Origin of the sequence: Clavibacter sp. B3I6, from assembly GCF_030816895.1 — a bacterium.
Classification (GTDB): Bacteria; Actinomycetota; Actinomycetes; order Actinomycetales; family Microbacteriaceae; genus Clavibacter.
Window position 1 is genome coordinate 2140081 of record NZ_JAUSYL010000001.1, and the last position, 218312, is coordinate 2358392.

Annotated in this window: 226 protein-coding genes, 4 tRNA genes and 6 pseudogenes (2 of these 236 only partly in view); 113 read left to right on the top strand and 123 right to left on the bottom strand. The window is 73.4% G+C overall.

Translation table 11 applies throughout. The features are described 5' to 3' along the window. The 6 genes from QFZ62_RS10230 to QFZ62_RS10255 form a co-directional block, all read right to left on the bottom strand. Positions 1-219 carry the 5' end (the start) of an iron ABC transporter permease gene (locus QFZ62_RS10230; protein ID WP_307505149.1) on the bottom strand. The gene continues 1935 nt to the left of window position 1, outside the view, so 219 of the gene's 2154 nt are visible here — the first part of the coding sequence; its start codon is at positions 217-219; its stop codon lies off the left edge, out of view. A 13-nt stretch (positions 220-232) separates the two neighbouring features. After that, the gene (locus QFZ62_RS10235; protein WP_307505150.1) at positions 233-1198 is read right to left on the bottom strand and encodes an iron-siderophore ABC transporter substrate-binding protein; all 966 of its coding nucleotides are present in this window, start codon (positions 1196-1198) and stop codon (positions 233-235) included. A 23-nt stretch (positions 1199-1221) separates the two neighbouring features. Then, entirely contained in the window at positions 1222-2175 is a 954-nt protein-coding gene (locus QFZ62_RS10240) for an ABC transporter ATP-binding protein (RefSeq protein WP_307505152.1), read from the bottom strand. Positions 2176-2257: 82 nt separating this feature from the next. Continuing rightward, positions 2258-2998, bottom strand: a complete 741-nt coding sequence (locus tag QFZ62_RS10245; RefSeq protein WP_307505155.1) for a hypothetical protein — start codon at positions 2996-2998, stop codon at positions 2258-2260. 148 nt (positions 2999-3146) lie between these two features. Continuing rightward, a complete protein-coding gene (locus QFZ62_RS10250; protein ID WP_307505158.1) occupies positions 3147-4160 on the bottom strand; it encodes a hydrolase in 1014 nt (337 codons plus the stop codon). Next, positions 4157-5164: a glycosyl hydrolase family 18 protein gene (locus QFZ62_RS10255; RefSeq protein WP_307507768.1), complete on the bottom strand. Its 1008-nt coding sequence runs from the start codon at positions 5162-5164 to the stop codon at positions 4157-4159. The genes QFZ62_RS10250 and QFZ62_RS10255 overlap by 4 nt, the downstream gene beginning before the upstream one ends. A gap of 321 nt (positions 5165-5485) precedes the next feature. Between QFZ62_RS10255 and QFZ62_RS10260 the strand changes: the two genes are divergently transcribed. The 4 genes from QFZ62_RS10260 to QFZ62_RS10275 all read left to right on the top strand — a co-directional run bounded on the left by QFZ62_RS10260 (position 5486) and on the right by QFZ62_RS10275 (position 7621). Further along, the gene (locus QFZ62_RS10260; protein ID WP_307505160.1) at positions 5486-5902 is read left to right on the top strand and encodes a hypothetical protein; all 417 of its coding nucleotides are present in this window, start codon (positions 5486-5488) and stop codon (positions 5900-5902) included. Between the two features lie 337 nt (positions 5903-6239). Next, positions 6240-6659, top strand: coding sequence for a BLUF domain-containing protein (locus tag QFZ62_RS10265; RefSeq protein ID WP_307505164.1), 420 nt, complete (start codon positions 6240-6242; stop codon positions 6657-6659). Between the two features lie 87 nt (positions 6660-6746). Then, on the top strand, positions 6747-7385 hold the full coding sequence (locus QFZ62_RS10270; protein ID WP_307505167.1) for a hypothetical protein: 639 nt from the start codon (positions 6747-6749) through the stop codon (positions 7383-7385). Next, positions 7385-7621 (top strand): helix-turn-helix transcriptional regulator, encoded by a 237-nt coding sequence (locus QFZ62_RS10275; RefSeq protein ID WP_307505169.1) that lies wholly within the window; start codon positions 7385-7387, stop codon positions 7619-7621. The genes QFZ62_RS10270 and QFZ62_RS10275 overlap by 1 nt, the downstream gene beginning before the upstream one ends. Before the next feature lie 33 nt (positions 7622-7654). Here QFZ62_RS10275 and QFZ62_RS10280 read toward each other — a convergent pair whose 3' ends face one another. From QFZ62_RS10280 to dnaK, 6 genes are all read right to left on the bottom strand, one after another. Then, positions 7655-8101: a YdeI/OmpD-associated family protein gene (locus QFZ62_RS10280; protein ID WP_307505172.1), complete on the bottom strand. Its 447-nt coding sequence runs from the start codon at positions 8099-8101 to the stop codon at positions 7655-7657. 54 nt (positions 8102-8155) lie between these two features. Then, positions 8156-9379, bottom strand: coding sequence for a class I SAM-dependent methyltransferase (locus QFZ62_RS10285; protein WP_307505175.1), 1224 nt, complete (start codon positions 9377-9379; stop codon positions 8156-8158). Beyond that, entirely contained in the window at positions 9376-9867 is a 492-nt protein-coding gene (locus QFZ62_RS10290; RefSeq protein ID WP_307507771.1) for a heat shock protein transcriptional repressor HspR, read from the bottom strand. The genes QFZ62_RS10285 and QFZ62_RS10290 overlap by 4 nt, the downstream gene beginning before the upstream one ends. Before the next feature lie 19 nt (positions 9868-9886). Beyond that, entirely contained in the window at positions 9887-10900 is a 1014-nt protein-coding gene (locus tag QFZ62_RS10295; protein WP_307505178.1) for a DnaJ C-terminal domain-containing protein, read from the bottom strand. Positions 10901-11017: 117 nt separating this feature from the next. Next, the gene (locus QFZ62_RS10300; RefSeq protein WP_307505181.1) at positions 11018-11671 is read right to left on the bottom strand and encodes a nucleotide exchange factor GrpE; all 654 of its coding nucleotides are present in this window, start codon (positions 11669-11671) and stop codon (positions 11018-11020) included. Then, positions 11668-13539, bottom strand: coding sequence for a molecular chaperone DnaK (dnaK, locus tag QFZ62_RS10305; protein ID WP_307505184.1), 1872 nt, complete (start codon positions 13537-13539; stop codon positions 11668-11670). The genes QFZ62_RS10300 and dnaK overlap by 4 nt, the downstream gene beginning before the upstream one ends. Positions 13540-14049: 510 nt before the next feature. Between dnaK and QFZ62_RS10310 the strand changes: the two genes are divergently transcribed. From QFZ62_RS10310 to QFZ62_RS10340, 7 genes are all read left to right on the top strand, one after another. Next, positions 14050-17394 (top strand): Ig-like domain-containing protein, encoded by a 3345-nt coding sequence (locus QFZ62_RS10310; protein WP_307505187.1) that lies wholly within the window; start codon positions 14050-14052, stop codon positions 17392-17394. Positions 17395-17518: 124 nt separating this feature from the next. Continuing rightward, positions 17519-18220, top strand: coding sequence for a TasA family protein (locus QFZ62_RS10315; RefSeq protein ID WP_307505189.1), 702 nt, complete (start codon positions 17519-17521; stop codon positions 18218-18220). A 94-nt stretch (positions 18221-18314) separates the two neighbouring features. Next, a complete protein-coding gene (locus QFZ62_RS10320; RefSeq protein WP_307505192.1) occupies positions 18315-19118 on the top strand; it encodes a sortase in 804 nt (267 codons plus the stop codon). Then, complete coding sequence (locus tag QFZ62_RS10325) at positions 19115-19768, top strand: signal peptidase I (RefSeq protein WP_307505195.1); 654 nt, start codon at positions 19115-19117, stop codon at positions 19766-19768. The genes QFZ62_RS10320 and QFZ62_RS10325 overlap by 4 nt, the downstream gene beginning before the upstream one ends. Continuing rightward, entirely contained in the window at positions 19765-20418 is a 654-nt protein-coding gene (locus QFZ62_RS10330) for a TasA family protein (protein ID WP_307505198.1), read from the top strand. The genes QFZ62_RS10325 and QFZ62_RS10330 overlap by 4 nt, the downstream gene beginning before the upstream one ends. A 193-nt stretch (positions 20419-20611) precedes the next feature. Further along, the gene (locus tag QFZ62_RS10335) at positions 20612-21304 is read left to right on the top strand and encodes a hypothetical protein (RefSeq protein ID WP_307505201.1); all 693 of its coding nucleotides are present in this window, start codon (positions 20612-20614) and stop codon (positions 21302-21304) included. Positions 21305-21640: 336 nt separating this feature from the next. After that, positions 21641-22624: a nuclear transport factor 2 family protein gene (locus QFZ62_RS10340; RefSeq protein ID WP_307505203.1), complete on the top strand. Its 984-nt coding sequence runs from the start codon at positions 21641-21643 to the stop codon at positions 22622-22624. 18 nt (positions 22625-22642) lie between these two features. Here the strand turns inward: QFZ62_RS10340 and QFZ62_RS10345 are convergent, their stop codons facing one another. From QFZ62_RS10345 to QFZ62_RS10355, 3 genes are all read right to left on the bottom strand, one after another. Then, entirely contained in the window at positions 22643-23557 is a 915-nt protein-coding gene (locus QFZ62_RS10345) for a LamG domain-containing protein (RefSeq protein ID WP_307505205.1), read from the bottom strand. After that, on the bottom strand, positions 23554-24528 hold the full coding sequence (locus QFZ62_RS10350; protein WP_307505208.1) for a S26 family signal peptidase: 975 nt from the start codon (positions 24526-24528) through the stop codon (positions 23554-23556). Before QFZ62_RS10350 ends, QFZ62_RS10345 begins: the two co-directional genes overlap by 4 nt. Before the next feature lie 85 nt (positions 24529-24613). After that, entirely contained in the window at positions 24614-25276 is a 663-nt protein-coding gene (locus tag QFZ62_RS10355; protein ID WP_307505210.1) for a hypothetical protein, read from the bottom strand. A 229-nt stretch (positions 25277-25505) separates the two neighbouring features. On the opposite strand from QFZ62_RS10355, the gene QFZ62_RS10360 reads away from it, so the two are divergent. Further along, entirely contained in the window at positions 25506-26018 is a 513-nt protein-coding gene (locus QFZ62_RS10360; protein ID WP_307505213.1) for a MarR family winged helix-turn-helix transcriptional regulator, read from the top strand. Next, positions 26015-26434, top strand: coding sequence for an NUDIX domain-containing protein (locus QFZ62_RS10365; protein WP_307505216.1), 420 nt, complete (start codon positions 26015-26017; stop codon positions 26432-26434). The genes QFZ62_RS10360 and QFZ62_RS10365 overlap by 4 nt, the downstream gene beginning before the upstream one ends. A gap of 4 nt (positions 26435-26438) precedes the next feature. On the opposite strand, the gene QFZ62_RS10370 is transcribed toward QFZ62_RS10365, so the two are convergent. Further along, on the bottom strand, positions 26439-27191 hold the full coding sequence (locus QFZ62_RS10370; RefSeq protein WP_307505219.1) for a phosphotransferase: 753 nt from the start codon (positions 27189-27191) through the stop codon (positions 26439-26441). A 71-nt stretch (positions 27192-27262) separates the two neighbouring features. Here QFZ62_RS10370 and QFZ62_RS10375 point away from each other — a divergent pair, with 71 nt between their 5' ends. Further along, positions 27263-28648, top strand: a complete 1386-nt coding sequence (locus QFZ62_RS10375; RefSeq protein ID WP_307505223.1) for an MFS transporter — start codon at positions 27263-27265, stop codon at positions 28646-28648. 46 nt (positions 28649-28694) lie between these two features. On the opposite strand, the gene pcp is transcribed toward QFZ62_RS10375, so the two are convergent. After that, positions 28695-29336: a pyroglutamyl-peptidase I gene (gene pcp, locus QFZ62_RS10380; protein WP_307505226.1), complete on the bottom strand. Its 642-nt coding sequence runs from the start codon at positions 29334-29336 to the stop codon at positions 28695-28697. Positions 29337-29600: 264 nt separating this feature from the next. Between pcp and QFZ62_RS10385 the strand changes: the two genes are divergently transcribed. The 3 genes from QFZ62_RS10385 (at position 29601) to QFZ62_RS10395 (ending at position 31393) form a co-directional block, all read left to right on the top strand. Then, the gene (locus QFZ62_RS10385) at positions 29601-29888 is read left to right on the top strand and encodes a hypothetical protein (protein WP_307505229.1); all 288 of its coding nucleotides are present in this window, start codon (positions 29601-29603) and stop codon (positions 29886-29888) included. A gap of 8 nt (positions 29889-29896) precedes the next feature. Then, positions 29897-30175: a hypothetical protein gene (locus QFZ62_RS10390; RefSeq protein ID WP_307505232.1), complete on the top strand. Its 279-nt coding sequence runs from the start codon at positions 29897-29899 to the stop codon at positions 30173-30175. 273 nt (positions 30176-30448) lie between these two features. Next, positions 30449-31393 (top strand): cation-transporting ATPase, encoded by a 945-nt coding sequence (locus QFZ62_RS10395; RefSeq protein ID WP_307505235.1) that lies wholly within the window; start codon positions 30449-30451, stop codon positions 31391-31393. A 4-nt stretch (positions 31394-31397) separates the two neighbouring features. Here the strand turns inward: QFZ62_RS10395 and QFZ62_RS10400 are convergent, their stop codons facing one another. After that, positions 31398-32330, bottom strand: a complete 933-nt coding sequence (locus tag QFZ62_RS10400; protein ID WP_307505240.1) for an AraC family transcriptional regulator — start codon at positions 32328-32330, stop codon at positions 31398-31400. A gap of 169 nt (positions 32331-32499) precedes the next feature. Here QFZ62_RS10400 and QFZ62_RS10405 point away from each other — a divergent pair, with 169 nt between their 5' ends. Further along, positions 32500-32856, top strand: coding sequence for a putative quinol monooxygenase (locus QFZ62_RS10405; protein ID WP_307505243.1), 357 nt, complete (start codon positions 32500-32502; stop codon positions 32854-32856). Between the two features lie 120 nt (positions 32857-32976). Here the strand turns inward: QFZ62_RS10405 and QFZ62_RS10410 are convergent, their stop codons facing one another. From QFZ62_RS10410 to QFZ62_RS10445, 8 genes are all read right to left on the bottom strand, one after another. Continuing rightward, a complete protein-coding gene (locus QFZ62_RS10410; RefSeq protein ID WP_307505246.1) occupies positions 32977-33546 on the bottom strand; it encodes a GNAT family N-acetyltransferase in 570 nt (189 codons plus the stop codon). A gap of 77 nt (positions 33547-33623) precedes the next feature. After that, complete coding sequence (locus tag QFZ62_RS10415) at positions 33624-34364, bottom strand: alpha/beta fold hydrolase (protein WP_307505249.1); 741 nt, start codon at positions 34362-34364, stop codon at positions 33624-33626. Positions 34365-34461: 97 nt separating this feature from the next. Further along, complete coding sequence (locus QFZ62_RS10420) at positions 34462-34950, bottom strand: GNAT family N-acetyltransferase (RefSeq protein WP_307505252.1); 489 nt, start codon at positions 34948-34950, stop codon at positions 34462-34464. Positions 34951-35028: 78 nt separating this feature from the next. After that, positions 35029-36216, bottom strand: a complete 1188-nt coding sequence (locus QFZ62_RS10425) for a hypothetical protein (protein WP_307505255.1) — start codon at positions 36214-36216, stop codon at positions 35029-35031. A gap of 88 nt (positions 36217-36304) precedes the next feature. After that, complete coding sequence (locus QFZ62_RS10430) at positions 36305-36694, bottom strand: tautomerase family protein (RefSeq protein ID WP_307505257.1); 390 nt, start codon at positions 36692-36694, stop codon at positions 36305-36307. 135 nt (positions 36695-36829) lie between these two features. Continuing rightward, positions 36830-37579 carry a cyclopropane-fatty-acyl-phospholipid synthase family protein gene (locus QFZ62_RS10435; protein WP_307505260.1) on the bottom strand — a complete coding sequence of 250 codons (750 nt, stop codon included), beginning with the start codon at positions 37577-37579 and terminating at the stop codon, positions 36830-36832. Positions 37580-37695: 116 nt separating this feature from the next. Continuing rightward, complete coding sequence (locus tag QFZ62_RS10440; RefSeq protein WP_307505262.1) at positions 37696-38358, bottom strand: class F sortase; 663 nt, start codon at positions 38356-38358, stop codon at positions 37696-37698. A gap of 5 nt (positions 38359-38363) precedes the next feature. Then, on the bottom strand, positions 38364-39077 hold the full coding sequence (locus QFZ62_RS10445) for a CHRD domain-containing protein (RefSeq protein WP_307505265.1): 714 nt from the start codon (positions 39075-39077) through the stop codon (positions 38364-38366). Between the two features lie 301 nt (positions 39078-39378). Here QFZ62_RS10445 and QFZ62_RS10450 point away from each other — a divergent pair, with 301 nt between their 5' ends. Both QFZ62_RS10450 and QFZ62_RS10455 read left to right on the top strand, forming a co-directional pair. After that, positions 39379-39882: a sigma-70 family RNA polymerase sigma factor gene (locus QFZ62_RS10450; protein WP_307505267.1), complete on the top strand. Its 504-nt coding sequence runs from the start codon at positions 39379-39381 to the stop codon at positions 39880-39882. Further along, positions 39879-40709, top strand: coding sequence for a hypothetical protein (locus tag QFZ62_RS10455; RefSeq protein ID WP_307505270.1), 831 nt, complete (start codon positions 39879-39881; stop codon positions 40707-40709). The genes QFZ62_RS10450 and QFZ62_RS10455 overlap by 4 nt, the downstream gene beginning before the upstream one ends. A 27-nt stretch (positions 40710-40736) precedes the next feature. Here QFZ62_RS10455 and QFZ62_RS10460 read toward each other — a convergent pair whose 3' ends face one another. Together QFZ62_RS10460 and QFZ62_RS10465 are read right to left on the bottom strand one after the other, a co-directional pair. Beyond that, complete coding sequence (locus tag QFZ62_RS10460; protein ID WP_307505272.1) at positions 40737-41504, bottom strand: SDR family NAD(P)-dependent oxidoreductase; 768 nt, start codon at positions 41502-41504, stop codon at positions 40737-40739. Between the two features lie 119 nt (positions 41505-41623). Next, the gene (locus tag QFZ62_RS10465) at positions 41624-42820 is read right to left on the bottom strand and encodes a glycosyltransferase (protein WP_307505275.1); all 1197 of its coding nucleotides are present in this window, start codon (positions 42818-42820) and stop codon (positions 41624-41626) included. Between the two features lie 63 nt (positions 42821-42883). On the opposite strand from QFZ62_RS10465, the gene QFZ62_RS10470 reads away from it, so the two are divergent. Both QFZ62_RS10470 and QFZ62_RS10475 read left to right on the top strand, forming a co-directional pair. Continuing rightward, positions 42884-43780, top strand: coding sequence for a UbiA family prenyltransferase (locus tag QFZ62_RS10470; protein WP_307505278.1), 897 nt, complete (start codon positions 42884-42886; stop codon positions 43778-43780). Next, the gene (locus QFZ62_RS10475; protein ID WP_307505281.1) at positions 43777-45210 is read left to right on the top strand and encodes an NAD(P)/FAD-dependent oxidoreductase; all 1434 of its coding nucleotides are present in this window, start codon (positions 43777-43779) and stop codon (positions 45208-45210) included. Before QFZ62_RS10470 ends, QFZ62_RS10475 begins: the two co-directional genes overlap by 4 nt. Before the next feature lie 57 nt (positions 45211-45267). Here the strand turns inward: QFZ62_RS10475 and cls are convergent, their stop codons facing one another. From cls to QFZ62_RS10505, 6 genes are all read right to left on the bottom strand, one after another. Then, positions 45268-46734: a cardiolipin synthase gene (gene cls, locus QFZ62_RS10480; RefSeq protein ID WP_307505284.1), complete on the bottom strand. Its 1467-nt coding sequence runs from the start codon at positions 46732-46734 to the stop codon at positions 45268-45270. A gap of 259 nt (positions 46735-46993) precedes the next feature. After that, complete coding sequence (locus QFZ62_RS10485; protein ID WP_307505287.1) at positions 46994-47266, bottom strand: hypothetical protein; 273 nt, start codon at positions 47264-47266, stop codon at positions 46994-46996. A 402-nt stretch (positions 47267-47668) separates the two neighbouring features. Then, a complete protein-coding gene (locus QFZ62_RS10490) occupies positions 47669-48424 on the bottom strand; it encodes a HEAT repeat domain-containing protein (protein ID WP_307505289.1) in 756 nt (251 codons plus the stop codon). Next, positions 48421-49152 (bottom strand): alpha/beta fold hydrolase, encoded by a 732-nt coding sequence (locus QFZ62_RS10495; RefSeq protein ID WP_307505294.1) that lies wholly within the window; start codon positions 49150-49152, stop codon positions 48421-48423. Before QFZ62_RS10495 ends, QFZ62_RS10490 begins: the two co-directional genes overlap by 4 nt. A gap of 87 nt (positions 49153-49239) precedes the next feature. Then, positions 49240-50349 (bottom strand): Gfo/Idh/MocA family protein, encoded by a 1110-nt coding sequence (locus QFZ62_RS10500; protein ID WP_307505298.1) that lies wholly within the window; start codon positions 50347-50349, stop codon positions 49240-49242. Then, the gene (locus tag QFZ62_RS10505; RefSeq protein WP_307505300.1) at positions 50346-51152 is read right to left on the bottom strand and encodes a sugar phosphate isomerase/epimerase; all 807 of its coding nucleotides are present in this window, start codon (positions 51150-51152) and stop codon (positions 50346-50348) included. The genes QFZ62_RS10500 and QFZ62_RS10505 overlap by 4 nt, the downstream gene beginning before the upstream one ends. A gap of 240 nt (positions 51153-51392) precedes the next feature. On the opposite strand from QFZ62_RS10505, the gene QFZ62_RS10510 reads away from it, so the two are divergent. Then, a complete protein-coding gene (locus QFZ62_RS10510) occupies positions 51393-51785 on the top strand; it encodes a VOC family protein (protein WP_307505303.1) in 393 nt (130 codons plus the stop codon). Positions 51786-51822: 37 nt separating this feature from the next. Here QFZ62_RS10510 and glsA read toward each other — a convergent pair whose 3' ends face one another. From glsA to QFZ62_RS10530, 4 genes are all read right to left on the bottom strand, one after another. Continuing rightward, positions 51823-52794, bottom strand: coding sequence for a glutaminase A (glsA, locus tag QFZ62_RS10515; protein WP_307505305.1), 972 nt, complete (start codon positions 52792-52794; stop codon positions 51823-51825). 226 nt (positions 52795-53020) lie between these two features. After that, complete coding sequence (locus QFZ62_RS10520; RefSeq protein ID WP_307505308.1) at positions 53021-53236, bottom strand: hypothetical protein; 216 nt, start codon at positions 53234-53236, stop codon at positions 53021-53023. Positions 53237-53381: 145 nt separating this feature from the next. Next, positions 53382-55184, bottom strand: a complete 1803-nt coding sequence (locus QFZ62_RS10525) for an ATP-dependent DNA helicase RecQ (protein WP_307505311.1) — start codon at positions 55182-55184, stop codon at positions 53382-53384. 118 nt (positions 55185-55302) lie between these two features. After that, positions 55303-56382, bottom strand: coding sequence for a GTP-binding protein (locus QFZ62_RS10530; protein ID WP_307505314.1), 1080 nt, complete (start codon positions 56380-56382; stop codon positions 55303-55305). A gap of 41 nt (positions 56383-56423) precedes the next feature. Here QFZ62_RS10530 and ykgO point away from each other — a divergent pair, with 41 nt between their 5' ends. Further along, positions 56424-56546, top strand: coding sequence for a type B 50S ribosomal protein L36 (gene ykgO / locus QFZ62_RS10535; protein WP_043667673.1), 123 nt, complete (start codon positions 56424-56426; stop codon positions 56544-56546). 31 nt (positions 56547-56577) lie between these two features. On the opposite strand, the gene QFZ62_RS10540 is transcribed toward ykgO, so the two are convergent. From QFZ62_RS10540 to QFZ62_RS10565, 6 genes are all read right to left on the bottom strand, one after another. After that, positions 56578-57780, bottom strand: a complete 1203-nt coding sequence (locus QFZ62_RS10540; RefSeq protein ID WP_307505321.1) for a sensor histidine kinase — start codon at positions 57778-57780, stop codon at positions 56578-56580. Positions 57781-57787: 7 nt separating this feature from the next. Further along, a complete protein-coding gene (locus QFZ62_RS10545) occupies positions 57788-58486 on the bottom strand; it encodes a response regulator transcription factor (protein ID WP_307505324.1) in 699 nt (232 codons plus the stop codon). Next, complete coding sequence (locus tag QFZ62_RS10550; RefSeq protein ID WP_307505327.1) at positions 58483-60771, bottom strand: bifunctional lysylphosphatidylglycerol flippase/synthetase MprF; 2289 nt, start codon at positions 60769-60771, stop codon at positions 58483-58485. Before QFZ62_RS10550 ends, QFZ62_RS10545 begins: the two co-directional genes overlap by 4 nt. A gap of 167 nt (positions 60772-60938) precedes the next feature. Continuing rightward, positions 60939-61697 carry a hemerythrin domain-containing protein gene (locus tag QFZ62_RS10555; protein ID WP_307505330.1) on the bottom strand — a complete coding sequence of 253 codons (759 nt, stop codon included), beginning with the start codon at positions 61695-61697 and terminating at the stop codon, positions 60939-60941. Between the two features lie 2 nt (positions 61698-61699). Further along, positions 61700-62419, bottom strand: a complete 720-nt coding sequence (locus tag QFZ62_RS10560; RefSeq protein WP_307505332.1) for an SDR family NAD(P)-dependent oxidoreductase — start codon at positions 62417-62419, stop codon at positions 61700-61702. Further along, positions 62416-62862: an SDR family NAD(P)-dependent oxidoreductase gene (locus QFZ62_RS10565; protein WP_307505334.1), complete on the bottom strand. Its 447-nt coding sequence runs from the start codon at positions 62860-62862 to the stop codon at positions 62416-62418. Before QFZ62_RS10565 ends, QFZ62_RS10560 begins: the two co-directional genes overlap by 4 nt. 159 nt (positions 62863-63021) lie before the next feature. Between QFZ62_RS10565 and QFZ62_RS10570 the strand changes: the two genes are divergently transcribed. After that, on the top strand, positions 63022-63867 hold the full coding sequence (locus tag QFZ62_RS10570) for an SDR family oxidoreductase (RefSeq protein ID WP_307505337.1): 846 nt from the start codon (positions 63022-63024) through the stop codon (positions 63865-63867). Positions 63868-63936: 69 nt separating this feature from the next. Here the strand turns inward: QFZ62_RS10570 and QFZ62_RS10575 are convergent. Next, positions 63937-64023: transfer RNA gene (locus QFZ62_RS10575), tRNA-Leu, on the bottom strand. Positions 64024-64245: 222 nt separating this feature from the next. On the opposite strand from QFZ62_RS10575, the gene QFZ62_RS10580 reads away from it, so the two are divergent. The 7 genes from QFZ62_RS10580 (at position 64246) to pknB (ending at position 73435) form a co-directional block, all read left to right on the top strand. Next, positions 64246-64968 (top strand): DUF3662 and FHA domain-containing protein, encoded by a 723-nt coding sequence (locus QFZ62_RS10580; RefSeq protein WP_307505339.1) that lies wholly within the window; start codon positions 64246-64248, stop codon positions 64966-64968. Beyond that, complete coding sequence (locus tag QFZ62_RS10585; protein ID WP_307505342.1) at positions 64965-65549, top strand: FHA domain-containing protein; 585 nt, start codon at positions 64965-64967, stop codon at positions 65547-65549. The genes QFZ62_RS10580 and QFZ62_RS10585 overlap by 4 nt, the downstream gene beginning before the upstream one ends. Positions 65550-65553: 4 nt before the next feature. Beyond that, on the top strand, positions 65554-66816 hold the full coding sequence (locus tag QFZ62_RS10590) for a PP2C family serine/threonine-protein phosphatase (protein WP_307505344.1): 1263 nt from the start codon (positions 65554-65556) through the stop codon (positions 66814-66816). Beyond that, a complete protein-coding gene (locus QFZ62_RS10595) occupies positions 66809-68206 on the top strand; it encodes an FtsW/RodA/SpoVE family cell cycle protein (protein WP_307505347.1) in 1398 nt (465 codons plus the stop codon). The genes QFZ62_RS10590 and QFZ62_RS10595 overlap by 8 nt, the downstream gene beginning before the upstream one ends. After that, complete coding sequence (locus QFZ62_RS10600; protein ID WP_307505349.1) at positions 68203-69654, top strand: penicillin-binding protein 2; 1452 nt, start codon at positions 68203-68205, stop codon at positions 69652-69654. Before QFZ62_RS10595 ends, QFZ62_RS10600 begins: the two co-directional genes overlap by 4 nt. Continuing rightward, the gene (locus QFZ62_RS10605) at positions 69651-71558 is read left to right on the top strand and encodes a protein kinase (protein WP_307505352.1); all 1908 of its coding nucleotides are present in this window, start codon (positions 69651-69653) and stop codon (positions 71556-71558) included. The genes QFZ62_RS10600 and QFZ62_RS10605 overlap by 4 nt, the downstream gene beginning before the upstream one ends. Before the next feature lie 134 nt (positions 71559-71692). After that, entirely contained in the window at positions 71693-73435 is a 1743-nt protein-coding gene (pknB, locus tag QFZ62_RS10610; RefSeq protein WP_307505355.1) for a Stk1 family PASTA domain-containing Ser/Thr kinase, read from the top strand. Between the two features lie 261 nt (positions 73436-73696). On the opposite strand, the gene QFZ62_RS10615 is transcribed toward pknB, so the two are convergent. Genes QFZ62_RS10615 through QFZ62_RS10625 form a run of 3 tightly spaced genes read right to left on the bottom strand, consistent with a single transcriptional unit; the run spans position 73697 to position 75293 of the window. Beyond that, positions 73697-74335, bottom strand: coding sequence for an aminodeoxychorismate/anthranilate synthase component II (locus QFZ62_RS10615; RefSeq protein ID WP_307505358.1), 639 nt, complete (start codon positions 74333-74335; stop codon positions 73697-73699). After that, the gene (locus tag QFZ62_RS10620; protein ID WP_307505361.1) at positions 74332-74490 is read right to left on the bottom strand and encodes a hypothetical protein; all 159 of its coding nucleotides are present in this window, start codon (positions 74488-74490) and stop codon (positions 74332-74334) included. The genes QFZ62_RS10615 and QFZ62_RS10620 overlap by 4 nt, the downstream gene beginning before the upstream one ends. Positions 74491-74492: 2 nt before the next feature. Next, positions 74493-75293, bottom strand: coding sequence for a class E sortase (locus tag QFZ62_RS10625; protein WP_307505364.1), 801 nt, complete (start codon positions 75291-75293; stop codon positions 74493-74495). Between the two features lie 106 nt (positions 75294-75399). Here QFZ62_RS10625 and QFZ62_RS10630 point away from each other — a divergent pair, with 106 nt between their 5' ends. Continuing rightward, positions 75400-75639, top strand: coding sequence for a cell division protein CrgA (locus QFZ62_RS10630; RefSeq protein WP_015488825.1), 240 nt, complete (start codon positions 75400-75402; stop codon positions 75637-75639). Between the two features lie 397 nt (positions 75640-76036). On the opposite strand, the gene QFZ62_RS10635 is transcribed toward QFZ62_RS10630, so the two are convergent. Both QFZ62_RS10635 and QFZ62_RS10640 read right to left on the bottom strand, forming a co-directional pair. Next, entirely contained in the window at positions 76037-76900 is an 864-nt protein-coding gene (locus QFZ62_RS10635) for a rhomboid family intramembrane serine protease (protein ID WP_307505367.1), read from the bottom strand. Then, positions 76900-77439, bottom strand: coding sequence for a peptidylprolyl isomerase (locus QFZ62_RS10640; RefSeq protein ID WP_307505370.1), 540 nt, complete (start codon positions 77437-77439; stop codon positions 76900-76902). Before QFZ62_RS10640 ends, QFZ62_RS10635 begins: the two co-directional genes overlap by 1 nt. Before the next feature lie 121 nt (positions 77440-77560). On the opposite strand from QFZ62_RS10640, the gene QFZ62_RS10645 reads away from it, so the two are divergent. After that, positions 77561-78193, top strand: coding sequence for a hypothetical protein (locus QFZ62_RS10645; protein WP_307505373.1), 633 nt, complete (start codon positions 77561-77563; stop codon positions 78191-78193). Between the two features lie 191 nt (positions 78194-78384). Here QFZ62_RS10645 and QFZ62_RS10650 read toward each other — a convergent pair. The 10 genes from QFZ62_RS10650 to dnaA form a co-directional block, all read right to left on the bottom strand. Continuing rightward, positions 78385-78457, bottom strand: a tRNA-Ala gene (locus tag QFZ62_RS10650). A gap of 80 nt (positions 78458-78537) precedes the next feature. Further along, positions 78538-78614, bottom strand: a tRNA-Ile gene (locus tag QFZ62_RS10655). A gap of 48 nt (positions 78615-78662) precedes the next feature. Continuing rightward, positions 78663-79070: a DUF3566 domain-containing protein gene (locus QFZ62_RS10660; RefSeq protein ID WP_011931227.1), complete on the bottom strand. Its 408-nt coding sequence runs from the start codon at positions 79068-79070 to the stop codon at positions 78663-78665. Continuing rightward, a complete protein-coding gene (gyrA, locus tag QFZ62_RS10665) occupies positions 79063-81750 on the bottom strand; it encodes a DNA gyrase subunit A (RefSeq protein WP_307505376.1) in 2688 nt (895 codons plus the stop codon). The genes QFZ62_RS10660 and gyrA overlap by 8 nt, the downstream gene beginning before the upstream one ends. Positions 81751-81832: 82 nt before the next feature. After that, positions 81833-83878: a DNA topoisomerase (ATP-hydrolyzing) subunit B gene (gyrB, locus tag QFZ62_RS10670; RefSeq protein ID WP_307505380.1), complete on the bottom strand. Its 2046-nt coding sequence runs from the start codon at positions 83876-83878 to the stop codon at positions 81833-81835. A gap of 188 nt (positions 83879-84066) precedes the next feature. Further along, positions 84067-84579: a DUF721 domain-containing protein gene (locus QFZ62_RS10675; protein ID WP_012297501.1), complete on the bottom strand. Its 513-nt coding sequence runs from the start codon at positions 84577-84579 to the stop codon at positions 84067-84069. Beyond that, entirely contained in the window at positions 84576-85796 is a 1221-nt protein-coding gene (gene recF, locus QFZ62_RS10680) for a DNA replication/repair protein RecF (RefSeq protein WP_307505385.1), read from the bottom strand. The genes QFZ62_RS10675 and recF overlap by 4 nt, the downstream gene beginning before the upstream one ends. A gap of 7 nt (positions 85797-85803) precedes the next feature. After that, positions 85804-86691: a phosphogluconate dehydrogenase (NAD(+)-dependent, decarboxylating) gene (gene gnd, locus QFZ62_RS10685; RefSeq protein WP_307505389.1), complete on the bottom strand. Its 888-nt coding sequence runs from the start codon at positions 86689-86691 to the stop codon at positions 85804-85806. Between the two features lie 20 nt (positions 86692-86711). Continuing rightward, positions 86712-87863, bottom strand: a complete 1152-nt coding sequence (gene dnaN / locus QFZ62_RS10690; RefSeq protein ID WP_307505392.1) for a DNA polymerase III subunit beta — start codon at positions 87861-87863, stop codon at positions 86712-86714. A gap of 572 nt (positions 87864-88435) precedes the next feature. Continuing rightward, on the bottom strand, positions 88436-89869 hold the full coding sequence (gene dnaA / locus QFZ62_RS10695) for a chromosomal replication initiator protein DnaA (RefSeq protein WP_307505394.1): 1434 nt from the start codon (positions 89867-89869) through the stop codon (positions 88436-88438). Between the two features lie 476 nt (positions 89870-90345). Here dnaA and rpmH point away from each other — a divergent pair, with 476 nt between their 5' ends. From rpmH to QFZ62_RS10735, 8 genes and pseudogenes are all read left to right on the top strand, one after another. Then, on the top strand, positions 90346-90483 hold the full coding sequence (rpmH, locus tag QFZ62_RS10700; protein WP_012039665.1) for a 50S ribosomal protein L34: 138 nt from the start codon (positions 90346-90348) through the stop codon (positions 90481-90483). Positions 90484-90486: 3 nt separating this feature from the next. Continuing rightward, a complete protein-coding gene (rnpA, locus tag QFZ62_RS10705) occupies positions 90487-90828 on the top strand; it encodes a ribonuclease P protein component (protein ID WP_307505397.1) in 342 nt (113 codons plus the stop codon). Next, positions 90825-91136, top strand: a complete 312-nt coding sequence (gene yidD / locus QFZ62_RS10710) for a membrane protein insertion efficiency factor YidD (RefSeq protein ID WP_307505400.1) — start codon at positions 90825-90827, stop codon at positions 91134-91136. Before rnpA ends, yidD begins: the two co-directional genes overlap by 4 nt. A gap of 10 nt (positions 91137-91146) precedes the next feature. Then, positions 91147-92109: a membrane protein insertase YidC gene (gene yidC, locus QFZ62_RS10715; protein WP_307505403.1), complete on the top strand. Its 963-nt coding sequence runs from the start codon at positions 91147-91149 to the stop codon at positions 92107-92109. Beyond that, positions 92106-92648 carry a R3H domain-containing nucleic acid-binding protein gene (locus QFZ62_RS10720; protein WP_307505405.1) on the top strand — a complete coding sequence of 181 codons (543 nt, stop codon included), beginning with the start codon at positions 92106-92108 and terminating at the stop codon, positions 92646-92648. The genes yidC and QFZ62_RS10720 overlap by 4 nt, the downstream gene beginning before the upstream one ends. 617 nt (positions 92649-93265) lie before the next feature. Beyond that, positions 93266-93902: pseudogene (gene rsmG / locus QFZ62_RS10725) on the top strand (16S rRNA (guanine(527)-N(7))-methyltransferase RsmG). 142 nt (positions 93903-94044) lie between these two features. Continuing rightward, complete coding sequence (locus QFZ62_RS10730) at positions 94045-94926, top strand: ParA family protein (protein ID WP_307505408.1); 882 nt, start codon at positions 94045-94047, stop codon at positions 94924-94926. Next, positions 94926-95930 (top strand): ParB/RepB/Spo0J family partition protein, encoded by a 1005-nt coding sequence (locus QFZ62_RS10735; RefSeq protein WP_307505411.1) that lies wholly within the window; start codon positions 94926-94928, stop codon positions 95928-95930. The genes QFZ62_RS10730 and QFZ62_RS10735 overlap by 1 nt, the downstream gene beginning before the upstream one ends. A gap of 55 nt (positions 95931-95985) precedes the next feature. On the opposite strand, the gene QFZ62_RS10740 is transcribed toward QFZ62_RS10735, so the two are convergent. From QFZ62_RS10740 to QFZ62_RS10765, 6 genes are all read right to left on the bottom strand, one after another. Beyond that, positions 95986-96951, bottom strand: a complete 966-nt coding sequence (locus QFZ62_RS10740; protein ID WP_307505414.1) for a D-alanine--D-alanine ligase — start codon at positions 96949-96951, stop codon at positions 95986-95988. A 34-nt stretch (positions 96952-96985) separates the two neighbouring features. Further along, positions 96986-98308: a PLP-dependent aminotransferase family protein gene (locus QFZ62_RS10745; RefSeq protein WP_307505417.1), complete on the bottom strand. Its 1323-nt coding sequence runs from the start codon at positions 98306-98308 to the stop codon at positions 96986-96988. A gap of 156 nt (positions 98309-98464) precedes the next feature. Next, on the bottom strand, positions 98465-98788 hold the full coding sequence (trxA, locus tag QFZ62_RS10750) for a thioredoxin (protein ID WP_307505420.1): 324 nt from the start codon (positions 98786-98788) through the stop codon (positions 98465-98467). 62 nt (positions 98789-98850) lie between these two features. Further along, a complete protein-coding gene (gene trxB, locus QFZ62_RS10755) occupies positions 98851-99885 on the bottom strand; it encodes a thioredoxin-disulfide reductase (protein WP_307505423.1) in 1035 nt (344 codons plus the stop codon). A 168-nt stretch (positions 99886-100053) separates the two neighbouring features. Then, the gene (gene murJ, locus QFZ62_RS10760) at positions 100054-101685 is read right to left on the bottom strand and encodes a murein biosynthesis integral membrane protein MurJ (RefSeq protein ID WP_307505425.1); all 1632 of its coding nucleotides are present in this window, start codon (positions 101683-101685) and stop codon (positions 100054-100056) included. 36 nt (positions 101686-101721) lie between these two features. Then, the gene (locus QFZ62_RS10765; RefSeq protein WP_307505428.1) at positions 101722-102825 is read right to left on the bottom strand and encodes a DUF6049 family protein; all 1104 of its coding nucleotides are present in this window, start codon (positions 102823-102825) and stop codon (positions 101722-101724) included. Positions 102826-102950: 125 nt separating this feature from the next. Between QFZ62_RS10765 and QFZ62_RS10770 the strand changes: the two genes are divergently transcribed. Beyond that, positions 102951-103148 (top strand): hypothetical protein, encoded by a 198-nt coding sequence (locus QFZ62_RS10770; protein ID WP_307505430.1) that lies wholly within the window; start codon positions 102951-102953, stop codon positions 103146-103148. An 11-nt stretch (positions 103149-103159) separates the two neighbouring features. Here the strand turns inward: QFZ62_RS10770 and QFZ62_RS15615 are convergent. After that, positions 103160-104029, bottom strand: a pseudogene (locus tag QFZ62_RS15615) (DUF6049 family protein); the annotation flags it as partial. A 93-nt stretch (positions 104030-104122) separates the two neighbouring features. Between QFZ62_RS15615 and QFZ62_RS10775 the strand changes: the two are divergent. From QFZ62_RS10775 to dnaB, 6 genes and pseudogenes are all read left to right on the top strand, one after another. Beyond that, positions 104123-105553: a CCA tRNA nucleotidyltransferase gene (locus tag QFZ62_RS10775; protein WP_307505432.1), complete on the top strand. Its 1431-nt coding sequence runs from the start codon at positions 104123-104125 to the stop codon at positions 105551-105553. Positions 105554-105737: 184 nt separating this feature from the next. Further along, positions 105738-106082: pseudogene (rpsF, locus tag QFZ62_RS10780) on the top strand (30S ribosomal protein S6); the annotation flags it as partial. 102 nt (positions 106083-106184) lie between these two features. Further along, positions 106185-106751 (top strand): single-stranded DNA-binding protein, encoded by a 567-nt coding sequence (locus QFZ62_RS10785; protein WP_307505434.1) that lies wholly within the window; start codon positions 106185-106187, stop codon positions 106749-106751. Between the two features lie 36 nt (positions 106752-106787). Beyond that, positions 106788-107051, top strand: coding sequence for a 30S ribosomal protein S18 (rpsR, locus tag QFZ62_RS10790; RefSeq protein ID WP_012039648.1), 264 nt, complete (start codon positions 106788-106790; stop codon positions 107049-107051). Between the two features lie 11 nt (positions 107052-107062). Continuing rightward, positions 107063-107515, top strand: a complete 453-nt coding sequence (gene rplI, locus QFZ62_RS10795) for a 50S ribosomal protein L9 (RefSeq protein ID WP_307505436.1) — start codon at positions 107063-107065, stop codon at positions 107513-107515. A gap of 455 nt (positions 107516-107970) precedes the next feature. Further along, entirely contained in the window at positions 107971-109350 is a 1380-nt protein-coding gene (gene dnaB, locus QFZ62_RS10800; protein WP_307505438.1) for a replicative DNA helicase, read from the top strand. A gap of 39 nt (positions 109351-109389) precedes the next feature. Here dnaB and QFZ62_RS10805 read toward each other — a convergent pair whose 3' ends face one another. From QFZ62_RS10805 to QFZ62_RS10815, 3 genes are all read right to left on the bottom strand, one after another. Continuing rightward, complete coding sequence (locus QFZ62_RS10805; RefSeq protein WP_307505441.1) at positions 109390-109680, bottom strand: CHY zinc finger protein; 291 nt, start codon at positions 109678-109680, stop codon at positions 109390-109392. Positions 109681-109759: 79 nt separating this feature from the next. Beyond that, positions 109760-111385: a peptide chain release factor 3 gene (locus tag QFZ62_RS10810; RefSeq protein WP_307505444.1), complete on the bottom strand. Its 1626-nt coding sequence runs from the start codon at positions 111383-111385 to the stop codon at positions 109760-109762. A gap of 64 nt (positions 111386-111449) precedes the next feature. Next, positions 111450-111839: a MerR family transcriptional regulator gene (locus QFZ62_RS10815; protein WP_307505447.1), complete on the bottom strand. Its 390-nt coding sequence runs from the start codon at positions 111837-111839 to the stop codon at positions 111450-111452. 261 nt (positions 111840-112100) lie between these two features. On the opposite strand from QFZ62_RS10815, the gene QFZ62_RS10820 reads away from it, so the two are divergent. Both QFZ62_RS10820 and QFZ62_RS10825 read left to right on the top strand, forming a co-directional pair. Next, the gene (locus QFZ62_RS10820) at positions 112101-113645 is read left to right on the top strand and encodes a SulP family inorganic anion transporter (RefSeq protein ID WP_307505450.1); all 1545 of its coding nucleotides are present in this window, start codon (positions 112101-112103) and stop codon (positions 113643-113645) included. A 26-nt stretch (positions 113646-113671) separates the two neighbouring features. Further along, positions 113672-114880, top strand: a complete 1209-nt coding sequence (locus QFZ62_RS10825) for a glycosyltransferase (RefSeq protein WP_307505452.1) — start codon at positions 113672-113674, stop codon at positions 114878-114880. Positions 114881-114952: 72 nt separating this feature from the next. On the opposite strand, the gene QFZ62_RS10830 is transcribed toward QFZ62_RS10825, so the two are convergent. Both QFZ62_RS10830 and ppgK read right to left on the bottom strand, forming a co-directional pair. Next, positions 114953-116071: a glycerate kinase gene (locus QFZ62_RS10830; RefSeq protein ID WP_307505455.1), complete on the bottom strand. Its 1119-nt coding sequence runs from the start codon at positions 116069-116071 to the stop codon at positions 114953-114955. Positions 116072-116182: 111 nt separating this feature from the next. Next, positions 116183-117067, bottom strand: coding sequence for a polyphosphate--glucose phosphotransferase (gene ppgK / locus QFZ62_RS10835; RefSeq protein WP_307505457.1), 885 nt, complete (start codon positions 117065-117067; stop codon positions 116183-116185). Positions 117068-117442: 375 nt separating this feature from the next. Here ppgK and QFZ62_RS10840 point away from each other — a divergent pair, with 375 nt between their 5' ends. Together QFZ62_RS10840 and QFZ62_RS10845 are read left to right on the top strand one after the other, a co-directional pair. Beyond that, positions 117443-118117: a hypothetical protein gene (locus QFZ62_RS10840; protein WP_307505459.1), complete on the top strand. Its 675-nt coding sequence runs from the start codon at positions 117443-117445 to the stop codon at positions 118115-118117. Positions 118118-118119: 2 nt separating this feature from the next. Continuing rightward, positions 118120-118389 carry a hypothetical protein gene (locus QFZ62_RS10845; protein ID WP_307505461.1) on the top strand — a complete coding sequence of 90 codons (270 nt, stop codon included), beginning with the start codon at positions 118120-118122 and terminating at the stop codon, positions 118387-118389. A gap of 136 nt (positions 118390-118525) precedes the next feature. On the opposite strand, the gene purB is transcribed toward QFZ62_RS10845, so the two are convergent. Beyond that, positions 118526-119908, bottom strand: coding sequence for an adenylosuccinate lyase (purB, locus tag QFZ62_RS10850; protein ID WP_307507773.1), 1383 nt, complete (start codon positions 119906-119908; stop codon positions 118526-118528). Between the two features lie 60 nt (positions 119909-119968). Next, positions 119969-120448 (bottom strand): annotated as a pseudogene (locus QFZ62_RS10855) (low molecular weight protein-tyrosine-phosphatase); the annotation flags it as partial. Positions 120449-120695: 247 nt separating this feature from the next. On the opposite strand from QFZ62_RS10855, the gene QFZ62_RS10860 reads away from it, so the two are divergent. Beyond that, on the top strand, positions 120696-120911 hold the full coding sequence (locus QFZ62_RS10860) for a hypothetical protein (protein ID WP_307505464.1): 216 nt from the start codon (positions 120696-120698) through the stop codon (positions 120909-120911). Then, a complete protein-coding gene (locus QFZ62_RS10865; RefSeq protein ID WP_307505466.1) occupies positions 120908-122275 on the top strand; it encodes a hypothetical protein in 1368 nt (455 codons plus the stop codon). Before QFZ62_RS10860 ends, QFZ62_RS10865 begins: the two co-directional genes overlap by 4 nt. 8 nt (positions 122276-122283) lie before the next feature. Here QFZ62_RS10865 and QFZ62_RS10870 read toward each other — a convergent pair whose 3' ends face one another. After that, positions 122284-122679, bottom strand: coding sequence for a phage holin family protein (locus QFZ62_RS10870; RefSeq protein WP_307505470.1), 396 nt, complete (start codon positions 122677-122679; stop codon positions 122284-122286). A 79-nt stretch (positions 122680-122758) separates the two neighbouring features. Between QFZ62_RS10870 and QFZ62_RS10875 the strand changes: the two genes are divergently transcribed. The 13 genes from QFZ62_RS10875 (at position 122759) to QFZ62_RS10935 (ending at position 134210) form a co-directional block, all read left to right on the top strand. After that, positions 122759-123874, top strand: a complete 1116-nt coding sequence (locus tag QFZ62_RS10875) for a pyridoxal phosphate-dependent aminotransferase (RefSeq protein WP_307505473.1) — start codon at positions 122759-122761, stop codon at positions 123872-123874. A 9-nt stretch (positions 123875-123883) separates the two neighbouring features. Next, positions 123884-124996 (top strand): thiamine pyrophosphate-dependent dehydrogenase E1 component subunit alpha, encoded by a 1113-nt coding sequence (locus QFZ62_RS10880; protein ID WP_307505475.1) that lies wholly within the window; start codon positions 123884-123886, stop codon positions 124994-124996. A gap of 80 nt (positions 124997-125076) precedes the next feature. After that, on the top strand, positions 125077-126042 hold the full coding sequence (locus tag QFZ62_RS10885; RefSeq protein ID WP_307507776.1) for an alpha-ketoacid dehydrogenase subunit beta: 966 nt from the start codon (positions 125077-125079) through the stop codon (positions 126040-126042). A 43-nt stretch (positions 126043-126085) separates the two neighbouring features. Continuing rightward, positions 126086-127495: a dihydrolipoamide acetyltransferase family protein gene (locus tag QFZ62_RS10890; protein ID WP_307505477.1), complete on the top strand. Its 1410-nt coding sequence runs from the start codon at positions 126086-126088 to the stop codon at positions 127493-127495. A gap of 75 nt (positions 127496-127570) precedes the next feature. Next, on the top strand, positions 127571-128518 hold the full coding sequence (locus QFZ62_RS10895) for a metal ABC transporter solute-binding protein, Zn/Mn family (protein WP_307505480.1): 948 nt from the start codon (positions 127571-127573) through the stop codon (positions 128516-128518). Next, positions 128515-129426, top strand: a complete 912-nt coding sequence (locus tag QFZ62_RS10900; RefSeq protein ID WP_307505483.1) for a metal ABC transporter ATP-binding protein — start codon at positions 128515-128517, stop codon at positions 129424-129426. Before QFZ62_RS10895 ends, QFZ62_RS10900 begins: the two co-directional genes overlap by 4 nt. After that, positions 129423-130349 (top strand): metal ABC transporter permease, encoded by a 927-nt coding sequence (locus QFZ62_RS10905; protein WP_307505489.1) that lies wholly within the window; start codon positions 129423-129425, stop codon positions 130347-130349. The genes QFZ62_RS10900 and QFZ62_RS10905 overlap by 4 nt, the downstream gene beginning before the upstream one ends. Then, the gene (locus tag QFZ62_RS10910) at positions 130346-130792 is read left to right on the top strand and encodes a Fur family transcriptional regulator (RefSeq protein WP_307505492.1); all 447 of its coding nucleotides are present in this window, start codon (positions 130346-130348) and stop codon (positions 130790-130792) included. Before QFZ62_RS10905 ends, QFZ62_RS10910 begins: the two co-directional genes overlap by 4 nt. A 174-nt stretch (positions 130793-130966) precedes the next feature. After that, complete coding sequence (gene rpmB / locus QFZ62_RS10915; protein ID WP_012039624.1) at positions 130967-131203, top strand: 50S ribosomal protein L28; 237 nt, start codon at positions 130967-130969, stop codon at positions 131201-131203. Then, entirely contained in the window at positions 131203-131370 is a 168-nt protein-coding gene (gene rpmG, locus QFZ62_RS10920; protein WP_011187086.1) for a 50S ribosomal protein L33, read from the top strand. Before rpmB ends, rpmG begins: the two co-directional genes overlap by 1 nt. 2 nt (positions 131371-131372) lie before the next feature. After that, on the top strand, positions 131373-131678 hold the full coding sequence (gene rpsN, locus QFZ62_RS10925) for a 30S ribosomal protein S14 (protein WP_307505496.1): 306 nt from the start codon (positions 131373-131375) through the stop codon (positions 131676-131678). Positions 131679-131809: 131 nt separating this feature from the next. Further along, positions 131810-132097 (top strand): HU family DNA-binding protein, encoded by a 288-nt coding sequence (locus tag QFZ62_RS10930; protein ID WP_012039622.1) that lies wholly within the window; start codon positions 131810-131812, stop codon positions 132095-132097. A 133-nt stretch (positions 132098-132230) separates the two neighbouring features. Further along, a complete protein-coding gene (locus QFZ62_RS10935) occupies positions 132231-134210 on the top strand; it encodes a cytochrome c oxidase assembly protein (protein ID WP_307505499.1) in 1980 nt (659 codons plus the stop codon). Between the two features lie 9 nt (positions 134211-134219). Here QFZ62_RS10935 and QFZ62_RS10940 read toward each other — a convergent pair whose 3' ends face one another. After that, the gene (locus tag QFZ62_RS10940; RefSeq protein WP_307505501.1) at positions 134220-134888 is read right to left on the bottom strand and encodes a DUF998 domain-containing protein; all 669 of its coding nucleotides are present in this window, start codon (positions 134886-134888) and stop codon (positions 134220-134222) included. Continuing rightward, the gene (locus tag QFZ62_RS10945; RefSeq protein WP_307505504.1) at positions 134873-135514 is read right to left on the bottom strand and encodes a hypothetical protein; all 642 of its coding nucleotides are present in this window, start codon (positions 135512-135514) and stop codon (positions 134873-134875) included. Before QFZ62_RS10945 ends, QFZ62_RS10940 begins: the two co-directional genes overlap by 16 nt. Before the next feature lie 175 nt (positions 135515-135689). On the opposite strand from QFZ62_RS10945, the gene QFZ62_RS10950 reads away from it, so the two are divergent. Then, positions 135690-136373, top strand: a complete 684-nt coding sequence (locus QFZ62_RS10950) for a hypothetical protein (protein WP_307505507.1) — start codon at positions 135690-135692, stop codon at positions 136371-136373. After that, on the top strand, positions 136366-136656 hold the full coding sequence (locus QFZ62_RS10955) for a transcriptional regulator (protein WP_307505510.1): 291 nt from the start codon (positions 136366-136368) through the stop codon (positions 136654-136656). The genes QFZ62_RS10950 and QFZ62_RS10955 overlap by 8 nt, the downstream gene beginning before the upstream one ends. 63 nt (positions 136657-136719) lie before the next feature. Here QFZ62_RS10955 and QFZ62_RS10960 read toward each other — a convergent pair whose 3' ends face one another. Continuing rightward, on the bottom strand, positions 136720-137727 hold the full coding sequence (locus QFZ62_RS10960) for an iron-siderophore ABC transporter substrate-binding protein (RefSeq protein WP_307505512.1): 1008 nt from the start codon (positions 137725-137727) through the stop codon (positions 136720-136722). A gap of 97 nt (positions 137728-137824) precedes the next feature. Between QFZ62_RS10960 and QFZ62_RS10965 the strand changes: the two genes are divergently transcribed. From QFZ62_RS10965 to QFZ62_RS10975, 3 genes are read left to right on the top strand one after another with little or no spacing between them, the layout of a single operon-like run. Then, entirely contained in the window at positions 137825-138883 is a 1059-nt protein-coding gene (locus tag QFZ62_RS10965) for an iron ABC transporter permease (RefSeq protein ID WP_307505515.1), read from the top strand. Then, entirely contained in the window at positions 138880-139971 is a 1092-nt protein-coding gene (locus QFZ62_RS10970; RefSeq protein ID WP_307505518.1) for an iron chelate uptake ABC transporter family permease subunit, read from the top strand. Before QFZ62_RS10965 ends, QFZ62_RS10970 begins: the two co-directional genes overlap by 4 nt. A gap of 19 nt (positions 139972-139990) precedes the next feature. Further along, complete coding sequence (locus tag QFZ62_RS10975) at positions 139991-140848, top strand: ABC transporter ATP-binding protein (protein ID WP_373425976.1); 858 nt, start codon at positions 139991-139993, stop codon at positions 140846-140848. 4 nt (positions 140849-140852) lie between these two features. Here the strand turns inward: QFZ62_RS10975 and QFZ62_RS10980 are convergent, their stop codons facing one another. Beyond that, positions 140853-141275: a VOC family protein gene (locus tag QFZ62_RS10980; RefSeq protein WP_307505521.1), complete on the bottom strand. Its 423-nt coding sequence runs from the start codon at positions 141273-141275 to the stop codon at positions 140853-140855. A gap of 115 nt (positions 141276-141390) precedes the next feature. Beyond that, positions 141391-142410, bottom strand: a complete 1020-nt coding sequence (locus QFZ62_RS10985) for a hypothetical protein (protein ID WP_307505524.1) — start codon at positions 142408-142410, stop codon at positions 141391-141393. 134 nt (positions 142411-142544) lie between these two features. Here QFZ62_RS10985 and QFZ62_RS10990 point away from each other — a divergent pair, with 134 nt between their 5' ends. Continuing rightward, positions 142545-143846, top strand: coding sequence for an ATP-dependent RecD-like DNA helicase (locus QFZ62_RS10990; RefSeq protein ID WP_307505527.1), 1302 nt, complete (start codon positions 142545-142547; stop codon positions 143844-143846). Positions 143847-143885: 39 nt separating this feature from the next. On the opposite strand, the gene QFZ62_RS10995 is transcribed toward QFZ62_RS10990, so the two are convergent. From QFZ62_RS10995 to QFZ62_RS11005, 3 genes are all read right to left on the bottom strand, one after another. Then, positions 143886-144557: a hypothetical protein gene (locus tag QFZ62_RS10995; RefSeq protein WP_307505530.1), complete on the bottom strand. Its 672-nt coding sequence runs from the start codon at positions 144555-144557 to the stop codon at positions 143886-143888. A gap of 123 nt (positions 144558-144680) precedes the next feature. Next, positions 144681-145100 carry a DUF4383 domain-containing protein gene (locus QFZ62_RS11000; protein ID WP_307505533.1) on the bottom strand — a complete coding sequence of 140 codons (420 nt, stop codon included), beginning with the start codon at positions 145098-145100 and terminating at the stop codon, positions 144681-144683. 100 nt (positions 145101-145200) lie between these two features. After that, the gene (locus QFZ62_RS11005; RefSeq protein WP_307505536.1) at positions 145201-145851 is read right to left on the bottom strand and encodes a dienelactone hydrolase family protein; all 651 of its coding nucleotides are present in this window, start codon (positions 145849-145851) and stop codon (positions 145201-145203) included. 239 nt (positions 145852-146090) lie between these two features. Between QFZ62_RS11005 and QFZ62_RS11010 the strand changes: the two genes are divergently transcribed. Then, positions 146091-146687: a DUF305 domain-containing protein gene (locus QFZ62_RS11010; protein ID WP_307505539.1), complete on the top strand. Its 597-nt coding sequence runs from the start codon at positions 146091-146093 to the stop codon at positions 146685-146687. Between the two features lie 118 nt (positions 146688-146805). Here the strand turns inward: QFZ62_RS11010 and QFZ62_RS11015 are convergent, their stop codons facing one another. The 8 genes from QFZ62_RS11015 to QFZ62_RS11050 all read right to left on the bottom strand — a co-directional run bounded on the left by QFZ62_RS11015 (position 146806) and on the right by QFZ62_RS11050 (position 153336). Next, positions 146806-148101: a M18 family aminopeptidase gene (locus tag QFZ62_RS11015; RefSeq protein ID WP_307505540.1), complete on the bottom strand. Its 1296-nt coding sequence runs from the start codon at positions 148099-148101 to the stop codon at positions 146806-146808. Continuing rightward, on the bottom strand, positions 148101-148823 hold the full coding sequence (gene deoC, locus QFZ62_RS11020) for a deoxyribose-phosphate aldolase (protein ID WP_307505543.1): 723 nt from the start codon (positions 148821-148823) through the stop codon (positions 148101-148103). Before deoC ends, QFZ62_RS11015 begins: the two co-directional genes overlap by 1 nt. A 66-nt stretch (positions 148824-148889) precedes the next feature. Continuing rightward, positions 148890-149564: a D-alanyl-D-alanine carboxypeptidase family protein gene (locus tag QFZ62_RS11025; RefSeq protein WP_307505545.1), complete on the bottom strand. Its 675-nt coding sequence runs from the start codon at positions 149562-149564 to the stop codon at positions 148890-148892. Between the two features lie 92 nt (positions 149565-149656). Beyond that, positions 149657-149860 (bottom strand): hypothetical protein, encoded by a 204-nt coding sequence (locus QFZ62_RS11030; protein ID WP_307505548.1) that lies wholly within the window; start codon positions 149858-149860, stop codon positions 149657-149659. Between the two features lie 109 nt (positions 149861-149969). Next, positions 149970-150863, bottom strand: a complete 894-nt coding sequence (locus QFZ62_RS11035; RefSeq protein ID WP_307505550.1) for an NAD(P)H-hydrate dehydratase — start codon at positions 150861-150863, stop codon at positions 149970-149972. After that, a complete protein-coding gene (locus QFZ62_RS11040; protein WP_307505552.1) occupies positions 150847-151584 on the bottom strand; it encodes a histidine phosphatase family protein in 738 nt (245 codons plus the stop codon). Before QFZ62_RS11040 ends, QFZ62_RS11035 begins: the two co-directional genes overlap by 17 nt. Next, entirely contained in the window at positions 151581-152360 is a 780-nt protein-coding gene (locus QFZ62_RS11045) for an MBL fold metallo-hydrolase (protein ID WP_307505554.1), read from the bottom strand. Before QFZ62_RS11045 ends, QFZ62_RS11040 begins: the two co-directional genes overlap by 4 nt. A 91-nt stretch (positions 152361-152451) precedes the next feature. Next, positions 152452-153336, bottom strand: coding sequence for a manganese catalase family protein (locus QFZ62_RS11050; RefSeq protein WP_307505557.1), 885 nt, complete (start codon positions 153334-153336; stop codon positions 152452-152454). 344 nt (positions 153337-153680) lie between these two features. On the opposite strand from QFZ62_RS11050, the gene QFZ62_RS11055 reads away from it, so the two are divergent. The 3 genes from QFZ62_RS11055 to QFZ62_RS11065 all read left to right on the top strand — a co-directional run bounded on the left by QFZ62_RS11055 (position 153681) and on the right by QFZ62_RS11065 (position 156034). Continuing rightward, on the top strand, positions 153681-154004 hold the full coding sequence (locus tag QFZ62_RS11055) for a hypothetical protein (RefSeq protein ID WP_012039605.1): 324 nt from the start codon (positions 153681-153683) through the stop codon (positions 154002-154004). A 154-nt stretch (positions 154005-154158) separates the two neighbouring features. Beyond that, entirely contained in the window at positions 154159-154485 is a 327-nt protein-coding gene (locus QFZ62_RS11060) for a hypothetical protein (protein ID WP_307505560.1), read from the top strand. A gap of 373 nt (positions 154486-154858) precedes the next feature. Continuing rightward, complete coding sequence (locus QFZ62_RS11065) at positions 154859-156034, top strand: zinc-dependent alcohol dehydrogenase (RefSeq protein ID WP_307505563.1); 1176 nt, start codon at positions 154859-154861, stop codon at positions 156032-156034. A 96-nt stretch (positions 156035-156130) separates the two neighbouring features. On the opposite strand, the gene QFZ62_RS11070 is transcribed toward QFZ62_RS11065, so the two are convergent. Then, positions 156131-157141, bottom strand: a complete 1011-nt coding sequence (locus QFZ62_RS11070) for a Gfo/Idh/MocA family protein (RefSeq protein WP_307505566.1) — start codon at positions 157139-157141, stop codon at positions 156131-156133. Positions 157142-157293: 152 nt separating this feature from the next. On the opposite strand from QFZ62_RS11070, the gene QFZ62_RS11075 reads away from it, so the two are divergent. The 4 genes from QFZ62_RS11075 to QFZ62_RS11090 all read left to right on the top strand — a co-directional run bounded on the left by QFZ62_RS11075 (position 157294) and on the right by QFZ62_RS11090 (position 161804). Then, positions 157294-158616, top strand: coding sequence for an ABC transporter substrate-binding protein (locus tag QFZ62_RS11075; protein WP_307505569.1), 1323 nt, complete (start codon positions 157294-157296; stop codon positions 158614-158616). Between the two features lie 89 nt (positions 158617-158705). Continuing rightward, positions 158706-159836 carry a carbohydrate ABC transporter permease gene (locus tag QFZ62_RS11080; protein WP_307505572.1) on the top strand — a complete coding sequence of 377 codons (1131 nt, stop codon included), beginning with the start codon at positions 158706-158708 and terminating at the stop codon, positions 159834-159836. Beyond that, positions 159833-160741, top strand: a complete 909-nt coding sequence (locus QFZ62_RS11085) for a carbohydrate ABC transporter permease (RefSeq protein WP_307505575.1) — start codon at positions 159833-159835, stop codon at positions 160739-160741. Before QFZ62_RS11080 ends, QFZ62_RS11085 begins: the two co-directional genes overlap by 4 nt. Before the next feature lie 85 nt (positions 160742-160826). Beyond that, positions 160827-161804 (top strand): LacI family DNA-binding transcriptional regulator, encoded by a 978-nt coding sequence (locus QFZ62_RS11090; protein WP_191149211.1) that lies wholly within the window; start codon positions 160827-160829, stop codon positions 161802-161804. 58 nt (positions 161805-161862) lie between these two features. Here QFZ62_RS11090 and QFZ62_RS11095 read toward each other — a convergent pair whose 3' ends face one another. Continuing rightward, the gene (locus QFZ62_RS11095; RefSeq protein WP_307505578.1) at positions 161863-162624 is read right to left on the bottom strand and encodes an SDR family oxidoreductase; all 762 of its coding nucleotides are present in this window, start codon (positions 162622-162624) and stop codon (positions 161863-161865) included. A 337-nt stretch (positions 162625-162961) separates the two neighbouring features. Here QFZ62_RS11095 and QFZ62_RS11100 point away from each other — a divergent pair, with 337 nt between their 5' ends. The 3 genes from QFZ62_RS11100 (at position 162962) to QFZ62_RS11110 (ending at position 165935) form a co-directional block, all read left to right on the top strand. Beyond that, entirely contained in the window at positions 162962-163954 is a 993-nt protein-coding gene (locus QFZ62_RS11100) for a hypothetical protein (RefSeq protein ID WP_307505579.1), read from the top strand. A 70-nt stretch (positions 163955-164024) separates the two neighbouring features. Next, a complete protein-coding gene (locus tag QFZ62_RS11105; protein WP_307505582.1) occupies positions 164025-165098 on the top strand; it encodes a hypothetical protein in 1074 nt (357 codons plus the stop codon). Between the two features lie 33 nt (positions 165099-165131). Further along, positions 165132-165935 (top strand): DNA-formamidopyrimidine glycosylase family protein, encoded by an 804-nt coding sequence (locus QFZ62_RS11110; RefSeq protein ID WP_307505585.1) that lies wholly within the window; start codon positions 165132-165134, stop codon positions 165933-165935. Positions 165936-165980: 45 nt separating this feature from the next. Here QFZ62_RS11110 and QFZ62_RS11115 read toward each other — a convergent pair whose 3' ends face one another. The 3 genes from QFZ62_RS11115 to QFZ62_RS11125 all read right to left on the bottom strand — a co-directional run bounded on the left by QFZ62_RS11115 (position 165981) and on the right by QFZ62_RS11125 (position 168621). Next, positions 165981-166343, bottom strand: a complete 363-nt coding sequence (locus QFZ62_RS11115) for a hypothetical protein (protein ID WP_307505588.1) — start codon at positions 166341-166343, stop codon at positions 165981-165983. 244 nt (positions 166344-166587) lie between these two features. After that, on the bottom strand, positions 166588-167988 hold the full coding sequence (locus QFZ62_RS11120) for a GntP family permease (protein WP_307505591.1): 1401 nt from the start codon (positions 167986-167988) through the stop codon (positions 166588-166590). Between the two features lie 78 nt (positions 167989-168066). After that, positions 168067-168621: a gluconokinase gene (locus QFZ62_RS11125; RefSeq protein ID WP_307505594.1), complete on the bottom strand. Its 555-nt coding sequence runs from the start codon at positions 168619-168621 to the stop codon at positions 168067-168069. Between the two features lie 158 nt (positions 168622-168779). Here QFZ62_RS11125 and QFZ62_RS11130 point away from each other — a divergent pair, with 158 nt between their 5' ends. Beyond that, complete coding sequence (locus QFZ62_RS11130) at positions 168780-169523, top strand: FadR/GntR family transcriptional regulator (RefSeq protein ID WP_307505596.1); 744 nt, start codon at positions 168780-168782, stop codon at positions 169521-169523. An 87-nt stretch (positions 169524-169610) separates the two neighbouring features. Here the strand turns inward: QFZ62_RS11130 and QFZ62_RS11135 are convergent, their stop codons facing one another. The 5 genes and pseudogenes from QFZ62_RS11135 to QFZ62_RS11145 all read right to left on the bottom strand — a co-directional run bounded on the left by QFZ62_RS11135 (position 169611) and on the right by QFZ62_RS11145 (position 172677). Then, positions 169611-170282 carry a hypothetical protein gene (locus tag QFZ62_RS11135; RefSeq protein ID WP_307505599.1) on the bottom strand — a complete coding sequence of 224 codons (672 nt, stop codon included), beginning with the start codon at positions 170280-170282 and terminating at the stop codon, positions 169611-169613. A 205-nt stretch (positions 170283-170487) separates the two neighbouring features. Then, entirely contained in the window at positions 170488-171150 is a 663-nt protein-coding gene (locus tag QFZ62_RS15620; protein WP_373425957.1) for an HNH endonuclease, read from the bottom strand. Continuing rightward, positions 171147-172058 (bottom strand): AAA family ATPase, encoded by a 912-nt coding sequence (locus QFZ62_RS11140; RefSeq protein ID WP_307505604.1) that lies wholly within the window; start codon positions 172056-172058, stop codon positions 171147-171149. The genes QFZ62_RS15620 and QFZ62_RS11140 overlap by 4 nt, the downstream gene beginning before the upstream one ends. Before the next feature lie 240 nt (positions 172059-172298). Then, positions 172299-172385: pseudogene (locus QFZ62_RS15625) on the bottom strand (ATP-binding protein); the annotation flags it as partial. A gap of 218 nt (positions 172386-172603) precedes the next feature. Continuing rightward, positions 172604-172677, bottom strand: a tRNA-Gly gene (locus QFZ62_RS11145). Positions 172678-172758: 81 nt separating this feature from the next. Between QFZ62_RS11145 and dcd the strand changes: the two genes are divergently transcribed. Then, a complete protein-coding gene (gene dcd / locus QFZ62_RS11150) occupies positions 172759-173364 on the top strand; it encodes a dCTP deaminase (protein ID WP_307505606.1) in 606 nt (201 codons plus the stop codon). Between the two features lie 26 nt (positions 173365-173390). Here the strand turns inward: dcd and QFZ62_RS11155 are convergent, their stop codons facing one another. After that, positions 173391-173885 (bottom strand): Lrp/AsnC family transcriptional regulator, encoded by a 495-nt coding sequence (locus tag QFZ62_RS11155; RefSeq protein WP_307505608.1) that lies wholly within the window; start codon positions 173883-173885, stop codon positions 173391-173393. Between the two features lie 164 nt (positions 173886-174049). Between QFZ62_RS11155 and ald the strand changes: the two genes are divergently transcribed. The 3 genes from ald (at position 174050) to QFZ62_RS11170 (ending at position 176654) form a co-directional block, all read left to right on the top strand. Beyond that, the gene (gene ald / locus QFZ62_RS11160) at positions 174050-175168 is read left to right on the top strand and encodes an alanine dehydrogenase (protein WP_307505611.1); all 1119 of its coding nucleotides are present in this window, start codon (positions 174050-174052) and stop codon (positions 175166-175168) included. 84 nt (positions 175169-175252) lie between these two features. After that, positions 175253-175945: an MmpS family transport accessory protein gene (locus tag QFZ62_RS11165; RefSeq protein WP_307505614.1), complete on the top strand. Its 693-nt coding sequence runs from the start codon at positions 175253-175255 to the stop codon at positions 175943-175945. A gap of 7 nt (positions 175946-175952) precedes the next feature. Next, positions 175953-176654: a hypothetical protein gene (locus QFZ62_RS11170; protein ID WP_307505617.1), complete on the top strand. Its 702-nt coding sequence runs from the start codon at positions 175953-175955 to the stop codon at positions 176652-176654. 46 nt (positions 176655-176700) lie between these two features. On the opposite strand, the gene QFZ62_RS11175 is transcribed toward QFZ62_RS11170, so the two are convergent. Then, positions 176701-177336, bottom strand: a complete 636-nt coding sequence (locus QFZ62_RS11175; RefSeq protein ID WP_307505620.1) for an isochorismatase family protein — start codon at positions 177334-177336, stop codon at positions 176701-176703. 113 nt (positions 177337-177449) lie between these two features. On the opposite strand from QFZ62_RS11175, the gene QFZ62_RS11180 reads away from it, so the two are divergent. Then, positions 177450-178418 carry a GlxA family transcriptional regulator gene (locus tag QFZ62_RS11180; RefSeq protein ID WP_307505621.1) on the top strand — a complete coding sequence of 323 codons (969 nt, stop codon included), beginning with the start codon at positions 177450-177452 and terminating at the stop codon, positions 178416-178418. An 11-nt stretch (positions 178419-178429) separates the two neighbouring features. Here QFZ62_RS11180 and QFZ62_RS11185 read toward each other — a convergent pair whose 3' ends face one another. After that, a complete protein-coding gene (locus QFZ62_RS11185) occupies positions 178430-178870 on the bottom strand; it encodes a helix-turn-helix domain-containing protein (RefSeq protein WP_307505624.1) in 441 nt (146 codons plus the stop codon). A gap of 65 nt (positions 178871-178935) precedes the next feature. On the opposite strand from QFZ62_RS11185, the gene QFZ62_RS11190 reads away from it, so the two are divergent. Beyond that, positions 178936-179784, top strand: a complete 849-nt coding sequence (locus tag QFZ62_RS11190; protein ID WP_307505627.1) for an NmrA family NAD(P)-binding protein — start codon at positions 178936-178938, stop codon at positions 179782-179784. 254 nt (positions 179785-180038) lie between these two features. Here QFZ62_RS11190 and QFZ62_RS11195 read toward each other — a convergent pair whose 3' ends face one another. Beyond that, positions 180039-180548, bottom strand: a complete 510-nt coding sequence (locus QFZ62_RS11195; protein ID WP_307505630.1) for a DIP1984 family protein — start codon at positions 180546-180548, stop codon at positions 180039-180041. Positions 180549-180645: 97 nt separating this feature from the next. Between QFZ62_RS11195 and QFZ62_RS11200 the strand changes: the two genes are divergently transcribed. Further along, positions 180646-181254 (top strand): TetR/AcrR family transcriptional regulator, encoded by a 609-nt coding sequence (locus QFZ62_RS11200; protein ID WP_307505632.1) that lies wholly within the window; start codon positions 180646-180648, stop codon positions 181252-181254. Positions 181255-181263: 9 nt separating this feature from the next. Here QFZ62_RS11200 and QFZ62_RS11205 read toward each other — a convergent pair whose 3' ends face one another. Both QFZ62_RS11205 and QFZ62_RS11210 read right to left on the bottom strand, forming a co-directional pair. Further along, entirely contained in the window at positions 181264-182016 is a 753-nt protein-coding gene (locus QFZ62_RS11205; protein WP_307505636.1) for an SDR family NAD(P)-dependent oxidoreductase, read from the bottom strand. Positions 182017-182090: 74 nt separating this feature from the next. Next, positions 182091-184169, bottom strand: coding sequence for an MMPL family transporter (locus QFZ62_RS11210; RefSeq protein ID WP_307505639.1), 2079 nt, complete (start codon positions 184167-184169; stop codon positions 182091-182093). 77 nt (positions 184170-184246) lie between these two features. On the opposite strand from QFZ62_RS11210, the gene QFZ62_RS11215 reads away from it, so the two are divergent. Together QFZ62_RS11215 and QFZ62_RS11220 are read left to right on the top strand one after the other, a co-directional pair. Then, on the top strand, positions 184247-184828 hold the full coding sequence (locus QFZ62_RS11215) for a MarR family transcriptional regulator (protein WP_307505643.1): 582 nt from the start codon (positions 184247-184249) through the stop codon (positions 184826-184828). A 136-nt stretch (positions 184829-184964) separates the two neighbouring features. Further along, positions 184965-185843: a patatin-like phospholipase family protein gene (locus tag QFZ62_RS11220; protein WP_307505645.1), complete on the top strand. Its 879-nt coding sequence runs from the start codon at positions 184965-184967 to the stop codon at positions 185841-185843. A gap of 76 nt (positions 185844-185919) precedes the next feature. Here QFZ62_RS11220 and idi read toward each other — a convergent pair. Next, positions 185920-186487: pseudogene (gene idi / locus QFZ62_RS11225) on the bottom strand (isopentenyl-diphosphate Delta-isomerase). A 44-nt stretch (positions 186488-186531) separates the two neighbouring features. On the opposite strand from idi, the gene QFZ62_RS11230 reads away from it, so the two are divergent. The 5 genes from QFZ62_RS11230 to QFZ62_RS11250 are packed head-to-tail and all read left to right on the top strand — an operon-like array spanning position 186532 to position 191842. After that, positions 186532-187602, top strand: a complete 1071-nt coding sequence (locus QFZ62_RS11230) for a polyprenyl synthetase family protein (RefSeq protein WP_307505648.1) — start codon at positions 186532-186534, stop codon at positions 187600-187602. After that, the gene (gene crtI / locus QFZ62_RS11235) at positions 187599-190244 is read left to right on the top strand and encodes a phytoene desaturase family protein (RefSeq protein ID WP_307505651.1); all 2646 of its coding nucleotides are present in this window, start codon (positions 187599-187601) and stop codon (positions 190242-190244) included. Before QFZ62_RS11230 ends, crtI begins: the two co-directional genes overlap by 4 nt. Next, entirely contained in the window at positions 190244-190588 is a 345-nt protein-coding gene (locus tag QFZ62_RS11240; RefSeq protein WP_307505653.1) for a lycopene cyclase domain-containing protein, read from the top strand. The genes crtI and QFZ62_RS11240 overlap by 1 nt, the downstream gene beginning before the upstream one ends. After that, complete coding sequence (locus QFZ62_RS11245; protein ID WP_307505656.1) at positions 190585-190953, top strand: lycopene cyclase domain-containing protein; 369 nt, start codon at positions 190585-190587, stop codon at positions 190951-190953. The genes QFZ62_RS11240 and QFZ62_RS11245 overlap by 4 nt, the downstream gene beginning before the upstream one ends. Beyond that, complete coding sequence (locus tag QFZ62_RS11250) at positions 190946-191842, top strand: prenyltransferase (RefSeq protein WP_307505659.1); 897 nt, start codon at positions 190946-190948, stop codon at positions 191840-191842. The genes QFZ62_RS11245 and QFZ62_RS11250 overlap by 8 nt, the downstream gene beginning before the upstream one ends. A gap of 15 nt (positions 191843-191857) precedes the next feature. Here QFZ62_RS11250 and QFZ62_RS11255 read toward each other — a convergent pair whose 3' ends face one another. After that, positions 191858-192307, bottom strand: a complete 450-nt coding sequence (locus QFZ62_RS11255) for a hypothetical protein (RefSeq protein WP_307505661.1) — start codon at positions 192305-192307, stop codon at positions 191858-191860. Here QFZ62_RS11255 and QFZ62_RS11260 point away from each other — a divergent pair. Further along, a complete protein-coding gene (locus tag QFZ62_RS11260) occupies positions 192306-193037 on the top strand; it encodes a hypothetical protein (protein WP_307505664.1) in 732 nt (243 codons plus the stop codon). The genes QFZ62_RS11255 and QFZ62_RS11260 overlap by 2 nt on opposite strands. Before the next feature lie 21 nt (positions 193038-193058). Here the strand turns inward: QFZ62_RS11260 and QFZ62_RS11265 are convergent, their stop codons facing one another. After that, positions 193059-194096, bottom strand: a complete 1038-nt coding sequence (locus tag QFZ62_RS11265; protein WP_307505667.1) for a LysR family transcriptional regulator — start codon at positions 194094-194096, stop codon at positions 193059-193061. Positions 194097-194198: 102 nt separating this feature from the next. Between QFZ62_RS11265 and QFZ62_RS11270 the strand changes: the two genes are divergently transcribed. Next, positions 194199-194630 (top strand): DUF5997 family protein, encoded by a 432-nt coding sequence (locus QFZ62_RS11270; protein WP_307505669.1) that lies wholly within the window; start codon positions 194199-194201, stop codon positions 194628-194630. 108 nt (positions 194631-194738) lie between these two features. Further along, entirely contained in the window at positions 194739-196202 is a 1464-nt protein-coding gene (locus tag QFZ62_RS11275) for a DUF2079 domain-containing protein (protein ID WP_307505672.1), read from the top strand. A gap of 102 nt (positions 196203-196304) precedes the next feature. Here QFZ62_RS11275 and QFZ62_RS11280 read toward each other — a convergent pair whose 3' ends face one another. Beyond that, the gene (locus tag QFZ62_RS11280) at positions 196305-197792 is read right to left on the bottom strand and encodes a CitMHS family transporter (RefSeq protein ID WP_307505674.1); all 1488 of its coding nucleotides are present in this window, start codon (positions 197790-197792) and stop codon (positions 196305-196307) included. Positions 197793-197885: 93 nt separating this feature from the next. Here QFZ62_RS11280 and QFZ62_RS11285 point away from each other — a divergent pair, with 93 nt between their 5' ends. The 3 genes from QFZ62_RS11285 to QFZ62_RS11295 are packed head-to-tail and all read left to right on the top strand — an operon-like array spanning position 197886 to position 200923. Next, a complete protein-coding gene (locus QFZ62_RS11285) occupies positions 197886-199751 on the top strand; it encodes a Spo0B domain-containing protein (RefSeq protein ID WP_307505676.1) in 1866 nt (621 codons plus the stop codon). Beyond that, the gene (locus QFZ62_RS11290; protein ID WP_307505678.1) at positions 199748-200410 is read left to right on the top strand and encodes a response regulator; all 663 of its coding nucleotides are present in this window, start codon (positions 199748-199750) and stop codon (positions 200408-200410) included. Before QFZ62_RS11285 ends, QFZ62_RS11290 begins: the two co-directional genes overlap by 4 nt. Positions 200411-200455: 45 nt before the next feature. Then, positions 200456-200923, top strand: coding sequence for a nuclear transport factor 2 family protein (locus QFZ62_RS11295; protein ID WP_307505681.1), 468 nt, complete (start codon positions 200456-200458; stop codon positions 200921-200923). A gap of 93 nt (positions 200924-201016) precedes the next feature. Here QFZ62_RS11295 and ectB read toward each other — a convergent pair whose 3' ends face one another. Continuing rightward, complete coding sequence (gene ectB, locus QFZ62_RS11300) at positions 201017-202327, bottom strand: diaminobutyrate--2-oxoglutarate transaminase (RefSeq protein WP_307505684.1); 1311 nt, start codon at positions 202325-202327, stop codon at positions 201017-201019. 172 nt (positions 202328-202499) lie between these two features. Between ectB and QFZ62_RS11305 the strand changes: the two genes are divergently transcribed. Together QFZ62_RS11305 and QFZ62_RS11310 are read left to right on the top strand one after the other, a co-directional pair. Further along, complete coding sequence (locus QFZ62_RS11305) at positions 202500-203387, top strand: alpha/beta fold hydrolase (protein ID WP_307505687.1); 888 nt, start codon at positions 202500-202502, stop codon at positions 203385-203387. Positions 203388-203615: 228 nt separating this feature from the next. Continuing rightward, on the top strand, positions 203616-205019 hold the full coding sequence (locus QFZ62_RS11310) for a glycoside hydrolase family 28 protein (protein WP_307505690.1): 1404 nt from the start codon (positions 203616-203618) through the stop codon (positions 205017-205019). Between the two features lie 53 nt (positions 205020-205072). On the opposite strand, the gene QFZ62_RS11315 is transcribed toward QFZ62_RS11310, so the two are convergent. The 7 genes from QFZ62_RS11315 to QFZ62_RS11345 form a co-directional block, all read right to left on the bottom strand. Continuing rightward, entirely contained in the window at positions 205073-205729 is a 657-nt protein-coding gene (locus QFZ62_RS11315; RefSeq protein WP_307505693.1) for a HEAT repeat domain-containing protein, read from the bottom strand. A 62-nt stretch (positions 205730-205791) separates the two neighbouring features. Then, positions 205792-206901 carry a VIT1/CCC1 family protein gene (locus QFZ62_RS11320; RefSeq protein WP_307505695.1) on the bottom strand — a complete coding sequence of 370 codons (1110 nt, stop codon included), beginning with the start codon at positions 206899-206901 and terminating at the stop codon, positions 205792-205794. A 247-nt stretch (positions 206902-207148) separates the two neighbouring features. Further along, positions 207149-208006 carry a M56 family metallopeptidase gene (locus QFZ62_RS11325; protein WP_307505698.1) on the bottom strand — a complete coding sequence of 286 codons (858 nt, stop codon included), beginning with the start codon at positions 208004-208006 and terminating at the stop codon, positions 207149-207151. 94 nt (positions 208007-208100) lie between these two features. Continuing rightward, a complete protein-coding gene (locus tag QFZ62_RS11330; protein WP_307505700.1) occupies positions 208101-208562 on the bottom strand; it encodes a MarR family winged helix-turn-helix transcriptional regulator in 462 nt (153 codons plus the stop codon). Between the two features lie 113 nt (positions 208563-208675). Continuing rightward, the gene (locus tag QFZ62_RS11335) at positions 208676-209392 is read right to left on the bottom strand and encodes an HAD family hydrolase (RefSeq protein ID WP_307505703.1); all 717 of its coding nucleotides are present in this window, start codon (positions 209390-209392) and stop codon (positions 208676-208678) included. A 57-nt stretch (positions 209393-209449) separates the two neighbouring features. Next, a complete protein-coding gene (gene nucS / locus QFZ62_RS11340; protein WP_307505706.1) occupies positions 209450-210145 on the bottom strand; it encodes an endonuclease NucS in 696 nt (231 codons plus the stop codon). 9 nt (positions 210146-210154) lie between these two features. Further along, the gene (locus tag QFZ62_RS11345; RefSeq protein WP_307507780.1) at positions 210155-211099 is read right to left on the bottom strand and encodes a DMT family transporter; all 945 of its coding nucleotides are present in this window, start codon (positions 211097-211099) and stop codon (positions 210155-210157) included. 227 nt (positions 211100-211326) lie between these two features. Here QFZ62_RS11345 and QFZ62_RS11350 point away from each other — a divergent pair, with 227 nt between their 5' ends. Continuing rightward, complete coding sequence (locus QFZ62_RS11350; RefSeq protein WP_307505709.1) at positions 211327-211845, top strand: GNAT family N-acetyltransferase; 519 nt, start codon at positions 211327-211329, stop codon at positions 211843-211845. Here the strand turns inward: QFZ62_RS11350 and QFZ62_RS11355 are convergent. From QFZ62_RS11355 to QFZ62_RS11365, 3 genes are all read right to left on the bottom strand, one after another. Next, a complete protein-coding gene (locus QFZ62_RS11355) occupies positions 211842-212402 on the bottom strand; it encodes a GNAT family N-acetyltransferase (RefSeq protein WP_307505712.1) in 561 nt (186 codons plus the stop codon). The two genes, QFZ62_RS11350 and QFZ62_RS11355, sit on opposite strands and share 4 nt — an antisense overlap. A 65-nt stretch (positions 212403-212467) precedes the next feature. Continuing rightward, positions 212468-212995: a hypothetical protein gene (locus QFZ62_RS11360; RefSeq protein WP_307505715.1), complete on the bottom strand. Its 528-nt coding sequence runs from the start codon at positions 212993-212995 to the stop codon at positions 212468-212470. Between the two features lie 9 nt (positions 212996-213004). Next, on the bottom strand, positions 213005-213925 hold the full coding sequence (locus tag QFZ62_RS11365; protein WP_307505718.1) for an AraC family transcriptional regulator: 921 nt from the start codon (positions 213923-213925) through the stop codon (positions 213005-213007). Positions 213926-214040: 115 nt separating this feature from the next. Here QFZ62_RS11365 and QFZ62_RS11370 point away from each other — a divergent pair, with 115 nt between their 5' ends. From QFZ62_RS11370 to QFZ62_RS11385, 4 genes are all read left to right on the top strand, one after another. After that, positions 214041-214766, top strand: coding sequence for an SDR family NAD(P)-dependent oxidoreductase (locus QFZ62_RS11370; protein ID WP_307505723.1), 726 nt, complete (start codon positions 214041-214043; stop codon positions 214764-214766). Positions 214767-214863: 97 nt separating this feature from the next. Further along, complete coding sequence (locus QFZ62_RS11375; protein ID WP_307505725.1) at positions 214864-215379, top strand: ASCH domain-containing protein; 516 nt, start codon at positions 214864-214866, stop codon at positions 215377-215379. Continuing rightward, positions 215376-216338: an isoprenylcysteine carboxylmethyltransferase family protein gene (locus tag QFZ62_RS11380; protein WP_307505727.1), complete on the top strand. Its 963-nt coding sequence runs from the start codon at positions 215376-215378 to the stop codon at positions 216336-216338. The genes QFZ62_RS11375 and QFZ62_RS11380 overlap by 4 nt, the downstream gene beginning before the upstream one ends. 63 nt (positions 216339-216401) lie before the next feature. After that, entirely contained in the window at positions 216402-217262 is an 861-nt protein-coding gene (locus tag QFZ62_RS11385) for an aldo/keto reductase (RefSeq protein WP_307505729.1), read from the top strand. A 40-nt stretch (positions 217263-217302) separates the two neighbouring features. Here the strand turns inward: QFZ62_RS11385 and QFZ62_RS11390 are convergent, their stop codons facing one another. Next, positions 217303-218312, bottom strand: the 3' portion of a protein-coding gene (locus QFZ62_RS11390) for an MATE family efflux transporter (RefSeq protein WP_307507783.1). Its footprint extends 325 nt past the window's final position; only the last 1010 of its 1335 coding nucleotides appear in the window; its start codon lies off the right edge, out of view; its stop codon occupies positions 217303-217305.

Genomic DNA, 218312 nt, shown 5'->3' on the forward strand with positions numbered 1-218312 from the left:
GCCGACCGCGGCGGTGCCCTGGGTGACGTCGATCGCCGCGAGCACCACGACGACGAGCGCCAGCAGGCCGACGACCGCGACCGCCCGCACCGGGATCCGGCCGGCCCCGTCGGCGCGCGTGACGGCGGCGAGCGACGGGACGGGGGCCGGGGTCCCCGCGTCGACGGTGGCGGGTGCCGCCATCTTCGACGCGGGAGCGGTGCGGACGGGCGCGGTCACGGGATCGGCGCGATCAGCTCGTGACGATGTCGACGACGGCGTCCGCGTACGCCGCGGCCGAGGCCGGGCCGCCGAACGCCCAGATGCCCGCGGGCATGCGGTGCACGTCGCCGGCCTGCACGAACGGCAGGGAGTTCCACACGGCGTCGTCCTTCAGCGTCTCGGCGAAGAGGTCCGGGCCGAGCACGTCGTTGGTGTTGTAGAGGAAGCGCACGTCGTCGCCCAGGGTCGTGAGGCCCTCGACGTCGGTGGCGGCGAGGCCGTAGGCGGGGTCGCCCTCCCCCGTCCACGCGTTCTCGAGGCCCAGCTCGACCGCCACGTCGCCGAAGAGCGAGCCGGCGGCGAACGGGCGGATGGAGACCTGGCCGGCGCTGACGTAGCCGTCCGCGAAGAGGAAGCGGGATCCCGACGCGCCCGCCGCCTCGATGGCGGCCGCGCCGTCCGCGATCGCCCGGTCGTACGCCGCGATGACCTCGGTCGCGCGGTCCGCGGTGCCCGTCGCCTTCGCGATGAGCTCGAGGTTGTCCTCGCTCTGCTGGATCTGCTGCGACGCGTCCGCCGACTCGATCTGCAGCACGGGCGCGATCGCCTTCAGCTGCTCGATGGCGTCCGCCGGCAGGTCGGTGGTGGCGACGATGAGGTCGGGCGCGAGCGACGCGACGGTCTCCACGCTCGGCTCGCCGCGCGTGCCGATGTCCGCCGGCTCGTTCGTGAGCGGCACGGCGGCCGACCAGGCGCTGTAGCCCGCGACGTCCGCGACGCCGACGGGCTCCACGCCCAGCGAGACGAGGTTCTCCACGACGTTCCACTCCGTGCCGACGACCTTCGTCGCGGGCCCCTCGAGCGTGACCTCCGCGCCGGTGCCGTCGGTGAGGGTGATCCCCGCGCCGCTGGGCGTGGACCCTTCGCCCGTGGACGCCTCCTCGGTGGTGCCGCACGCGGTCAGCGTGAGCGCTGCCGCGGCGGCGAGGGCGGTCATCGCCAGGGTTCGTCGTCTCGTGATCACGGGTGGAGCCTCTCGTTCCTGTGGTGGTGGCGGGCGACCGCGCGCGTGCGCAGGCTGCCCGTCGTCGGGTCCGCGTGGACCTCGACGGGGATGCCGTAGACCTCCGTGAGGAGATCGGGCGTGAGCACCTCGGCGGGGGTGCCGGTCTTGACGATCCGGCCGTCGTGCAGCAGCGCGACGGTGTCCGCGAGCGCCGCGGCCTGATCGAGGTCGTGCAGCACCACGCCGACGGCGATGCGTCCGTCGTCGGCGAGGTCGCGCACGAGGTCGAGGAGCTCGACCTGGTAGCGCAGGTCGAGGTAGGTGGTGGGCTCGTCGAGCAGGAGCACGCCGGTCTCCTGGGCGAGGCAGCTCGCGAGCCAGACCCGCTGGAGCTGGCCGCCGGAGAGCTGGTCGACGCCGCGGTCGGCGAGGGCGACGAGGCCCGTGAGGTCGAGGGCGCGGTCGACGGCGGCGCGGCCGTCGGGATCCGCTCCGCCGAAGCGGCCGCGGTGCGGGTAGCGGCCGAACTCGACGACGTCGCGGACGCTGAGGCCGCCGGGCGTCGGGCGGCCCTGCGTGAGGAGCGCGACGCGACGGGCGAAGCGGCGGAGGGAGAGGTCGAGGGCGTCGGTGCCGTCGGTCCCGGTCGCATCGGTACCCGTGCCCTCCTCCCGGAGGGTGAGCGATCCGGAGCGCGCGGCCTGCAGCCGGGCCATCGTCCGCAGCAGGGTCGACTTGCCGCTGCCGTTCGGGCCGACGAGGACGGTGACGCGGCCCGGCCGGAGCTCGAGGTCGGCGCCGTGGACGACCTCCGTGTCGCCGTACGCGACCGTGACGTCGCGCGCCGTCAGGGCGGTGGCGGCGGGACCCGCGGGGTCCGGGGCGGGGCTCGCCGGGGCGGGCGCCGCGGGCGTCGGATCCGTGTCCACGGCGCGCGCGATCGGCGAGGTCGGAGCGGGGGAGGTCACGGTAGGTGAGGTTAGCCTAACCTCATGTGCGCGGACAACCCGGGCCGCGACCTCCTGCGCGGGCGCCATGCGCGCCCCGGGCTCAGCCGCGCAGGTCCGCGAGTGCGTCCGCGATGTGCCCGCCCCACACCCGGTAGGTCTGCTGGTACCGGCTCTCCTCCGACTCCGGGCGCCACAGCGAGCGCGTGAGCGCCTCGGGGAACGGGACCGCCCGGGTGTTCGGGACGCCGTGGATCGCCTCCCGCGTGTGCCGGTTGAGCGCCTGCGCGTGGAGGCCCGCGGCGAGGCGCGCGGGTCGCGAGAGGCTGGCCGCGTTGTCGAGGGGCGGGATGTCGGCGACGAGGATCCAGGCGTCCCGCGGCAGGTGCGTGCGCAGCGCGTCGACCGCGCTCCGCATCTGCCGGCCCCACGCCCGGGTGGACGTGACGCGGAGCACGTCGGTGATCCCGGCGAGCAGCACGACCGCGTCCGCGCGGGTGAGGTCGCACTCGGCCCCCGCGATGACCGCGGGTGCCTCCCGGAGGCGCGAGCCCGGCAGGCGCGCGGTCGACCAGGCGACGCCGCGTCCGGTCTTCGTCGCGAGACGCCGCCCGAGGAAGGCGGGCAGGGCGATCTGGTGCGTCCGGACGCCGAGGCTGACCATGCCGTCCTCCCCGATCACGACGACGCGGTCGGGATCCGGGCCCTCGACGATCCCGCGGTCGGCGTCGTCCGGGTGGATGTCGCCGGACGCGTCCGACCGGCGGTAGAGGAACTCCCCCGCGCGGGCGGCGATGCGCGGGAAGGCCACGGCGGTGGCGAGGAACGGGGGGAGGCGGGGCATGGGGGTCCTGGGGGAGGAGGGCGGATCCACGGCGGTCGAGACCCGGGCACGGGTGGGCGACGCGTCCCGCGGTCCAGGGGATGGTCGAGCCTAGGCGCGCGCCCTGCTCGCCTGCCGGGGAGCGCCTCGGGGGGTCCGGCCTCGTGCCTCAGCGGACATCCGCATCCCCCAGCCGGTGCGCGCCGCGCAGCCAGCCCACGAGGTCGTCGGCGGCGGCGTCCGCGCCGCTCGGCAGCGGATCGGGGCTCGCCAGGGCGTGGCGGATGCCGCGGGGCGCGGATCCCAGCACGGCGTCGAGCAGCGCCGCGCCGCGGAGCCCGACCTCGCCGAGCAGCCCGACCTCGCGAGCGCTGAGGCCCACGGGCAGGTCGCCGTTGCCGAGGTCGGTGCCGTAGGCGATCCGGCCGCCGAGCGCGACGTACCGGCGCGCGTTGTCGAGGGCGGCGGCGAGGTCGTCGCCGTCGTGGATCGCGAGGGTGGAGGTCCACCGCACGTCACGCGCCGCCGACTCCCGCAGCGTCCGGTCGTCGAGGCGCTCGGTCCAGGGCACGTGCACGAGCACGTCGGCGCCCGCGCGGATCGCCCGGGCCGCCTGGCCCGCGCCCTCCGCGTGCACGGCCGCGCGCAGCCCGGCGGCGTGCGCGGCGTCGACGAGCGCCCCGAGCACGTCGTCCGCGAGGAGCGGGCCGCCGTCATGCAGCACGATCTTCACCGCGACGGACCCGGCCGCCCGGGCTGCCGCGACCAGTGCCGCCGCGTCCTCCGCGCACGCCACCTCCCGCACCGCGCCCGCCGGCGCCCAGGGCCGGTCCGAGGGGTAGCCGCCCACGGCGGTGTGGAACGGTCCCGCGAAGCGGACCTCCACGCCCGCCGGCGGGCGCGCCGCGATGCGCGCGATCCCCGCCGGGTCCCACCCCAGGTCCACCACCGCCGTGACGGCCGATCCCGCGAGCGCCCGGTGATCGACGAGCCCGAGGTGCACGTGCTGGTCCACCACGCCGTCGCTGAGGCTCAGGTCGAGCCGGCCGAGCACCGGATCCGCGGGGTCGGCGAGCGCGACGCGGCCGCCCGCGATCCGCACGGCCACCTCGCGCCGCACGCGGTCGAGCCGCAGCTCGCGCACGATCCAGGCGCCGTCCCGCGTCACCGCGTCGCCGCTCACCGGGTCAGGGGATCGGACAGCCCGAGCGACCACACGGCCACGCCGCCGAGCCCCCGCTGCTTCGCGAGCGCCACGCGCGCGTCGTACGAGCGCGCGTCCGACCACCACACGGTCGTGCCGTCGCGCAGGGTCGCGTGCCACTCCTGCTGGGGCACGCTCCACACGGCCTTCGCCCTCTGCGACGCGACCAGGTCGCGCGCGCCCTGGTCCGAGAGCTGGCGCCCCTCGCCCGTGCGCGGCCACGTGTAGCCGTACCCGGCGATCCCGAGCTGGATCCGCGCCGCCGGCACCGCCTTCCGCACGGGCTCCAGCGCGGCCTTCACCCACGGCATCCCGCCCACGGCCCCGGCGCCGGACCACGTGGGCCCGTGCTGGTCGTACGCCATGAGCACGACGTGGTCGGCGGCGCGGCCGAGCGCCGCCAGGTCGTAGCCGAGCGGACGGTAGTCGCCCGTGGTCGCCATGAGGCAGACGGAGACGCTGCGGGCGGGCCCGAGCGCCGCCTTCAGCCCGGACACGAGCCGCGTGAGGCCGGTCGGATGCGCGCCCGTGAGGCTCTCGAGGTCCACCGTGACGCCGTCCCAGCCGCGCGTCGCGACCTCGGCGGCGAGCTGCCGGACGACCCGGTCGACGTTGGCCGTCGAGCCGAGCAGCGCGTCGGAGATCCCGGGCGAGAAGTCGCCGAGGGCCTCGTCGTAGTTGCCGACCAGCAGCTCGACCCGCTCGCCGCGCGCGTGCGCCTGACGGAGGACCGCGATCGCCCTCGGCCGACGGGGTGCCGACGCCCCGGCCGTCGGGCGTGACGTTGACGCCGTCGACCACGACCGAGGTGAGCGCGGCGGCGCTCGCGTCGAGCCGGGAGACGGGCGTGGATCCGCCCTCCGCGTACCCGACGACCTCGAACGGCGTCGCCGCGGCGGCCGGGAGCGACCCGGCGGGCACGGCCAGCACGGCGGCCGCAGCCACGGCGAGCGAGGCGAGGCGGCGGCCGCGACGGCGGGCAGGACGGCGGGCGGAGCGCGGCGGGGTCATGGGCCGAGCGTAGGCCGCGCGGGCGTCCGCCCCCGCGCCGTCGGCCCGTCGGGGAGGCCCGGCGCCGCGGCGGCATGTGCAGGACGCGCGCCGGTGGATCCCCGGCACCCGTAGCGTCGTGCCCTCCCCCGCACCGCCCTCGCGCCCCCACCCGAGGCGTCCCGCCGTCCCCTCCGTCCGCCCCGCCCCGCCCGAGGTCCCATGCCGCACGCCCCGCGCCCGCGCCCGCCGGCCCCCGCCTCTCGCCGCCGCCCGTCGACGCCGCATCCCCGGACCCGAGCGGGCCGCCGACCGTGCTGAGCAGCCCCGACCGCGACGACGACCTCCTGCGCGAGCGCCTCCGTGCCCTGCACGACGCCTGGCCCGGCGATCCCGCCGACGACGACCCGCTGCACGCGTCCCGCGGCGCGACCGGGATCACGGCCGCCGACGGATCGCCCGCCCGGCGCTCCCGCTCCCGCCTCGGCTCCCTGCTCCGGTCGTCGTGCCGCGCGCTCCTCGCCCGCCTCGGTGCGAGCGCGACGGGGCTGCCGCTGCCGCGCGCCGACGCGGCCGGAGCCCGTCGGATGTCCGCCCAGGGCCGGACGCGCGGGTCCGCCGCCGAGGACCCACGGGATGCACAGGAAGGCCCGGATCCGCATCAGGACGGGCCGCTCACCCGCCCGTCACCCCCGGATCACCCGCCCCTCCTGCCCGATGTGTCCCCCTAAATGAGGACCGACGCCGTAGAGTCCTTCACAGCACGACGGGTTCCCCCCGATGCCGTCGTGCGCACTGGATACCCGACGAGCGCCCTGCCGCGTCCCCCCGCCCAGCTGGGCAGCTCATCAGATCCCTCCGCGCGTCGACCCGAACGACCGCGGCAGAACAGGAGCCCGGCGCGCGCCGTACCCGCGAGCGCGCCGGGCTCTCCCCATCTCCCGGCCCGGCCGCACGGCTCCCGGCCCGGCCGCACGGTTCCCGGCCCGACCGGCGCATGCGGGCGCGCCGCCCGTCCCGACCGCCCCTCCGACCGGCCAGGATGGGGGGACGGCACGAGGGGGATCCATGCGCACGACCGTCTACACGAGCACGGCCACACGGCACCTGACCGACGACGACCTCGCGGAGCTGCTCCGCCAGTGCGCGCGGAACAACGAGCGCACGGGCCTCACGGGCCTCCTGCTGCACCGCGACGGGCGCTTCATGCAGGTGCTCGAGGGCCCCGACGACGCGGTCGAGGCGGTGTTCGCGACCATCGCCGCGGATCCGCGCCACACCGACGTGCGCCAGCTGCTCGACGAGCAGATCGCCACCCGCCGGTTCCCGGCCTGGAGCATGGGCTTCCGCTCCGTGGACGACGCGACCGTCCGCGACCTCGACGGCTACGACGACTTCCTCGACCGGCCGGCCTCCGCCGCCGCGCGCCCCGACGCCCCGTCCCGCGCTCGCTGGCTCCTGGAGTGGTTCCGCACGCACCCGGCGTGAGGCACGGGGCTCGGGGGCTCGACAGCGAGCCGCCGCGCGTGCGACCATATCGACATTCGTTGCAACGATGATCGATAGGACGCGACCATGACCCCCACCCCGCTCGCCGGCACCGGCTCCTCCGCGCGGGCCATGCGCGGGATCCTGCGGGCCGCCCTCGTGGTCGCCGTGCTCGTGCTGCTGGCGGTCGCCGCGGCGGCCGTCGCGAGCGCGGTCGAGACCGTGCGGACCGGGGTGGTGCACACGTCCCTCGAGATGCGCGGATCCCTCCCCGCCGAGGCCGACGCCGGCCCCGCCGACCTCCGCTCGGGCGCCTACCGCACGGCCGAGGTCGCGGTGGGCGAGCTGTCGGGCGGCATCGTCGCGATGCACGTGGTGCGGATCGCGCTCGACGCGTCGGTCGGCATCGCGCTCGCGGGGACCGTCGCGATCCTCGCCCGTCGGCTGCTCCGCCCGGATCCGCTCGCCCGGCGCCTCAGCCTCGTGGTCACGCTCGCGGGCGGCACGGTGATGGTCGCGGCCCTGCTGTCGCTCGGGGCGCGCACGGCGGTCGCCTGGCTGGTCGGCGGCGAGCTGAACGACCCGGCCGCGGGGCTCGAGGGGTTCTGGCCGACGGTCGCGGAGGTCGACCTCTCCACCATCGCGCTCGGGTTCGCCCTCATGATCGTGGGCCTCGTCGTCGAGCACGGCGAGCGCCTCCAGCGCGACACCCGCGGCCTCGTCTGATGGCGGCCGACGACGACGCCCCCACCGGCGTGCACTGCCGCCTCGACGAGCTGCTGGCGGCGCGCGGCATGACGCTCGCGCGGCTCGCCGCGATCGTGGGCGTCAGCCCGGTGAACCTGTCCGTCCTCAAGAACGACCGGGCCCGGGCGATCCGCTACTCCACCCTCGTCGCGGTCTGCCGCGCGCTCGAGTGCGAGATCGGCGACCTGCTGGTGCTGGATCCGCCGACGGCGTGACGATCCGGTGCGGCCGGGAGCGCGCGACGGGCCTCAGCCCCGCAGCGCCGCCAGCGCCTTCGCGACGCGGCGGGCGCGCGTCTCGTCGGTCCTCGCCTCGCCGATCGGATCCACGAGGGCGCGCTGCCGGCTGGAGGAGAGCGCGCCGAACGCCTCCGCGAGGGCGGGCTCCGCGGCGATCGCGGCCGCCACCTCCTCGGGGAGGACGGCCTCGCACGGGGCCGTGTCGAGCTCGATGGTCACCTCCACCTCCACCTCGTCGTCGGCGGCGATGCCCGACGCGGCGCGGTGGGCGGCGCTGAGCGGCAGCAGCTGCTGACCGCCCATGGTGCCGACGGTCGTGCGGTAGACGTAGCCCGCGACGGTCACCACGACGGCCGGCCGCTTCCCGGCACCCAGCTCGTCGAGCGCCTCCGCGGGGACGGGCAGCCCGGTGGCGTTGACGCGGGCCTGGAGGACGCGGGTGCGGAAGGTGGGCATGGCGGCTCCTCGATGCGCGGCCGCCGGCACGGGTCGCCCGCGGTCGATGCGAGGCTAGGCCCGCGGATCCGGCTTCGTCGAGACGGCGACCGTGAACTTCGCGTTCCGGCCCGCCTCGCGCGTGGGGCCCACGATCCGCGTCAGCTGGGGCCGGTAGCCGAGCGGGCTGTTGTAGACGGTCCAGAGCTCGCCGCCCGGGCGGAGCATGCGCGCGGCGGCGGCGAACAGGCGCGGCGCGAGCCCGGCGTGCACGGTCGCGCCCGTGTGGAAGGGCGGGTTGAGCAGCACGAGGTCGACGGATGCGTCGGGCACGGAGGATCCGGCGTCGTCGCGCACCACGGTCACCCGCCCCTCGAGGCCGTTCGCGGCCACGGTCGCGCGGGCCGAGTCGACGGCCGCCCAGGACTGGTCGGTCGCGACGACGCGGAGGTCCGGCCGCGCGAGCGCGACGGCTGCGGCGAGGACGCCCGTGCCGCAGCCGAGGTCCACGGCGCTGCGGGCGTCGGCGGGCAGGTCGGCCAGGAACGACAGCAGGAAGCGCGTGCCGATGTCGATGCGGGCCCCGGCGAAGGCGGCGCCGTGCGCGCGCACCTCCAGGCCGAGGTCGGGGTGCGACTCGCGGCGCGGGTAGGCGTCGGACGCCGGGGCCTCCCCGGACGGGCGCACCGGCCCGCGCGCGACGAGCACGCGCGACTTCTGCCGGGCGAGCGTCGCGTGGACGTCCGCGAAGCGGCGACGGAGCACCTCGGTCATGGCGGGCGTCATGTGCTTGACGCGACCGCCGGCGAGCACGGTGACGTCGGCGGCGGCGGCCGCGGCGACCACGCCGGCCCACTCGTCGAGGGCGTCGAGGCTGCGCGGCAGGCGCGCGAGCACGACGCGGGCGCCGTGCGGGAGGGCGTCGTCGAGCCGGTGGTGCGCGATCTGGGCGGTCTCGCCCAGCAGCGCGGCGTTGAGGTCGAGCGCGGTCTCGGAGGCGAGTGCGTCCTGGTGCACGCGGAGGCGGATCGGATCCCCCGCCCCGGCGCGACGCAGCGCGGCGGCCGCGCCCAGCGCGAGCGCGCCGTAGGAGTCGCCGATCACGACCAGCTCCTCGGGCCGCACGGGATGGCCGGCGTCGGCGGCGGACGCCAGCAGCGCCACCAGCTCGTCGAGCAGCAGGCGGTCGGCGGCGTCGGCCGCGAAGAGGTTGTCGGCCTCGACGTCGGGCCGGCGGCGGAGCGCGCCCAGGTCGAGGAGGTCGTCGGCGGCGGATGCCGGGGTCGGGGCGTCGCTCACCGTGCGCCGCGCCCGCCGGCGTCCCGTCCGCCGGCGCCGGTGCCGGCGCCCGCGCCGGCGTCGCGGCCGTCGGAGAGGCTGAGCGCCGCCCGGTACAGCACGACGTCGGTCTGCCGGGAGGGGCGCACGCCCGCGCGCAGCGACACGACGTCGCCGTCGCCGCGGGCCGCGAAGACGCGGCGGCCGGGGCGGGAGAGCAGCTCGTCGGCGAGCGCCGACTCGAGCTGGCGGACGCGTCCGCGGAGCTCGGTCACCTGGTTCTCGAGCTCGAGGATCCGGGCGATCCCCTCCAGGCTCACGCCCTCCGCGCCCAGCCGGGCGACCTCCCGCAGCTGCACGATGTCGCGCATCGAGTAGCGGCGGGAGCGCCCGGCCGTGCGGGTGGGCGACACGAGCCCGAGGCGGTCGTACTGCCGGAGCGTCTGCGGGTGCATGCCCGACAGCTCGGCCGCCATGGAGATCACGAAGACGGGGGCGTCCTCGTCCATCGTGTCGCGGGCGTCCACGTCAGCCCCTGGCCCGATCGATGAGCGCCGACCGGGGGTCCTCGGCGGGGCCCGAGCTGGCGAACGCGTCGAGCGCCACGCGCTGCGCGTCCGTGAGGCGGGACGGCACCGCGACCTCGATGCGCGCGAGCAGGTCGCCCGTGCCCTTCGGGGTCGTGACGCCGCGGCCCTTGACGCGGAGCACCTTGCCGCTCGACGTGCCGGGCGCGACCTTCAGCCGCACCGGGTCGCCGCCGAGCGTGGGCACCTCGATGGTCGCGCCGAGCGCGGCCTCGGGGAACGTCACGGGCACGTTGACCCGGAGGTTCAGCCCGTCGCGCTCGAACACGGGGTGCGGTCGCACGTGCACGGTGAGGATGATGTCCCCCGCCGCGCCGCCGTCGCCCGACGGCTCGCCCTTGCCGGCGAGGCGGATCTTCTGCCCGTCGGAGACGCCCGCCGGCACGCGCACCGTGAGGGGGCGGCCGTCGGAGTCCTGCAGGCGCACGACGTCGCCCTGCACGGCGGTGAGGAAGTCGACCGTGGTCGACGCGGTGACGTCGCGGCCCTTGGTGGGCGCGCCGTACCCGCGGTAGCCGCCGGTCGACTGGCCGAAGCCGCCGTTGCCGAACATGCCGCCGAGGATGTCCTCGAACCCGCCCTGGCTGTACTGGGGCTGGCCGGATCCGAACCCGGCGCGACGCCCGCGGCCGCCGGCCTGCTGGCCGAACATGCCGCCGAAGACGTCCTCGAAGCCGCCCGCCTGCCCGCCGCCGGCCCCGGGTGCCGTGAAGCGCGCCCCGGATCCCATGGCGCGGACCTGGTCGTACTCCTTGCGCTGCTCCTTGTCGGCGAGGACGGCGTGCGCCTCGCTGATCTCCTTGAAGCGCTCCTCCGCCGACGGATCGGGGTTGCTGTCCGGGTGGTACTGCCGGGCGAGCTTGCGGTAGGCCTTCTTGAGGTCGGCCTCCGAGACGTCCTTGGACACTCCGAGGACCTTGTAGAAGTCCTTGTCGAACCAGTCCTGGCTGGCCATCAGACGCCTCCCTTCTTCTTCTCGTGGTGGGGGCCGCACGGCCCGATCCGGGCGCCCGCGCGTGCGGACGCCCGGACCGGGGTGGGTGCAGCCGGATGGATGCTGCGGATGATGGCGCTACTCCGGCTTGTCGACGACGACCTTCGCGGCCCGCAGCAGCGTCTGGCCGATGTAGTAGCCACTCTCGACGACGTCCGCCACGGTGTCCACCTGGACCTCGGGGTTCGGCTTCTGGAAGATCGCCTCGTGCACCTGCGGGTCGAAGGCGTCGCCGACGGCGCCCACCTTGACCAGCCCGATGCGCTCCACGTTCGTCCGCAGCTTGGCGACGATCGCGGTGAGCGGTCCGCCCTCCGCCAGGTCGCCGTGCTTCTCGGCGCGGTCGAGGTCGTCGAGCACCGGGAGGATGCCCTTGACCACGTCGCCGACCGCGCGCTGGCGCTCGATCTCGCGGTTGGCCTCGGTGCGCTTGCGGTAGTTGGCGTACTCCGCGGTGACGCGCTTCAGGTCCGCGAGGTGCTCGGAGTCGCCCTCGACGGGCTCGTTCCGGGTCTGCTCGATGAGGTCCTGGAGCTCCTCGTCCATGGGGTCGGTCGTCTCGACGTCGGGGCCCTCGGCCTCGACGAACGCGCCGTCCTCGCCCGGGACCGAGGCCGCGTCGGCCGCGGAGGCCGCCGTGGCGTCAGGCCCGGCCGGGGACGCGGGCGCCGACTGCTCGGCGCCCTCGTCCTCGGGCGTCGTGCCCTCGCCGTTCGCGGTGTCCTCGGTCATCGGTCCGTCTTCTTGTCCTGGTCGTCCTCGTCCACGACCTCGGCGTCGACGATGTCCTCGTCGTCCTTCTTCGCCTCGGGCGCGCCCTCGGACGCCTCACCGGCGGCCTGCTCCTGCTGGCCCTGCGCGTAGATGGCCTCGCCGAGCTTGGTCTGGCTCGCGGAGAGCTTGTCGAACGCGGTCTTCACGGCGGTCTCGTCGTCTCCGGCGAGGGCGCTCTTCAGGCCGTCGACGTCGCCCTGGACCTCGGACTTGACGTCCTCGGGGAGCTTGTCGTCGTTCTCCTTGATGAGCTTGTCGATCGAGTAGGCGAGCTGCTCCGCGCTGTTGCGGACCTCGGCCTGCTCGCGGCGCGTCTTGTCCTCCGCCGCGTGCTCCTCGGCCTCGCGGACCATGCGCTCGATGTCCTCCTTGCCGAGCGAGGATCCGCCCGTGATGGTCATCGACTGCTCCTTGCCGGTGCCCTTGTCCTTGGCGGACACGTGCACGATGCCGTTGGCGTCGATGTCGAAGGTGACCTCGACCTGCGGGATCCCGCGGGGCGCCGGCGCGATGCCGGTGAGCTCGAAGGTGCCGAGGTTCTTGTTGTCGCGGGTGAACTCGCGCTCGCCCTGGAAGACCTGGATCGCGACGGACGGCTGGTTGTCGTCGGCCGTGGTGAAGGTCTCGCTGCGCTTGGTCGGGATGGCCGTGTTGCGCTCGATGAGCTTGGTCATGATGCCGCCCTTGGTCTCGATGCCGAGGCTCAGGGGGGTGACGTCGATGAGGAGGACGTCCTTGCGCTCGCCCTTCAGCACGCCGGCCTGGAGCGCGGCGCCGACGGCGACGACCTCGTCCGGGTTGACGCCCTTGTTGGGCTCCTTGCCGCCCGTGAGCTTCTTGACGAGCTCGACGACGGCGGGCATGCGGGTGGATCCGCCGACGAGGACCACGTGGGCCACGTCGCCGACCGAGACGCCGGCCTCGCGGATGACGTCCTCGAAGGGCTTGCGGGTGCGCTCGAGCAGGTCGTTCGTGAGCTCCTCGAACTTGGCGCGGGTGAGCGTCTCGTCGAGGTTGGCCGGGCCGTTCTCCGTGAGGGAGAGGTAGGGCAGCTGGATGCTCGTGCTGGTGGAGGAGCTAAGCTCCTTCTTCGCCTGCTCCGCGGCCTCCTTGAGGCGCTGCTTGGCGATCTTGTCGTTCGAGACGTCGACGCCCGTCGACTCCTTGAAGCGCTTGACGAGGTGGTCGACGACGCGCTGGTCCCAGTCGTCGCCGCCGAGGCGGTTGTCGCCCGCGGTGGAGCGGACCTGGATGGTGCTGAAGTCGTCGTCCTTGCCCACCTCGAGGAGGGAGACGTCGAACGTGCCGCCGCCGAGGTCGAAGACGAGGATGAGCTCGTCCTCCTTGCCCCGGTCGAGGCCGTAGGCGAGCGCCGCCGCGGTGGGCTCGTTGATGATGCGGAGCACGTTGAGGCCCGCGATCTCGCCGGCCTCCTTCGTGGCCTGGCGCTCGGCGTCGTTGAAGTACGCGGGGACGGTGATGACCGCGTCGGTCACCGTGTCGCCCAGGTACTGCTCGGCGTCGCGCTTGAGCTTGCCGAGGATGCGGGCCGACAGCTCCTGCGACGTGTACTTCTTCTGGTCGATGCCGACGGTCCAGTCGGTGCCCATGTGGCGCTTGACCGACGAGATGGTGCGGTCGACGTTGGTGACGTTCTGGCGCTTGGCGGTCTCGCCGACCAGCACCTCGCCGTCCTTGGTGAACGCGACGACGGACGGCGTGGTGCGCGCGCCCTCGGCGTTGGCGATGACGGTGGGCTCTCCGCCCTCCAGGACCGAGACCACCGAGTTGGTGGTACCCAGGTCGATTCCTACTGCACGAGCCATGGGGTGTTCTCCTTCTCTGACGCGATCCCGGATCACGGGAGCGCTTCGTGGGTGACGCGGTGGGGGCCGCGGAGTCTGTCTCGCGGTGCCGCTTCGATCAGCGGCGTGCTACTTGAGCCGCGATGACTCAACTCTACTCGCGCGTCGCGGAGCGTCAAGTCGTGGGGCTCGGAGTTGAGCGATGTCGGCTCAACTCCCAGGATCGCGGCGTCCGGCACCACTGGGATCCGCCCGCGCGGACCACTGGGCGTGACCCGCGCGGGGGCCCGGGGATCCGAGACGGGGGCTACTGGTCCACCGGGATCGGTACTGAGCCCCTTATGACCGGGTGATCTGCTGATTAGCGTTGCCCGAGCAGGTCGGGGGGCCTGCTCCGCTCCGTCCTGGGGCGGCGACGGCACGGGGGTGGTCAGGGTGGGACGAGCGCGCGCGCACGACGCGTCCGGCGCTCCCGTCGCGCCCGCGGGCCGCGCGCCGAGCCGTCGGCGCGGGATCCGCCGACTGGCGGCCGTGCTCGCCAGCACCATCGCCGCGACGCTCCTCGTGAGCCTCCCCGCCGAGCCGGTCGAGGCCGCCACGCAGCTGCTCGCGGAGTCGTTCTCCGGCACGAGCGTCCCGGACGCCGCCTGGCGACCGCTCAACGACGCCTGCCTCACCCGCGCCACCGCCGCGCCCGCGTCGGGCCAGTCGGCCCTCGGCGTGTGCGCGACCCGCGTCAACGCCCCCGTCGCGACGACGACGCCCGGGTTCCTCCAGCTCACGGACAACGCCGCCAACCGCCGCGGCGGCGTCGTCTACAACACGCCGATCCCGGCCAACGGCGGCCTCGACATCCGGTTCGACCAGTACCAGTACGGCCCGCTGACCTCCGGGGCCGACGGCATCGGCTTCTTCCTCACCGACGGCGCCCAGTCGCTGACGTCGGTGGGCGCCCCGGGCGGGTCGCTCGGCTACGCCCAGAGCACCACGGCCGACGGGGTGAGCGGCGGCTACCTGGGCGTCGGGCTCGACGCGTTCGGGAACTTCTCCAACCCCACGGACGGCCGCGGCACGGGCTGCGTCGCCCCGACGGGAGGACCCGGCCAGCGCGCCAACGCGGTCGTGCTGCGGGGGCCCGGCCAGGGCCGCACGGGCTACTGCTACCTCGCCGGCCGCAGCCTCAGCACGCTGACGAAGACCCTGCGCAGCTCCGTCGCCGCGGGCACGCTGGCCGGTCAGACGGCGGCGCCCGCGGCGACGGCCGGCCGGTCCATCCGCATCACGGTCTCGCCCGCGCGGTTCCCCGTCGTCACCGTCTACCAGAGCGAGGGCGTGGGCGCGGCGCTCACGGAAGTGCTCACGTACACGATGACCACGCCTGCTCCGCAGACCGTGAAGCTCGGCTTCGTCGCGTCCACGGGCGGCTCCACCGACGCGCACCTCATCCGGAACGTCTCCGTGTCCTCCGTCGACGACCTCTCCGCGCTGAACCTGGTGAAGCAGGTGGACCGCACCACGCCGCAGCCGGCCGCGTACGCGGAGGGGTCGGACATCCCGTACCAGTTCGTCCTCACCAACACGGGTGCGGTGGCGCTCTCCGGGATCACCGTCACGGACCCGCTCGTGCCCCAGGTGACCTGCGATCCGCTGCTCCTCGGCCTGCTGGTCGTCGGCGGATCCGTGACGTGCCGGGGCGTGCACCGGGTCACGCCGGCGGAGGCGGTGGCCGGGTCGGTCCTCCTCAACACGGCGTACGCGGAGGGCACCAACACGCTGGTGCTCCCCCGCATCCGCAGCAACACCAGCTCCGTCTCCGTGCCCCTCGTGGCGCCCGCGCCCGCGCTGACGCTCGCCAAGACCGGGTCGCTCGCGGACGCCGACGGGAACGGCAAGGCGGACGTGGGCGAGCGCGTCGCCTACTCGTTCACGGCGCGCAACACCGGCAACGTGACGCTGACGCAGGTGGGCGTCGCGGATCCGCGCGTCACGGGGATCACGCCGACCGCCGTCACGCTCGCGCCCGGCGCCTCCCAGGTCTTCACCTCGGCCCCCTACACGGTGACGCAGGCCGACGTGGAGGCGGGGACCACCCTCGTGAACACGGCCACGGCCACCGGGCGGACGCTGGCGGGCGTCGCGGCGCCGACGGCCTCGTCCACCGCGACCATCGCCGTCAACCACGGTCCCGCGGTCACCGTCACGAAGGACGCCGTGCTCACCGGGGGCGCGACCGTCGGTGCGACGGTCGACTACGCGTTCCGCATCACCAACAGCGGCAACGTCCCGCTCACCGGCGTGACGCTGTCCGACCCGCTCGTCGGCCTCTCGACGATCACGTACGGGACCTGGCCGGGCGCGACCGGGGCGCTGCCCGTCGGCGGATCCGTGACCGCGACCGCCCGGTACGTGGTGCGGCAGGCGGACATCGATGCGGGCGCCGTCGCCAACACCGCCACGGCGAGGGGCACGAGCCCGGCCGGGATCGTGGCCTCGGGAACCGCCGTCCGCACCGTCTCGCTCGCGCGCACCGCCACGATGGACTTCGCGAAGACGGCGACCCCGGGGGTCGTCACCGGCGCCGGGAGCGTGGTCTCGTACGCGTTCCGGGTGCAGAACACCGGCAGCACCACCCTGACCGGCGTGGGGATCAGCGATCCCCGGCCCGGGGTGTCCGCGCTGGCCTACGTCTGGCCGCAGACGCCCGGCACGCTCGCACCCGGGCAGGTCGCCACCGCGACCGCCACGTACACCGTCACTACGGCCGACGCGGTGACGGGCTCCGTGCAGAACACCGCCACCGCGTCCGCGACCACGTCGACGGGCGCCGCGCTCACCCGCACAGCCACGGCGACGGTGCTGATCGTGCCGGATCCGCTCCCGGACGCCGCGACGACGCCGCAGGACACCGCCGTGGTGATCGACGTCCTGGCGAACGACGGGCGCGCGGCGGTCGGGGCGACGTTCAGCCGAGCGCAGCTCTCCGCGACGCCCCGGCTCGTGGGCGGGGCGTCCGGCCCCGTCCCCGCGTCGCCGTCTGCCGGCGGGGTCACGTGCGCCGACGCCGGCACCGAGCGCGGGCGCTGCACGTACCGGCCCGCCCTCGGGTTCACGGGCGTCGATGTCTTCGACTACGCGCTCTCGAGCACGGCCGGCTCCTGGAACGTGCGGGTGACCGTGACGGTGACGCCGGTCGACAGGGTCGCGGTGGCGCGCGCCGACCGCCTGGTGGCGACCACGGGCGGCCCCGCCGTGACCGTCGAGCCCCTGGCGAACGACACGGATCCGGACGGCGACGCGCTGGCGATCACCGGGGCGACGCCCCCCGCCGGGCTCCGCGGCGCCTTCTCCTGCACGACGACCGCCTGCACCTACACGCCGCCCGCCGACGGCTGGACCGGATCCGTGGCGATCCCCTACGCGATCACCGACCGGCCCGCCGCACCCGGCACCGGGCTCGCCGCCGCGTCCACCGTCACGGTGTTCGTGGATCCCGGACCGCTGGCCCCCCGGGGCTTCACCGACCGCGACGACGCGGCCCTCGCCGCGGCCACGGGCGCCTGGACCTCGACGACGACGGTGACGCAGGCCACGGCGTCCTGCGTGGCCGGCCGGCCGGTGACCGCGCTGGCCTGGTCGCCGACCGCGGGCACGACCGACTGGCTCGTCGAGCGCCGCCTCGCCGGGGCCACACCGGGCGCCTGGATCACGGTCGCGCGTCTCGGCGCCGCCGCCACGACGTTCTCCGACGGCCGGGTCGGCGAGTCCCGCTCCTACCAGTGGCGCGTCCGACCCGACCTCCACCGGTGGCTCGGCGTCGCGAGCGCCCCCACCGCCGCCGTGACGCAACCGGCGGCCGTCTCCGCGGCGGGCTGCTGATGCCGCCCCCGCCCCCGATCCCCCCGCTCCGCAGCCGACCGCGGGTCGCGGAGCACGGCCCTCCGGGGCCATCCACCACAGCACCCACCGAGCACCGAACCGATCACCGAGAGGAACCACCATCATGACCACGACAGCACCCGAGCACCGCCGCCCCTGGAAGAAGATCGCCGCCACCGGCGCGATCGTCGTCCTGGGAGGCGCGCTCACGGCAGGCGCGTTCGCCATCTTCACCGACTCCGACACCGCGACGCTCGACGTCGACGCGGGCCAGCTCGACATCATCGCCACCGGCGAGTACACCGTCTCGGACATCGCGCCCGGCGACACCGTCGAGCGGCCGATCACGCTGGCGCTGCCGGACGCCGGCAACGACGGCGACCTCGTGCAGTCCGTCCGCTTCTACTACGACGTGACCGCGGAGACGGCCGGGACGGACGACCCGGCCCTGACGGGTGGCGGCGAGTCGCTGGTGTCCGGCCCGGACGGCCTCACCTACGACCTCGTCACGTGCGTCGGCGGCGTCTGGACGACGGCGACGACCACCGAGGTCGGCCCGTACGACTGCTCCGGCACCGAGCAGGTCACGAGCACCGGCACCCTCGACACCATCCTGGGCGTCGCGGGCGCGGTCGACTTCACGCCGGCGGACTTCGGCGTGACGCCGACGGCCGACGGCACCTTCCCGAGCGACACGGCCGACGTGGCGCTCAACACCCTGATGCGGCTGGAGCTGCCGACGACCGCGGACAACGACTACGAGAACGCGAGCGCCGACCTCACGTTCACCGCAGCCGCCATCCAGCGCGACGGCCTGCAGCGCTGATCACGCGGTCGGGCCCGGCACGCGCCGGGCCCGACCGTGCCCCCCTCCTTCCCTGCCCGCCCCGGCGGCAGCCGATCCGCACCCGAGGATCCCCATGCGCGCACGCACCGCACCCCCGGCCCTGGCCGCGCTGTGCCTCGCGCTGCCCGTGGCCGTGGGCGCGGTGGCGGTGCCCGCCGCGCCGGCGTCCGCCGTGACCGCCTCCTCTTCCTCTTCCTCCTCCTCCGAGGGATCGCTCCTGGTCCGCGAGCTCACCGGATCCGATCTGCGCCTCCACGACCTGGCCCCCGGCGACACCCTCGACTGGGCCGCCGAGGTCACCAACACGACCGCCGACGGCTCCCCGCTGTCCGTGCACCTGGACGCCCTCGGCGACCGACCGCTCACCGCCGACGTCCGCGACGGGATCCAGCTGGAGGTCAGCCTCTGCACCGCGGGCTACGCCCCCTCGTCGAGCCCGCCGCTCTGCCGCGGCCCGTTGCGCGTCCTCGGCTCCGGCCCCGCCGCGACGCTCGGCCGCCTCGACACCAGCATCCCGCTGGACGCGGGCGCCACCGTCGGCGTCGGCGTCCGCGTCCTGTTCCCCGCGTCCGCCGGCAACGACCTCGAGGACACCGACGGGGCGATCCGCGTGACGTTCTCGCTCCTCGACGACTCCCCCGCACCCGGAGGCCCGGGTACCGACCCCGGTCCCGGAGCGGGCCCGCCCGGCGCTCCCGCGCCGGACGCCGGTCCCGTGGCGGCCGGCGGCGAGACCCGCGGCCCTCGCGCCCCGCTGCCCGTCACCGGACGGGACATCGCGTCCGCCGTCGCCGGCGCCCTCATCGCCCTCGCGACGGGCGGCCTCCTCGTCCTCGCCTCCCGCCGCCGCCGTGCCGCCGAGGAGGCCGGCTCGTGAGCCGTCGCACGGCACGAGCCGGACGTGCCACGCCCGACCGCCGTCTCCTCCGGGTGCTCGGCGGCCTCGTGACCGTCGCCCTCGTGCTCGTCGTCGTGGGGGTCGTCGGGCTCTCCGCCCTGGGCATCGCGCGCTTCGTGCCCGTGCTCTCGGACTCCATGGCGCCCGGGATGCCCGTCGGCTCGCTCGCGGTGACCGAGCCCGTCGCGCGCGCCGACGTCGCGGTCGGTGACGTCGTGGTGTTCACCGCGCCGACCGGGCCCCGCGTCCGGGTCATCCACCGCGTGATCCGCGTCTACGGCCCCGAGGACGGCGAGCGGCTGCGCGGTTGGTCGCCCGAGCTCCTGGTGATGGAGACGAAGGGCGACAACAACCCGGCCGCCGACCCCTGGATCGTGACCGTCTCCGACGACGAGGTGCAGCGCCTGGACCGCGTCGTCCCCCTGGTCGGCTGGCCCGCCGTGGGACTCGGCGACCCGACCGTGCGGATGCTCGCCTTCGGAGCCGCGGGCGCGGGGCTCACGGCATGGGCGCTGGTGACCGTGTGGCGACGTCCGCCGCGCACCGCCGCCGCCGCCGCCGCCGCAGTCGAGGCGCCGATGCGGCCGTCCGAGCACGTGCCTGCACACGTCGCGGAGCCCACGCCATGACGGGCCCGATGCCGCGCCACCGCGCCGTCCGTCGCGCAGCCCGACCCGCACCGCGCTCCGCGCACCCGCACCGCCGCGCCTCCCGCAGCGCCCGTCCGATCCTCGTCGCCGCGGCCGCCGTCGTCGCCGCCCTGCTCGCGGCGGGCGGCGCCTACGCGGTGTTCGCCGACCGCGACACGGGCACGGTCGAGGTCTCCGCGGGCGCCGTGGAGCTCGACTGGGGCGCCGGCGGAGCGGACCAGCTGTCCGTCCCCGTCACGGGCCTCCGGCCCGGGGAGGCGCAGGTCCGGCTGATCGACCTGGCGAACACCGGCACCGTCGCCGCCGCCGAGCTGCTCCTCACGGTCGGCGGCACCGCCGTGGCGAGCACGTCGGACGGCCTCCAGATCGCCCTCGACCGCTGCTCCGTGGCGTGGACGGGTGCGCCGGGCACCGCCGTGTGCTCCGGCACGACCACCTCCGTCGTCTCCGACCGTCCCGCGGCGGGACGCGTCACCGTGCCGGGATCCCCCGCCCTCGCCGTGGGCGGCCGCGACCACCTGCGCCTGACGGTGCGCCTGCCCACCTCGGCGCCGCCGACCGCGCAGGGCGTCACCGGATCCGTGACCCTGCGGGTGGACGGCATCCAGCGTCCCGGCATCCAGCGCTGACGCATCCGGACGGCGGTCCATGCGGATCACCTCCGGTGCCGGCGCGCCGGGCGCCGCATCTGCCGGACATCACGGCCGCCTGTGCGGCAGGTCACGGATGCATCACGGACCCAACCCCTCGGCGAGGGGTGCCGAAGGACCTTGCGACTCCAACCGGCGACCACGTCGGCCGCCCCGACCGTAAGGATCCATCATGCGCAACCTCACCAAGTCCGTCTTCAGCCTCACCGCTGCCGGCTTCCTCATCGTCGGCCTCGCCGCCTGCTCCACCCCCGCCGAGACCCCGTCGTCCTCGTCCTCCGCCGCGCCGTCCGCGTCCGCCACCACCGAGGCCGACCCCACGCCGCTCGCGTCGATCCCGACCCTGACCGGCGTCGACACCAAGGTCACCCTCGACGCCGGCTTCGCCAGCGCCCTCACGACCCTGGGCCTGACCCCCGGCGTCATCGGCGGCGCGACCCTCGACGCCGCCACCGGCACCCTCGCGTTCCCCATCACCGGCGGCAACGTCGACTACTACGACCCCGAGATGGACTACCGCCCCTACGTCCAGGGCGAGATCGACCACGACGGCTCCGGCATCAGCCTCACCGCCGGCGAGACCGTCGTGAAGCTCACCGACTTCGTCATCGACCCCGGCACCAGCCGCCTCACGGGCTCGGTCCAGGTCGGCGAGGGCGAGATCATGAACGACGTCTACATCTTCAACCTCGACGGCACGACCCTGAAGCCCCTCGCGATGGAGGGCGACAACGCCGTCCTCGAGGGCACCACGGTCAAGGTCAGCCCCGACGCCGCCGCCCTGCTGAACAGCACATTCGGCACCGACGCGGTCACCGACGAGCTCGTCGTCGGCATCGCGAAGATCACCGTCAACACCAAGTAGCACCCACCCGGCACACGCCGGGACAGCACCACGCGAACGGCCCGGCCCTCGACGCCGGGCCGTTCGTCGTGCGCCCGGCGCATGCAGGGGGAGCCGGATCCCGGACCGAGCGAGCCGGATCCCGCCGAGCCGAGCGGGGCCCCCTCGCATGCGCGGCGAGGGAGCCCCTGCCGGGCGACTCGGTCCCGGCGCCTGACGTTCGGAACGGACGGTCCATCAGGCGGGCGGGGACGCCGGACCGCCGCGCATCGGGACCGCGCCCGTAGCAGCGATGCCCGATCAGCGCCCGATCCCTCCACATCGGACCCTCCCAGCTGCGGCCCGCAGGGTGCGTGCATGAACGTTCAACGAAACCCCGCCTCCCTGCTCCTCCGCGGCGCCGCCGCCCTCGCCGGCGTCGTCGTCCTCGCCGGCTGCACGGCTGCCGGCTCGACCCCCGCGGCCCCCGACGCCGCCCCCGACGCCCGCGCGGCCGTCGCCACCGCCCCGGCGGGCGACGGCGGCACGACCGCCGACCGCACGGACTCCGCCACGGAGGACCGCAACGCGGACACGGTCGCGCGGCTGTTCGCCGACGCGTTCCCCGACCCCGCCTCCGACGCCGCCCGAGCCGCCGCCCAGGCCGCCGTCGCCCCGAACGCCGTCGCGCACGGCGCGGGCGCGACGGCCGGCCCCGGCGGGCTGCTCGACGGGTTCGCCGCCGCCCACCAGCGGGTCCCCGGCGCGCAGGCCGTGATCAAGCGCATCGCGGCCGACGGCGACCTCGTGGCCGTCCACTGGCAGGTCGCCCCCGATCCGGCCGACGAGCGCACGGGCGAGGCGGCGGTCGACCTCTTCCGGCTCTCCGACGGCAGGATCACCGATATCTGGTCGTTCGACCAGCCGATCGCCCCGGGCACGCCCGCGAGCGGCAACGTCAACACGATGTTCAGCGACCTGCACCAGGGCCCGGCCGACGCGCCCGAGCCGACCGAGCAGCAGGAGGAGGCGGACCGGCAGCTGGCCGTCGGCGCCTACGACACCCTCTTCCGGGATCACGACGCGAGCGTGCTCGACCGCTCCTTCGACCCGGCGTACCTGCAGCACAACCCGGTCGCGCCGAACGGCACCGCCGCGCTGAAGGCGCTCTTCTCCGGCGGGGCGCCGTTCCCCGCGCAGCAGTCGGTCATCTCCCTCGCGGACGACGACCTCGTGTGGACGTTCTCGCAGCCGGTGGGCGCGAAGGCGGACGACCCGTTCGTGGCGGCGGACATCTTCCGCGTGGACGGCGGGCTCATCCGCGAGCACTGGGACGTGGTGCCGTCCGCGGCCGGGAGCTGACACCGGCCGCGGACGGGGTCAGCGACCTGCGGTGTAGTGGTTCTGCACCTGCGCGGCGGTGAGCGCCGTCCGGTACACCGCGGCGAAGCGCATGCTGCCCGTGAAGTAGGCGTTGCCCGCGTTGGGCCAGCCCGACGTGTTGTCGTAGCCGATCCGCCAGTAGCCGGTGAAGCTCTCCGCCGTGGAAGCGGTGCTGCCGGCGACGCGGGCGCCGTCGAGGTACAGCGTCATGCCGGTGGTGGGCGACATGGTGGAGACCGCGTGGTGCCAGGCACCGTCCGCGACGTTCACGTTCGCGCCGGTCGTGATGGTCTGGTACCCGCCGGAGTAGGTGCCGAACACGAGCTGGCCCGTGCTGGAGACGTAGGTGTGGCGGTCGTAGGACGACGACGATCCCGTCGCGGAGTTGCCGAAGCCGATGAGCTTCCCGCCCTTCACCGAGGTGCGGAACCACACCTCGGTGCTGAAGGTCGCGAGGCCCTGCTGCTGCAGCGCGTTGGTGAGGGAGCTCGTGCTGCCGTTGAGCGCGTAGGCGCCGCCGGCGTCGCGCGGGCAGGCCTGGGGGGTGGTCGTCGTGCTCGTCATGCTCCCGCGGTACGTGCCGGGGTAGGTGCCGGAGGCGGCGTCCCGCGCCGTGGTGGATCCGCCCGCCTCGTTCAGCGGGTACGCGAACAGGGCGCTGGCCCGGTCGGCGGCGAAGGCGCTGGTGCAGGTGAAGGACGCTGCGGACGAGGCGGCGCTGTTGTTCGAGTTGGTGATGGACGCCGTGTACGCGCCGTTCGTCCCCGGAGCGAGGAGCAGGACGGCGCCGAGTGCCACGGCCGAGACCGACGCGGAGATGCCGGCGCGGCGGGACGCGCGACGCGGGGTCGCCGGCGGCGCGCTGGCATCGACACCGAGGCGGCGGCCGAGGAGGCGGGCGACGACGCTCATGCGCGGCGCTCCTCGCCGGACGGGAGGCCCACGACCAGCGTGTAGAGGAGGGGGACGGCGCAGACGCCGAAGAAGACGACCCAGCCCCAGACCGGCAGGTCGAGCACGGAGGTGATGTCGTGGAACTGCCCGGTCGCGCCCACGGGGGCGGTGACGCTGCCGACCTCGCCGGCCGCCAGGGTCACGTGCGTGCCGCCCTCGACCGCGACGCGGATGGGGAGGAGGCCGGTGTTCACGATGCTGGCCCGGACGTCGGAGCCGCGGGTGACGGCCTCGAGGACGACCAGCGCGACGAACGGCTTCAGCAGGAACACGGTGAGGGCCGCGACGAGCGAGCCGCCGAGCATGCGCATCGAGGCGCGGTGCGTGGGCGATCCGATGAGGCGGGTGAGGATCGTGACGATCACGAGGCCGGCGACGAACAGCGGCAGCCCCCGGGCGAGCCAGCCGAAGCCGGGGAGGATCGTGGTCGCCTCGCCGAGGAGGTGGGCCTGGTCGGTCTTCCACGGGTCGGTGGCGCCGTTGATGTCGCCCCGCGTGGTGAGCCCGTCGGCGCCGACGCCGATGACGCGGTGCGTGTAGGTCTCGTCGGGGGTCGTGGAGGGGTGGAACGTGACGACGTCGCCGACCTCGACGTCCTCGACGAGGACGGGGGTGGTGAGCAGCAGCGCGCCCACCGGGGCCGTGGTGCCCATCGAGGGGGTCTGGACGACGAACCAGCGGCCGCCCGAGGCCTGGAAGAGGAGGGTCGCGGCGACCATCAGCGCGAGCAGGACCGTGGCGGTCCACATCACGACGGTGCGTCGCCGGAAGGAGCGGGAGGTGCGCGCGGCGCGGCGAGCCGCGCCGCGCGCCGGGAGGACGGGGGCGGTCGTGGTGAGGTGCACGTCCTCCGCGACGGCATCCAGCTCGAGGTCGAGCTCGAGCGCGTCGATCGCCGTGGCGACGTCGCGGTCCTGGATGTCGGTCATGATGCACCTCCCGTGTCAGTGGGTCCGGATGGGACGAGAGCGGGGCCGCCGTGCGGCGGCCCCGCGGTGGTCGTGCGGGGTAGGACTAGGAGGCGAAGGACCAGGTGAGGGGCAGCGAGGCGCCGAGGCCCTGGTACGTGTTGCCGGCCGAGTTGTCGAGGGTGACCGCGAAGGTGAAGTCGCTGCTGGCGCCGGCGGCGAGGGCGGTCAGGGTCTTGGCGGGCGAGCCGGCGAGGGTCGCGGCGGTGCCGGTGAAGACGTTGACGCCGCCCGAGGTGATGACGACGTTCAGCTTGGAGCAGAAGTCGGTCGCGGTGCCGTTGACGGTGCCGTTCTTGGTCTGCGCGCACACGGCGCCGGGGGTGAGGGTGAAGGTCGCGGCCTTGGAGGTGCCGACGTTCTTGATGTTGACGACGCTCGTGACGGTCTGGCCGGGGATCATCGTGGTCGAGCCGCCGAACTTGTTGATGGTGGAGCAGGTCGCGGCGTTGGCGTCGACGCCGGTCGCGGTGCTCGTGCTGAGGCAGGTCACGGTCGGGGCGCCGTTGGCGCCGGCCTGCGACTCCTGCATGACGAGCGAGCCGGAGGCCGCGGTGTTGGTGTCGTTGGTGATCGAGGCGACGAAGCCCGACAGCGTGCCCGACATCGAGACGGAGAGGAGGACGGCGGCCGCGACGCCGGTCGCGATCGCGAGGGGGGCGAAGCGGACGCGGCGGGTCTTGGCGGCGGGGGCGATGTGGTTCGACATGGTGTGGCTCCGGGTGTGAGTGGGGAGGAGGGGACTGGGTGAGCCCCCGGAGGAGAAGACCGGTGACTCGCTTTGCAAGTAACTCGAATGTACAGCTACTCGGGATCCGTGCGACCCCCCACTGCGGGGGCCAACCCCTTCGCTCCGGGGACGGGAGCGCGCACGGGCGGGATACAGTCTCTGGACCGCCCACGGACCCTGCCCGGTCCACGACACAGGACACCCGACGATGACCCCGGAGAGACACGCTCCCCGCCGCGACGACGCCGCCGCCGTGGAGGAGCTCGCGAACGCGCTGCACATGATCGAGACCGCGCAACGGCACCTGCGCACGCGCATCGCGCAGGACATCGGCGTGAACGTCACCGACCTGACCGTCATCGGCGTCGTCGGGGACCTCGGCCGCATGACCCCGAAGCACCTCGCCTCCGAGATCTCCATGGGCACGGGCGCGGTGACCGCCGTGATCGACCGGCTCGTCGGCGCCGGCCACCTCGGTCGCGTGCCCAACCCCCGGGACCGCCGCAGCGTCTTCCTCGAGCTCACCGACGCCGGCCGGAGGACGCTCGCGCGCATGACCGACGACTACCGGGAGGCGGCCGCCGTCGCGCTCCGGGCGTCCCCCGCGCTCGGCACGGAGGAGACGGCGGAGGACATCGCGCGCGCCGCCGTCGCCATGACCGCGCACACCATCGACGGGCCGGACGCGGGCCCCTCCCCCTCCGCGGGCGCGCGCGCGTGACGGACGGCGACGCCCTGCCCGCGGGCTGCCAGGCGGTGCTCGTCGACGCGACCGGGCGGATCCTCCTGCAGCTCCGCGACGACATCCCCGCCATCCCCTTCCCCGGCATGTGGGCGATCCCCGGCGGGATGCTGGAGCCGCCCGAGACGCCGCTCGCGTGCATCGTGCGGGAGGTCGCGGAGGAGCTGGGTGTCGAGATGGCGCCGGCCGACGTCACGCACCTCATGACGCGCACGCGCTCCTACGGCGTCGAGCACACCTTCACCGCGCGGCTCGACGTGCCGGCGGAGGAGATCCGGCTCACGGAGGGGCAGCGCGTGGCGTGGTTCCCGGTCGCCGAGGCCGTCGGGATGGACCTGGCGTACGAGGACGCGGACGTGCTGCGGGAGATCGCCGAGCGGATCGCGCGCGGCTGAGGGCTCAGGCGTCGCGCTCGGCGTCGCGCTCGGCGTCGAGGATCCCGCGGAGGAACGCGGCGTCGTCCCGGTAGTGCGCGGCGTCGTCCCGCAGGTGCGGCGCGTCGAGCTCGTCGGCCTTCGCGTCGGAGACGCCCGCGAGGTCGTGCAGGCGGAGGATGGCGACGCGGAGGACGTCGGTCCACGTCGCGGCGGATCCGTACGCGTCGAGCAGCAGCGCGACGCGGCGCCGGGCGTCGTCCGTGCCGGGCGCGCCGGCCGGGGTCGTGCCCGTGAGCGGGACCGCGCGCGTGGCCAGGTACGCGATGTCCCCGAGGCGGGGGCCGGGCGAGCACATGTCCACGTCGATCACGCCCGTGAGGCGGCCGTCGGCGAAGACGAGGTTGTGCGGCGCGAAGTCGTTGTGGCACACCACCTCGGCGGGCACCCTCGTCGGCGACTGCCAGACCGCGCCGTCGAGCGCGAAGCCGACGCTCGCGTCGTGCAGCTCGCGGAGGCGACGGCCGGCCTGCACGAGCACGTCGTCCGCCCAGATCCAGGCGGGCAGCGGGTAGACGGGCACGTCGCCGGGGAGGAAGGACAGGCGCTCGCGCCCGCCCTCGACGCCGAGCGGCTCGGGGATCCCCTCCACGCCGGCGAGCGCGAGGTGCCGCAGGTACCGGTGCACGGTGGGGGTCCACGGCCCGGCGTCGCGGAGGACGGTGTCGCCCTCGCGGACGACGCGGTTCATGTTGCCGCCGGCGAGGGGTCCGTCCATCCGGCCAGCGTAGGGCGGGGCGGTCGGCCGCACGACCCCGGCGCGACACGCCCACCCGCTAGGTTGCGACCATGAGCACCGCCGCGCCCGGACGCATCGACGAGCCCGCCGCCCCTCCCCGCCGACGCGTCGCTGCGTGGGCGCTGTGGGACTGGGGATCCGCCGCCTTCAACGCGGTCGTCACCACCTTCGTCTTCAGCACGTACCTCGCCAGCAGCCTGTTCGTGGACCCCGCGATCGTCGAGGCGGCGGGCGACGACACCCGGAACCCCGCGCTGGTCGCCGCGAAGGCCGAGACCTCGGGGGTCATCTCGCTCGCGCTGACCATCGCGGGCCTCCTCATCGCGGTGCTCGCGCCCGTGCTCGGGCAGCGGTCGGACGGATCCGGCCGCCGCCGCCTCTGGCTCGGGATCAACACGGGCGTCGTCGTGCTCGCGATGCTCGGGATGGTGCTCGTCGAGCCCGTGCCCTCCGTCCTCTGGATCGGCGCTGCGCTGCTCGCCGCCGGCAACGTCTTCTTCGAGTTCGCGAGCGTCAACTACAACGCGATGCTCGTGCAGGTCAGCACGCCGCGCACGGTCGGGCGCGTCTCCGGCCTCGGCTGGGGCATGGGCTACGTGGGCGGGATCGTGCTGCTGGCGCTGCTGCTCGCGCTGTTCCTCTTCGACTTCGGCACGGCCGGCGCATCCGGCCTCCTCGGGCTGCCGTCGGGCGCGGAGGGCGGCGCGCTCGACGTCCGCATCGCGATCCTCGTGGCCGCGATCTGGTTCGCCGTGTTCGCGATCCCGGTGCTCGTGGGCGTGCCCGAGATCCCGGCGGCGCCGGGGCGGAAGCGGCAGGGCGCGCTCGAGTCGTACCGGATCCTGTTCCGCCGCATCGCGGAGCTCTGGCGCGAGTCGCCCCGCGTGATCGTGTTCCTGCTCGCGAGCGCCGTGTTCCGCGACGGGCTCGCGGCCGTGTTCACGTTCGGCGCGATCATCGCGGCCCAGGTCTTCGGCTTCTCGACCACGGAGGTGCTGCTGTTCGGCGTCGCGGCCAACGTGGTCGCCGGGATCGGCACCTTCGCGGCCGGCTGGTTCGACGACCGGTTCGGCGCGAAGCCCGTCATCCTCGTGTCGCTCGCGTGCCTGGTGGTCGGCGGATCCGCGGTGCTCCTCGTCGGCGACGCCAAGGCCGGCTTCTGGGCGACGGGCCTCTTCCTCTGCCTGTTCGTGGGGCCGGTGCAGTCGTCGAGCCGCACGTTCCTCGCGCGCATCTCCCCCGTCGGCCGCGAGGGCGAAATGTTCGGCCTGTACACGACCACGGGCCGCGCGGTGAGCTTCCTCGCGCCGGGCCTGTTCGGCATCGCGGTGGCCATCACGGGCGACACGCGCTACGGGATCATCGGCATCGTGATCGTGCTGCTCGCGGGGCTCGTGCTGATGACGCGGGTGCGCGGGGCGGACGCGCGGGCCTGATCCGGTCGCGGACCCGACGCCGCCGCGGGCCTGATCCCGCCGCGGGTCAGTCGAGCGACCCGCCGCCCACCTTCACGTCGGTCGCGTTCTGGAGCGTCGCCCGCACCACGGCCGTGAGGGCCGTCGCGATCTGGTCCATGCGCATGTAGGGGCGGTCGGTGCCGATCGCCTCCTCCGTGGAGTACGGGATGTGGACGAAGCCGCCGCGGGTGCCCGGGCGCTCGCGCAGCTCGTGCATCAGCAGGTAGAAGACGTGGTTGCAGGTGTAGGTGCCGGCGGTCTGCGAGACGACCGCGGGGATGCCCTTCGTGCGCACCGCCGAGACGGCCGCCTTGATCGGCAGGGTGCTGAAGTAGGCCGCCGGACCGCCGTCGACCACCGGCTCGTCGATGGGCTGGAAGCCCGTGTTGTCCGGGATGCGGGCGTCGTCGACGTTGATGGCGATGCGCTCGACCTCGAGCGTCTCGATGCCGCCGGCGAGGCCCACGGAGATCACGACGTCGGGATCCACCTCGGCGAGCGCCGCCCGCAGCGCGTCGTCGACCTTCGCGAAGTCGACGGGGAGCTGGCGCACCTGGATCTCCGCGTCGCCGTCCCAGCGGTCGCGCACCTCCTGCACGGCCGTCCACGAGGGGTTGCTGGTGTCGCCGTCGAAGGGCTCGAATCCGGTGAGGAGGACGGTGGGCATGCGGGGACTCCTGTCGTGCGCGGGGAGGGGGCGTCCCCACGCTACGCCCCCGTGCGAGGCGGATCCGCGCAGGGGGATGCGGCGGCGCGGGATCAGCCACCTCGCCGACGACCGGGCCCGCGCGGGCGCGCGCGTGACGGCGCGCCGACCCGGGCATCCGGCCCTCGATGGGCCGGCTCCTCCACGGAACGGGACCCGACGGCGTCCACCCCCGGGCGGGTGCATCCTCCCCGCGGGCGGCCGCCCGGCCGCTACCGTCGGGGCATGATCTCCTCCCCCGGCGCCAGCATCGGCATCGCCCTCTACATCCTCGTGATCCTCGCGCTCGTGGCCCTGGGGGTGCTCGCGCTCGTGGTGCTCATCCGCCTGGCGCTCACCGCCCGGCGCGCGCTGCTCGTCACGACCGAGCTGCAGGAGGCGCGGCTCGAGCTCATCCGCGAGCAGACCGCGCGGCTCCAGGCGGACGACGGCGACGGCGAGGCTGACGGCGGCCCGTACGCGCCCGGCGGCGGCACCGACGGTCCCGTCGGCCCGGTCGGCCCGGTCGCGTGAGCCTGCGCATGAGCATGGACCGCGCGAACGCGACCATCCTGGCGCCCAGCTTCTACGACCTCGTCTGGTCGATCCCGCTGCTCCTCGGCACCGTCCTGGTGGCCCTCGTGGCGGTCGCGCTCGTCGTCCTGGTGCGGGTCGCGCTGGTGGGCCGACGCGCGCTGGCCGCGACCGCCGTGCTCGACGAGGCCCGCCTCGAGCTGGTGCGCGAGCGCACGGCGCGGCTGCGCGCGGGGCTGCGCGACGACGTCGCCGGTGACGACGGGGTCGGGGGCCCGGCCGCCTGAGGGGTCCGGTGCGGGTCCGCGGGCCGCGGGATCCGACAGGTCGCGTCGAGGTCCTCCGCGACGCGCGAGGACCTCGTCGCGCCGATGCCGGCGTGCTCGGGCGGGGGATGACGAGCCCGACACCGGCGAGGTGCGGGACCGCTCCTTCAGCCGACGAGGGGATCCTCGACCGGACGCCGCCACCGCATGACGCGCGGATCGCGGGCCACGCGGACGCTGGCGCAGGACGCGCGCCCCGGGTTCCACACAGCACCGCACAGCAGGATGATGCGCATGCCTGACTTCCGCCGTCTCCTCGGTGCTGCCGCGAAAGCGCTCGGCGACCACTCCTCTTCCTCCTCCAGCCAGGACCGGCAGCAGCCCTCGCGCGGCGGTGAGACCGACTGGCGCAGCGTCGTCCGGTCCGCGGCGGACAAGCTCACGGGGGACGAGCGCACTCCGCGCGATCAGGTGGGTGGCCCCCGGACCGGGCAGGTCCACGGGCAGCGGGACGCCGGACACCCGGACCCGCAGCAGTACGGCCAGCAGCAGTACGGCCAGGGCCAGGCCGGCCCCCAGCAGTACGGCCAGCGCCAGGCCGCCCAGGTGACCGAGGCCGACCGCATCGCGCTCGGCAAGTACGACTACCTCCTCCGCACGGCGGAACCGGAGCAGCTCGAGCAGGTGCACCGGGACGCCTTCGAGCGCCTCACCCCCGCGCAGCGCGAGCTCGTCCTCGCACGTCTGACCGAGGAGCTCCCCGCCCATGAGCGGCCCCGCAGCGGCAGCGCCGCCGACCTCGCCCGCGCGGCCACCCGAGGGCAGACCAGCCGACCCGGCCTCATGCAGAGGGTGCTCGGCGGCCATGGGACGTCGAACCGAGGGAGCCGCAACGGTGCCGCCATGTTCGCGGGCGGTGCGGCTGCGGGGGCGGGCGTGGCGGCGATCGGGGGCGTGGCGGTGGCGGTCGCATCCGGCGCCGCGATCAGCGCCGTGGCCGGTCCGCTCCTGTCGGGGGCGATGGCGGACGGGATCGACTTCGCCGGCCTCACGGAGGGCTTCGGGCTCGAGGGCCTCCCCGACCTCGGTGGGCTGTCCGAGGGCGTGGACGGCATCGCGCAGGGCGGTGAGGAGTACCTCACCGGCATCGGCGACCAGGTCGGCGGCATCGGCGACCAGGTCGGCGGGCTCGGCGAGGGCTTCCAGATCCCGGGGCTGGGCGACTTCTTCGACCGCTAGCCCGTCAGGCCAGCCGCTCGCTCGCGCGGGACTCCGTCCGGTACCGCCCGGGCGGGACCGATCGCTCGCGACGGAAGGCCCGGCTGAAGGCGTAGACGGAGGTGTAGCCGACATCCGCGGCGATCACCTCGAGTGCATCGTCGGTGTCGCGGAGCCGACGCGCGGCGAGGTCCATCCGCCAGCGGGTGAGGTAGTCGCCCGGCGTGGTGCCGGCGAACGCGTGGAAGCGGCGCACCAGCGTCTGCTTGGACGTCGCGACCTCGCGGGCGAGAGCCTCGGTCGTCCACGGATGACCCGGGGCCTCATGGATCCGCGTGACGGCCCGCATCAGGAGCGGGTCGCGGAGGACGCCCCACCACGAGGCGCCGGCGTCCGGGGAGGAGGCGAGCCAGGTGCGCAGGATCTCCACGAGGAGGACGTCGACGAGACGATCGAGGACCAGATGGGTCGCGAGGCCGGGACGGGCCAGCTCCCGCGCCAGGAGCCGGACGATGTCGGCGAGGCTCCCGTCCAGCTGCTGCGCCCGGAAGTGGATCACGGGCGGGAGCAGGGCGAGGACGGGCGTGGATCCTGCGGGGTCGTGGGAGTACGACGCGCCGAGGATCTGCGTCTGAGCCTCCCCGTCCCCCAGGCGCAGCAGACCACCGTGACGGCGCGCGTCGTCGGCGGCCTCCACGTCGCACGAGTGGATCTCGACCTCGGGCGCGCTGGAGAGGGAGTGGGCGGCGCCGGTCGCGAGGATGACGACGTCGCCGGCCGTCATGAGCCGAGGGGCATCGCCGTCGACGGTCAGGTAGGCGATGCCGGCCGTGACCGCGTAGACGACGGCGTCCCGATCGCGGACCCATTCGACGCCCCAGTCGCCGCCCGCCGCGATCCGGGCGCCGGCGCTCCCCCGCACGCCGGAGACGTCGAGCACGTGCGAGAGGACGTCCATGCGGCGAATCTACGGTGATGCGCCGCAGAGCACCAGGACGGCACGTTCGATGGTCCTCCCGGACATGGATCCGGCTGTCTCGGTCATTGAGCGCACCAGCAAGCGCTCCTAGCGTTGTCATCGTCCGGGCGCCCGCCCAGGACCGCAGCGACACGAAGGAAGCAGCCCCATGAGCACGACCGATGACACCGTCCCCGACGGCTTGATGCCCGCCGACGTCCTGGCCTCGATCACCCCGGTGGCCGTCTACGGGTTCGCCCGCGCCCAGGCCGGCAAGGAGCGGGAGCTCGAGGACGCCATCCGCGCGATCATCCCGGCGGTGCGCGCCGAGCAGGGCTACGAGCAGTACACGGTCCACACCGCGAAGGAGCAGCCCGGGGCGTTCGCGTTCTACGAGCGCTGGTCATCGGGGGCGGACATCGCGCGCCACGTGCAGCAGCCGCACATGCAGGACTACTTCGGCAAGCTGGCGGACCTCGTCGAGGGCGACCTCGAGGCCGAATGGCTGTGGCCCCTCGGCGACTGACCGCGCAGGCGCGCGCCGCGGGCCGGCTCCCTGCCGGCCCGCGGCCCCGCCCTCGGGTGCCGGGCTGCCCGAGGACGCGTCTCGATGCGGACAGCCCTCCGGCCGGTCATCCCGTACGGATCAGAGGGGCGTCCCGGGCCGCTCGCTCGCGAGGAGGGCGTAGCCGTCGAGAGTGGTCCACTCGCCCTTGAACCAGTCGGCGTCGACCTGCCGCGACTCCTGTCGGAACCCCAGCCGCCCCAGCAGCCGCGCCACCGACTCGTTGCGCGCGTCGCAGGAGGCCACCACCCGGTGCGCGCGCTCCTGCTCGAACACCAGGTCCAGCAGCGCACCCAGCGCTTCGGAGGCGATCCCTCGACCCTGCGACGAGCGGGCCAGGGTGACGCCGACCTCGCAGGTGCCGGGCTGATCCTCGAGCACGTGCAGCGCGAGGTCTCCGAGGAGCCCACCCGAGGCGGTCTCGCGGACGGCGAGCTGCAGCCAACCGCCGGGCGATGGGAGACGCCCGTCGGGCTGACCGGCGACCAGGCGCTCCGCGTCCGCTCGCGAGAAGGCGGTCCCCCACGACTGGTAACGCGCCACCTCCGGATCACGGCGGTACCCGGTGAAGGCATCGACATCACGACGCGCGAGCGGCTCGATGGTGAGGCGTGCGGTCATGGCGGCCACGTGGTCGTGCGGCGAGGGCATGCCTCGAGGCTAGCGAAGGCCGGAGCGCGAGCTCGGTCGTGTCCCGTCAGGCGATCCCCCATCGGAACGCGATGAGCTCATCGAGAGGTGGACACCGCGTGCGCGAGGAGCCACTCCTCCGCGTCGGGCCAGGCCATGGCGAGGTCGGCGCTGAGGGCTTCGTGATCCATGCCCGGGTACTGCTTCCAGGTGATCCCCCGACGGGTGAGACCGTCGGCGAGTTCCGCGTGGGGCATGACCATCTCGACCGCGTCGACGTCCTGATCTCCCCAGAAGCAGTAGAGCGGGCAGGGCGACCGGTCGACGAGCGCGTCGGGCGGGAGCGTGGCGAGCCGTTCGTAGAAGGCGGCGCCGGCACGCAGATCGAATCGCATGCTCAGCTCCGACCAGAGGTCCTCGTCCTCCTCCATCTCCGCCATCTGCTCGTCGACGTCGCGGGACGTGATGCCGTAGTCACCCAGCAGGGGGAATCCGCCGGAGGCGACGGCGGTGACTGCGTCGTGCTCGGCGAGCTCGAGGGCGAGCCACGGGCCGAACGCACCGGTGAAGGAGTACCCGAACACCGCGAAGGACTCGTGTCCCAGGTGCGTCATCACCGCGAGCATGTCGCTCGCCCAGACGTGCGGGTCGTAGGGGGCACCCGGGCGCGAGCTGGTGCCGTAGTCGCGCGGTGTGGCGACCACGAGGGTGAAGTGCTCGGCCATCAGCGCTTCGACCTCGGGTGTCCAGGAGTAGTTGCACTCGGGGGCCAGGAGCGCAGGACCGGTGCCGGACGTCCGGTAGGCGAGCGCTGCGCCGTCGACTTCCAGATGGGTCATGCGGCAACGATAGGTGCACGAAGAGGACCGGTCCTGTCTCAGGCGACGCGTCTCCCCGCCCCTCCGGCCCGCCGCGGGCTCGGCCGTGGGCCTGCGCTCAGCTGCCCGCCGACAGGGCGCGCGCGTACAGGATGCGTGATCCGTCGCGACCGGTCTCCCGAAGGCCGGCCTTCGCGAGCACCCGCTGCGACGGCACGTTGGACACCTCGGTGTCAGCGGCGGCGATCCTCGCTCCATGCTGTGCCGCGAAGCTCAGGGCGACCTGCACGGCTTCGGTCGCCAGCCCCTGGTTCCGGGCACCGGCGACGAGGCCGTAGCCGAACTCGATCCGTCCCTCCTCGTCGGGCGGTCCGAAGAAGCCGAGGCCTCCTACTGCGCGGCCGTCGGATGAGCGCCTGATGACGTACATGGTGAAGATCGGGTCGGGATCCGTCGACGCTGCCAGTCCGCGCAGCGGGTCGAGCTCGTCAGCGAGCGGGTACTCCGCGTCCCAGTCGTCCCCCGCCTCCTCGGCGCGATCGACGATGCGTCGGGCGAGCTCCGGTGTGATCCGGTCGAGCGTGACGCGCGCTCCGGACAGTCCCATGGGGCGAGCATGTCAGGGTGTCGGCCGGACAGCCAGGAAGAGCGTCCGGGTGGCGGTCCCTCCCGGACCACCCGCTCCTCACCGCAGGGACGGACTCGGCCCGATCCTCCGGCGCGTCACGACCCGGTCGAGGACCGCCTCCACGTCGGCGAGCGCGAGCTCCGCGCCGGCGGCCCCGGTCGGGATCGTCGCCGTCGGGCGCTTGATGCTGACGCTGAGCCCGCGTCCCGTGAACCGCACGACCGATGAGGCCCTCTCGGCGCTGAAGTCGAATACGCAGCGCACCTCGTCGACGTCCACCGTCTTCCACCACCCCCGCCACGCAGGCGACTCCAGCAGGTCGCCTATGCGCTCCCTCTCCTCCTCGTACTCCTCGGGGACGTCGTCGAAGTCGTAGATGGCGCTCCCCCACATGACGTCGACGTGATCAGCCGGCCTCTCCGCGAAGCGGAAGCCGATCGCCGTCGCCGGGCCGGTCGGCTCGATGGGCAGCGGATCCGCGTGCCCGCCGCGCACGCCGACGGCACCCGCGACGACGTCGAACGCGAAGCTCCCCCGGTCGCCCAGGATGATCCCGGGGACCGAGATCCCCTCCACGGTCGTGCTCGACGTCCACCGCAGGCTCCGCGCCGCACGGTCGAACGACCAGTACGAGGACCCGCCGACCATCTCGTCCGACAGCCGCGACGACCGCTCTCCCCGCAGCTCCTCCACCTCCACCCGCAGCCGGAGGAACCCGTCGTCGCGGAGGACACCGACCAGCCGCATGCGGCGGGATCGGCTGCGGTCCTGCTTCCACGGGCCGTGTCGCGGGACCTCGTAGTCGTCGCGTCGGGCGGCGTCGGCCGCGCGGTCCACGGCGGCAGGGTCGCCGCCGCGGCGCGCCACCAGCCGCTTCAGCGTCTCCCGCCACATGAGCAGCACCAGCGCGTCCCGCTCGCGGACGTCGAGGTCGTGGAACCCCGCCGGCACGTGGACGTGCGCGATGTCCTCGCCGCCGGCCATGTGGTCCGAGACCTCGACCTCCAGGTCGCCGCTCGCGGAGGGCAGGCCGGGCATGAGGCGGATGCTCGCGAACGGCATCGTGATGCCCTCCTCCGCGAGGCGCTCACCGAGGAGCTCGGTGACCTTCCTCGACCCCCGCAGGAGCGCATCCACGTCGAGGACCGGTCCGTACGTGTCGTCGTCCAGGTCCGACGGGTACCACCGATGGTCCGGCCATCCGGTGTCCGGCCAGAAGTGCACATCCCGCAGCGTCGGCGCCATCTGCCGATCATGGCAGCGCTGGGCGCCGCATCACCGCCCAGCGGAGTGCGGTGAGGGATGCCTCCCCGGGCAGATCCGCAGGTGCTGCCTAGACGTCCACCGTGTACCCGAGCGCGAGATCCTCGGCGTCCACACCGCGGATGCCCCAGTTCACCCGCGGCGTCTCCGTGATCGTGATCTCCACGCTGTGCGGCGCGATCCCGACCTCGGACGCGATGCGCGCGAAGAGCTCCCGGATCAGCGCGCGCTTGGCCGCCTCGGTCCGCCCCTCGAAGATCGAGATCTCGATGATCGTGTAGTCATCCCCTCGATCCGCGGGGTGGACGAAGTCCGCCGGCGCGAGGCCGATGAAGCGATGGAAGCGCTTCTCGGCCGGGTACTCGAGGGCGACCATCACCGCGCCGTGGATCGCGTCCGACAGCGCCTGCCGCCGCGCATCCAGGGAAGCCCGATGTCCGTACACGATCACCTGGGCCATCACGCCACGCTACCGGGCGTTGAGCGCATGGGGGGTGACGTCGGGGCGGAAGGAAGCAGAGGACGCTGAGGCGTCCCTCGTCCCGGGCGCGAGGTCGTCGTCGCGGCGCATCCGCATGCGTCCCGCGGCAGCTCCTCAGCTGACCGGCGGACGACCCAGGAGCACGGTGAGGAAGCCGAGCGTGCCGCGGTACCCCTCCAACCACGCCCTCCGGTGCTCGACCGACGCGGTCATCACCTGATCGCGGTCGGGGTCATCGGGGTGGTCGAGCGCCCACCGTGCGAGTGCGCCCGTCCACGACCACTCGTAGTCGTCCCACTCCTCCAGGGTGCTGACGTGCCCCTGCAGCGGCACCCACCCGTTCGCGGCGGCGACCTCCACGGTGGCCGCCAGGTCGCCGTAGTCCTCACGCTGCGCGCCGAGGAGGTCCAGCACCCGCGGGGTCGGCTCCTGCTCCCAGAAGCACTCGCCGACGAGCGCACGACCACCCGGGCGGAGGTGCCCGTCGATGGCGGCCAGGGTCGGCTCGAGACCCCCGAAGGCGTGCGTCGCGCCCACGCTGAGCACGACGTCGAACCGGTCGCCGGAGGTCCAGGTGCGGGCGTCGGCGCGGACGAGGTCGAGGCGCGAGGACAGACCCTCGCGCTCGGCCTGCTCACGCACCCGGTCGAAGCCGACGTCGGAGTGATCGACCCCGACAGCGGTGAGCGACGGCTCGCGACGCAGGGCCCGCAACAGCCAGCTGCCATCCCCGCACCCGAGGTCGAGGACCGCGCTCCGCCCGGCGACCGCACGAGCGAGGAGGCGGTCGACGCTGTCATCGCTCAGCGGCGACGCGATCGGGTGATCCGCGTGGGCGAGGTCGCTGATCCGGTCCCTGTCCATGGCGCCACCCTACGGTGGCCCTCCCGCATGCGACCGGGTCCGCTGCGGTCCACCGACCGAACGCTCGATGACGGAGCGCGGAGCCGAGCCCGGGGACCGGGACCGGCCGCCCCCGGTCAGCCCACGGGCTCCGCGAACACGACGCGGTTGTCCTCGTAGTGGCCCACGCTGCGGTCGAAGATCCCGCCGCAGGTGATGAGGCGGAGCTGGTCGGTGGGCTGCGCGCCGAAGACGCGCGCGGTCGGGAAGTCGGCCTTCGCGAAGTCGGCGACCTCGGTCACGGCGTAGCGCGTCGTGCCGCCGTCGACGTCCTGCACCGCCACCTCGTCGCCGACGCCGAGCTCGGCGAGCCGGGCGAAGGCGGCCGGGCCGACGCGGGAGTCGACGTGCGCGGCGATCACCGTGGGTCCGCGGCCGCCGGGGCGGCCGCCGCCCGTGAACCAGCCGACGTCGTCGAAGTCGACGGGCACCTCCATGCGGCCGTCAGGGGCGATGCCGAGGTCGATGAGCGGCTGGTCGAGGTCGATGGCGGGGATCGCGACGCGGGCCGGGAGGGTGCCGACGCCCTGCACGACCTGCGGGGAGGTCGTCGGCGTCGGATCGGGGCTCGGTGCGGCCGGGGGCGTCGGAGGCGCGGACGCGGCGGGTGCCGCGGGTGCCGGCGGCCGATCCGCGGGCGCGCATCCGGCCAGCGCGGCCAGCGGGATCAGCGCGGCCGCGAGCACCACGATCCGGCGGGCGCGCCGCGCGGGCGACGCGTCCGCCGGACCGCGGTGCACGGGGATCAGGACTCCTGGGCCCGGTGGCGGCGCATCAGCACGACGCCGGCCGCGGCGAGCACGACCGCGGTGCCGCCCGCGACGAGCGGGAGGGCGTCGACGCCGGAGGTCGCGGATCCGCCCGCGCCCGTGTCGACGCCGCCGACCGGCACCTGGGTCAGCTGGCCGCGCACGGCACCGGCCGCGAATGACGCGGTGTGGCTGTCGGCCGCGAACGCGGACGGGTCGGCCTCGATCTGCGCGACCGTGAAGCCCTCGCCGGTGTCGGCGTTCTGCGGGCTCATGATCCCGGTGGTGAAGGGGCCCTGCATGCAGCCGGAGCTCGTGCGGGTGCCGTTGCCGGCGTCCACCGGGTTGGGGAACGCGATGCGCGGCGGGCCGGCCTTGCCCGCGGCGGCCTGGTGGATGTGCGTCGCCGTCTTCGCGGGGCTCTTGTACTCGCCGGTGACGCCCGTGAGGGTGATGTCGTAGCAGATGGTGTTCGACGCGGAGTCGAGGCGGAGATCGAAGCGGCCCGTCGCGCCGGGCTCGCCGGGGGTCGCGACGCCGTCGGCGTTGAGGACCTGGTCGGGCGTCGCCATCACGGTGAACGCGCTCGTGAACCGGTCGGGCTCGGGCACGCTCGTCTCGGCGGATGCCGGTGTGGCGGCGAGCAGGGTGAGGGCGGCCGCGGCGGCGCCCCCGATGGTCATGTTCCGGACGAGCCTCGTGTGCGTCATCGCGTGCAGCCTCTCGTGGGTGGCGGCACCCCGGACGGGCGCCGCTCCTGACAGGGCATACGCACGGCGGGCGGGATGCGTTCATCGCGGATCCGGATCCCCTCGGCGGGATCCGCGGGGCAGCACCGCCGGGCCCCGTCCCGTCCCGAGGCCCGGCGCCCCTCCTCCCCATCCCGGTGAACGCGCGGCCCTCCCCCGACGTATCCCCCTCCGGGAGGCGCGCATCCGGCCCGCCTAGTCTGAGGGGATCACGATGGCGCTCGTCCTGACGCGTCCGGCACCTTCCTCCGAGCGGAGCACGATGAGCGCAGCGACGCCCGGGCTCGACGTGCGCCAGGCGTTCGCGGAGCACGGCGGCGCGCTGCTCGGCTTCGCGGTCAACGCCCTGCAGGACCGCCAGCTCGCCGAGGACTGCGTGCAGGAGACCTTCCTCCGCGCGTGGCGGGCCCGCGACTCCTTCGACGGCGAGCGCGGCAGCGCGCGCACCTGGCTGTTCGCGATCGAGCGGCGGGTGATCCTCGACGTGCACCGCGCCCGGGCGCGCGCGCCGAGGATCGTGGCCGAGGAGGAGGCGCCCGAGCAGGCCACGCGCGACGCGGATCCGCTCGACCGGCTCGGCATCGTCGAGGGGCTCGCGCGCCTCAGCGACGCGCACCGCGAGGCCGTCGTGGCCGTGCACCTCACCGGCCTCAGCTACCAGGAGCTGTCGGCGTCGACGGGCGTGCCCGTCGCCACCCTGCGGACCCGCGTGTTCCACGCGCTCCGCGCCCTCCGCACGCATCTCGACGAAGTGGATCCCGCATGACCGACGACCGCACCCCCGGATCCGATCCGTCCCAGCCGGACGACCGCGCGCGCGAGCCGCGGGCCGCGGAGGCCGACGACCGCCGGGCCGAGCTCATCGCCGCGGCCCTCGCCGACGACCTCTCCCCCGCCGAGACCGCCGAGCTCGACGCCCTGCGCGCCGCGGATCCGACGGTCGACGAGGAGATCGCGCTGCTCGGCGGGCTGCCGGCCGCGATCCGCGGGGTGGGCGGATGGCGGGACGCCGCGCCGAGCGACGAGTTGACGCGCCGGATCGGGCTCATCGCGGACGGGCGCGGCGACGCCGGGGACGCGGGATCGACCGCCGTGCCGCACCCCGATGCGCCCGATGCCCCCGACGACCTCGCGGCCCGCCGCGCGACACGCGGACCGCGCCCCCGCCGCACCGCGGTCCTGATCGCGGGCGCCGCGGCCTGCCTCGCGCTCGGCGCGGCCGGCGGCGCGTTCCTCGCGACCCCGCGCGCCGACGTCGCGACCGGCCCGGCCGGCACCCTCGGCGCGCTCGAGGACGTGACCTTCGCGGGAGCACCCGCGGGCGTCGAGGTCGAGGGCGACGTCGTCGCGCACACCTGGGGCACCGAGACCCTGCTGTCGGTCGACGGCCTGCCCGCGGGCGACTCCTTCTCCGTGGTCGTGATCGACGCGGCCGGCGGCGAGCACGCGTCGGGCACGATGCTCGGCTCCGCCGTCCGCATCGACTGCCGCCTCAACGCCGACGTGATGCGCCGGGACGCGGCGGCCGTCGAGATCCGCGACGCCGCGGGCGACCGGGTCGCGGTGGCCGAGCTCCCGCCCGTCACCGCCTGAGCGGATCCGCCCGGCTCGACCCGCGCCCTACGCCTGCGCGGGCTGCCCGTTGCTGGCCATCGTGCCGCCGTCGACGGGGAGCACCACGCCCGTGACGAACGACGCGTCCGCACTCGCGAGGAACGCGATGACGCCCGCCACCTCGTCCGGCTGGCCGCCGTGCCCGAGCGGGATGCGCTTCGCGAACTCCGCCATCAGCTCCTCGTCCTCCTCCTTGCCGGCCACGAGGTCGGTCCAGATGAGGCCGGGCGCGACCGCGTTGATCCGCACGCCGTCGCCGCCGTGGTCGAGCGCCGAGGCCCGCGTGAAGTTGCTCACGCCGCCCTTGGCCGCGTTGTACGCGCTCATGCGCCAGTCGCCCGAGAGGCCGGACACCGACGAGACGTTGACGATGGATCCGCGCGTCGCCCTCAGGTGCGGGAGCGCCGCCCGCGTGCCGTAGAAGACGCTCGCGAGGTCGGTGTCGATGACGCGGTGCCACTCCTCGTCCGTGATGCCCTCGATGGGGCCGGCCTGGAACGTGCCCGCGTTGTTCACGAGCACGTCGAGCCGGCCGTGCGCCTCGACGGCCGTGGCGACGACGCGATCCACGTCGGCCGAGACCGACGAGTCGGCCACGAGCGCGGTGGCGCTGCCGGCGGGGAGCGACGCGGCGACCGCCTGGATCTTCTCCTCCACGCTGTCGGTGATCACGACCTTCGCGCCCTCCGCGACGAAGCGGCGGGCCGTGGCCTCGCCGATGCCGGATCCTGCGCCGGTGATGATGACGACCTTGCCGTCGAAGCGATCGGTCATGGTGCTCCTCCTCGTGTCCGCGGGGGCGGATCGGGCGCCGGGGCGGCGCTCACGCGATCCGTCGCGTCCGAGTCAACTCCCGGTGCGGCCAACCGTCACCCGTCACCCCGGAGGTCGCCTCAGAGGGACTCGAGCACGTCGACCGCCTGCCGCACCCCGTGCTCCCGCCGCATGAGCCGGCCCACCTCGGCCGCCCGATCGCGCCGGGACAGGGCGTCGCCCATCGCGGGCACGAGGGCGTCGACCGTCAGGCGGCGCCGCGGGATCGGGGCGGCGGCCACCCCCTGCCGGTGCAGCTGGGCGGCCCAGAACGGCTGGTCGGCGGTCACGGGCACGACCACCGCGGGCACGCCGGCCCGGGCGACGGCGTGGGATGTGCCGGCCCCGCCGTGGTGCACGGCGAGCGCCGCGCCCGGCAGCACCGCGTCGAACGGCGCCGACCGCACCGCCAGCACGTCGGGTCCGCGGCACTCCGTGGGCAGCGCGAGCCCGCCCCACCCGGTGACCAGCAGCACCCGGAGGTCGTGGGAGCGGGCGGCCGTGACGATCGCGCGTCCCCGGGCCGCGGCGTCCCCCGTCGCCATGGATCCGAAGGAGGCGACGACGACGGGTCCGCCGCGGAGGAACTCGCCGACGACCGGCTCCGGCGACGGGGCCAGCGCCTCCTCGTACCAGGCCCCCGTCTGGTGCACCCGCTCGGGCCAGTCGTCGGGCCGCGGCAGCAGCGCGGGGCTCACGGCCATGAGCGTCGCGCGCGACGGCGAGCGCCCGGCAGGACGACGACCGCCCGGCAGCTCGACCGCGGCGCGCGCCACGTCGGCGTCGAGGAGGCGCGCGGCGAAGCGCGGCACGGCGTAGGTGGACCGGTTGCGCACGCCGAGGTCGCGGGTGGCCGTGGGACCGCCGGCCGCGGGGAAGCGCGCGCTGGGGGTCGCCACCGGCGCGAACTCCACCAGCACCCGCGGCACGCCGAGCGCGTCCGCCACCATCGGCGCGCTGAGGATCAGGGAGTGGTGCACCACCACGTCGGGGGTGAAGGCGGCCGTCTCCCGCACCGAGGAGGCGAGCATCCGCCGCACCGCGGGCCGCACCTCCCGGCGCAGGTGGCGCGCGAGGGCCCACGGGGTGCGACCCGCGGGCGAGAGCACCCGACGGGCGTCGAGGCCGAGGCGCACGACGTCCACGCCCTCGGGCGCGACCGCGTCGTCGGGCAGGGCCAGCCGCACCTCGTGGCCGCGGGACGCGGCGTGCCGCGCCAGGGCCGTGAAGGGCTCCACGTCGCCTCGGGTGCCGGCGGTGAGGAGCATCATGCGCATCCCCCCAGTGTGGGCCCGGAAGCCGTAAGGCCCGCGCCCACCCGGGCCGCGTACGCTCGTGGGGTGACCGACGGCAGCCAGCGGATGTCGCGCACCGCGCCGCCGGGGATCGGCGAGGCCGTGCGCCGCCTCGTGCTCATCTCCCGCCCGGTGCTGTGGATCAACACCATCGGTTCCGGTCTCGTGGCCATGTGGCTCACCGGGGCGCTGTTCGACCTGCGGGCCCTGCCCGTCATCCTGTGGCTCACCCTGCCGTTCAACCTGCTCATCTACGGCGTGAACGACGTCTACGACCAGGACACGGACGCGGCGAACCCCCGCAAGGGCTCCCTCGAGGGTGCCCGGATCCGGCCGTCCGAGGTGCGGCTGATCGCCTGGGCCGTCGCGGTCGTCAACATCCCGTTCCTCGTCTGGTTCCTCCTCACGCTGCCGCCGCTCGCGAACGCGGCGATCCTGCTCTACGCGGGCGTGTTCGTCTTCTACTCGGCGCCCCCGCTGCGCTTCAAGGCGCGGCCCTTCCTCGACTCGCTGAGCAACGCGGCCTACGCGCTGCCGCTGGTGATCGTGCCCGCGGCCCTCGAGGTCACGCCGGTCTGGCCCGCCGCCCTCGGCCTGATGGCCTGGAGCGTGGCCAAGCACGCCTTCGACGCGGTGCAGGACATCGTGGAGGACCGCGACGCGGGGATCACCACCACCGCGGTGCGGCTCGGTCCGCGCGGGACGGCCCTGTGGAGCGGCGCCTGGTGGATCGTCTCCACGGCCCTGTTCGCCGTGGTGAGCGTGCCCGTGGCGGCCGTCAACCTGCTGATCGCCGGGATCCTCGTGGTGAGCCTGCTGCGCGACCCGACCCCGGAGACCGGCCACCGCCTCTACCGCCTGTCGGTCGCGTTCCCGTACATCGCCGGGACGTTCGCCGGGGTGCTGCTCATGGTCGCGATCGTGCTGGTGGGCTACCCGTGAGCCGCATCGTCGTGGTCGGCGGCGGGATGGGCGGGCTGACCGCCGCCGCGCTGCTCGCGCACGCGGGGCACCGCGTCACCCTGCTCGAGGCCTCCGCCGAGCTCGGCGGCAAGAGCCGCCGCATCCGGCTGGGGGAGGACCGCATCGACACCGGGCCGTCGCTCGTGACGTTCCCGGGCGTGTGGGACGAGCTGCTGCGGCGACTCGGTGACGGCGGGCGTGCGAGCGATCGCGTGCTCGAGGACGGCCGGCTCGACCTGGTGCGGATGCCCGAGGTGGGCCGATACTACTTCGACGGCGAGGAGACCTCCCTGCCGGTGGCGCCCGACCACCCCTGGTACCCCGCCTGGCGGCGGTTCTCCGACCTGCACGCGCCCCTCGCCGACGACGTGACCGAGCTGCTGCTCGCCGACCCGCTCGACCGGGGCGCGCTCCCCGCGCTCCGCCGGCTGCTGGCCGTCTACGGCTCGCGCCTCACCACGCGCGCCTACCTCGACGGCCTGCCGTGGCTGCCCGACGGGCTGCGGGAGATCATCGCGATCCACACCCTCAACGCGGGCGTCTCGCCCGCGCGCACCCCGGCCCTCTACGCGAGCATGCCGGCGATCATGGCGGAGACGGGCGCCTGGGTGCCGCGCGGCGGCGTGTACGAGATCGTGCTCGCGCTGGGCCGGCTGGCCGAGGCGGCCGGGGTCGACGTGCGCACGGGCGAGGCCGTCACCCGCATCGAGCGCGGGTCGGTCACCACCACCGCCGGGCGCCACCCCGCCGACCTCGTCGTCAGCGCCCTGGACGCCGACCGGCTGGCCGCGCTGACGGGCCCGTCGCGGATCCCGCCGCTCCCCCGCCTGCGCCCCCGCGCCCTCTCCTGCTCGGCCATCGCGGTGTACGGCGTGCTGCGCGAGGAGCTGCCGGCGGAGATCTCGACGCACAGCGTGGTGCTGCCCACGAAGCCCGCCGCGCTGCACCGCAGCCTCGAGGCGGGCGACGAGCCGGCGGACACCATGGTGTTCGTCAACCAGTACCGCGCGGGCGAGGTGTACCCGAACCCGCGCAGCACCGTCGGGATCCTGCTCACCGCGCCCGCGGACGGCGGCCGCTACACGGCCGAGCACCCCTTCGTGCGGCGCGAGGTCGACCGCGTCTCGGCGGCGATGGGGCTCGACGGGCCCCTCACCGACCTCCTCGACGAGCGGATCGTGCTCGATCCGCAGTACTACGGCGAGGGCGGCGAGCCGCACGGCGCGCTCTACGGCGCGGCGCGTCCGCCGTGGCTGAGCGGGCCGTTCCACCGCCCCTCGTACAACGACCCCTGGCGGCCCTGGCTGTGGCGGGTCGGTGCGTCGGTGCACCCCGGCGGCGGCATCCCGGCGGTGGTGGGCGGCGCGATGATCGCGGTGACCCGGCTGCTGAGGTCGAACCCCTCCTGACGCGGGGGCTCGCCCCGGCGGAGCCCACGGCACCCGCCGACCGCACGCCGGCCGCGGCTACTGCACCGCCGCCGTCAGCCGCGCGACGTTGTCGAGGATCTGGATGGCGGCCGGCCTCCCCAGCCAGTCGTCGAGGTGGATCTCGTGCGACGCCTCGCGGTAGCCGTCCTCGATCGCGCGCAGCTGGTCCACGAACCCGCTGCTGCGCACCATGAGCGACACCTCGAAGTTGAGGCTGAAGGAGCGCATGTCCATGTTGCTCGACCCGATGACGGCCACGTCGTCGTCGACCGTGAAGTGCTTCGCGTGCAGCACGGTCGGCTTCTCGTAGAGGAAGATCCGCACCCCGGAGCGCAGCAGCATCTCGTAGTAGGACCGCTGCGCGTGGTGCACGAGGAGCTGGTCGGCCACCTCGCACGCGAACAGCTGCACGTCGACCCCGCGCTCGGCGGCGGTCGTGATCGCGTAGAGCATCGAGTCGTCGGGCACGAAGTAGGGGCTCGTGATGATCAGCCGCTCCTGCGCGCCGTAGACCAGCGCGTTGAAGAGCCGCAGGTTGTTCTCGCCGTCGAACCCGGGTCCGCTCGGCACGACCTGGCACTCCACCGCGTCGTCGCCCGTGCGCGGGGCGACCGGCTCGCGCTCGTCGAGCTCGGGCAGGTCGTCGGTCTCGCTGTACCAGTCGGTGATGAAGAGCGCGTTGAGGCCCGTCGCGGCGGGGCCGTCGAGCCGGACCATGAGGTCCTTCCAGCGGAGGCCGTCGCGGGCGCTGCGGCGCTTGCCGTAGCCGGAGTCGATCATGTTCTGCGACCCCGTGAAGGCCATGTCGCCGTCGACCACCACGATCTTGCGGTGGTTGCGGAGATCCGGCCGCCGCCACTGGCCCTGGAACGGGTGGAAGGGCAGCATCTCCTGGAACGGGATCCCGTTCTCCTGCAGCCAGCGCCGCGTGGAGCGCCCGTGCGGGTTGCGGATCGTCGCCCAGTGGTCGAAGAGCACGCGGACCGTGACGCCCCGGGCCTGCGCGGCCCTCAGGGCGTCGAAGAACGGGGCCGTCGTGCGGTCGCGGGCGAGGATGTAGAACTCCACGTGCACGTACCGGTCGGCCCCCTCGACCGCCTCGGTCATCGCTCGGATCGCGTCCTCGTAGTCGGGCAGGAGCGTGGCCGTGTTGCCCGGCACGAGCGGCATCGACCCGAGCCGGCGGTTGAGGTGCACCACGGAGCCGAACCAGGGCGGATCCGCGAACGTCTCGCCGTCGGTGTCGATGCTCGCCGTCGCGTCGAGGATGGAGTCGTTGATCTCGCGCTGCTTCTGCCGACGGTCGGCCGGGAGCTTCGAGCTGCCGAGGAGCCCGAACAGGATGCTGCCGGGCACGGGGGCCACGAAGATCACCATGAGCCAGGCCATCGCCGAGCTCGGCCGCCGGTTGCGCGGCACGGCCGCCACGGCGGCGATCCGCACGAGGACGTCGACCACGAGCAGCACCGGGGCGAGGGACTTGAGCTTCGAGCGCCAGTTCACGGGCGGATCCTCCTGGGTCGGACGTCGTGCGGTCGGCGTCGTGCGGCGTGCGGCCGGTCGCGGGCGAGCGGGACGACCCCGTCGGCGCGCGCCTCCATCCCATCACGCGAGCGCGCCCCCCGTCGGGCCCGGCCGCGGCCCCACTCCGGGGGCTCCGGGGCTCCGGGGACCCGGGGCTCCGGCGCGGCGACGGCCCGGTCGACCGCCGCTCCGGGACGCGGCCTGCCCCCCCTCCGGCGACCTCCCGTCCCGCGCGCCCTCAGCCGAGGCGCGCCAGGAGCTCCCGCGAGCGCTCCACCACGAGCGCCGTGGCGACCGGATCCGACGACGGCAGCGACGCGTCCGTGAACAGGTGAGCGTCGCCGTCGTACGCGAAGACCTCGGCGAGCTCGGGGCCGACGAGGTCCACCAGCTCCAGCGCGCCCGCGAGGTCGCCCTCGCCCGCGAAGAACGGATCCCGCGCCATGCCGTGCACCTGCACCTGCACCCCGGCGGGCCACGGGCCGAAGGACCACTCGGCCGACAGCGGCACGAACGACTCGTAGAGGAGCGCCCCGCGCGCGCCGGGGCGGGTCTGCGCGAGGCGCTGGGCGATGGATCCGCCCCAGGAGACGCCCGCGTAGACCAGCTCGGCCGGCAGCTCCTCGAGCGCGCGCTCGGTGCGCGCGGCGACGACGTGGTCGGCGGAGGCCGGCCATCAGCGCGAGGCCCGCCTCGATCGACTCCGGCAGCGCGCCGTCGAACAGGTCCGGCACGTGCACGACGTGGCCGCCCTCCCGCAGCCCGTCCGCGAGGGCGTGGATCCCGGGGGTCGGGCCCTGCACGTGGTGGAACAGCACGATCTCGGCCATGGGGTGCGCCTCTCGTCCGCCGCGCGGACGCGGATCCCGGCACGCGCCTCGCGGGCCGTCGCTGCCCACGATAGGGAGGCGCGTCAGCGGGGGGAAGGGCGGTCGCCGCGGGGATCCGCGAGGTGCGCGCCGAACGCCCGGCGGCGGGCGTCGTCGATCGCGTCGTCGAAGCGGAGGTCGGGGTCGCCGAGCATCGCGACGGTGGCGAGCGCGTGGATCCGCACCCGCGCGTCCGCCGCCCGCCGCGACCGCTCGACGACCGGCAGCGACGTCCGGCCGACGGCGACGAAGGCGCGCGTGAGGCTGTGCTGCATCTCGGCGGATCCGCGACCGAGCTGCGAGGCGAGCTCGCCGAGGAGGAAGCGGGCGCCCGCGGGGTCACGGTCGGCGTCGAGGAGGCCCGACGCCGTCCGCCAGGCCGTGCGCGCGACGTGCTCGTCGGGATCACGCAGCAGCGGCCGCGTGATCGCCGGGAGCGCGCGCCGGTCGCCGATCTTCGAGAGCGTGTGCAGCGCCTGGCTGCGCGCCTGCGGGATGGGCGAGGTCAGCTCGGCGACGAGCGGCGGGATCGTGAGCTCCCGGTCGTGGCGGAGGAGCGCCCAGGTGAGCATCTCGCGCACGTTGAGGTCGGGCTCGACCCGGCAGCGGTGGACGAGGCCCTCGACGAGCGCGGGATCCGGCCGGGTGCCCGCGGTGAGCGCGGCCTGGAGGCGGGCGGAGGGGTCCGGGGCGCGGAGCGCGGCAGCGAGGCGGGCGGCGATCTCGGCGTCGGCGGGGCGCCCGGGGCGGGCCGGCCCGGCGTGGCGGGCGGCGTCGCCGGATTCGGCCTCGTCGCTCACAGCACGTCCTCGATCGCGGCGAGCACCCGGTCAGGGTCCTCGAGCTGCATGTCGTGGTGGATCCCCGGCAACCGCCGCACGTCCCACCCGGCGCCCTCCAGCTCGGCGGCGTACGCGTCGGGCAGGACGGCGGGCGACTCGTCGGAGAGCACGATCGTCGACGGCACGGCCGGCGCGCTCACGGCGAGCGGGTGGAAGGCGACGTCGCGGAAGACGGGGATCGCCATGCCGCGGTCGAAGCGGGCCGCGGCGGCGTCGAGCGACGCGCGCACCTCGGCCGGGTACGCGGCGCGCACGCGGGCGGCGGCCCGGGCGCGCGGCAGCTGCGCGGCGGCGAGGCCCACGAGCGGCGCCGCCCAGAACAGGCGGCCGCGGATCCCCGTGGTCGGCAGCGCCAGCCGGAACCCGGGATCGAGGTAGATCGCGCGCGCGGGCTCGAGGCGGGCGACCGCGCGCACCAGCACGGATCCGCCGAGCGAGTGCCCGACGACCGCGTCGAGCCCGCGCGGCAGGGACGCGGCGACGTCGTCGGCCATGTCCTCGATGCCGTACCCGGCCGCCCGATCGCTCCGTCCGTGGCCGCGGAGGTCGACCGTCGTGACGGTGAAGCGGCCCGTCGCCACGAGCCGGTCGACGAGGGGCGCCCAGGTCGCGCCGTCGCCGCCGAGCCCGTGCACCAGGCCGACGTGGCGCGCGCCGGAGCCGGCGGTGGCGCGGTGCAGCTGCATGGATCCAGTCTCCTCCCCGTGCGGACGGCGGACGCGCGCCGGCCCCGCATCCGGACGGATGCGGGGCCGGCGTCGTGGGTGGCGGCGCTAGAGCGTCGCGGCCGCCGGGTCCCAGTCCTCGGCCAGCGGCGTCGGCTTCTCGACGCTCGACGCCACCTGCACGACCTGGCGGCTCTCGGCCGCCTCGGAGATCGCGAGCAGCACGTCGAGCACGTGCGCCGCGACCTCGCCCGATGCGCGCACCGGGTCGCCGCCGCGGATGCTGCGCGCGAGGTCCAGCACGCCGGAGCCCCGGCCGTACGTGGATCCGGTCGCGGTCAGCGTCTCGGGCTCCTCCTGCCCGAAGCGCCACAGCTGGCTCTCGCCGTCGAACATGTTCGGGTCCGGGAGCACGATGGTGCCCTCGCTGCCCGAGATCTCGACGAAGCCGGCCCGCGGCAGCGCGTTCTGGAAGCTGAAGGTCGACTGCGCCGACTGGCCGCCCGCGAACGAGATGAGCGCCGCGTGGTGCGTGGGCACCTCCACCGGGAAGTCGGTTCCCGCCCGGGGTCCGCTGCCGATGGTGCGCGTGGTGCGCGAGGTCGAGGAGACCGCGCTCACCTTCTCGGCGGCGCCGAACGCGTGCACGAGCGTCGTCACGTAGTACGGGCCCATGTCGAAGAGCGGGCCCGCGCCGTGCGCGAACAGGAACTCGGGGTTCGGGTGCCAGGCGTCGGGGCCGGGCACGTGGAAGATCGTCGTCGCCGTGAGCGGCTCGCCGATGTCGCCGCGGGCGATGGCGCGCATGGCGCTCTGGATCCCCGCGCCGAGCACGGTGTCGGGCGCGCACGCGACCTGCACGCCGGCGGCGCGCGCCGCCTCGAGCAGCTCCGCGCCGGACGCGTGGTCGAGCGCCAGCGGCTTCTCGCTCCACACGTTCTTGCCCGCGGCCACGATCTGGCGGCCGACCTCGGCGTGCACGGCCGGGATCGTGAGGTTCACGACGATCTCGATCTCGTCCATCGCGAGGAGCTCCTCGACGGTGCCGTGGTGCGGCACGCCGTGCTCCTCGGCGCGCGACCGGGCGCGGTCGAGGTCGATGTCGGCGACGAACAGGACCTCGAGGTCCGGGAACGCCGTCATGTTCTCCAGGTAGGTGCCCGAGATGACGCCCGCGCCGATGACGCCGACGCCGACGCGGCCGGTGCCGCCGGTCACTTGTCGTTCTCCTGCAGCCAGGCGTAGGACGCCGCGATGCCGTCGAACACGTCGCCGGCGTAGTCGTCGAACTCGACGACGCGGAGCGCGTGGGGCGCGGCCGCGAGCACGGCGGCGACGTCGACGTCGCCCTGGCCCGCGGGCTCCTGCATCTTGAAGGCCTGCGCGAGCTCCGGCGGCACGACGAGCGCGGACTCGGCGCTCGGGAGCACGTTGGCGATCGCGTCGGAGATCTTGCCGTCCTTCACGTGCAGGAACTGCACGCGGTCGCCCAGCTGGCGGAGGAGGGCGGGCGTGTCCATGCCGCCGACGGTCGACCAGAAGGTGTCCAGCTCGAGCACGACGTCGGCGTTCAGCCGCTCGACGAAGAGCTCGTAGACCGGGCGTCCGTCGACCTTGTTCGCGAACTCCCACTGGTGGTTGTGGTAGCCGAAGGCGAGGCCGCGGGCGGCGGCCTGGACCTGCAGCTCGTTGACGCGGTCGGCGATCCGGTGCGCGTCGTCGGCGGTCTGCCAGCGCTCCGAGGGGATGAACGGGTCGATGACCGTGTGGATCCCGAGCTTCGCGGCGGCGTCGAAGGTGCGGGCGGCCTGGTCGTCGTCGCCGTCGATGACGGGCGCGTGGCCGGAGGGCGCGGTGACGCCGGACGCGGCGAACGCGGCGGCGAACTCGTCGGCGCGCTCGACGAACGCGTACGGCTCGACCTGCGTGTAGCCGATCTCGGCGACGCGGGCGACGGCGCCCTGGAGGTCCGCGGAGACAGCGTCGCGGACCGTGTAGAGCTGGACGGAGGGGGCGGTCATGGTCGCTCCTTTCAGGAGGGTGACTGGTGGCCCACGGCCGCCGCACGCTCCCGCCGTCGCGTCTGGACGGCTGAGCCACGATGCCCGCAGGGTTCGACCGGCGCGAGACGCGCCGCATCGTCAAACCTACCGTCGGTCGGGCTCCGGATCCCAGAGGTCGGGGCGACGGATCCTGGTCGGGGCGCGATCCGGGGTGCCAGGCTGGCAGCACCCGCTCGACGACGCGCCGAAGGAGCCGCCATGAGGATCCACCGCACCACCACCGTGCTCGACGCCCCCGACCTCGCCGTCGAGAGCGCCTTCTGGGCCGCGCTCCTCGAGGGCGAGGTGGAGGGCACCGACGACGACTGGCACAGCATCCGCGCCGGGGACGGCTCGCGCCTCGCGATCCAGCTCGCACCCGACTTCGTGCCGCCGGTCTGGCCGGGCGAGGGCCCGCGCCAGCAGCAGCAGATCCACCTGGACCTCTACGTCGACGACCTCGACGAGGGCCGCGAGCGCGTGCTCGCCCTCGGCGGACGCCTGATCCAGCCGGCCGAGGACCCGACGGCGGCCGACCGCTTCGACGTGTACGCGGATCCGGCGGGGCACCCGTTCTGCCTGTGCGTCTCGAGCGGGGACGCGGGGGCGTAGGGGATCGCGCCGCGACGGCCGGCGACGGGACCCCGGCTCAGCGCTCCCCCGACGCCCCGAACGCGTGCAGCCCCAGCCCGTCGGCGAGCGCCCCCGCGAGCACCGCGCCGCGCACGCTCGTGCCCTGGTCGTCGAGCGGCGGGCTGAACACCGCAGCACCCAGGCGGCCCGGCGCGGAGAGGACGATCGCGCCCGAGACGCTGGACTTCGCGGGCACGCCGACCTGCCGCATCCACCGCCCGGAGCCGTCGTAGACGCCGCAGGTGGCCATGACCGAGACGACGTCGCGCGCGACATCCCGCGGGATCACGCGTGACCCCGTGAGGGGGTTGCGGCCCCCGCACGCGAGCGTCGCGCCCATCGCCGCGAGGATCTCGGCGCTCACCCGCACCGCGCACGCCCGCGCGTAGGCGGCCACCGCGTCGTCGGCGGAGACGTGCAGCGTGCCCTCCGAGCGCATGAGGTGGGCGAGCGCGTGGTTGCGGTCGCCGAGCAGCTGCTCGGACTCCGCGACCTCCTCGTCGACCTCGAGCTCGCGTCCCGCGAACGCGCTGAGGCCCGCGAGGATCCGCGCGTTCCGCTCCTCCAGCGAGGATCCGCGCACGAGGCTCGCCGTGAGGATCGCGCCCGCGTTCACCATCGGGTTCGGCGGCCGGCCGGTGCCGCTCTCCAGCTTGATGGCGTCGAAGGACTCGCCCGTCGGCTCGATGCCCACCGCGTCGAGCGCGGCGCCGTCGGTGTCGGCGAGCGCCAGCGCGAAGAGGAACGGCTTGACGGCGGACTGGATGGAGAAGGGGTGCGCGCTGTCGCCCGCCGCGTGCGTCCGGCCGTCGGGCGTGACGAGCGCGATGCCCGCGAGCCGGGGATCCGCCTCCGCGAGCTGCGGGATGCTGTCGTCGACCTGACCGCCGTCGTCGTCGTCGGCGACCGACGCCAGCAGCGCGTCGAGGTCGAGGGCGTGGGCGGCGTCGTGGGCGGCGTCGTGCGAGGCGGATCCAGGAGGGGGCATGCTCCCACCCTGCCAGCGCCCGCGGCGGACGATCGCGTCCGGGCCCGCGACGCGGAGGGGGAAGGCCCGGCCTCCGTGCACGGAGGACCGGGCGGGATGGGCATCTCCCCGAGACGCCCATGCGATGCGAGGACGTCCCACCCGAAGGGCTCGTCCCGCACCGTCGAACGTAGGCCCTGCGGCGGGTCCATCCGCAGCATCGACCTTCCGCGGCTAGTCCGTCCGGTCAGCCGACGGTGTCGCGCGGATCCGTGCCCGTGTCCTGCGCACGCCGCGCATCCCGCGAGACGAGCCGCTGGAACAGCACCACGAGCACGGCCACCCCGATCGGGACCCACCCCCTCGCGTTCCCGGCGACCAGCCCGCCGACTCCCGCGAGCGCGATGGCCGCCGCGGTCCCGTAGACGATCCAGCGGCTGCGGTGCAGGAAGGAGAGGTGCATGGATCCACCCTCGCAGACGCCCCAGGTGACGTCGCGGGCGTCGCGGACCCGCCTGAGCAGACGCGGTCTCGACCGGTCAGCCGCGGGGACGATCCCGCGGATCGCCGCCAGCGCCCGCTGCCCGACGGAGCGATGGGAGCGGGGGTCACGCCGGCTGCAGCAGGTCCCCGTCCTCCACGAGCTTCCGCGACAGCACGCGGTACCCCTCCTTCTCGAAGAAGACGGTGAGCCGGTCCTCCTCCGTGCTCATCACGGTGCCCGGCCCCCACTCGGCGTGGGTGACCTGCGACTGCGGCGGGAACCGGTCGTCGGACGCGTCCTCGGTCGCCTCCTCCGTCGCCTCCCCGGCGTCGGCCGTGCCCATCGCCTCCTCGTGCGCGTCGTCCTCGTCGAGCCGGTCGCACACGTCGCAGTTGCCGCAGCGCACCGGGGAGTCCTCGCCGAAGTAGCCCAGCAGGTACTGGCGGCGGCACTGCATCGTCTCCGCGTAGCCGCGCATCATCTCCAGGCGCGAGACCTCGATGCGCTCGCGCTCCTCGGCCACCTCCTTCGCGCGGGAGGCGGCCTCGCGCGGATCCAGCTCCTCCGTGACGTACGCGCCGTCGCGGTCGGATCCCAGCACGCCCGCGTCCACGAGCAGGTGGAGCACGCCGCCGACCGTGCGCGCGGACATGCCGGCCCGCTCCGCGACCGCCGCGGGCCGCACCGGACCGTCGGCGCCCGCCACCGCGACCGCCGCGTACACGTCGCGGAGGCTCGCGGGCCGGGGCGTGCGCGCCGCGAAGAAGCGGCGGAGCCCGAGGTCCTCGGCGCGGTAGTGCAGGATCCCGACGGCGGGCTCCCCGTCGCGGCCGGCCCGGCCGACCTCCTGGTAGTAGGCGTCGACGGACTCGGGCGGCGCCGCGTGGATCACGTACCGCACGGTCGGCTTGTCGATGCCCATGCCGAACGCGCTCGTCGCGACCACGACGTCGACGTCGTCCTCGTGGAAGGCCGTCTGCACGCGGTCGCGCTCCGCCGCCGGGAGGCCCGCGTGGTACGCCGCGGTGCGGAGGCCCGCCGCCTGGATCTCCTCGGCGTACTGCTCCGCGTCCTTGCGCGTGGCCACGTAGACGAGGCCCGGCTGGGCCTGCTCCCCGACGTGCGCGACGATCGCCCGCCGCTTCTCGGACTCCTCCGTGTGCCGGCGCACCTCGAGGCGGATGTTCGGCCGGTCGAACCCGGAGGACAGCACGAACGGGTCGCGGAGGCCGAGGCGCTCCTCGATCTCGGTGCGGACGGGAGTGGACCCGGTCGCGGTCATCGCGACGGTCGGCGGGTGGCCGAGCGCGTCGATCACGCCGCCGAGTCCCAGGTAGTCGGGCCGGAAGTCGTGGCCCCAGGAGGCGACGCAGTGCGCCTCGTCGATCACCACGAGCGAGACCCCGCGCGCCACCAGCCGCTCGACGACCTCGTCGCGCGCGAGCTGCTCGGGCGTGAGGAACACGATCCGCGCGCCGGGCTCCTCGACGGTCGCCCACGCCTCCTCGAGCGCCTTCCCGCGGATCGTGCCGTTGATCACGCGCGCGGGCGGCGCCGCGGGCGCGTCCTCGAGGTTCTGCACCTGGTCGGCCTGCAGCGCGATGAGCGGCGAGACCACGACGGTGAGGCCCTCCATCAGCACGGTGGCGACCTGGTAGATGGCGGACTTGCCGTAGCCCGTGGGCATCACGACGAGCGCGTCGCGGCCGCGGACGAGCGGGCCGATGGTGCGCAGCTGGCCGTCGAGGAGGTCGTCCCAGCCGAAGGCCTCGCGCGCGACGCGGACCGCGTCGTCGGGTCCGGGGCCGGGCGTCGGCTCCGGCAGGAGGGCGGGATCCGCCGCGGCGCGGTCCTCATCCGGCCGGTCGTGGGACGCGCTCCGGTCGGTCGTGCGGGTGGGGCTCTCGGCGGTGCGGTTCTGCTTCACCTCCCCACTGAACGCCGCGTGCCGAGCAGTGCCCAGGGTCTTGACGCCGCTCTCGGCGCACCGTCACCCTCGCCGGCATCCGGGCGCGCCGCGTGCCCGACGCGCCCCGCGCGCGACCTCAGCCGGCGTCGGTCCGCGGGAACGGATCCGCGTACCCCGCCCACGCCGCCGGTCCCGCGGCGAGCTCCGCGCCCGTCAGCACGGCCCGCCCGATCGCGCGGCGCAGCACGGCCGGCCGCAGCCCCCGGCCGAAGAACGCGATCTCCGTGCCGTGCGGCGCGTCCGCGTGCCACGGGTCGATCCCGGTCGGCTGGAGGGTCAGCATCGACCCGACGCTCGACCACCCGCCCACCTCGCCGGGCCGCGAGGCGAGCGACACGAAGCCCTTCGAGCGCTGCACCAGGCCGGCACGATCGGGCCGCAGCTCCTCCTCCACCGCCCGGGCGAGCCGCTCGGGGTGCAGCGGCCGGGGCTCGCTCACCACGACGGAGCCCACGGGGCCGTCCAGCCGGTCGATGTCGGCGGGCCGGGACGCGGATCCGGCCGCCGTGATCTCCCGCATCCACCCCGCGGACGCCGCGAGGCCCGGCACGTCGCCCCAGCGCGGCAGCCGCCCCAGCGCGAGCGGGCGGCGCGCGTCGAGCACGGTCGCCCGCGGCGCGAGCCGGCGCACGAGCGCGAGCAGCGTGCCGCGCGACTCCAGCGGTACGCGGGCCATGCCGGTCAGCACGACGACGGTCGCGTACTCCACGAGGTCCGCCAGCGTCTCGGCTTCCTCGAACGCGTCGTCGACGTGGCCGCAGGCGAGGCCGTGCAGCCGGTCGGCGGGCACGACGGAGACGACGTGGCGGAGCCCGAAGCCGGATCCGACGCCGCCGACCGCGCGCTGCAGCTCGTGCTCCCGCCGCAGCAGGAGGTCGAGCCCCATGCCGGTCGCGCGCGCGTCCGCGGTCGCGGGGATCCCGACGACGGCCTCCACGCCCGGCCCGCGCGCGGCGAGGTCGTCGAGGAAGCGCGCGATGGGCTCCACCGGATCGACCTCCTCGGGCGGCAGGACGAGCAGCTGCGACGCGACATCGGCGACGTCCGCGACCGCGTCGCGCAGCACCGTCCGGAGGCCGGATCCCTCCCCCACCACGAGGACGACGCCCGACGGCGGCTGCGGGTAGACGGGGAGGGGGACGTCGTGGGCGGGCATGGCGGTAGTCTATTGAGAACTGTTCTCACGAAAGGACCACCATGAAGGTGCGCAACTCGATCAAGGCCCTGAAGAAGCTCCCCGGCGCGCAGGTCGTGCGCCGTCGCGGCCGCGTCTTCGTCATCAACAAGCTCACCCCGCGCAACAAGGCGCGCCAGGGCTGACGTCGCCGGCGGGCGCGTCCGGCACCGCCCCTCAGAGCGGGAAGCGCAGCCGCAGCAGGTGGGATCCGTCGGGCCGCTCCTCGGCCGCGAGGCTCCCGCCGAGCAGCTGGGCGCGCTCGCGCAGTCCGGTGAGCCCGTGGCGTCCGCTCGGCAGCTCGAGCAGCGGCAGGGTCGCGCGTCCGGCCTCGACCTCGACGACCACGTGGCCCGCCTCCAGCCGACCGCTGATCCGCACGGCCGCGCCGGTCGCGTGCTTCCGCGCGTTCGTGAGGCCCTCCTGCACCGTGCGGTAGACCGCGCGCTGCGCCGCGGCAGGGAGGTCCGCGGGGAGGTCGAGGACCGTCGCGACGCGGATCCCGCTGTCCGCCACGAGCGCCGGCACGTCCCCGAGCGTCGGCTGCGGTGCCAGCTCGCGCCGCTCCCCGCCCGCCGCCCGGAGCACCTCGACCATGCCGCGCAGCTCCTCGAGGGTCACCGTGCTGAGGCCGCGGATGGCGCGCGCCGCGTCCCGGGATCGCCCGTCGGCCGCGCCCACCTGCATCGCGCCGGCCTGCACGGCGATGAGGCTCACCTGGTGCGACACCACGTCGTGCATCTCGCGCGCGAGCACCGCGCGCTCGCGCGCGAGAGCCACCGCAGCCGCCTGCCGCTGGCCGAGGCTCTGCGCCTCCCGCAGCTCGCGCAGCTGGGCCGCCGCCGTCCGCCGCTCGCGGAGGAACGCGCCGAGCAGCGCCGGCCCGACCGAGTAGAGGGTCGCGTCGACGAGCGGCTCGACGACCGACTGCAGGTCGTCGGGCGGGGACATCGGCAGCAGGTACGCGACGGCGGCCACGCCGCTCGCGGCCCTCACCTGCCAGCGCTGGGTGCGCGAGAGGCCGAGGTCGAACAGGGCGACCATGAGGGGCACGTAGGCGATGCCGACGGAGAAGGCCGGCAGCGCGGCGAGCAGGCTGAGCCAGGCCCACCGCCGTCGGAGCAGGAGGCCGAGGCACGCGACGACGCCCGCGACCGCGTCCCACCGCGACTCGGCGGCAGTGATGAACGTGTACGACGCGGCCAGGGCGACGCCCGCCACGAGGAGGTCGACGAGGGCGACGCGGATGCGGGCGGCGGTCGTGGGCTGGTCGGCGGCGGCGCGGGGGCCCTCCCGCGCGTCCGCGTGAGGGTCGGCGCCCGCACCGGTGCCCGCGGGATCCGCCGCGCCGCCCGCTCCCTCGCGCCGGCTCAGCCGCATCGCGGGATCACCGGCGGGGCACGAGCCCGGCGCGGTCGGCCACGACGGCCGCCTCCACGCGCGAGCCGACGCCGAGCGCCTGGACGATCGAGCTGACCGTCTCCTTCACCGTGCCGAGCGTGAGCCCGCACTCGGCGCCGATCTCGGCGTTCGACAGCCCGCGCGCGAGCGCCCGCAGCACGGTGACCTCGCGGTCCCCGAGCCGGGCGACGCGCTCCCGCTCGGCGTCGTCCTCGAGGGATCGGAAGAGCCGCCCGGGTCGCAGCCCGGGCGCGAGCACGATGCCGCCGGACGCGAGCGTGAGCACGTGGCGGGCGAGCTGCTCCGGATCCGTGTCCTTGAGCAGGAAGCCGGACGCTCCGCGATGCAGGGCCTCCAGCACCTGGTCGTCGGTGTCGAAGGTCGTGAGCATGGCGACCGCGGGCGGGCGGGGCTCGGCCATCAGCTCGGCGAGGATCATGAGGCCGTCGGGCGCGGGCATGCGGATGTCGAGGAGCACGACGTCGGGCGCGTGCTCCCGCACGGTCGCGACGGCGGTGTCGCTCGACACGGCCGCGCGGACCTCGATGCGCGGGGACACCCCGAGCACCATCGCGATGCCGGAGCGCACGAGCGACTCGTCGTCGACGACGACCACGGTCACGACGGGCTCGGCCGGAGCGGAGCCGTCGGGGCGGTCGGGGTGCGCGTCGGATCCCGTGCTCACGCGTCCCGCCTCCCGCTGCCGGATCCGCCGTCGGCGCCGGTCGCGCCGCCGCGGTCCCCCGCTTGGCCGAGGCTAGCGCCCCGCTCCGCGCGCCTCGCCGTGCACGCCGTGCGCCGGACCTCCCGGGCGTGCGCCCGCGCCGCCCGGAGCGCGCCGGCCAGCTGGCGGATCCGCAGCGTCGGCACGTAGGCGGCCGTGAGCGCGCGGCCGATCGGGGCGAGGTCGGCCGCGGTCGGGCAGGCGAGCCAGAGCGTCTCGTAGCGCGGGTCGAACTTGGCCTTGAAGCGCAGCAGCGAGGTGAATCCGTACGACGGCTCGAGCACGCGGCCGGTCGCCGCGAGCAGGCGCGCAACGACGCGGTCGACGGCCGCGCGCGGCCGGGCCGTGCCGACGCCGGCGAGCGGCGTGCCCGACAGGCTCAGCGTCTCGAGCCCCTCCTCCTGGAACGCGCGGGCGGCGGTCGCGATGAGGAACTCCATCACGCCGGGCATCGGCTCGACGCCGCGGCGCATCACGTCGAGGGTGCGGCCGACGAGCTCCCCGTCGTGGAAGACGGGGAGCCAGCTCGTGACGCCGTGCACGCGGCCGGCGGCGTCGACGGCGAGGAGCATCCGCACCTCCGGGTCGTCGAGCTCGCGCAGCCCGCCGAGGGTGAAGCCCATCTCGGGGAGCGCCTTGGCGTCGGCCCAGTCGCCGCTCAGCGCGTCGACGGCGCGGCGGAGGTCGTCGGGCAGGCCGCGGTAGGTGTCCCATCGCGCCTGGACGCCGTCGCGGCCCGCGCGGTTGGTCGCGGTGCGGAGGTCCTGGCGCCGCTTGCCCGAGGTCGAGAAGGACGCGAGGTCGATCACGGCCTCCTCGGCCACCGGCGTGACGCTCCAGCCGAGCTCGGCGAACACCGGCAGGTGGCGCGAGTGGATGCTGTAGAAGGCGGGCACGAGGCCGCGCGCGGAGCAGTGGCGGGCGAAGGCGCGGATCGTCGCGGGCGCGTCGGCGGCGGAGGCCATCGGGTCGGAGACGGTGAGGGCCACGCCGTGCGCCGCGCGGTAGGCGACGGCGCCCTGCGCGGACGCGTCGCCGTCGTCGGCCGCGAACCAGTGGCTGCTGCCCGACCACGTGCCCATGAAGCCGAGCGATCCGGCGTCGGCGGACCTGAGCTGGGCGAGCACCCGGTCACGGCCGGCCGGGCGCTCCTCGGTCGCGGCGCGCTTGCCGAAGGACCGGCGCCGGGCGACGAGCACGACGAGGGCCGTCGCGGGCAGGAGCCACGTCGTGAGCACCAGCACGGGCAGCTCGACGTCGCCCCAGGAGTCGAGGGGGAAGGCGAACCAGTCCTCGGCGAGCGGGATGACCGTGTGGTACCAGGCGAGGAGCCCGGTCACGAGCAGCAGGGCCGTGATCCCGAGCACGAGCCCGAGGCGCCGGCCGCGCAGCAGCAGCGCGACCGCGACGATCAGGACGCAGAGCACCGCGACCGTGCTGCCGGGATCCAGCAGCGTCCCCATGGCGCCCAGCACGCCGATCGCGTCACCCGAGACGGCGGCGATCCACCAGCTGAGGGTCACGGTGCCGAGCAGGGTCGCGGCGACCATGCGCGCGCGGGACGCGGCGGCGTCCTGCCAGGCGGGGCGGGCGGACAGCGGCACCAGGATCCGGCCGAGGCCCAGGCCGATGAGGAGCGCGACCCCGCGCGTGAGGTCGACCCCGTGGCCGGCGGCGAGGAGGCCCGCGAGGACCGCGGCGAGCAGGGCGGCGCGGAGGCCGTCGCGGTGGGAGGGCGCGAGCCCGCGGCTGGCGGCGGCGGCCACCGCGACGAGCACGACCGAGGGCGCCCACAGGCGGTCGGCCGCGTCGACCTGCGAGTACCAGTCGCCGAGCGCGACGCCCGCGGCGAGGAGGAGGAAGGCCACGGCGACGGGTGCCAGCGACCCGAGGGCGGCGACGACCGCGGTGCGGAGGACGCCGATCCGGCTCTCCGACCAGGCCAGCACCATGATCGCGAGGGCCACCGAGACGGCGGTCGCCGCCGGGTGGGCCAGCTCGCCGAGCGCCGCCATGGCGCCGATCCAGGCGCTGCCGGCGGGGACCGCGAGGACCGCGAGCGGGTGGCGGGCGATGGCGCGGCCGAGGATCCGGAGGGCTCCGGCCGGTGCGGCGGTCGCAGCCGGTGCCGCGGTCCCAGCCGGCTCAGCGGCCGTCGCGTCCCCGTCGCCCGCCGGCGGGACGTCCGCGTGCGCGGCGGACGGACGGGCAGGGCGGACGGCGGGGGCGAGCGTCGGGTGGGGCACGCCCCCAGTGTGCGGAGGGGGCGTGCCCTACCGCGTCCGCCTGGGGATGCGCGGGGCCCGCCCTTCGGCTGGGCCGTTCCGCCGATCGGCTGACGGCGCTCGCGGGTGGTCCGCGCCGGGCCCGACCGGCGCCGGAGCCGTGCCGGGCTCGCACCCGGCCCGCGGGATCAGGCCGTCGCGCCCGCCCCGCCCGTGCCGACCGCCGCGCCGGCGCCGGCGCCCGAGAACCGCGTCGACGCGTCCTCGCCCTGCCGGAGCAGCGGCAGGTGCTCGACGCGGTGCGCGGCCCGGCGCAGCGCATCGCCGGCGGTGCCGAGCGCGGGACGCCAGGAGGCCGGGCCGCGGTGCACCAGCAGGTCCACGGCGTCGCGCGCCCGGTCGAGCACCGACAGCGGGATCGCCGCGAGCGCGTTGCCCGGCGGGCGCCGGGACACGACGGGGTGCGCGCGCGTCGGCGCGGTCCGGCGGACCACCTCCCACGCGATCCCGAGCAGCCGCAGGTCGCGCACGCGCACCTTCTCCTGCAGGCGCGGGAACAGCTCGTCCTCCTCGTCGCGCACGTCCTCGCCGAGCACCTCCACGAGCCGGTCGAGCAGCGCCGCGCGCCCCGGATCCCCGGACGGCAGCGTCTCCAGCGTGGTGACCAGCTCGTTGACCTCCTGGTGCTCGCGCTCCACCTCCAGGGTCAGCTCCTGGCCGTCCTCCAGCACCCGCCGCATCACGGGCCACAGCACCGACTCCTCGGCGAAGGCGTGCGGGAAGACCAGGCGGTAGATGCGCATCAGCACGAGCGCCTCGTGGTCGCCCTCCGCTCCCCGCAGCTCCTCGAGGAGCGCGTCCAGCTTCACGTGGTCGCTCTTCTGGCGGGCGAGCACGCTGAGCGGCCCCCCGAGCTCCCGGGTGCTCTGCTCGGCGACGGATCTCATGGTCATCCCCTCCGGTTCGTCATGCGTCCGATGCCGCCCGGCGCGGGTCGCGCGGGCAGGAAGCGCGCCGCCGCGACGGCCGCCGCGACGACGGCGGCACCTCCGGCGAGCGCGCGACGGTGCTCCTGCACCGCCAGGTAGTAGGAGCGGCGGCGCACCCAGCCCTCGTGGGTGCCCCGCTCGGCCGGGCGCGGGGACGGCTGGTGCAGCCCGCTGTCCCCGGGCGGCCGCGAGGGCCGGCTGGACCGCTGCGACCAGAGCATGTACCGCTCCATCACCAGGTCGGTCAGCCGCGGCGCGACCGCGCCGGCCACCGCGCCCAGGTGCGCCTGCACGCCGATGTAGAGGTCGCGGGTCGGGTGCTCGGCCGCCCACAGCGCGGCCTCGGCGACGGCCTCGGGCGGGTAGATCATGCCGCGGTGCGCGGGCTGGCGCTCGGCATGGCTCTGCGCGTGCTCGTTGTAGGGCGTGTCGATGCGGCCCGGGTGCAGGAGCGTGACGGAGATCGGCAGCCCCTGCGCCTCGAGGTCCATGCGGAGCGCGTCGGTCCAGCCGTGCACCGCGTGCTTGATGCTCGAGTAGGTCGACTGCAGCGGGGTCGCCCGGTCGCCGAAGACGCTGCCGACGTTGACGATCGCCCCGCCGTAGCCCTTCCGCCCGCGCATGTGCGCGACCGCGGCGAGCGAGCCGTGCACGACGCCCCAGTAGTCGGTGTCCATCATCCCGGGCGCATGTCCTCGAGCGGGACGCGGTCGGCGAGGCCGAACACGCTGACGCCGGCGTCGTTGATCCACGTGTCGAAGCGGTGGTGCTCGGCGAGGGCGGCCGCGGCGATGCGCGCGACGTCCACCGGGTCCCCCACGTCGGCGACCACGGCCGTCGCCCGCCCGCCGTCCGCGACGATCCCCGCCACGACCTCCTCCAGCGCCTCGCCGTTCCGCGCCGCGAGCACGACCGCGGCCCCGCGGGCCGCCGCCATCCGGGCCGTGACGCGCCCGATCCCGCTGGACGCGCCCGTGATCACCACCACCTGGTCCTCGAGCGGCAGCAGCGGGGGGCGCTTCCCCCGTCGCCACAGCGAGGCCAGCGGGGCGCCGACCGGCGACGACGCGCTGTCGCCGTCGGCGGAGGGGGCTGCGGATGCGGTCACGTCGCTCTCGGTCATGGCGCCATCCAACGCGCGGCGTGCGCATCCGCCTCGGGGGTTGATCCCGCCCCCGGTCTGTGGCAGCGGATCGCCCCGCGTGCGTGTCAACCCCCGGGGCGGCGCCCCGGCCGCGGAGTGGGATGGGGGGACACGACAGCCACGAGAACAGGAGCAGCCATGTCCCAGCCCGAGCAGCAGCAGGAGGTCCCCGGCACCGAGGGCGACCTGACCCCCCAGGCCGACCACGGCGAGGAGAGCTACCGCGGATCCGGCCGCCTGGAGGGCAAGGCGGCCGTCATCACCGGCGCCGACAGCGGCATCGGCAAGGCCGTCGCGCTCGCCTACGCGCGCGAGGGCGCCGACGTCCTGATCCACTACTTCTCCGAGCAGGAGGACGCCGACGCCGAGGACACGCGCCGCCTCGTCGAGGAGGCCGGCCGGACGGCCGTCGTCGTCCGCGGCGACCTCGCGGACCCCGCCCACTGCCGCGACGTCATCGCGCAGGCGGTCGACGCCTTCGGCCGCGTGGACGTGCTCGTCAGCAACGCCGCGTTCCAGATGTCGCGCGACTCCATCGTCGACACCCCCGACGAGGAGTGGGACCGCACCATCGCCACCAACCTCAGCGCGTTCTTCCACCTCACGAAGGCCGCCGTGCCGCACATGGCGCCCGGATCCTCGATCATCGGCACCACGTCGGTGAACTCCGACAACCCGCCGCCGAGCCTCCTCGCGTACAGCGCCACGAAGGCGGGCATCGCGAACATCGTCGGATCCCTGTCGCAGATGCTCGCGGAGAAGGGCATCCGCGCGAACAGCGTGGCGCCCGGGCCCATCTGGACCCCGCTGATCCCCGCCACCATGCCCGCGGAGGAGGTCGCGTCCTTCGGCCAGCAGGTGCCGCTGGCCCGCCCGGGCCAGCCCGCGGAGGTCGCTCCCGTGTTCGTGATGCTCGCGAGCGACGAGGCGAGCTACGTCTCGGGCGCCCGTGTCGCCGTCACGGGCGGTCAGCCGATCCTCTAGCGTCCGCCGCTCCGGTACCCGGAAGACGCGAGAAGGCCCCCGGGACATCCCGGGGGCCTTCTGCAGTGCTGGTGCGCGAGGGGGGACTTGAACCCCCACGTCCTCACGGACACACGGACCTGAACCGTGCGCGTCTACCAATTCCGCCACTCGCGCCAACCGGACGACATTATCACGACCGGGAGCCGGTCCCGTGCCGCGCCGGGCGGCGGATCGGCGGCGCGACGGCCCGCGGGCACCGCCGCGACGACCCCGATCGCGGCCGGTCGCGCCCCCTCGCGGCACCCGCGACCGGGTCGGTGTCCAGGGCGGGGTCGCGCGAGTTGGCTACGATCTCCCTATTCATCCGCGGAAGGACCGCGCGAGGACGGATCACACGTGGGAATCCTGGACAACTTCGAGAAGGGCCTCGAGCGCGCCGTCAACGGCGCCTTCGTGAAGACCTTCAAGTCCGGCCTGCAGCCCGTGGAGATCGTGGCCCAGCTGCGGCGCGAGCTCGACACGCACGCCGCCATCGTCGACCGCGACCTCATCCTCGTCCCCAACTCCTTCTCCCTCCGCGTCTCCCGCGCCGACCACGAGCGCATGGAGTCCATCGGGTCCGCGCTCACCGACGAGCTCCGCCAGGCGGTCGAGCGCCACGCCTCGACGCAGGGCTACCAGTTCGCGGGCGTCGTGCAGGTGGCCTTCCGCCGCGACGACCAGCTGTCCGAGGGCGTGCTCGAGATCGACAGCCGCACGGTCGAGGGCAGCGTCACCTGGATCCCCGTCGTCGACGTCGCCGGCACGCGCCACCCGATCGCGGTCGGCCGCACGGTCATCGGCCGGGGCAGCGACGCCGACATCACGGTCGACGACCCGGGCACCTCGCGCCGTCACGTCGAGATCGCGTGGGACGGATCCCGCGCCCAGGTCCGCGACCTCGGCTCCACCAACGGCTCCGAGCTCAACGGGGCGCCCGTCACCAAGGCGCCGCTCCCGCCGGAGTCGGTCATCCGCATCGGCCGCACCACCATCACCTTCCGCGTCGTCCCGCAGGCCACGGAGGAGCGCGACGGCGGGCGTCCGCGCCGCGACGACGGCTTCTGGGGGGCCTCATGACCGAGCTGACCCTCCTCGTCCTCCGCCTCGCGTTCCTCGCGGTGCTGTGGCTGTTCGTCTTCGGCATCGTCTACGCGCTCCGCTCCGACCTCTTCGGCCAGCGCGTGCGGAAGCTCCGCGAGGAGACGGGCTCCGGCGGCGCATCCCCGTTCCCGCAGTCGCCGTACGCCGCCTCCGCCTCCGCTCCCCCGCGCGCCGCGGCGCAACCCGTGCAGCCGCCGCCCATCTCGACGATGCCGTCCGGCGCCAACTCGGGCGCCGTCCCGTCGCGCGCGAAGGCCACGACCGCCACGGCCCGGCACCTGGTCATCACCTCCGGCGCCAAGTCCGGCACGGAGATCCCGCTCGGCACGGAGCCGCTCACCATCGGCCGCTCCGGCGAGTCGGGCCTCGTCATCCGCGACGACTACACGTCCACCCACCACGCGCGCCTGCTCCTCTGGAACGACGAGTGGATGATCCAGGACCTCGACTCGACCAACGGCACCTTCCTCGACGGCAAGCGCGTGAGCGTCCCGACGCAGGTGCCGCTCGACACGCCGATCCGCATCGGCGCGACCAGCTTCGAGCTCAGGCGGTAGCGGCGTGGCGACAGTGACGCAGGCCGCCGCCGTCTCCCACGTGGGCAAGGTCAGGTCGAACAACCAGGACTCGGGCTACGCGGGTCGGCACCTCTTCGTCGTCGCCGACGGCATGGGCGGGCACGCGGGCGGCGACGTCGCCTCCGCGGTCGCCCTCACGCGCATCGTGGAGGCCGACAAGCCCTACGCGTCGGCGCACGACGCGGAGTTCGCGCTCCAGGCGGGCCTCGTCGCGGCCAACCAGCTCCTCGCCGAGACGGTGTTCGAGCACTCCGAGCTCACCGGCATGGGCACCACCGTCAGCGCCCTCGCCCGCGTCGACCGCCACGTCGCCATCGCCCACATCGGCGACTCGCGCATCTACCTCTTCCGCCGCGGCGAGCTCAGCCAGGTCTCCGCCGACCACACGTTCGTGCAGCGCCTCGTCGACAGCGGCCGCATCACCCCGGAGGAGGCGCTCGTCCACCCCCGCCGCTCCGTCCTGATGCGGGTGCTGGGCGACGTCGACGCGGCCCCCGAGGTCGACACGCAGGTCCTCGACACGCACACGGGCGACCGCTGGCTGCTCTGCTCGGACGGCCTCAGCAGCTACGTGGCCGAGGAGCGGATCACCGAGATCCTCGCCACCGCGGGCACCCCGGAGTCGATCGCGGACGCGCTCGTCAAGGAGTCCCTCGACCACGGCGCGCCCGACAACGTCACGGTGGTCGTCGTCGACGTGCTCGACGAGGACGACGAGGCCGCCGCCTCCCGCCCGGAGCCCGAGCCGGTGCTCGTCGGATCCGCCGCGCAGCCCCTCGCGTTCGGCGACGAGCCCTCGCGGCGCGCCGTCCGGATCCCGTCGCTGCTGCTGCACCCGCTCCGCGCCACCACGGCGGCCCGGGACGCGCAGTTCGAGCCGGAGTCGGACGAGTACCTCGAGGCCCTCATCGCGGAGGACCGGCGCCGCGCGCTCCGCCGCCGCATCACGTGGCTCGTGGGCGTCGCGCTGATCCTCGCAGGCCTCGTGCTCGCGTGCGTCCTCGGCTACCGCTGGACGCAGTCGCGCTACTACGTGGGCGAGGCCGACGGCACCGTCGCGGTCTACAACGGCGTGCAGCAGACCATCGGCCCGATCGAGCTCTCCCACGTCCACGCACGCACCGAGGTGCGCGTCGACGACCTCCAGCCCTTCTACCGCCAGCAGGTCGAGCAGACCATCAACGCCGACTCGCTGGCGGGCGCGCAGGAGATCGTGAACCGGCTGCAGGAGGCCGCGGGTGGCTAGGGCCGGCGTCGCGGACGCCCCCGCACGGCCCCGCGAGCGCGCGCCCCGGGTGCCGCACATCCGCGTGCCCCGGCGGCTGCGGAACCTCGAGCTCGCCCTGGTGGTCCTCGCGTCGATCATCAACGGCGGCGCGCTCTACCTCGTGCAGCTCGGCGCGCTCGGCGCCTTCGACCAGAGCTTCTTCCTGCCCGCCACGGGCCTCGCGGTCCTCGTGCTCGGCATGCACGTGGCCCTCCGCTGGCTCGCGCCCGACGCGGATCCGTTCATCCTGCCCATCGCCACGGTCCTCAACGGCCTGGGGCTCGCGGCCATCTACCGCCTCGACCTCGCGGGCGGCTACTCCGGCTGGGAGAGCGTGGCGGTCCGGCAGATCGTGTGGTCGGGCCTCGCGATCGTCTGCGCCCTCGCGGTCATCGTGCTGCTGAAGAACCACCGCGTCCTCCAGCGCTACCGCTACATCGCCATGTTCACGGGCCTCGTGCTGCTGCTCCTGCCGATGCTCCCGGTCATCGGCCAGAACATCAACGGCGCGCGCGTCTGGATCCACATCGGCGGCTTCTCGTTCCAGCCCGGCGAGATCGCGAAGATCTGCCTCGCGGTCTTCTTCGCCGGCTACCTCGTCACGGCGCGCGACAGCCTCTCGATGGTGGGCGTCAAGGTCCTCGGGATGCGCTTCCCGCGCGTCCGCGACCTCGGCCCGATCCTCCTGGTCTGGGCCGTGTCGATGAGCGTCCTCGTCTTCCAGCGCGACCTGGGCACGTCCCTGCTGTACTTCGGCCTCTTCATCGTCATGACCTACGTGAGCACCGGACGCATCGGCTGGGTGATCCTCGGCGCCGTGCTGTTCCTCGGCGGCGCGTACGGCGCGAGCACCCTCGGCTACGTCGGCGGCCGCGTGGACGCCTGGCTGAGCCCGTTCGACCCCGCCGTCTACGACGCGCAGGGCGGCAGCTACCAGCTCGTCACCGGCCTGTTCGGCATGGCCTCCGGAGGCCTCTTCGGGCAGGGGCTCGGCAGCGGCATGCCCAACCTCACGCCGCTCGCCAACAGCGACTTCATCCTCGCGAGCCTCGGCGAGGAGCTCGGCCTCACGGGCGTCTTCGCGATCCTCGCGCTCTACCTCCTGCTCGTCTCGCGCGGCTTCCGCATCGGCTTCGCGGGCCAGGACGACTTCGGCAAGCTGCTCGGCATCGGATTGTCGTTCGTCATCGCGCTGCAGGTGTTCATCGTCATCGGCGGCGTCACCCGGGTCATCCCGCTCACCGGGCTCACGACGCCGTTCATGGCGGCCGGCGGATCGTCGCTGCTGGCCAACTGGATCATCGCGGCCCTCCTGCTGCGCCTGTCCGACACCGTCCGCAACCAGCCCCGATTGGTGGTCGAGTCGTGAACCGCGAGCTGAAGCGCGTCTCCGTGTTCGTCCTGGCCATGTTCGTGGCCCTGTTCGTCGCGGCCTCGGTCATCCAGGTGGTCGCCGCGCCCACGCTGCAGGCGGATCCGCGCAACAGCCGCACCATCATCGCCAGCTACTCGGCGGAACGCGGCTCGATCCTCGTCGACGGCACGCCCGTCGCCTCCTCGGTCCCCGTCGACGACCGCTACAAGTTCCTCCGCACGTACGAGCAGCCCGACCTCTACAGCGCGGTCACGGGCTACTACACGCTCGGCCAGGGATCCACGGGCCTCGAGGCCTCCATGAACGACGTGCTCAGCGGCACGAGCGGCACGCAGTTCTTCGACAGCCTCACCCGCACCTTCACGGGCCAGGACCCGAAGGGCGCGTCGATCGAGCTCACGATCGACCCGGCCGTGCAGCAGGCGGCGTACGACGCGCTGGGCTCCCTGCAGGGATCGGTCGTCGCCATCCAGCCGTCCACCGGGCGCATCCTCGCCATGGTCTCGAAGCCCGGCTACGACCCCAACGCGCTCGCGTCGCACGACCGCGACGCCGTGAAGCAGACCTACGCGTCGCTCCTCGCCGACCCGGCTGACCCCCTCATCGACCGGGCCGTCGACAGCCTCAACCCGCCCGGATCCACGTTCAAGCTCATCACCGTCGCCGCCGCCCTCGAGTCCGGCCAGTACACGCCCGACTCGCTCCTGCCCAACCCCGCCACGTTCACGCTCCCCGGCACCGGCACGGTCATCACGAACGCGGGCGAGGGCGCCTGCGGCCCCGAGCCCGAGGTCACGATCGCGACCGCCCTCCGCCTCAGCTGCAACATCCCGTTCGCCCAGCTCGGCATCGCGCTCGGCTCGGAGCGGATCGCCCAGATGGCCGAGGCGTTCGGCTACGGCAAGTCGATCGACGTGCCCATGGCCAGCGCGAAGAGCGTCTTCTCCCCCGACCTCGACGACGCGCAGACCGCGCAGTCCGCGTTCGGCCAGCTGGACGTCCGCGCCACGCCGCTGCAGACGGCCATGGTCACCGCCGGCATCGCGAACGGCGGCGACGTGATGGAGCCGAGCGTCGTGGACAGCGTCCTCAACCCCGATCTCAGCGAGCTGTCCGGCTTCTCCCCCAGCCGCTTCGCCGACCCGATCTCGAAGGAGACCGCCGACACCATGACCCGGATGATGATCGACGACGTCCAGAGCGGCGTCGCCTCCAATGCGAGAATCAGTGGCGTCGACGTGGCGGGCAAGACGGGCACGGCCCAGAACGGCGCCGACGACCCGTACACCCTCTGGTTCACCGGCTTCGCGCCGGCGGAGTCGCCGGAGGTGGCGGTCGCGGTCCTGGTGGAGGACGGCGGCGGACGAGGACGATCGGGCTCGGGGAACACCCTCGCCGCCCCCGTGGCGAAGAAAGTGATTGAGGCGGTGCTGGACAGATGAGACCCACGAGCGGACTGACCTTCGGAGGGCGTTACCAGCTGGGCGACCGGATCGCCATCGGCGGCATGGGCGAGGTGTGGGAGGCCACCGACCTCGTCATCGGACGCAAGGTCGCCATCAAGATCCTCAAGGACGAGTACCTCGGCGACCCCGGCTTCCTCGAGCGCTTCCGCGCCGAGGCCCGGCACGCCGCGCTCGTCAACCACGAGGGCATCGCCAACGTCTTCGACTACGGCGAGGAGGACGGCAGCGCGTTCCTCGTGATGGAGCTGGTGCCCGGCGAGGCGCTCTCCACCATCCTCGAGCGGGAGCGCGTGCTCTCCACCGACAAGGTGCTCGACATCATCGCCCAGACCGCGCTGGCGCTCCACGCCGCGCACCAGGCCGGGCTCGTCCACCGCGACATCAAGCCGGGCAACCTGCTCATCACGCCCGACGGCCGCGTCAAGATCACCGACTTCGGCATCGCGCGCATCGCCGACCAGGTGCCGCTCACCGCGACCGGTCAGGTGATGGGCACGGTCCAGTACCTCTCCCCCGAGCAGGCGAGCGGCCACCCGGCATCGCCGTCGACCGACGTCTACTCGATGGGCATCGTCGCGTACGAGTGCCTGGCCGGCCGCCGGCCCTTCACGGGCGAGTCGCAGGTCGCGATCGCCATGGCGCAGATCAACGAGCAGCCGCCGGAGCTCCCCGTCACGGTCGCCGAGCCGGTCCGCAACCTCGTCATGTCGTGCATCGCCAAGAAGCCGGCCGACCGACCGCAGAGCGCGGCCGCCCTCGCGCGTGCGGCGCAGGCGCTCCGCCGCGGCGACGTCGCGACCGCCACGATGGCCGTGCCCGCCGTCGCGGGCGCCGCCGCCCTCGTCGACCCCGGCACGGCCACCCAGGCCACGCAGCTCATGCCGTCCGGCCGTCGCGTCGACACGGGTGCCACCACCGTGCTGTCCGCCGCCCCGCGCGCCGGCGCGCCCGTCCCCCTCGTCTTCGACGACGAGGACGACGAGGAGGCCGACCAGCCCCGCACCCGCAAGCGCGCCATCTGGATCTTCGTCGTCGTCGCGCTCCTCGTGGTCGCGGCCATCGTGGCGGGCCTCATCGCCATGGCGAACAACCGGGAGTCCGCCGACCCCGCGCCGACGCCCGTCGAGTCGTCCGCGTCGCCGACGCCCACTCCGACCCCCACGCCGACACCGACCCCGTCGCCGACCGCGAGCACCGTCGAGGTCAACCGCGACGACTACATCGGCCGCGACCAGAAGGCGGTCTCGGACGAGCTCACGGCCCTCGGCCTCAAGGTCACCGTCGTGACCGGGAGCGCCGCCCCGTCCGGCGAGGAGGAGGGTCGCGTCACCGCGATCACGCCCACCGGCAGCGTCGCCCGGGGCGCCACCATCCAGATCACCGCGTTCGGCGCGCCCACGCTGCCGACCGCGGCGCCCGGCACGCCCACGGTCGAGCCGGCCGCCGTACGCGCCGGCCAGGCGGTCGACATCTCGTGGCCCGCGTACTCGTGCCCGGCCGGCCAGACCCTCAACGGCTACCAGGTCCAGACGGACTCGGTGTCGGGCGGTGCCACCGGCACCTGGGGCGGCGCCACGAACCCGACGAACGCCCAGACCACCTCGGGGGAGATCGCGGCGGGCACGAGCCCCGGCACGTTCACCGTCAAGTACCTCGCCATCTGCGGCACGAACGAGTCGCCGTACAGCAGCACCGTCACCGTCACCGTCGAGGACGCTCCCGGCGGCACCGGCACGGGCGGCGGCACCGGCGGTGGGACCGGCGGCACGGGCGGCGGGACCGGCGGCGGCACGGGCGGCACGACCGGCATGGCGCCGATCCCGGCCCCCGGCCGCGCGGACGACCGCTCCCTCGTCTCCAGCTCGCACCGGAACCCCTGACCCGCGCGGTCGAGCCGGCCGACGCCGACGCGCCACCGGGCCGTCGGGGGCCCGTCGGGGCGCCGCCCGGATGCCCAGCGGAGCCCCGGTAAGCTCATCCCCGTCCGAATCCCGACCCCGACGAGAGGCAGTCCGTGACCGACGCGCGTGTGCTGGGCGGCCGCTACGAGGTCGGGGCGCTGCTGGGTCGCGGGGGCATGGCGGACGTCTTCGAGGGCGTCGACGCGCGGCTCGGACGCCGCGTGGCCGTCAAGGTCCTGCGTCGCGGCCTCGCCGAGGATCCCGCCTTCCGCAGCCGCTTCCGCCAGGAGGCGCAGGCCGCCGCGCGCATGTCGCACCCCACCATCGTGCGCGTGTTCGACGCGGGCGAGGACGTCGTCACCGACCAGGACGGCGCATCGCACACGGTGCCCTTCATCGTCATGGAGCGCGTCGAGGGCCGCCTCCTGAAGGACGTCATCACGGACGGCGCGCTCGATCCGGACGAGGCTGTCCGCATCACGCGCCAGGTGCTCACCGCGCTGGAGTACTCGCACCGCGCGGGTGTGGTCCACCGCGACATCAAGCCCGGCAACATCATGGTCACGCCCACGGGCCAGGTGAAGGTCATGGACTTCGGCATCGCGCGCGCCGTCTCCGACACCTCCGCCACCATCGCGCAGACCACCGCCATCCTCGGCACGGCCCGCTACTTCTCCCCCGAGCAGGCCAAGGGCGAGTCGGTCGACGCGCGCACCGACCTCTACTCCGCCGGCGTCGTCCTCTTCGAGATGCTCACCGGCCAGGCCCCCTTCCGCGCCGACACCGCGGTCGCCGTCGCCTACCAGCACGTCAGCGAGACGCCGGTGTCCCCGAGCGCCGTCGAGGAGGGCATCTCCCCCCAGCTCGACCAGGTGGTCCTGCACGCCATGGCGAAGGACCGCTACGCGCGCTTCCAGACGGCAGGCGACTTCCGGACCGACCTCGACCGCGCCGCCGAGGGCACGCTCGCGCCGCGCGAGGCGCCGACGAACGACGTGGGCGCCACGCTCTTCGGCGCGCCCGCCGGCCCGTCCTCCTCGCAGCAGGCGCTCCGCCAGCTCGGGGTCGACGACGACCGCACCGTCCGCACGCAGAGCCGGCCGCCGGTGCCGTGGATCTGGGCGGGCGTCACCGTGGTCGTCGTGATCCTCATCGCCGTCGTCATCTGGGTCACCAGCCTCAGCTCCATCGGCCCGCCGGACATCAGCCCCACCGTCCCCGACGTCGCGGGATCCACCTACTCCAGCGCCGCCGCGGCCCTCGAGGAGGCTGATCTCGTGCCGCTCGAGCGCGAGGAGGCCAGCACGACGGTCGAGGAGGGCATCGTGCTCCGCACCGACCCGGACGCCGGCGAGAACGTCGCCTCCCAGACCGAGGTCGACGTCGTCGTGTCCTCCGGTCCGCCGGAGGTCCAGGTCCCGAACGTCGCCAACATGGACGAGGGCACGGCCACCGCGAGCCTCCAGGCCGCTGGCCTCACGGTCGGCGAGGTGACGCGTCAGTCCTCGCCCTCGGTGCCGGACGGCGTCGTCCTGCAGTCGGAGCCGGCGGCGACCGAGCAGGTCGACCAGGGTTCCGCGGTGAAGCTCGTCCTGTCGAACGGCAAGGTCACCCTGCCGGACGTGCTGGGACAGCCGCTGGTCGACGCGCAGCGCCTCCTCGAGGAGTCGGAGCTCGTCGTCACCACGCGGCGCGACCCGTCCTGCGGCCGCGCCGAGGGCTCTCCCGTGAGCCAGCAGTCGGTGCCCCCGGGCGACGTCGCCCAGCGCTCCACGGTCGCCCTCACCTACTGCACCGGTGCCGTGCGCAGCTCGCCGACGCCCAGCGCTCCCACCACGCCTCCCGCCCGCGGCTGAGCCGGCGTCGCCTCCTCGGCCTCGCCAGGCCGCATCAGCTCCCCGCGTGACCCGCTGGCATCGGCGCAGGCGCAGGCGCACGGCCGCGTGGCGCTCGTGCTCGACCGATGCGTGATCCCCTCACCGACCGATGCGTGATCCCCTCACCGACCGAGGGTGCGGCTCACCGCGTCAGGTGCGGACCCGGGACCAGCAGGTCGCGAGCCACAGGTCGAGCCTGTTGGACGACGAGCGCCGCAGGTGCCGCGAGGAGGCTGCGCCTCAGGCGATCCGGACGAGCGGCGACAGCCGCGACGACGTGTCCCGCGCTCCCGTGAGCCCCGCGCCCTCGAGCCAGTTGCCGAGCATGCGGTAGCCGCCCTCGGTGAGGACCGACTCGGGGTGGAACTGTACGCCGACGATGGGCGCGGCCTCGTGGCGCAGCCCCATGATCACGCCGCCCTCGGTGCGCGAGGTGACGACCAGGTCGGACGGGACGGTGCCGTCGACGACCGCGAGCGAGTGGTACCGCGTGGCCGTGAACGGCTGCGGGACGCCGAGGTAGAACTCGCCGTCGTCGTGCGTGACGAGGGAGGTCTTGCCGTGCATGAGCTCCTCGGCGTTGGTGACGGTGGCCCCGAAGGCCTCCGCGATCGCCTGGTGCCCGAGGCACACGCCGAGCAGCGGCGTGCCGGAGTCGAGGGCGGCTGTGACGGTGGGGATGGAGACGCCCGCCTCGGAGGGCTTGCCGGGCCCGGGCGACACGAGGACGGCGTCGTACTCCGCGATCACGCCGGCCATGTCGGCGGCGGCGTGGTCGTCGTTGCGCATGACCACCGTCTCCGCGCCCAGCTGCTGCAGGTACCCGTTGAGCGTGTAGACGAAGCTGTCGTAGTTGTCGATGACGAGGACGCGGGTCACTGATGCACCGTGACTTCCTGGGTGTTGACGATGGAGTCGACCCAGGGGAAGACCCAGGTGACGAGGGAGAAGAGGACGGCTGCGAGCAGCACGAGGAGGATGAGCAGCCGCATCCACACGGGCCCGGGGAGGATGCGCCAGAACGCCGCGTACACGGTCAGCCCGCCTGCGCGAACGACGTGCCGGCCAGGGAGGCGGGCTTCGCGGTGTCGGAGCGCGGCTGCCACGACTCGAAGACGCTGTACGCGACCACGCGCTCGGCGGCGGAGAAGAGCGGGTTGCAGCTCGTCATGGTGAGGATGCGGTCCCCCGGCTGCGCGTCGGGTGCCTGCGGCACCTCGCTGAGCACGTCGACTCCGGTGGGCTTCACGTACTCGAGTGTACGGAAGCGGTAGGTGTACCAGCCGTCCTGCGTCTCGACCACGATGGCATCGCCGACGCGCAGGTCGGTGATCTGGTTGAAGGGCTTCCCGTAGGTGGTCCTGTGCGCGGCGACCGCGAAGTTGCCGATCTCCCCGGGCATCTGCGTCTCCCGGTAGTGGCCGACCTTGCCGAGGTTGAGGACGTTGCCCAGCCCCACGCCGGTCGCGACCGGCACCACGTAGTCGGGGCCGAAGCGGGGGATGTAGATGTTGCCGAAGTCGGTGGCGTCGCTCGCGGGCGCCGTGGTGATGACCGGATCCCCGGGAGCGGCCGGCGCGGCGTCGGGCTGCGGAGGAGCCTCGGCCTCCGGCGCGGCCGTCGCCCAGCTCCGGCTGTTCTCGAGCGCCTGGTCGCGCTGGCCGCTGCTCACCACGATGTCGTTGAACCACAGCTGCCAGCCCAGGAACAGCATGATGAGCACGCCGGCCGTGAAGAGGAGCTCGCCGAGGACGCCGACCGTGCCGAGCACCAGGTCGTTCCGCCGACCGCGGCGCCGCGTCGCGCGGCGGGAGGGGGCGGGATCCTGTGCGCTCATGTGCCGATTGTAGGTGGCCCGCATGCACGGGCCGCCTCGCCGGGAGGCCTGCGGGAAGCGGGCATCCTCCCGGCTCGGTGGAGGGGGCTACCGGTAGGATCTCGGCATGGCCCGCGACAAGACGACGAGACCCTCCCGCCAGGAACGCGTGCGCGACGAGGACGCCCCGAACCCGGTGTGGTTCAAGCCCATCATGTTCGGCTTCATGCTCGTGGGCCTCGCCTGGCTGATCGTGTACTACGTCAGCCTCAACGCCTTCCCCATCCCGGACCTCGGCGTCGGCAACATCCTCATCGGCTTCGGCCTGATCCTCGTCGGCTTCCTCATGACCACCAGGTGGCGCTGACCGCAGCGCCCCCTCCCGAGCCCGTCACCCCAGCAGGTGGCGGGCTCTTCTGCGTCCTGGGCGGTGCCGTCGAGATGTTGTCCACAGGACACCTGTGCACAAGCCTCCACACATGTGGACAACCCCGTGGGTCCCGATGGCGTCGTCTGCCCCCGGGGCGGGTTACCGGCGGAAGCGCGTGCTCGCCGCGATCTGCGGCCGGAGCGCCACGCATCCGGCTCCTCCCGCACCAGCCCGACCGCCGGCTAATCACACGCGTGTAACTATCCCCATTGTGGACTGGCCTGTGGATAACCTCGCGGCCCCGCGGCACGACGGCGTCCCGGGGATCGGAGCGCTTCGGGCAGGACGGCTCGTCCGACTCCGTGGGGAGACGGACGAGCACGAGCGACGGCGGTCAGATGGCGACGGGGACGACGGCCGCGGCGACGACGATCGCCGCCGCGAGGCCCGCCAGCGAGCCGATCTGGAGGCCGCGCTGACGGGCGTCCCGCGTGCGCAGGAGGATCAGCGCGACGACCGCGCCGGTGACGAGTCCGCCGACGTGCGCCTGCCAGGAGACGCCCTGGACGAGGAACCCCAGCAGCAGGTTGAGCACGATGATGCCGAGGAGCGGCCCGACGTTGCCGCCGAGCTTCCGGGCGAGCACGAAGTAGCCGCCCATGAGGCCGAAGATCGCGCCCGAGGCGCCGACGACGGCCGTGAGCGGGTCGCCCATGGCGGCGCCGAGGACCTCGACGGCCAGGGATCCGCCGATGGCGGAGAGGAGGAAGAGGGCGAGGTAGCGGGCGCGTCCGAGCATGGGCTCGAGGACGCGTCCGAAGACGAAGACCGACACCATGTTGAGCACGATGTGCAGGATGCTGTCCGGGGAGTGCGTGAACGCGCTCGTGAGCATGCGCCACGGCTCGTAGTCACCGGAGGCGAGGCTGCCGTAGACCGGCGCGAACCACAGCGACGTCGTGACGTAGCCGCCGACGACGGGCAGGACCTGGAGGATCCAGACCGCGGCGCAGACCGCCATGATCGCGTACGTCACCACGGGCGCGGAGCTCCGCGTCAGCCGCGTGACGAACGGGGCCCGGGTACGAGGAGCGGTGCGGCGCTGCTCCTTCATGTCCTCCGGGCAGATCACCCCGACGGCGGCCGGCGTCTGGCACTCCGGGCAGATGGTCCGCCCGCATCGCTGGCACAGCACGAAGCTCTGCCGGTCGGGGTGCCGGTAGCAGCGGTCGGCCGCCGTACGGGGTGAATCGGTCATCAGACCTTCTCGACGGTGACGCTCTCGATCACGACGTCCTCGCGGGGACGGTCGCGGCCGTCGGTCGCGACGGCGTTGAGCGCGTCGACGACCTTGCGGGAGTCCTCGTCGGCGACCTCGCCGAAGATCGTGTGCTTGCCCTGGAGCCACGTGGTGGGCGCCGTGGTGATGAAGAACTGCGAGCCGTTGGTGCCGCGGCCGCCCTGGGTGCCGGCGTTCGCCATGGCGAGGATGTAGGGCTTCGAGAAGTCGAGGTCGCGGCTGATCTCGTCGTCGAACTGGTAGCCGGGGCCGCCGGTGCCCTGGCCGAGCGGGTCGCCGCCCTGGAGCATGAAGTCCTTGATGATGCGGTGGAAGACGACGCCGTCGTACAGGGGGGCGGTCGACTTCTCGCCGGTCTGGGGGTGGGTCCATTCCTTCTCGCCCGTGGCGAGGCCGACGAAGTTCTCGACGGTCTGGGGGGCGTGGGACCCGAAGAGGTTGAGGACGATGGTGCCGTGGTTGGTCGTCATGGTGGCGACGTGAGTGTGCGCAGACATGGAGTCATGGTCTCACGGCGGAGCTGGGACTCGGCGGACGCACAGGCTCCGTCGTGTTTGCCCGCGGAGGCACCCGTGCCAGACTGGGATCCCTGGCGAAATCACATCGATGGAGGTCCCCTTGGGTCTGTCACGCAAGAACAAGAAGGAGTTGGCGAAGCTCCGCACCCACGCGGCCGCCGTCCTCAAGGAGCAGCGCGAGGTCCTCGACCGGGCCAACGTCGTCGTGGCCGAGGCCGCGCACACCGCACGCAAGCTCTCCGACCAGCACGTCGCCCCCGCCGTCAAGCGCGGCGTCGACGACCACATCCGTCCCGGCTACGAGGCGGGCGCCGAGCGCGTGCGCAGCGCCGCCGACTCGGCGTACCGGGGCTTCACGCACACGGTCCTCCCCGCCGTCGCGGGTGCCGCGGGTTCCGCGGTCGCCGCGACCGAGGGCATCCGCAACAGCAAGCAGGTCAAGGACGCCGTCACGAAGGCCGGGAAGGTCTCCTCGAAGGCGCAGGAGTTCGGCAAGCACTACGTCGACAACGGCCGCAGCTACGTCGGTCGCTACGTGCCCGCCGTCGCGCCCGTCGCCGCGAAGAAGGGCCTCGGCTTCGGCGGAGTCGCCCTCATCGGGTTGGGCATCGTCGTGGTGGGCGGCGTCGGATACGCGCTGTACCAGACGTTCCGCGCGGACGACGACCTGTGGATCGCCGACGACGAGCCCGAGGCCGTGGACGCGACCGCGAAGGACCAGCCCGCGAGCTGACCACCGCACGTCGATCGCCACGCGATCCGCCGGAGGCCCGGACACCGACAGGTGCCCGGGCCTTCGTCGTCGACGGACGCGTCGACGCCGCACCTGGCACGACCAGTCGGCGTGCCCGTGTGGGGAACCGCCAGGAAGCGCTCGAGGCACGAACGGCGAGGATGGCACCCGGTGCGATCACGGGTGGGATGTGGAGTCACGGGGAATCGAACCCCGGACCTCCTGCTTGCAAAGCAGGCGCTCTACCAATTGAGCTATGACCCCGATCGGCGAGCCGTGGACCGCCGTGCGGTCTGCCGACTCGATTCCCGCCGTGCCCCCGGACCGTGCGGATCCGGGGGTGTTGGTGGGGATACCAGGATTTGAACCTGGGACCTCTTCATTATCAGTGAAGCGCTCTAACCAACTGAGCTATATCCCCATCGGGCAGGTACACGTTACCGTACGCCTGCCCGTTTCTCCCAATCGGCTACGCGTTGGTGAAGCCGACGAGCACGCCGCCGGTGATGCGCACGCTGAGGTTGTACAGCAGCGCGGCCACGGCACCGAGGACGGTGCCGACGACGATGTTGAGCACGGCCACCACGATCGCGAATCCGAGCACCTGACCCAGGCCGAAGACGTCCTGGAGCGAGAAGTCCGCGGATCCGGAGACCTCCTGGAACAGCTGGTCCACCGTCCCGAAGACGTTCGTGGTCTGCAGCACGACGTAGATGAGGAACGTCGCCACCACGGTGATGATGCCGAGCACCACGGAGAAGAGGAACGCGAGCTTCAGCGCCGACCAGAAGTCGACGTACACGAGCTTGAGACGCACCTGCTTGGTGGTTGTCGCTCGCGACGACTTCTTCGCGAGCTTCTCGGCGACACTACTCATCGGGTGTTCCCTTCCCAGCAGCGGTACCGTCGGACGCGTCGGGCGCAGCTTCGGGGACCACCAGGTTGCGTTCGGAGTTCTTGGCCAGTGAGATGATCCTGTCGTCGTCCGCGAATCGGGCGAACACGACACCCATGGTGTCTCTGCCCTTCGCCGGGACCTCGGCCACGGAGGAGCGTACCACCTTGCCGCTGGCGAGCACGACGAGGATCTCGTCCTCCTCGCCCACGATCAGGGCGCCGGCGAGATCGCCCCTGGCCTCCTGCAGCTTGGCCACCTTGATGCCCATGCCCCCGCGGTTCTGCACGCGGTACTGGTCGGCGGCGGTGCGCTTCGCGAAGCCGCCCTCGGTGACGACGAAGACGTATCCCTGGTGGCCGACGACGGACGCGCTCAGCAGCGTGTCGTCCCCGCGGAACGACATGCCCTTCACGCCCGAGGTCGAGCGGCCCATCGGACGCAGCGCCTGGTTGTCGGCGGAGAACCGCAGCGACATGCCCTTGCGCGACACCAGCAGGAGGTCGTCGTCCTCGTCCACCAGGAGGGCCGACACGAGCGCGTCGCCATCGCGGAGGTTGATCGCGATGATCCCGCCCGTGCGATTCGTGTCGTACTCGGTGAGCGCGGTCTTCTTCATCAGGCCGTCGCGGGTGGCGAGCACGAGGTACTGCGCCACCTGGTAGTCGCGGATGTCGAGGACCTGCTGGATCTCCTCGTCCGGCTGCATGGCGAGCAGGTTGGCGACGTGCTGGCCCTTGGCGTCGCGGCCGGCCTCCTGCAGCTCGTACGCCTTCGCGCGGTAGACGCGTCCCCTGTCCGTGAGGAAGAGGAGCCAGTGGTGGGTCGTGGTGACGAAGAAGTGCTCCACCACGTCGTCCGCCCGCAGCTGCGCGCCGCGCACGCCCTTGCCGCCGCGGTGCTGGCTGCGGTAGTTGTCGATGCGCGTGCGCTTGATGTACCCGCCGCGCGTCACGGTGACCACCATCTCCTCCTCGGGGATGAGGTCCTCCATGCTCATGTCGCCGTCGAAGCCGAGCATGATCTCCGTGCGCCGGTCGTCGCCGTACTTGTCGGTGATCTCCTGCAGCTCGGTGCTGATGATCTCCCGCTGCACGGACGGCGTCGCCAGGATGTGCTTGTACTCGGCGATGCGCTCCTCGAGCTCGGCCGCCTGGTCCTGGATCTTCTGGCGCTCGAGCGCGGCGAGCCGGCGGAGCTGCATCTCGAGGATGGCGTTGGCCTGCAGCTCGTCGATGTCGAGCAGCCCCATCAGCCCGCTGCGCGCGACCTCGACCGTCTCGGACCGGCGGATGAGCGCGATGACCTCGTCGAGCGCGTCGAGCGCCTTGAGGTAGCCGCGCAGGATGTGGGCGCGCGCCTCTGCCTCGTTGAGCCGGTACTGCGTGCGGCGCACGATGACGTCGACCTGGTGGTCGACCCAGGCGGAGATGAAGCCGTCGAGCGCGAGCGTGCGCGGGATCCCGTCGACGATCGCGAGCATGTTCGCGCCGAAGTTCTCCTGCAGCTGCGTGTGCTTGTAGAGGTTGTTCAGCACGACCTTCGCGACCGCGTCGCGCTTCAGGACGATGACCAGGCGCTGGCCGGTGCGTCCCGAGGTCTCGTCGCGGATGTCGGCGACGCCGCCGAGCTTGCCGTCCTTCACGAGCTCCGCGATCTTGATCGCCAGGTTGTCGGGGTTCACCTGGTACGGCAGCTCGGTGACCACGAGGCACACGCGGCCCTGGATCTCCTCGACCGCGACGACCGCGCGCATCGTGATGGACCCGCGGCCCGTGCGGTACGCGTCGATGATGCCCTTGGTGCCGAGCACCTGGGCGCCCGTCGGGAAGTCGGGTCCCTTGATCCGCTCGAGGAGCGCCTCGAGGAGCTCCTCCCGGTTCGCGTCCGGGTGCGCGAGCAGCCACTGGGCGCCGGCGGCGACCTCGCGGAGGTTGTGCGGCGGGATGTTGGTGGCCATGCCGACGGCGATGCCGACCGATCCGTTGACCAGGAGGTTCGGGAAGCGCGACGGCAGGATCTTCGGCTCGAGCGTGCGGCCGTCGTAGTTGTCCTGGAAGTCGACCGTGTCCTCGGTGATGTCCCGGACCATCTCCATGGCGAGCGGGGCCATCTTGGTCTCGGTGTACCGCGGGGCGGCCGCGCCGTCGTTGCCGGCCGAGCCGAAGTTGCCCTGGCCGAGCGCGAGCGGGTAGCGCAGGCTCCACGGCTGGACGAGGCGCACGAGCGCGTCGTAGATGGAGGAGTCGCCGTGCGGGTGGAACTGGCCCATGACCTCGCCGACCACGCGGGCCGACTTGAAGAAGGACCGGTCGGGTCGGTAGCCGCCGTCGTACATGGCGTAGATGACGCGGCGGTGGACGGGCTTCAGGCCGTCCCGCACCTCGGGGAGCGCGCGCTGCACGATGACGCTCATCGCGTAGTCGAGGAACGAGCGCTGCATCTCGAGCTGGAGGTCCACCTGCTCGATGCGGTCGTGCGTGACGACGACCGTGGCGTCGGGATCGATGATCGCGCCCGGCAGCGAGTCGGACGCCGCGGCGGCGGCGGACGCCGGCGTCACGCCCTCCTGCGGCAGGGCGTCGTCGGTCGACGGTGCCTGCGCGTCGTCCGGGGTCGCCCCCGCGCCCTGCTCGTCGTCCGGAGTGATGTCGTCGGCCATGGAGGTCCCGTTCAGATGTCGATGGAGCGTGGGGGCGGTGCCGGGCGGCGGTCGGGATCGGGCCGGACCGCCGCCTGGCCGATCAGATGTCGAGGAACCTGACGTCCTTGGCGTTGCGCTGGATGAAGCTGCGGCGGGACTCGACGTCCTCGCCCATCAGCGTCGAGAAGGTCTCGTCGGCACCGGCGGCGTCGTCGAGGGTGACCTGCATGAGCGTGCGCGTGGCGGGATCCATGGTCGTCTCCCACAGCTCCTTGTAGTCCATCTCGCCCAGGCCCTTGTAGCGCTGGATGCCGTTGTCCTTCGGGATCCGCTTGCCGTTCGCCTGCCCGTGCGCGAGCAGCGCGTCGCGCTCCGCGTCCGTGTAGACGTACTGGTGGTCGGCGTTCGACCACTTGAGGCGGTACAGCGGCGGCTGCGCGAGGTACACGTAGCCGAGCTCGATGAGCGGCCGCATGTAGCGGAACAGCAGGGTGAGAAGCAGGGTCGTGATGTGCTGGCCGTCGACGTCCGCGTCGGCCATCAGCACGATCTTGTGGTACCTGACCTTCTCGGCGTTGAAGTCCTCGCCGATGCCCGCGCCGAACGCGGTGATCATCGACTGCACCTCGTTGTTCTGCAGCGCCCGGTCGAGGCGCGCCTTCTCCACGTTGAGGATCTTCCCCCGCAGCGGCAGGATCGCCTGCGTCGTGGGGTTCCGGCCCTGCACCGCGGATCCGCCGGCCGAGTCGCCCTCGACGAGGAAGACCTCGCTGAGCGCGGGGTCCTTGCTCTGGCAGTCCTTGAGCTTGCCCGGCATGCCGCCCGACTCGAGCAGTCCCTTGCGGCGGGTCTGCTCACGCGCCTTGCGGGCGGCGAGCCGTGCCTGCGACGCCTGCATGCCCTTCCGGATGATGTCCTTGGCCTGCGCCGGGTTCCTCTCGAACCAGTCGCCGAGCTGCTGCCCCACGATGCGCTGCACGTAGGCCTTCGCCTCCGTGTTGCCGAGCTTGGTCTTCGTCTGGCCCTCGAACTGCGGCTCGCCGAGCTTCACGGAGACGACGGCGGTGAGCCCCTCGCGGACGTCGTCCCCTGTGAGGTTCTCGTCCTTCTCGCGGAGCAGCTTGTTCTCGCGCGCGTAGCGGTTCACGAGCGTGGTGAGCGCCGCGCGGAACCCCTCCTCGTGCGTGCCTCCCTCGTGCGTGTTGATGGTGTTCGCGTACGTGTGGACGCTCTCCGTGTAGGAGGTGGTCCACTGCATCGCGACCTCGAGGCTGATCTTCTTGACCGTGTCCTCGGACTCGAAGGCGATGACGTCGGTGTTGACGACCTCGGTCTTCTTCGCCTTCACGAGGTGCTCGACGTAGTCGACGAGGCCGCGCTCGTAGAGGAACTTCTCCGTGCGGTGCTCGGCGGTGTCGTCGGAGCGCTCGTCGTGGAGCGTGAGCGCGAGCCCCTTGTTGAGGAACGCCATCTGCTGGAAGCGCGCGCGGAGGGTGTCGTAGTCGAACTCCACCGTCTCGAAGATCGCGCGGCTCGGCCAGAACGTGATGGTCGTGCCGGTCTCGGTGGATCCCTCGCCCTTCTCCAGCGGCGCATCCGGCACCCCGATGGTGAAGCTCTGCCGCCACACGGCGCCCTGGCGGCGGACCTCGACGTCGAGGCGCTCCGACAGCGCGTTGACCACCGAGCTGCCGACGCCGTGCAGGCCGCCGGAGACCGCGTACCCGCCGCCGCCGAACTTGCCGCCGGCGTGGAGCTTGGTGAGGACGAGCTCCACCGTGGAGATCCCCTCGACCGGGTGGACGTCCACGGGGATGCCGCGGCCGTCGTCGACGACGCGGATGCCGCCGTCCTTGCGCATGGTGACCTGGATGTCGCTCGCGTAGCCGGCGAGGGCCTCGTCGACGGAGTTGTCGACGATCTCGCTCACCAGGTGGTGCAGGCCGCGGGGGCCGGTGGACCCGATGTACATGCCGGGTCGCTTGCGCACGGCCTCGAGGCCCTCGAGCACCTGGATCTCGTTGGCGCCGTAGTCGTTGCTCACCTGCTGGCGGGTGATGTGGTCGGAGTCGTTGTGCGTCTCCTCGACCTCCACCTCGTCGGGGGTGGAGTCGTCGGGGAGGTCCTGTGAGGCATCCGATGTCATGAAGTGGTGGCTCCTGCCGCGTCGACGCGCCCCTGCCCGACGGCGGTCGCGCACCGATCACCAGGTGATCCGCCGACCGTCGTCCCTGGACTGCGGGCGACCATTCATTCTATCGCAGGAGTACGCTCCGCACCTCCTATCCGGCCCTCTGACGCGCTTTCGCGGCGGGGGTGACCTGATTCGCCTCCCTAGCCGTAGGTATCGCGCGGGCCCCGCCCTGGGATCGACCTGGGACCCTTTTTCCAGGACGGGGCGTTCGGCCCCTGGAAGCGGATCGACCGGATACCGGCGTCGGGGAAGCGCTCGGCGATGCGCGTCGTGATCTCCACGCGCATGAGCCGCAGCTGCGTCGCCCACGCCGTCGACTCGCACTCGACCGTCAGGAGACCGTCCTCGATGCCGACGGGAGACGAGTGCACGGCGGTCTCCTCGCCGGCGATGGTGGTCCACGCGGCCATGAGCTCGGCCTGCGACAGGGAGGAGGTCCAGCCCATCCGCGAGGTGAGCGAGTCCATGACGTTCCCGAGCGAGTCCGGATCCCGGCCGGGTTGGAACGGCGAGCTGCCGGCCTTCTGCTCGCGCCGCTTGCGCGCGGAGGGCGAGCGGACGGACGCGTCGCCGAACACGCGACGGAACCGGCGGTAGACGGCGACGGCCTCGGACTCCGGCATCGGGCCGCCGTCGGGGGCGCGGGGGATCACGCCCCTCCCCCGTCGCCGTCGAGGCGCGGCGCCGGCGACGGCGCCGCGGGAGCGTCCACGATCTCGCCCGCGCGGATGTGCACGGCGTTGGCCGCGAGGGGCGCGGGCACGTCCTCGAGCACGGCGGCCGTGATGAGCACCTGCTCGAAGCCGGTGACGGCCTCCGCGAGACGTCCGCGCCGAGCCTGGTCGAGCTCCGCGAACACGTCGTCGAGGATCAGCACGGGATCCCCCGTCTGCGAGTCACGCCGCAGTAGCTCGGCCGACGCCAGCTTGATCGCGAGGGCGAACGACCACGACTCCCCGTGGCTGGCGTAGCCCTTCGCAGGTAACCCGTTGAGCCGGAACAGGACGTCGTCGCGATGCGGGCCCACCAGCGTCAGTCCACGTTCGAGCTCGCGCGGGCGCATGCGGGCGACCGCCGCGGCGAAGACGGGCACGACGTCCTCGGCCCTCGTGAAGCGGGCTCCGTCGCGCGCGCCCGTCTCGTCGACGGCGTCGTCCTCCCCCGGGTCGTCGGCGAGGATGCTCAGCTCCGGTCGCGCGGACGGGCCGTGGTCGGATCCGGCCACCGCCAGGTACGCGCGGGCGAGCTCCGGCTGCAGGGCCTCGACGAGCGCACCGCGGGCCGCGATGATCTGCGAGCCGATGGACACGAGCCGCTCATCCCAGATGTCGAGCGTGCCGAGCTGGTCCGCCTTCATGCCGCGTGCGCGCGCCGACTTCAGCAGGGTGTTGCGCTGCTTGAGCGCCCGCTCGTAGTCGGAGAGGACGCCGGCCAGCCGCGGGGTCCGCAGCACGAGCAGCTGGTCCAGCAGTCGGCGCCGGCCGGACGGGTCGCCCCGGACGAGCGCCAGGTCCTCCGGCGCGAACAGCACGCTCGAGAAGTACCGGGGCAGCTCCCGCGGCTTGGTCGGCGTGCTGTTGACCTGCGCGCGGTTGGCCGCCGAGCGGTTGATCTGCACCTCGACCCGGAGCTCCCGGCCCGCGTGCTGCAGGAGCGCGCGGATCACGGCGGACTCCGCGCCCTGGCGGATGAGCGCCTGGTCGGTGGAGACGCGGTGCGACCCGAGCGTGCTCAGGAAGCCCAGCGCCTCCACCAGGTTCGTCTTGCCCTGCCCGTTGCTGCCCACGAAGAGGGTGGCACCGGGCAGGAGCTCGACGTCCGCGCGGGTGTAGTTGCGGAAGTCACCCAGGGAGAGGTGACGGACGATCATCCGGTGGTCAGGACTTCTTCTGCACCGCGTGGCCGCCGAACTGGTTGCGCAGCGCCGCGACCGCCTTCATGGCCGGCGAGTCCTCCTGGCGGGAGGAGAAGCGCGCGAAGATCGACGCGCTGATGGCGGGCATGGGCACCGCGTTGCTCAGCGCCTCCTCGATGGTCCAGCGGCCCTCGCCGGAGTCCTGCACGAAGCCCTCGATGTCGGCGAAGCCCGGGTCCTCCTTGAGCGCCTTGACCAGGAGCTCGAGCAGCCAGGAGCGGACGACCGTGCCGCGCTGCCAGGCCTCGAACGTGCCGGTGACGTCCTTGATGATGTCGGTGCGCGCGGCGAGGAGCTCGTAGCCCTCCGCGAAGGACTGCATCATGGCGTACTCGATGCCGTTGTGGACCATCTTCGCGTAGTGCCCGGCGCCGGAGTCGCCGACGTGGACGAAGCCCTCCTCGCGAGGACCCTCGGGGCGGAGCGCGTCGAAGACGGGCATCGCGCGCTCGACCTGCTCCTGGGGTCCGCCGACCATGAGGCCGTAGCCGTTCTCCAGTCCCCAGACGCCGCCCGAGACGCCGGCGTCGACGAAGTCGATGCCCTTGTCCTTGAGCAGTCCCGCGTGGGCGAAGTCGTCGGTGAACTTGGAGTTGCCGCCGTCGATCACGAGGTCGCCCGGCTCGAGGATGCGGGCGAGGTCGCCCACGACGTTCTGCGTCACCTTGCCGGCCGGGACCATGACCCAGACCAGGCGCGGTGCGGGGAGCGCGGCGGCGAGGTCGGCGAGCGTCGCCACGTCGGAGACGTCGGGGTTCGTGTCGTAGCCGGTCACCTCGATGCCGTTCTTCTCGAGGCGCGCGCGCATGCGGGCGCCCATCTTGCCGAGTCCGACGAGTCCGATGTGCATGTTCTCTCCTTGATCGCGGTCTAGCGCAGCAGCAGGTTCGGCTGCAGCAGGTACCGGTAGTTGTCTGCTCCAGCCTGGTCCTTCGACGACTGACTGGTGATCAGCACCGGACCGGGCTTGTTCGGGTTGTCCGTCTTCGTGAACGAGAGGCGGACGAACTCGGAGTGGACGGCACCCAGGCCGTCCAGCAGGAACTGCGGCTTGAGCGAGACCACGGTGTCCACGCCGGTGAGGAGGGCGTCGATGCTCTCCGATGCCTGCGCGTGCTCGGAGCCGATGGCCTCCAGGGTGAGGCCGTCGATGGTGAAGGTGAAGCGCAGTGCCGCCTCGCGCTCGAGGACGAGCTGCACGCGGCGCGTGGCCTCGATCAGGTCGGCGGTGTTGATGATCGCGTAGTTGTCGACCGTCTCGGGGAAGAGGCGCTTGACGGGCGGGAAGTTGCCGCGGATCAGGAGCGAGGTGACCGTCTTGCGGTCGGCGCTGAAGGCGATGAGCTGGCGGTCGTCGGTGTCGGTGATGGCGACCGAGATCGTTCCGCTGTGCCCGAACGTCTTGCCGATCTCCTGCAGCGTGCGCGCGGGGACGAGGGCGGTGCGGCTGGTGCCGTCCGTCGTCGAGTCGCCGCCGTCCCAGTCGATCTCCCGCACCGCGACGCGGTACCGGTCGGTCGCGATGAGTCCGAGGCTGGTCTCCCCGACCTCGAGCTGCACGCCGGTGATCACGGGCGTCACGTCGTCGCGGGACGCGGCGACGGCGACCTGCGACACGGCGGCCGCGAACTGCTCAGCCGGCAGGAGCCCGGACTGCTCGGAGATCTGCGGCAGGGTCGGGTACTCCTCGACCGGCATGCTCAGCAGCGTGAAGTGGGCGGAGCCGCAGGAGACGCTGATCTTGGAGTCCTCGGTCGTGAAGCGCACGGGGGCGTTCGGCAGCCGGTTCGCGATGTCCGCGAGGAGGCGCCCGGACACGAGCACCCGGCCGGACTCCTCGATGTCGGCCTGGATCTGCGTGCGAGCCGAGACCTCGTAGTCGAACGACGACAGCGTCAGTCCGTCCTCGGTCGCCTCGATGAGCACTCCGCTCAGGATCGGGAGGGTCGTGCGCTGCGGCAGGAGCTTGACGGCGAAGGACACCGCCTCGCTGAAGACGTCCCTGTTGACTTGGAACTTCACGTTGTGGACCCCTCGATGAGCGGAAGATTTGTCGGTCAATGCTAGCCGTGCCGACGGGGGCTCCCGGGACCCTCGATCCGTCCACACCCTGAGGTTCTTGGGCGACATCCAATGAAGGGTTTAAGGATCAATAGTCTTAACCGCTGTGGAATCTGTGGACAACTCCCGGAGTCCCGGTCATCGAGCGGGAACTACACGTCTGGAAGTTGTGGGACGGGTGTGGAGCGGCCTGGGGAGTCGGCGGAACGACGTCATCCCGCCGAGGCCGGTTCCACAGGCACCGTCCGCGAACCCACATCCGCTCCGGCGGTTCTCCACAGTTATCCACACCTTGTGCACACTGTGGGGAAAGCCTCGTCGAGCCGCGTCGGAGGTCCCTGCGGCACCTCGGACGCCCCTCGGACGGCCACCAGGGGCGTCTCCGTCGCACGAGGACGGTGAGGGCCGGGGGCACACGCCCGTCGCAGCAGCCGCGTCTCCCGTGCGTCCCTGGGTACGCCGAAGGGGCCGGACCCCTGGCCCGACCCCTGCTCCCCGTGTGCCCGCCGCTCCGGATCCCGGAGCGATCGGCGTCACATCTTGCCGTAGCGGTGGTTCTGCTTGATCCGGCTCGTGAGCTCCGTCACCTGGTTGTAGATGGAGCGGCGCTCCTTCATGAGCTCGGTGATCTTCTTGTTCGCGTACATGACGGTGGTGTGGTCGCGGTTGCCGAACAGCTGGCCGATCTTCGGCAGCGAGAGGTTCGTCAGCTCACGGCAGAGGTACATGGCGATCTGCCGGGCGGTGGCGACCGCCTGCGAGCGGGAGGACCCGTAGAGGTCGTCGACGGTGAGCTTGAAGTACGCCGCGGTGTGGTTGATGATGTCGACCGGCGCGATGACGTTGTCCTCGTCCAGCGTGATCAGGTCCTTCAGCACCGTCTGCACGAGCGCCAGGTCGACCGGCGTCTTGTTGAGGCTGGCGAACGCCGTGACGCGGATGAGCGTCCCCTCGAGCTCGCGGATGTTCGACGTGACCTTGGTGGCCATGTACTCGAGGTTGTCGTCCGGCACCTGCAGCTTCTCGCTCTGCGCCTTCTTGCGCAGGATCGCGATGCGGGTCTCGAGGTCCGGCGCCTGCACGTCGGTGATGAGGCCCCACTCGAAGCGCGACCGCATCCGGTCCTCGAAGCCCGTGAGGTGCTTCGGCGGGAGGTCGCTCGTGATGACCACCTGCTTGTTGTGGTCGTGCAGCGTGTTGAAGGTGTGGAAGAAGGCCTCCTGGGTGGAGTCCTTGCCCTGGAGGAACTGGATGTCGTCGATCAGGAGGATGTCGTTGTCGCGGTAGCGCGACTGGAACAGGGACGAGCGGTTGTTCGCGATCGAGTTGATGAAGTCGTTGGTGAACTCCTCCGAGCTCACGTACCGCACGCGGATGCCGGGGTAGAGGCTGATGGCGTAGTGCCCGATGGCGTGGAGGAGGTGGGTCTTGCCCAACCCCGAGTCCCCGTAGATGAACAGCGGGTTGTACGCCTTGGCCGGGGCCTCGGCGACGGCGACGGCGGCGGCGTGCGCGAAGCGGTTCGACCCGCCGATGACGAAGGTGTCGAAGCCGTACTTCGGGTTGAGGCGCGAGTCGCCGCGGGAGGGGGACGCCGGGAGACCGGGGTTGTCCGCGGGGGCCGTGATGGTGGGGGTCTCGATGTACGGCTGCTCGGCCGCCGGCTCGGGGTGCTGGGCGAACGCGTCCTGCGCGATCTCGGGGTTGACCACGATCGCGAAGTTGCTCACGCCGGCCGCCTCGTCGAGCGACCCGATGGCGTTGAGGAGGGGGACGCGGATCCGCTGCTCGAGCATCCCGCGCGTCAGGTCGTTGGGCACCTCGAGGTAGAGGGTGCCGGTCATGACGCCCTTGGGCTCCACGAGGCTGATGAACCCGTGCAGCTGCGGGGTGATCCGGTCGTCCGCGGTGAGCGCGGAGAGCACGTTCTGCCAGATCGCGTGCGTCGGGTCGGAGCGGTCGGACATGTTTCCCCATCTGCCGTCACCGTGCTCGGCCTCGGGCTGACGCCGGGTCGCCGCACGGTGCGCGGGCTGCTGTCGACGCCGGGAGGGCGTCGCGGTCGTGCGTGCGGCGTCCATCCCCGGAGGCTCCGAGGGTGCGGACCATCCGTGCACCGCGACCGCGGACAGCATAGTTACTCACAGGGTTATCCACCCTGTGTGCGAACGGGCCGTCTGCGCCGCGCGGGCGATCCCCGACGCGTCGCGGCCACGCCACACGCTAGCCACTGCCGGAGATCAGGACAAATCGACCCTATCGACGCCGGCATGTCAATACGGGCAGATGGCCGGTCCGTGTGGATAATCGCGATCCCGCCCTCGGGTTTGACCCGCGGCCCCTCGCCCCGTAGATTTAGGCAGTTGACCCAGCCTGTCGAGGCTGCCCCATCTTCCCAGCCGCACTCGTCGGCCCCGTGGACCAACCTGAGTGGAGACTCACCGTGAGCAAGCGCACCTTCCAGCCGAACAACCGCAAGAAGGCCAAGAAGCACGGCTTCCGCCTCCGCATGCGCACCCGCGCCGGCCGTGCCATCCTCGCCGCCCGCCGTGGCAAGGGACGCACCGAGCTCTCCGCGTAGCACGTGCTCGCTCGGCGGAACCGCGTGACGAGCGGTGCGGACTACCGCACCATCGTCAGGCGGGGACGCCGGTCGACCACCCCGACGGCGGTCGTCTCCGCACTCGCCGGTCCCCCGGACTCGCCGGCCCGCTTCGGGTTCATCGTCTCGAAGAAGGTGGGCAACGCGGTGACCCGCAACCTGGTCCGGCGTCGCCTGAAGGCCGTGTCGGCCGGGCTCCTGCCCTCCATCCCCTCAGGCACCTCCATCGTGATCCGCGTACTGCCAGGTCTGGAGCAGACACCGTGGGTTACCCTGCAGGAGGAGATCGCGTCAGCCGTGACGCGGGCCGTGAGGACGATATGAAGAGGGCACTGACCTCCGTCGTCCTGGCGCCCCGGAACGCGGCCATCGCCGTCATCAGCCTCTACCGGCGCGTGGTCTCTCCTCTCTATGGGGACGTCTGCAGGTACTACCCTTCCTGCTCCGCATATGGACTCGAGGCGGTCCAGGAGCATGGACTCCTCCACGGCGGCGCCCTCGCTGCGTGGCGCGTGTGCCGGTGCCACCCATGGGCGGAGGGCGGCATCGACGACGTCCCCGCTCGTCGGGTCCAGCAGTACCGGCGCACGAGGCTCGGATTCGTCGTCGCACCCAGCCACGGAAAGGGCTAACGACCACCTCATGGACTTCCTCGGAACGATCCTGTGGCCGATCAAGTGGGTCATCGAACTCATCCTGGTCGGCTTCCACACGCTCTGGACCAGCATGGGGCTCGACCCCGACGCGGGCGCCACCTGGGTGCTCTCCATCGTGGGCCTCGTGCTCGTGGTGCGCGCGGCCCTGATCCCCATCTTCGTGCGACAGATCAAGAACCAGCGCCGCATGATGGAGGTCGCGCCGCAGCTGAAGAAGATCCAGGACAAGTACAAGGGCAAGCGCGACCAGTTCTCGCGTGAGGCCATGTCCCGCGAGACCATGGCGCTCTACAAGGACACGGGCACGAACCCGCTCAGCAGCTGCCTCCCCCTGCTCCTGCAGATGCCGATCTTCTTCTCCCTCTACTCGGTGCTGCACCGTGCGGCGGTCGAGGAGCTCCCCGGCATCGGCCTGCTGAACGACCAGCTCTCGCGGTCCTTCGGCGAGTCGGTCTTCCTGGGCGCTCCCCTCCAGTCGGCCATCTCCACGGCCGACGGCAACATCAACGTCATCGTGATCGCGTCCGTCATGGTCGTCCTCATGAGCGCGTCGCAGTTCATCACGCAGCTGCAGATCATGGCCAAGAACATGTCCGAGGAGACGAAGGCCAGCCCGATGTTCAAGCAGCAGCGCATCCTGCTGTACATCCTCCCGCTGGTGTTCGCGGTGTCCGGCATCGCCTTCCCGCTCGGCGTCATGTTCTACTGGCTCGTCTCGAACTTCTGGACCATGGGACAGCAGTTCCTGGTCATCCGCAACATGCCGACGCCCGGCAGCGAGGCGGCGCGGGCACGCGAGGCGCGCCTGGCCCGCAAGGGGAAGCTCGTCGCCCCCGAGGCGACGTCCGGCCCCGCGACCGTGGTCGTCGAGGAGCGCAAGCCGGCCCAGCGGCAGCAGCCGGTGAACAAGAACCGTGCCAAGAAGCAGGCGGGATCCAAGAACCGATGAGCGAAGTGACCGACTCCCCCGAGCAGGCCGTCGACGTGGTCGCCGGCGACGACCAGACCGCCGTACCGGCCCCTGGAGACGCACCCGCTGCCGTCGACGAGGGTGACATCGCCGCGGACTACATCGAGGAGCTCCTCGACATCTGCGACCTGGATGGCGACATCGACATCGACCAGCGCGGTGGCCGGGCCTACGTGTCCGTCGACGCGGCCGACTCGGAGGACCTGCGGCTGCTGTCGAACCCCGAGACCGTGACGGCGCTGCAGGAGCTGACCCGGCTCGCCGTGCAGAACAAGACCGGCGTGTTCAGCCGCCTGATCCTCGATGTCGGCGGCTCGCGGGACGCCCGGCAGGCGGAGCTCGCACAGCTCGTCGACCGGGCCGTGGAGCGCATCTCCGCGGGGTCGGCGAGTGCCTCCCTGCCTCCCATGTCCTCGTACGAGCGGAAGCTCGTCCACGACATCGTGGCGGAGCGCGGGTACACCTCCGAGTCCGAGGGCGAGGGGCGTGACCGCCACACGGTGATCACCAAGGCGTGAAGCGTCGGCGTGACGATGAGAAGGCCCGGTCCAGTTGGACCGGGCCTTCATTCGTAGAGAGTGGGATTCCGAGCGTTGATGGGAATTTGTTAATACAGATGTACTAGAACGCTGCGAGCTCGAATCCAGCTGAGGAGTGCAAGCGAGGAGCCGTCTTGGCGGCGCACCTACCGTGGACGTATATGTGTGACGTGATCGATGCCATCGACCGCCGGTCACGCTCGATGAGCGATCACGGGACGTATCTTGGAGCCGACTACGTACGGGCGATGACAGTCTGTGTGCTGGGCACAATGGTCTGAGCATGGCTGACGGGGTCATAGGGGGTGAGACGGTGTTTCACGTGAAACATATGCTGCGGTGGCTCATCGAATCGCAGGTGACGGCAATGCACGCGCGAAGTCGCGCAGGGCCCCTTCCTGGCTCATGCGTGGACATGTTTCACGTGAAACGTGTTCTGCAGGGGCGACATCGTCGCCCTGCCTGGAGTCGCTCGGGACGCCGTCCTACAGACACTAAACTCGAGGGACCCGGCCACGCGCACCCACGGTGTCGCGTCACGAGGACCGCGAAGTTCCCCCCGACCTCCGCCACGCCGATGAGAAGATGGGATCGTCATGTCCGAGAAGATCACCGTCGAGCAGGAACCGGCTGTCGCGCAGGAACTGTTCGGTGCACAGATAGACGTCGTGCGGGAGTTCACGGCACAGCTGGGGGAGCGCGGGGAGGAGCTGGGGTTGATCGGTCCCCTGGAGCCCCCTCGGCTGTGGACACCGACACGTCATCAACTCCGTGCTGATCGCTCCCCTGCTCCGGCCGGGCGTCGTCGGTGATATCGGCACGGGAGCTGGTCTTCCCGGACTCGTCCTCGCCATCGCGCGTCCGGATGTCGACTTCGTCCTCATCGAGCCTATGGAACGGCGGGTGGCGTGGCTCGAGGAGCAGGTCGGCCACTTGAGCCTCAGCAACGTCACCGTGCGGCGTGCGCGAGCGGAGGACGTCGCTCAGGAGTTCACCCTGGATCAGGTCACGGCTCGAGCCGTGAGCGCATTCTCGAAGCTCATCCCGCTCACTGTCCCGCTCGTTCGGACGGGTGGCGAGCTCGTGTTCATGAAGGGCGTCAATGTCGAGCGTGAGGTCGAGGCCGCGAGCAAGGCGATACGCAAGTACCACCTGGAGGACGTCGAGGTGCTGACGCTGGGGGCCGGGCAGGTCGACGAGGTCACCCGGGCCATCCGTGCGCGGGTGGCGTAGCCAATGGCTATTGTGATCCCAATTTGTGCTGATCAGGCTCAAATTCCTGACGTCGGTCGCCCTGATGATGCGATGTTCCACGTGAAACATGCGCGCCGGTTCACACAAACGTTCTCGATCTCCACTCGACAGGAAGTTCACCATGGATGACGACCTGAGTCCCATCGCACGTGAGCTGTCCGCGACCAATCGGCGGCGGAAGGCGCTTGCTGGACTCGTGCTCCCTCGGCCGGCGACGACCCGCGTCTTCACGATCGCGAACCAGAAGGGCGGCGTGGGGAAGACCACGTCGACGGTGAACCTGGCGGCCGCCCTGGCCAAATCCGGTGCGCGGACGATGGTCATCGACCTCGATCCGCAGGGCAACGCGTCGACGGCCCTCGGTGCAGACCGGTCCTCGGAGCTGTCGAGCGTCTACGACGTGCTCGTGAACGACGCATCCATCGAGGACGCACTCCAGAGGAGTCCCGAGTTCGACACGCTCTTCTGCGTGCCGGCGACGATCCACCTCGCCGGTGCGGAGATTGAGCTCGTCACCCTGGACCAGCGGGAGCGTCGGCTCCGCCGCGCGCTCGATGCCTTCCTCGCGTCCGAGTCCGGCCAGGGCTTCGACTACGTGCTCATCGACTGCCCGCCGTCGTTGGGACTCCTCACCATCAATGCGTTCACCGCTGCCAAGGAAGTCCTCATCCCGATCCAGTGCGAGTACTACGCACTGGAGGGCCTGAGCCAGCTGCTCTCGAACATCGAGCTCATCGCGCAGCACCTCAACCCGGAGCTGGCGATGTCGACGATCCTCCTCACCATGTACGACGGCCGCACGAACCTCGCGCAGCAGGTCGCGGCGGAGGTGCGCGAGCACTTCCCCCAACAGACCCTCACGACCCTGATCCCGCGCTCCGTGCGCATCAGCGAGGCGCCGAGCTACGGCCAGAGCGTCATCAGCTACGACCCCCATTCCCCCGGCGCGCTCTCCTACCTGGAGGCAGCCGCCGAGATCGCACACCGAGGAGCCCAGAGGTAATGGCAACGAAGAGAACCGGCCTGGGGCGCGGCATCGGCGCCCTCATCCCCACCTCCGACGACCGCAGCCGGCCCGTGGACGTGTTCTTCCCGGACAGCGTCGGCGCCGGCGCGCCGAGCGGCATGCAGGCTCCTCAGGGCGAGAAGGCGGGGGGCGACACGCGCGAGCCCGAGCTCGTGGCCGTACCGGGCGCACGGCTGGCCAACCTGGATCCTGCGGACATCACGCCGAACGCGCAGCAGCCGCGCACGGACTTCCGTCCCGACGAGCTCCAGGAGCTCGTCGTGTCCATCCGCGAGTACGGAGTCCTGCAGCCGATCGTCGTCCGACCGCTGGGCGCGGACGACACCGGTCGCGCACGGTACGAGCTCGTCATGGGGGAGCGGCGACTCCGCGCTACGAAGGAGCTCGGCCTCGACACCATCCCGGCCGTCATCAAGGACACCGCCGACGAGTCGATGCTCCGGGATGCGCTGCTGGAGAACCTGCACCGATCCGAGCTCAATCCGCTGGAGGAGGCGAGCGCCTACCAGCAGCTGCTGGCCGACTTCGCCATCACGCAGGACGAGCTCGCGCAGCGGCTGGGGCGGTCACGGCCGCAGATCACCAACACGATCCGCCTCCTGCGGCTGCCGGAGGACGTACAGCACCGGGTGGCTGCCGGGGTGCTGTCCGCCGGTCACGCACGGGCGATCCTGTCGTCGGGGGACGAGGAGGCCATGCGCCACCTCGCCGACAAGATCGTGAACGAGGACCTGTCCGTGCGGGCGGCAGAGGCCGCCGCGCAGAAGGGGCAGCGCACGACGAAGCCCCGGAAGAGCTCGTCCTCCGCGCGCGACGCGCACCTCGACGAGGCCGCGCACCGGCTGGGCGACCACCTGAACACGAGCGTCCGGGTGACGATGTCGGCTCAGAAGGGGCAGATCCTCATCGACTTCGCGACCCTCGGGGACTTGACGCGCATCGTGCAGGAGATCGGCGTGCCGGACGGCGAGCTGGGATGACGCACGCGAGGGGGAACGGACCAGGCGTCCGTTCCCCCTCGTGGTCTTCCCGCCGTCAGCGCGGGTCGGCTGCGGCGAGGGCGGCCTCGGCGAGGCGACGGTAGAGGTCGCCGACCTCGATGCCGGCCGCGGCGAGGCCCTGGGGCAGCAGCGACGTCTCCGTCAGCCCCGGGATCACGTTGACCTCGAGGAACCAGGGGTCTCCGGCGGCGTCGATGATGATGTCGACGCGCGAGACCTGCCCGATGCCGAGCGCCCGGTGGATCCCGATCGCGGCCTCCGTGGCCGAGGCCGCCTCGGAGGCGGAGATGCGAGCCGGCGTGTAGAAGCGGGTCAGACCCGCGTTGTACCGCGCCTCGTAGCCGTACACGCCCGACGTGGGGACGATCTCCGTGGCCGGCAGGGCCTCGGGACCCTCGCCGGTGTCGAGGACGCCGATGGCGACCTCGGTGCCCTCCACGAGCTGCTCGATGAGGGCGACATCACCGTACGTGTAGGCGTCGACCATGGCGCGGGGGAGCGCTTCCGCGTCGCGCACGATGGTCACGCCCTGCGCGGATCCCCCACGGGCGGGCTTCACGGCGTACGGCGCGGGCATGGCCTCCGTCACGAGTCGGAGGACGGCCGCGGCGCCCAGCTCGCGGAACGTGTCCTTCGGGAGGGTGACCGATCGCGGGGTGCGGATGCCGGCGGACTCGGCCAGCGCCTTGGCGGTGGGCTTGTCCCAGGCGAGGCGGGCGGCCCGAGCGGAGGATCCCACGTAGGGGACGCCCGCGAGCTCGAGCAGCCCGAGGAGGGCTCCGTCCTCGCCGCTCGCCCCGTGCAGGACTGGCCAGACGACGGCGGGAGGGGTGTCGCGCAGGAAGTCGAGCAGGGTGGCGTCGGGATCGCGGAGCGACGACTCCACGCCCGCGCGGTGCAGGGCGTCCGCCACACGGCGTCCGCTGCGGAGCGAGACGTCGCGCTCGTGCGAGATGCCGCCGGCCAGGACGACGACGGAGAGGGGCTCGTGTGCGGTCATGGTGCTGGATCCGATCGTGCTCGGTTGGTGCGGGTCAGTCGAGGTCGGGCGGCGGCGCGGAGACGGACGTCGTGGGGCGGGACGCGAGCGCGCCGGTGCCGGAGAACGTGCTGAGGAGGTCCAGCTCGTCGTCGATGACCGTCGCCATGCGACGGACGCCCTCACGGATGCGCTCGGGCGTCGGGTAGCAGAAGGACAGGCGGATGGCATCGCGACCGCGGCCGTCGGCGTAGAACGCGGTGCCGGGCGTGTACGCGACGAGCGCGGTGACGGCACGCGGCAGCATCTGCTTCGAGTCCAGCTGCTCCGGGAGCTTGAGCCACACGTAGAAGCCGCCGTTGGGCACCGTCCAGCTGAGGCTCGGCAGGTGCTCGGCGAGGGCGGAGAGCGTGGCGTCGCGCCGCTCGCGGTAGACGCCGCGGAAGGTGTCGATCTGGCCCTTCCAATCGGACGCGTGCAGGTACTCGCTGATGATCAGCTGGCTGAAGGAGCTGGGGGAGAGGACGGCCGACTCCTGGGCGAGGATGAGCTTCTCGCGGATGGCGTGCGGTGCGAGAGCCCAGCCGACCCGGAAGCCGGGAGCGAGCGTCTTCGAGAAGGAGCCGAGGTAGATGACGCCCTCGTCGTCGAGGCTGCGCATCGCGTCCGGGGCCGGGCGGTCGAACCAGAGGAGCCCGTAGGGGTTGTCCTCCAGCACGAGGATGTCGTTCGAGCGGCAGATCTCGAGGATCTCCGGGCGCCGGGCCGCCGACATGGTGACGCCGGCCGGGTTGTGGAAGTTCGGGACCGTGTAGAGGAACTTGATGGTGCGACCCTCGCCGCGGATCCGCGCGATGGCCTCGCGCAGCGCCTCGGGCACGAGGCCGTCGTCGTCCATCACGACGTGCTCCACCACGGCCTGGTAGCTGCGGAAGACGCCGATGGCGCCGACGTAGCTGGGCGCCTCGGCGAGGATCACGTCGCCCGGGTCGATGAAGAGCTTGGTGACCAGGTCGAGCGCCTGCTGCGAGCCGGTGGTCGTGACGATGTCGTCGACGCTGCCGCGGATCCCCTCGAGCGCCATGATCTCGAGGATGTCCTCGCGGAGCTCGGGGGTGCCCTGGCCGCCGCCGTACTGCAGGGCCACGGGCCCGCGCTCGCGCATGACCTTCTCCATGGCCGTGACGATGAGCTCCTGCGGGAGGGCGGAGACGAACGGCATGCCGCCGGCGAGGGAGACCACCTCGGGGCGCGAGGCCACGGCGAAGAGGGCACGGACCTCGGAGGCGCTGAGGCCCGAGGTCCTGTCCGCGTAGTGGGCGTACCACGGGTCGAGGTTGGTGCCCGCGGTCGCGCGGGGGCTGCCTGCAGATGTCACGTCACGTCTCTCACTGTCCGATTGCCGTCCAGCCTAACGGGCAGCCGGAGGGGATCCCCGTGGCCGGCCGCCGGTGGCTGCGGGACGCCGGAGGGCCCGGCACCTCGCGGTGCCGGGCCCTCCGGGTCGTGCGTCGCGCCGCAGCGCGAGCGGGTGCTACTTGAGGAACTCGGCGAACTCCTGCTCCAGGGCGGGCTTCGGCTTGGCGCCGATGACGGTCTTGACGACCTCGCCGCCCTTGAAGACCTTCATGGCCGGGATCGACGTGATCTTGTACTTCATGGCGACCTCGGGGTTGTCGTCCACGTCGATCTTGACGAGCTCGATGCCGGGGTTCTCGGCGGCGATCTGGTCGAGGACGGGGGAGACGGCCTTGCAGGGGCCGCACCAGGGCGCCCAGAAGTCGACGATGACGGTCTTCTCGGCGTCGAGGACATCGGCCTGGAAGCTGGCGTCGGTGACGTCGCGGGAGTGGGACATGGGTGCTCCTTCGTGCGGTTCGTGCGGTCCCGGGCGGTTCCCGGATCGCGAGGTGGTGGGGACTACTGGTCGGCGCCGACGAGCTCGCCGTCGGGGTCGACCACGCTGCCGGCGGCCGGTGCGCCGTGCGCCGCCGGTCCGTCGGGGCCGTCGGAAGCGGCGTCGAGCAGCGTGTCCGGCAGGGACGCCAGGAAGTGCTCGGCGTCCAGCGCGGCGATGGTGCCGGAGGCGGCCGCCGTGATGGCCTGGCGGTAGGTGGGGTCGATGACGTCGCCGGCCGCGAAGACGCCCGGCAGGTTGGTGCGCGACGAGCGGCCCTCGACGGCGATGGTGCCCTCGATCGTGAGCTCGAGCTGCTGGTGGAAGAGGTGCGTGCGCGGGTCGTTCCCGATGGCGATGAACAGGCCGTCTAGCGCGAGCGGTCGCTGCTCGCCCGTGACGGTGTCCTCGAGGATCACGCCGTCGACCTTCTCGCCGCCCGTGATGTCGACCACCTGCGCGTTCCAGACGAACTCGATCTTCGGGTTCTCGAACGCGCGGTCCTGCATGATCTTGGAGGCGCGCAGGCTGTCCTTGCGGTGGATCACGTAGACCTTCTCCGCGAAGCGCGTGAGGAAGGTGGCCTCCTCCATGGCGCTGTCGCCGCCGCCCACGACCGCGATGGTCTTCTGGCGGAAGAAGAAGCCGTCGCACGTGGCGCACCAGGAGACGCCGTGGCCGCTCAGGCGGTCCTCCGACGGGACGCCGAGCTTGCGGTACGCGGATCCGGTGGCGGCGATGACCGCGAGGCCCTCGTGCACGTCGCCGTTGCCGAGGGTGACGCGCTTCACGTCGCCCGTGAGCTCGACGGACGTGACGTCGTCGAGGACGACCTCGGTGCCGAACCGCTCGGCCTGCGCCTGCATCGCCATCATGAGGTCGGGGCCCTGGATGCCCTCGGGGAAGCCCGGGTAGTTCTCCACCTCGGTGGTGTTCATCAGCTCGCCGCCGGCCTCGACCGAGCTCGCGATGAGGAGGGGCGTGAGGTTGGCGCGCGCGGCGTAGATGGCGGCCGTGTACCCCGCGGGACCCGAACCGATGATGATGATCTGACGCACGACGGCTTCTCCTCCACTGCTCGGCGGGGCGCCTTCCCGGTGCCCGCTCACCTCTGCAACAGACCCACGGTAGCGGCTATTCCTCCGCCTCCACCGGGCGTGGACGCGCGCGTGGACGGGCTCATGGACACGGCCGCGCGCGGGCGCGGCGGAGGCCGCCGCGGGGCGTCAGCGGCGGCGGAGGCGGCGCATCACGGGCCCGGCCAGCTGCTGCAGCTCGGAGGAGCGCATGGCGGCCAGGGCGGCGAGGTAGACGGCCGTCATGACGGCGGCGAGGGGGATCCCGACCAGGAGCGCCTGGCCCTTCGAGGCGACGCCCACGCCCTCGAACGGGCCGCCGGAGACGAGCACGAGGAGCGCGATGCCCGTGAGCGCCGTGGGCACGGCCGCGACGGCGAAGCGGACCGAGCTGTTGACGATCCGGCGTCCGTCGATCCGGCCGATGCGCCGACGCAGGAGCACCGCCGCGAGGACGGCCTGCCCGGTCACGGTGACGGTCTGCAGGACGGCGAGCCCCACGCCGATCAGCTCCACGGGCTGCTGCGCGATGACGAGGGCGCCGGCGATGAACACGACGACCTGCGCGCACTGGATGAGGAACGGCGTGCGGGTGTCGGAGAGGGCGTAGAACGCCCGCTGCAGCACGAACAGCGTGCTGAACGCCGGCAGCCCGAGGATGAACGCGATGAGGACCGTGCCGTAGCCGCGGACCTCGCCCGCGTCGCCCGAGACCATCACCCGGGCCACGGGCCCCGCGAGGACCGCGATGAGGACGGTCGAGAGCACGGTCATGAGGGCCACCGTGCGGATCGCCGAGGAGAGGTCGAGCCGCATGCTGTCGTGGTCGCCCTCGCCGGCGTGCGTGCTCATGCGCGTGAAGTACGCCGTGGCGATGGAGACCGCGAAGATCGAGTGCGGGAGCATGAAGAACAGCCAGGCGTTGAGCAGGATCGTGCTCGACGGGCTGTCCGAGGTCGCGGCGATGTTGGCCACGTTCGACTGCGCGATGCCGGCGAGCTGCGTGACCACGAGCATGCCGAAGGTCCAGCCGGCGAGGCGTCCGGCGGTGCCGAGGCCGACGCCGCGCCAGGCGAAGTCGAAGCGGAAGCGGAGGCCCACGCGGCGCCAGAACACGAACAGGATGAGCGCCTGGGCGACGACGCCGAGCGTGGCGGAGCCGGCCAGCACGACGATCTTGTCGAGGCTCCAGTCGTCGACCGGGCGGCTGCCGGATCCGAACATCGCCTGGAAGACGAGGAGGCCCGCGATCGCGACGACGTTGTTGAGGACCGGCGCCCACGTGAACGGGCCGAAGGACCCCCTCGCGTTGAGGACCTCGCCGAGCACGGCGTAGAGGCCGTAGAAGAAGATCTGGGGGAGGCACCAGTAGGCGAACGCCACCACGAGGGCGAAGACGTCCGGCGGCAGGGTGGCTGCGTAGACGGCGGAGACGACGGGCGCGCCCACCGTCGCGAGGACCGTGACGCCGCCGAGCACGACGATCGCGATGGTGACGAGCTTGTTGATGTAGCCGGCGCCGCCGTCCGCGTGCTTGGCCGCCCGCACCACCTGGGGCACGAGCACGGCGTTGAGCACGCCGCCCGCGATGATCACGTAGATGTTGTTCGGCAGCTGGTTCGCGTTCGAGAACGCGTTGGAGCTGCCGAGGGTCGCGCCGATCGTCTGCAGCAGCACGATGGCCTTGACGAAGCCGAGGATGCGCGAGACGAACGTGCCCGAGGCGAGGAGGGCGGACGCGCGCCCGATCCCGCCGCCGCGGGGAGCCGGCGCCGCGGTCACGACGGGTCCGATCCGGGGGCGGGCGGCGCGGTCCGGTCAGTCATCGATCTCCTCGGGCAGGCCGGCGAGCTGCCGGGCTCGGGCGCGGCGGCGCTTGCGGATGCTGCGGAACAGGCCGAAGCCGAACAGCAGGGCGACGGCGACGACGAACAGCGTCGTCACGACGGCCTCGAAGCCGGCGCGGATGAGGAGCTCCACGGGCGCGCTCTCGCCGATCTGCACGGCGCCGTCCTCGGTGGTGAGCCGGGCCGTGACCACGACGTCGCCGTTGGAGATGGCCGTGATGGGCGGGCGGGCGGATGCGCTGCCGTGGGCGGGGACGGTGACGACCGCGGAGTCGTCCACCCGGATCCGGCCGCTGCCCGCCATGATCGACATCCGCACGGTGATGGGCTGGTCGAGCTCGTTGCTGACGTTGATGAGCAGGCTCGTCGTGTCGCTGATGACGGTGTTCTGGCGGGTCGTGATGGCGACCGAGGACAGCACGTCGTCGGCCTGGGCGACGTAACCGGCCTGGATGGTCTCGAAGCCGTCGGGGTCCTCGCGCCACCGGTTGGAGAGCGACGCGAGGAGGAGCAGGCGCTGCTGGCCGGTGATCAGCTCGGGGCGCTCCACCGCCTTGGCGAACGCGTCGACCTGCGCCTCGAGGGACATCGCGCCGGCGATCCGGGCGACACGGGCCGCGTCCTCCGGGTGGTCGACCACCTGGAGCGGGACGGAGGCGCTGGCGAGGGCCGCGTCCACCGGCGCGGTGTCGCTGAACGGCAGCGCCTGGATCGCGTCGAGCAGCTGCCCGAGGCGCCCGGTGGAGGCGGCCCATCCGCGCTCCAGGCCCGCGACCACCACGTGGCCGTCGCCCTCGAGCGCGTCCGCCGCGAGGGTCGCGGAGAGCTGCGCCAGGACGACGCCGAACGCCTCGTCGGTCGCGGCGGAGAGCGCGCGGTCGACGAGGGCGGAGACCCGGGCGTCGGTCACGAGCACGCGGGTGTCGCCGACGGTGCCCGTCGCGCCGACGGGCGTCGTGCCCGGTGTCGTGACGTCGTCGCTCGCGAGGATCGCGGTGGTGGTGCCGCTCGCGGCCAGGACGCCGAGGTCGTCCGCGGTGATCGTGCCCGCCGCCGGCCAGGAGAACCCGGACATCGTGTGGTCCCACGCGGTGAGGTCGGCGAGGGTCGGAATGGGGGAGGGGGACGGAGCCTCCGGCGTGGCGCTCGGCTGCGGCTCGGGGTCCGCGGGGCCCGGGCGTCGCGGGCGGATCGACGGAGGTGGCCGCGGCACCCGAGCCCGAGCCGGCGGAGCCTCCGCGCGTGCCGCTCGTGGCGGCCGACCCGGCGCTGGTCGGCGTCTCCGTCGGGGCGGGCGCGGGGCTCGGCGTCGTGCCCGGGGCGGCGAAGCGGCTCGCCTGCACCGCGTACGCGATGTCCGTCGGGGCGAGCAGGGACGCGGCACCCGCCTGCGCCTGAACGGCCACGTCGGCGTCCGCCCAGGCGAGCGCGAACGTGGGGTTGGGCATCTCCCGGAGGCGCTCCAGCCAGTCGACGGCCGATGCGGGCGCGTCGACGCCGAGGATCCGGACGGATGCGACGATCCGCGGGTCGATGCCCACGGCGACCGGACGGCCGACGACCGCGTCCAGCTGGCGGGTGAGCGTGCCGCTCGGCGACGTGTAGGTGGCGAGGGCGTCGGCGTCGATGAAGTCGGACGCGCTCGGCGGCACCGTCAGGGGCATGACGGCCGCGACGGGGGCGGGCGCCGGATCCGCGCCCGGGCTCCAGACGACGGCCCCGCGTCCGGTCGCGACGTCCGCGCCGCCCGCCTCGAGCTCCGCCGTCAGCCCCCGCGGACCGAAGCCGCCGCGGCTCCCCTGGAGCGCGACGGTCGCGGACGGGACGGTGAGGGCGATGTCGACGGTGCCGCCCGCGGGTACCTCGGGGGTGTCGGCCCGCCCGATGCGGGGACCCGTCCGCGCGTTCGCGTCGGCGGACGCGGTGTCGAGCCAGGCGTCGAGCTCCGGGCGCGTGTCGAGCACGGTGCGGTTGAGGTCGAGGTCGATGCGCCCGGCCGGCACGGCGGCGTCCGTGGCGTTGATGACGGAGACGGTGACCGCGAGGTCCTCGCCGGGCGCGAGGATCCCCTCGGCCGCCGGGGTGACGGTGAGGGTCACGCCCTCGGTGGCCGCGTGCGCCGGGGTCGACGGACCCGCGACCGTCCCGGCGGCGAGCGTCCCGGCGGCGACCGTGACGCACACGAGGGTGGAGACCGTGCGTCGAGCGGATCGCCGGATCAGCCGGAGGGCTCTGTCCGTGCGGGTGGGGCCGGCGTCATGTCGAGGCGCGGCGTGCATCTGGGCATTCTAAAGCGCGGACCCCGCGCGGCCCCTGCGCGCTCGCCGTGGACGCCGGATGCCCGTCGCGGCGCCGCCGTAGACTGTCCGACCATGCACAGCGTCGCACAGGCCCTCGAGCGTCTCCGCGAGCTGGCCGCCTCGCCTCCGGTCGCCGTGCTCGCCCGTGCGTTCCACGAGGCGGGCCACGAGCTCGCCCTCGTCGGCGGGCCCGTGCGGGACGCGTTCCTCGGCCGCGAGGCCACCGACCTCGACCTCACCACCGACGCGCGGCCCGACCGCATCCTCGAGATCGTGAAGCCCGTCGCCGACGCCCACTGGGACATCGGCCGTGCGTTCGGCACGATCGGCGCGCGCGTGAAGGGGGAGCAGGTCGAGATCACGACCTACCGCACGGATCAGTACGACGGCGTCTCCCGCAAGCCCGAGGTCGAGTTCGGCTCGTCCCTCGAGGAGGACCTCGTGCGCCGCGACTTCACCGTCAACGCCCTCGCCGTGCGCCTGCCGCAGGTGGTCATGGTGGATCCGTCGGGCGGCATCGACGACCTCCTCTCCCAGGTGCTCCGCACGCCCGTCGCCCCGGAGGTGTCCTTCGGGGACGACCCGCTCCGCATGATGCGCGCCGTCCGCTTCGCGTCCCAGCTCGGCTTCCGCCTCGACGACCCCGCATTCGCCGCCATCCGCGACATGGCCCCCCGGATCCTCGACATCTCCGTCGAGCGGGTCAGCGACGAGCTCTCCAAGCTCCTGCGCACGCCCGAGCCCCGCGCGGGCCTCGACCTGCTCGTGGAGGGGGGACTCGCCGACCACGTGCTGCCCGAGCTCCCCGCGATGAAGCTGGAGGCCGACGAGCACCACCGCCACAAGGACGTGTACCAGCACTCCCTCCAGGTGCTCGACCAGGCCATCGACCACGAGCGCTCGCGCCACCCCGGCGAGGCGCCCGACCTCGTGCTCCGCCTGGCCGCGCTCCTCCACGACATCGGCAAGCCCTCCACGCGCCGACTGGAGCCGGGCGGGGTCGTCACCTTCCACCACCACGACGTCGTCGGATCCAAGATGGCCAAGCGGCGCCTGCGCGCGCTCCGCTTCGACAACGACACGATCGCCTCGGTGTCGCGCCTCGTCGAGCTGCACCTCCGCTTCTTCGGCTACACGGAGGGCGGCTGGACCGACTCGGCCGTCCGCCGGTACGTCCGGGACGCGGGACCCGAGCTCGAGCGCCTGCACATGCTCACGCGCGCCGACGTCACGACGCAGAACCGCCGCAAGGCCGACCGCCTGGGCTTCGCGTACGACGACCTCGAGACCCGCATCGCGGAGCTGGCGGAGCAGGAGGAGATGGCGGCCGTGCGGCCGGACCTCGACGGCGAGGCGATCATGCGGATCCTCGACGTGCCGCCCGGCCCGGTGGTCGGCCGCGCCTACCGCTTCCTGCTCGAGCTGCGCCTCGACGAGGGGCCGCTCGACCCGGACGAGGCCACGCGGCGCCTCGTGGCGTGGTGGGCGGCCGAGCAGGGCTGATCCGGGCCATCGTCCGCCCCGGTCTGGTGCCCCTCCTCCCCATCCGGTAGTCTTGCGAGGTTGTCCGCCCGGCAACGGGTTCCCCCTGCCCCGCGCGGACCGATGCACATACCCTCCTGTCGCAGATCGTCTGCGACCGTTCAAGTCCGAAGGAGGTGGGTTAGTGACGCATCAGTACGAACTCATGGTGATCCTGGATCCCGAGATCGATGAGCGCACCGTCGCTCCCAGTCTCGACAAGTTCCTCAACGTCATCCGCACCAGCGGTGGCACCGTCGACAACGTCGACGTCTGGGGCCGTCGTCGACTGGCGTACGAGATCAACAAGAAGAACGAGGGCATCTACGCCGTCGTCCAGCTCACCGCCACGAGCGAGGCCACGCAGGAGCTCGACCGCCAGCTGGGTCTGTCCGAGGCCGTCATGCGCACCAAGGTGCTGCGTGCCGAGGAGGCCATGGCCATGGTCGCCTCCGCTGCGAAGCTCGCCGACGAGAAGGCCGCCCGCAAGGCCGCCGCCACGTCCAAGGCCGCAGACGCCGCGCCCCAGGCGCCCGCCACGGACGCCGCCCCGGCGACGCCCGGCAAGCCGGCAGCGCAGGCTGCTTCCAGCGAGAAGACCGGGGAGTAGTCGATGGCCGGCGAAACCATCATCACGGTCGTGGGCAACCTCACCAGTGATCCGGAGCTGCGGTACACGCAGAACGGGCTGGCGGTAGCCAACTTCACCATCGCCTCCACGCCGAGGTCGTTCGACCGCGCGAGCAACGACTGGAAGGACGGCGACGCCCTGTTCCTCCGTGCGAGCGTGTGGCGCGAGTTCGCCGAGCACGTGGCGTCCTCGCTCACCAAGGGATCGCGCGTCGTCGCGACCGGCCGCCTCAAGCAGCGGTCGTACGAGACGAAGGAGGGCGAGAAGCGCACCTCCATCGAGCTCGAGGTCGACGAGATCGGCCCCTCGCTCCGCTACGCGACCGCTCAGGTCACGCGCGCGGCCGGCGGCGGCGGCAACTCCGGCGGGGGCAACTCCGGCGGCGGTGGTCGCGGCCAGTTCGGCGGCGGACAGCCCCAGCAGCAGGTGGCCGAGGAGCCGTGGGGCACCCCCGCGAACTCCGGCGGCGGCAACTCCGGCGGGGGCAACTCCGGTGGCGACGGCGGCTGGTCCAACCCCGGCAACTTCAACGACGAGACGCCCTTCTAGGGCTCGTCGCACTACGCAAGAAAGACAGGAAGAATCATGGCTGGAAAGAGCAGCGGCGACCGCCGCAAGCCTCTCCGCGGAGCCAAGGGCGGCAAGAACGCCGCCCCGGCGAAGTCCATCCGCGTCGGCGTCATCGACTACAAGGATGTCGCCACCCTCCGCAAGTTCATCTCCGAGCGGGGAAAGATCCGCGCTCGTCGCATCACCGGTGTCTCGGTGCAGGAGCAGCGCCTCATCGCGCGCGCAGTCAAGAACGCGCGTGAGATGGCACTTCTCCCCTACGCCGGCTCCGGCCGTTAAGGGGTAATGGAATGTCGAAAGTAATCCTGACGACCGAGGTCTCCGGCCTCGGTTCCCCCGGAGACGTCGTCGAGGTCAAGAACGGGTTCTCCCGCAACTACCTCGTGCCCCAGGGCTTCGCGGTCATCTGGAGCCGCGGCGGCGAGAAGCAGATTGAGCAGATCAAGGCAGCGCGTGCCGCTCGTGAGCACGCGACCATCGAGGAGGCGCAGGACCTCAAGAGCCGCCTCGAGGCCAAGATCGTCAAGCTGACCGTCAAGGCCGGCCAGGGCGGGCGCCTCTTCGGCTCCGTCAAGACGTCCGACATCGCCAAGGCGGTCGACGAGTCCGGCATCGGCCAGGTCGACAAGCGCAAGATCGAGATCCCCACGCCCATCAAGGCCACCGGGAACCACGAGGCCACGATCCGGCTCCGTGACGACATCGTCGCCACGATCAGCCTGCAGGTCGTCGCCGCGAAGTAGCGCAGCACGGGATCGATGGCGGTGGGCTCTCCGAGCCCGCCGCCATCGGCGGTTAACCAGCAGGTCAGAGGGTCCTCGATCCCCAGGCTCATCCACAGGCGAGGCCCTAGCAGAAGAACTCTCAAGCCCTGGTGCAGACTACTTTTCCCACATCGGGTGTGGAACTCCCCGGTCCTGGTCAGCGGCGGATTCCGTGTCCATATCCGCTCGTAGTGCACAGGCTTGTCCCCAGGTAGTCCACACGACGCCCGGCGTTTCGCCCACTTTGTCCACAGTCTCGTCCACAGGTGCATTTGGTGGCGCGAGGGGTCGATCCATATCGTGGGGCAGCGCCCGGCGAACGGGTCGCGAGAGGACCGCCAGCGGTCCGGCCGACCCCGCGCGAGCGGTGTCGGAGGTCCGAGCTAGAACGGTCGTGCGGGCGCATCCGCCCAGCCGACCGAGGGGAGCCGCACGTGTCCATCGCCCATCTGGGTCTCGCCGGCGAACGCGACGAGCGCGACAAGCGCGCCGGCCACGAGCGCACGCCGCCGCACGACCTCCTCGCCGAGCAGAGCGCCATCGGCGGCATGCTCCTCAGCAAGGACGCCGTGGCGGACGCCGTGGAGCAGGTGCGGGCGATCGACTTCTACATCCCCAAGCACGAGATCATCTTCGACGCGATCCTGTCGCTGTACTCGCACGGCGAGCCGACGGACGTCATCGCCGTCACCGACGAGCTCACCAAGCTGGGCGAGCTGAGCCGGGCCGGCGGCGCCGACTACCTCCACACGCTCACCAGCGTCGTGCCCACCGCCGCCAACGCGGGCTTCTACGGCTCCATCGTCGCCGAGAAGGCGGTGCTGCGCCGCCTGGTCGAGGCCGGCACGCGCATCGTGCAGATGGGCTACGCGAGCGAGGGCGAGGTCGTCGACCTCGTGAACAACGCGCAGGCGGAGATCTACGGCGTCACGGGCGGCGTCGAGGCGGAGGACTACGTCCCGCTCACGGACGCCGTCACGGTGGCCATCGACGAGATCGAGGCGGCCAAGGGCAAGGACGGCCAGATGACCGGCGTGCCCACCGGCTTCGCCGACCTCGACGCCCTCACCAACGGCCTGCACCCGGGGCAGCTCATCATCGTCGCCGCACGCCCCGCGCTCGGCAAGTCCACGCTGGCGCTCGACTTCGCGCGTGCCGCCAGCATCAAGTACGACATGCCGTCGATCTTCTTCAGCCTCGAGATGGGGCGCAGCGAGATCGCGATGCGCCTGCTCTCCGCCGAGGCGTCCGTTCCGCTGCAGAGCATGCGCAAGGGCACCGTGGACGCGCGCGACTGGACGACCATCGCTCAGACCCGTGGCCGCATCAACGACGCGCCGCTCTACATCGACGACAGCCCCAACATGACGCTCGTCGAGATCCGGGCGAAGTGCCGCCGGCTCAAGCAGAAGGTCGGGCTGAAGCTCGTCGTCATCGACTACCTGCAGCTCATGACGAGCGGCAAGAAGGTCGAGTCGCGCCAGCAGGAGGTCTCGGAGTTCTCCCGTGCGCTCAAGCTCATGGCGAAGGAGCTGCAGGTCCCGGTCATCGCGCTGTCGCAGCTGAACCGAGGTCCCGAGCAGCGGGCCGACAAGATGCCGGCCATCTCCGACCTCCGCGAATCCGGGTCGCTCGAGCAGGACGCGGACATGGTCATCCTGCTGCACCGCGAGAGCGCCTACGAGAAGGACAACCCGCGTGCGGGCGAGGCCGACTTCATCGTCGCGAAGCACCGCAACGGGCCCACGGGGACCATCACGGTCGGCTTCCACGGGCACTTCTCGCGCTTCGCGGACATGCCCGCCGGCGGATAGCGCCGGGCGTCCGTCCCGGCGTCCGCGGGGGCGGAGCGCTCAGGGCGCGAAGTAGAGGTGCGCGTGCGCCGCGCAGCCGGGGTTGAAGCCGGCCCCGCAGCTCGGGCAGGCCTCGGCCGCCAGGTACTCGGGGACGCTCATCGTCGCCCGGCAGACGCCGCACAGGGCGGCGGGAAGGTGGTGCTCGGCGCGGGGGATTACCCGGAGCGGGTGGTCGGCGACGGCCGCGTGGCAGAGGTGGCACGGGTACCAGGCGTCGCAGCACGGGGCTCGGAGCGCGACCACGTCGAGCGCCGAGCCGTAGTGCACGCAGCGGGTCTCAGCGTCCACGGCCGGGCCGAGGATCACCGGTCCCGTGCTCTGCGCCCGGGCGTGACCGGCTGAGGGGGTCACGCGCGCATCACCGCGATCACGCGTCCGGCAGGGCCGTCGACGCGTCGACGAGCGTGAGCTCCGGGCTGTCGCGCTCGATGGCCTTGAGACGCCACGGCGTGGTGATCAGGGCGATGTGCGTGCCGTCCGAGCGCACGAGCACCTCGACGCCGATGGTCTTCGCGAGGGCCGGCGCGCTGTCCGCGTCGGTGATCCGGGCGACCTGGTACTCCAGCGGCTCCATGCGCAGCGGCGCGCGGAACTCGTTCGTCATGCGCTCGACGACGACCTCGAACTGCATGGGGCCGACGGCGCCGAGGACGGGCGCCTGGTCGCCGCGGAGGTCGGAGCGCATCACCTGGATGACGCCCTCGTGGTCGAGCTGCTCGATGCCCTTGCGGAACTGCTTGTGTGTGCTCGTGTCCTTCGAGCGGACCACGCGGAAGAGCTCGGGGGCGAACTGGGGGAGCCGCGGGAAGGTGACCGGCGCCCCGTCGAACAGCGTGTCGCCCACACGGATGTTGGACGCGTTGACGAGGCCGACGACGTCGCCCGGGTAGGCGTCCTCGACGGTGGAGCGCTCGCGCCCGAAGAGCTGCTGCGCGTACTTGGTGACGAAGGGGCGGCCGGTCTGGGCGTGCGTGACCGTCATGCCGCGGTGGAAGACGCCCGAGCAGATCCGCATGAAGGCCAGGCGGTCGCGGTGGGCGGTGTTCATGCCCGACTGGACTTTGAACACGAAGCCGGAGAAGTCGTCCTCGACGGGGCGCGTGCGGTCCTGCTCGTCGGGGCGCGGCTGCGCGGCGGGGGCGATGGCGTCGAGGGCGTCGAGGATGTGGGTCACGCCGAAGTTCAGCACGGCGGCCGCGAAGAGCACCGGGGTGGTGCGGCGGGCGAGGAACGACTCCTCGTCGTGGTCCTGGCCCTCCTCGTGCAGGAGCTCGCTCTCCTCGACGGCGTTCGTCCAGGCGGGTCCGGCGGCGGCCAGCGCCTCGTCGGCGGACATGCGCGTCTCGGGGGCGATGGTCGCGCCGCCCGCGGTGCGGGTGAAGTGGACGCACTCGCCGGTGGAGCGGTCGACGACGCCGAAGAAGGCGCCGGACTCGCCGACGGGCCACGTGAGCGGCGTGGGGAGGAGGCCCGTGCGCTCCTTGATCTCGTCCATGAGGTCGAGCGGCTCGCGGCCGGGGCGGTCCCACTTGTTGATGACGGTGATGATCGGGATGCGGCGCTGGCGGCACACCTCGAAGAGCTTCATGGTCTGGGTCTCGAGGCCGCGGGAGGCGTCGACGAGCATGATCGCGGCGTCCACCGCCGAGAGGACCCGGTAGGTGTCCTCGGAGAAGTCGGCGTGGCCGGGGGTGTCGACGACGTTCATGACGGTGTCGCGGTGGGTGAACTGGATGGCGGCGGAGCTCACCGAGATCCCGCGCTCCTTCTCCATGTCCATCCAGTCGGAGACGGTGGACTTGCGGCCCTGCTTGCCGTGGACCGCGCCCGCCGACCCGATGGCGTGCGCGTGGAGCAGCAGCGCCTCGGTGAGCGTGGACTTGCCCGCGTCGGGGTGGGAGATGACGGCGAAGGTGCGACGGCGGGACGCCTCGCGCAGCACGGGGGAGGCGGAGGCCGAGGCGGGCGCGCGGGGAGGGGTGATGGTCGACACCTCCCCATGGTACGAGGCCGTCGCGTGAGGGTCCGCGTCGGGACCGATCGGGCGGCTCGCGGGATCAGCGCGCGCGGAGGCGGTCGAGGAACTCGTCGGCCATGCCGAGGTGCTCCGCGAGGCGGCGGCGGCGCTCCTCCGCGTCGGCGATGAAGGCGGCCAGGTCGGCGCGGAGGGACACGGTGTCGTCGTCGGGCGCGGCGGCGTCGAGGGCGTCGGTGACCTCGAGCAGGCGCATCATCTCCTCGAGCGAGAAGCCGAGCGGCTTCATCCGGCGGATGAGGAGGAGGCGCTCCAGGTCGTCGTCCGTGTAGAGGCGGAAGCCGCCGTCGGAGCGGCCGGACGGACGCAGGAGGCCGGTCTCGTCGTAGTGGCGGAGCGTGCGGTGCGAGAGGCCGGTGCGCTCGGCGAGCTCGCCGATCTGCATGGTCGCGGGGCCGGCGGGTCGTGTCATGCGGGCCTCCAGACAGACTCTCCCCTCACGTGAGGGTAGAGTGGGGTGGGCGCGGCCGGGTGGCCGCTGCCGACCATTCTCCCGGATGCCGGGGACCCCGCCGTCTGCCCCCGATCGGGGGTGCGGCGCGGGCCGTCGCGCTCCCGGCGCCCGCGACGCGGAGCGCACGGGAGACCCGGCCCGGCCCCTCCCACCTCGTCCCACCCCGACCCCGTCCCCTCCGCCCTCGTGGCCGCATCCGATCGGAGCACCGTGTCCGCCATGCCCCCCGCCGCCGCCACCGGACCGGACGCCTCCGGTCCGGGCTCCGTCGTCGCGCCGTCGCCGTCGCCCACCGTGCTCGAGGCGCTGCGCACGCCGCGCATCCTCACCCGCGAGGCGCTCGCCGGCCTCGTGGTGGCGCTCGCGCTGATCCCCGAGGCGATCTCGTTCTCGATCATCGCGGGCGTGGATCCGCGCGTCGGTCTCTTCTCGTCGTTCGTGATGGCGGTGACCATCGCGTTCCTCGGCGGGCGCCCCGCCATGATCTCCGCGGCCACGGGCGCCGTCGCGCTCGTCATCGCACCGGTCGCGCGCGAGCACGGCATGGACCACTTCCTCGCCACCGTGATCCTCGCCGGGATCCTCCAGGTGGTGCTCGCGGTGCTGGGCGTCGCGCGGCTGATGCGCTTCATCCCGCGGTCGGTGATGGTCGGCTTCGTGAACGCGCTCGCGATCCTCATCTTCACCGCGCAGATCCCGAACCTCGTCGACGTGCCGTGGCTCGTGTACCCGCTGGTGGCGGTGGGGATCGCGATCCTCGTGCTGCTGCCGCGCGTGACGCGCGTGGTGCCGGCGCCGCTCGTCGCCATCGCGCTGCTCACCGGCGCGACCGTGCTCGGCGCGCTCGCCGTGCCGACCGTCGGCGACCAGGGCGAGCTGCCGCGGAGCCTCCCGGAGCTGCTCCTCCCGCAGGTGCCGCTCACGCTGGAGACGCTGGGGATCATCGGGCCGTACGCGCTCGCGATGGCGCTCGTCGGGATCCTCGAGTCGCTCATGACCGCGAAGCTCGTCGACGACATCACCGACACGCCCTCGGACAAGACCCGCGAGACGTGGGGCCAGGGCGCGGCGAACGTGCTGTCGGGCCTCTTCGGCGGCATGGGCGGCTGCGCGATGATCGGCCAGACGATGATCAACGTGCGCGTCTCCGGCGCGCGCACCCGCATCTCGACGTTCCTCGCGGGCGTGTTCCTCCTGCTCCTCGTGGTCGTGCTGGGCGACGTGGTGGCGGTGATCCCGATGGCCGCGCTCGTGGCCGTGATGGTGATGGTCTCGGTGGGCACGTTCGACTGGCACAGCATCCGGCCGTCGACACTGAAGCGCATGCCGCTCGGGGAGACGCTCGTGATGGCGCTGACCGTGGCCGTCGTGGTCGCGACGCACAACCTCGCGATCGGGGTCGTGGTGGGCGTGATCGCGGCCATGGTCGTGTTCGCCCGGCGCGTGGCCGGATTCGCGACCGTGGAGCGCACGGTCGCCCCGGACGCGGACGGCGAGCCCGTCGCCCGCTACCGCGTGGTCGGCGAGCTGTTCTTCGCGTCGAGCAACGACCTCACGACGCGGTTCCGCTACGCGGAGGACCCGGCGCGCGTGCGGATCGACATGAGCGGCTCGCACGTGTGGGACGCCTCCACGGTCGCGGCCCTCGACGCGATCACGACCAAGTACGCGCGCCGCGGGACCACCGTCGACATCGAGGGGATGAACGAGGCCAGCCTCCGCATGCACGGGCGGCTCGCGGGACGGCTGGGCGGCGAGGGCTGAGCGGGGCCGCTCGTAGGATCGCAGCCATGAGGATCGCGTTCGTCTCGCTGCACACGTCGCCGATCCAGACCCCCAGCACCGGCGACGCCGGCGGGCTCAACGTCTACCTGCTCGAGCTCGCGCGGAGCCTCGGGCGGCAGGGGCACGAGGTGCGGCTGATCACGCGGGCCACGGATCCCGCCGACCCGCCGGCGATGCAGGTCGCGCCCGGGGTCGAGCTGCTCGCGCTGCGGGCGGGACCGGTCGGGCGGCTGGCGAAGGAGGAGCTGCCCGGCATCACGGACGCCTTCGCGGAGGCGCTCGCCGCGCTGCCGCCCGCGGACGTCGTGCACGCCCACTACTGGCTGTCGGCCGTCGCGGCGCTGCCCGTCGCGCGCGCGTGGGGCGTGCCGCACGTGCTCACGCTGCACTCGGTGTCAGCGGGCAAGAACCGGCGGCTCGTGCCGGGCGACACCCCGGAGCCGGCGTCGCGCCTGGCGGACGAGGGGCGGCTCGTGCGGGCGTCGGACCTCGTGGTGGCGTCCGCGGAGTCGGAGAAGCGGCTGCTCGTGGAGGCGTACGACGCGGATCCCGCGCTCGTGCACGTCGTCGCGCCCGGGGTGGAGGAGGCGTTCCTCGCGGAGCCGTCGGGCCGCGAGGGCGGCGGGCGGGTGCGCATCGTGCTGCTGGCCCGCATCCAGCCGCTCAAGGGGCAGGACGTGGCGATCCGGGCGCTCGCCCTGCTGGATCCCGCGTCCCGTCCGCTGCTCGTGATCGCCGGCGGCGTCTCGCCCGGCCGCGACGCGTACGCGGCGAGCCTGCACGCGCTCGTGCGCTCGCTGGACCTCGCGGACGACGTCGTCTTCGCGGGCGCGCTCGACCGCCCCGCGACCGCCCGGACGCTCGCCGGCGCGCACCTCGCGCTCATGCCGTCGGCGGCCGAGACGTACGGGCTTGTCGCGCTCGAGGCGGCGGCCTGCGGCACGCCCGTGATCGCCGCGCGCACGGAGGGGCTCGTCGACTCCGTGCGGGAGGGCGTCACCGGCGTGTTCGTGCCGACGCGGGATCCCGCCGACTGGGCTCGCGCGATCCGCGACCTGCTCGCCGACCGGGCGGCGCTCGCGCGGCTCTCGGCGTCGGCGCGCGCGCACGCGGCCCGGCACACGTGGGACGTCGCCGCGGCGGACGTCGCGGAGGAGTACCGGGTGCTGGGGGAGCGGCGTCCTCGGGACCGCGTGGCGGGGACGCGGGGCTGAGGACGGGGGTCTCGGGGGGCTGTCGGTCCGTGAGCGGTGGGAGCGCGTCGGCTGGTGCCGGCTCGCGTCGGCTCAGCCCGTGAGCGTTCCCGCGTCATGTGCGACGTCCTCTGCAGCCCGCTCCAGCCACGCGACGGCGTCGGCGCGGGCGGCGTCGGCGGATCCGGCGAGGTCGGTGAGCGAGCGCACGGCCCGGAAGCCGTCGGCGGGCGCGGCCACGGCGCCGGCGACCAGGACCGCGGCGGCGCCGTGCTCGCGCGCGAGGTCGAGCACGCGCGACGCCACCTTGCCCGTCCGCGACTGCGCGTCGAAGCGCCCCTCGCCTGTCACCACGACGTCCGCGCCCGCGATCAGGCCGGGCAGCCCGATCGCCTCGGCGACGCCCGCGGATCCCGACGTCGCGACGGCGCCCCACGCCATCAGCCCCGCGGCGGTCCCGCCGGCCGCGCCCGATCCGGGGACGGACGGATCCACGCCGAGCAGCCCCGCGAGGTGGGCGAGGCCGGCGTCGAGCGCCCGGACGTCCGCGGGCGTCGCGCCCTTCTGCGGCCCGTAGACGGCGGCCGCGCCCGCGGGACCGGTGAGCGGCGCGCGGACGTCCCCGAGGATCCGCGCCCCGCCGGCCGGGAGCGCCCGGAGCCGCGCGAGCTCCAGCGTCGCGATGCCGGCCATGGCTTCGCCGCCGTCCCCGGCCGCGGTGCCGTCCGCGCGGAGCGCCCGGGCCCCCAGCTCGCGCAGCGCGCCGACGCCGCCGTCGGTCGACGAGCTGCCGCCGAGCGCGAGCAGCAGGCGCGGGACGCCCGCGTCGAGGGCAGCGCGGATGGCCTGGCCGAAGCCGCGGGTGTGCGCGGCGAGCGGGCGGAGCGGGTCGAGCAGCGTGATCCCGCTCGTCGACGCGACCTCCACGACGCCCGTGCCGTCGGGCAGCAGGAGCCAGCGCGCGTCGACCGGCCGGTCGTCGGGTCCGGTGACGCGGACGGGCACGCGTCGGGCACCCGGGACCGCGGCCGCGAGCACGTCGAGGGTGCCCTGCCCGCCGTCGGCCATGGGGGCGATCACCACGTCGTCGTGGGGCCGCGCGCGGAGCCAGCCGCGGCGGAGCGCCTCGGCGGCCTCGACCGCGGTGGCGGATCCGGTGAGCGAGTCGGGCGCCATGACGACGCGCAGGGGGCGGGGAGCGGCGGTGCTCATGCGGTCAGTCTGCCGGAGGGCGCCTGCGGAGGCGACGACGCCGCAGGGCGGCGGTCGTCGGGCAGCGGTCGTCCGGCGGGCGGCGGGCGGCGGCCGCCAGCCGGCACCCGCTCAGTCCGGCGCGACGCCCGCCCGGTGCGCCAGCAGGGCCGCGCCCACCAGTCCGGCGTCGTTGCCGCGGCTCGCCGCGATGATCTCGGTGTCGAGGTGCAGGAACCCCGCGAAGCGCGCGAACTCGTGCGCCGCCGCGCCGCCCACCACGAGGAGGTCGGGCGACATGATCGACTCGAGGTGCCGGTAGTAGCGCTCCAGCCGCGCCGCCCACGCCTCGAACGTGATGCCCTCGCGACGCACCGCGGAGAACGCCGCCTGCATCTCGTAGTCGCCGCCGTCGATGTGCACGTGGCCGAGCTCGCTGTTCGGGATCAGCTTCCCGTCGTGGAGGAGCGCCGTGCCGATGCCCGTGCCGAGGGTGGTGAGGATCACCAGGCCGCCGCGGCCCTGCAGCACCCCGTACTCGAGCTCGGCCACGCCCGCGGCGTCGGCGTCGTTGACCGTGAGGACGTCGATCCCGCTGCGCTCGCGGATCGCGGTGCGCGCGTCCATGCCGAGCCAGCGGTCGGAGATGTGGGCGGAGGACCGGACGATGCCGTCCCGCACGATCCCCGGGACGCCCACCCCCACGGGCAGGTCCTCGTCGGGCGTGAGCTCCAGCACGATCTCCGCGATCACGTCCGCGATGTCCTCGGGCTCGCCGCCGACCGGCTTCGCCACGGTCAGGCGCTCCGTGAGCCGGATCCCGGTGGTGACGTCGACGATGCCGGCCTTGAGGGTCGTCCCGCCGATGTCGATGCCGAGCGCCAGCCGGTCGCGGCGCGCGAGGGCCGATGCGGCGCCCTCGGGTGCGGCGACGACCGCGCGGTCGACCGGGATGAACCCGCCGGCGGGCCGGCCGCTCTCGGAGGCGGGCCGCGGCGCGGTCTCGGGCTGGGGCACGGCGGGGCCTCTCGGTTGCGGGTGCGGAATCGGGTACGGGTGCGGAGTCGTGTGCGTGGCGGGTGGGGAGCGCGGGCGGGGCCTGCTGCGGTGGGGCGCGTGCGGATGGAGCGGCGGGACGGGCGGACCCGGCCGCGCGTCCCGGACCGGCGACCCCTCGGCCGCCGTGGCTCAGAACGCCCGGTGGGCGTAGACGATCCCGCAGGCCACGCCCACGGCGCAGACGACCGCGAGCCCGACGACCGCACCGGCCGCCGCGGCGGCCAGACGGGGAAGGGGACTCGTCACGGACCGAGCCTAGGCCAGCCCGGCGGGCGGTCGCGGCGGGGCCCGGCCGAGCGTCCGCCCAGGAACCCACCGAGTAGGCTGGCCCGGATGGAGAGAGAGGCTGCCGTGTCCGAGGACGAGCTGACGTTCCGGGCGGCGTACTGGCCCGTGCTGCTCGTCCGCGCACTCCCCGCCCTCGCGCTCGCCGCGTTCATCACCTTCTCCAGCGACCACTCGCCGGCCCTCGGGCTCGCCGCGTTCGGCGTCTTCGCGATCGTCTCCGGCCTCGTCACCGCGGGCCTCGGCGCGCGGGCCCTCCGCGGTCCGGCGGCGCGGATCCGCACCGGCGCCGTCGCCCAGGGCGCGATCACCGTGGCGGCCGGCGTCGCCGCGCTCCTCGCCCGGGACGGGGGCGTGCTCGTCCTCCTCTACGTCGTCAGCGTGTGGGCCGCGATCACCGGGTTCCTCGAGCTCGTGTCCGGCATGCGCTCCCGTGGCCGCGTGCCGGGAGCCACCGACGCGATCACCGTGGGCGCGCTCACCGTCGTTCTCGCGATCGCGTTCCTCCTCGTGCCGCCGGACCTCGTCGTCCAGTACGGCGGGGTCGAGCAGCGCGAGGGCCAGCTCACCGCGCCCGTCGTGGCCGTCGGCCTGCTGGGCGCCTACGCGGCGATCGTCGGGGTCTTCCTGGTCATCGCCGCCCTGAGCATGAAATGGGGCACCTCCACGCCCACCGCGACCTCCGCGGCGGACGCCCCCCGGACCACCGAGAGCGCGAGCTGACCGTGACTTCCAACATCCGCAAGGACCGCATGCGACCCGCCGAGCTGCTCGCCATCGCGGCCGGGCTCGCCGCGTTCGTCGGCGTGATCGTCGCGCTGAGCACCCGTCCGGGCGACGCGCAGGCGTGGACCGTCGTCGTCGTCTTCACGGGCGTCGCGTTCATCGGCGCGCTCGTGATGCTCGCCATGCTCGCGCTCTCGTTCAAGCCGAACCGCGACGAGCTCCAGGACCTGGACGACCAGGACCACCCGGATCGACCGACCCGGCACTGACCCGTCGGGCATCGGGGGTCGGCCTCCGGGCTGTCGCCTCCGCTCCCATCCGCCCGCGCGCTCGTCGGCCCGCGCTCCGGGCAGCGCGCCGCTCCAGTCGGAACCGCTCCCGAGGGGCGACCCCGACCGGCCCGCCTCAGAGGATGTGGTCGACCAGCTGCGACGCGAGCCCGGCGTACCCTGCGGGGGTCAGCTCGAGCAGCCGCGCCTTCGCCTGGTCGCCGATGTCGAGCCCGGAGACGAACGCGCGCATCTCGTCGCGCCCGACGCGCTTGCCGCGCGTGAGCTCCTTGAGCACGGCGTACGGGTCGCTGATGGAGCTGCGCCCCGCGACGATCTCCGCGCGGATCACCGTCTGGATCGCCTCGCCGAGGACCTCCCAGTTGGCGTCGAGGTCGGCCGCGAGCAGCGCCCGGTCGACGTCGATCTCGAGGAGCCCGCGGCCGATGTTGTCGAGCGCGAGCAGCGAGTGCCCCAACGCGACGCCGACGTTCCGCTGCGTCGTGGAGTCGGTGAGGTCGCGCTGCAGGCGCGAGGTGACGAGCGTCGAGGCGAGCGAGTCGAGCAGCGCGTCCGAGAGCTCGAGGTTGGCCTCGGCGTTCTCGAACCGGATGGGGTTGATCTTGTGCGGCATGGTCGACGACCCGGTGGCTCCCGCCTGCGGGATCTGCCGGAAGTAGCCCATGGAGATGTAGGTCCACACGTCGGTGCAGAGGTTGTGCAGCACCCGGTTGACGTGCGCGATGCGCGTGTAGAGCTCGGCCTGCCAGTCGTGCGACTCGATCTGCGTGGTGAGCGGGTTCCACACCAGCCCGAGCGAGGTGACGAAGGCGCGGGACTCGGCGGGCCAGTCGACGTCGGCGTCGGCCGCGAGGTGGGCCGCGAAGGTGCCGGTGGCACCGCTGAACTTGCCCAGGACCTCGACGTCCTCCACGTCGGCGCGCAGGCGCTCCAGCCGGTGCACGAACACCGCGAGCTCCTTGCCGAGGGTGGTGGGTGTGGCCGGCTGACCGTGCGTGCGCGACAGCATCGCGTCGTCGCGGAAGAGCAGCGCGCGCTCGCGGAGCGCGCCGATGACCGCGACGAGCTTCGGGAGCCACACCTCGCGCACCGCGCGGTCGATGACGAGCGCGTACGAGAGGTTGTTGATGTCCTCGCTGGTGCAGGCGAAGTGCGTGAGCTCCGCGACCCGACCGAGACCCAGCTCCTCGAGGCGGTCGCGCACGAAGTACTCCACCGCCTTGACGTCGTGCCGCGTGACGGCCTCGACGCGGGCGAGCGCGTCGATCTGCTCCTGCCCGAACCCCGCCACGACCTCGCGCAGCGCCGCCTTCTGCGCGTCCGTGAACGGCGCGGAGGAGAGGAGCGAGCGGTCGGTGAGGTGGATGAGCCACTCGATCTCGACGTGGATGCGCGCCCGGTTGAGACCCGCCTCCGAGAGGTGCTCGCCGAGCTCGGTGACGACGGGGGCGTAGCGGCCGTCGAGGGGGCTCAGCACCTGCGGGGGCAACGGGCTCATGCGGGGTGATCTCCTAGCTGGGGGACGGATGCCGGGCTCCACCTGCGCGAGGAGGGCCCGGGAGGCTCGGTCTATCATCCCAAGAACCCGGTCGAACATCGCCGCGTCGGTGTAGTACGGGTCGGGCACGTCTCGCAGGTGCGCCTGTGGAGGATCGAACGACAGCAGCAGGTGGATCTTCGCCCGGTCCGCCTCCGTCCGGGCCCACTGCCGCAGCGTTCGCTCCTGGCCGCGGTCGAACACGACGACCAGGTCGAGGTCGGGGAGCGCGTCCGGGTCGAACTGCTTGGCGCGGTGGGCGGCGCCCGACAGCCCGCGCCGCTCGAGCGCGGCCAGCGTCCGCTCGTCCGCCTGCTCGCCCACGTGCCAGTCGCCCGTGCCCGCGCTCGTCACGGACACGCGGTCCGCGTGGCCGGCACGCTGCACCAGGTCCCGGAACACGACCTCCGCCATCGGCGAGCGGCAGATGTTGCCCGTGCAGACGAAGGCGATCCGGAAGACGGGTGGCGCCGTCGGGGCCGGAGGGTCGGGGGCTCCCATGCGCTCATTCTGTCGGCTGCGCTCCCTCCCCACATCCCCGGGCACGGGCTCCGTCCCCGGATGACGGCCCCCACTGCGTCGCGGGCTCCCTCGCGGGCACGATGCGAGTCGACGGGCAGATGGAGGGGACGCGGTGCAGGAGCGGGCGGATGCGGCAGGTGAGGGAGGTGGCGAGCCGCTCGGGCTGACGCCGGGGCACGGCGGGGGAGGGACGCCGGGCCAGCTGCGCGTCGAGGAGCGCGCACGCGTGCACGCGCTCGCGGCGCTCGCGGACGCGGTGGCGGAGACCGGACGCGACGTCGCGTCGTGCGGCGACGATCCGTCCTGGTCCGGGCGCGCGCACGACGCGTACGCCCGGGCGCTGGACGACCTGGCCGGGCGGATCGCCCTCGCCGCGACCCTGCTCCACGACGCCCGTGCTGCTGCGGGCTCCGCGTCCGGCTGTCCCGGGGTCCGTCCGTGAGCGACGCCACGGCCCCGGGCCTCACGGTGACCGTCGGCGGCGCCACCGTCGTCGTCACGGACGATCTCACGCGCCTCGCCGCGCGACTCGACCACACGGGGGAGCGCCTCGAGCAGCATGCAGTGGCGCTCGCCCTGCCGCCGCTCGTCGCCACGATCGGGGGCGAGCACGACGCGGGCCTCGACGTGCCGCGCGGCCTCCTGTCCTCCGCCGCGCACGACGCGCGGTCCCTCGCCGTCGACCTGCGCCGCGCCGCCGCCGAGTACGCGGACGGGGAGCGCGACGTGGCCCGGTGCGTCCGTGCCGCGTCGGGCGAGGGGGGCGGCGCGCTCGCCGCGGGCACGGGCAGCGGCGGCCTCCTCGGCGACGCCGCCCGGTCCGCGGCCGACGGGATCCGGCTGCTCGGGGTCGACGGCATGATCGCGCGCCGGCCCGACGGACCGGGGCGGCTGATGCTGCCGGCGGCCGTCCGGGACGTCGTGTCGGACGTCGCCGCCGCGGCCACGCGTCTCGTGCCGCCTGCCGGCGCGCACGATGCGGACGTCCGGCAGACGGCCGCGGGCCTCCTGGGCCTGCTCGGCGCCGTCGGCCTCCTGCGGGACGCGCCCGCGTCCGTGCGCGCACGACCCGACGCCCTCCGGCCGGCGCCGTCGTCCCTCACCGACCTCGCCGACCGGATCCCCGACCCCGTCCCCGGGGCTCCGCAGATGCGCGTCGAGGAGTACCGCGCGCCCGACGGCGGCCGCCGCTTCGTCGCCTACCTCGGCGGGATGCAGACGCTGGACCCGCGCACGGGCCGCGAGGAGTTCGGCCCGGCCTCCGCGACCGCCGCCCTCGCGACGGAGGGCGGCTCCGCGGTCCGCGCCGCGGAGACCGCGCTCCGCGAGGCGGGCGTCACCGCGGACGACGAGGTGTACGTCGTGGGCTACTCGATGGGCGGGATCCTCGCGCGCTCGGTCGGCGACGACCCGGGCTTCCACGTCACCCACGAGCTCACCTTCGGCTCCCCGCTCGGGCAGCTGCCGATGCGACCGGGCGTCGACGGCGTGGCGGTGGAGCACACGGACGATCCGGTCCCCGCGCTCGGGGGCGTGCGCTCCTCCGACGGCGACGCGGGCGACGACGTCGTGGTGCGCGCACCCGCATACGGCCCCACGGCGTCGGCGGGTCCCCTGGACGCGCACCAGCTCCCGACCTACCGCGCGACCGCGGCGGAGATGGACGCCTCGCGCTCGCCGCGGCTCGTGGAGGCGCGCGAGGGGCTCCACCGCTTCCTCGACGGGGCGACGCCGGTCGCATCCCGCCTCTACCGGGCGGAGCGCCCGCCCGTCATGCCGGCGATCCCCACGGAGGGCACCCGGTGAGCGACGGGTCAGCCCCTCGCGGTCACGGGGCGCAGCACGAGGCCCACGAGCCAGCTGAACACCGCCATGAGGAGCGCGCCGAGCACGCCCCACCAGAAGCCCTCCACCGTGAGGCCGAAGCCGAGGGCGTCGGAGATCGCGCCCACCAGGAGGAAGAGCAGGCCGTTCACGACGAGCGAGATGAGCCCGAGCGTGAGGATGTAGAGGGGGAACGCCACGATGCGGATCGCGGTGCCGATCACGCCGTTCACGATGCCGAAGATCGCGCCCAGCAGGAGGTAGGTGAGCACGGTGGCCGTGACGTCGCCGGGTGCGTAGGCGGTCACGACCGTGCCGGAGACGATGAGCGTGGTGAGCCAGAGCGCGACGGCGTTGATCACGACGCGGACGAGGAATCGGGGCATGCGCCGATCCTCGCAGACGGCGCCCCGGCCGGCCAGGGACGGCCGGGGCACGGCCGGGCGCCGCCCGTAGAATCGCCCGGTGACCCCCGAACCCGCGCCCCTCCACCCCGCGGCCCCCGTGCGGCTCCGCCCCGCCATCGCGGCCATGGTCGCGTACCGCCAGGGCAAGCCCGCCGGTGAGGACGACTTCAAGCTCTCGAGCAACGAGAACCCCTTCGACCCGCTGCCCTCCGTGCTGGCCCGCATCGACCAGGTCCGCGACGTCAACCGCTACCCGGACGCGGGGGCGACCCTGCTGCGCACCGCGCTCGCCGAGCGCTTCGGCGTCACGGTCGACCACGTGCACGCGGGTGCCGGATCCGTCGCGATCCTCTCGCAGCTCATCACGGCCGCGGCCGGCCCGGGCGACGAGGTCGTCCACGCGTGGCGCTCCTTCGAGGCGTACCCCACGCTCATCACGGTCGCAGGAGCCACGGGCGTCCCGATCCCGAACCTCCCCGACCACTCGCACGACGTCGACGGCATGATCGCGGCCCTCACCGACCGCACGCGCGTCGTCATCGTGTGCACCCCGAACAACCCCACGGGCACGCTCGTGAGCCGGGAGGACCTCGAGCGCCTGCTCGCGGCCGTCCCGCGCGACGTGCTCGTGCTGCTCGACGAGGCCTACGGCGAGTTCGTCGCGCCGGAGCATGCCCTCGACGGCATGCGCCTCGTGGCCGACCACCCGAACCTCGTCGTCCTCCGCACGTTCTCCAAGGCTTACGGGCTCGCGGGACTGCGGATCGGCTACGCGGTCGGGCACCCGCGGATCCTCGACGCGGCCCGCTCCGCGGCCATCCCACTGTCCGTCACGGGCCACGCGCAGCACGCGGCGCTCGCGTCGCTCGAGCACGAGGACGAGCTCCTGGAGCGCGTCGCCGTCCTCGCCCGTGACCGCGACGAGGCCTGGCGCGCGCTCACCGAGCAGGGCTGGGAGGTCCCGCGCCCGCACGGCAACTTCGTCTGGCTGGCCACGGGCGCCGAGACGGCCGAGGTGGAGGCGCAGCTCGCCGCCGCCGGGCTGGTCGTCCGCGCGTTCGGATCCGAGGGGATCCGCGTCACCGTCGGCGAGCCCGCCTCTGTCCGGAAGCTACTGAACGCGTCGGCGGAGATTGTCCGGGGGCTGCCGGAGGGCCACCCGGCGCGCCGGTAGGTTGGGACGATGCCGGAAAGCGATGTGACGGTCCAGCTCCTGACCCCCGCGGGCGAGCTCGCACCGAGCGACTCCGCGGAGGAGTTCCTCCCCTACTTCGAGCGACTCACGGAGGACGACCACAGCGGCTTCCTCCGCGACATGCGCCTCACGCGGGCGTTCGACCTCGAGGCCACCAACCTCCAGCGCCAGGGCCACCTCGGCCTGTGGGCGCCGAGCACCGGCCAGGAGGCGGCGCAGGTCGGATCCGGCCGGGCCACGCGCCCGCAGGACCACGTGTTCCCCGCGTACCGCGAGCACGGCGTCGCGCTGATCCGGGGCATCGACCCCGTCGACATCGTGCGCCTCATGCGCGGCGTCACCCACGGCGGCTGGGATCCGGCGGCCGGCAACTTCCACCTCTACACGCTGGTCATCGGCTCGCAGGCCCTGCACGCCACGGGCTACGCGATGGGCGTGGCGTTCGACGGCGATGTGGCGACGGGCGACCCCGACCGCGACACGGCCGTCATCGCCTACTACGGCGACGGCGCCACCAGCCAGGGGGACGTCAGCGAGGCGTTCGTCTTCGCCGCGAGCTTCCAGACCCCGCAGGTCTTCTTCCTCCAGAACAACCACTGGGCGATCTCGGTGCCCGTCTCCACGCAGTCGCGGACGCCCCTGTACCTCCGCTCCCGCGGCTTCGGGGTGCCCAGCACGCAGGTCGACGGCAACGACGTGTTCGCGAGCTACGCCGTGACGGCCAAGCACCTCGACGACGCGCGCAACGGCCGCGGCCCGTCCTTCATCGAGGCCCTCACGTACCGCGTCGGCGCGCACACGTCGAGTGACGACCCGACGAAGTACCGCACCGACGACGAGCTGCAGGGCTGGGTCGCGAAGGACCCCATCGCCCGCCTCGAGGCGTACCTGCGCGGCCAGGGCGCGCCGCAGTCCCTGTTCGACGGCATCGACGAGGAGGCGAGGGACCTCGCGTCCGACGTGCGCCGCCGCACCATCGAGCTCACCGGCCCGCCGCTGTCGGGCATCTTCGACCACGTCTACTCCGATCCGCACAGCGTCACCGCGGAGCAGCGCGAGTGGCTCGAGCGCTACGAGGCCTCGCTGGGAGGGACCCGATGACCGACACCATCGACCGCGCCGAGGCCGCCGGGGCCGCCGGGACGGGCGCCGCGGACGGCGCGCCCGCCGGCATCGAGAGCATGCCCATGGCGAAGGCCCTCAACGCCGGCCTGCGCCGTGCGCTCGAGGAGGACGACAAGGTCCTGCTCATGGGCGAGGACATCGGCCCGCTGGGCGGCGTCTTCCGCATCACCGAGCACCTGCAGCGCGACTTCGGCGACCGCCGGGTCATCGACACCCCGCTCGCCGAGTCCGGCATCGTCGGCACCGCCATCGGCCTGGCCATGCGCGGCTACCGGCCCGTGTGCGAGATCCAGTTCGACGGCTTCATCTACCCGGCCTTCGACCAGATCACGAGCCAGCTCGCCAAGATCACGAACCGGCACGAGGGCGCCCTGCGCATGCCCGTCGTGATCCGCGTGCCCTACGGCGGCCACATCGGCGCCATCGAGCACCACCAGGAGAGCCCCGAGGCGTACTTCGCGCACACGCCCGGCCTCCGCGTGGTCAGCCCGAGCACTCCGCACGACGCCTACTGGATGATCCAGGAGGCCATCCGGTCGGACGACCCGGTTATGTTCTTCGAGCCCAAGGCCCGCTACCGGCCGAAGGGCGAGGTCGACTTCTCCGCGCCCGGCATCGGCCTGCACGAGAGCCGCGTCGTCCGCTCCGGCACCGACGTCACGCTGGTCGGCCACGGCGCCATGGTGTCCATGCTGCTGCAGGCCGCGGAGCTCGCGGCCGAGGAGGGCACGAGCGTCGAGGTCGTGGACCTGCGCTCGCTCTCGCCCGTCGACTACGGGCCGATCCTCGAGTCCGTCCAGCGCACCGGCCGCCTGGTCGTCGCGCAGGAGGCGCCGGGCCACGTGTCCGTCGGCTCCGAGATCGCGGCCACCGTCACCGAGCGCGCGTTCTACTCGCTCGAGGCGCCGGTGATCCGCGTCTCCGGCTTCGACGCCCCGTTCCCGCCCGCGAAGCTCGAGACGCTGTACCTCCCGGATGCCGACCGCATCCTCGAGGCCGTCGACCGCTCGCTCGCCTACTAGACGCCGCCCGCCGCCCGCGCGGCACGGAGAAGAGGACCGCACGATGGCTGATTCCGAGTTCACCCTGCCCGACGTGGGCGAGGGCCTCATCGACGCCGAGATCGTCTCGTGGCGCGTGCAGCCGGGCGACCAGGTGGCGCTCAACCAGGTGATCGTCGAGATCGAGACGGCGAAGTCGCTCGTGGAGCTGCCGAGCCCGTTCGCGGGCACGGTCTCCGGGCTGCTCGTGCAGGAGGGCCAGACCGTCGAGGTGGGCACCCCGATCATCGCGATCGCGCAGGGCACCCCGGGCCTGTCCGGCCCGGCCGAGACGCCCGCGCAGATGGCGCTGCCGAACGAGACGGTGATCGAGGACGACACGGCCATCGAGAGCCGCGAGCCCGCCGCGCCGCCCGCGCCCGCCGCCGAGGAGACCTCGGGCGCCGTGCTCGTGGGCTACGGCACGGTCGGCAAGGTCGCGAGCCGTCGGCGCCGCACGGAGCAGGGCGACGCGGCCCCCGCCGCCGCGCGACCGGTGACACGTGCCGGCGCGCCGGCCGGCGCCCCCGCCGCACGGGCCCCGCGCCCCGCGTCGGTGCCCGCCGCGTCGGCCGCGCCGATCATCGCGAAGCCCCCCATCCGCAAGCTCGCGAAGGACCTCGAGGTCGACCTCGCCGAGGTGGAGGCCACCGGCCTCGTCGGCGAGATCACGCGCGAGGACGTCATCCGCACCGCCCAGCAGGCGAGCGTCTTCAAGAACATCGAGACGCCCGAGTGGCCGGACGCGCGCGAGGACCGGATCCCCGTCAAGGGTGTGCGCAAGGTCATCGCCGCCGCCATGGTGCAGAGCGCGTTCCAGGCGCCGCACGTGAGCCTCTTCGTGGACGTCGACGCGACCCGCACGATGGAGTTCGTCAAGCGCCTCAAGTCCTCCACCGACTTCGCCGGCGTCAAGGTCTCGCCGCTGCTCATCATGGCGAAGGCGATGATCTGGGCCGTGCGCCGGAACCCCACGGTGAACTCCTCGTGGACCGACCAGGAGATCATCGTCCGCCACTACGTGAACCTGGGGGTCGCCGCCGCGACGCCGCGCGGCCTCGTCGTGCCGAACGTCAAGGAGGCGCAGGCCATGTCGCTCCTCGAGCTCGCCCGCGCGCTCGAGCAGCTCACGCTCACGGCCCGTGACGGGAAGACGAGCCCGGCGGACATGAACCAGGGCACGATCACGCTCACGAACATCGGCGTCTTCGGCATGGACACCGGCACGCCGATCCTCAACCCGGGCGAGGTCGCCATCGTCGCGCTCGGCACCATCAAGCAGAAGCCCTGGGTCGTCGACGGCGAGGTGCGCCCGCGCTTCGTCACGACCATCGGCGCGAGCTTCGACCACCGCGTGGTCGACGGCGACGTGGCGAGCCGCTTCCTGGCGGACGTCGCGAGCATCATCGAGGAGCCGGCGCTGCTCCTGGATTGACGCGGGTCGGCGGAGCATCCCCAGCGGGGCCCTGTTGGTACTGACAACCGTTCTCAGTACCGTATCGTCGGATCCATGAACCGTCGCCCCCTCACCGCCCTGCTCGCCGTCTCGCTCCTCGCCGTCCCCCTCGCGGGCTGCGCCTCCGGATCCGACGGCCCGTCCGCCGGCGCCTCGGCATCCGCCGACGGCGCGCTCGAGGTCGTGGCGTCGACCGACGTCTACGGCGACATCGCGAAGCGGATCGGCGGCGACGACGTGAAGGTCACCTCGATCATCGACAGCCCGGACAAGGACCCGCACGAGTACCAGGCCACCTCGCGCGACCAGCTGGCGCTCTCCACCGCCGACGTCGTGATCCAGAACGGCGGCGGCTACGACGACTTCATCGACACGATGGTGAAGGCCCTGCCGGATCCCGGGAGCCACGTCCTCCTGAACGCCTCGGACATCTCGGGCTACGACCAGGAGCCCGCCGAGGGCGAGTTCAACGAGCACATGTGGTACGACGTGCCCACGATGAAGAAGCTGGCCGCGGAGATCGCGCAGGCGCTCGCGAAGGCCGACGACGCGGGCTCCTCGACCTTCGAGGCCAACGAGGAGGCCTTCACGGAGGAGCTCGACGGCATCGCCGCCGCCGAGGCGGAAGCCAAGGCGGCCGGCACCGGCAAGGGCGTCGCCATCACCGAGCCCGTGCCGCTGTACCTCACGACGGCGATGGGCCTCGAGAACCGCACTCCGGACGAGTTCAGCGAGGCCATCGAGGAGGGCACCGACGTGCCCGCCGACGTGCTCGCCGAGACCCTCGCCCTGTTCTCGGAGAAGCAGGTCGCCGCGCTCGTCTACAACGCGCAGACCACGGGCACCACGACGGACCAGGTCGTCGCCGCCGCGAAGGCCGCCGGCATCCCGGTGGTCCCCGTCACCGAGACGCTCCCCGCCGACCTGCCCGCGGGCAGCGGGTACGTTGAGTGGATGACCGAGAACGTCGACGCCGTGGCCTCCGCGATCCGGGGATCGTGACCGGCGCACCCGTCCTGAGCCTCCGGGACGCGACGCTCTCGTTCGGCGCGCGCACCCTCTGGAGCGGACTCGACCTCGACGTGGCGCCCGGCGAGTTCGTCGCGGTCCTCGGCCCGAACGGGTCCGGCAAGACCAGCTTCCTGAAGTCCGTCCTCGGCGCCCAGCGCCTCACGTCGGGGGAGATGCGCTTCCTCGGCGAGCCGGTGCGCCGCGGTGCCCGGCGCATCGGCTACGTCCCGCAGCAGAAGCTGATCACGGCGTCCACGCCCGTGCGCGCCCGGGACCTCGTCGGCTTCGGCGTCACCGGACACCGCTGGGGGCTGCCCGTCGGCCGCCGTGCGGAGCGCGCGCGGGTCGACGAGCTGCTCGACGCGGTCGGTGCGACGGCCTACGCCGACGCGCCCGTCGCGACCCTCTCGGGCGGGGAGCAGCAGCGGCTGCGGGTGGCCCAGGCCCTCGCGTCGGATCCGCGGCTCCTCCTCTGCGACGAGCCCCTGCTCAGCCTCGACCTCGGCCACCAGCGCGTGGTCAGCGAGCTCATCGACCGGCACCGCCGCGAGACCGACGCCGCGGTGGTGTTCGTGACGCACGACGTCAACCCGGTGCTCGACATGGTCGACCGCGTCCTCTACCTCGTGGGCGGGCGGTTCCGCATCGGCACGCCCGACGAGGTCCTCGACTCCGAGGTCCTCAGCTCGCTCTACGGCACGCCCGTGGACGTGATGCGCGTGCGCGGCCGCGTGGTCGTGGTGGGCGCCACCGACGACCCGCACGGGCACCACTCGCACGACGACGAGGACCACGACGCGCACGGCGACCACGGTCCGCACGGCGTGCACGGGCACGCCGCGGCCGTCGGCTCCGCCAGCGCGCCGGGCGTCGGCTCCACCGACGGGAGGGCCGCGTGATCCACCTGCTCGCGGACGCGGGCGACGTCTGGTCGCGCCTGTTCGACTTCTCCGACTACGGCGCGCTCGTCGCGCTGCTGCGGAACAGCATCATCGCCGGCGCCGTGCTCGGCATCGTGGGCGGCCTCATCGGCGTCTTCGTGATGACGCGCGACCTCGCCTTCGCGGTCCACGGCGTGAGCGAGCTCTCGTTCGCGGGCGCGGCGGCGGCCCTGCTGCTCGGCGTGAACGTCGTCGGCGGATCCCTCGTCGGGTCGCTCATCGCGGCGGTCGCCATCGGCGTGCTCGGCACCCGGGCGAAGGACCGCAACTCGATCATCGCCGTGATCATGCCGTTCGGCCTGGGCCTCGGCATCCTCTTCCTCGCCCTGTACGACGGACGCGCCAGCAACAAGTTCGGCCTGCTCACCGGGCAGATCGTGTCGGTCGACAACCCGCAGCTCGGCTACCTCGTCGCGATCGGGGCCGTGGTCATCCTCGGCCTCGCCCTCGTCTGGCGGCCCCTCATGTTCGCGAGCGTCGACCCCGACGTGGCGGCCGCGCGCGGCGTCCCCGTGCGCCTGCTCTCCATCGTGTTCATGGTCCTGCTGGGGCTCGGCACGGCGGTCTCCATCCAGATCGTCGGCGCGCTGCTGGTGCTGTCGATCCTCGTGACCCCGGCCGCGGCGGCCATGCGCGTCTCGTCGACGCCGCGGGTCGTCGTCTCCCTCAGCGTGCTGTTCGCGCTGGCGAGCATCGTCGGCGGCATCATGCTCGCGCTCGGCAGCAGCATCCCCATCAGCCCGTACGTCACCACCATCTCGTTCACCATCTACCTGGTGTGCCGCGGCATCGACGCCCTCCGGGCGCGCAGCGGCACGTCGGGCGGGACGCGTACCCTGACAGGGCGGGGAGGATCGCCCGCCGAGAGGGCACGGGCATGAAGCGGAACACGTGGCAGCGGGAGGCCGTCCGGCAGGCGCTGGACGCATCGGCCGACTTCGTGAGCGCGCAGCGGCTGCACGCCCGCCTGCACGACGCCGGATCCCCCATCGGCCTGGCCACCGTCTACCGCGCGCTCGGCGACCTGGCCGCGGAGGGCGACGCCGACTCGCTGCAGTCGCCCGACGGCGAGGCGCTGTACCGCACCTGCGACACGGGCGGCCACCACCACCACCTCATCTGCCGCGTCTGCGGCAAGACGGTGGAGATCGCGGCCGACGAGGTCGAGTCCTGGGCGCACGACGTCGCCGCGCGCAACGGCTTCACGGCGCCGACCCACGTGGTCGACGTCTTCGGCCTCTGCGCCGAGTGCACCCGCCGGGCGGCCGACGCGGCGTCCGACAGCGCGTCCGCGAGCCCGTCGGGGGCGCCCGCATCCGCATGATCCCGGACCTCCGGCTTGCGCCCGGGCGTGTCGTCGCGTAGCCTCGATCCTTGGCCGAGCGGCTCATCCGCTCGCATGTGCGCCCGACCCCCTCTCTCGAGATCCGGGGACGGGCGTGCCGACAAGAAATCTTGGGTAGGGCGGTCTCGCCCTACGGTACCTACGGAGGAAACCATGGCAGCAACCTGCCAGGTGACCGGCGCCGTCCCCGGCTTCGGACACAACATCTCGCACTCGCACCGGCGCACCAAGCGCCGCTTCGACCCGAACGTGCAGAAGAAGACGTACTACGTCCCCTCGCTGCGTCGCAACGTCAAGCTCACGCTCTCCGCGAAGGGCATCAAGGTCATCGACGCCCGCGGCATCGAGTCCGTCGTCAAGGACATCCTCGCTCGTGGGGTGAAGATCTAATGGCCAAGCAGCAGGACGTCCGTCCGATCATCAAGCTCCGCTCGACGGCCGGCACCGGGTACACGTACGTGACCCGCAAGAACCGCCGCAACAACCCCGACCGCCTCGTGCTGAAGAAGTACGACCCGGTCGTCCGCAAGCACGTCGACTTCCGCGAGGAGCGCTAACCATGGCCAAGAAGAGCAAGATCGCCCGCAACGAGCAGCGCAAGGTCATCGTCGAGCGGTACGCCGCGAAGCGCCTCGAGCTGAAGAAGGCCCTCGTGGACCCGAACGGCACCGACGAGAGCCGCGAGGCGGCCCGCGCCGGCATCCAGCGCCTCCCGCGCGACGCCTCCCCGGTGCGCGTGCGCGGTCGTGACGGCATCGACGGTCGCCCCCGCGGCAACCTGTCGAAGTTCGGCATCTCCCGCGTGCGCTTCCGTGACATGGCCCACCGCGGCGAGCTTCCGGGCATCACGAAGTCCAGCTGGTAGGTTCCAAGCGGCCGTACGGCCGTACGGACCGCTGACGGCCCCGTCGGGTCGCGCGGTCAGCTGACGTAGACAGAACCCATCCACCACACGGCCGCTCGAGAAGAACGGCACCAGGTCCGAGGAGGACACCCATGGCTGACAAGTCACTCAACCGCACCGAGCTCGTTGCCGCCGTCGCCGCGGAGTCGGGACAGAGCCAGGCCGCCGTCAACGGCGTCCTCGACGCTCTCTTCTCCACCGTCGCGACCAACGTCGCCGACGGCGTCAAGGTCACGATCCCGGGCTGGGTCGCGTTCGAGCAGACGGCTCGCGCCGCGCGCACGGGCCGCAACCCGCAGACGGGCGAGCCCCTCGAGATCAAGGCGTCCAAGGGCGTCAAGGTCTCCGCCGGCAGCAAGCTCAAGGCCGCCGTCAAGTAGTCCTCCTCGCATCACGCCCAGCGGGGGCGTCGACTCCGGTCGGCGCCCCCGCTGTCGCGTTCCCGGGCTCCGTCTCCTGCGTGCCGAGGCGGCCAGCCGCCCGTCAGCAGGCGCGAGTTACGCTGGATCCCTCATGCCCAAACTCCTCCGCGTCGCGGGGCCCGCCGCCCTCCTCATCGTCGCGTTCCTCTCCCTGCTGGCCGCGCTCGCCATCGGCGGAGGCGCCGCCCCGCAGCTCCTCGAGGACGCCGGGCCGGTGGTCCGCTACGGGCTGCCCGCCGCGAAGATGACGGTGAACATCACGGCGGCCACGGCCATCGGCGCGCTGCTGCTCGCGGCCTTCGCGCTGTCGCGGAAGCGCCCCGAGTACGGACGGGCGCTCGACATCGCCGCCGGCGGGGCCGCCCTCTGGACGGTCGCCTCGGCGATCACCGCGTTCTTCACCTTCCTCAGCGTCTCGGGGACGCCCTTCTCCTTCAGCTCCGAGTTCGGCACGAGCCTCGGGTTGGTGCTCACGCAGATCTCCGTGGGCCAGGCGTGGCTCGCGACCACGCTCATCGCCGCGACCGTCACGGTGCTGTGCTTCGCGGTGCGCAACCACACGGCCATCGCCTTCGTCCTCGTCCTCGCCGTCGGCGGGCTCGTCCCCATGGCCCAGCAGGGGCACGCGGGCGGCACGGAGGGCCACGACGCCGCCGTCAACGCGCTCGGACTGCACCTCGTCTTCGCGGCCGTGTGGCTGGGCGGTCTCCTGACCCTGGTGCTGCTGCGCTCGAAGCTCGACGGCGACCGGCTCGTGCCCGTCCTCCGCCGGTACTCGGCGGTGGCGCTCGTCTGCTTCGTGGTCGTCGCGGCGTCCGGGTACGTGAGCGCGGAGATCCGCGTCGGCTCGCTCGACCGCCTGCTCACCCCGTACGGCCTGCTCGTGCTCGTGAAGGTCGCGGCGCTCCTCGCGCTCGGGCTGATCGGCGCCGCGTACCGCCGCGTCCTCATCGGGCGGCTCGAGGAGCGCGGCTCGACGGCGCGCGGCCCGTTCTGGTGGCTCGTGACCGCGGAGCTCGCGTTCATGGGCGTGGCGTCCGGCGTCGCCGCCGCCCTCGCGCGCACCGCGCCGCCCGTGAGCCAGGTCGTGGCCACCGAGCTGCCGGATCCCACGCCGGCGCAGATCCTCACGGGGGAGCCGCTGCCGCCCGAGCTGTCGCCCATCCGCTACCTCACGGAGTGGCGCTTCGACCTGCTGTGGTTCCTGCTGTGCGCCTTCGGCATCTTCTTCTACCTGGCCGGCGTGCACCGCCTGCGGAAGCGCGGCGACGCCTGGCCCGTGCACCGGTCGATCCTGTGGGTCGCCGGCATGGTGGGGCTCTTCTACATCACCAACGGCGGCGTGAACGTCTACCAGAAGTACCTCTTCAGCTCGCACATGCTGGCGCACATGGTGCTCGCCATGGTCATCCCGCTGCTGCTCGTGCCGGGTGCGCCCGTGACGCTCGCGATGCGCGCCATCCGGAAGCGCCAGGACGGCAGCCGCGGCGGGCGCGAGTGGCTCCTCATGGCCGTGCACTCGAGGTTCGCGGGCTTCGTGGGGCACCCGATCGTGGCGGCCGTGCTCTTCGCCGGATCGCTCGTGGTCTTCTACTACTCGCCGCTGTTCAGCTGGGCCACGACCGACCACATCGGGCACCAGTGGATGATCGTGCACTTCCTCATCGTCGGGTACCTGTTCACGCAGAACCTCATCGGCGTCGACCCGATGCCCGTGCGCCTCGGCTACCCGATGCGCCTGCTGCTCCTGCTCGCGACCATGGCGTTCCACGCGTTCTTCGGGCTGTCGCTCATGACCGGCACGGGCCTCCTGCTCGCGGACTGGTTCGGGGCCATGGGGCGGCCGTGGGGCGAGTCGGCGCTGGCCGACCAGCAGGCCGGCGGCGGCATCGCGTGGAGCATCGGGGAGATCCCGACGGTGGTCCTCGCGATCGTCACGGCGATCATGTGGAGCAAGAGCGACACGCGGGACTCCATCCGGTACGACCGCAAGGCCGACCGGGACGGCGACGCCGAGCTCGAGGCGTACAACCGCAACCTCGAGGCGCTGCGGGCGGCCGAGCGGCGCTGATCCGCGGGGTCAGGCCGCACGCGTGGCGGACCGGGCACGCCGGGCGGCCACGAGCACGGTCGCGCCCGTCATGAGCTCCCAGGCCGTGACCGTGTAGACGGAGCCGCGCTCCCAGATCCCGTCGATCGTGGAGCCGCCGAGGATCTGCAGCAGGGCGAGCGCGATGAGGCCGACGACGCCGAGGGCGACGCTCGCGACCCGGAACGAGCGGGGTGCGCCGAGGCGCCGGGAGCCGAGGCCCGCGACGATCGAGGCGACGTTGCCCGAGACGATCGCGAGCCCGGCACCCGCGACGTGCAGCCACCCGATGCCGCTCGCGTCGCTCGCGGCGCTGCCGTGGACGAGGCCCACCACGATGATCCCGACCGCGTGCAGGGCCGCGAGGGCGAGGAAGGCGCGGCGCGGGCCGTCGCGGAGGGCGCGGGTCGCGATCGCGGCGGCGGCGAGGTAGAGGACGCCCTGCAGCACGAAGCCCGCGTTCATCACGGCGGCGAGCGGGGAGTCGATGGCGCGGCCCTGGTACCCGGTCGCCTCCGGGATGCCGAGGTCGCTGATGTAGTTCGCGGAGTACGAGTACCCGGGGAACGCGGACGCCGCGACGGCCTCCGTGGCGACGTAGACGGCGGCCGCGGCGATCCAGGCGATGCCGGCGGCCGCGGGGATCAGCGGGCGCGCCACGTGATCTCCGCCTCGAGGACCGTGGGGAAGATGCAGCCGGCCGCCACCTCGGCCTCGAAGCGCTCGATCTCCCGGGCGCGCCCCTCGACGTCGCTGTCCGGCAGCACGGGCTCGCGGATCATGGCCATGGCGTAGGGGAACTCGGCGGGGTTCCCCATGGTGTCCCCGCGGCGGGCCCGGTGCCCCACGTGGTCGCCGCTCGGCTCCCGGACGAGGTCGGGCTGCCAGGAGCTCGTGTCGAAGACGTCGGGCAGGCACCCGGGCTTCGGATCGAACTCGTCGAGGAGGACGAGGGCGAGGTCCTCGGGCACGTCGCCGAAGCCCGTCAGCCGGATGTCGGTCCCGGCGCCCCCGCGGTCCGTGAACGTGAGGCGCCCGACCCGGCGTCCGCTGGCGACCGCGACCGCGTCGCCCGCTCCGATCTCGACCGGGTCGGACGCGACGGGCGTCGGCGACGGGAGGACCCTCGGGGCCACGGCGCCGGAGGGCACGGAGCGGGCGCTCGCCGTCGTCGAGGGGACAGGATCCCCGTCCGCCGGCGCCGTGCACCCGACGAGTCCGGCGACGAGCATCGCCGCGGCGAGGGGGAGGAGGGGACGGGGGAGGAGGGGACGGGACGGGCGCATGCGGGTCACGGTCCTCTCGGCGGCCGTGCGGGCGACGGCGCGCTCCCGATCCTCGCGCAGCGGCCGGAGGAGCGCATCATCCGCACGATGGCCATTGACAGCGCAAAGCGCTTTGCGTTACAAAGTAGCGAGGGCGGGAGCCCGGCGGGCGAGGGTCGTCCGCGGAGAGGCGGAGATGGACACCACGATGCACCAGGACGAGGTCGACGACGACGGGCCGGCGCCCGACCCGCGCGCCATGCACGCGCTCATGGAGGACCAGCGGCGGGTCGCGGTCGACGCGCAGACCTCGTTCGTCTGGATCATGGAGATCAGCTGGGGCGTCGCGTGGATCCTCGGCTACACGGCGCTCTGGCTCATCGACGGATCGGACGCGGTCAGCCTCCCGCTGCCGGTGGCGGTCGGGATCTTCGCGGGCCTCATCCTCGCGGCCAGCGTCGTGAGCATCGTGCTCGGCGTCCGCGGCTCGGCGGGCCTCGCGACGACGGGCGAGGCGCGCTGGCAGGGGCGCGTGTACGGGATCAGCTGGTCTGTGGCCATGACGTCGGTCTACGTGCTCGGGATGGGGCTGTCGTACAACGGCGCCCCCAGCGAGATGCTGTCGATCTTCTACCCGTCGGGCTTCTCGTTCGTCGCCGGGCTGATGCTGCTGTCGACCGCGGCGCTGTTCCACTCGCGGTCGTCGCTGCTCCTCGGCTCGATCCTCGTCGTCGCCGCGCTCGCGGCGCCCTTCGCGGGCTACCCCGGCAACTACCTCGTGATGGCCGTCGTCGGCGGCGGCTCGTACCTCGTCACGGGCCTCGTGATCGCGGTGTCCGGCGCCCGCGCCCGCCGCTCGCTGCGAGCCCGCCTTGGCTGACCTGGACCCCGTGATCCACGCGCAGGCCCGCCTGCGGATCGTGGCCGCGCTCGCCACGCTGGAGACGGGGGAGTCGATCTCCTTCCCGCGGCTGCAGGACATCCTCGACATGACGGCCGGCAACCTGTCGACCCACCTGCGGAAGCTCGAGGACCCGGGCTACGTGGAGGTGCGGAAGACGCACGAGGGCCGGCAGCCGGTGACCTACCTCGCGCTCACGACCGTCGGGCGGCGGGCGTTCGAGGACTACCGCCGGGCGCTCACGGCGATGCTCGACGCGTAGCCGCCGGACGCGACGAGGCCCGCCGCGCGGTGCGCGCGGCGGGCCTCGTCGAGCGGAGCCGGATCAGGACGTGGCGGTCTCCAGCAGCGGCACGAGCTGGTCGAGCGCGTAGCCGGTGGAGAGCGTGGTGCCGATCGAGTAGGCCGACGACAGGTCGCCGTCGATGACGACCGCGTGGCCGGCCGCGACCGCGGGGACCGCCTGCCACAGCGGGTCGTCGGTGATGACGGCCTTGTCGATGAAGATCGGGAACGCGACGATCAGGTCGGCGTCGAGCAGGTCGAGCTGCTCGGAGGAGATGTCGGCCGTGAAGCCGCTCGCGCTCTTCGGGAGGCCCGCGATGGTCGGGCTCTGCTCGAAGCCGAGCTCCTCGAGGAACGCGACGCGCTCGCTGCCCTCGACGTAGGCGCCCCAGCCCTCGCTGGTCTTGGTGGCCGCCGTGACCGTCTTCCCCTTCCAGTCGGGGTGCGCCGCCGCGACCTCGTCGAAGCGCGCGTCGACCGCGGCGAGGAGGGCGTCGCCCTGGTCCTCGCGGCCGAGGGCCTCGGCGATCATGTCGACCTGGTCGTCCATGTCGGTGAGGTAGCTGTCGGCGCCCTCGGGTATCCCGACGGTGGGCGCGATCTGCGACAGGCGGTCGTAGCGGGCCTGGTCGCCCGAGCCCTTGGTATCGAGGATGAGGTCCGGCTTCAGCGCCGCGATCGCCTCGAAGGACGGCTCGAGCGTCTCGATGAGCTCCGGCGACTCCGTGTAGAGGCCCTGCGCCCAGGGGCCCACGCCGTCGGCGTCGGCGCCGAAGGCGAGCCAGTCGGACGCGCCCACGGGCTGCACGCCGAGCGCGAGCGCGGTCTCCGCGTCGCCCCAGCCGAGGGCGACGACCCGTGTCGGCTCGCTCGGGACGGTGACCTCGCCGAACTTCGTCTCGACGGTGGCGGGGAAGGCGCCGTCGGCGGATCCGGCGCCGGGGGCGGGGGCATCGGCGTCGGCGCCACCGGAGGCGGAGCATCCGGTGAGGGCGAGCGTCGCGACGGTGAGCGCGACGAGCGCGGAGCCGGTGGTGGGGAACCTCATGGTGCGGGGCCTCTCGGGAGGGGTCGGGTGACGGGGCGATGTGCATCACGTCAGGCAAGGGGAGCCTAACCTAAGCGCGCGATAGGCTGGCGGGGCCATGTCGCTCCGGGTCCTCGCGCGCGCCTCCGCCCCCGACGCCCCCGCGGGCCGGGCGCGGAGCGGCCTCTCGCGCTCGGCGGGCCTCCTGCTCGCGCTCGGCGCCCTCGTCCTCGCCTGCCTCGCGAGCATCGCCATCGGCTCCCGCGACATCCCGCTCGGTGCCGTCGTCGACGCGCTCGCCGGCCGGCCGCGCGATGCCGCCGAGCTCGTCGTGATCCTCGACCTCCGCGTCCCGCGCACCCTCGTCGGCCTCGCCGCGGGCCTTGCGCTGGGGGTCGCGGGCGCGCTGATCCAGGCCGTCACGCGGAACCCGCTGGCCGACCCCGGGATCCTCGGCGTCACCGCCGGATCGGCCTTCGCGGTCGCCATCGCGACCGGCGTCCTCGGCGTGACCGCCGTGAGCGGTTACCTCTGGTTCTCCTTCGCCGGGGCGTTGATGGCCGCCGTCGTGGTCTACGTCGTCGGATCCGCGGGGCGCGGCGGCGGCGACCCGGTGCGACTCACGCTGGCCGGCGTCGCCCTCGGCGCGGTCCTCGCGGGCATCACCTCGGGTCTCCTGCTCGCCGACCCGCAGGGCTTCAGCGCCATGCGCGCCTGGGAGTCGGGCTCGCTGCAGGACCGCGGCTGGGACGCGCTCCTGCCGGTCGCGCCGTTCCTCGGCGCGGGCGTGCTCCTCGCCGCGCTCATCGCCCGGAGCCTCGACGCGGTCGCGCTCGGCGACGACCTCGCGCGGTCCCTCGGGGCGAACGTCGTGGTGGTGCGGACGGTCGCGGTCGTCGCCGTGACCCTGCTCGCGGGCGGGGCGACCGCCATGGCCGGGCCCATCGCGTTCGTGGGCCTGATGATCCCGCACATCGCCCGCTGGATCGTCGGACCCGACCAGCGCTGGATCCTCGCGTACACGATCGTGCTCGCGCCCGTGCTGCTGCTCGCCGCCGACGTCGTGGGGCGGATCGTGCTGCGTCCCGCCGAGCTGCCCGCCGGCATCGTGACGGCGGTGCTCGGGGCGCCCGTGCTCATCCTGCTCGTGCGCCGGCAGAGGGCGTCGGGGCTGTGAGCGCGCCCGTGCGCGCCGGCCGCCGTCCCGCGTCCGCGCCCGTGAGGATCCCCGGCACGGTCCGCCTCCCCGGCACGGTCCGCCTCCCCGTCCTCGGCACGCGGCTGCGGCGCCGGGAGGTGCTCGTGGGCGCGGCGCTCGCCGTGGCGATCACGGCCCTCGCGCTCGTGGCGCTCGGCACGGGCGACTACCCGCTCACGGTGCCCGAGGTGATCCGCGCGCTCGCCCTGCCCGACGGCTCCTTCGCCACCACGATCGTCACCGGGTGGCGCCTCCCGCGCGTGCTCGCGGGCATCGCGTTCGGCGCGGCGCTCGGGGTCGCGGGCGCCGTCTTCCAGTCGCTCACGCGCAACCCGCTCGGGTCGCCCGACGTCATCGGCTTCTCGACCGGCTCCTACACGGGCGCCCTCCTCGTCACCACGGTGGCCGGTGCGTCCTTCCTCCCCACCGCGGTCGGCGCGCTCGCGGGAGGCCTCGGCACGGCGCTCGTGGTGTACCTGCTGGCGTACCGCGGCGGCGTGCAGGGGTTCCGGCTGATCATCACGGGCATCGCGGTCACGGCCGTCCTGCACGGGGTCAACACGTTCCTGCTGCTGCGGGCGGGCACCGAGGTGGCGATGGCCGCGTCGATCTGGGGCGCCGGATCCCTCGCCCTCGTCGGCTGGGACCGGGCCCTGCCCGCGTTCGTCGCGCTCCTCGTGCTCGCGCCCGCGATCCTGCTGCTCTCGGCGCCGCTCCGCCAGCTCGAGCTCGGCGACGACGCGGCCCGGGCCCACGGCGTGCGGGCCGAGCCGACGCGGCTCGCGCTCCTGATCCTCGGGGTCGCCCTCACCGCCGTCGTGACCGCCGCCGCCGGGCCGATCGCGTTCGTCGCGCTCGCCGCCCCGCAGATCGCCCGCCGCCTCACCCGCAGCGCCGGCCTGCCGCTCGTGCCGGCCGCGCTCACGGGCGGTCTGCTCCTCCTCGCCGCCGACTCCGTCGCCCAGCACGCGCTGCCGGGGACGGTGCCCGTCGGGATCGTCACGGTCGTCGTGGGCGGCGTCTACCTGATCGCGCTGCTGATCCGCGAGGCGGGACGCCGTGCCTGACGCCGCCGCCCCCGACCCGATGGGAGGTCCCGCCGTGGACGACACCGCATCCGCCGCGCCCGCCGCACGCGCCGCGAGCCCCGCCCCCGCCCCCGCCCGCCTCCGCGCCGAGGGCGTCACGCTCTCCTACGACCGCCGCGTGATCTCCGAGGGCCTCGACGTCGCCGTGCCGGACCGCTCGTTCACCGTGATCGTCGGCCCGAACGCGTGCGGCAAGTCGACCCTGCTCCGCGCGCTGTCGCGCCTCCTCGCGCCGAGCGCGGGCGGCGTGCTCCTCGACGACCGGCCGCTCGCGTCCTACCGGGCGAAGGAGGCCGCGCGCATCGTGGGCCTCCTCCCGCAGAGCGCCATCGCGCCCGAGGGGATCACGGTGGCCGACCTCGTGGCGCGCGGCCGGTTCCCGCACCAGAACCTCATCCGCCAGTGGACCTCGACCGACGAGGACGCCGTGCAGGAGGCGATGGCCGCGACGGGCGTCGCCGACCTCGCCGCCCGCCACGTCGACGAGCTCTCCGGCGGCCAGCGCCAGCGCGTGTGGGTCGCGATGGCGCTGGCGCAGCAGACGCCCGTGCTGCTGCTCGACGAGCCGACGACGTTCCTCGACATCGCCCACCAGATCGAGCTGCTCGACCTCCTCGCCGACCTGCACCGCGACGGCAGCACCATCGTCGCGGTGCTGCACGACCTCAACCACGCCGCCCGCTACGCCGACCACCTCATCGTCATGAAGGAGGGCCGCGTCGTCGCCGCGGGCGCCCCGGGCGCCATCGTCACCGCGGAGCTCGTCGAGGAGGTCTTCGGCCTCCCGTGCCTCGTGATCGACGACCCCGTCTCGCACACGCCGCTCATCGTGCCGCGCGGCGGCCGCTGGGCCTGACCGGTCAGGCGTCGGCCGGGGCCGGGCTGATCGCGACCATCCAGTCGATGCCGTAGCGGTCCGTGCACATGCCGAAGCGGTCGCCCCACGGCGCCACGTCGAGCGGCAGCACGATCGTCCCGTCCGCCGTGAGCGCGTCCCACCAGCTCCGCAGCACGGCCTCGTCGTCGCCCGAGAGGGAGAGGGTGACGGCGGATCCGCTCGGCACGCCCATGGACGCCGGGGTGTCGGACGCCATGAGCGTGAAGCCCGCGGACGAGGTGAGCTGCCCGTGCATGACCTTGTCGGCCTCCGCGGGATCCTGGCTCATCCCGCCCTCGCCGAAGGTCGTCGTCTCGACCTCGCCGCCGAAGACGTCCTGGTAGAAGCGGAGGGCCTCGGCGGCCTGGTCGCGGAAGGACAGGTACGGGTTCATGGTGGCGGACATGCGGGCGCTCCTCGGGTGACGGATCCCCGCGGTCGCAGCGACCCTGTTGCGTCCCGATCCTGGCCCGGTCGCCGCCGCTCCGCACCCTGACGCGGGGGGAGGGTGCCGGGAGGGGCTAGAGGCCCTGGATCCGCACGCCCGTCGTGTCGTCGACGCTCACGCGCCAGCTCACGCTGAACGGCACGTCCTCGTCGAGCTCCGTGACGCTCCCGTCGTAGAGCGATCGGACGGGGACGCGGATGTGCGCCGTGCCCACGGTGGACGGCACCACCCAGTCGAGGTCGGCGGGGTCGTCGCTCGCCGGCTGCAGCGAGATCCGCGGCATCGCGGTCATGCTCCACGTGGGCGGCGCGGTGATGCGGTCGCGGATCGTCTTCCCGAACGGGCAGCCGGACGGGTACAGCACCGACTGCGTCGTGCACGCGGCGAGGTACGCCTCGACCTCGGACTGCACCGAGGCCACGAGCTCGTCCGTGGGCATCGCGTCGACGCGCGCGGGCACGACGGAGCCCGGCTCCGTGACCTGCACCTCGACGTCCTCCGCCTGCAGGTGCTCGGACGCGTGGTCGAGCGCGAGCGCCGAGGGCGCGAGCACGAGGTACGTGGATCCCGCGCCCTCCGCGGCCGCGCCCCCGGGCGTCGCCTGGACGGCCACCCCGTTCGCCGTGAAGGCGGACGCGTGCCGCAGCTCGAGGTCGACCGCGGCCACGGGGCTCGTCGCGAACTCCCACCGCGCGAACAGGCCGAGGGCGGCCGGCAGCTCGCGCACGCGGAAGGCGGTGGATCCGGGCCCCGACGGCAGCGTGTACGCGTACGTGACCGCGCGCTCGCCGCCGCCCGCGGGCTCGTCGGAGACCAGCTCCACGTCGGCGAGGCCGGGCAGCGCGCGGGCGTCGAGGAGCGCGCGGCTGCCGGCGTCCGGCAGCACGACGCCGGGCGTCGCGAGCGCGTCGCGGCTGTCCTCGCGGGCGAGCGCGTCGAGGTAGGAGCGGACGAAGCCGTGGGCGCTGAACGTGCCCTGGTTGAGCGACGCGACCGTGCCGAGGAACGCCCCGAGGAGGAGCGCCGCCATCAGGGACCACACGACGACCGCCCGACGCAGCTCGCCGCGCGCGTCGACGGCGGGGCTCGGCATGCGGATCATCCTACGGGCGGCGCATCGGGGCCCTCGCGGGCCGGGCGCCGGGGTAGATTCGAGTGCGCATCCGCGCGGTGCCCCGCGCCGCCGATCCGCGCATCCTCAAGTCCCCGACCCGCCAGGAGCCCCGCGTGAGCACGGTCCCCCTCTCCCCGGAGCAGGCCGCGGTCTTCCAGGCCATCGAGGGCACGCGCGACCACATCTTCGTCACGGGTCGCGCCGGCACCGGCAAGTCGACCCTCCTCACGCACCTGTCGTGGAACACCGAGAAGCAGATCGTCATCTGCGCGCCCACGGGCGTCGCCGCGCTGAACGTGGGCGGGCAGACCATCCACTCGCTGTTCAAGCTGCCCATCGGGGTCATCGCCGACGAGGAGATCGAGCAGACGGGCGAGCTGCGGAAGCTGCTCAACACCATCGACACGCTCGTGATCGACGAGGTCTCCATGGTGAACGCCGACCTCGTGGACGCCATCGACCGCAGCCTCCGCCAGGCCCGCCACAAGAAGGACGTGCCGTTCGGCGGCGTGCAGGTCGTGCTGTTCGGGGATCCCTACCAGCTGGCCCCCGTGCCCGGCGACGGCGACGAGCGCGCCTACTTCGCCGACCGCTACCGCTCCATGTGGTTCTTCGACGCGAAGGTGTGGGAGGAGGCGCAGCTCCGGATCTACGAGCTCACCGAGATCCACCGGCAGCACGAGGAGGCGTTCAAGGAGATGCTGAACGCCGTGCGCCACGGCCGGGTCACGGCCGAGATCGCGGGCGTGCTCAACGCGGCGGGTGCGCGTCCGGCGCCCACCGACGGCGCCATCACGCTGGCCACGCGCAACGACACCGTCAACCGGATCAACGCGGAGGCCCTCAAGCGCCTGCCCGGCCGCTCGCTCACCGCCACGGCCGACGTCACGGGCGACTTCGGCGGCCGCACGTACCCGGCCGACGAGAAGCTCGACCTCAAGATCGGCGCGCAGGTCATGTTCCTCCGCAACGACGTCGACCAGCGCTGGGTGAACGGATCCGTGGGCGTCGTCACCCGCATCGACACGAACGTGTACGTGGAGCTCGACGGCGTCGTGCACGAGGTCGAGCCGGTCACGTGGGAGAAGCACAAGTACTCGTACTCGCCCACCACCAAGCAGCTGCGCCGCGACGTCGTGGCGGACTTCACGCAGTTCCCGCTGCGGCTGGCGTGGGCGGTCACCATCCACAAGTCGCAGGGCAAGACGTACGAGCGGGCCATCGTCGACCTCGGCGCGCGCGTGTTCAGCCCGGGTCAGACGTACGTGGCGCTCAGCCGGATCACCGACATCGGCGGCCTGTACCTCACGCGGCCGCTGCGCCCAGGCGACATCATCGTCGACGAGAACGTGCGGCGGTTCATGAGCGAGGCGACGCGGATCCGCGTGACGCCGGCGGTCGCGCCCGCGGGCTGATCCGCGGCTCGTGCCCGCGGCGCCCGAGGGCGCTCCGGCTCAGTGCCCGGAGTGCTCGCCCTGGATGCCGTCGAGGTCGACGGAGCTGTGCTGGCCGTGCGGCACGGCGAACTCGCCGGCGCGCGTGAGCGAGAGGGCGGGCGTGACCAGACCGGCGACCACGAACGCGCCGACGAGCACGCCCGCCAGGTAGCGGCCGCCGGTGGCCTCCGGCTCGGAGGCGGCGGGGCGGTCGACGGCAGTCGAGGCGGCAGCAGCCGCCGCAGCGGCCGGGCGCACGGCGCCGGATCCGACGAGCGCGGTCTCGGCCGGGAGGTCGGCCTCGACGGCCGTGCACACGGCCTCGGCCTCGACCTCGGCGCGGGAGCGGAGGTGGCGGCCGACGACCGCGGCGACCGCGAGGTCGAGCAGGGTCGCGGCGAGCATCGGGATCGCGGGCAGGTCGCTCGTGATCCCGGGGGCGGACATGACGACCGCGGCGGTCACGAGGAGGGCCCAGCCGGCGACCGGGACGAGAGCGCCCACGACGGCCCACGCGGGGACGGGGAGGCGGTCGGAGCGAAGGACCGCGACGGCCCACGCGCCCTCGGCGAGCCCGATGACGAGGAGGGCCACCATGGCCGCGGGCGGGGATCCCGCACCGACGGCCAGGTGGATGAGCGCGGCGCCCAGGGCGGCGAGGGCCAGCCAGTGGCGGATGAGCAGTGACACGTGCTGGTCCCTTCGTCGTCCCGGGCGCCGCGGGTGGTGCGGTGCTGCGTGCTGGTCGTGCTGACGTGCGGTGATGCGGTGACGCGCCCGGTGCAGCGGCGCGACGGTGGTGCCGGGTGTCGCCTAGGCGGCGCGGGTGGCGCGGTTGCGCACGCCCTTCTCGGCGCCGAGGCCCACGATCAGCAGCACGACGGCGGAGCCGAGGTGCAGGAAGTGGTCCGCGGTGTTGAGCGCGAGGATGTTGAAGTCGGTGTTCACGAGGAAGAAGCCGACGATGCCGAGCGCGAGGTACGCGAATCCGACGACCGAGTTCACGGCCTTGGCCGCGGCCACGCTCGAGAGGCCGCCGATGAGGAGCGCGGCGCCGATGAGCAGGTGGGCCACGTTGTGGAACGGGTTCACCATGAAGATGCCGAGCAGCAGGCCGCCGTCGGAGGAGAAGAACCCTCCGCTCTGCGGCGGGAACAGGAAGCCGAGAAGGCCGACGAGGACATAGACGGCGCCGAAGACGGTGCCGAGCAGGCGGTTCGGGGACGAGCTCATGGTGGTGCCTCCACAGGTAGGGAAGAGCCGGGGAGTTCCCAGGCTCCTTACATTCGTACCGCCTACGGGTGGGGTTTGGTGCGGATCGGGTGATGGATGGTCACGCGTTTCCCAGGTGCTCGGCGAGGAAGGCCTCCGTGCGCCGGTACGCGAGGGCGGCGGCGTCGGGATCCAGGCGGTCGCGGAGGCTCGCGTTGGGGAACACGGGGAGCGTGCCCGGGTAGGTGTGCGCGGTCACCGGGGTGCCGTGCTCGCGCAGCCGGCCGATGAAGGCCTCGGGGCGCTGGTCGTCGACCCACTCGTCGTGCTCGGCGAGGTGGAGGAGCACCGCGCACGGGATGACGCCGTGCTCCTCGGGGCCGAGGCTCGCGCAGTAGGCGACCACGGCGTCCGCGCCGCCGTCCTGCGCCTCGAGGAGCGCGAGCCAGCCGCCGGGCGCGAAGCCCACGAGGCCGACGCGCTCGGCCCCGCGTGCGCGTGCCGAGTCGATGCCGTCGCGGATCGTGCCGAGGGCGAAGCCGACGTCGAGCTGCGCGGCGAGGCCCGCCGCGAGGCCGTCGTCGAGGGTGGCGCGGCCGTCGTAGAGGTCCGGCACGAGCACGTGGAAGCCGGCGCCCGCGAGGGCGAGCGCGTACTGGTCGAGCCAGGGGAGGCGGCCGTGGTCGTCGTGCACGACCACGACCACGGGGTGGCCGGGCTCGCCGTACTCGAGGGTGACGCTCGCGTGCGGCAGGTCGACGATCTCGGGCATGGGGAGAACCTATCGTCGGGCTGTCACGTGCCGCGCCGTGGAGGAGGATCGAGGCATGGGATACCGCTACCCGGCTCGCCGCCGCCACGACCGCCATCGTCCTCGCCGCCGGGCTCGCCGCGTGCTCGACGCCGCCGCGCACGCCCGAGGACGCCGCCCGCGCGAGCGCCGACGCGGCCGCGCCCACGGAGACGGAGTCGCAGGGCTGGAACCGCGCCGACCTGTCCTTCGCCGAGGAGATGAGCGCCCAGGCGGCCGGATCCGTGGCGCTCGCCGAGGCCGCCCTCGAGGTGCAGGACCTCCCGCAGGAGGCGGAGGAGCTCGCCGTGCAGATCCGCGATGAGCAGGGCCCGCAGGCCGCGCAGCTCGCGGAGCTCGCCGAGGAGTGGGCCGCCGAGGAGGGCGGATCCGGCGCGAACGGCACCGAGGACCGCGAGGAGGCGGGCGGCGTCGGCGCCGGCAGCGGCGAGGAGGGCGGCAGCGGGGCCGCGGGCGAGGGCGGCACCGGTGCCGCCTCGGGCGCCGACAGCGGCACCGGCAGCGACGACGGGACCGGGGTGGAGGGCGGATCCGGATCCCGCGCCGACACCGAGGGGACGAGCGGCGCCGCCGCCGAGGCCGAGCTGGCCGCGCTGCGCGCCGCCACCGGTGCGGACGCCGCCCGGCTCTTCCTGCAGGGCATGATCGCGAGGCACCAGGCCGCCATCGAGATGGCGGACGGGGAGTCGCAGCTCGGCACGTCCACCGAGGCGCTCGAGCTCGCCGGCGCCATGTCGTCGTCGCAGGGGACGCAGCTCACCGGGATGCGCGCGCTGCTGGCGTCGTACGGGGGCTGATCGCGAGCAGCACGGAGGGCCCGGCGCGGATCGCGTCGGGCCCTCCGTCGTGCGGGGACGGCGGCGGGGCGAGCGGGCCGGGCCGTCGCTCCCGGGCCGTCGCCGCCGGGCCAGGCGGTCAGGCGGTCGGGCGGAGGAACGCGGCGGCCGCGGCGGCGAGGTGCCCCGGGTCGTCGGCGCCGCACAGCTCGCGGGCGGAGTGCATGGAGAGCAGCGGGATGCCGACGTCGACCGTGCGGATCCCGAGGCGCGTGGCCGTGATGGGGCCGATGGTCGAGCCGCACGGCACCGCGTTGCTCGAGACGAACTCCTGGTACGGGACGCCGGCGCGCTCGCAGGCCAGCGCCCACTCGCGCGCCCCGACGCCGTCGGTGGCGTAGCGCTGGTTCGCGTTGATCTTCAGCAGCGGTCCGCCGTTCGGCACCGGCCGGTTGGCCGGGTCGTGGCGGTCCGGGTAGTTGGGGTGGACGGCGTGGCCCGCGTCGGCCGAGAGGCACCAGGACGCGGCGAACGCGCGGCGGCGCTCCTCCGACGAGGCGCCCAGGCCGGCGGAGACGCGACCGAGGACGTCCTCGAGGATCGGGCCGGCGGCGCCCGAGGCGGTCGCGGATCCGACCTCCTCGTGGTCGAAGGCGGCGAGCACCGCGACGGGCGCGTCCGGGTGCTCGTCGAGCCCGTCCGCCAGCTCGAGCAGGGCGGCGAGGCCCGCGTGCACGGAGGAGAGGTTGTCCATGCGGCCGGCGGCGAACAGCTCGCCGTCGAGGCCGAGCGATCCGGGGGCCTGCGTGTCCGCGACGCCTACGTCGTAGCCGAGCACGTCGTCGGCCGTCACGCCCGCGAGGCCGGCCAGGTGCCCGAGCACGTCGGCGTCCGCGGGGGAGCCGACGCCGAGGACCGGGGACATGTGGCGCTGCGGATCCAACCGCAGGCCCTCCGCGTTGACCCCGCGGTCGAGGTGCACGGCGAGCTGCGGGAAGCGCAGCAGCGGGCCCGTGCGGACGAGGTGGCGGCGGCCGTCGCGCGTGACGAGGCGGCCGGCGAGCTCGAGGTCGCGGTCGAGCCAGGAGTTGAGGAGCGGGCCGCCGTAGACCTCGACGCCGGCCTGGACCCAGCCGTCGGATCCGATGGTGGGCTTGGGCTTCAGCATGAAGCCCGGGGAGTCGGTGTGGGCGCCGAGCACGCGGAAGGGCGTGGTCGCGTGGGCGCCGGCGGGCTGGATCCACGCGAGGAGCGCGCCGTCGCGCACGATGAGGCGGCGGCCCGGGCCGGTGGGCCACGCGTCCCGCTCGTCGAGCCGGGTGAAGCCCGCGGCCTGGAGCCGGCGCGCGCCCTCCTCCGCGGCGTGGAACGAGGAGGGGGAGGCCTGGATGAAGCGGCCCAGGTCCTCCAGATGCGCGCGGCGGTCCGCCGGCATCAGTAGCCGCTCGATCCGAGCGCGCCGTTCTCCGGCGTCTGCACCGGGCCCGCGAGCACGACCGCGCTGCCGGAGACGCCGAGGCGGGTGGCGCCGGCCTCGATCATCTGCACCGCCGCCTCGTACGTCCGGATGCCGCCCGACGCCTTGACGCCGGCCCGGCCGTCGACGGTGCGGCTCATGAGCTCGACCGCGTGCACGGTCGCGCCGCCCGTGGGGTGGAAGCCCGTGGAGGTCTTCACGAAGTCGGCGCCCGCGGCGACGGCCGCGCGGCAGACGGCGACGATCTGGTCGTCGTCGAGGGCGGCGGACTCGATGATCACCTTGAGGACGCCCGGCGCCGGCACGGCCTCGCGCACGGCCCGGATGTCGGCCTCGACGTCGTCGAAGCGGCCCTCGCGAGCCGCGCCCACGTCGATGACCATGTCGACCTCGTCGGCGCCCTGGCGGATGGAGAGCGCAGCCTCGGCGGCCTTCACCTCGCTGTGGTGCTTCCCGCTGGGGAAGCCGCAGACGACCGCGACCTTCAGGTCGGTGCCCGCGGGCAGCTCGAGCGGCAGCATCGACGGGGAGACGCACACCGAGTAGGTGCCGAGCTCCACGGCCTCGGCGACGAGCGCGGTGACCTCGTCGCGCGTGGCCTCGGGCTTCAGGAGCGTGTGATCGATGATGCGGGCGATCGCGGCGGTGTCGGTCGTGGGCGTGGACGGGCTGGTGCTCATGCGGGATTCCTCACGTCGTGCGGGACCTCGATCCTACGGCGGAGCCCCCGGCGCGCCCGTCCCGTGTCAGTGGGGCGGGTCCGTCCCGACGGCGGGGCTCAGCGAGGGCGCCACGTAGTTGAAGTGCCAGCGCTCGCTCGCGATGGGGTAGTAGTGGTAGTCGGGCCCGTAGAAGTGCAGCCAGGCGACCTTGTTGTCCGTGAGGAGGTCGTCGGTGAAGTCGACGGCCTTGCCCCAGCCGTGCACGGAGGTGCCCGGGACCGCCGCGAACCGCGGGTCGTGGCCGTAGTGGTCCCACCAGTACTCCTGGTTGGCGAAGGGGCGGTACCCCTCGATGACGTCGAGGTACATCCCCGTCATCTTCCGGTATGCCCGCAGCATGCTGAGCAGCGCGGAGGCGGCCTTGGGCTCGAGGTAGACGTGGTCGACGTGCGGGGCCCCGGGGGTCTGCCCCGCGACGACGCCGGGAAACTCGATCTTGGTCATCGCGTCGAGGGGGATGCGCCCGTTCTCGAAGCCGCCCCACGCATTCGCGTCGAGCGCCTGCGCGCTCTCCGCGGGGAGGAGGGAGGCCGCTGCGGCGCTCGCGCCGAGGACGGCGAAGCCGCCGACGCGCAGCAGGCCTCGACGGGTGATCTCGGCGGGAGCGGGAGCGGGAGCGGGGGCGGGGGCGGGAGCGGGGGCGGGGGCGGCGTCAGCGGGGGTACGGAGATGGGCGGGTGCTCGGTGATCTGCGGGCATCCGGGAACGGTAGACCGCGGCCCGGCGGACGGACCCGCCACTGTGCACAGGGCTCAGGGGCGGGCGCATGGCCCATCCCCGCGCCCCGCGGATCAGGAGTAGTCGGCGCCCGGGATGCCCACGGGGCGGTAGACGTAGCCGTCCTCGTCCGCGTCGAGCTCCCAGACGAGCTCCTCCTCGCTGAGGGAGGTGGCGCGCGTGAAGCTCTTCACGGGCTCGCCGTTGAGGAACTCGACCTCGGTCTCCTCCGTGCCCTCGGGGCCGACCAGCTGTGCGGTGTACGTGGAATCAGTCATGCTCCGACCCTACGACCGTCGGGGCGCGGCGACCGGGCCCGGCCGGGATCCCCAGCGGATGCCCGAGCGCGGCCGCCGGGGAGGGGGCGCTGCGGAGGGGGCGCCGCGCCTACGCCTCGAGCTCCACGAGCACGCGCGGCAACTCCAGGAGCAGCTCGCTCGCGAGGTAGCCGAGCGGGCCCACCTGCACGGCCAGGCGATCGCCCGCCGCCGCGTGGGCGTGCGTCGCCCATACCGCGGCCTGGGCGGGATCCGCGCCGCGGGCGCAGAGGCCGGCCACCGCCCCGCCGAGGACGTCGCCGGATCCGGACGTGCCGAGCCCGCTGCCGCCCGCCCCGATGGTCCACGCCCGCCCGTCGGGCGCGGCCACCACGCCGCCCATCGACACGACGGCCGCGTACCCGCGGGCGATCTCCCGGGCCTCGGCCACGGCGTCGTCGCCGGCCTCGCGCCCGAGCAGCCGCTCGGCCTCGGAGGAGTTCGGCGTCAGCACGAGCCGCCCGGCCAGGTGCCCGGCGGACTCCCGGCACGCCGGCAGCACGCCCAGCGCGAAGGCGTCGAGGACCACGACGGCGTCGTCGGGCACCAGCGTCGCGAGCAGGCGCACCATGCGCTCGGCCTCGTCCGCGTCGTCGAGCCCGGGGCCGACGAGGACGGCGTCGGCGGAGGCGATGTCGTCCTCCGCCGCGCGGATCCCCGCCCCGCGCACGTGCCCGCCGTCCGTCTCCTCGAGCGGTACGACGCCGCTCTCCGGCACGGCGACGGCGACCTGCGTGGCGACGGACGCGCCGACCGCGAGCGTGAGCCGGCCGGCGCCGACCCGCAGCGCCGCGAGCCCGGAGATCATGGCCGCGCCGGGGGAGCGGAGGGCGCCGCCGACGACCACGACCTGGCCGCGGCCGTACTTGGACCCCGTCGCCGCGGGCAGCGCCCAGTCGCGGAGCGCCGCCGGCGTCACGACCTCGGCGGGCGCGTCGGACGAGCTCTCAGCGGCCTCGGTCATCGGGTTCTCCTCCGTGCTCGGTGACGGGCGCGCCGTGCCCGTCGAGGTGCTCCGTGGCCGAGAAGGTCCGGAGGGTCCACGGGCCGCGCGGGGCGGACCGCTCGAGGATCGTGACGGACGCGTTCGCCACGGTGTGCTGCCGCTGGAAGGCCAGCAGCTCCGCCTCGGTGAGCCCGAGGCCGACGTAGAGGAAGAGCATCACGACGGCGTCGTGGCTCACGATCAGGGCCCGGCCGTCGGCGGATCCGACCTCGGGGTCCTGCAGGAAGGAGCGGATGCGCAGCGCGACGTCCGCCCACGACTCGCCGCCCGGGGGCCGGTACGAGAGCTTCCCGAGCCAGCGGCGGCGGTCGTCCTCGTCGGGGTGGCGCGCGGCGACGCCGCGGGAGGTGAGGAGGTCGAGGATCCCGAGCTCCCGGTCGCGCAGCCGCTCGTCCGCCCGGACCTCCGCGGCGATGCCCGCCTCGGCCAGCGCGGCCGCGGCCGTGCTGCGCGCCCGCAGGTAGTGCGACGACCAGACCGCCGTCGGCACGTCCGACCGGCTCGCGAACCAGCGGCCGAGCGCGCGCGCCTGGGCCTTGCCGGTGTCGGACAGCGGCACGTCCGGATCCCGGTGGTCGACGTGGATGACCTCCGCGCCCTCGCGGTCGGCCCGGCTCGCGGCGACGTTGGCCGTGCTCTCGCCGTGCCGCACGAGCCAGAGCTCGGTGAGGCCGGTCACGAGGCGCCGGCCGAGCGCGCGGCGGACACGGCCGCGCGGATCCCGTTCCGCCAGGGCGCGCCGTGCCCCGGCAGCACGATGCGCGCGTCCGTCTCCTCGAGCGCGGCCAGCGAGCGGAGCGCCCGCCCGCTGTCGGCGGTGGCGGCGCCCGCGACGATGCGGCAGCCGGTGCGTCCCGTGTAGGGGTCGAGCGTCACGAGCGCGTCGCCGGTGATGAGCGCGTCGCGGTCGGGGAGGTGGAGCGCGACGTGGCCGTCGGTGTGGCCGGGGCTGGGGATCGCGACGGGCCGGCCGGGCACGTCGAGCGGGCCGGCGGCGATGTCGGTCACGGCCTCGACGCCCTCGACGCGCAGCGCGCCGGCGGCCGCCATCGCGGCGACCACCGGGATCGCCTTCCCGTAGCGGAGCGGGTAGACGAAGGGCGTGCGCTCGCGGCGGTACGAGTAGGGGTGGCGGGCGATGCGCGCGTCGTCCGGGTGCACGTGCACCGGGACGCCGAGCTCGCGGGCGGCGCGCGCGGCGGATCCGACGTGGTCGAAGTGCCCGTGCGTCAGCACCACGGCGCGCACGTCGTCGGGCGTCCGGCCGATGGCCCGGAGCGCGCGGAGCAGGTGCGGCCACGTGTCGGGGAAGGCCGTGTCGACGAGGGTGACGCCGTCGTCGCCCTCGATCAGGTACAGGTTCACGTAGGCGTGCGCGAGCAGGTGGACGCCCGGCGCCACGTCGCGCGTGAGCACGGGGGACGCGGGGTGGGGTGGGGTGCCGGTGCGGATCATGCGGTCCTCTCGCTCGGATGTCCCGGGTCCGTGCGGACGCGGGTCGGCGGCCGGCCCCGTGAGGGCCGGCCGCCGGGTCATGCGTCGAGGATCACTCGGGGGTGACGGCGTCCTTCACGGCGCCGGCCGCCTTCTTCAGGATGCCCGGCTCCTTGGGCGGGATGGTGCCGTGGAGCAGCGGGTTTCCGACGGGGGGCGGCGGCATGGGCACGGAGGTGGTGGGGCCGTCGTGGTACGTGAACGTGCCCTTGCCGTCGGGCGTGGGGCCCGACGCCCAGGACCCCTCGGCGGCCGCGGGGCCGTTCGAGAAGTTCAGGTACTGGTACGAGACCTCGCGGTCCTCCAGCTCGATCGGGAAGTCGCTCGGGACCGGCAGGTCCTCCGTGCCCTCGGCGCGGAGCTCGGCGATGGCCGCGGTCCACTGGTTCTGGTGCATGGTGTCGCGGGCGATGAGGAAGGACAGGAGGTCCTTCACGCCGTGGTCGTCGGTCATGTGGAAGAGGCGCGCGGCCTGGATCCGGCCCTGCATCTCGGCGTTGGCGTTGGCGGTGAAGTCGGCCAGCAGGTTGCCGCTGCAGGTGACGTAGGAGCCCTGCCACGGGTTGCCGTTGCTGTCGACGGGGCGCGCGCCGGCGCCGGCGACGATGGCGTGCTGGATGTCCATGCCGCCGATGACCGCCGCGAGGGTCGGGTCCTTCATCGCGTCCTCGGTCGCCTCGACGGGCGCGGTCTCGAGCAGCTTGGCGATCATGATGGCGAGCATCTCGACGTGGCCGAACTCCTCGGCGCCGATGCCGTAGAGCATGTCGCGGTACTTGCCCGGGAGCTTCGAGTTCCAGGACTGGAAGCCGTACTGCATGGCCACGGAGATCTCGCCGTACTGGCCGCCGAGCACCTCCTGGAGGTGGCGCGCGTAGATGGGGTCGGGCTTGTCGGGGGATGCGTTGTGCTGCAGCTCCTGCTTGTGGAAGAACATCCAGTACCTCTCATCGTCGACGCGGTCCGGAGCGACCGCGGCTCTCCGTCGAGCGTTCGCCGCGGTCCCGTGGACCGCCTACCCCCTTGACAGACGGCCGCAGGTCGTCCCGGGCGCGTCGGCAGCAGCCGTTCCGCCGGCGCGGGGCGGCCCGCAGCGGCTCCCGCGTCGCGTCCTCCCCCGCCGGATCCAGTACCACATGCGGATCCGCCCGCGAGACGATGCACTGTCGGGCGGCAACGCTGGCATAGTGGATGGGCACGGCCGAAGCTCAGCGCCGCTCTCTGGCCCCCTCTCCGTCGGCGCGGGGCCCGAGAGCTCACGAGGGGGACACGGGATCGATCATGGGCACGTTCAAGTACGACTCCACGCTGACGGCGGAGTTCGACGACCGTCTGCTGGCGCACCTCCAGCTCGTCATCGGCGCCAAGCTCCGGCGCGGGGAGAACTTCTACTTCTCCTGGCGCGACGACGTGGAGGTCGGCGACGGGCGCACCACCATCTGGATGCACAACTCGCTGCCGCTGGTGTTCAAGTACCACGGCAGCCGCGTCCCGCCCATCAACCGCAAGTGGGTGGACGCCCTCATGACCACGGCGAACAGCCCCGGCGGCCTCCTCATCATGCGCGAGCCGCCCGAGGACGAGCCTCGCGACGACGCGCGCTGACGCCCCTCCGCGGAGCGCCGAACAGGTCCCCGATCGGGGGCTAGACCCATCAGCCTTACGCTGTCAACCCCCCGACGGGCATTGGAGCGCAGCGGTCGCTGCTGGCATCGTGGTCCCGGGTCACGCGGGTGCGGCGCCCGGGGAGAAGGACGCGATGCAGGACACCGACGCCGACGGCATGGGGGACCTGGTCCAGTCGTCCGCCAGCGAGGCCCTTCCCGCCCGCCAGCGGGAGCACGTCCGCAGCGCCACGGAGCAGGCGAGGTACGTGGCCGGCTACTTCGGCTGGTCGATCACCGGCGACACGATCCGCGGCACCGAGGACGCGGTCGCGCTCTACATCGAGGACCTCGCGGCCGCCCTCGGCGAGCTGGGGTGGATCTCCCCCGGCGCCATCCACTGGGACCGGCTGCCCTTCGGCGAGGACGAGGCCGCCGAGGCCCTCCGCGTCGTGCAGCGCGCCCACGGCTGGGACGTCTGACCGCTTCGCCGTGCATCCGCCGGGAGCGGCGTCAACCCCCTGGGCATTTCCCCACCCGTGTACCACACTCTCAGCACGAGGCCGTGGCGGGCTCGGGCGCTTGAGGGTTGTCGAGAGTCCTCCTATGCAGTCCGGACCGCCGGCGAAGGCCCCCAGATCCGCCCCGCGCGGTCGTGTCGTGGACGACCGACGAACGGGGCGGATCGTCTGCGCGGGCCCCGCGTCCCCGTCGCCGTCCGCCCCGTCCGCCGCGCCCGGGAGTCGCCGCTGGCTGGACGCCGCCTGTCCTCCGCTTGGCGGACAGCACCGGAGGGCGTTGTGTAGATGAGCGCCTGCTCCACGAGGGTCCGGCGCTCGAGCACGAAGGAGCACCATGAAGGCACTCACCTGGCAGGGCATCCACGACGTGGAGGTCAAGGACGTCGAGGACCCCCGCATCGAGCACGACACCGACGCCGTGATCCGCATCACGTCGACCGCGATCTGCGGATCCGACCTCCACCTCTACGAGGTCTTCGGCCCGTTCCTCGACAAGGACGACGTGCTCGGCCACGAGAACATGGGCGTCGTCGAGGAGGTCGGCAGCGCCGTCACGAAGCTGAAGGTCGGCGACCGCGTCGTCGTCCCGTTCGTGATCGCCTGCCACGACTGCTTCATGTGCGACCGCGGCCTGTTCACGCAGTGCGAGACCACGCAGGTGAAGTCGCAGGGCAGCGGCGCCGCGCTCTACGGCTTCAGCCAGCTGTACGGATCCATCCCCGGCGGCCAGGCGGAGCGCCTCCGCATGCCGCTCGCCGACGTCAACGCGATCGTCGTGGACGGCGACCTGCCGGACGAGCGCTACCTCTTCCTCAGCGACATCCTGCCCACCGCCTGGCAGGGCGTGCAGTACGCGGACGTGCCCGAGGGTGGCACCCTCGGCGTCATGGGCCTCGGCCCGGTCGGCCAGTTCGCGGCCCGCATCGGCAAGCACCTGGGCTACCGCGTCATCGCGGTCGACCCCGTGCCCGAGCGCCGCGAGATGGCGAAGCGCCACGGCATCGAGACCCTCGACCTCACCGACGACGTGGCCGACCGGCTGCGCGCGCTCACCGACGGCCGCGGACCGGACGCCATGGTCGAGGCCGTCGGCATGGAGGCGCACGGCAGCCCCGCCGCCTCGTTCGCGCAGAAGGCCGCCGGCCTGCTGCCGGACGCCATCGCCCAGAAGGTCATGGACACCGCGAGCGTCGACCGCCTCGCAGCCCTGCACACGGCGTTCGACGCCGTCCGCCGCGGCGGCACCGTCTCCATCAGCGGCGTCTACGGCGGCGAGGCCGACCCGATGCCCATGAAGTCGCTCTTCGACAAGCAGATCGCCATCCGCATGGGCCAGTGCAACGTGCAGCACTGGATCCAGGACCTGCTGCCCCTCGTCGAGGACCCGGCCGACCCGCTCGGCGTCATGGACCTCGTCACGCACACGGCGCCCCTCAGCGAGGCCGCGCACATGTACGAGATCTTCCAGAAGAAGGAGGACGGCTGCATCAAGGTGGTGCTCAAGCCGTAGCCTCCCGGCTCGCCTGATGACGGCCGCGTCCCCTCCCCGGGGCGCGGCCGTCGTCGTGCGCGGGCGCGGCGGGCTGGGCGCGGCGGGCGCTCGGCGTCAGCGGGCGCCGATGCGCTCGAGGATCCCGTCCATCAGCTCCGCGAGGCCGATCGACTCCGCGTGCGGCATCTCGGCGCACTCCACGGCGCCGGCGCGGATCGCGTCGCGGGCGGCGCGGAACATGGGCACGTAGCCGCGGCCCTCGATCGCGTGCTCCCGGCGCTCGGGATCGCCGTCGGCGGGCACGATCGCGAGGCCCGGGGAGGCGAGGAACAGCGGATCCACCTCGATGCGGCCGGCCGTGCCGCTGACGGTCGCGCCCAGCGGGAGGGCGGCGACGAGCGAGCAGGCGAGCGTCGCGTGACGTCCGTCGGGCCAGCCGAGCAGGATCGCGACCTCGGTGTCGACGCCGCCGTCGACGACCGTGCCGACCGCGGCGACCGAGGACGGCGTGCCGAACAGGCCGTGCGCGAACGCGAGCGGGTACACGCCCATGTCGAGGAGCGTGCCGCCGCCCACCTCGGGGTCCCAGAGGCGCCCTTCCCCCTCCGCGGTGACGAAGCCGAAGGCCACGGAGATGGCGCGCGGATCCCCGATGCGGCCCGCGGCGATCGCCTCCTGCACCGCGAGGTACCCGGGCGAGAACGCCATCCACAGCGCCTCGAGGAACAGCAGGCCCTCGGTGCGGGCGATCTCGACCAGCGCGCGCGTGTCGGCGGCCGTCGTAGTGGCGGGCTTCTCGCACACGACGTGCTTGCCGGCCCGGAGCGCGGCCTCGGCCTGCCCGCGGTGGAGCGTGTGCGGGGTGGCGACGTAGACGGCGTCGACCTCGTCGTCGGCGAGGAGCGCCTCGAGGCTGTCGTGGATCCGCGGGATGCCGCACGCGGACGCCAGCTCCTCGGAGCTCGACCGGGAGCGCGAGTGGACGGCGACGACCTCGACGCCGTCGACCAGCTGCAGGTCGGGGACGACCGACGTCGCGATGCCGGCGGCCCCGATCACGCCGAAGCGGAGGGGGCGGGCGTCCAGGTCCGTGCGCGCGGCGGCGGGCGGCGTCATCGTCGACATGCGGCGAGCCTACGGCGTGAGAGCGCTTCCACGGAAGTGCGCCGCGGGGTTGACACGACCGAAAAGCGCCGCATATGGTCTGCCGGACGGCGTGAGAGCGCTCTTACAGCGGGAGCACCGACGCTCGACCAGGCACAAGGGAGTGACCTTCGATGAACACAGCACGAACGCGCACGGCCGCCGGCATCGCCGGAGCCGCGGTGATCGCCCTCCTCGCGACCGGATGCACCTCCGGCTCGTCGGACGGCGCGGCAGGCGGCGACGAGGACATCACCCTCACCGTCACCACCTTCAACACCATGGGCTTCGAGGACCTCTACACGCAGTACGAGGAGGAGAACCCCGGCATCACGATCGAGGCCACCAACATCGACTCGGGCGGCAACGCCCTCGTCGACTGGCAGACCAAGCAGGCCGCCGGGGCGGGGCTCCCCGACGTGCAGGCGGTCGAGGAGGGGTGGCTGAGCAAGGTCATGCTCGTCTCCGACTCCTTCACCGACCTCCGCGACCACGGCATCGAGGACGTCAAGGACCGCTGGGTCCCATGGAAGTACGAGCAGGCCACGGATCCCGAGGGCCGCGTCATCGGCTACGGCACCGACATCGGTCCCGAGGGCCTCTGCTACAACACGAAGCTCTTCGCCGAGGCGGGCCTGCCCACCGACCGCACCGAGGTCGCCGCGCTCTTCGGCGGCGACGACGCCACGTGGGACAAGTACTTCGAGGTCGGTGCGCAGTACAAGGACGCGACCGGCAGGGCCTTCTACGACCAGTCCGGCTTCATCTGGAACGCCATGGTCAACCAGCAGCCCGAGGGCTACTACACAGAGGACGGCAAGCTCAACGTCGAGGGCAACGCCGACCTCGAGGCCCTGTGGGGCCAGGTCGCCGACGGCGCCGAGGCCGGTCTCGCCGACGGCCAGACCGCGTTCGAATGGGGCGGCGGCAAGGCCTTCACCGACGGGTCCTTCGCGACCATGGTCTGCCCCGCGTGGATGCTCGGCATCGTCAAGGGCAGCACCGAGTCCGCCGGCGGCGACGCCACCACGGGCTGGGACTTCGCGGACGTCTTCCCCGGCGGATCGGCGAACTGGGGCGGGTCGTTCCTGACCGTCCCCACCACGTCGGAGCACCCGGAGGAGGCGGCGGCGCTCGCCGCGTGGATCACGGAGCCCGCGCAGCAGGCGAAGGCGTTCCAGGCCGCGGGACCCTTCCCGAGCACCATCGAGGCGCAGACCTCCGAGGACGTCACCGGGACCAGCGACCTCACCGCGTTCTTCAACGACGCGCCGCTCGGCACCGCGCTCGCCGCGCGCGCCGAGGGCATCGAGGCCCAGTTCAAGGGACCGGACGACTCGGTGATCCAGGAGCAGGTCTTCGGCCCCTCCATCCAGGCGCTCGACTCCGGCAAGTCGGACGGCGACAAGGCCTGGGCCGACGCCATCACGCTGCTCGGCCAGCTGGTCGAGGAGTAGGAGCCGGGCGGCCCGCAGGGCCGTCCACCCGGGAGGTGCGGGCGCACGGGTGCCCGTACCTCCCTCCCCCACGCGCGAGAGAAGGACCGATGACGACCACGCTGCGCCCCCCGGCGCCACCCCGATCCCCCGCGCGCACGCCGCGGGCACCCGAGCCGCCCACCTGGCGGCAGCGGCTCTCGACCTGGGACTTCCGCTACTCGCCCTACCTCTACGTGGCGCCGTTCTTCATCCTGTTCGCGCTGGTGGGGCTGTTCCCGCTGCTCTACACGTTCGTCGTGTCGCTCAACGACTGGAACCTGCTGACCGGCGCCGGCGACTGGATCGGCTTCGAGAACTACGCCGTCGAGCTGGCGGACCCGCTGTTCTGGAACTCCGTCTTCAACACCTTCAGCATCTTCGTGCTGTCGACGATCCCGCAGCTCGCCGTGGCCGCGGCCATCGCCGCCATCCTCGACCAGAACCTCCGGGCGAAGACCTTCTGGCGGATGAGCGTGATCCTGCCGTACATCGTCACGCCGGTCGCGGTGGCGATCATCTTCAGCAGCGTCTTCGGCGAGAAGTACGGGCTCGTCAACAACGTGCTCACCGAGATCGGCATCGATCCGATCATGTGGAAGACCGAGACGCTGCCCTCCCACCTCGCCATCGCGACGATGGTGAACTGGCGCTGGACCGGGTACAACGCCCTCATCCTGCTGGCCGCGATGCAGGCCGTGCCGCGCGACGTGCACGAGTCGGCGGCGCTCGACGGGGCGGGAGCGGTGCGCCGCTTCTTCTCCATCACGGTGCCGAGCATCCGGCCGACCCTCATCTTCGTGATCATCACGGCCACCATCGGCGGGCTGCAGATCTTCACCGAGCCGAAGCTGTTCAACGTGGCCACCACGACGCCGGGCGGCCCGCAGCGGCAGTACCAGACGACCGTGCTCTACCTGTGGGACCTCGCCTTCAACCGGCAGGACTTCGGCAAGGCCAGCGCGGTGGCGTGGATCCTCTTCCTGATGATCGTGCTCATCGGCCTGCTCAACTTCTGGATTTCCCGGCGGATCGCGGGCGTCGAGGCCCGGGGATCGAGGCGCCGCACGCGACGCGCCATCAGCCGCTTCCGCGCGCAGCCGGCCGCACCCTCGCCTGGCGCGACGACCGTGCCGCAGGCGCCCGACACCGTCCTTCCCGAGGAGCGGGCCCACGCCCGCGATGAGGAGACCGCATCATGACCGCCACCGTCACCCGGCCCCGCGCCGCCGACCGTCCCGCCTCCCCGGACGGGCCGCCCCACCGCCGTCGTCCGAACGGCGGCACCGGGCTCGACCGCCGGCCCGGCTTCCTCGCCTACGGGCTGATCCTCGCCGTGTTCATCGGCGGTGCCTACCCGCTGTGGTGGTCCGTCGTCATGGGGTCGAGCGACAAGTCGGCGCTCACCGACACCTGGCCGTCGCTGCTGCCGGGCGGGCGCTTCTGGATCAACGTGGCCGACGTCATCGACACGGTGCCGTTCTGGCTCGCGCTGATGAACAGCATCATCGTGTCGACCGTGATCAGCGTCTCCGTCATCACGTTCTCCACGCTCGCCGGGTACGCCTTCGCGAAGCTGCGCTTCCGCGGGCAGGAGGGGCTCATGGTCTTCGTCATCGCGACGCTGGCCGTGCCCACGCAACTCGGCATCATCCCGCTGTTCATGCTCATGAAGCAGTTCGGCTGGACGGGCACGCTCGGCGCCGTCATCGTCCCGACGCTCGTGACCGCGTTCGGCGTGTTCTTCATGCGCCAGTACCTCGTGGACGTGATCCCGACCGAGCTCATCGAGGCGGCCCGGATGGACGGCGCCTCGATGATCGGCACCTTCTGGCACGTGGGCGTGCCGGCGGCGCGGCCGGCCATGGCGATCCTCGGGCTGTTCACCTTCATGACGGCGTGGACCGACTACCTGTGGCCGCTGCTCGTGGTACCGCAGAACCCGACGCTGCAGGTGGCGCTCAGCCAGCTGCAGTCCGCGAAGTTCGTCGACTACTCGATCGTGCTGGCCGGAGCGGTGCTCGCGACGCTCCCGCTGCTGGTCCTGTTCGTGCTCGCGGGGCGGCAGCTGATATCCGGGATCATGGCCGGGGCGGTGAAGGGGTAGGGGGCCGCCTACACTCGACCCAGCCGGATCGCAGACTGGAGGGCCCGTGGCCATCAACGCCGAGCAGGGCTCGCCCACCCTCGAGATGGTCGGGAAGCTCGCGGGCGTGAGCCGCGCCACCGTCTCGCGGGTGGTGAACGGATCCGACCGCGTCGCGCCGGAGGTCGTCACCGCCGTCAACGCGGCGATCGCCCAGCTCAACTACGTGCCCAACCGCGCGGCCCGCTCGCTCGCCGGGCGCCGCACCAACGCGCTGGCGCTCGTGATGCCGGAGCAGACCGCCCGGGTGTTCGCGGATCCGTTCTTCGCGTCGCTCATCCAGGGCGCGATGACGTACCTCGCGACCACCGAGTACACGCTCACGCTCCTCATCTCCTCGCCCGCGCAGGCGGAGAAGACCCGGCGGTTCCTGCTCGGCGGCAACGTCGACGGGGTGCTCGTGGTCTCGCACCACTCGGGCGACGCGACGTTCAGCGGCCTGCGCGACCGGCTGCCCGTCGTGTTCGCCGGGCGGCCGCTGCGGCAGGACGACCGCGAGGCGCCCACGGTCGACGTCGACAACGTGGGGGCGGCGCGGGCGGCGACCGAGCACCTCATCCAGCGCGGGCGCACCCGCATCGCGGCGGTGGCGGGCCGGCAGGACATGCCCGCGGGCATCGACCGGCTGCGCGGCTTCCGCGAGGCGATGACCGCGGCGGGGCTGGATCCCACGCTCGTCGCGGTGGGCGACTTCTCGCCCGCGTCCGGCGCCGACGCGATGCGCACGCTGCTCGCGCGCGGCGAGCCCATCGACGGCGTCTTCGCGGCGAGCGACCAGATGGCCGCGGGCGTCTACTCGGAGCTCCGCGAGCACGGCCTGCGCGTGCCCCAGGACGTCGCCGTGGTGGGCTTCGACGACGACTACTTCGCGAAGTCGGCCGTGCCGCCGCTCACGACCGTGCGCCAGCCCAACCAGGAGTTCGGCCGTCGGATGGCGGAGGTGCTGGTGCGGCTCGTGGGCGGCGAGGACGTGGATCCGCTCACCCTCATGCCGACGACGCTGGTGGTGCGGCAGAGCACGTAGCGGCGGACGACTGCCGCGTGGACGGGCTGCCAGGGGGACGGGCTGCCGCGCGGACGCGCTACCGTCCAGCGGGGACGCGCCCGCTGAGGAGCGCGAGCATCTCGTCGTGGCGGCAGTCGCGCTCGGCGAACCGCAGGCCGTGGACGTCCTGCACGAGGATCTCCTCGTCCTCCGGGCGGACCTGGAGGATCCCCATCACCTCGTCGAGGAAGTCCTCGAGCGGCATCGCGTCGCCGGCGTCCTGCTGGCCGGGCATGAGCGCGGTCTGCACCTTGGGCGGCACCAGCTCGACGACCTCGACCGGGGATCCGACGAGCTGCTCCCGGAGGCTCTGCGTGTACGAGTGCACGGCCGCCTTCGTGGCGTTGTAGGTGGGCGTGAGGGGGAGCGGCACGAACGCGAGGCCCGAGGAGACGGTCATCAGCGTGGCGTCGTCGCTCGCGAGGAGGCCCGGCAGGAACGCGTCGATCGTGCGGATGGTGCCGAGCAGGTTGGTCGTGATGATCGCCTCGGCGGTGGCCTGGTGCGCGGGATCGCGGAGGTCCTCGGGCTGCATGATGCCGGCGGTCGTGATCACGACGTCGAGGTCCGGGTGGCTCACGGCGAGCTCGTCGCGCGCGGCGGTGATGGAGGCGGGGTCGGCGACGTCGAGCACGACGGACGACATGCCCTCGTGCGCGGCGGTGACCTCGTCGAGCAGCTCGCGGCGGCGGCCCGCGACGACGACGCGGTTGCCGGCGGCGTGGAACCGCTCCGCGAGCCCGCGGCCGATGCCCGAGGTGCTGCCGGTGATGAGGACGGTGCGGCCGGTGATCTTCATGGGTGTGCTCCTTCGCCGCGGGGGCGCGGCTGCTGGATCGGGTGCGGGATCGGGTGCGTGCGTCGAGTGTGGCCCGATCGGGCTGCGAGTGGGCGGGACGCGCGGGCGGGTGCGGGGGATGCAGCGGCTGTTCACGTGGGGAGGGGGCGGCCGGCTCGAGCTGCCCGATCGCGGACCGGCCCCGAGCTGGGGAGTCGGCGCGGAACCGCGGCGCCGATAGCGTCGACGGGTGAGCACCCCTCGAACGCAGACGGCTTCCCCCACGGCGACGGCACAGCGATCCGGTCGCCGGCGCGGACTCGTCCTGCTCCTCGTGCTCCTGACGACGGGTACGGCCGTGTTGCTCGGGGTCGGCTTCTGGAGCTTCGTCACGGCGGGTGGCGACGACGACCTGTTCGTCGCGGTCGCCATCCACGTGACCGTCGGCGTGGTCACCCTGAGCCTCGCCCTCTCCCTCGGCCAGTTGGAGCTGCATCGGGCCGCGCGCCCCGCCGGGGGAGCGCGCCCCCGGCCGGTCGCCCTGCTCGTGTGGGGCTCCATCGCCGGAGCGCTCGCGCTGACGACGGCCATCGCGGCCGTCGTCGCCGGGCTGTCCGCGTGGATCACCGCGGGCTTCCTGCTGGGCGTGATCGGGACCTCGGCGGCCAGCTGGCTGCTGGGTCACCGCACCCGGCTCCGTCACGATGCCCGGCAGGCCGGCCGGAGCAGGACGGGGGAGGGCGTCGCGCCCGATCTCGACTGGACGCCCGCGATCGTCCGTCGCAAGGTGCTCACCATCGGCCTCGTGCTCCTGCTCACCGCCGCCGCGGCGACCGTGCTGATGGTCGTCCTCGCCGACGAGTTCGACGGCGGCCTGCTCGAGACCGTCCCCCTCATCGTGCAGGTCTCCTTCACCGCCGCGGCGCTCGCCGGGTTCATCGTCAGCACGCAGCTGCAGTCCGCCGTGGCCCCTGTGGTCCGCGACCTGGATCCGGCGCAGCGGAAGGCCGTCCACCGCCGGACCATGGGGAAGTCGGGACCGCTCGATCCCGAGCTGGAGTGGCGGGCGGCCCGAGCGGCCGCGGTCGCCCGGTTCTCGCAGCCGCTCACCCTCCTGCCGCTGGGCCTGATGCTCATCGCGTCCCTGTCCACGTTCGTCCGACTCAGCGTCGACGGGGGCTTCGCCGTGTTCACGGGCATCTGCTTCGCGGTGGTGCTCGGGATGATCCCGTTCCTCGTCGTCGAGCAGCGTCGGCGTCTGCGGTATGCCGATGCGTCGCGGGAGCTCGCCTGGTCCGACGGTCCGGCGGTCCGGGAGGCCGCGGAGCAGGGGACCGGATCGCGGGGGTGACGCTCGGGGCGTCCTCGGCCGCCCCGGATCGGGGGCAGACCGCCCTCCGTCGCGGCCCTACGGTGAACGGGTGACCCCTCCCCGCGCGACCTCCGCATCCGCCGACGCGACGACGGCCGAGGAGGCGGGCGGGCTCGCGGTCCGCGTGGCACTCGTCGCATCCCTCGCCGTCCTGTGGCTGGGCCTGAGCGCGCTCTTCGGCGCCGGCCTGTGGGCAGCCGTCCAGGACCTCGACAGGGACGTCGCAGTCCTGCTCCCGCAGCTGCTCGCCGGACTCGTCGTGCTCGGCTTCGCCCCGATGGTCGGGCTGCTCGGCGACCCGCGTCCCTCCGCCGGGCTCCTCGCCGACGCGCGCCCGGTACGGCCCCGACGCATCCGGGTCTGGGTGGGGATCACCGCGCTGGCCGCGACCGTGCACGCCGTCGGCTCCGCGCTCACGGACGTGCCCGTGCTCGTGATCATCGGGTTCCTGCTCGATGCCCTTGCGACGATGGCGATCAGCGGGCTCGTCGGCCGCCGGGCGCAGCTCGCGCGAGCAGCCCGCGGCGGAGATCACGCCGAGGCGATCACGATCGACCTCGACTGGACGGAGGCCGACCTCCGACGGAAGCGGCGCCTGATGGCCCTGGCGTTCGTCGTCGCCCTCGTCGCCTCGATCGTCGTCGCCCTCCTGTTCCCGCGCGACGGGGACGACGCCCTGCTGCAGACCGCCATGAGGACCTGGTCGGTCTCGTTCCTGGCGGCCGGCATCGTCGGCTTCGCCGTGACCACGCCGGCGCTGCTCGTCAGCGGCTCGATCATCAGCGACCTGCCCACCGCGGATCAGCGCGCGGCCGGGCGTCGTGCGCGGGGCCTGGGCGAGCGCCTGGACCCCGAGCTGGAGTGGCGGGCCGCCCGCCTGGCCGCCGTGTCGCGGATCCTGCAGCCGTTCCTCATCGTGCAGACGGTCAGCGTCCTCGCCGCGGTTCTCCTCCCGGTGCTGGTGGGGGGCGACGCGGAGGGCTGGATGCTCGTGATGTTCGGGCTCTTCGCCGTGCTGATCCTCGTGATGATGCCCGCGATCGTCCGGCAGGTGCGGAACACGCGCCGGTACGCGACCCAGACGCGCGACCTCGCCCGCTCGTACGGCCCGGTCGAGGCCTGACCCCTTGTCGGCGGCCCCCGCTACCGTCGACGCATGCCCGAGGGTGACTCCGTCTTCGTCCTCGCCGCGCGGCTGCGCGCGCAGGTCGGCGGTGCGCTCATCGCGGACGGGGAGCTGCGTTCGGGGGCGCGGGCGGGTGCGCGGCTCGGCGGGCGGCGGATCACCGAGTTCGACACGCACGGCAAGCTCCTGCTCATGCGGCTCGACGACGCCACCACGCTCCACACGCACCTGCGGATGCAGGGATCGTGGACGGTCACGGCCGCGGGGAAGCGCGTGCCCGAGCGGATCCAGCACCAGGTGCGGGTGCGACTCCGCCTCGACGACGGCCGCACCCTGTGGGGCATCGACCTGCCGGTGGTCGAGCTGATCCCCACCCGCGACGAGCGCGCCGCCATCGGCCACCTCGGGCCCGACCCGCTGCGCGACGACTGGGATCCGGCGCTCGCCGTCTCCCGCCTCGCCGCCCGACCCGGCGACACGATCCGCGCGGCCCTCCTCGACCAGCGCCCGATGGCGGGCCTCGGCAACCTGTGGGTCAACGAGGTCGGCTTCCTCCGCGGCGTGCACCCGGCCACGCGCGTCGCCGACGTCGACCTGCCGCCCCTCGTCGACCTCGCCGCCCGCTCCCTCCGCCGCTCGGCGACGGTGCCGGCGGCGTACCAGATCACGACGGGCGATCCCCGGCGCGGCCGCACGCACTGGGTGGTCGGTCGCGCGGGCCGGCCGTGCCTGCGCTGTGGCACGACCGTGATCGGCCTCGACGATCCGGGCAGCACGAGCGAGCGCGCGCGGCGGGCGTGGTGGTGCCCGCGGTGCCAGCCGGCGCCGTCCTGACGGCTCGCCGCCCGGATCCGCTCGGCTCCACGGGCCCGCGGCCGATCACTCGACCAGCACCCGGATCCCGCGCGACACCTGCACGGTCCGGGTCTCCTGCCACCCGTCGCCGATGATCCGCGACAGTCGCCCCCACAGGGCCGAGAAGAGGAGGTGCTCGTCATCGACCGGATCGGAGACGTCGACCACCCACAGGAAGCGCTCGTCGGGTGCGTGCGCACTCGCCAGCTCCACGATGAGCAGCCCCTCGGCATCGGCGACCTCTACGAGGCGCGGGTCGTCGGCGCGCGGCCCGTCGAGCGCCTGCTGCTCGTAGGGCCGCCACCCGTCGGGGAGGCCCTCGTACGAGCCGCGGTGCCGGGGCTGCGGGGCGCGGCCCTCCCAGTCGGCGACCAGCGCCGCCGCCAAGCCGGGGCGGCCGCGCGTCCCGGCACGTAACCGGTATGCGTGGTCACCATCCAATGCTCGTCTCCGCTCCGGGTCCGGTGCCGCAGGCCGATCGGTTCAGCAGGCGCCATCGAGCTTCGACCGGTCCGCCTCCGCGCGCAACCCCGTCGTGCCGACGCGCTCACCGTGGTGGCGGAGGGGAACGGACGGAGGCCCGCCCCGCGGAATGCGGGACGGGCCTCGGATCGTCGTCGACGAAGGAGCGCTACGCCAGCGACGCCACCCCGAACACCGCCGCCGCGATCGCGAAGCCCATGAGGCCGATGGTGGTCTCCATCACGGTCCACGTCTTGAGGGTCGTCTTCACGTCCATCTCGAAGAAGCGGCCGACGAGCCAGAAGCCGGAGTCGTTCACGTGGCTCGCGACCACGGATCCGCCGGCCACCGCCACGACGAGCGCCGCGACCTGGAAGGCGTTGTAGTCGCCCGCGAGGATCGCCGGGGAGATGAGGCCCGCGGCCGTGGTGAGCGCGACAGTCGCCGAGCCCTGCGCGATGCGGAGGATCGCCGCGATGAGGAAGCCCGCCAGGATGATCGGGATGCCGAGGTCGCCGAGCACGTCGGCGAGGGCGCCGCCGATGCCGCTGGTGCGGAGGACGCCGCCGAACATGCCGCCGGCGCCGGTGATCAGGATGACCGAGCAGACCGGGCCGAGCGCCGACTCGAGCGTCTTCTCGAGGGCGGTCTTGTCGACCCCGCGGCGGCGGCCGAGCACGAACGCCGCGAACAGCAGCGAGATGAGGAGCGCGACGGGCGTCTCGCCGAGGGTGCGGAGCACCTGGTACCAGGCCTGGTCGCTGGTGCCCTCGGGGAGGATCCCGCCGGTGGACGCGGCGTTGAGGCCCGTGTTCATGAAGATCAGGAGGAGCGGCAGCAGCAGCACGGCGACGACGGTGCCGAAGCTCGGCGGGTTGGACTCGGCGTGCTCGTCGGCCTCGCCCAGGAGCGAGGGGACCGGCAGCACGAACTTCTTGCCGACCCACAGGCCGTAGAGGTACGCCGTGACGTACCAGGTGGGGATCGCGGCGACGAGGCCGACGATGATCACGATGCCGACGTTCGCGCCGAAGAACTCGCTGGCCGCGACCGGGCCGGGGTGCGGCGGCACGAAGATGTGCATCACCGAGAAGGCGCCCGCGGCGGGGAGGCCGTAGCGGAGCACGCCGCCGCCGAGGCGACGGGCCACCGAGAACACGATGGGCAGCATCACGACGAGGCCGGCGTCGAAGAAGATCGGGAAGCCGAAGATCAGCGACGCGACGCCCAGCGCGAAGGGCGCGCGCTTCTCGCCGAACAGGCGGATCAGCGTGTCGGCCAGCGTCTTCGCGCCGCCGCTGGTCTCCACCAGGCGGCCGAGCATGGCGCCGAGGCCCACCAGGAGCGCGACGGTGCCGAGGGTGGATCCGAAGCTGCCGACGAGCACGGTCACGATCTGCGAGGTCGGGATGCCGGTGGCGAACGCGGTGATGAGGCTCACCAGGATCAGGGCCACGAACGCGTGGACGCGCAGCGTGATGATCAGGAACAGCAGGACGGCGATGGCGCCGGCGGCGATCAGGAGGAGCGGACCCGCGGTGAGGGTCTGCGTCCAGTCTTCGATGGTCATGTTCTCTCCATTGACGAACGGGGTGGTGCGGATGCAGGTGGCACCGCGGGCGAGCCGCGGCGGGGCGGGCGGGTGGCGTTAACGGGCGTCGGCGGTGCCGGTGCCACTGCCGGCGGCGTCGGTCTCGAGCCCGAGCTCGCGCGTGATGCGGGCCGTGACCTCGTCGGGCGTGCCGACGTTCTCGATCGCGAGGCCGGGCTCGTCGTCCTGGAGCGGCTCGAGCGTGCTGATCTGCGTGGGCAGCAGCGACGCCGGCATGAAGTGGCCGCTGCGGCTCTTCATGCGCTCGCGGATGAGATCGGGGTCGCCGGAGAGGTGCACGAAGGACACGTCGCCGTCGGCCCCGCGGAGGAGGTCCCGGTAGGAGCGCTTGAGGGCGGAGCAGGTGACGACGGTGCTGCGGCCGGCACCGGCCTCGCCGGTCATCCAGTCGCGCATGGCCTCGAGCCACGGCCAGCGGTCGTCGTCGGTGAGGGGCGTGCCGGCGGTCATCTTCTCGATGTTGGCGGCGGGATGGAACTCGTCCGCCTCGGCGAAGGTCCAGCCGAGCACCTCGGTGAGGTGGGTGGCGATCGTGGTCTTGCCGGATCCGGAGATCCCCATCACGACGATGTGGCGCGGACGTGCGGCCATGCTGACTCCCTTGTCGGTCCATGCGCGCGGCGAAGAGCCGTCGCGCCGAGAAAGGTAACACTTATATCGGGCCGGACGGAAGGGCGCAGCTCGGGCGGCATCGGTCGACCTATGCTCGTCGAGACGGTCGGATGGCCGGCGCTCACCCGGAGAGGACCATGACGACGCGGTCAGCTCCCACCCCGGCACCGACGCCCGCCCCCGTGGGGACGGTCGGGCCCGCCGCGGAGGTCATGCCCACGCGGATCATCGACGCGATCGGCCGGGACATCGTCGACGGCGCGCTCGCCGAGGGCAGCCGCCTTACCATCGAGGACCTGCAGCGTCGCTTCGGCGTCTCCCGCACGGTGGTGCGCGACTGCGTGCGCGTGCTCGAGGCGATGGCGCTCATCGTGCCGAAGCGCCGCGTCGGCCTCGTGGTGCAGGGCCCGGACCGCTGGAACGTCTACGACCCGCGCATCATCCGCTGGCGCCTCGCCGGGCCCGGCCGGGCGGACCAGTTCCGCTCCCTCACCCAGCTGCGCCGCGCAGTCGAGCCGGTCGCGGCGTCACTCGCTGCGCGCAATGCCACCGCCGCTCAGCGCACGCGCATCGCCGAGCTCGCGGTGGATCTTCGCCGCCTCGGCGAGGCCGGCGCCCTCGTCGACTTCCTCGCCGCCGACATCGAGTTCCACCACCTGATCCTCGAGGCCAGCGGCAACGACATGTTCTGCGCGCTCCGCGAGGTCATCACGGAGGTGCTGAGTGGGCGGACGCATCAGGGGCTGATGCCGCGGACGCCGCGAAATAACGCATTGCAAAACCACGAGCAGGTGGCGGCGGCCATTCAAGCTGGTGACGCGGCCGTCGCGGAAGCCTGCATGGCGTTCGTTTTAGCGGAGGTTAGTGACGCGATCCGCTGAATAAGCCAAGCGGTCAGATGACGGACTATGTATCAAGTGAGGTGACCACCTCATTGATTCGTGCTACCCGCGCGATGCGTAAAATTTTTACGCCTTTAGTTGGTTGCGAGCCCATGAGCATAGGCGTCCGACGAGGGCATCTACTGTTTTGATGTATGCCTCGGCCCCCACGCCATCGACAACATCGCGGCGCTCGTGGACGTCGGTCGCAAAGGATCGCGCCTTTAACATATCATTTTGCAAAGCCGCAGGTAAACCAAGATCCTGATACATCCGTCGCGTCGAGCGAATCTTGCCGCGGGAGCCCATGCCAAAGTGTAAATAATGCACAACTCGTAAAGCTTGCTTGAGATCCGCATAACTATTCCCAACGATCTCTGCCCCAAGGCGTGCGGACGTTGTTGAGGTGTTGTATGTGCTTCGCCGCAACCGCTCCCGCACAATACGCTCGTAGAAACTCAGCAGATCAGCCGTCCGATCAATTTCGGTTTCAGTGCTAATTGCGGCGACTTGCGACATTGTGCCCACTGCCCCTGTTGGGCTTGTGTCTTTGGTAGTGACTGGCGATTCCAGTGCACCAGGAAGCGTAACTCGCTTGTTTCCCTCCAGATCAACCACGGCTGAAGCGGCTGAAGCGTCTGAAGCGCTGCCTATAGGTTCGTTGACGACTCCGTCTTCTTCGTGTTCGTCATCGTCATCGTCAACGTCTTCTTCGCCGGGGGTTGCAGAGACTGACGTTAGGTTTGACTTCTTACCCACAGTACTCGCCTTAAGTTCTGCGGCTCTCTCGTTTCCTTTTCGGGTGCGACCTTTGGCGCCCCAAAGCTCGATCTCCTCGATACTAGTCAGAAGAGCTGCGAGAGGGCGCCTTAGGAGGAGCAAAGCTACAACTGCGAATACTGGCCACGCAATAGCCGAAGCAAAGTCAAAGCACAGGCTTACCCAGTCGTAGGAATATAAGGTGCTATGCGCGTTCATGACTAGTCGATTCTACTGATTGGATAGGAAACCCATGCGAAGCGAGCATGGCCATCACTGTTTCGCGGAATTCGCCGCTTAATGCGTCTTCTTGGATGACGTCCGCTAATATGGCTCGAACTGGCGCTTCGCTGGAGTGCCAGCGCTCGATAAGCGCTCTTACGTGATCTAGCCTTCTGGCGCGGGAAGTCACAAGGTCAATGCGGTTCAGCCCGAGCTTCATCACTGTCAGCTCTGCGCGCGAATCGCCTTTCGTCCAGTCCATCCACGCGCCTGCCGGTGCTAGGCGTACATTTATCTCATCGTCGTAGGGATTGAGTAGGCTAAGCGACTCGACGAAGTAACTACCTTTACGTGTATTACACTGCTCGCAGGCGCTTGTCAAGTTGTCCCACTCATGAGCTAGAGCGGGAGCATAATTCTTGGGAACAATGTGCTCCACATGCGGGTAGGATACGTCCTCAACGTAGCCCTCACAGTACGCACACTTCGCATCAGTTTCTTCGCGTAGTCGAATTTTGATCTCTCGGTGCCGCCATTTTTCTTGTGAGCGCCGAGTTTCCGCCGAGGCATTAATATAGTTTTGCGTCCACTCGGCACCAAAGTCGACTAGAACGCGCGGGGGGTCAAGTTTCCTCAAACGCCTCAAGGCTCGCCAATCGTATTTGCATTGTCGATAGTACGCAAGACGGCAGCAGGAAAGTCGGATTCAAGCCCCATCTGCACAAGTTCGGCCCGTAGCTGTAGCAGGGTTTCGGTTGACACGGATCCCGTTAGATGCCGCGCAACTATCTCGTCAAAACGCCGCTCCGCCCAGATGGGCATGATTGAAGGAACTCCTAAAACGCGCTTGAGTGTCTCGTCTGCCCCCGCCGCCTTATTGGAGTAATCTAACTGACGCGATTCAACCTTATTGTCGTCATTATATTCAAGCGCATAGACGGCAGAATCCGGCGTGGCAGTTACAACGAATGGGCTGTGAGTCGCCACGATGAACCGCACTCCGGGAAATGCATCCAAAAGCCTCGGTAGCAGTTCACGCTGCAGACTTGGATGTAAGTGATTTTCAGGTTCATCGAGAATGGCCGTAAATGAGGAATGACCTCTCGATCGGAGAAACACTTGCCATGCAACATCAAGGATAGCGGAGATCCCGCCTGATGCGTCATCTATTACGAAATCGCCTGTCTCCGTCTCAACAATGATATCCGGAGCTTCAACTCGGAGTCTGCGATATCGAAGACTGGTTGGTAGTACGGCTGCTACCACATGCTGGAATCCTTCCCACATAGCGGCCGCATCAGCGTTGTACGTCACGTGATCGTTGCCCTGGTTGCCAAAGACGGCCGCCGCTATCAGCGTTTCTTTTAATGCCAGTTGCGAAGTTCGACCGGTCCATTGGCCCGCCCATTGATTCCGACGCTCTGTGGCGTACTGCTCAAATAGTTGTTCGGAGGCCGGAAATGTCGTCGGAATAGATGATACGGTCGTGTAGTTGCCGTTGGCGGGACGATGGGAGTTTAGAAACAACCCAACGACCGGCTGCTGCAGTGGCATATATATGTCGTACGCCTGTCGAACGGCCGCACCCATCTCGGGCACATTAATGCGGGTCTCGACACCATTAGTGTAAGTGAGGGAGCCGACATCGCCCCAGGAGCCCCCATCTTGAATCATGCGGGCGCGTCGACGTGGCCCAAGACTTTCCCAGGTGCGCCCTTCAGACTTGCGGCCGGGCGCCGACGAGTAAGTCCTGTGCCAATTAAAGTGACGCGACAGGATTCCTAAGAGTGTGCTTTTTCCACTTGCGTTCGCACCCGTAAGGATTGTGAGACGGGGGTGGAAGGTTATATCCACATCCGAAAACTGGCGCCACTCGGACACGGTCAAACGATTAAATGCGTCAGACAATCAGGCCCTCGAAGCAGTTATAATCAGCGTCCGGCCGCGCTGGCATTCATGCCCTGGGCATAATTAGCGTTGATGTGATCTCGCATGTGGTGAGCGAGTGCACTCAAGCTGGCCGTGAAAGGAGAGATTCCAGTCCGTTCAACAGTGCCCGAAGTCTATCTACGGCAGTCAACCCAATTCGGGGGGGGGTGTGGAGCGAGTGACGGGAATCGAACCCGCGCTATCAGCTTGGGAAGCTGAAGTTCTACCATTGAACTACACTCGCGCGACCGGCTTGGAGCCGGGTCGAGACCACAGCCTAGCAAGACTCCGGCCGGGCGCCACCCCGCGCCGGTAGGCTCCTGCCGTGCTCCTCTCCGACCGTGACATCACCGCCGAGCTCGACGCCGGACGAGTGGCCCTCGACCCCTACGACCCCGGGATGCTGCAGCCCGCGAGCATCGACGTGCGGATCGACCGGTTCTTCCGGCTGTTCGACAACCACAAGTACCCCTACATCGACCCCGCCGAGGACCAGCCCGAGCTGACCCGCCTCATCGAGTCGAAGCCGGGGGAGCCGTTCATCCTGCACCCGGGCGAGTTCGTGCTCGGATCCACGTTCGAGATGGTCACGCTGCCCGACGACGTCGCCGCGCGTCTCGAGGGCAAGAGCTCGCTCGGCCGCCTCGGCCTCCTCACGCACTCCACCGCCGGCTTCATCGACCCCGGGTTCTCCGGCCACGTCACCCTGGAGCTGTCGAACGTCGCGACGCTCCCCATCAAGCTCTGGCCCGGGATGAAGATCGGCCAGCTCTGCTTCTTCCGCCTGTCGTCGCCCGCCGAGAAGCCCTACGGATCCGGCGAGTACGCCTCCCGCTACCAGGGCCAGCGCGGCCCGACCGCCTCCCGCTCGTACCTCAACTTCGTGCACACGGACGTGACGGTGACGGACGCGGGCCAGCCCGGCGAGTAGCTCTGGGCCCGCGGCCGTCTAGCGCGCTAGACAGCCGGATCCCCCACCGCCGGCCCCGAGTAGTGGTGGTCGAAGACCACGCTCGTGCGGGTCGACGCCACGGCCGGGTGCGCCGATAGGTGGTCGAGGACGAAGTCGCGGAGGTGGTCGCTGTCGCGGACGGCGATGTGGACGATGAAGTCCTCGGAACCGCCGAGGAAGAAGAGCTGCACCACGTCGGCCAGCTCGCGCATCTCGTCGGCGAAGCGGGCCATCTCGTGTCGGGCGCCCGCGCGGATCGCGATGCTGATGAGCGCCTGCAGGCCCACGCCCACCGCGTCGGCGTCGATGGTGGCGGTGAAGCCGGTGATCACGCCGCGCTCCACGAGGCCGCGCACGCGGGTCACGCAGGTCGACGGCGCGATGCCCGCCTGCTCGGCGAGGCGGCTGTTCGGGGTGCGCGCGTCGGCCCGGAGGAGCGCGACGAGCGTGCGGTCGATCTCGTCCAGGGGCTCGCGCGTCCGCGAATCCTTCGTCGGCATCGGTCGTCCGTCCTCTCGGGGTGAAGGATCGCGCAGGAGGAGCGCCCTTCGGCGAAGATCCTACGGAACGTCGCCAGGAACAGCGCACGATGGCCATATTGGGACTCGCCCTCCCGCATCGCCGCCGCCGGTCGCACCTCGCGGGATGACGAGACGGAGCGCGCATGAAGGTCGGGATCCCCACCGAGGTCAAGAACAACGAGAACCGGGTCGCCGCCACGCCCGCGGGCGTGCACGAGCTCGTGCGCCGCGGCCACGAGGTGCTCGTGCAGGAGGGCGCGGGGCTCGGATCCAGCATCACCGACGCCGACTACGTCGAGGCGGGCGCGACCATGGTCGCCACGGCCGACGAGGTGTGGGGCCAGGCGGATCTGCTGCTCAAGGTCAAGGAGCCGATCCTCGAGGAGTACCCGCGCATGCGCGCCGGCCAGACCCTCTTCACCTACCTGCACCTCGCCGCGTCGCGCCCCTGCACGGACGCGCTCGTCGCGTCCGGCACCACGGCCATCGCCTACGAGACGGTGCAGCTCCCCAACCGCCAGCTCCCGCTCCTCCAGCCGATGAGCGAGGTCGCCGGCCGGCTCTCCACGCAGGTCGGCGCGTACCACCTGATGCGCGCGGCCGGCGGGCGCGGGATCCTCCTCGGCGGCGTGCCCGGCACTCCGAAGGCGCGCGTCGTCGTGATCGGCGGCGGTGTCGCGGGCGAGCACGCGGCGGCGAACGCGCTCGGCATGGGCGCCGACGTGACGGTCATCGACCTCTCGATCCCGCGGCTCCGCGAGCTCGAGGTGCGGTTCGGCGGGCAGGTGCAGACGCGCGTCTCCTCCGCCTACGAGATCGCGGCGCAGCTGAAGGACGCCGACCTCGTCATCGGGTCCGTGCTGATCCCCGGCGCGCAGGCCCCGAAGCTCGTCACCGACGAGATGGTCGCGACCATGAAGAAGGGGTCCGTGCTCGTCGACATCGCCATCGACCAGGGCGGCTGCTTCGAGGGATCCCGGCCCACGACCCACGACGACCCGACCTTCGCCGTGCACGACAGCGTCTACTACTGCGTCGCCAACATGCCGGGCGCGGTGCCCGAGACCTCGACGCGCGCGCTCACGAACGCGACGCTCCCGTACGTGATCGCCCTCGCCGAGAAGGGCTGGAAGCGGGCCCTCGCGGGGGATCCGGCGCTCGCCCTCGGCCTCAACGTGCACGACGGGCACGTGACCGAGCCGCACGTGGCGGCGGCGCTGGGACTGCCGCTCACGCCGGTCGCGGACGTGCTCGCGGGCTGAGGCGGGGCGGCTCCGGTGCCGGTCGTCGCGGGATCGTGACCCCGTGGCGCCCGACCGCGGCCGGATCCCTGGCAGGGTCGAACCATGACCTTCCGCTACGCGCCCGAACCCGAACCGACCGGACCCCGCGAGCGGAAGACCACGAACCCGGTCGGCCTGGCGGCGCTCATCGTGGGGATCGTCGCGCTCGTCGGCGCGGTCATCCCGCTCGTCAACTACGGGTCGGGCTTCGTGGCGTTCGTCGGCATCGTGCTGGGGATCATCGGCCTGGTCCTCGCGGACCGCCCCAAGGGCACCGCGCTCGGCGGGCTCGTCGTGAGCGTGGTGGCGCTGGTGCTCTCGGTGCTGCTGGCCATCGCCTACACGGTGGGGATCGCGACCCTGATCGGCACCGCGGTGGAGGACTCGCAGACCACCTCGGGCGCCGAGTCGCAGGACGACGCGATCGTCGCGGGCGACGTCACCGTCACGTACGAGCTGAGCGGCACGCTGCCCGCGGTCGACGCGGCGTGGACGGGCCGCGTCGGCGACCTGCTCGGCGCCCAGGAGGCGACCGCGCAGACGCTGCCGTTCACGCGCGAGGTCGAGCTCCCCGCGGGCAGCGCCTACGACGACGAGCGCCTGATCCTCGTCGGCACGGGCGGCGCCGAGGAGGGCGAGGTGACCTGCCGGATCCTCGTGGACGGCGACGTGCTCACCGAGCAGACCTCCCGCGGCGCCGCGGCCCGGGCGGCGTGCGTGGCGACGGCCGCCGAGGTCCGCTCGGCCGCCGGCTGATCCACCCGTGAGCGGCACGCGCACGGGATACGAGAGCAGCGAGCCCGTCACCGTGGGACCGGTGCTGCCGGTCAACGAGGTCGGCGTCGCGGGGCTCGTCGTGAGCACGGTGGTCCTCCTCGCGTCCCTCATCCCGTTCGTGAACTGGTTCACCCTGTGGGTCGCGCCGGTGGGGATCGTGCTCGCGATCGTGGCGCTCGCCCTTCCGCGGAAGCCCAAGCGCGCGGCCGCCGTCGGGCTGGTGCTCGGCGTCCTCGCCGTGGTGCTCTCGACGCTGCTGCCGCCCGCCTACGTCGGCCAGCCGGTGCTCCCGATCTGGTGGATCGCCATCGCGTCCGAGGGGGAGGCGCCGGCTGCCGTCGGCGAGCCCGAGGTCGTGGCGCCCGTCACGGTCGCGTACGAGCTCACCGGGTCCGCGACCGCTGTCGAGGCGGTGTGGCGCGAGGGTCTGCAGGCGACCGACGGCTACGAGCTGGTGGCGGCGCAGTCGCTGCCCTTCACGACGGAGGTGGCCACCTACGTCACCCGGGCGGCCGTCGCGGACGCGTCCTCGCTCATCCTGGGCGCGACGATCGGCGAGGCCGGCGGCGACGTGACATGCCGGATCCGCGTGGGCGACCGCGTGGTCGCCGAGGGGACGGCGACGGGCGCGGGGGAGACGGCCGGGTGCTCCGTCGAGGCGGAACGCCTCCGCGCCTTCCGGCCCTAGCCGGCCGCGACGGGAGGCGGTCGGACCGGAGTGCGCGGGCCGGGGATCAGCCCGCGGAGCGCGCCGCGCCCGCGACGGCGGAGCTGCCGAGGTCGTCCGTCGGGAGGGCCTGGCCCGCGGTGACCGCCTCGATCCACGCGTCGGTCGTCGCGACCGCCGCGTAGTTGGAGTGCAGCAGCGTCATGAGCGTGCCGTGCACGGTGGCTGCGTCGACGGATCCCGCCGCGTTCTCGAGGGCGATCGCGCCGGTCGCGTCGGAGAGCACCTCCGCCGCGACCTCGTACCCGTCGGCCTCGACCGCCGACGCGAGGATGCAGTTGTTGGTCATGTAGCCGACCAGCGTGATCGTGTCGAGGCCCTCCGCGCGCAGCCAGTCGGCGAAGTCGGTGCCCGCGAAGACGGAGCCCTTCGTCTTCACGAGGCCCTTCCACGCGTCCGTCCGGCGCGACTCGATCTCCGGGTGCAGCCGGTACGCCTCGCTCGTCGGGTCGAAGACGGGCGCGCCCTCGCCGGCGGTGTGCTGCACGACGACGACGGGGATCCCGGCCGCGGTGGCGGCGTCGATCGCGCGGCCGATGGTGCGCACCGAGTCATCGCGGTCGGGGTGGCGGATCTCGAGGGGGCCGCCGAAGTACTCCTGCTGGATGTCGACGAGGACGAGGGCGCGGCGGGGTGCGGTCATGGGGATCTCCTGGATCGGGTCGCGGGCGGGCGCCGGATGCGGCGCCGTCCCTCGATCATCGCCGCGATCCCCGGTAGGCACCCGTGGCCCGCAGGCACTCCTACGATGGATCCGTGCCACATGCAGGAGACAAGGTCCGGATCGCCGTCTACGCGTTCGACGGCATCACGATGTTCCACCTGGCCGTCCCGCAGATGGTCTTCGACGAGGTGCGGCGGCAGGGGCTCGGCGACTGGGAGACCGTGCTCTTCTCGGACCGCGCCGGCTCGATCCTCACCGCGGAGGGCCACCGGCTCGGCGGGGTGCGGGGGCTGCGCGCGGCGGAGGAGGCGGACGTCGTGGTCATCCCGTCGTGGATCGACGACGGCCGGGACCCGCGCCCCGCCTTCCGCCGCACGGTCGTCGCGGCCCACGCGCGCGGCGCCGCGGTCGCCGGCCTCTGCCTCGGTGCGATCGCCGTCGCCGACCTCGGGCTCCTCGCCGGCCGCGGCGCCGCCACGCACTGGAACGCCGTGGAGGGACTGGCGGCGCGGCACCCGGGGATCGCCGTCGACGGATCCGCGCTCTACCTCGACCACGGCGACGTGCTCACCTCGGCCGGCACCGCCTCCGGGCTCGACGCCTGCCTGCACATGGTGCGCACGCGGCTCGGCGCGGCGGCCGCCAACCGGGTCGCGCGCAGTCTCGTCGTGGCGCCGCACCGCGAGGGCGGGCAGGCGCAGTACATCGAGCGGCCCGTCGCGGCGGACGAGGCGGGGGACCCGGTCGCCGTCGCCACCGCGTGGGCCCTCGCGCACCTCGGGGAGGACCTCGGCGTCGACCGGCTCGCCGAGGTCGCGCACATGAGCCGGCGGTCGTTCCTCCGCGCGTTCCGGCGCTCGACCGCATCCACGCCCGCGGCCTGGGTGCGCTCCCGCCGGCTCGACGAGGCGCGGCGGCTGCTGGAGACCACCGACCTGCCCGTCGAGCGGATCTCCGCGGACTGCGGCTTCGGCACCTCCGTCACCCTGCGGCAGGCCTTCGCGGCCGCCTTCGGGGTCACGCCGTCGAGCTACCGGCAGCGGTTCGACGCGCGGGCGTAGGGAGGGTCGCGTCAGGGAGCGAGCGCGGGCGGGACCTCGCACGTGGGGCGGCCCGCGCGGTCGTCCGCCACGACGGGGACGGGCAGGGGCGCGGCGTCGCGCTCGGCGGCCCCGGCCGGATCCGCGGCGGGATCCCGCGGCACGGTGCTCGCCCACGCGTTCATCGCCTCGAGGACGGGCCGGAGCCCGCGCCCGACGTCTGTGAGGTCGTAGACGACCCGCGGCGGGATCTCGGCGTACGCCGTGCGCGTCACGAGGCCGTGCTCCTCGAAGCGCCGGAGCCGGTCGGAGAGGGTGTGCGCGCTGATGCCGGGGAGCGCGGCCCGCAGCTCGGTGAACCGGAGGGGGCCGCCGAGGAGCTCGCGCACGATGAGGGTCGCCCACGGCCCGTCGATGAGGCCGAGGAAGCGCGCGACGCCGCACTCGGGCCACACATCCGGGGAGAACGCCATGAGTCCGACCCTAGCGCTCGTGGTGCAGTTGACGTAACCGGTGCATCGCATGCATCAATGGGCGCATGACCTTCCTCATCCACGGCGCCACCGGCGCCCAGGGCGCTCCCGTGCTGGCCGCCCTCCTCCCGTCCGCTCCCGACACCCGCGCCGCCGTGCGCGACGCCGCCGCCTACTCCGGGCCGGGCACGGCCGTCTCGGTCGACCTCTCCTCCGCCGACTCCCTGGCCGCGGCCTACGCGGACGTCGACGGCGTGTTCCTGCACCTCCCGATCGGATCCCCGGCGCAGCAGGCGACCCAGGCGGCCGCCGTGGTCGAGGCGGTCCGCCGCGCCCGTCCGGGCCGCATGGTGCTCTCCACGAGCGGCGCGCGCGTCGACGTGCCCGGAGATGACGACAGCCCCTTCACCGTCATCACCCGCGGGATCCGCGAGGCCGGCGTCTCGCTCGCCGTCGTCGAGCCCCGCCTGTACCTCGAGAACCTGCTCATGCCGATCGTCGTCGGACCGGCGCGCGAGGAGGGCGTCCTGCGCTACCCGCTGCGCGACGGCTACGCGGTCTCCTGGAGCTCGCACCTCGACGTCGCCGACGTGGTCGTGCGCCTCCTCGAGGACGCCTCCGTCACGGGCGTCGTCGGCATCGGCGCGCTCCCGGCCCTCACCGGCGCGGACCTCGCCGCGGGCTTCGCGGAGCACCTCGGGCGCGACGTGCGCTACGAGCCGCTGACGCCGGACGAGTTCGGCGAGCGGATCATCCCGCTCTTCGGCGAGGCGGGCGCGCGGCCGGTCATCGAGGCGTACCGCTGGCGCGCCACGCAGGAGGCGGACGCCGTCGACGAGGCCACGAGCGCGCAGACCCGGCTCGGGCTGACGCCGCGCTCGGTGCGCGCGTGGCTCCGCGACATCGGCGCCTGACGGCCTGACCGCCTGAGCGGCGGGCCCGGCGCATCCGCACCGGGCCCGCCCGTGGGGCGAGGTCCCCGATCCCTCCCTCGTCGTCCGACCGGCACGTGGTGGTGAGCTGTACCCGTGCACCGTTCCCGGTGCGAGGTGCGGGGCTGACTCGTGCTCGGCTCTCGCCGGGTGCGCTGCCCTCCGCGCCACAGGTGGATCAGGATGCCCGCTGATCCGCCGGGGTGTGCCCGCTCCGGACGACTACCGACTCGCCCCTAGTCCTCCGTCGCCTCGACCTCCCCGATCAGCGCCGCCTCCCCGATCAGCTCGACCTCCCAGTTGGCGCGCTGGATCCGCGCGTCGAGCTCCCGCAGCTGCCGCGCCGCGTCGTCGGCGCGCTCGCGCACCTCGCGGATGGGGAGCGCCGCGATCTGCCGCAGCTCGCTCCGCATCTGCCGCTGCGCGTACACGCCCGACCGGCCCACGGCGGCATCGGCCGCGTCGGTGAGGATCCCGTGCCGCAGCCGCAGCGCGTCCCGCCGGGCGAGCGCCGCCGTGAGGGGCGTGCCGTCCTCGAGGGTCGCCGCCGTGTTGGTCAGGTTGATCCGCGTCACGAGCGCCGCCAGCCGGTCGACCGCTCCATCCGCCTCCGCGAGCAGCGCGGCCGCGTCCTCCGCGGGATCCTCGCCCTCCTGGTACCGGGCGCTCGCCTGGATCCGGCTCCGCAGCTGCTCGATGCGACGCTGCAGGTCGGACCGGTCCATCAGCGCCTCGGCGAGTCTCATGCGTCCACCGTGCCACAGGGTCCGCGGTCGCCGCGAGGCGTCGAGGACGCGACCGGAGCACCCGGCCCGACCCCGCCCGCGGGATACGATTCCCGTCATGCCGCCGACCCCGCCGAGCGAGCGCTCCGCCCTCGGCCGCCCCGCCGCGATCGACGCGCAGGACCTCGCGCGCGTGGCCATCGGCCTGTTCGCGGAGCGCGGCTACGACGCCGTGAGCATGGCGGACATCGCCGAGGCCGCGGGCGTCGGCCGCCGCAGCCTGTTCCGCTACTACCCGACGAAGGCCGACCTCGTGTGGGCGGGCGCGGACGTCGTGGGCGCGGAGCTGGAGCGGCTCCTCGGGGAGGGCCCGGGCGACCTGCCGCTGGGGGAGGCCTACGCCGACGCGTTCGTCGGCGCGCTGGGCCCGCGCTTCCTCGACGTCGGCATGACCCGGGTGCGGCTGCGGATCATCGACGCGCACCCCGACCTGCACAGCCGCTCGTCGCCGCGCATCACCGCCGCGTCGCCCGCGCTCGCCGCGTTCGTGGGGCGCGGCCTGCCGGAGCTCGCCGGCACGCTCGAGGCGGCCGCCGTCGCCGAGGCGCTCGCCGCGGCGAGCCACGTCGCGCTCCGCTGGTGGGCCGCGCGCTCGGACGACGAACGGCCCGACGCATCGATCCGCCGGGCCGTCCGCGCGCTCGCGCTCCCCGGCGCGTCCCGCTGACGCCGTCCGCTAGACCGCGGACCAGCCGCCGTCCGAGGCGAGGATCACGCCGTTGACGTTGCTGCTCTGGTCGCTCGCGAGCCAGACGACGGAGTTGGCCATCTCGTCCGCCTCGACCGGGGCGGGGACGATGGTCTGCATGATCGGTCCCAGGACGCGGCCGGCGCGCTCGGAGCGCATGGGCGCCTCGATGGCCGTGTTGGTCGCGCCCGGCGCCACGGCGTTCGCGCGGATGCCCTGCCCGGCGTAGAGCACGGCCGTGTTCTTGGTCATGCCCGCGACCGCGTGCTTGGAGGCGGTGTACGCGAGCCCGGCCGCGGATCCGCGGAGCGCCGCCTCGGAGGCGATGTTGACGATCGCGCCCTTCCCGGCCTCGATCATGAGCGGGAGCACCGCGCGCGTCAGGCGCATGACGGCCGTCACGTTCACCGCGAACACGAGGTCCCACGTGCGGTCGTCGACCTCGGCGGCGGGGAGGAACCCGTCCATGATCCCGGCGACGTTCGCGAGCACGTCGACGCGTCCGTCGGCCGCGGCGACGATCGCCTGCACGCCGTCCTCCGTCGTGATGTCGCCCACGACGGGCACGAGGTCGAGGTCGGGGTTCTCGGCGACGAGCGCGTCGAGGCGCTCGGCGGAGACGTCGGCGGCGATCACGCGCGCACCCTCGCGGGCGAAGCGGAGCGCCGAGGCACGGCCGATGCCGCTGCCGGCGCCGGTGACGATGGCGGTGCGTCCGCCGAACTGCTGGTCCTGGGTCATGTCGTTCCCTCGCTGTCGGGCCGGCCGCGTCGCCGGCCCGCCCATTATGGCACGCGGTGCCATATGTGCGCGGGTCAGTCCGCGACCGCCTCCACGCTGTGCCGCCCCGTCCGGTGCGACGGCCACCAGAACCGGTCGCCGAGCAGGAAGACGAGCGCCGGCACGAGCAGCGTCCGCACCACGAGCGTGTCGAGCAGCACGCCGATGCAGACGATGACGCCGATCTGGGTGAGCGCCACCACGGGCAGCACCCCGAGCACCGCGAAGACCGCGGCGAGCAGGATGCCCGCGCTCGTGATCACGCCGCCCGTCGATGCGAGCGCCCGCACCATGCCCTCGCGCGTGCCGTGCAGGCGCCGCTCCTCCCGCGCGCGGGTCACGAGGAAGATGTTGTAGTCGACCCCGAGCGCCACCAGGAAGAGGAACGCGAACAGCACCACGTTCGCGTCGAAGGCCGGGAACCCGAGCACCTGCTGGAACAGCACGTTGGCGGCGCCCAGGCTCGCGAAGAAGGTCGCCAGCACGCTCGCGATGAGGAGCACGGGCGCCACGAGCGAGCGCAGCAGCAGGCCGAGGATGACGAAGACGATGGCCAGGATGATCGGGATGATGAGCCCCTGGTCGCGCTCGGACGACGCGGCGGTGTCGGCCGCCGTGGCGTCGCTGCCGCCCACGAGCGATGCGGACTCCTCGCCCGGGGCCGCCGCGTAGGCGTCCCGGAGGTCCTGCACGGCGGCGAACGCGGCGGCGCTCTCGGGCTCCGCGTCGAGCTGCACGTCGATCCGCGTGCGGCCCTCCGCGGACTCGCCCGCCCGGGCGCCCGCGACGCCGGGGACGGACTCGGCGGTGGCGACGGCGTCCGCGGCGACCGCATCCGGCGCGAGCACCACGGTCTGGGCGGTGAGCCCGGCGGAGAACGAGGCGTCGACGACCTCCTGCGCCCGCACCGACTCGGGCTCGCCGAGCAGCTGGTCCGTCTGCGACAGGCCGACGCGCGCGCCGACGAGGCCGAGCGCGAGGACGCCGACCCCCGCGAGGGCGACGACCGCGACGACCACGGGCCGGCGCTGCACCCCGAGCCCGAGGCGCCGCCAGACGCCCGGCTTGCCGCCGTGGTCGACGTCGGTGCCGGCGCGCGGCACGAACGGCCAGAAGAGGCCCCGCCCGCACACCACGAGGGCGGCCGGCAGCACGAGGAGGGCCGCCGCGATCGCGATGACCACGCCGATCGCGCACGCGAACCCGAGCGCCCGGTTGCCGGAGAGCTCCGCGGCCAGCAGCGTGATGAGGCTGAGCGCGACCGTGCCGCCGCTCGCCGCGATGGCGGGACCCGCGCTCGTGACGGCCGTGAGCATCGCCCGGTGCCGATCCTCCTGGCGCGTCAGCTCCTCCCGGTAGCGGGCCACGAGCAGCAGGGCGTAGTTGGTGCCGGCGCCGAAGACCAGCACCGAGAGGATCCCGCCGATGGAGGCGTCGATCGTGATCCCGAGCGGCTCCGCGAGGGCCGTCACGACCACGCGCGCCAGGCCGTCGGCGACGCCCACGACGACGAGCGGGACGATCCAGAGCACGGGGCTGCGGTACGTCACGATGAGCAGCACGGCGACCACGAGCACCGTGACGAGCAGGAGCCGGACGTCGGCCCCCGCGAACGCGTTCGAGATGTCGGCCTGGAAGCCGACGGGTCCGGTGAGCTGCGCGGCGAGGCCGTCGGGGAGGCCGTCCGCGGCGGTCGCCCGGAGCCCCTCGGCGGTGGCGGCCAGGTCGTCGGCGGCCTCCGTCGCGTCGAGCGGCACGGCGACGAGCGCCGCCCGCCCGTCCTCGCTGACCTGCGGCACCACGGCCCGCGGGGCGATCGAGTCGGCGGCCAGGGCCTCGGCGCGCTCGGCGACGGCAGTCCGGTCGGCCTCGGTGAGCGCGGCGCCGTCGCGGCTGAAGACGAGGATCCCCACGGTCGTGTCCGCGCTCGGGAACCGCTCGAGGAGCTCGCTCACCTGCCGCGCCTGGCTGGACTCGGGCAGCCCGGACGGCGGGAAGGCGTCGGCCTCGCCCTTCGGCAGGAACGCGAACAGGGCGGCCACGGCGGCGGCGGCCAGCACGAGCGCGATCCAGGCGGTGCGGCGGGCGCTGACGAAGCGGGCGATCGATCTCACGGGTCCTCCAGGTGTGCGGTGATCGTCAGCCTACTGACTGTCAAGCGTCTTAGCTACCTCGGCCGTACGATGGACCCATGCCCCGCACCCGTCCCGCCGCCGGAGCGGAGGAGCTCGACGCCCTCCCGGCCCCCGGCGCCGGCGTGCCCGCGGCTGGGGGCGACGCGGGCGAGCTCGGCCGCGTCCTCCGCGACGTGCTCGGCCTCGCCGCCGGGTTCGAGCGCCGCCTCGGCACCGTCCTCGAGGTCAACCCCACCGACATGAAGGCCATGGAGCACCTCATCCAGGCGGGGTCGCTGTCGCCGACCGAACTCGCGGGCCGGCTCGGGATCTCGACCGCCGCCGCGACCCTCGTCGTCGACCGGCTCGTCGAGGTCGGCCACGTCGACCGCCGGCCGCACCCGCACGACCGCCGCCGCGTGGTCGTCGTGCCGCGGCCGGCGTCCGTCGGCCGGGCCATGGACGAGCTGATGCCCATGATCGGCGGCGTCGCCCGGGCCGCGGACGCGCTGACCGAGCGCGAGCGCGCGACCGTGCTGCGCTTCCTCGGCGAGGTGCGCGAGGTCTACCGGGAGGCCGCCGCGGGACCGCAGGGCGCGACGAGCGGCGCCGTGGATCCGCTCCCCGCGCCCGCCGCGCCGCCCGCCGCGCCGCGCTGATCCCGGCCGCGTCCACCCCGCGTCCACCGCTCCCTCGGCCGCCGTCCACCGGGCTCGGGGATGATGGACCCAGATCCACCACGTCGACCACGACGTCCACCACCGCCGCGCGCACGCGCACACGACGAGGAGAACCATGACCGGGACCGATCGAGACACCCCCACGGCGACGCGCGGGCTGGTGCTGGGCGGCGGCGGCGTCGCCGGCATCGCCTGGGAGACGGGCCTCCTCTCGGGGCTCATCGCCGCAGGCGTCGACCTGGGCGCGGCCGACGCGGTCGTCGGCACCTCGGCCGGATCCGTCGTGGCGATCAACCTGCGCGCGGGCGCCATCGACGCCGCCTACGACGAGCACTTCGTCGACGTGGCCGGCATGGCGGAGCCCATGGGCAGCCGCGACCTCTCCCGCACGGTCGAGGTCATCGGCCAGGGCGTCGCGAGCACCGAGGGCGAGATCCCCACGCGCCAGCGGATCGGCGAGCTCGCGCTCGAGGAGTACGACCCCGAGGTGGACGACGCCGCGAGCGTCGAGCGCATCGGCCAGCTGCTGCCCATCCGCGACTGGCCCGAGGCCGACCTCCGCATCACCGCGGTCGACGCCGGCACCGGCCGCTTCACCGTCTTCGACCGGGACTCCGGCGCCGACCTCGTGCGCGCGTCCGCCGCCAGCTGCGCCGTGCCCGGCGTCTTCCCGCCCGTCACCATCGACGGCCGCCCCTACATGGACGGCGGCATGCGCTCCGGCACGAACGCCGACGTCGTCGCCGACCACGAGCGGATCCTCGTCGTCGCGTGCGGCCCCGAGGCGCCCACGTCCGGCATGGGCCCGACGCTCTCCACCGTCGTGCAGCAGCTGCGCGGCCGGGCCGACGTGCTCGTGATCCAGGCCGACGCGGCCAGCACGCGCGCCTTCGGCGAGAACTCGCTCCTGCTCGCGACCCGCCAGGCGTCCGCCGAGGCCGGCCGCGCGCAGGCCGAGCGGGTCGCCGACGAGGTCCGCGCCTTCTGGGGCTGATCCCCGCACCCCCGCTCGCACGACGAGGGGCCCGGCCGCGCGGTGCGGCCGGGCCCCTCGTCGTCGGCGGTGCGGATCAGGCCACGGGCACGGCGTCCGCGAGCCCGACGTGCGCCGCGTGCTCCGGGTAGAGCAGCGGCAGCTGGAGCGTGAGCCACGGGCTGAAGGCCCACGGCGTGAGGGCGACGGCGGACGTGAGCTGCTCGGGATCCACCCACCGGTACTCGCCCACCTCCTCGGGCCGCGGGTCGACCGGCGTGGCCGCGACCGCGCGGAACACGGGGCAGATCTCGTTCTCGACGATGCCCGCGGCGTCGGTGGCGCGGTACCGGAAGTCCGGCAGCACGAGCTCGACGGACGCGAGCGTCAGCCCCAGCTCCTGCTCGGCGCGGCGGTGGACGGCCTCGAGCATGTCCTCGTCGGGCGCGGGGTGCCCGCAGAACGAGTTCGTCCAGACGCCCGGCCAGGTGAGCTTGCCGATGGCGCGGCGCGTGACGAGGATCCGCCCCTCCGCGTCGAGCACGTGGCACGAGAACGCGAGGTGCAGCGCCGTGTCGCGGGTGTGGACGGTCGCCCTTGGGCGCCGTCCCGATGGCCGTGCCGTCGTCGTCGAGGAGGACGACGAGCTCGGTGTGATGTGACATGCGCTCCCTGCTTTCCGTTACCCCCTCGATGTTAGGTTTCATCCGTGGACGCCACCAACCTCGCTGCCGTCTCCACATCGAGGCAGGCCCACGTGAACGGCGTCCTGGACGCGTTCTTCGCCCGGTCCCTCGTGCGGGCCGAGGTGATGGGCGAGGAGTACGTGAAGCTCTGGCGCACGCTGGAGTCCAACACGGCCGGCGGGAAGCGCTTCCGCCCCCGCATGGTCATGGCCGCGTACGACGGCCTCGGCGGCGAGGACGTGCGGGCCGCGGCCCACGTCGGCGCCGCGTTCGAGCTGCTGCACACCGCGCTCATCGTCCACGACGACGTCATCGACCGCGACTTCACCCGGCGCGGCGGCCCCAACGTGTCCGGCGCCTACCGCGACATCGCGACCACGCAGGGCCTGCCCCAGCCGCTCGCCGAGCACCGCGGCATGTCGGCCGCCGTCATCGCGGGCGACCTGGCGCTCGTCAACGCGTACCGCCTCATCGACGCGAGCGGCGTGCGCGATCTCACCCGCTCGCACCTGCTCGAGATCCTCGACGACGCCGTGTTCGCGTCGGCCGCGGGCGAGCTCATCGACGTCGAGTTCTCGCTCACCGCCGAGGTGCCGAGCGTGGAGGAGATCCTCCGCATGGAGCGCCTCAAGACCGCCGTCTACTCGTTCGAGGCGCCGCTGCAGGCGGGTGCCGTGCTCGCGGGCGCCGGCCCCGCGGTCGTCACGGCGCTCGGCGACTTCGGCCGCGACATCGGCATCGCCTACCAGGTGGTCGACGACGTGCTCGGCGTGTTCGGCGACGAGCAGGAGACCGGCAAGACCAACCTCGGTGACCTCCGGGAGGGCAAGCGCACCGTGCTCATCGCGCACGCCGTCCGCTCGTCGGAGTGGCACGAGATCAGCTCGCTCGTCGGCAAGGACGACCTCTCCCGCGGCGAGGCGGCGCTCGTCCGCTCGGTGCTCGAGAGCTCCGGCGCCCGCGCGTACGCCGAGGGGGTGGCGCGCGACCTCGCGGTCGCGGCCGTCGCGCGCCTCGACGACCCGGCCGTCCCGGAGGCGCTCCGCCGCGAGCTCGCGCCCGTCGCGGAGTCCGTGCTCGGGCGCATCCGATGACCGCTCGCCGTCCCGGCCCACGCCGTCCCGCCCCCGAGGCGCCCACCGGCCTCGAGAAGTACGACCGCGTGGCGCAGGAGACGGCCTCCGTCGTGATCCGCCGCTACTCCACCTCCTTCGGGCTCGCGTCCCGGCTCCTCGGTGCGGACGTCCGCCAGCACATCGAGAACGTGTACGCGCTCGTGCGCGTGGCCGACGAGATCGTCGACGGCGCCGCGGCCGGCGCGGGCGTGGATCCCGCGCACGTCGAGGGCCTGCTCGACGCCCTCGAGCAGGAGACCGAGGACGCGATGCTCCGCGGCTACAGCGCCAACCTCGTCGTGCACGCGTTCGCCATCACGGCCCGCCGCGCCGGCTTCGGCGCCGAGCTCACCGCGCCGTTCTTCGCCTCCATGCGGATGGACCTGCGGCGGATGGAGCACACGCCGGAGTCCTTCACCGAGTACGTGTACGGATCCGCCGAGGTCGTCGGCCTCATGTGCCTGCGCGCGTTCCTGGTCGGTCACGCGACCACCCGGGCCGAGCGGATCCGCTTCGAGGAGGGCGCCAAGCGCCTCGGCGCCGCGTTCCAGAAGGTCAACTTCCTCCGCGACCTCGCCGCCGACCACGACGCGCTCGGCCGCAGCTACTTCCCCGGCGTCGACGTCGCCTCCCTCTCGGAGGCCGACAAGGAGCGCATCCTCGACGACATCGACGCCGACCTCCGCATGTCCGGCGCCGTCATCCCCGACCTCCCCGCCTCGAGCCGCCGCGCCGTCGCGCTCGCGCAGGGCCTGTTCGCGGAGCTCGCCGTGCGCCTCCGCGCCACGCCCGCGGCCGAGCTGGCGCGCACGCGCGTGCGGGTGCCGGATCCCGTTAAGGCCCGCATCGCGCTCGCCGCCGCCACCGGCGCCGAGCCCTCCGGCGTCGACGGCCGCCTCGTGCGCCGCTCCCGCGGACCCCGTGCCGACGGCGCCCGCCCGACCCCCGCGTCGCGGCCCGCCGCTTCCGACCCGAACGCGTCCGACCCCGCCCCGTCCGACCCCGAGCAGCAGGAGAGCGCCATGACCGCACCCACCGCCATCGTGATCGGCGGCGGGATCGCCGGCCTCGCCTCCGCCGCGCTCCTCGCCCGCGACGGGTACCGCGTCACCCTCGTCGAGGGCCGCGACCAGGTCGGCGGCCGCGCCGGCTCCTGGGAGAAGGACGGCTTCCGCTTCGACCTCGGCCCCAGCTGGTACCTCATGCCCGAGGTGTTCGACCACTTCTTCAAGCTCCTCGGCTCCAGCGCCGCCGAGCAGCTCGACCTCGTGCGCCTGCCCGGCTATCGCGTGCTCTTCGAGGGCGATCCCGAGCCCATCGACATTCGCGACTCCCGCGAGGCGAACCTCGACCTCTTCGAGAGCGTCGAGCCCGGATCCCGCCCGGCGATGACCCGCTACCTCGACTCCGCGAAGGAGGTCTACGAGATGGCGAAGAAGCGCTTCCTCTACACGACCTTCGCCGACTACCGGCCGCTGCTGAAGCGCGACGTCGTCGCCCGCACGGGCACGCTCGCGAAGCTGCTCCTCACGCCGCTGGAGACCCACGTGGCGCGCGCCGTCACGGACCACCGGCTCCGCCAGATCCTCGGCTACCCGGCCGTGTTCCTCGGCTCCTCGCCGAAGCTCGCGCCGAGCATGTACCACCTCATGAGCCACCTCGACCTCGAGGACGGCGTGCTCTACCCGCAGGGCGGGCTCATCACCGTCATCGACGCGATCGAGCGGGTGGCGCGCGCGGAGGGCGTCGAGATCCGCACGGGCGCGCCCGTGTCGCGCATCCTCACGGAGCCGGCGAAGGCCGGTCGCGCCGTCGCGCGCGGCGTGCAGATCACCACCGACGCGGGCACCGAGACGCTCGAGGCCGACGTGGTGGTCTCCACGGCCGACCTGCACCACACCGAGACCGAGCTCATCCCCGAGGCGTTCCGCACCTACCCGCAGTCGTACTGGGACAGGGCCACCGCCGGCCCCGGCGCCGTGCTCGTGTACCTCGGCGTCCGCGGCGAGCTGCCCGAGCTGCACCACCACACGCTGCTGTTCACGGAGGACTGGGACCGCAACTTCTCGCAGATCTTCCCACCGAAGGGCGGCGCCACCTCGGTGCCGGATCCCGCCAGCATCTACGTCTGCAAGCCCAGCGCCACCGACGGCTCGGTCGCGCCCGACGGCCACGAGAACGTGTTCATCCTCGTGCCCATCCCGGCCGACCCGACCATCGGCCGCGGCGGGATCGACGGCGCCGGCGACGCGCGCGTGGAGGAGATCGCCGACCGCGCGATCCAGCAGATCTCCGACTGGGCCGGCATCCCCGACCTCGCCGAGCGCATCGTCGTCCGCCGCACCTCGGGCCCCGGCGACTTCCAGGCCGACCTGCACTCCTGGAAGGGCACCATCCTCGGGCCCGCGCACACGCTGAAGCAGTCGGCCATGTTCCGGGCCGGCAACACGAGCGCGCGGGTCGACGGGCTGCACTACGCCGGCGGATCCACCATCCCCGGCATCGGCCTGCCCATGTGCCTCATCAGCGCCGAGATCCTCGTGAAGCGCCTCCGCGGCGACGTGTCGACCGGACCCGGCGCCGAGCCCCTCGTGCGCACGGTCGGCCGCCCGGTGGTCTGATGGGGCTCGTCTACCTGGCGCTGCTCCTCGTCACCATCGGCTGCATGATGCTCCTCGACCGGCGCTGGCGGCTGTTCTTCTGGCGCGACCGCACGGCCGCGGCGCTCACCACCCTCATCGGCGTCGCGTTCTTCCTCGCGTGGGACGTCGCCGGCATCTCCCAGGGCATCTTCTTCCGCGGCGAGACGGAGTTCATGACGGGGATCCTCGTGGGCCCGGAGCTGCCGGTCGAGGAGGTCTTCTTCCTCACGCTGCTCTGCTACCTCACGATGAACCTCGTCAACGGGTTCAGCCGCCTCGCCGACCACCACGTCGCCCGGGCGAGGGAGCGCGCGAACCGATGAGCTACCTCGTGCTCGACCTGCTGTTCCTGCTGCCCGTCGCGGTCGTCGGGTTCCTGTTCCGCCGCCTGCTGCTGCGCGAGGCGGCCGCCGTGCCGTACGGGTCCAGCCGCTTCGACTACCCCGAGTACTACTGGTACCGGCGGATGCCCGTCGCGATCCTGCTCGTGATGACGCTCGTCTTCGACAACATCATGATCCAGGTGGGCCTCGTGGGCTACGACCCCGACAAGCTCGTCGGGCTGATCCTCGGCGTCGCCCCCATCGAGGACTTCGCCTACGCGATCGCCGCCCTCGTGCTGCTGCCGGCCGTCTGGTACCTGCTTCGCCGCCGCCGCGCGGTCTCCGGCATCGAAGCGCATGAGTGACGTGCGGACGCGACCAGGCGTCGGCGAGGTGCTCCGCACGATCGTCCTCTCGTCGCGCCCGCTCTCCTGGGTGAACACGGCGTTCCCGTTCGCGGCCGCGTACCTCACGGTCACGCGCGAGCTCGACCTCACGGCCGTGCTCGGCACCCTCTTCTTCCTCGTCCCGTACAACCTCGCGATGTACGGCATCAACGACGTCTTCGACTACGAGTCCGACATGCGGAACCCGCGCAAGGGCGGCGTGGAGGGCGCGGTGCTCGCGCGCGCCATGCACCGGCCCGTGCTCGTCGCGGTGCTCCTCGTCAACCTGCCGTTCCTCGCCTACCTCGTCATCGTGGGCTCGGCCGCCAGCACGGCCGTGCTCGCCGTGAGCGTCTTCGCCGTGGTCGCGTACTCGCTGAAGGGCCTCCGCTTCAAGGAGCGCCCGATCCTCGACTCGCTCACCTCGAGCACGCACTTCACCTCGCCCGCGGTCTACGGCATCGTGCTCGCGGGCGGCGCGTTCACTCCCGCGCTGTGGGCGATCCTCGCGGCCTTCTTCCTGTGGGGCGTCGCGTCGCACGCGTTCGGCGCCGTGCAGGACATCGTGGCCGACCGCGACGGCGGCATCTCCTCCATCGCGACCGTGCTCGGCGGCGCCGCCACCGTGCGGATCGCCGTGCTCGCGTACGCCGCGGCCGGCCTCGCGATGCTCGCCACCGGGCTGCCGGGGATCATCGCGGCCGTGCTCGTGATCCCGTACATCCTCAGCACGGCGCCCTTCTGGTCGATCCGGGACGAGGAGGCGGAGGCCGCCAACCGGGGCTGGCGCCGCTTCCTCGGCCTCAACTTCCTGTCCGGCTTCGTGGTGACCCTGCTGCTGATCGTGTTCTGGCGCACGACCGCCTGAGCGCGCCGCCCGCGCTCAGTAGTGCGTCGGCATCATCCCGGTCGCGAGCTCGCGCCGGCGCCGGGCGTGCTCGCCCGCGAACGACAGCAGCTCCATGTCGTGCTCCCGCATCCAGGCGATCGCGGCGTCCAGCGTGACCGCGGTCGAGACCCAGACGCGCCGGCCGGAGTCGTCGACCGCGTCGGCGTACACCTCGAAGACGGGTGCGGACCCGGCGGCGCGCGCGGTGGGCACGACGTAGCCGAGCACGGGCTGCGACGCGACCTGGACGCGCCAGGCGCCCTGGTGGAATCGGGCGTGCGGGTGGTGGTCGAGGGGCTCGGGCTCGCGGATCATCTGCTGCTCCAGGGGAGGGGACGGGGGCGTGAGCGCCCGGCCGCGCTCGTGGACGACGATAGGCTCGGCGTCCGACACGGGGGCGTCGGCGATGATGGACGTGACGCCCTCCCGAACCCAGGAGCCCATGCCCCCGCCGATCCGGATCCTCCACCAGGCCGTCCGCCCCTTCGTGGCGGCCAGCCTGCGCGGCGGCATCCCCACCCCGCTCACCGCCGCGGTGCCCACGGACGCACCCGTCGGCGTCGTCCCGGGACCGGATCCGGACCGGATCCTCGTGCTCGGCGGCATCGGCGGATCCGGCGTGGGCCTCCGCACGCACGCCGAGGGCGTCGCCGCGCAGTCGGCCCGGGCGCTCGCGGGGATCACCGGGCGCGGCGTCGCCTGGCGCACCGTGCCGCTCGCCGACCAGCACCTCTCCGCCACCCAGGAGGCCGTCCGGCAGATCACGGAGCTGCACCGCTACGACGTCGTGCTCGTGATGCCCGGGGTCGCCGACGCGCTGGAGCTCGCGCGCATCACGCCGTGGGTCCACCGGCTCGAGGACCTCCTCGACCACCTCGTGGAGCAGACCGCCGACAACTCGATGGTGCTCGTCTCCGACGTCCCGCAGGTGTCGCAGTACGTGGAGGCCGGCGCGTTCGTGCGCGGCCTGTTCCGCGACCACGCGGCGTACCTGTCCGAGCGGAAGGCCGAGGTCTGCGCGCGGTTCCCGCAGGCCACGTCGATCAAGCTGCCCGACGCCGGGCCGATCGACTTCGTGGACGGCGAGTTCCGCTACTCCTCCATGTACCGCCGCTGGGGCGAGCACGTGGGCCGGGTCGTCGCCGACCTGCAGGCGGAGCGCGGCCACGCCTGACCGGATCCGCCCGGTCGGGTCCTAGCGCCCGCGCCGGCCGCCGCGCGGCGGGGGAGTGCGCCGCCCGCCCGCGCCGCCCTTCGGGGTCGGCTTCGCGCCGCCGGCGCCGCCCTTGCCGGCCGCGCCCGGCTTGCCCGCCGCCTTCCGCGCGGTCTTCTGCGCGGCGGTGGGCTTGCGGCGGTCGCGCTCGTCGTCGTCGCGCGGCGAGCGGGAGCTCTGCGCCGTGCGCCCGCGGACGATGCCTACGAGCTCCTCGATGTCGGGGGAGGCGTCGCCCTCGCGCCAGGCCACGGCGATCCGCGTCTCCGGCAGGTCGTGCACGGGCACGGCCACGAGGTCCTTGCGCGCGTGCAGCCGGCCGAGCGCGTGCGGCACGACCACGATCCCGACGCCCGCGGCGACCAGGTCGACGGCGCCGGCGACGTCCTCGGGCATGGGCACCGGATCCGCGCCCGCCGTGCGCCCCGCCCAGCCCGGCACCTCGTCGGCCGGCTGCAGGAGCAGGTCCTCGGCGAGGTCGGAGAGGGCGATCGCGTCGGCGGCGGCGTGCGCGTGGTCCTTGGGCAGGATCGCGACCTGCACCTCGCCGTACAGCGGCACGACCGTGAGGCCCCGGCCGTCGACGGGGAGGCGGAGGAAGGCGACGTCGACGGATCCGTCGACGAGGGCCGGCGCGGCGTCCGGCTCGGCGAGGGGCGTGATGCGCAGCGGCACGCCCTCGACGCGCTCGTCCCACGCGCGGGTCCACTTCGCCACGGTCACGCCCGGCACGATCGCGACCACGAGGCCGCGCGGCGGGGCGGCGGCCTCGGCGGCGAGGCGCGCGTCCTCCCGGGCGATGGCGGCGCGGGCCTCCTCGAGGCGCGCCTCGCCGTCGGGGCTGAGGCGCGTGGGGCCGTCGTCGCGCACGAACAGCTCGACGCTCCACAGCGCCTCGAGGTCGAGGATCGAGCGGCTCACGGCGATGCGCGAGACGTTGAGGGCCTTCGCGGCGCGGGCGAAGTGCAGCTCGTCGGCCACGGCGGCGAAGTGCCGGAGGGCGGTCGGGTCGGCGTCCACGGGAGTCCCCTCGGTGGCCCGCTCGTGGGCGGCGCGGTGAGCGGCGGCGGGTCGATCCAGGCTAGTGCAGGCCGCTCCGGGCCCCGACGGTACCCTGGGCACATGACGAGCGACGGATCCAGCCAGACGATGAAGGCCGCGACCGCGGCGAAGAAGCTGGGCGTGCACCTGCCGGCGACCCCGGTGGAGTTCCAGGAGTCGACCCCGTCGCGCGCGGAGCTCGCCGAGATGACGGAGAACCCGCCCGAGTGGCTCGCCACGCTGCTGCGCGACGGCCCGCACCCGCGCCAGGTGATCGCCGGCAAGCTCGGCGTCTCCATCGCCGGCCTCGCCCGCGGCGGCGTGACGGAGGCGCTCACCACCGCCCAGATCAAGGAGCTGCTCCAGGCCCCGCCGCAGTGGCTGGTGCAGGAGCGCGCGACGCAGGCCGAGGTGCGCGAGGAGCAGATCCGCGTGAAGAACCGCGACGCCGGCCGCGCCGCCCTGGCCGCCGAGCGCGAGCGCCAGGAGGGCACCGGCGGCTCGCGCCGCTGACGCCCCGCCCGGCTCCCGACCCGACCCCAGCCCGTCGCCGCGACGCGGAGCGGATCACCCGGGGAGCGCGCCGCCGGGATCCGGGGGCCGCGTGAGACCCTTGCCCTCGTGACCAGTCCGAACGACACGGCCCGTCGCCGCCACGCCGCCGAGCCCGCCGCGCCGGACCCCGCGGCCGTCCTCCCGGCGCCGCTCACCGGATCACGCGTGCCCGGCACGGTCGGCTCCGTGGTCGTCGCGGCGCTGGTCACGGCGGTGTACGTGCTGTACTCGGCGCTCGAGTGGCGCCGCTTCACCGTGAAGTCGTGGGACCTCGGCATCTTCACGCAGCTCGCGCAGGACTACTCGCGCCTCGAGGCGCCCATCGTCTCCATCAAGGGCGACGGCTTCAACCTGCTGGGCGACCACTTCCACCCGATCCTCGTGCTGCTCGGCCCCGTCTACGCGATCTGGCCGCACGCGTTCGCGCTGCTCGTGGTGCAGGCCGTCCTCATCGGGATCTCGGTGGTCGGCGTCGGTCGCCTGGCCGGCCGCGTCGTGGGCCGGTGGGGCGCGATCACGGTCGCCGCCGCGTACGGGCTGAGCTGGGGGATCCAGGGCGCCGTGGCGTTCCAGTTCCACGAGATCGCGTTCGCGCTGCCGCTGCTGGCCTTCGCGCTCGACGCGGTCGTCGCCCGCCGCGCCCTCGCCGGCGCCCTCTGGGCCGCGCCGCTCGTCTTCGTGAAGGAGGACCTCGGGCTCACGGTCGCGGTGCTCGGCGCGATCCTCGCGCTCACCCTCCACCGCCGCGTCGGCCTCGCGCTCGCCGCCTGGGGCGTGGCGTGGTTCGCGCTGGCGACCGCGGTGATCCTCCCCGCCTTCAACCGCGAGGCCCGCTGGGACTACGCGTCCAAGCTCGACGCGGGCGGCGCGCTCGCGGATCCGCTCGGCACGATCGCCGGGCTCCTCGTCGCCCCGAAGCTCGAGACGGTCGCCTTCCTCCTCCTCGCGGGCGCGTTGATCGCCGTGCGCTCGCCCCTCCTCCTGCTCGTGCTGCCGACGCTCGCCTGGCGCTTCCTGTCGCCGACCGAGTCGTACTGGGCGCCCGGCTACCACTACGACGCGGTGCTCATGCCGATCGTCTTCGCGGCCGCGATCGACGGCGTCGCCCGCGCCCGGGCGGGACGGCAGAGCTGGCTGCGCACGGCGTCGCGCGCGACCGTGCCCGTGATCGCCGTGGCCGCGATCGCCCTGGGCATGCGCTCGCCGATGGCCGAGCTCGCGGGCCCGACCCTCTGGCAGCCGGCGCCGCGCGCGGCCGAGGCCCAGGAGGCCCTCGACCTGGTGCCCGCCGGCGCGAGCGTCCTCAGCGACATCGGCCTCATGTCGTACCTCGTCGACGACCACGAGGTGTTCTGGCTCGGCAACCCCGGCAACCCGGCGCCGCAGTACGTCGTCATCGACACGCTCGGCGGCGGCCTCGGCCCGGGTGCGCTCGACGCCGTCCGGTACGGCGAGGCGACGCAGGCGGGCACGACGTACGAGATGGTCTACGCCGACGCCGGGTACCAGGTGGCGCGCCGGGTCTCGTAGGGCCCGACGCGAGCCGCTCGCGGACCCCGCGCACGCGAGGAGGCCGGGCGCTCCCCCGAGCCGCCCGGCCTCCGCGTGCGCGCTCCCGCGGAGCGCCCCGACCTAGATCGGGATGGCCGCCGTGAGCACGCCCACCGCGAGCATCACGAGCGACACCAGGACGGCCCGCCACAGCACCTTGCGGTGGTGGTCGCCGAGGTTCACGTCCGCCAGGGACACGAGCAGCAGGATCGCCGGCACGAGCGGGCTCTGCAGGTGCACGGGCTGCCCGGTGATGGACGCGCGCGCCATCTCGACGGGGTCGATGCCGTAGTTGGCCGCGCTCTCCGCGAGCACCGGGAGCATGCCGTAGTAGAAGGCGTCGTTGCTCATGAAGAAGGTCATCGGGATGCTGAGCACGCCCGTGATGACCGCGAGGCCGGGGCCCAGGGCGTCCGGGATGATCGTGACCAGCCAGTCCGACATCGCCGAGACCATGCCGGTGCCGTTGAGCACGCCGATGAGGACGCCTGCCGCGAGCACCATCGAGACCACGCCGACCACGCTGGGTGCGTGGGCCGCGATCCGCTCGCCCTGGTCCTTGAGGACGCGGAAGTTGACGATGAGGGCGATGGCCGCGCCGACCATGAAGACGTACGCGAGCGGCAGCTGGTCCATGATCAGCAGCACGAGCACCGCGAGCGTCAGACCGAGGTTGAACCAGATGAGGCGCGGGCGGAGGGTCTCGCGGTCGGGGTCGAGCATGGTCGAGCCGACGGTGGAGACCGCGGCCGTCTCGGCGCGGACGAGCGACGGGGCCAGCGTGATGAGGCCGCCGCGCGGGGTCGCGGGGGCGCCGCGACCGGCGCGCCACCAGCCCGAGCCGCCCGTGGAGCCGCCGGAGCCGGAGCCGCCCGCGGCGTCGATGCCGCCCTCGGCCCGCGCCTCGCCGAGCGCGGCGAGGCGGTTGCGCTCGCGGACGCCCATGGTCCACGCGAAGACGAAGACGAGGGCGAGGCCCACCAGGAGCGACGGGATCATCGGCACGAAGATGTCGGTCGGCGAGACCTTGAGGGCCGCGGCCGCGCGGACGGTCGGGCCGCCCCACGGGACGATGTTGAGCGTGCCGTTCGCGAGGCCCGCCGTGCAGGTGAGCACGACCGGGCTCATGCCGAGCTTGCGGTAGATGGGCAGCATGGCCGCCGTGGTGACGATGAAGGTGGTGGATCCGTCGCCGTCGAGGGAGACCGCGGCCGCGAGGATCGCCGTGCCGAGCACGATCTTCGCCGGGTCGCCGCCCGCGACGCGGAGGATGAGGCGCACCAGCGGGTCGAAGAGGCCGACGTCGATCATGATGCCGAAGTAGATGATGGCGAACATCAGCAGCGCGGCCGTGGGGGCGAGGTCGCCGAGCGCCTCGATGACCATGTCGCCGATCCCGAGGCCGGCGCCCGCGAAGAGGCCGAAGATCGTCGGCACGAGGATGAGGGCGACCATGGGCGTCAGCCGCTTGGTCATGATGAGGGCCATGAAGGTGAGGACCATGGCGAAGCCCAGGAATACCAGCACGTGTGACTCCTTCGTCGGTGGGCGGGACGCCCGGCTGAACATCACACGCTAGGTCGGTGTCCGCGTCCCGTCGCGCTTGTGCCGCTTCATCGCGATAGTGCACGAAGACGACGTTCTGCGCATTATGCTCACGAGGTGGATCGGGCGACGGGGCGACGACGGGCGGGGCTCGACTTCGCGCGGCGCATGCTCGTCCTCCAGCTGCTCGTCGTGCTCGTGGTGGTCGGGATCGCGACGGTCGCCTACGGCCTGCTGAGCTCCTCCGAGAACCGGGACGAGGCGCAGGCGACGGCGCTCGCGATCGCCCGGACGGCGGCCGAGGATCCCGCGCTGCGGGCCGCCGTGACGGCCGAGACGGAGGTCCCCGGAGTCGCCGCAGCGGCCGACCTCGCCGACGGGCCCGTGCAGCGCACGGCCGAGGCGGTGCGCGCCCGGACCGGCGCGCTCTTCGTGGTGGTCACCGACGACCGGGGCCTGCGGCTCGCCCACCCCGACCGGGCGGAGCTCGGGCAGCGCGTGAGCACGGATCCGACGGTCGCGCTCGCGGGGCGCGAGGAGGTGACCTGGGCCACCGGCACGCTCGGGGAGTCCGCCCGGGCGAAGGTGCCGGTGCGGGCGCTCGACGCGGAGGCGGGCGGGGGAGCGGGCGGCGCGCCCGCGGGCGACGGATCGGGTCGGGTCGTCGGCGAGGTCAGCGTCGGCTTCGCGGCGGCTACCGTGCGCGACTCCATCGGCGTCGACGTCGCCGCCATCGCGGTCGTCGCCCTGCTCGCGCTCGGGGTCGGCGCCGTGGCCAGCGGGATCCTGTCCAGGCGGCTCGCGCGCCTCACCCTCGGGCTCCAGCCGTCCGAGCTCGCCGGCCTCGTGCAGGACCAGGCGGCCGTCCTCTCCGGCGTCGGCGAGGGCGTCCTCGGCGTCGGCACCGACGGCCGGGTCACCGTCTGCAACCCGCGGGCCGCCGAGCTGCTCGGCCTCGTGGATCCGGTCGGCCGCGCGCTCGAGGAGCTCGGGGTCGCCGAGGCCGTGCGCGACGCCGCCGCCCGGACCGCCGCCGACGGCCGGGCGGCCTCCCTGCGCGCCGTGGTGGACGACCGGCTCCTCTTCGTCGATGTCGCCCGCGTGGAGCGCGACGGCCGCGACCTCGGCACGGTCGTCGTCGTGCGTGACGAGACCGACCTCGAGTCGATGAGCCGGCGCCTCACGGCCGTCACCGCGATGTCCACCGCCCTCCGCGTGCAGCGGCACGAGTTCGCGAACCGGCTGCACGTCGTGCGCGGGCTGGTCGCCACCGGCCGCGTGGACGAGGCGGGGAGCTACCTCGCGGGCGTCCTCGAGCAGGGGCCGGTCGCCTTCCCGATGCGGGACGCCGAGCTCGTCGACGAGCCGTACCTGCACGCGTTCCTCGGGGCCAAGGCGCTCGAGGCGGAGGAGCGCGGCGTGGCGCTCCGGGTAGGGCCCGGCACGCTCGTGCGGGGGATCCTCGTGCGGCCCGAGGAGGTCACCACCGTGCTCGGCAACCTCGTCGACAACGCGGTGCACGCGGCCGTGCGGGGATCCCGCGCCGACCGCTGGGTGGAGGTCGAGGCGCTCGACGACGGGCCCGACCTGCACCTCGCCGTCTCCGACTCGGGCGATGGGCTCGGCGCCGCGGATCCGGCGGGCGTCTTCCGGCGGCGGCCCGACGACGTGGACCGGGCGGCCCGGGCGCTCGCCGCGGGCGGGCCCGCGGCCACCGGACCCGATGGACGCGGCGGCGCGGATCCGGCGCACGGGCTGGGCTTCGGCCTGCCGCTCGCGCGCGACATCGCCCGGCGCGACGGCGGCGACGTGTGGGTCGCGGATCCGGGCGGCCCGCCGCCCGACGCCGTCGCGGGCGCCGTCTTCTGCGCCCGCCTCACGGGGGTGGTCGAGCCGCCCGACGCGGACCCGCCCGGCTACCCCGCCGCCGCCGCCTCCGACGACCTCCCCGACCGCCCCGCCCCGGATGGAGCCCCCGCGTGACCGACGACCTCACCGTCCTCGTCGTCGACGACGACTTCCGCATCGCGCGCCTGCACGAGGGCCTCGTCGCCTCCGCGCCCGGCTTCCGCTCCCTCGGCACGGCGGGCAGCGTGCGCGCGGCGCTCGCCGTGCTCGACGCCGAGCGACCCGACCTCGTGCTCCTCGACGCCTACCTGCCCGACGGCAGCGGGCTCGACCTCGTGCGGCGGATCGAGCCCGACGTGATCCTCGTCACGGCCGCCGACGACGCCGCCACCGTCCGCCGCGCCCTCCGCGGCGGCGCGGTCTCCTACCTCGTGAAGCCCTTCGCGCCCGAGCTGCTGCTGGCCCGGCTCGCCGCCTACGCGGCCTACCGAGCCGGCCTCGACACCGACCGTCCGCTGGACCAGGCGGCCGTCGACCGGGCGATGCAGTCCCTCCGCCCGGGACGCACGGCCGCGAACGCGCGGCCCGCGACCGAGCAGGCCGTGCTGGACGCCCTCACGGCGGCGGGCGACGAGCTCTCCGCCCCCGACATCGCCGAGCGCGTCGGCGTCTCCCGCGCCACGGCGCAGCGCTACCTCGGCGCGCTCGCCCGGGAGCGCGTGGTCGACGTGCAGCTCAAGTACGGATCCACGGGCCGCCCGGAGCACCGCTACCGGATCCTGCGGCCGCGCTAGGCGCACGACGGCCGGCCCCCGTCCCCGCTGTCGTACGCTCGCCCGATGGCCCCACCTCTCCCTCCGCCCGGCTGGCACCGACCCCCGGACGCGACGGGACCCGCCGTCAGCAGGGCGGCGGTGCGCGCGTGGCTCGACGCCTACGTCGCCGCGTGGCGGTCGTACGACGCGGGGGAGATCGCGGATCTGTGGTCGGAGGACGCGGTGTGGCACTACCCGTTCGAGGTCCGGGCGACGGGTCGTGCTGCCATCGTCGCGGAGTGGATGAGCGAGCGCGACGCCTTCGTCGGGGAGCGGTTCGAGGCGAGCTACCACCCGGTGGTGGTCGAGGGGGACATGGCCGTGGCCCACGGGCGCACGGTCTTCCTGGCCGACGAGGGCGACGAGGTCGCGACCGCCTACGACAACGTCTGGCTGCTCCGCTTCGACGCCGACGGCAGGTGCACGGAGTTCCACGAGTGGTACGCCGGCCGACCCGAGGACGAACCGGACCGGGCGGTCCCGCGACGCTGACGGATCCGCCGTGCCCCTGCGCCCGCGGCGGACGCACGACGGCCCGGCCACCGCGCGTGCGATGCCGGGCCGTGGTCGGGCTGGATGGGCGGATCAGCTCCCGACGGCCACCGGCAGCGGCACCTCGTCGGCGGCGAGCTCCTCGCTCGTGGATCCGAGGACCTCGCGCACGGACGCGCGGATGATGGCGAGTCCCTCCTCGACCTGCTCGTCGGTGATGGTGAGCGCGGGCAGCACCTTCATGACCGTGCCGCCGGCGCCGCTCGTCTCCATGAGCATGCCGCGCTCGAACGCCGCCCGGCAGACCGCGCCGGCGAGGTCGCCCGAGGGGAACTCGATGCCGCGCGCGAGGCCGCGGCCGCGCACCTTCAGCTGCATCTCCGGCGCGACGGAGGCGGCGATCTCGGTGAAGACCTCGTGGATCCGCTCGCCCTTGCGCAGCGTGGACGCCTCGAGCTCGCCGTCGGTCCAGTACTGCCGCAGCGCCTCGGCGCCCGTGAGGAACGCGGGCGCGATGCCGCGGAACGTGCCGTTGTGCTCGCCCGGCTTCCACTGGTCGAGCTCGGGCTTCAGCAGCGTGAGGGCCATGGGCAGGCCGTAGCCGCCGATGGACTTGGAGAGCGTGACGATGTCGGGGACGATGCCGGCCTCCTCGAAGCTGAAGAACCCGCCGGTGCGGCCGCAGCCCATCTGCACGTCGTCGACGATGAGCACGATGCCGTGGCGCGTGCACAGGTCGCGCAGCTCCCGCAGCCACTCGGCGCTCGCGACGTTGATGCCGCCCTCGCCCTGCACGGTCTCGACGATGACGCCGGCGGGCGCGTCGAAGCCGGAGCCGGAGTCGTCGAGGAGCTTCGCGAAGTACGCGAGGCTGTCGGTCTCGCCGCCGAGGTAGCCGTCGAAGGGCACCGCGACCGCGTGGTGAAGCGGGTGGCCGGCCCCGCCGCGCTTCAGCGCGTTGCCGGTGACCGCGAGCGCGCCCTCGGTCATGCCGTGGAACGAGTTGGTGAAGTGCACGATGGTGGTGCGGCCGGTGACCTTGCGCGCGAGCTTCAGCGCGGCCTCGACCGCGTTGGCGCCGCCCGGGCCGGGGAACATGATGCGGTAGTCGAGCCCGCGCGGCTGGAGGATGACGTCCTGGAAGGTCTGCAGGAAGTCGCGGCGGGCCTCCGTGAACATGTCGAGGGAGTGCGTGACGCCGTCGCGGAGGATGTAGTCGACCAGCTTCTGCTTGAGGGCCGGGTTGTTGTGCCCGTAGTTGAGGGCGCCCGCGCCGGCGAAGAAGTCGAGGTAGCGATCGCCGTCGGCCGTGAACATCTCGCTGCCCACCGCGCGGTCGAACACGACCGGCCAGCCGCGGCTGTAGCTCCGGACCTCGGACTCCATCTGCTCGAAGATCGTCATGCCGTCTCGCTCCTTGCTGCTCAGCGGCGACCTCGGTGGATCGCCTCACGTCGGGCGGGCTCGTGGCTCCGGGCGACGGGGAAAGCGCTGCGATGCGCAGCCCCTCCATCGTCGCACCTCCTCCCGACATCGCAGGAATCCCTCGCGCGGGGGATCTCGGTAGGGTCGCGGCATGGCCGCACCCGGGGACGTCGATCCGCTCCGCGCCCCGGGGACCGCGATGCTGCGGGTGGACGGCCGCGCGGTGCGGCACCGGGTCACCGGCTCGGGGGATCCGGTCCTCCTCCTGCACGGCATCGGCCGCAGCCTCGAGGACTGGGACGAGCAGCACGAGCGCCTGTCCGCGCACCACGAGCTGCACAGCCTCGACCTGCCGGGCTTCGGCTGGTCGGATCCGGTCGACGGCCCCGCGACGCTGGTGTCGCTCGCCGACGCCCTGCCCGGGTACCTCGACGCGGCGGGCGTCCGCGGGCCGGTCGCGGTCGTGGGCAACTCGCTCGGCGGGGCCGTGGCCATGACCCTCGCGGTCCGGCATCCGGACCGGGTGCGCGCGCTCGTGCTCGCCGACAGCGCGGGCTTCGGGCGCGAGGTCACCGTGGGCCTCCGCCTCCTGGCGTTCGACCCGCTCGCGACGCTCCTCCTCCGCCCCACGCCCGGCAACTCGCGGCGCTCCACCCGCAGCGTCTTCCACGACGCGGCCCTCACGACACCGGAGCGCGTCCGCCACGCGCAGGCGCTGTCCGCGCGACCGGTGCACGCGGTCACCATGCTCGAGGTCGCGCGCGACCTGGGTACCGTGCGCGGGGTGAGCTCCGGGTGGCGCCGACCGCTCGTGGACGCGGTGCGCGCGAGCGGCCTCCCCGTGCTCGCCGTCTGGGGCGACCGCGACCGGATCCTCCCTCCCGCGCACCTGCGGGCCGTCGCGCGGGAGCTGCCGCACGCGCGCCTGGAGCTGATCTCCCGCTGCGGCCACATGCCGCAGATCGAGCGGCCGGACGTCTTCGCCGGCCTCGTGCGCCGGTTCCTCGCGTCGCTTCCGGAGGAGCCCGCGGCGCCCTGAGGAGGAGTCACGCGGGCCGGGAGCCCGCTCCCTATCGTGAGGGTCCTCCTCGATCCGGCACCAGCGGATCCCCCTCCCATGGAAACGGTCTCCGTCGTGCGCCTTCGTGCCCCCCTTCCCTCCCCCGGCGCCTCCGTGACGCTCGCGGTTTGCGTCCTGCTCTGCCTCGGCGGGGGCTCCCCGGCCCTCGCGTCGCCGTCCCTAGCGTCCCCGGCCCTCGCGTCGCCGGTGCCGCCCGTCTCCGACCCGTCGGCGTCCGCCGTCGGCGTCGCGGCCCACGGCGACCGCCGCGTCGTGACCGAGCCCGCCGCGCCCGCGACGACGTGCGCCACCGTCCCGGCGCGGGTCGCCGTGTCCGCGCGGAGGGCGTCGGACGCCGACGAGGCTGACGCGCCGGACGGGCCGCGCATCCAGGCGGCCCTCGACGCGTGCGCGGGGAAGGGCGGCGCGGTCCGGCTGCAGGCGTCCGGCGCCTCCGCGAGCTTCCTGAGCGGGCCGCTGTCCGTCCGGGCGGGGGAGGTGCTGCTCGTGGAGCCGGGGGCCGTCCTGTACGCGTCCCGCGACGCGACGGACTACCAGGTGGCCGGGCGGCCCCGCTGCGGGACCATCGGCGGGGCCGGCGACGGCTGCCGTCCCCTCATCACCCTCTCCTCGCACTCCGGCATCGCGTCGAGCGGAGCGCCGGGCACGGTCCGGGGCCGCATCGACGGGCGCGGCGACATGCCGATCCTCTCGGGGACCGTGAGCTGGTGGCAGCTCGCGGCGTCCGCCAAGGAGGGGGGCAAGCAGAACGTGCCGCGGCTCGTCGTGGCGACGCGCGCCGACGACGTCACGCTGCACGACGTCGACCTCGTCTCGTCCCCGGGCACCCACGTGTCCTTCGACCACGGCCTCGGGCTCACGGTGTGGGGCGTGGTGATCCGGACGCCCGCCGGCGCGCGCAACACCGACGGGATCAACCCGGCGGGCGCGACCGACGTGACCGTCGCGCACTCCTGGATCAGCGCGGGCGATGACGGGATCGCGATCAAGGCGGGGTCGGCGCCGTCCGCGCACATCAGCATCGTCCAGGACCACCTGTTCGGCACGCACGGCATCTCCATCGGCAGCGAGACCGCGGCCGGCGTCAGCGACGTCCTCGTCGCGGACGACACGGTGTCCGGCCGCGACGCCTTCGGCACCCTGAGCGTGGCGGCCGGGGGGATCCGCATCAAGAGCGCGGGCGGCGTCGGCGGACTGGTGCGCGACGTCGAGTACCGCGACGTGTGCGTCGACCAGGTGAAGTACCCGATGCTGTTCGACTCCAGCTACGGCGAGGCGTCCGTGGGGTCGGCCCCGCACTTCCAGGACATCGTCGTGGACGGATTCCGGGCCACCGCGTCGCTGCACCTCGCGTCGTCGTCGCTCGAGGGCTACGACGCCGCGCATCCGCTCGGCCTCGAGCTCCGGCGCACGGCCGTCGACGCGGCCCCGGTCGGCGCCGCCTTCGCCGACATCACCACGGCGGGGGCGACGTTCGGCGGCGTGCCGCTGGCCTCGACCCGGCCGGACGTGCGCATCACCGCCGGCCCGGCCGTGGGCAGCCCGCCCGCGTGCACGTCGCCGGCGTTCCCGGCGGTCGGCGGGCGCTGAGCGGGCTCGACGACGGCGACGACGACGGCCGGACCGGGTCGGTGCGAGCCTCGCTAGGAGCGGTCGGCGTCCTCGTCGGAGGGGTCCCGATCCGTGGTGTCGGTGTCGTCGTCGTCCGCGGTCGCCGCGCTCGCCTCGGCGGCCGCCTGCGCGTGGCGCCCGGCCGGGGAGAGGACCTGGTCGTGACGGGCCGCGAGGGCCTCGAGGCCGTCGTGGGCGGCGACGCGGACGGAGGTGTCGGGGTCCGTCAGCGCGCGGCGGATGACGTCCTCGTCGGACGGGCCGCCGACGGCGCCGAGGGCGCGCAGGGCCGCGCCGCGGACGCGGGCGTTCTCGTCCGTGACGAGCACCGTGAGCGCGCGGACCAGCGGCAGCTGCCGCGCGGCGACGACCTTCGCGCACGCCTCGCGCACGCGCCAGGCGCGGTTCGTGAGGTTCTTCTCGACGACCTTCGCGGCCTCCGGCGTCCAGGCGTAGAGGAGGGCGCGCGCGCCCCAGGCCTCGGGCCAGTAGAGGGGAGGCGCGCCGTTGAGGATCCCGCGGGCGTGGCGCCCGCCGACCAGCGTCAGGAAGTCGTCGCCCTCGTACAGGCCGTCCAGCAGGCCCATCGCCCGCAGGGCGACCTCCCGCTCGCTCGTGCGCGCCACCGCGTCGCTCATGCGCGTCGCGAGGGAGTCCTCGCGACGGCGGGGGTCATCTCCGTCAGCCATGGGCTCCACCGTATCGGCTGCGGCAGGCGCGTCCCGCCGCCGGGAGGGGGCGGGACGCGGGATCACCCGACCTGGGTGTGGAAGAGGAGTCCCAGGAGGTAGGTGGCCCCGGCCGCGCCGAAGCCGATCAGCAGCTGGCGGCCGGCACGGCGGAGCGGCGGGCCGCCGCTGAGGAGGCCGGTCACCGCGCCCGTGATGGAGAGCGCGATCGCGACGAGCACGCACGCGACGGCGAGGGCCGCGAGCCCCTGGAGGCCGAAGAGGTACGGGAGCACGGGGATCACGGCGCCCGACGCGAAGAAGCAGAAGCTCGACAGGGCCGCGCCCCAGGCGGTGCCGACGCTCTCGTGCTCGTCGTCGGACGCGCCCACGCCCACGATGGTGACGGGGATCGGCCGGGTCTCGGCGGCGAGGTCGCGCAGCACCTCGTCGGCGTGGGCGAGCGCCTCCTCCTCCGTCATGCCGCGGGCGCGGTAGACGAGGGCGAGCTCGTTCGCGTCGACGTCGAGGTGGGGGAGGGCGTCGCGCGTGCCGGGACCGGGGGCCGAGGCGTCGAGCAGCTCGCGCTGCGAGCGCACGGAGACGTACTCGCCCGCGCCCATGGAGAGCGCGCCGGCGAGGAGGCCCGCGAGGCCCGTGGCGAGGATCACCGCGTTCGGGACGCCGGTGGCCGTGATGCCGAGCACGAGCGCGAGGTTGCTCACGAGCCCGTCGTTGGCGCCGAACACGGCGGCGCGGAAGGTGCCGGACAGGCGCAGACGGCCGCGGGTGGCGAGGCCGCGCACGACCTCCTCGTGCACGCGCTCGTCGGCGGCCATGGCGTCGGTCGCGTCGGCGTCGTCGGCGTACGGCGAGCGGCCCTCCGCGCGCTGCGCGAGCGCGAGCACGAAGACGGAGCCGAAGCGGCGGGCGAGGACGCCGAGGATCCGCGTGCGGACGTCGCCGCGCACGGGCTTGCCGACGCGGTCGCCGAGGAGCTCGATCCAGTGGTCGGCGTGGCGGCCCTCGGCCTCGGCGAGGGCGAGCAGGATCGCGCGCTCCTCCCCGGTGCGTCGGCCGGCGAGGTCGCGGTAGACGGCGGCCTCGGCGCGCTCGTCGGCGAGGTACTGCCGCCAGCGGCGCACCTGGGCGGGCGTCGGATCGGGCGTGCGGGCAGGGGGCATGGCGGTCATGGGTCCTCCGGTCGGGCGACGGCCGGGAACCCGGGGGCTCCGGCCGACGCGACGGCGCGCGTGCGCCTGTCGTTCGTCTGGCCGAAGGTCTCGTCCGCCCACCGCGCTCGTGCTCCGGGGCGGGTGATGCACCGGGCCCGGGGGCCAGCATGTCGACGCATCGCCGTCCGGTCCGGGGACCGGGGGGACTACTCCCCTTCGCCGTCGACCCTATCGCACGGCTCCGAGCGGGCCGGCGGCCGGGAGGTCAGGCCGGCGGCAGCAGCACGATGACCAGGGGCAGCGCCGGCAGCGCGCACGCGACCGCGCACAGCAGCCGCAGCGCGACCCGGTGCCGGCCGCGGGGGTGGAGCAGGCGGTCGGCGCGGAGGGCGGAGAGGCCGCCGTCCGGATCCAGCTTGCGGAGGGCCGAGGCGACCGTGGCGGCCCCGGAGACGCGGGCCGCGTGGTCGTCGGCGATGAACTCGATGGCGATGGTGGTGGAGAGCGCGAGGCGCTGGCTCGCGGGCAGCGCCGGGAGGATCGCGCGGGAGACCTGCGCGAGCCGCACCGCGAGCGCGTGCCGCTGCTCCAGGTGCGCGCACTCGTGCTCGAGGACGGCGGCGAGCTCGTCGTCGTCGAGCCGCGCGCGGGCCTCGGTGGTGAGGAGGATCACGCCGGTCGCGGGGGAGAGCGCGGCGAGCGGCACGTCGGACTCGACGATGCGGGCGTCCCGCCCGGCGACCCGGTACGGCCGCGACGCGAGCAGCAGCGTCGCGACCTCGCCCGCGCGCCGCCGGGCCTCCCGGACCACGCGGACGCCCTCCTCCACGATGCGGAACAGCAGCACCCCGAGCACGCCCGCCGCGACGTACGCGAGCGGCACGGCGGCGACCGCGGCCTGCTCGGGAGCCGCGCCGGCCTGCAGCGCCATGCCCTGGTGGATGAGGAGGCCGAGCCCGGAGCCGAGGCTGAGCACCGCGGTGACGAGGAACCCGTGCCACGCGGCGAGCATCGCGACGGGTCGCTGGGAGACGAGCGGCAGGCGGCCGAGCAGGAGCGGCGCGAGGAGCGTCACCGTGACGTAGCACTCCAGGAGGAGCACCGCGCGGACCGTGTCGCTCACTGGTCGCGCTCCGATCGGGTGGTGCGGATGCCGGCGCGCAGGGCGCGGCCGACGGGGGCGGTGCGGGGTGGTGCGGGTGGTGCCGGGACCAGCGTCAGATGGTCTCGGGCAGGGCCTTCGCGTTGTCGATGACCTGGCTCAGCACGCCCTTCAGGGCCTCGAGCTGCTCCTCCGTCATGGAGAGGCGGTCGCGGATCCGCTGCGGGATGTCCACGGCCTTCTCGCGCAGCTCGCGCCCCTGGTCGGTGAGGCCGATCTCGAGGACGCGCTCGTCGGTGGCGCGACGCACGCGCCACACGTGGCCCATGGCCTCGAGCCGCTTGAGGAGCGGGGAGAGCGTGGCGCTGTCGAGCTGGAGCTCGTGGCTCAGGTCCTTGACCGAGCGGGGCCCGCGCGCCCAGAGCGCGAGGAGCACGAGGTACTGGGGGTGGGTGAGCCCCAGCGGGTCGAGGATGGGTCGGTAGAGGGCGGTCACGCTGCGGGCGGCGACGACGAGCGAGTAGCTGACCTGCCTGTCGAGCGCGAGCGGGTCCTGCAGGTCCTGCGGTGTTGACATTGTTCCTCCGCGGGTCATTCTGTCACTCCGTGTTGCTAACCCCGGGGCGAACGGGGTCCGGCAGGCGGATCTGTGGAAAGGCTCCTGCTTGTGAGGGATTCGGAGCGGACCGCTCAGGCGGCGGGCGTCGGCACCGACGGGACCAGGCGCGCCTCGAGCTCCGCGGCCGTCTCGACCACCGCGATGGTGCCCGCCGCCTCGGCCGGGCTGCCGTAGCCCCAGCCGACCATGACGGTCGGGATGCCGTGGGCCGCGGCGCCGAGGACGTCGTGCTCGCGGTCGCCGACCATCACCACGTTGCCGAGGTCGACGCCCGCCTCGCGGAGCCGGCGGAGCGCCTCCTCGATGACGTCGGCCTTCGCGGATCGCACCTCGTCCTCGCTGGCGCCGCAGATCTCCGTGAAGAGGTCGGTGAGGCCGTAGTGGTCGAGCACGCGGCGGGCCTGGGACTCGGGCTTGCTCGTGGCGAGGGAGAGGGGGATGCCGGCCGCGCGGATCGCGCGGAGCACCTCGGGCACGCCCGCGTAGACGGAGCTGTCGAAGACGCCGCCGCCCGCGTAGCCCGCGCGGTAGTGGGCGAGGGCGCGCTGCTGGGCCGCGTCGTCCATGCCCGCCAGGTCGCGGAAGGAGTCGAGGATCGGCGGCCCCACGTACTCGAGCAGCGGGGCCGGGGCGGGGACGGGCAGGCCCATGAAGACGAGGGTCTTCGCGAGCTGCGCCGTGATGCCGGGGGCCGAGTCGGTGATGGTGCCGTCGAGGTCGAAGAGGATGCAGCTCCAGGGCGCGGAGCCCGCGGCGGGGGATGGCGTGGTCGTGTCGGGTGCGGTCACGCTGCCACCCTACGAGCCTCCCCGGGGCGACGGCCGGGAGCCTCCCCACGGGGCGGGTCAGAACAGGCGGGAGTGCCCGTCGTCGAGCCCGCGCATCGCGTCGTAGTCGAGGAGGAGGCAGCGGATCCCGCGGTCCTCGGCCAGGGTCCGGGCCTGCGGCTTGATCTCCTGCGCGGCGTAGACGCCCGTGACGGGGGCGAGGTGCGGATCCCGGTTCATGAGCTCCAGGTAGCGCGTGAGCTGCTCGACGCCGTCGATGTCGCCGCGGCGCTTGAGCTCGACCGCGACCGAGCGGCCCGCGGCGTCGCGCGCGAGGATGTCGACCGGCCCGATGGCGGTCATGTACTCGCGGCGCACCAGCTCGTGGCCGTCGCCCAGCAGGTGGATCTGCTCGGCCAGCAGCTTCTGCAGGTGCGCCTCCACGCCGTCCTTCACGAGGCCCGGGTCGATGCCGAGGTCGTGGGCGGAGTCGTGCAGCACCTCGTGGATCGAGACGACGAGCATGTCGGCCGTCTTCGGCTGCACCACGCGCCAGATCTCGCGGACGCCCGCGAGCGCCTGCTCGTCGTCGGGCTCGACCTCGACGATCGTGCAGGGCGGGCTCATCCAGTTGAGCGGCTTGTAGGAGCCGCCGTCCGAGTGGACGAGGAGGCTCCCGTCGGCCTTGACCATGAGGAGGCGGGTGGCGAGGGGGAGATGCGCGCTGAGACGGCCGGCGTAGTCGACGGAGCAGCGGGCGATGACGAGACGCACCCGGCGAGCCTAGCCGGGCGTCGGAGGGGTGCGCGTCGCGGCGGCCGGGGCGTCGCGAGCGGCCGCGGTGGCCGCGGTCCGGCGGGCGCGGCGGCGGCCCTGGGAGAGGAGCACGCCGAGGAGCACGAGGGCGGCGCCGGCGGGCTCGTTCCAGTGCAGGGTCTCGCCGAGCACGAGGATCCCGAGCGCGACCCCGACGACGGGCGTGATGTACGTGACCGTCGAGGTGGCGGTGGGGCCCCAGGCGAGCAGCACGTTCATGTTCCAGAGGTACGCGAGACCCGTGCCGACCACGCCGAGCACCACGAGGCTGAGCACGACGGGGAGGTCGAGCTGCACGGGGCCGGTGGCGAGGAACGGGGTGGCGAGGATCATGGCGGCGGCGCCCATGCCGATCTGCATGAAGGCCGTGACGACGCCCGGGATGCCGCGGTGGGTGAGGAAGCGGCGCAGGTAGCTGAACGTGATGCCGTAGCAGACGGCCGCGCCGAGGCACGCGAGCTGGCCCGCGAGCTCGAGGAGCGGCTGGCCGGACGCGGCGGCCGAGGCGTTCGGCGTGAGGCGCCACGGGCCGATGATCACGACGACGCCCGCGATCCCGACGGCGATGCCCGCGAGCTGACGGCGGCCGAGCTTCTCCACGCGGAAGGCGAGCGTCGCGAGGAGCGCCGTCATGATCGGCGTGGTCGCGTTGTAGATGCTCGCGACGCCCGAGGTGACGTGCTGCTCGGCCCATGCGAACAGCGAGTACGGGATGGCGGATCCGACGACGCCGACGACCGCGAAGTGCAGCCACACGACGCGCTCCCTCGGGAGCGGCAGGCGGCGGGCGGCGACGATGAGGCCGAGCGCGATCGCGCCCAGCACCAGCCGCGTCCACGACACCTGGCCGAAGGAGACGCCCTCGAGCGCGACCTTCATGAAGAGGAAGCTCGCGCCCCAGACGGTGCCCATGGCGGCGAACTGGACGGCGATGCGGCGGCCGCCGGGAGCCGCGAGCGCCGCGACGGGGGAGGCGGGAGCGGCGGCGGAGGCGGAGGGCGTCGGGGCGCCGCGGGGTGTCACATCGCCACTGTATCGGCGGGGTGGGACGCGGTCACGGGCGGGCGGCGGTGACGGTGCGGATCGCGAGGATCACCGCGCCGCCCTGGTTGCGCGTCGATGCGTGGGAGGCTCGGGCGATGACGACGTCGCCCGCCACCGTGCTCGTGACGGCGCGGTTCGCGCTCGAGCCGCTGGTGGTCGCGCACGCGGGGGAGATGGTCGGCGTGCTGGCGGATCCGGCGCTGTACCGGTTCACCGGGGGCGAGCCGCCGACGCTCGACGCGCTGCGCGCCCGGTTCGCGCGGCAGGCGGTCGGGCGCTCGCCGGATGGATCCGCGCGCTGGCTCGTGTGGGTGATCCGCGTCCGCGCCTCGGGCCGGGCGGCCGGCTTCGTGCAGGCGACCGTGACCGGCGACGCCGGGGCGCGCGTGGCGGAGGTCGCGTGGCTCGTGGGGACGGCGGCGCAGGGATCCGGCGCGGCGGCCGAGTGCGCCGCCGAGGTTCTCGCGTGGCTGCGGGAGGACGGCGTCGGGATCGTGCGCGCGAACATCCACCCGGATCACGCGGCGTCGCAGGCCGTCGCCCGGCGGCTCGGGCTCGCGCCGACGGACGTGCGCGTCGAGGGCGAGGCCCGCTGGGAGCTGCGCGCGGGCTAGGCGCCGTCGGCGGACGGGTCCCGGAGGGCGCAGGTCATCCACACGGTGTCGCCGTGCTCGGGATCCGGCGTGACGCGTCCGCTGTCCGTGAAGCCGGCCTTCTCCAGCACGCGGAGGGACGCCGCGTTCCACCGGCGGACCGTGGACCAGAGAGTGGAACGGCCCGACGCGCGGGCGGCGTCGACGACGGCGTACGCCGCCTCCGTCGCGAGCCCTGCGCCGTGCACCGCCCGCAGCAGCTCGAACGCGAGCTCGGGCTCCTCCACGGAGGCGCTGCCGACGACCAGCCCGCAGTAGCCGACGACGCCCGGTGCGTCCCGCCGCTCGATGGCGAGCAGGCCGATCCCGGTGCGCAGCGACTCCTCCGCCTGCACCGTCAAGCGGTCGCGGACCTCCTCGCGCGTCGGACGGCCCTCGTCGTCGACGCGCCGGTGCGGGGGATGCCGGGGGTCGCGCTCCGCCCAGAGGCGGTGCACGACGTCGACGTCCGACGGGCCGAGCGGCCGCAGCCGCAGGCGGGCGGTCTCGAGGAGCTCGGGGAGCGGGGACGCGGTCATGCCCTCACGCTACGTCGGGCGCTCGCCGCGGCGGCGGCGCGTGCGGGGATCGGGTGCCGAGCGGATCAGTGGACGGCCAGCTCCACCACCAGCACCGCCGCACCGAGCGCCGCGACGCCCGCGAGCACGAGGAGCTTGACGCCGACGCCCACCCGCAGGCGGCGGACCGCGAGGAGCGTCACGAGCACGAGCGTGGCCACGAGCACGATCGCGATGATCCGCAGGGCCGCGGCGAGGTCGAGCACCCCGAGGGCGGAGAGGCCGAGGATCGCCAGCGGCGCGGGCAGCACGCCGAGCGAGCTCGCGCACACGTAGAGGATGTGGCCGACGTCGCGCCGGTCGGGCACCTCGCCGTCACGCACCATCTGCGCGATGAACTCGGCCACCGACACGGCGAGCAGCGTGCCGACGACCGTCAGCAGGAGCGTGGCGGCGGCGGCGCCGACGGTCGCGTGCTCGGGCTCGCGCGCCGTGGCGATGGTCACCGCGAGCGCGGTGAACGTGACGTAGATGCGCTCCTTGAGGGCCTCCGACCGCTGCTCGGCGTCGGGGCGGCGGCGGTCGGGGGTGCGCGGCGGGTGCTGGTCTTCCACGGGCTCAGGCTAGGGGTGGCGGATGCGCCGACGGTACGTGAGCGGCGCCTCGCCCGTGTGCCGCTTGAAGGCGGAGCTGAAGGCGCTCTCCGACCCGTACCCGAGCGCGGCGGCCAGCTCGCCGACGCGCGCGTCGCCCGACCGGAGCTCGCGGCGGGCGAGGAGCATCCGCCACTCGATGAGGTACGCGAGCGGGCTCGTGCCCGCCACCTCCCGGAACCGCTGCGCGAACGTCGAGCGCGACATGGCGGCGGCCCGCGCCAGGTCCTCCAGGCTCCAGCCGCGTCCGGGCTGCGCGTGGATCACGGCCAGGGCCGGGCGCAGCCGCTCGTCGGCGAGCAGCCGCAGCCAGCCGGCGGGCACGTCGGGGTCGACCATGGATCCGCGGATGAGGTCGAGGACCAGCAGCTGCCCGTACTGGCGGACGGCGAAGGCGGCGCCGGGGCGGTCCGCGGCGAGCTCGGCGGAGATCCGGTGGACGTGGCCCCGCGCGTCGGCCCCGTACGGGCTCGACCGACCGATGCGCGCGACCGGCGGCAGCACGGAGGTGAGCAGCTCGCGGCCGAGGGGATCGAGGTCGATGCGGCCGCCGAGGACGACGTCGGCGTCGGGGTCACCGAGGTCGGCGTCCCGGAGCGGGGAGCCGGGAGCGGGCGGGGCCACCTGCACCCGCGGTCCGTCGCCGCGCCCGCCCTCGAGCGTCAGCCAGGCGCGGCCGTTCAGCACCGCCACGTCGCCCTCGTCGAGCTCGAGGGGCGCGTCGAGGCCGTCCGCGTCGAGGCGCGCACCGCCGCGGACGACGGCGATGAACGTGATCTCGTCCTCGACCTGCCGGCGCGTGCGCCACCGGCCGCGCACGACGGCCGTGCCGGTGACCACGCCCCGCACCTCGATGAGGTCGAGGACCTCCGAGAGCCGGTCGTCCGTCATGGTCGGACTGTACGACATGGAAGGCGCACTCGGCGTCATTCACAGTCCGGACCCGCGCCGTCAGGCTGAGGGGAGCGTCGGGGATCGGCTCCGACGGGACCTGCAGGAGGACCGCATGATCGCTCTCGTCACGGGAGGCAACAAGGGGATCGGCCGCGAGATCGCGGCCGGGCTGGCCGGGCTCGGCCACGCCGTCGTCATCGGCGCGCGGAGCCGGGAGCGCGGCGAGCAGGCGGCGGCCGCGCTGCGGGCCGCGGGCGGCGACGTGTCGGCGGTCGTCCTCGACGTGACCGACGCGGCGTCGATCCGGGAGGCCGTGGCGGCCGTGGAGGCGCGGCACGGCCGGCTGGACGCGCTCGTCAACAACGCGGGCATCAGCGCCCAGCCGGGGGCGGGCTTCGCGGGGCAGGTGCCCGGGACGGGCGACGTCGACCACGTGCGGTACGTGCTCGAGACGAACGTGCTCGGGGTGATGGGCGTGACGGAGGGCTTCCTGCCGCTCCTGCGGCGCTCGGACGCGCCGCGCGTCGTCAACGTGTCGAGCAGCGCCGGGTCCCTTGCCGCCATCTCCGACCCCGGCAACGCGGATCCCATCGCGCTCGGCTACGTGCCCTCCAAGACCGCGGTCACGGCCCTGACGATGATGTACGCCCGCGGCCTGGTCGGCGAGGGCATCCTCGTCAACGCGGTGTGTCCCGGCTTCGTGGCCACCGACCTCAACGGCTTCCGCGGCGTCCGGACCCCCGAGCAGGGCGCGCGCCAGGCGATCCGCATGGCGACCATCCCCGCCGACGGCCCCACCGGCACGTTCACGGACGAGGACGGGCCGGTCGCCTGGTGAGGCGGGCGGGTGAGCGGGGGCGGGCGCGCTGACGGTCGGCGTGCGCCCGGTCGCGGACCGCCCGGCCGCCGCCCGGCCGCGTGGGAGCATCGGAGCCATGAGCGACCCGACCGCGCCCGTCTCCCCGCCCGACCTCGACGCGGCCGCGCGGATGTGGGCCGCGTACGCCGAGGCGCACCCGCAGGCCGTCGCCGCGGGGCCCGAGCACACGGTCGAGCACTTCGGCGACCACGCGCGGCTGGCCGACGAGCTGCTCGGGATCGTGCTGTCCGGCCGGAAGCGCGCCACCGCCGAGCTGGTCGCCGACTTCCTGGCGCGCGGCGACGAGGTGCCGCGGATCGGCTCGCACTGGATCGCCTGCGACAGCACCGGGGCGCCGCGCATCGTGATCCGCAGCACCGAGCTCCGCGTCGGCCCCTTCACGAGCGCCGACGCCGCCTTCGCGCACGACGAGGGCGAGGACGACCTGTCGCTCGAGAGCTGGCGCACGCAGCACCGCGTCTACTGGGAGCGCGTGAGCGCGGCCCGCGGGGCCGTGTGGTCGGAGGACGAGGAGATCGTCTTCGAGCGCTTCTCCGTCGTCTGGCCGCCGGAGCACGCGGACCCGCGGTGACGCGCACGGGGCGCGCACCGAGCGCGCGCACGTGGGCCCGCCTCTGGTTCGCCGCGCAGGCGCTCGGCGGCGCCGCGTGGTGGGTGGCCGTGCCGACCATCCCGGCGGTGCGCGTCGCGACGCTCGGCTCGCTGGATCCGCTGCCCGTCGCCCTGCTCGACGTCCCGCTGTTCGTGGTGGGGTCGGCGCTCGCGGCGGCGGGGATCCGGTGGGCCGCGGTCGTCGCCGCCGGGTGGACGCTCGTGGTCGCCGTGGCACTCGCCGGGTACGCGACCGTGACGACCGAGGCGGGGATCGGCGTGGTGGTCATGGCCGCGGCGGCGCTCGGATCCCTCGTCGCCTGCGCCCTGCTGCTCCTCGGCCGCCTCCCGACGCGGTGGGCGCTCATCGGCCCCTTCGCCGCGCGTCCCGCGGACGCGAGCGCTCCCACCTCGCGGCACGTCCTCGCGACGGCCCTGCAGATCGTCGTGTTCTGGGGCTCCTTCCTCGTCGTCGCGCCGCTCGCGATCCGCTGGCTCGAGCTGCGCTGGCGGGTCGCGGTGCCGCTGCCCGCGGGGGCGCCGGCCGCCGTGGTGCCGGCTGCGGGGATCGCGGTGCTGGTGCTCGCGAGCGCGCTCGGGATCTGGTCGGCGGCCGCCATGTCGACGCGCGGCGGCGGCACCCCGCTCCCGGCCGCGACCGCGACCCGGCTCGTCATCGCGGGCCCGTACCGCTTCGTCCGGAACCCCATGGCGCTCGCGGGCGTGACGCAGGCGGCCGCGGTCGGGCTGATCCTCGGGTCCTGGCTGGTCGTCGCCTACGCCGTCATCGGCTCGTCGCTCTGGAACCACGTCGTGCGTCCGGGCGAGGAGGCCGACCTCGAGGCCCGCTTCGGCGACGCCTTCCGCCGCTACCGCGACGCCGTGCGCTGCTGGGTGCCGCGGTTCCCGGGCGTCGAGGCGACGCCGCGCGGGCGCTGACCGCGGGGGGTGCGCGCCGCCCGGCCGAAGCCGCCCAGGCCGCTCGCGCGGCATCGGCGCAGGATGGACGGGATGGCTGACACCGAGATCCCCACGACCACCTTCCCCGACGGCCGCACCGCCGTCGCCCTCGCGCAGGGCACCTGGAACATGGGCGACGACCGCGCCGCCCGATCCACCGAGCTCGACGCCCTGCGCGCCGGCCTCGACGCGGGCCTCACCGCGATCGACACGGCCGAGATGTACGGCAGCGGGCGATCCGAGGAGCTCGTCGGCGAGGCGATCGCCGGCCGCCGCGACGAGGTCTTCCTCATCAGCAAGGTGCTGCCGTCGAACGCGTCCCGCCGCGGCACGGGCGAGGCGGCCCGCCGGAGCCTCGCGCGCCTCGGCACCGACCGGCTGGACCTCTACCTGCTGCACTGGCGCGGATCCCACCCCCTCGCCGACACGGTCGCCGCCATGCAGGAGCTCGTGGAGGAGGGGCTGATCCGCGCGTGGGGCGTCAGCAACCTCGACGGCGAGGACCTCGACGAGCTGGCCGCGATCCCCGGCGGCGACGCCGTGCAGACCGACCAGGTGCTCTACAACCTCGCCCAGCGCGGGCCCGAGCACGACGTGATCCCGTGGGCCCGCGATCGGCGCATGCCCGTCATGGCGTACTCGCCGCTCGACCAGGGCCGGCTCGCGACGGATCCGACGCTCGCCGCCCTCGCCGCGCCCCTCGGCGTGAGCGCCGGCCAGCTCGCGCTCGCGTGGGTCGTGCGGCAGGCGCCGCACGTCTTCGCGACCGCCAAGGCCGCGACGCCCGCGCACGTCGCGGAGAACCGCGCCGCGCTCGACCTGGTGATCCCGGAGGAGACCCTCGCTGCGCTCGACCGCGCGTTCCCGGGGCCGTCGGGCGCGGGTCCGCTCGCGATGTACTGAGGCGTCGCGCGGGTCGCGCGCGCCGCGCGGGTCGCGCGCGTCAGGCCCGCGCGATCCCCGTCACGATCCACCGGTCGCCGCGCGCCCGGAGGCCGAGCGTGAGGGCGCGGGCGCCGATGTAGACGAGGCCGAAGGCCGCCCACAGCGCGAGGAGCGCCGGCGTGCCGGCGACGCGGCCCGTGCCGGTGAGCCATGCCACGAGGATCAGCGCCGGCGCGTAGACCGCGAGGTTCACGACCCCCGCGAGCGCGAGGTAGCGGGCGTCGCCGGCGCCGATCAGCACGCCGTCGAGCACGAACACGTACCCGGCGACGGGCAGGCCGACGGCGAGCACGAGGGTCACGGCGGTGAGCATGCGGTGGATCCCCGCGTCGCCCGTGAAGACCGGGCCGAGCAGCGGCGAGAGGGCGGCGAGGACGAGGCCGAGGACCGCGCCGAGGCCGACGCCCCACTGCACGAGGCGGCGGGCGACCGCGCGGACCCGGGGCACGTCGTCGGCGCCGAGGCCGTGGCCGACGAGGGCCTGGCCCGCGATGGCGAGCGCGTCGAGCACGAAGGCGATCGTCGAGAAGAGCGTGAGCGCGATCTGCAGGGTCGCGAGCCCGGTGACCCCGAGCCCCGCGCCCACCGCGACCGTCGCGAGGATCGCCGCCCGGAGCGACGCGGTGCGGAGCAGGAGCCAGCCGCCCGATCGCGCCGAGCGCGCGACCCCGCGGAGGCCGGGGCGCAGCGTGGTGCCGGTCCGGCGGGCGGCCCGCACGGCGATCGCGACGAACACCGCGGCCATGCCCCACTGCGCGACGACGGTGCCCCACGCGGATCCGGCGATGCCGAGCCCGAACCCGTAGATGAGGAGCGCGTTGAGGGCCGCGTTCGCCGCGAACCCGCACACGGCGACGACGAGCGGCGTGCGCGTGTCCTGGAGGCCGCGGAGGAGGCCGGTCGCGGCGATCACGAGGAGCATCGCGGGCATCCCGGCGAGCGAGATGCCGAGGTAGGTGCGGGCTGCATCGACGACCTGGGCGGTCGCGGCCGGATCCGCGTCGGCCC

Excerpts from the sequence above, each read along its gene's own strand:
- QFZ62_RS10660 (WP_011931227.1), bottom strand. The coding sequence starts at position 79,070 with ATGAGTAGTGTCGCCGAGAAGCTCGCGAAGAAGTCGTCGCGAGCGACA.
- QFZ62_RS11030 (WP_307505548.1), bottom strand. The coding sequence starts at position 149,860 with ATGACTGATTCCACGTACACCGCACAGCTGGTCGGCCCCGAGGGCACG.
- QFZ62_RS11195 (WP_307505630.1), bottom strand. The coding sequence starts at position 180,548 with ATGAGACTCGCCGAGGCGCTGATGGACCGGTCCGACCTGCAGCGTCGC.
- QFZ62_RS10350 (WP_307505208.1), bottom strand. The coding sequence starts at position 24,528 with ATGACCGACATCCAGGACCGCGACGTCGCCACGGCGATCGACGCGCTC.
- QFZ62_RS11280 (WP_307505674.1), bottom strand. The coding sequence starts at position 197,792 with ATGTTCAGCCGGGCGTCCCGCCCACCGACGAAGGAGTCACACGTGCTG.
- rpsR (WP_012039648.1), top strand. The coding sequence starts at position 106,788 with ATGGCTGGAAAGAGCAGCGGCGACCGCCGCAAGCCTCTCCGCGGAGCC.
- QFZ62_RS10740 (WP_307505414.1), bottom strand. The coding sequence starts at position 96,951 with ATGACCGCACACGAGCCCCTCTCCGTCGTCGTCCTGGCCGGCGGCATC.
- QFZ62_RS10815 (WP_307505447.1), bottom strand. The coding sequence starts at position 111,839 with ATGACACGACCCGCCGGCCCCGCGACCATGCAGATCGGCGAGCTCGCC.
- QFZ62_RS10640 (WP_307505370.1), bottom strand. The coding sequence starts at position 77,439 with ATGTCTGCGCACACTCACGTCGCCACCATGACGACCAACCACGGCACC.
- yidD (WP_307505400.1), top strand. The coding sequence starts at position 90,825 with ATGAAGAGGGCACTGACCTCCGTCGTCCTGGCGCCCCGGAACGCGGCC.
- recF (WP_307505385.1), bottom strand. The coding sequence starts at position 85,796 with ATGATCGTCCGTCACCTCTCCCTGGGTGACTTCCGCAACTACACCCGC.
- QFZ62_RS11185 (WP_307505624.1), bottom strand. The coding sequence starts at position 178,870 with ATGGCGTTCTCCCCGGATGTGTGGCCCGAGTGCGGCGTCGCGCGCTTC.
- QFZ62_RS10570 (WP_307505337.1), top strand. The coding sequence starts at position 63,022 with ATGTCCCAGCCCGAGCAGCAGCAGGAGGTCCCCGGCACCGAGGGCGAC.
- QFZ62_RS10830 (WP_307505455.1), bottom strand. The coding sequence starts at position 116,071 with ATGAGCACCGCCGCTCCCCGCCCCCTGCGCGTCGTCATGGCGCCCGAC.
- QFZ62_RS11270 (WP_307505669.1), top strand. The coding sequence starts at position 194,199 with ATGACGAGCGACGGATCCAGCCAGACGATGAAGGCCGCGACCGCGGCG.
- QFZ62_RS10425 (WP_307505255.1), bottom strand. The coding sequence starts at position 36,216 with ATGGCGCCGACGCTGCGGGATGTGCACTTCTGGCCGGACACCGGATGG.
- QFZ62_RS10625 (WP_307505364.1), bottom strand. The coding sequence starts at position 75,293 with ATGAGCGCACAGGATCCCGCCCCCTCCCGCCGCGCGACGCGGCGCCGC.
- QFZ62_RS11385 (WP_307505729.1), top strand. The coding sequence starts at position 216,402 with ATGGACGGGATGGCTGACACCGAGATCCCCACGACCACCTTCCCCGAC.
- glsA (WP_307505305.1), bottom strand. The coding sequence starts at position 52,794 with ATGCCCCCTCCTGGATCCGCCTCGCACGACGCCGCCCACGACGCCGCC.
- QFZ62_RS10890 (WP_307505477.1), top strand. The coding sequence starts at position 126,086 with ATGGCTGATTCCGAGTTCACCCTGCCCGACGTGGGCGAGGGCCTCATC.
- QFZ62_RS11120 (WP_307505591.1), bottom strand. The coding sequence starts at position 167,988 with ATGACCATCGAAGACTGGACGCAGACCCTCACCGCGGGTCCGCTCCTC.
- QFZ62_RS11260 (WP_307505664.1), top strand. The coding sequence starts at position 192,306 with ATGCCCCCGCCGATCCGGATCCTCCACCAGGCCGTCCGCCCCTTCGTG.
- QFZ62_RS11375 (WP_307505725.1), top strand. The coding sequence starts at position 214,864 with ATGAGCGACCCGACCGCGCCCGTCTCCCCGCCCGACCTCGACGCGGCC.
- ald (WP_307505611.1), top strand. The coding sequence starts at position 174,050 with ATGAAGGTCGGGATCCCCACCGAGGTCAAGAACAACGAGAACCGGGTC.
- yidC (WP_307505403.1), top strand. The coding sequence starts at position 91,147 with ATGGACTTCCTCGGAACGATCCTGTGGCCGATCAAGTGGGTCATCGAA.
- QFZ62_RS10315 (WP_307505189.1), top strand. The coding sequence starts at position 17,519 with ATGACCACGACAGCACCCGAGCACCGCCGCCCCTGGAAGAAGATCGCC.
- QFZ62_RS10945 (WP_307505504.1), bottom strand. The coding sequence starts at position 135,514 with ATGCGCCCGTCCCGTCCCCTCCTCCCCCGTCCCCTCCTCCCCCTCGCC.
- QFZ62_RS10330 (WP_307505198.1), top strand. The coding sequence starts at position 19,765 with ATGACGGGCCCGATGCCGCGCCACCGCGCCGTCCGTCGCGCAGCCCGA.
- QFZ62_RS10585 (WP_307505342.1), top strand. The coding sequence starts at position 64,965 with ATGACCGAGCTGACCCTCCTCGTCCTCCGCCTCGCGTTCCTCGCGGTG.
- QFZ62_RS10235 (WP_307505150.1), bottom strand. The coding sequence starts at position 1,198 with ATGACCGCCCTCGCCGCCGCGGCAGCGCTCACGCTGACCGCGTGCGGC.
- QFZ62_RS10565 (WP_307505334.1), bottom strand. The coding sequence starts at position 62,862 with ATGACCGAGAGCGACGTGACCGCATCCGCAGCCCCCTCCGCCGACGGC.
- QFZ62_RS10605 (WP_307505352.1), top strand. The coding sequence starts at position 69,651 with ATGAGACCCACGAGCGGACTGACCTTCGGAGGGCGTTACCAGCTGGGC.
- QFZ62_RS11110 (WP_307505585.1), top strand. The coding sequence starts at position 165,132 with ATGCCCGAGGGTGACTCCGTCTTCGTCCTCGCCGCGCGGCTGCGCGCG.
- QFZ62_RS10280 (WP_307505172.1), bottom strand. The coding sequence starts at position 8,101 with ATGCCCACCTTCCGCACCCGCGTCCTCCAGGCCCGCGTCAACGCCACC.
- QFZ62_RS10290 (WP_307507771.1), bottom strand. The coding sequence starts at position 9,867 with ATGGACGAGGACGCCCCCGTCTTCGTGATCTCCATGGCGGCCGAGCTG.
- QFZ62_RS10275 (WP_307505169.1), top strand. The coding sequence starts at position 7,385 with ATGGCGGCCGACGACGACGCCCCCACCGGCGTGCACTGCCGCCTCGAC.
- QFZ62_RS11350 (WP_307505709.1), top strand. The coding sequence starts at position 211,327 with ATGACGACGTCGCCCGCCACCGTGCTCGTGACGGCGCGGTTCGCGCTC.
- QFZ62_RS10390 (WP_307505232.1), top strand. The coding sequence starts at position 29,897 with ATGAGCATGGACCGCGCGAACGCGACCATCCTGGCGCCCAGCTTCTAC.
- QFZ62_RS11095 (WP_307505578.1), bottom strand. The coding sequence starts at position 162,624 with ATGAAGATCACCGGCCGCACCGTCCTCATCACCGGCAGCACCTCGGGC.
- QFZ62_RS10385 (WP_307505229.1), top strand. The coding sequence starts at position 29,601 with ATGATCTCCTCCCCCGGCGCCAGCATCGGCATCGCCCTCTACATCCTC.
- QFZ62_RS11365 (WP_307505718.1), bottom strand. The coding sequence starts at position 213,925 with ATGACGGACGACCGGCTCTCGGAGGTCCTCGACCTCATCGAGGTGCGG.
- crtI (WP_307505651.1), top strand. The coding sequence starts at position 187,599 with ATGACCGCTCGCCGTCCCGGCCCACGCCGTCCCGCCCCCGAGGCGCCC.
- QFZ62_RS10775 (WP_307505432.1), top strand. The coding sequence starts at position 104,123 with ATGCACAGCGTCGCACAGGCCCTCGAGCGTCTCCGCGAGCTGGCCGCC.
- QFZ62_RS10415 (WP_307505249.1), bottom strand. The coding sequence starts at position 34,364 with ATGACCCATCTGGAAGTCGACGGCGCAGCGCTCGCCTACCGGACGTCC.
- QFZ62_RS10720 (WP_307505405.1), top strand. The coding sequence starts at position 92,106 with ATGAGCGAAGTGACCGACTCCCCCGAGCAGGCCGTCGACGTGGTCGCC.
- QFZ62_RS10885 (WP_307507776.1), top strand. The coding sequence starts at position 125,077 with ATGCCCATGGCGAAGGCCCTCAACGCCGGCCTGCGCCGTGCGCTCGAG.
- QFZ62_RS10445 (WP_307505265.1), bottom strand. The coding sequence starts at position 39,077 with ATGACGCACACGAGGCTCGTCCGGAACATGACCATCGGGGGCGCCGCC.
- rpmG (WP_011187086.1), top strand. The coding sequence starts at position 131,203 with ATGGCCAAGCAGCAGGACGTCCGTCCGATCATCAAGCTCCGCTCGACG.
- gnd (WP_307505389.1), bottom strand. The coding sequence starts at position 86,691 with ATGCACATCGGACTCGTCGGACTCGGCAAGATGGGCGCCCGCATGCGC.
- QFZ62_RS10465 (WP_307505275.1), bottom strand. The coding sequence starts at position 42,820 with ATGCGCATGATGCTCCTCACCGCCGGCACCCGAGGCGACGTGGAGCCC.
- QFZ62_RS10630 (WP_015488825.1), top strand. The coding sequence starts at position 75,400 with ATGGCCCGCGACAAGACGACGAGACCCTCCCGCCAGGAACGCGTGCGC.
- dnaA (WP_307505394.1), bottom strand. The coding sequence starts at position 89,869 with ATGTCCGACCGCTCCGACCCGACGCACGCGATCTGGCAGAACGTGCTC.
- QFZ62_RS11245 (WP_307505656.1), top strand. The coding sequence starts at position 190,585 with ATGAGCTACCTCGTGCTCGACCTGCTGTTCCTGCTGCCCGTCGCGGTC.
- QFZ62_RS11200 (WP_307505632.1), top strand. The coding sequence starts at position 180,646 with ATGCCGCCGACCCCGCCGAGCGAGCGCTCCGCCCTCGGCCGCCCCGCC.
- QFZ62_RS11015 (WP_307505540.1), bottom strand. The coding sequence starts at position 148,101 with ATGCCGGCGGACCGCCGCGCGCATCTGGAGGACCTGGGCCGCTTCATC.
- QFZ62_RS11165 (WP_307505614.1), top strand. The coding sequence starts at position 175,253 with ATGACCTTCCGCTACGCGCCCGAACCCGAACCGACCGGACCCCGCGAG.
- QFZ62_RS10455 (WP_307505270.1), top strand. The coding sequence starts at position 39,879 with ATGACCGACGACCGCACCCCCGGATCCGATCCGTCCCAGCCGGACGAC.
- QFZ62_RS11085 (WP_307505575.1), top strand. The coding sequence starts at position 159,833 with ATGACCGCCACCGTCACCCGGCCCCGCGCCGCCGACCGTCCCGCCTCC.
- QFZ62_RS10840 (WP_307505459.1), top strand. The coding sequence starts at position 117,443 with ATGGAGAGAGAGGCTGCCGTGTCCGAGGACGAGCTGACGTTCCGGGCG.
- QFZ62_RS11125 (WP_307505594.1), bottom strand. The coding sequence starts at position 168,621 with ATGGCCGCACGTCCGCGCCACATCGTCGTGATGGGGATCTCCGGATCC.
- QFZ62_RS10495 (WP_307505294.1), bottom strand. The coding sequence starts at position 49,152 with ATGCAGCTGCACCGCGCCACCGCCGGCTCCGGCGCGCGCCACGTCGGC.
- QFZ62_RS11250 (WP_307505659.1), top strand. The coding sequence starts at position 190,946 with ATGAGTGACGTGCGGACGCGACCAGGCGTCGGCGAGGTGCTCCGCACG.
- ectB (WP_307505684.1), bottom strand. The coding sequence starts at position 202,327 with ATGACGATCTTCGAGCAGATGGAGTCCGAGGTCCGGAGCTACAGCCGC.
- QFZ62_RS10460 (WP_307505272.1), bottom strand. The coding sequence starts at position 41,504 with ATGACCGATCGCTTCGACGGCAAGGTCGTCATCATCACCGGCGCAGGA.
- dnaK (WP_307505184.1), bottom strand. The coding sequence starts at position 13,539 with ATGGCTCGTGCAGTAGGAATCGACCTGGGTACCACCAACTCGGTGGTC.
- rpsN (WP_307505496.1), top strand. The coding sequence starts at position 131,373 with ATGGCCAAGAAGAGCAAGATCGCCCGCAACGAGCAGCGCAAGGTCATC.
- QFZ62_RS11240 (WP_307505653.1), top strand. The coding sequence starts at position 190,244 with ATGGGGCTCGTCTACCTGGCGCTGCTCCTCGTCACCATCGGCTGCATG.
- QFZ62_RS11295 (WP_307505681.1), top strand. The coding sequence starts at position 200,456 with ATGGCCCCACCTCTCCCTCCGCCCGGCTGGCACCGACCCCCGGACGCG.
- QFZ62_RS10335 (WP_307505201.1), top strand. The coding sequence starts at position 20,612 with ATGCGCAACCTCACCAAGTCCGTCTTCAGCCTCACCGCTGCCGGCTTC.
- QFZ62_RS10340 (WP_307505203.1), top strand. The coding sequence starts at position 21,641 with ATGAACGTTCAACGAAACCCCGCCTCCCTGCTCCTCCGCGGCGCCGCC.
- QFZ62_RS11025 (WP_307505545.1), bottom strand. The coding sequence starts at position 149,564 with ATGCCCGCAGATCACCGAGCACCCGCCCATCTCCGTACCCCCGCTGAC.
- QFZ62_RS10635 (WP_307505367.1), bottom strand. The coding sequence starts at position 76,900 with ATGACCGATTCACCCCGTACGGCGGCCGACCGCTGCTACCGGCACCCC.
- QFZ62_RS11005 (WP_307505536.1), bottom strand. The coding sequence starts at position 145,851 with ATGCCCGAGATCGTCGACCTGCCGCACGCGAGCGTCACCCTCGAGTAC.
- QFZ62_RS11045 (WP_307505554.1), bottom strand. The coding sequence starts at position 152,360 with ATGATCCGCACCGGCACCCCACCCCACCCCGCGTCCCCCGTGCTCACG.
- QFZ62_RS11330 (WP_307505700.1), bottom strand. The coding sequence starts at position 208,562 with ATGTCAACACCGCAGGACCTGCAGGACCCGCTCGCGCTCGACAGGCAG.
- QFZ62_RS10965 (WP_307505515.1), top strand. The coding sequence starts at position 137,825 with ATGTCGCTCCGGGTCCTCGCGCGCGCCTCCGCCCCCGACGCCCCCGCG.
- QFZ62_RS10345 (WP_307505205.1), bottom strand. The coding sequence starts at position 23,557 with ATGAGCGTCGTCGCCCGCCTCCTCGGCCGCCGCCTCGGTGTCGATGCC.
- QFZ62_RS10410 (WP_307505246.1), bottom strand. The coding sequence starts at position 33,546 with ATGCCCTCGCCGCACGACCACGTGGCCGCCATGACCGCACGCCTCACC.
- QFZ62_RS10400 (WP_307505240.1), bottom strand. The coding sequence starts at position 32,330 with ATGGACGTCCTCTCGCACGTGCTCGACGTCTCCGGCGTGCGGGGGAGC.
- QFZ62_RS10295 (WP_307505178.1), bottom strand. The coding sequence starts at position 10,900 with ATGGCCAGCCAGGACTGGTTCGACAAGGACTTCTACAAGGTCCTCGGA.
- QFZ62_RS11190 (WP_307505627.1), top strand. The coding sequence starts at position 178,936 with ATGACCTTCCTCATCCACGGCGCCACCGGCGCCCAGGGCGCTCCCGTG.
- QFZ62_RS11215 (WP_307505643.1), top strand. The coding sequence starts at position 184,247 with ATGCCCCGCACCCGTCCCGCCGCCGGAGCGGAGGAGCTCGACGCCCTC.
- QFZ62_RS11155 (WP_307505608.1), bottom strand. The coding sequence starts at position 173,885 with ATGCCGACGAAGGATTCGCGGACGCGCGAGCCCCTGGACGAGATCGAC.
- QFZ62_RS10560 (WP_307505332.1), bottom strand. The coding sequence starts at position 62,419 with ATGATGGACACCGACTACTGGGGCGTCGTGCACGGCTCGCTCGCCGCG.
- QFZ62_RS10450 (WP_307505267.1), top strand. The coding sequence starts at position 39,379 with ATGAGCGCAGCGACGCCCGGGCTCGACGTGCGCCAGGCGTTCGCGGAG.
- QFZ62_RS10880 (WP_307505475.1), top strand. The coding sequence starts at position 123,884 with ATGCCGGAAAGCGATGTGACGGTCCAGCTCCTGACCCCCGCGGGCGAG.
- QFZ62_RS11080 (WP_307505572.1), top strand. The coding sequence starts at position 158,706 with ATGACGACCACGCTGCGCCCCCCGGCGCCACCCCGATCCCCCGCGCGC.
- QFZ62_RS10825 (WP_307505452.1), top strand. The coding sequence starts at position 113,672 with ATGAGGATCGCGTTCGTCTCGCTGCACACGTCGCCGATCCAGACCCCC.
- pcp (WP_307505226.1), bottom strand. The coding sequence starts at position 29,336 with ATGCCCACCGTCCTCCTCACCGGATTCGAGCCCTTCGACGGCGACACC.
- QFZ62_RS10430 (WP_307505257.1), bottom strand. The coding sequence starts at position 36,694 with ATGGCCCAGGTGATCGTGTACGGACATCGGGCTTCCCTGGATGCGCGG.
- QFZ62_RS10975 (WP_373425976.1), top strand. The coding sequence starts at position 139,991 with ATGGGAGGTCCCGCCGTGGACGACACCGCATCCGCCGCGCCCGCCGCA.
- QFZ62_RS10320 (WP_307505192.1), top strand. The coding sequence starts at position 18,315 with ATGCGCGCACGCACCGCACCCCCGGCCCTGGCCGCGCTGTGCCTCGCG.
- QFZ62_RS10355 (WP_307505210.1), bottom strand. The coding sequence starts at position 25,276 with ATGTCGAACCACATCGCCCCCGCCGCCAAGACCCGCCGCGTCCGCTTC.
- QFZ62_RS11320 (WP_307505695.1), bottom strand. The coding sequence starts at position 206,901 with ATGACCGCCATGCCCCCTGCCCGCACGCCCGATCCGACGCCCGCCCAG.
- QFZ62_RS11070 (WP_307505566.1), bottom strand. The coding sequence starts at position 157,141 with ATGTCGACGATGACGCCGCCCGCCGCCGCGCGCACGGACCTGGACGCC.
- QFZ62_RS11130 (WP_307505596.1), top strand. The coding sequence starts at position 168,780 with ATGACGACGCGGTCAGCTCCCACCCCGGCACCGACGCCCGCCCCCGTG.
- QFZ62_RS10910 (WP_307505492.1), top strand. The coding sequence starts at position 130,346 with ATGAAGCGGAACACGTGGCAGCGGGAGGCCGTCCGGCAGGCGCTGGAC.
- QFZ62_RS11345 (WP_307507780.1), bottom strand. The coding sequence starts at position 211,099 with ATGGGCACCGTCTGGGGCGCGAGCTTCCTCTTCATGAAGGTCGCGCTC.
- trxA (WP_307505420.1), bottom strand. The coding sequence starts at position 98,788 with ATGTCCCACTCCCGCGACGTCACCGACGCCAGCTTCCAGGCCGATGTC.
- QFZ62_RS11050 (WP_307505557.1), bottom strand. The coding sequence starts at position 153,336 with ATGTTCTTCCACAAGCAGGAGCTGCAGCACAACGCATCCCCCGACAAG.
- QFZ62_RS11035 (WP_307505550.1), bottom strand. The coding sequence starts at position 150,863 with ATGACCGAGGCCGCTGAGAGCTCGTCCGACGCGCCCGCCGAGGTCGTG.
- QFZ62_RS10435 (WP_307505260.1), bottom strand. The coding sequence starts at position 37,579 with ATGGACAGGGACCGGATCAGCGACCTCGCCCACGCGGATCACCCGATC.
- QFZ62_RS10265 (WP_307505164.1), top strand. The coding sequence starts at position 6,240 with ATGCGCACGACCGTCTACACGAGCACGGCCACACGGCACCTGACCGAC.
- ykgO (WP_043667673.1), top strand. The coding sequence starts at position 56,424 with ATGAAGGTGCGCAACTCGATCAAGGCCCTGAAGAAGCTCCCCGGCGCG.
- QFZ62_RS10510 (WP_307505303.1), top strand. The coding sequence starts at position 51,393 with ATGAGGATCCACCGCACCACCACCGTGCTCGACGCCCCCGACCTCGCC.
- QFZ62_RS11000 (WP_307505533.1), bottom strand. The coding sequence starts at position 145,100 with ATGAGCTCGTCCCCGAACCGCCTGCTCGGCACCGTCTTCGGCGCCGTC.
- QFZ62_RS11140 (WP_307505604.1), bottom strand. The coding sequence starts at position 172,058 with ATGCCACTGCAGCAGCCGGTCGTTGGGTTGTTTCTAAACTCCCATCGT.
- QFZ62_RS10505 (WP_307505300.1), bottom strand. The coding sequence starts at position 51,152 with ATGACCGCCCCCTCCGTCCAGCTCTACACGGTCCGCGACGCTGTCTCC.
- deoC (WP_307505543.1), bottom strand. The coding sequence starts at position 148,823 with ATGAGCACCAGCCCGTCCACGCCCACGACCGACACCGCCGCGATCGCC.
- QFZ62_RS10895 (WP_307505480.1), top strand. The coding sequence starts at position 127,571 with ATGAACCGTCGCCCCCTCACCGCCCTGCTCGCCGTCTCGCTCCTCGCC.
- gyrA (WP_307505376.1), bottom strand. The coding sequence starts at position 81,750 with ATGGCCGACGACATCACTCCGGACGACGAGCAGGGCGCGGGGGCGACC.
- QFZ62_RS11370 (WP_307505723.1), top strand. The coding sequence starts at position 214,041 with ATGATCGCTCTCGTCACGGGAGGCAACAAGGGGATCGGCCGCGAGATC.
- QFZ62_RS11315 (WP_307505693.1), bottom strand. The coding sequence starts at position 205,729 with ATGGCTGACGGAGATGACCCCCGCCGTCGCGAGGACTCCCTCGCGACG.
- rpmB (WP_012039624.1), top strand. The coding sequence starts at position 130,967 with ATGGCAGCAACCTGCCAGGTGACCGGCGCCGTCCCCGGCTTCGGACAC.
- QFZ62_RS11355 (WP_307505712.1), bottom strand. The coding sequence starts at position 212,402 with ATGACCGCGTCCCCGCTCCCCGAGCTCCTCGAGACCGCCCGCCTGCGG.
- QFZ62_RS11065 (WP_307505563.1), top strand. The coding sequence starts at position 154,859 with ATGAAGGCACTCACCTGGCAGGGCATCCACGACGTGGAGGTCAAGGAC.
- rplI (WP_307505436.1), top strand. The coding sequence starts at position 107,063 with ATGTCGAAAGTAATCCTGACGACCGAGGTCTCCGGCCTCGGTTCCCCC.
- QFZ62_RS11305 (WP_307505687.1), top strand. The coding sequence starts at position 202,500 with ATGGCCGCACCCGGGGACGTCGATCCGCTCCGCGCCCCGGGGACCGCG.
- purB (WP_307507773.1), bottom strand. The coding sequence starts at position 119,908 with ATGAGCCCGTTGCCCCCGCAGGTGCTGAGCCCCCTCGACGGCCGCTAC.
- QFZ62_RS10270 (WP_307505167.1), top strand. The coding sequence starts at position 6,747 with ATGACCCCCACCCCGCTCGCCGGCACCGGCTCCTCCGCGCGGGCCATG.
- QFZ62_RS10395 (WP_307505235.1), top strand. The coding sequence starts at position 30,449 with ATGCCTGACTTCCGCCGTCTCCTCGGTGCTGCCGCGAAAGCGCTCGGC.
- QFZ62_RS11010 (WP_307505539.1), top strand. The coding sequence starts at position 146,091 with ATGAGCGCCCAGGCGGCCGGATCCGTGGCGCTCGCCGAGGCCGCCCTC.
- QFZ62_RS11060 (WP_307505560.1), top strand. The coding sequence starts at position 154,159 with ATGCAGGACACCGACGCCGACGGCATGGGGGACCTGGTCCAGTCGTCC.
- QFZ62_RS10420 (WP_307505252.1), bottom strand. The coding sequence starts at position 34,950 with ATGGGACTGTCCGGAGCGCGCGTCACGCTCGACCGGATCACACCGGAG.
- QFZ62_RS11055 (WP_012039605.1), top strand. The coding sequence starts at position 153,681 with ATGGGCACGTTCAAGTACGACTCCACGCTGACGGCGGAGTTCGACGAC.
- QFZ62_RS10375 (WP_307505223.1), top strand. The coding sequence starts at position 27,263 with ATGAGCACCGCCGCGCCCGGACGCATCGACGAGCCCGCCGCCCCTCCC.
- QFZ62_RS10520 (WP_307505308.1), bottom strand. The coding sequence starts at position 53,236 with ATGCACCTCTCCTTCCTGCACCGCAGCCGCTGGATCGTCTACGGGACC.
- QFZ62_RS10540 (WP_307505321.1), bottom strand. The coding sequence starts at position 57,780 with ATGCGGCTGAGCCGGCGCGAGGGAGCGGGCGGCGCGGCGGATCCCGCG.
- QFZ62_RS11075 (WP_307505569.1), top strand. The coding sequence starts at position 157,294 with ATGAACACAGCACGAACGCGCACGGCCGCCGGCATCGCCGGAGCCGCG.
- gyrB (WP_307505380.1), bottom strand. The coding sequence starts at position 83,878 with ATGACATCGGATGCCTCACAGGACCTCCCCGACGACTCCACCCCCGAC.
- QFZ62_RS10530 (WP_307505314.1), bottom strand. The coding sequence starts at position 56,382 with ATGCCCGCCCACGACGTCCCCCTCCCCGTCTACCCGCAGCCGCCGTCG.
- QFZ62_RS10960 (WP_307505512.1), bottom strand. The coding sequence starts at position 137,727 with ATGAGGTTCCCCACCACCGGCTCCGCGCTCGTCGCGCTCACCGTCGCG.
- QFZ62_RS11255 (WP_307505661.1), bottom strand. The coding sequence starts at position 192,307 with ATGGGCTCCTGGGTTCGGGAGGGCGTCACGTCCATCATCGCCGACGCC.
- QFZ62_RS10980 (WP_307505521.1), bottom strand. The coding sequence starts at position 141,275 with ATGTCCGCCACCATGAACCCGTACCTGTCCTTCCGCGACCAGGCCGCC.
- QFZ62_RS10300 (WP_307505181.1), bottom strand. The coding sequence starts at position 11,671 with ATGACCGAGGACACCGCGAACGGCGAGGGCACGACGCCCGAGGACGAG.
- QFZ62_RS10405 (WP_307505243.1), top strand. The coding sequence starts at position 32,500 with ATGAGCACGACCGATGACACCGTCCCCGACGGCTTGATGCCCGCCGAC.
- QFZ62_RS10555 (WP_307505330.1), bottom strand. The coding sequence starts at position 61,697 with ATGAGATCCGTCGCCGAGCAGAGCACCCGGGAGCTCGGGGGGCCGCTC.
- QFZ62_RS10950 (WP_307505507.1), top strand. The coding sequence starts at position 135,690 with ATGGACACCACGATGCACCAGGACGAGGTCGACGACGACGGGCCGGCG.
- QFZ62_RS10765 (WP_307505428.1), bottom strand. The coding sequence starts at position 102,825 with ATGTCCGGGTTCTCCTGGCCGGCGGCGGGCACGATCACCGCGGACGAC.
- QFZ62_RS10370 (WP_307505219.1), bottom strand. The coding sequence starts at position 27,191 with ATGGACGGACCCCTCGCCGGCGGCAACATGAACCGCGTCGTCCGCGAG.
- QFZ62_RS11205 (WP_307505636.1), bottom strand. The coding sequence starts at position 182,016 with ATGACCCAGGACCAGCAGTTCGGCGGACGCACCGCCATCGTCACCGGC.
- QFZ62_RS10735 (WP_307505411.1), top strand. The coding sequence starts at position 94,926 with ATGGCAACGAAGAGAACCGGCCTGGGGCGCGGCATCGGCGCCCTCATC.
- QFZ62_RS10360 (WP_307505213.1), top strand. The coding sequence starts at position 25,506 with ATGACCCCGGAGAGACACGCTCCCCGCCGCGACGACGCCGCCGCCGTG.
- QFZ62_RS11220 (WP_307505645.1), top strand. The coding sequence starts at position 184,965 with ATGACCGGGACCGATCGAGACACCCCCACGGCGACGCGCGGGCTGGTG.
- QFZ62_RS10935 (WP_307505499.1), top strand. The coding sequence starts at position 132,231 with ATGCCCAAACTCCTCCGCGTCGCGGGGCCCGCCGCCCTCCTCATCGTC.
- QFZ62_RS11090 (WP_191149211.1), top strand. The coding sequence starts at position 160,827 with ATGGTCGGGAAGCTCGCGGGCGTGAGCCGCGCCACCGTCTCGCGGGTG.
- QFZ62_RS11175 (WP_307505620.1), bottom strand. The coding sequence starts at position 177,336 with ATGACCGCACCCCGCCGCGCCCTCGTCCTCGTCGACATCCAGCAGGAG.
- QFZ62_RS10245 (WP_307505155.1), bottom strand. The coding sequence starts at position 2,998 with ATGCCCCGCCTCCCCCCGTTCCTCGCCACCGCCGTGGCCTTCCCGCGC.
- QFZ62_RS10930 (WP_012039622.1), top strand. The coding sequence starts at position 131,810 with ATGGCTGACAAGTCACTCAACCGCACCGAGCTCGTTGCCGCCGTCGCC.
- QFZ62_RS10985 (WP_307505524.1), bottom strand. The coding sequence starts at position 142,410 with ATGCCGAGCCCCGCCGTCGACGCGCGCGGCGAGCTGCGTCGGGCGGTC.
- QFZ62_RS10730 (WP_307505408.1), top strand. The coding sequence starts at position 94,045 with ATGGATGACGACCTGAGTCCCATCGCACGTGAGCTGTCCGCGACCAAT.
- QFZ62_RS10820 (WP_307505450.1), top strand. The coding sequence starts at position 112,101 with ATGCCCCCCGCCGCCGCCACCGGACCGGACGCCTCCGGTCCGGGCTCC.
- QFZ62_RS10870 (WP_307505470.1), bottom strand. The coding sequence starts at position 122,679 with ATGCCCCGATTCCTCGTCCGCGTCGTGATCAACGCCGTCGCGCTCTGG.
- QFZ62_RS10785 (WP_307505434.1), top strand. The coding sequence starts at position 106,185 with ATGGCCGGCGAAACCATCATCACGGTCGTGGGCAACCTCACCAGTGAT.